The 210,727-nt window shown below is 47.8% G+C and carries 211 protein-coding genes, 3 tRNA genes, 3 pseudogenes, 3 riboswitches and 1 other annotated feature; of the genes and pseudogenes, 145 read left to right on the top strand and 72 right to left on the bottom strand.

Annotated features, from left to right (window positions below; genetic code table 11):
• Positions 1–141: 141 nt before the first annotated feature.
• Together BBB58_RS14560 and BBB58_RS14555 are read left to right on the top strand one after the other, a co-directional pair.
• The gene (locus tag BBB58_RS14560) at positions 142–333 is read left to right on the top strand and encodes an NETI motif-containing protein (protein ID WP_015880702.1); all 192 of its coding nucleotides are present in this window, start codon (positions 142–144) and stop codon (positions 331–333) included.
• A 255-nt stretch (positions 334–588) separates the two neighbouring features.
• Complete coding sequence (locus BBB58_RS14555) at positions 589–1,662, top strand: RNA-guided endonuclease TnpB family protein (protein ID WP_074037841.1); 1,074 nt, start codon at positions 589–591, stop codon at positions 1,660–1,662.
• 122 nt (positions 1,663–1,784) lie between these two features.
• On the opposite strand, the pseudogene BBB58_RS14550 reads toward BBB58_RS14555, so the two are convergent.
• Positions 1,785–1,976 (bottom strand): annotated as a pseudogene (locus tag BBB58_RS14550) (NUDIX domain-containing protein); the annotation flags it as partial.
• Between the two features lie 146 nt (positions 1,977–2,122).
• Positions 2,123–2,224, top strand: a riboswitch (purine riboswitch).
• A 68-nt stretch (positions 2,225–2,292) separates the two neighbouring features.
• On the opposite strand from BBB58_RS14550, the gene purE reads away from it, so the two are divergent.
• The 24 genes and pseudogenes from purE (at position 2,293) to clpB (ending at position 32,799) form a co-directional block, all read left to right on the top strand.
• Complete coding sequence (purE, locus tag BBB58_RS14545; RefSeq protein ID WP_074032924.1) at positions 2,293–2,781, top strand: 5-(carboxyamino)imidazole ribonucleotide mutase; 489 nt, start codon at positions 2,293–2,295, stop codon at positions 2,779–2,781.
• Positions 2,781–3,875, top strand: coding sequence for a 5-(carboxyamino)imidazole ribonucleotide synthase (purK, locus tag BBB58_RS14540; protein ID WP_205728284.1), 1,095 nt, complete (start codon positions 2,781–2,783; stop codon positions 3,873–3,875). The genes purE and purK overlap by 1 nt, the downstream gene beginning before the upstream one ends.
• On the top strand, positions 3,872–5,164 hold the full coding sequence (gene purB, locus BBB58_RS14535) for an adenylosuccinate lyase (protein ID WP_074037839.1): 1,293 nt from the start codon (positions 3,872–3,874) through the stop codon (positions 5,162–5,164). The genes purK and purB overlap by 4 nt, the downstream gene beginning before the upstream one ends.
• A 49-nt stretch (positions 5,165–5,213) precedes the next feature.
• Positions 5,214–5,927, top strand: a complete 714-nt coding sequence (purC, locus tag BBB58_RS14530; protein ID WP_074037838.1) for a phosphoribosylaminoimidazolesuccinocarboxamide synthase — start codon at positions 5,214–5,216, stop codon at positions 5,925–5,927.
• 8 nt (positions 5,928–5,935) lie between these two features.
• On the top strand, positions 5,936–6,157 hold the full coding sequence (purS, locus tag BBB58_RS14525) for a phosphoribosylformylglycinamidine synthase subunit PurS (RefSeq protein WP_439097891.1): 222 nt from the start codon (positions 5,936–5,938) through the stop codon (positions 6,155–6,157).
• Positions 6,154–6,834, top strand: coding sequence for a phosphoribosylformylglycinamidine synthase subunit PurQ (gene purQ / locus BBB58_RS14520; protein WP_015880709.1), 681 nt, complete (start codon positions 6,154–6,156; stop codon positions 6,832–6,834). The genes purS and purQ overlap by 4 nt, the downstream gene beginning before the upstream one ends.
• Complete coding sequence (purL, locus tag BBB58_RS14515) at positions 6,818–9,037, top strand: phosphoribosylformylglycinamidine synthase subunit PurL (RefSeq protein WP_074037836.1); 2,220 nt, start codon at positions 6,818–6,820, stop codon at positions 9,035–9,037. The genes purQ and purL overlap by 17 nt, the downstream gene beginning before the upstream one ends.
• Positions 9,013–10,422 (top strand): amidophosphoribosyltransferase, encoded by a 1,410-nt coding sequence (purF, locus tag BBB58_RS14510; protein WP_074037835.1) that lies wholly within the window; start codon positions 9,013–9,015, stop codon positions 10,420–10,422. Before purL ends, purF begins: the two co-directional genes overlap by 25 nt.
• A gap of 12 nt (positions 10,423–10,434) precedes the next feature.
• On the top strand, positions 10,435–11,469 hold the full coding sequence (gene purM, locus BBB58_RS14505) for a phosphoribosylformylglycinamidine cyclo-ligase (protein WP_074037834.1): 1,035 nt from the start codon (positions 10,435–10,437) through the stop codon (positions 11,467–11,469).
• Positions 11,466–12,044, top strand: coding sequence for a phosphoribosylglycinamide formyltransferase (gene purN / locus BBB58_RS14500; RefSeq protein ID WP_074037833.1), 579 nt, complete (start codon positions 11,466–11,468; stop codon positions 12,042–12,044). Before purM ends, purN begins: the two co-directional genes overlap by 4 nt.
• Positions 12,041–13,561: a bifunctional phosphoribosylaminoimidazolecarboxamide formyltransferase/IMP cyclohydrolase gene (gene purH / locus BBB58_RS14495; protein WP_074037832.1), complete on the top strand. Its 1,521-nt coding sequence runs from the start codon at positions 12,041–12,043 to the stop codon at positions 13,559–13,561. The genes purN and purH overlap by 4 nt, the downstream gene beginning before the upstream one ends.
• Positions 13,562–13,575: 14 nt before the next feature.
• Positions 13,576–14,829, top strand: coding sequence for a phosphoribosylamine--glycine ligase (purD, locus tag BBB58_RS14490; RefSeq protein ID WP_074037831.1), 1,254 nt, complete (start codon positions 13,576–13,578; stop codon positions 14,827–14,829).
• Between the two features lie 3 nt (positions 14,830–14,832).
• A pseudogene (locus BBB58_RS14485) lies at positions 14,833–17,208 on the top strand (bifunctional diguanylate cyclase/phosphodiesterase).
• 182 nt (positions 17,209–17,390) lie between these two features.
• Positions 17,391–19,133 carry an adenine deaminase C-terminal domain-containing protein gene (locus BBB58_RS14480; protein WP_074037830.1) on the top strand — a complete coding sequence of 581 codons (1,743 nt, stop codon included), beginning with the start codon at positions 17,391–17,393 and terminating at the stop codon, positions 19,131–19,133.
• Between the two features lie 67 nt (positions 19,134–19,200).
• Complete coding sequence (locus BBB58_RS14475; protein ID WP_015880718.1) at positions 19,201–19,506, top strand: YerC/YecD family TrpR-related protein; 306 nt, start codon at positions 19,201–19,203, stop codon at positions 19,504–19,506.
• 35 nt (positions 19,507–19,541) lie between these two features.
• A complete protein-coding gene (locus BBB58_RS14470; RefSeq protein ID WP_074037829.1) occupies positions 19,542–20,924 on the top strand; it encodes a TrkH family potassium uptake protein in 1,383 nt (460 codons plus the stop codon).
• 12 nt (positions 20,925–20,936) lie between these two features.
• Entirely contained in the window at positions 20,937–21,170 is a 234-nt protein-coding gene (locus BBB58_RS14465; RefSeq protein WP_074037828.1) for a hypothetical protein, read from the top strand.
• A gap of 89 nt (positions 21,171–21,259) precedes the next feature.
• Positions 21,260–21,940: a heptaprenylglyceryl phosphate synthase gene (gene pcrB / locus BBB58_RS14460; protein ID WP_074037827.1), complete on the top strand. Its 681-nt coding sequence runs from the start codon at positions 21,260–21,262 to the stop codon at positions 21,938–21,940.
• Positions 21,941–21,978: 38 nt separating this feature from the next.
• Entirely contained in the window at positions 21,979–24,195 is a 2,217-nt protein-coding gene (gene pcrA, locus BBB58_RS14455) for a DNA helicase PcrA (RefSeq protein WP_074037826.1), read from the top strand.
• Positions 24,196–24,204: 9 nt separating this feature from the next.
• The gene (gene ligA / locus BBB58_RS14450; protein ID WP_074037825.1) at positions 24,205–26,199 is read left to right on the top strand and encodes an NAD-dependent DNA ligase LigA; all 1,995 of its coding nucleotides are present in this window, start codon (positions 24,205–24,207) and stop codon (positions 26,197–26,199) included.
• A 235-nt stretch (positions 26,200–26,434) separates the two neighbouring features.
• Positions 26,435–27,874 carry an LPXTG cell wall anchor domain-containing protein gene (locus BBB58_RS14445; protein ID WP_074037824.1) on the top strand — a complete coding sequence of 480 codons (1,440 nt, stop codon included), beginning with the start codon at positions 26,435–26,437 and terminating at the stop codon, positions 27,872–27,874.
• Between the two features lie 130 nt (positions 27,875–28,004).
• On the top strand, positions 28,005–29,177 hold the full coding sequence (locus BBB58_RS14440) for a CamS family sex pheromone protein (protein WP_074037823.1): 1,173 nt from the start codon (positions 28,005–28,007) through the stop codon (positions 29,175–29,177).
• A gap of 141 nt (positions 29,178–29,318) precedes the next feature.
• Positions 29,319–30,188, top strand: coding sequence for a DnaJ C-terminal domain-containing protein (locus tag BBB58_RS14435; protein WP_074037822.1), 870 nt, complete (start codon positions 29,319–29,321; stop codon positions 30,186–30,188).
• 19 nt (positions 30,189–30,207) lie between these two features.
• Positions 30,208–32,799, top strand: a complete 2,592-nt coding sequence (clpB, locus tag BBB58_RS14430; protein ID WP_074037821.1) for an ATP-dependent chaperone ClpB — start codon at positions 30,208–30,210, stop codon at positions 32,797–32,799.
• 403 nt (positions 32,800–33,202) lie between these two features.
• On the opposite strand, the gene BBB58_RS14425 is transcribed toward clpB, so the two are convergent.
• Complete coding sequence (locus BBB58_RS14425) at positions 33,203–34,285, bottom strand: TIGR04053 family radical SAM/SPASM domain-containing protein (RefSeq protein WP_074037820.1); 1,083 nt, start codon at positions 34,283–34,285, stop codon at positions 33,203–33,205.
• Positions 34,282–35,646 carry a protoporphyrinogen oxidase gene (gene hemG / locus BBB58_RS14420; protein ID WP_074037819.1) on the bottom strand — a complete coding sequence of 455 codons (1,365 nt, stop codon included), beginning with the start codon at positions 35,644–35,646 and terminating at the stop codon, positions 34,282–34,284. The genes BBB58_RS14425 and hemG overlap by 4 nt, the downstream gene beginning before the upstream one ends.
• Before the next feature lie 115 nt (positions 35,647–35,761).
• On the opposite strand from hemG, the gene BBB58_RS15205 reads away from it, so the two are divergent.
• Entirely contained in the window at positions 35,762–35,926 is a 165-nt protein-coding gene (locus BBB58_RS15205) for a hypothetical protein (protein ID WP_167365524.1), read from the top strand.
• A 48-nt stretch (positions 35,927–35,974) separates the two neighbouring features.
• On the top strand, positions 35,975–36,916 hold the full coding sequence (gene glsA, locus BBB58_RS14415) for a glutaminase A (RefSeq protein ID WP_074037818.1): 942 nt from the start codon (positions 35,975–35,977) through the stop codon (positions 36,914–36,916).
• Here the strand turns inward: glsA and BBB58_RS14410 are convergent.
• Positions 36,913–37,686: a CHAD domain-containing protein gene (locus BBB58_RS14410; protein WP_074037817.1), complete on the bottom strand. Its 774-nt coding sequence runs from the start codon at positions 37,684–37,686 to the stop codon at positions 36,913–36,915. The two genes, glsA and BBB58_RS14410, sit on opposite strands and share 4 nt — an antisense overlap.
• Before the next feature lie 70 nt (positions 37,687–37,756).
• Between BBB58_RS14410 and BBB58_RS14405 the strand changes: the two genes are divergently transcribed.
• From BBB58_RS14405 to BBB58_RS14390, 4 genes are all read left to right on the top strand, one after another.
• Positions 37,757–39,085, top strand: coding sequence for an MATE family efflux transporter (locus BBB58_RS14405; protein WP_244150796.1), 1,329 nt, complete (start codon positions 37,757–37,759; stop codon positions 39,083–39,085).
• A 119-nt stretch (positions 39,086–39,204) separates the two neighbouring features.
• Positions 39,205–40,353, top strand: a complete 1,149-nt coding sequence (gene nagA / locus BBB58_RS14400; protein WP_074037816.1) for an N-acetylglucosamine-6-phosphate deacetylase — start codon at positions 39,205–39,207, stop codon at positions 40,351–40,353.
• Entirely contained in the window at positions 40,350–41,114 is a 765-nt protein-coding gene (gene nagB, locus BBB58_RS14395; protein WP_074037815.1) for a glucosamine-6-phosphate deaminase, read from the top strand. Before nagA ends, nagB begins: the two co-directional genes overlap by 4 nt.
• A 150-nt stretch (positions 41,115–41,264) precedes the next feature.
• Positions 41,265–42,368 carry an LCP family protein gene (locus BBB58_RS14390; protein ID WP_074037814.1) on the top strand — a complete coding sequence of 368 codons (1,104 nt, stop codon included), beginning with the start codon at positions 41,265–41,267 and terminating at the stop codon, positions 42,366–42,368.
• A gap of 28 nt (positions 42,369–42,396) precedes the next feature.
• On the opposite strand, the gene BBB58_RS14385 is transcribed toward BBB58_RS14390, so the two are convergent.
• Both BBB58_RS14385 and BBB58_RS15675 read right to left on the bottom strand, forming a co-directional pair.
• Positions 42,397–42,933: a GntR family transcriptional regulator gene (locus BBB58_RS14385; RefSeq protein WP_439097890.1), complete on the bottom strand. Its 537-nt coding sequence runs from the start codon at positions 42,931–42,933 to the stop codon at positions 42,397–42,399.
• Positions 42,934–43,125, bottom strand: a complete 192-nt coding sequence (locus BBB58_RS15675) for a GntR family transcriptional regulator (protein ID WP_439097889.1) — start codon at positions 43,123–43,125, stop codon at positions 42,934–42,936.
• 95 nt (positions 43,126–43,220) lie between these two features.
• On the opposite strand from BBB58_RS15675, the gene BBB58_RS14380 reads away from it, so the two are divergent.
• The 12 genes from BBB58_RS14380 to BBB58_RS14325 all read left to right on the top strand — a co-directional run bounded on the left by BBB58_RS14380 (position 43,221) and on the right by BBB58_RS14325 (position 54,158).
• Positions 43,221–44,381 (top strand): alanyl-tRNA editing protein, encoded by a 1,161-nt coding sequence (locus BBB58_RS14380; RefSeq protein WP_074037813.1) that lies wholly within the window; start codon positions 43,221–43,223, stop codon positions 44,379–44,381.
• Positions 44,375–44,803: a GNAT family N-acetyltransferase gene (locus BBB58_RS14375; protein ID WP_074037812.1), complete on the top strand. Its 429-nt coding sequence runs from the start codon at positions 44,375–44,377 to the stop codon at positions 44,801–44,803. The genes BBB58_RS14380 and BBB58_RS14375 overlap by 7 nt, the downstream gene beginning before the upstream one ends.
• A 77-nt stretch (positions 44,804–44,880) precedes the next feature.
• A riboswitch (Lysine riboswitch) is annotated at positions 44,881–45,060 on the top strand.
• Between the two features lie 114 nt (positions 45,061–45,174).
• Positions 45,175–46,374: an aspartate kinase gene (locus tag BBB58_RS14370; protein WP_074037811.1), complete on the top strand. Its 1,200-nt coding sequence runs from the start codon at positions 45,175–45,177 to the stop codon at positions 46,372–46,374.
• Positions 46,375–46,386: 12 nt separating this feature from the next.
• Positions 46,387–47,382: an aspartate-semialdehyde dehydrogenase gene (locus BBB58_RS14365; RefSeq protein WP_074037810.1), complete on the top strand. Its 996-nt coding sequence runs from the start codon at positions 46,387–46,389 to the stop codon at positions 47,380–47,382.
• A gap of 12 nt (positions 47,383–47,394) precedes the next feature.
• Positions 47,395–48,276, top strand: coding sequence for a 4-hydroxy-tetrahydrodipicolinate synthase (gene dapA, locus BBB58_RS14360; RefSeq protein WP_074037809.1), 882 nt, complete (start codon positions 47,395–47,397; stop codon positions 48,274–48,276).
• The gene (dapB, locus tag BBB58_RS14355; RefSeq protein ID WP_074037808.1) at positions 48,273–49,022 is read left to right on the top strand and encodes a 4-hydroxy-tetrahydrodipicolinate reductase; all 750 of its coding nucleotides are present in this window, start codon (positions 48,273–48,275) and stop codon (positions 49,020–49,022) included. Before dapA ends, dapB begins: the two co-directional genes overlap by 4 nt.
• On the top strand, positions 49,000–49,668 hold the full coding sequence (gene dapD, locus BBB58_RS14350) for a 2,3,4,5-tetrahydropyridine-2,6-dicarboxylate N-acetyltransferase (protein ID WP_074037807.1): 669 nt from the start codon (positions 49,000–49,002) through the stop codon (positions 49,666–49,668). Before dapB ends, dapD begins: the two co-directional genes overlap by 23 nt.
• Positions 49,669–49,756: 88 nt before the next feature.
• The gene (locus BBB58_RS14345; RefSeq protein WP_074037806.1) at positions 49,757–50,683 is read left to right on the top strand and encodes a branched-chain amino acid transaminase; all 927 of its coding nucleotides are present in this window, start codon (positions 49,757–49,759) and stop codon (positions 50,681–50,683) included.
• A gap of 14 nt (positions 50,684–50,697) precedes the next feature.
• Positions 50,698–51,786 (top strand): alanine racemase, encoded by a 1,089-nt coding sequence (gene alr, locus BBB58_RS14340; RefSeq protein WP_074037805.1) that lies wholly within the window; start codon positions 50,698–50,700, stop codon positions 51,784–51,786.
• Positions 51,756–53,048, top strand: a complete 1,293-nt coding sequence (lysA, locus tag BBB58_RS14335; RefSeq protein ID WP_074037804.1) for a diaminopimelate decarboxylase — start codon at positions 51,756–51,758, stop codon at positions 53,046–53,048. The genes alr and lysA overlap by 31 nt, the downstream gene beginning before the upstream one ends.
• Positions 53,049–53,141: 93 nt before the next feature.
• Positions 53,142–53,696: a nitroreductase family protein gene (locus BBB58_RS14330; RefSeq protein ID WP_244150767.1), complete on the top strand. Its 555-nt coding sequence runs from the start codon at positions 53,142–53,144 to the stop codon at positions 53,694–53,696.
• Positions 53,697–53,870: 174 nt separating this feature from the next.
• The gene (locus BBB58_RS14325) at positions 53,871–54,158 is read left to right on the top strand and encodes a hypothetical protein (RefSeq protein WP_074037802.1); all 288 of its coding nucleotides are present in this window, start codon (positions 53,871–53,873) and stop codon (positions 54,156–54,158) included.
• A gap of 148 nt (positions 54,159–54,306) precedes the next feature.
• Here the strand turns inward: BBB58_RS14325 and BBB58_RS14320 are convergent, their stop codons facing one another.
• Together BBB58_RS14320 and BBB58_RS14315 are read right to left on the bottom strand one after the other, a co-directional pair.
• The gene (locus tag BBB58_RS14320; protein WP_074037801.1) at positions 54,307–54,492 is read right to left on the bottom strand and encodes a hypothetical protein; all 186 of its coding nucleotides are present in this window, start codon (positions 54,490–54,492) and stop codon (positions 54,307–54,309) included.
• Positions 54,493–54,601: 109 nt separating this feature from the next.
• Entirely contained in the window at positions 54,602–55,138 is a 537-nt protein-coding gene (locus BBB58_RS14315; protein ID WP_074037800.1) for a gamma carbonic anhydrase family protein, read from the bottom strand.
• A gap of 119 nt (positions 55,139–55,257) precedes the next feature.
• Here BBB58_RS14315 and ade point away from each other — a divergent pair, with 119 nt between their 5' ends.
• From ade to BBB58_RS14300, 3 genes are all read left to right on the top strand, one after another.
• Positions 55,258–56,967: an adenine deaminase gene (gene ade / locus BBB58_RS14310; protein WP_074037799.1), complete on the top strand. Its 1,710-nt coding sequence runs from the start codon at positions 55,258–55,260 to the stop codon at positions 56,965–56,967.
• Between the two features lie 118 nt (positions 56,968–57,085).
• Complete coding sequence (locus BBB58_RS14305) at positions 57,086–57,370, top strand: hypothetical protein (RefSeq protein WP_074037798.1); 285 nt, start codon at positions 57,086–57,088, stop codon at positions 57,368–57,370.
• 57 nt (positions 57,371–57,427) lie between these two features.
• Positions 57,428–57,602: riboswitch (Lysine riboswitch) on the top strand.
• 112 nt (positions 57,603–57,714) lie between these two features.
• Positions 57,715–59,307 carry a Na+/H+ antiporter NhaC family protein gene (locus BBB58_RS14300; protein ID WP_074037797.1) on the top strand — a complete coding sequence of 531 codons (1,593 nt, stop codon included), beginning with the start codon at positions 57,715–57,717 and terminating at the stop codon, positions 59,305–59,307.
• Positions 59,308–59,652: 345 nt separating this feature from the next.
• On the opposite strand, the gene BBB58_RS14295 is transcribed toward BBB58_RS14300, so the two are convergent.
• A complete protein-coding gene (locus tag BBB58_RS14295) occupies positions 59,653–61,281 on the bottom strand; it encodes a peptide ABC transporter substrate-binding protein (RefSeq protein ID WP_074037796.1) in 1,629 nt (542 codons plus the stop codon).
• A gap of 220 nt (positions 61,282–61,501) precedes the next feature.
• On the opposite strand from BBB58_RS14295, the gene BBB58_RS14290 reads away from it, so the two are divergent.
• Entirely contained in the window at positions 61,502–62,905 is a 1,404-nt protein-coding gene (locus tag BBB58_RS14290; RefSeq protein ID WP_074037795.1) for a basic amino acid/polyamine antiporter, read from the top strand.
• A 17-nt stretch (positions 62,906–62,922) separates the two neighbouring features.
• Here the strand turns inward: BBB58_RS14290 and BBB58_RS14285 are convergent, their stop codons facing one another.
• Complete coding sequence (locus BBB58_RS14285; RefSeq protein ID WP_074037794.1) at positions 62,923–64,977, bottom strand: sensor domain-containing protein; 2,055 nt, start codon at positions 64,975–64,977, stop codon at positions 62,923–62,925.
• A gap of 155 nt (positions 64,978–65,132) precedes the next feature.
• Between BBB58_RS14285 and BBB58_RS14280 the strand changes: the two genes are divergently transcribed.
• The 3 genes from BBB58_RS14280 to BBB58_RS14270 all read left to right on the top strand — a co-directional run bounded on the left by BBB58_RS14280 (position 65,133) and on the right by BBB58_RS14270 (position 67,144).
• On the top strand, positions 65,133–66,335 hold the full coding sequence (locus BBB58_RS14280; RefSeq protein WP_015880758.1) for an ornithine--oxo-acid transaminase: 1,203 nt from the start codon (positions 65,133–65,135) through the stop codon (positions 66,333–66,335).
• Positions 66,336–66,414: 79 nt separating this feature from the next.
• A complete protein-coding gene (gene crcB, locus BBB58_RS14275; RefSeq protein ID WP_074037793.1) occupies positions 66,415–66,801 on the top strand; it encodes a fluoride efflux transporter CrcB in 387 nt (128 codons plus the stop codon).
• 10 nt (positions 66,802–66,811) lie between these two features.
• Positions 66,812–67,144, top strand: coding sequence for a fluoride efflux transporter FluC (locus BBB58_RS14270; protein WP_084543131.1), 333 nt, complete (start codon positions 66,812–66,814; stop codon positions 67,142–67,144).
• 34 nt (positions 67,145–67,178) lie between these two features.
• On the opposite strand, the gene yhfH is transcribed toward BBB58_RS14270, so the two are convergent.
• Positions 67,179–67,337, bottom strand: coding sequence for a protein YhfH (yhfH, locus tag BBB58_RS14265; protein ID WP_015880761.1), 159 nt, complete (start codon positions 67,335–67,337; stop codon positions 67,179–67,181).
• 149 nt (positions 67,338–67,486) lie between these two features.
• Between yhfH and BBB58_RS14260 the strand changes: the two genes are divergently transcribed.
• Positions 67,487–67,849 carry an ArsR/SmtB family transcription factor gene (locus tag BBB58_RS14260; RefSeq protein ID WP_074037792.1) on the top strand — a complete coding sequence of 121 codons (363 nt, stop codon included), beginning with the start codon at positions 67,487–67,489 and terminating at the stop codon, positions 67,847–67,849.
• A 109-nt stretch (positions 67,850–67,958) separates the two neighbouring features.
• Positions 67,959–70,001 (top strand): heavy metal translocating P-type ATPase, encoded by a 2,043-nt coding sequence (locus BBB58_RS14255; RefSeq protein WP_074037791.1) that lies wholly within the window; start codon positions 67,959–67,961, stop codon positions 69,999–70,001.
• A 39-nt stretch (positions 70,002–70,040) separates the two neighbouring features.
• Here the strand turns inward: BBB58_RS14255 and BBB58_RS14250 are convergent, their stop codons facing one another.
• Positions 70,041–70,664, bottom strand: a complete 624-nt coding sequence (locus BBB58_RS14250) for a hypothetical protein (RefSeq protein WP_074037790.1) — start codon at positions 70,662–70,664, stop codon at positions 70,041–70,043.
• Between the two features lie 151 nt (positions 70,665–70,815).
• On the opposite strand from BBB58_RS14250, the gene BBB58_RS14245 reads away from it, so the two are divergent.
• Complete coding sequence (locus BBB58_RS14245) at positions 70,816–72,492, top strand: alpha-amylase family protein (protein ID WP_244150766.1); 1,677 nt, start codon at positions 70,816–70,818, stop codon at positions 72,490–72,492.
• A 30-nt stretch (positions 72,493–72,522) separates the two neighbouring features.
• Positions 72,523–72,885 (top strand): hypothetical protein, encoded by a 363-nt coding sequence (locus tag BBB58_RS15535; RefSeq protein WP_244150765.1) that lies wholly within the window; start codon positions 72,523–72,525, stop codon positions 72,883–72,885.
• 27 nt (positions 72,886–72,912) lie between these two features.
• Here BBB58_RS15535 and BBB58_RS14240 read toward each other — a convergent pair whose 3' ends face one another.
• From BBB58_RS14240 to BBB58_RS14230, 3 genes are all read right to left on the bottom strand, one after another.
• Positions 72,913–75,528, bottom strand: coding sequence for a putative bifunctional diguanylate cyclase/phosphodiesterase (locus BBB58_RS14240; protein ID WP_244150764.1), 2,616 nt, complete (start codon positions 75,526–75,528; stop codon positions 72,913–72,915).
• Between the two features lie 105 nt (positions 75,529–75,633).
• The gene (locus tag BBB58_RS14235; protein WP_015880767.1) at positions 75,634–76,500 is read right to left on the bottom strand and encodes a YitT family protein; all 867 of its coding nucleotides are present in this window, start codon (positions 76,498–76,500) and stop codon (positions 75,634–75,636) included.
• A gap of 77 nt (positions 76,501–76,577) precedes the next feature.
• On the bottom strand, positions 76,578–76,985 hold the full coding sequence (locus BBB58_RS14230; protein WP_074037788.1) for a YkvA family protein: 408 nt from the start codon (positions 76,983–76,985) through the stop codon (positions 76,578–76,580).
• A gap of 112 nt (positions 76,986–77,097) precedes the next feature.
• Here BBB58_RS14230 and BBB58_RS14225 point away from each other — a divergent pair, with 112 nt between their 5' ends.
• On the top strand, positions 77,098–78,336 hold the full coding sequence (locus tag BBB58_RS14225) for an aminopeptidase (protein ID WP_208606717.1): 1,239 nt from the start codon (positions 77,098–77,100) through the stop codon (positions 78,334–78,336).
• A gap of 40 nt (positions 78,337–78,376) precedes the next feature.
• Here the strand turns inward: BBB58_RS14225 and BBB58_RS14220 are convergent, their stop codons facing one another.
• Positions 78,377–79,159 (bottom strand): alpha/beta hydrolase, encoded by a 783-nt coding sequence (locus BBB58_RS14220; RefSeq protein WP_074037787.1) that lies wholly within the window; start codon positions 79,157–79,159, stop codon positions 78,377–78,379.
• Positions 79,160–79,273: 114 nt separating this feature from the next.
• Here BBB58_RS14220 and BBB58_RS14215 point away from each other — a divergent pair, with 114 nt between their 5' ends.
• The 6 genes from BBB58_RS14215 (at position 79,274) to BBB58_RS14190 (ending at position 82,135) form a co-directional block, all read left to right on the top strand.
• Complete coding sequence (locus BBB58_RS14215; RefSeq protein ID WP_074037786.1) at positions 79,274–79,855, top strand: TetR/AcrR family transcriptional regulator; 582 nt, start codon at positions 79,274–79,276, stop codon at positions 79,853–79,855.
• The gene (locus BBB58_RS14210) at positions 79,848–80,192 is read left to right on the top strand and encodes a DMT family transporter (RefSeq protein WP_074037785.1); all 345 of its coding nucleotides are present in this window, start codon (positions 79,848–79,850) and stop codon (positions 80,190–80,192) included. Before BBB58_RS14215 ends, BBB58_RS14210 begins: the two co-directional genes overlap by 8 nt.
• Entirely contained in the window at positions 80,189–80,503 is a 315-nt protein-coding gene (locus BBB58_RS14205; RefSeq protein ID WP_074037784.1) for a DMT family transporter, read from the top strand. Before BBB58_RS14210 ends, BBB58_RS14205 begins: the two co-directional genes overlap by 4 nt.
• A gap of 71 nt (positions 80,504–80,574) precedes the next feature.
• Complete coding sequence (locus tag BBB58_RS14200) at positions 80,575–81,132, top strand: GNAT family N-acetyltransferase (protein ID WP_084543120.1); 558 nt, start codon at positions 80,575–80,577, stop codon at positions 81,130–81,132.
• 86 nt (positions 81,133–81,218) lie between these two features.
• Positions 81,219–81,291, top strand: a tRNA-Val gene (locus BBB58_RS14195).
• A 148-nt stretch (positions 81,292–81,439) separates the two neighbouring features.
• Positions 81,440–82,135 carry a DUF554 domain-containing protein gene (locus BBB58_RS14190; protein WP_074037783.1) on the top strand — a complete coding sequence of 232 codons (696 nt, stop codon included), beginning with the start codon at positions 81,440–81,442 and terminating at the stop codon, positions 82,133–82,135.
• Between the two features lie 21 nt (positions 82,136–82,156).
• Here BBB58_RS14190 and BBB58_RS14185 read toward each other — a convergent pair whose 3' ends face one another.
• From BBB58_RS14185 to BBB58_RS14170, 4 genes are all read right to left on the bottom strand, one after another.
• A complete protein-coding gene (locus BBB58_RS14185) occupies positions 82,157–82,375 on the bottom strand; it encodes a FeoB-associated Cys-rich membrane protein (protein WP_035387786.1) in 219 nt (72 codons plus the stop codon).
• A gap of 11 nt (positions 82,376–82,386) precedes the next feature.
• Positions 82,387–84,363, bottom strand: coding sequence for a ferrous iron transport protein B (feoB, locus tag BBB58_RS14180; protein WP_074037782.1), 1,977 nt, complete (start codon positions 84,361–84,363; stop codon positions 82,387–82,389).
• Between the two features lie 83 nt (positions 84,364–84,446).
• On the bottom strand, positions 84,447–84,596 hold the full coding sequence (locus tag BBB58_RS15530) for a ferrous iron transport protein A (RefSeq protein ID WP_244150763.1): 150 nt from the start codon (positions 84,594–84,596) through the stop codon (positions 84,447–84,449).
• 147 nt (positions 84,597–84,743) lie between these two features.
• Entirely contained in the window at positions 84,744–85,532 is a 789-nt protein-coding gene (locus BBB58_RS14170) for a pyrroline-5-carboxylate reductase family protein (protein ID WP_074037973.1), read from the bottom strand.
• A 192-nt stretch (positions 85,533–85,724) separates the two neighbouring features.
• Between BBB58_RS14170 and yidD the strand changes: the two genes are divergently transcribed.
• The gene (yidD, locus tag BBB58_RS14165) at positions 85,725–85,994 is read left to right on the top strand and encodes a membrane protein insertion efficiency factor YidD (protein WP_015880777.1); all 270 of its coding nucleotides are present in this window, start codon (positions 85,725–85,727) and stop codon (positions 85,992–85,994) included.
• A 129-nt stretch (positions 85,995–86,123) separates the two neighbouring features.
• Complete coding sequence (locus BBB58_RS14160; protein WP_074037781.1) at positions 86,124–87,476, top strand: alanine/glycine:cation symporter family protein; 1,353 nt, start codon at positions 86,124–86,126, stop codon at positions 87,474–87,476.
• Positions 87,477–87,493: 17 nt separating this feature from the next.
• On the opposite strand, the gene BBB58_RS14155 is transcribed toward BBB58_RS14160, so the two are convergent.
• Positions 87,494–87,859, bottom strand: a complete 366-nt coding sequence (locus BBB58_RS14155; RefSeq protein WP_074037780.1) for a potassium channel family protein — start codon at positions 87,857–87,859, stop codon at positions 87,494–87,496.
• A gap of 87 nt (positions 87,860–87,946) precedes the next feature.
• Between BBB58_RS14155 and BBB58_RS14150 the strand changes: the two genes are divergently transcribed.
• Entirely contained in the window at positions 87,947–89,188 is a 1,242-nt protein-coding gene (locus tag BBB58_RS14150; RefSeq protein ID WP_074037779.1) for a cytochrome P450, read from the top strand.
• Between the two features lie 38 nt (positions 89,189–89,226).
• On the opposite strand, the gene BBB58_RS14145 is transcribed toward BBB58_RS14150, so the two are convergent.
• A complete protein-coding gene (locus tag BBB58_RS14145) occupies positions 89,227–89,976 on the bottom strand; it encodes a sugar nucleotide-binding protein (RefSeq protein WP_074037778.1) in 750 nt (249 codons plus the stop codon).
• Between the two features lie 100 nt (positions 89,977–90,076).
• On the opposite strand from BBB58_RS14145, the gene BBB58_RS14140 reads away from it, so the two are divergent.
• Complete coding sequence (locus tag BBB58_RS14140; protein WP_074037777.1) at positions 90,077–90,652, top strand: GNAT family N-acetyltransferase; 576 nt, start codon at positions 90,077–90,079, stop codon at positions 90,650–90,652.
• A gap of 73 nt (positions 90,653–90,725) precedes the next feature.
• On the top strand, positions 90,726–91,535 hold the full coding sequence (locus tag BBB58_RS14135; protein ID WP_015880783.1) for a DUF368 domain-containing protein: 810 nt from the start codon (positions 90,726–90,728) through the stop codon (positions 91,533–91,535).
• A 36-nt stretch (positions 91,536–91,571) separates the two neighbouring features.
• Here BBB58_RS14135 and BBB58_RS14130 read toward each other — a convergent pair whose 3' ends face one another.
• Positions 91,572–92,126 (bottom strand): methyltransferase family protein, encoded by a 555-nt coding sequence (locus tag BBB58_RS14130; protein WP_074037776.1) that lies wholly within the window; start codon positions 92,124–92,126, stop codon positions 91,572–91,574.
• A gap of 168 nt (positions 92,127–92,294) precedes the next feature.
• Here BBB58_RS14130 and BBB58_RS14125 point away from each other — a divergent pair, with 168 nt between their 5' ends.
• Positions 92,295–93,341, top strand: a complete 1,047-nt coding sequence (locus BBB58_RS14125) for an NAD(P)/FAD-dependent oxidoreductase (RefSeq protein ID WP_074037775.1) — start codon at positions 92,295–92,297, stop codon at positions 93,339–93,341.
• Positions 93,342–93,352: 11 nt separating this feature from the next.
• Here BBB58_RS14125 and BBB58_RS14120 read toward each other — a convergent pair whose 3' ends face one another.
• The gene (locus BBB58_RS14120) at positions 93,353–93,766 is read right to left on the bottom strand and encodes a VOC family protein (protein WP_074037774.1); all 414 of its coding nucleotides are present in this window, start codon (positions 93,764–93,766) and stop codon (positions 93,353–93,355) included.
• A 102-nt stretch (positions 93,767–93,868) separates the two neighbouring features.
• Here BBB58_RS14120 and BBB58_RS14115 point away from each other — a divergent pair, with 102 nt between their 5' ends.
• A complete protein-coding gene (locus tag BBB58_RS14115; protein ID WP_074037773.1) occupies positions 93,869–94,240 on the top strand; it encodes a hypothetical protein in 372 nt (123 codons plus the stop codon).
• A gap of 65 nt (positions 94,241–94,305) precedes the next feature.
• On the opposite strand, the gene BBB58_RS14110 is transcribed toward BBB58_RS14115, so the two are convergent.
• Positions 94,306–95,178 (bottom strand): hypothetical protein, encoded by an 873-nt coding sequence (locus BBB58_RS14110; RefSeq protein WP_074037772.1) that lies wholly within the window; start codon positions 95,176–95,178, stop codon positions 94,306–94,308.
• Positions 95,179–95,449: 271 nt separating this feature from the next.
• Between BBB58_RS14110 and BBB58_RS14105 the strand changes: the two genes are divergently transcribed.
• Entirely contained in the window at positions 95,450–95,677 is a 228-nt protein-coding gene (locus BBB58_RS14105) for a hypothetical protein (RefSeq protein WP_031421006.1), read from the top strand.
• A gap of 178 nt (positions 95,678–95,855) precedes the next feature.
• Here the strand turns inward: BBB58_RS14105 and BBB58_RS14100 are convergent, their stop codons facing one another.
• Positions 95,856–96,572 (bottom strand): hypothetical protein, encoded by a 717-nt coding sequence (locus BBB58_RS14100; RefSeq protein WP_244150762.1) that lies wholly within the window; start codon positions 96,570–96,572, stop codon positions 95,856–95,858.
• A 51-nt stretch (positions 96,573–96,623) separates the two neighbouring features.
• Positions 96,624–96,770 carry a hypothetical protein gene (locus tag BBB58_RS15525; RefSeq protein WP_244150761.1) on the bottom strand — a complete coding sequence of 49 codons (147 nt, stop codon included), beginning with the start codon at positions 96,768–96,770 and terminating at the stop codon, positions 96,624–96,626.
• 196 nt (positions 96,771–96,966) lie between these two features.
• On the opposite strand from BBB58_RS15525, the gene BBB58_RS14095 reads away from it, so the two are divergent.
• The 3 genes from BBB58_RS14095 (at position 96,967) to BBB58_RS14085 (ending at position 99,189) form a co-directional block, all read left to right on the top strand.
• Positions 96,967–98,163 carry an LCP family protein gene (locus BBB58_RS14095; protein ID WP_244150760.1) on the top strand — a complete coding sequence of 399 codons (1,197 nt, stop codon included), beginning with the start codon at positions 96,967–96,969 and terminating at the stop codon, positions 98,161–98,163.
• Positions 98,164–98,242: 79 nt separating this feature from the next.
• Positions 98,243–98,950: an SDR family oxidoreductase gene (locus BBB58_RS14090; RefSeq protein ID WP_074037770.1), complete on the top strand. Its 708-nt coding sequence runs from the start codon at positions 98,243–98,245 to the stop codon at positions 98,948–98,950.
• Between the two features lie 20 nt (positions 98,951–98,970).
• Positions 98,971–99,189 (top strand): PspC domain-containing protein, encoded by a 219-nt coding sequence (locus tag BBB58_RS14085; protein WP_074037769.1) that lies wholly within the window; start codon positions 98,971–98,973, stop codon positions 99,187–99,189.
• 37 nt (positions 99,190–99,226) lie between these two features.
• Here BBB58_RS14085 and BBB58_RS14080 read toward each other — a convergent pair whose 3' ends face one another.
• The gene (locus BBB58_RS14080) at positions 99,227–100,081 is read right to left on the bottom strand and encodes an aldose 1-epimerase family protein (RefSeq protein ID WP_084543118.1); all 855 of its coding nucleotides are present in this window, start codon (positions 100,079–100,081) and stop codon (positions 99,227–99,229) included.
• A 75-nt stretch (positions 100,082–100,156) separates the two neighbouring features.
• Here BBB58_RS14080 and BBB58_RS14075 point away from each other — a divergent pair, with 75 nt between their 5' ends.
• Entirely contained in the window at positions 100,157–100,723 is a 567-nt protein-coding gene (locus tag BBB58_RS14075; protein WP_244150759.1) for a TlpA family protein disulfide reductase, read from the top strand.
• 51 nt (positions 100,724–100,774) lie between these two features.
• Here the strand turns inward: BBB58_RS14075 and BBB58_RS14070 are convergent, their stop codons facing one another.
• From BBB58_RS14070 to BBB58_RS14055, 4 genes are all read right to left on the bottom strand, one after another.
• The gene (locus tag BBB58_RS14070) at positions 100,775–100,981 is read right to left on the bottom strand and encodes a DUF3006 domain-containing protein (RefSeq protein WP_015880796.1); all 207 of its coding nucleotides are present in this window, start codon (positions 100,979–100,981) and stop codon (positions 100,775–100,777) included.
• Positions 100,982–101,389: 408 nt separating this feature from the next.
• Positions 101,390–102,190, bottom strand: a complete 801-nt coding sequence (locus tag BBB58_RS14065; RefSeq protein ID WP_074037766.1) for an MBL fold metallo-hydrolase — start codon at positions 102,188–102,190, stop codon at positions 101,390–101,392.
• Positions 102,191–102,347: 157 nt separating this feature from the next.
• Positions 102,348–102,421 (bottom strand) — tRNA-Gly (locus BBB58_RS14060).
• A gap of 15 nt (positions 102,422–102,436) precedes the next feature.
• Positions 102,437–102,510 (bottom strand) — tRNA-Gly (locus tag BBB58_RS14055).
• A gap of 138 nt (positions 102,511–102,648) precedes the next feature.
• Here BBB58_RS14055 and BBB58_RS14050 point away from each other — a divergent pair.
• From BBB58_RS14050 to BBB58_RS14040, 3 genes are read left to right on the top strand one after another with little or no spacing between them, the layout of a single operon-like run.
• Positions 102,649–103,008: a hypothetical protein gene (locus BBB58_RS14050; protein WP_031421018.1), complete on the top strand. Its 360-nt coding sequence runs from the start codon at positions 102,649–102,651 to the stop codon at positions 103,006–103,008.
• Between the two features lie 2 nt (positions 103,009–103,010).
• A complete protein-coding gene (locus tag BBB58_RS14045; protein WP_236548971.1) occupies positions 103,011–103,565 on the top strand; it encodes a hypothetical protein in 555 nt (184 codons plus the stop codon).
• A complete protein-coding gene (locus tag BBB58_RS14040) occupies positions 103,562–103,975 on the top strand; it encodes a DUF3805 domain-containing protein (protein ID WP_074037765.1) in 414 nt (137 codons plus the stop codon). The genes BBB58_RS14045 and BBB58_RS14040 overlap by 4 nt, the downstream gene beginning before the upstream one ends.
• Before the next feature lie 38 nt (positions 103,976–104,013).
• Here the strand turns inward: BBB58_RS14040 and BBB58_RS14035 are convergent, their stop codons facing one another.
• From BBB58_RS14035 to BBB58_RS14025, 3 genes are all read right to left on the bottom strand, one after another.
• The gene (locus tag BBB58_RS14035) at positions 104,014–106,983 is read right to left on the bottom strand and encodes an SH3 domain-containing protein (protein WP_074037764.1); all 2,970 of its coding nucleotides are present in this window, start codon (positions 106,981–106,983) and stop codon (positions 104,014–104,016) included.
• A gap of 170 nt (positions 106,984–107,153) precedes the next feature.
• Positions 107,154–108,062 carry an alpha/beta fold hydrolase gene (locus BBB58_RS14030; RefSeq protein WP_074037763.1) on the bottom strand — a complete coding sequence of 303 codons (909 nt, stop codon included), beginning with the start codon at positions 108,060–108,062 and terminating at the stop codon, positions 107,154–107,156.
• Between the two features lie 14 nt (positions 108,063–108,076).
• On the bottom strand, positions 108,077–109,762 hold the full coding sequence (locus BBB58_RS14025) for a formate--tetrahydrofolate ligase (RefSeq protein WP_074037762.1): 1,686 nt from the start codon (positions 109,760–109,762) through the stop codon (positions 108,077–108,079).
• A gap of 244 nt (positions 109,763–110,006) precedes the next feature.
• Here BBB58_RS14025 and BBB58_RS14020 point away from each other — a divergent pair, with 244 nt between their 5' ends.
• From BBB58_RS14020 to BBB58_RS13900, 26 genes are all read left to right on the top strand, one after another.
• Positions 110,007–110,912, top strand: coding sequence for a carbohydrate ABC transporter permease (locus BBB58_RS14020; protein ID WP_208606716.1), 906 nt, complete (start codon positions 110,007–110,009; stop codon positions 110,910–110,912).
• Positions 110,909–111,811, top strand: coding sequence for a carbohydrate ABC transporter permease (locus BBB58_RS14015; protein ID WP_084543116.1), 903 nt, complete (start codon positions 110,909–110,911; stop codon positions 111,809–111,811). The genes BBB58_RS14020 and BBB58_RS14015 overlap by 4 nt, the downstream gene beginning before the upstream one ends.
• A gap of 104 nt (positions 111,812–111,915) precedes the next feature.
• Positions 111,916–112,156: a binding site (T-box leader), on the top strand.
• Between the two features lie 69 nt (positions 112,157–112,225).
• Positions 112,226–113,206, top strand: a complete 981-nt coding sequence (gene asnA / locus BBB58_RS14010; RefSeq protein ID WP_074037761.1) for an aspartate--ammonia ligase — start codon at positions 112,226–112,228, stop codon at positions 113,204–113,206.
• A gap of 160 nt (positions 113,207–113,366) precedes the next feature.
• Entirely contained in the window at positions 113,367–114,659 is a 1,293-nt protein-coding gene (locus tag BBB58_RS14005) for an ABC transporter substrate-binding protein (RefSeq protein WP_074037760.1), read from the top strand.
• 146 nt (positions 114,660–114,805) lie between these two features.
• Positions 114,806–115,990, top strand: a complete 1,185-nt coding sequence (locus BBB58_RS14000) for a right-handed parallel beta-helix repeat-containing protein (protein ID WP_074037759.1) — start codon at positions 114,806–114,808, stop codon at positions 115,988–115,990.
• A complete protein-coding gene (locus BBB58_RS13995; protein ID WP_074037758.1) occupies positions 115,977–116,531 on the top strand; it encodes a nitrous oxide reductase accessory protein NosL in 555 nt (184 codons plus the stop codon). Before BBB58_RS14000 ends, BBB58_RS13995 begins: the two co-directional genes overlap by 14 nt.
• A 3-nt stretch (positions 116,532–116,534) precedes the next feature.
• A complete protein-coding gene (locus BBB58_RS13990; protein ID WP_074037757.1) occupies positions 116,535–117,332 on the top strand; it encodes an ABC-2 transporter permease in 798 nt (265 codons plus the stop codon).
• The gene (locus BBB58_RS13985) at positions 117,325–118,044 is read left to right on the top strand and encodes an ABC transporter ATP-binding protein (protein ID WP_074037756.1); all 720 of its coding nucleotides are present in this window, start codon (positions 117,325–117,327) and stop codon (positions 118,042–118,044) included. The genes BBB58_RS13990 and BBB58_RS13985 overlap by 8 nt, the downstream gene beginning before the upstream one ends.
• Positions 118,045–118,107: 63 nt before the next feature.
• Positions 118,108–119,568 carry an MDR family MFS transporter gene (locus BBB58_RS13980; RefSeq protein WP_074037755.1) on the top strand — a complete coding sequence of 487 codons (1,461 nt, stop codon included), beginning with the start codon at positions 118,108–118,110 and terminating at the stop codon, positions 119,566–119,568.
• A gap of 37 nt (positions 119,569–119,605) precedes the next feature.
• Positions 119,606–120,706: a PQQ-dependent sugar dehydrogenase gene (locus BBB58_RS13975; RefSeq protein WP_074037754.1), complete on the top strand. Its 1,101-nt coding sequence runs from the start codon at positions 119,606–119,608 to the stop codon at positions 120,704–120,706.
• A 98-nt stretch (positions 120,707–120,804) separates the two neighbouring features.
• Positions 120,805–122,019 (top strand): M48 family metallopeptidase, encoded by a 1,215-nt coding sequence (locus tag BBB58_RS13970; RefSeq protein ID WP_074037753.1) that lies wholly within the window; start codon positions 120,805–120,807, stop codon positions 122,017–122,019.
• A gap of 97 nt (positions 122,020–122,116) precedes the next feature.
• Positions 122,117–123,874, top strand: coding sequence for a sensor histidine kinase (locus tag BBB58_RS13965; RefSeq protein WP_074037752.1), 1,758 nt, complete (start codon positions 122,117–122,119; stop codon positions 123,872–123,874).
• Entirely contained in the window at positions 123,871–124,581 is a 711-nt protein-coding gene (locus BBB58_RS13960) for a response regulator transcription factor (protein WP_074037751.1), read from the top strand. The genes BBB58_RS13965 and BBB58_RS13960 overlap by 4 nt, the downstream gene beginning before the upstream one ends.
• Before the next feature lie 15 nt (positions 124,582–124,596).
• Positions 124,597–125,310 carry a purine-nucleoside phosphorylase gene (deoD, locus tag BBB58_RS13955; RefSeq protein WP_015880817.1) on the top strand — a complete coding sequence of 238 codons (714 nt, stop codon included), beginning with the start codon at positions 124,597–124,599 and terminating at the stop codon, positions 125,308–125,310.
• 121 nt (positions 125,311–125,431) lie between these two features.
• Positions 125,432–126,577, top strand: coding sequence for an MFS transporter (locus BBB58_RS13950; protein WP_074037750.1), 1,146 nt, complete (start codon positions 125,432–125,434; stop codon positions 126,575–126,577).
• Between the two features lie 152 nt (positions 126,578–126,729).
• Positions 126,730–128,115, top strand: coding sequence for an aldehyde dehydrogenase (locus BBB58_RS13945; protein WP_074037749.1), 1,386 nt, complete (start codon positions 126,730–126,732; stop codon positions 128,113–128,115).
• 153 nt (positions 128,116–128,268) lie between these two features.
• Positions 128,269–128,979, top strand: a complete 711-nt coding sequence (locus tag BBB58_RS13940; protein WP_074037748.1) for a Crp/Fnr family transcriptional regulator — start codon at positions 128,269–128,271, stop codon at positions 128,977–128,979.
• Between the two features lie 178 nt (positions 128,980–129,157).
• Positions 129,158–129,277, top strand: coding sequence for a cytochrome c oxidase subunit 2A (locus BBB58_RS15075; protein ID WP_224863290.1), 120 nt, complete (start codon positions 129,158–129,160; stop codon positions 129,275–129,277).
• Between the two features lie 24 nt (positions 129,278–129,301).
• Positions 129,302–129,772: a cytochrome c oxidase subunit II gene (locus BBB58_RS13935; protein WP_015880821.1), complete on the top strand. Its 471-nt coding sequence runs from the start codon at positions 129,302–129,304 to the stop codon at positions 129,770–129,772.
• Positions 129,773–131,458: a b(o/a)3-type cytochrome-c oxidase subunit 1 gene (locus BBB58_RS13930; protein ID WP_074037747.1), complete on the top strand. Its 1,686-nt coding sequence runs from the start codon at positions 129,773–129,775 to the stop codon at positions 131,456–131,458. It abuts the gene before it with no gap.
• A 52-nt stretch (positions 131,459–131,510) separates the two neighbouring features.
• Positions 131,511–132,101, top strand: coding sequence for a kinase (locus BBB58_RS13925; RefSeq protein ID WP_074037746.1), 591 nt, complete (start codon positions 131,511–131,513; stop codon positions 132,099–132,101).
• 139 nt (positions 132,102–132,240) lie between these two features.
• Positions 132,241–132,633: a GntR family transcriptional regulator gene (locus BBB58_RS13920; protein WP_074037745.1), complete on the top strand. Its 393-nt coding sequence runs from the start codon at positions 132,241–132,243 to the stop codon at positions 132,631–132,633.
• Positions 132,611–133,291, top strand: a complete 681-nt coding sequence (locus BBB58_RS13915) for an ATP-binding cassette domain-containing protein (protein WP_074037744.1) — start codon at positions 132,611–132,613, stop codon at positions 133,289–133,291. Before BBB58_RS13920 ends, BBB58_RS13915 begins: the two co-directional genes overlap by 23 nt.
• Positions 133,288–134,094, top strand: coding sequence for a hypothetical protein (locus BBB58_RS13910; protein ID WP_074037743.1), 807 nt, complete (start codon positions 133,288–133,290; stop codon positions 134,092–134,094). The genes BBB58_RS13915 and BBB58_RS13910 overlap by 4 nt, the downstream gene beginning before the upstream one ends.
• 9 nt (positions 134,095–134,103) lie before the next feature.
• Complete coding sequence (locus tag BBB58_RS13905; RefSeq protein ID WP_074037742.1) at positions 134,104–135,204, top strand: hypothetical protein; 1,101 nt, start codon at positions 134,104–134,106, stop codon at positions 135,202–135,204.
• 408 nt (positions 135,205–135,612) lie between these two features.
• Positions 135,613–136,185 carry a hypothetical protein gene (locus tag BBB58_RS13900; RefSeq protein WP_084543114.1) on the top strand — a complete coding sequence of 191 codons (573 nt, stop codon included), beginning with the start codon at positions 135,613–135,615 and terminating at the stop codon, positions 136,183–136,185.
• A 137-nt stretch (positions 136,186–136,322) separates the two neighbouring features.
• Here BBB58_RS13900 and BBB58_RS13895 read toward each other — a convergent pair whose 3' ends face one another.
• Genes BBB58_RS13895 through BBB58_RS13885 form a run of 3 tightly spaced genes read right to left on the bottom strand, consistent with a single transcriptional unit; the run spans position 136,323 to position 138,606 of the window.
• The gene (locus BBB58_RS13895; protein WP_074037741.1) at positions 136,323–136,967 is read right to left on the bottom strand and encodes a hypothetical protein; all 645 of its coding nucleotides are present in this window, start codon (positions 136,965–136,967) and stop codon (positions 136,323–136,325) included.
• Complete coding sequence (locus tag BBB58_RS13890; RefSeq protein WP_074037740.1) at positions 136,964–138,130, bottom strand: DEAD/DEAH box helicase; 1,167 nt, start codon at positions 138,128–138,130, stop codon at positions 136,964–136,966. Before BBB58_RS13890 ends, BBB58_RS13895 begins: the two co-directional genes overlap by 4 nt.
• 53 nt (positions 138,131–138,183) lie before the next feature.
• A complete protein-coding gene (locus BBB58_RS13885; protein ID WP_015880830.1) occupies positions 138,184–138,606 on the bottom strand; it encodes a hypothetical protein in 423 nt (140 codons plus the stop codon).
• Positions 138,607–138,967: 361 nt separating this feature from the next.
• On the opposite strand from BBB58_RS13885, the gene pflB reads away from it, so the two are divergent.
• Together pflB and pflA are read left to right on the top strand one after the other, a co-directional pair.
• Complete coding sequence (gene pflB / locus BBB58_RS13880) at positions 138,968–141,214, top strand: formate C-acetyltransferase (RefSeq protein WP_074037739.1); 2,247 nt, start codon at positions 138,968–138,970, stop codon at positions 141,212–141,214.
• A 56-nt stretch (positions 141,215–141,270) separates the two neighbouring features.
• Positions 141,271–141,987 (top strand): pyruvate formate-lyase-activating protein, encoded by a 717-nt coding sequence (gene pflA / locus BBB58_RS13875; protein WP_074037738.1) that lies wholly within the window; start codon positions 141,271–141,273, stop codon positions 141,985–141,987.
• Positions 141,988–142,028: 41 nt separating this feature from the next.
• Here the strand turns inward: pflA and rsgA are convergent, their stop codons facing one another.
• Positions 142,029–142,994, bottom strand: a complete 966-nt coding sequence (gene rsgA / locus BBB58_RS13870) for a ribosome small subunit-dependent GTPase A (protein WP_074037737.1) — start codon at positions 142,992–142,994, stop codon at positions 142,029–142,031.
• A gap of 244 nt (positions 142,995–143,238) precedes the next feature.
• Between rsgA and BBB58_RS13865 the strand changes: the two genes are divergently transcribed.
• From BBB58_RS13865 to BBB58_RS13835, 7 genes are all read left to right on the top strand, one after another.
• Positions 143,239–143,628, top strand: a complete 390-nt coding sequence (locus BBB58_RS13865) for a lmo0954 family membrane protein (protein ID WP_074037736.1) — start codon at positions 143,239–143,241, stop codon at positions 143,626–143,628.
• A 22-nt stretch (positions 143,629–143,650) separates the two neighbouring features.
• Positions 143,651–144,295, top strand: coding sequence for a PspA/IM30 family protein (locus tag BBB58_RS13860; protein ID WP_074037735.1), 645 nt, complete (start codon positions 143,651–143,653; stop codon positions 144,293–144,295).
• 78 nt (positions 144,296–144,373) lie between these two features.
• Positions 144,374–145,063, top strand: a complete 690-nt coding sequence (gene liaF, locus BBB58_RS13855) for a cell wall-active antibiotics response protein LiaF (protein WP_015880836.1) — start codon at positions 144,374–144,376, stop codon at positions 145,061–145,063.
• A complete protein-coding gene (locus tag BBB58_RS13850; RefSeq protein ID WP_074037734.1) occupies positions 145,060–146,082 on the top strand; it encodes a sensor histidine kinase in 1,023 nt (340 codons plus the stop codon). The genes liaF and BBB58_RS13850 overlap by 4 nt, the downstream gene beginning before the upstream one ends.
• A gap of 2 nt (positions 146,083–146,084) precedes the next feature.
• Positions 146,085–146,720: a response regulator gene (locus BBB58_RS13845; protein WP_015880838.1), complete on the top strand. Its 636-nt coding sequence runs from the start codon at positions 146,085–146,087 to the stop codon at positions 146,718–146,720.
• On the top strand, positions 146,717–147,256 hold the full coding sequence (locus BBB58_RS13840) for a GNAT family N-acetyltransferase (RefSeq protein ID WP_015880839.1): 540 nt from the start codon (positions 146,717–146,719) through the stop codon (positions 147,254–147,256). The genes BBB58_RS13845 and BBB58_RS13840 overlap by 4 nt, the downstream gene beginning before the upstream one ends.
• Positions 147,257–147,347: 91 nt before the next feature.
• Entirely contained in the window at positions 147,348–148,277 is a 930-nt protein-coding gene (locus BBB58_RS13835) for an NADP-dependent oxidoreductase (RefSeq protein ID WP_074037733.1), read from the top strand.
• Positions 148,278–148,358: 81 nt separating this feature from the next.
• Here the strand turns inward: BBB58_RS13835 and BBB58_RS13830 are convergent, their stop codons facing one another.
• From BBB58_RS13830 to BBB58_RS13815, 5 genes are all read right to left on the bottom strand, one after another.
• Positions 148,359–150,257 (bottom strand): ABC-F family ATP-binding cassette domain-containing protein, encoded by a 1,899-nt coding sequence (locus BBB58_RS13830; protein ID WP_074037732.1) that lies wholly within the window; start codon positions 150,255–150,257, stop codon positions 148,359–148,361.
• 140 nt (positions 150,258–150,397) lie between these two features.
• A complete protein-coding gene (locus BBB58_RS15520) occupies positions 150,398–150,790 on the bottom strand; it encodes a lysophospholipid acyltransferase family protein (protein WP_276327320.1) in 393 nt (130 codons plus the stop codon).
• A gap of 37 nt (positions 150,791–150,827) precedes the next feature.
• A complete protein-coding gene (locus BBB58_RS15515) occupies positions 150,828–151,013 on the bottom strand; it encodes a hypothetical protein (protein WP_244150757.1) in 186 nt (61 codons plus the stop codon).
• A 78-nt stretch (positions 151,014–151,091) separates the two neighbouring features.
• On the bottom strand, positions 151,092–151,352 hold the full coding sequence (locus tag BBB58_RS13820) for a hypothetical protein (protein ID WP_015880843.1): 261 nt from the start codon (positions 151,350–151,352) through the stop codon (positions 151,092–151,094).
• A gap of 87 nt (positions 151,353–151,439) precedes the next feature.
• Positions 151,440–151,682: a hypothetical protein gene (locus BBB58_RS13815; protein ID WP_074037731.1), complete on the bottom strand. Its 243-nt coding sequence runs from the start codon at positions 151,680–151,682 to the stop codon at positions 151,440–151,442.
• A gap of 570 nt (positions 151,683–152,252) precedes the next feature.
• On the opposite strand from BBB58_RS13815, the gene BBB58_RS13810 reads away from it, so the two are divergent.
• The 5 genes from BBB58_RS13810 (at position 152,253) to map (ending at position 157,143) form a co-directional block, all read left to right on the top strand.
• A complete protein-coding gene (locus BBB58_RS13810; protein WP_074037730.1) occupies positions 152,253–153,104 on the top strand; it encodes a CvfB family protein in 852 nt (283 codons plus the stop codon).
• Between the two features lie 168 nt (positions 153,105–153,272).
• Positions 153,273–154,802 (top strand): degradosome RNA helicase CshA, encoded by a 1,530-nt coding sequence (cshA, locus tag BBB58_RS13805; RefSeq protein WP_015880846.1) that lies wholly within the window; start codon positions 153,273–153,275, stop codon positions 154,800–154,802.
• A 100-nt stretch (positions 154,803–154,902) separates the two neighbouring features.
• Positions 154,903–155,154: a hypothetical protein gene (locus BBB58_RS13800; RefSeq protein ID WP_015880847.1), complete on the top strand. Its 252-nt coding sequence runs from the start codon at positions 154,903–154,905 to the stop codon at positions 155,152–155,154.
• 40 nt (positions 155,155–155,194) lie between these two features.
• On the top strand, positions 155,195–156,379 hold the full coding sequence (locus BBB58_RS13795) for an EAL-associated domain-containing protein (protein ID WP_074037729.1): 1,185 nt from the start codon (positions 155,195–155,197) through the stop codon (positions 156,377–156,379).
• A gap of 14 nt (positions 156,380–156,393) precedes the next feature.
• The gene (gene map / locus BBB58_RS13790; RefSeq protein WP_074037728.1) at positions 156,394–157,143 is read left to right on the top strand and encodes a type I methionyl aminopeptidase; all 750 of its coding nucleotides are present in this window, start codon (positions 156,394–156,396) and stop codon (positions 157,141–157,143) included.
• 37 nt (positions 157,144–157,180) lie between these two features.
• On the opposite strand, the gene menC is transcribed toward map, so the two are convergent.
• From menC to BBB58_RS13760, 6 genes are read right to left on the bottom strand one after another with little or no spacing between them, the layout of a single operon-like run.
• Positions 157,181–158,251, bottom strand: a complete 1,071-nt coding sequence (menC, locus tag BBB58_RS13785) for an o-succinylbenzoate synthase (protein WP_074037727.1) — start codon at positions 158,249–158,251, stop codon at positions 157,181–157,183.
• On the bottom strand, positions 158,248–159,606 hold the full coding sequence (gene menE / locus BBB58_RS13780) for an o-succinylbenzoate--CoA ligase (RefSeq protein WP_074037726.1): 1,359 nt from the start codon (positions 159,604–159,606) through the stop codon (positions 158,248–158,250). Before menE ends, menC begins: the two co-directional genes overlap by 4 nt.
• 49 nt (positions 159,607–159,655) lie before the next feature.
• Positions 159,656–160,480 carry a 1,4-dihydroxy-2-naphthoyl-CoA synthase gene (gene menB, locus BBB58_RS13775; RefSeq protein ID WP_015880852.1) on the bottom strand — a complete coding sequence of 275 codons (825 nt, stop codon included), beginning with the start codon at positions 160,478–160,480 and terminating at the stop codon, positions 159,656–159,658.
• Position 160,481: 1 nt separating this feature from the next.
• On the bottom strand, positions 160,482–161,261 hold the full coding sequence (locus BBB58_RS13770) for an alpha/beta fold hydrolase (RefSeq protein WP_074037725.1): 780 nt from the start codon (positions 161,259–161,261) through the stop codon (positions 160,482–160,484).
• Positions 161,258–162,907 (bottom strand): 2-succinyl-5-enolpyruvyl-6-hydroxy-3-cyclohexene-1-carboxylic-acid synthase, encoded by a 1,650-nt coding sequence (menD, locus tag BBB58_RS13765; RefSeq protein WP_074037724.1) that lies wholly within the window; start codon positions 162,905–162,907, stop codon positions 161,258–161,260. The genes BBB58_RS13770 and menD overlap by 4 nt, the downstream gene beginning before the upstream one ends.
• On the bottom strand, positions 162,900–164,288 hold the full coding sequence (locus tag BBB58_RS13760) for an isochorismate synthase (protein ID WP_074037723.1): 1,389 nt from the start codon (positions 164,286–164,288) through the stop codon (positions 162,900–162,902). Before BBB58_RS13760 ends, menD begins: the two co-directional genes overlap by 8 nt.
• Positions 164,289–164,456: 168 nt before the next feature.
• Here BBB58_RS13760 and BBB58_RS13755 point away from each other — a divergent pair, with 168 nt between their 5' ends.
• Both BBB58_RS13755 and BBB58_RS13750 read left to right on the top strand, forming a co-directional pair.
• The gene (locus tag BBB58_RS13755) at positions 164,457–165,356 is read left to right on the top strand and encodes a 1,4-dihydroxy-2-naphthoate polyprenyltransferase (protein WP_074037722.1); all 900 of its coding nucleotides are present in this window, start codon (positions 164,457–164,459) and stop codon (positions 165,354–165,356) included.
• A gap of 36 nt (positions 165,357–165,392) precedes the next feature.
• Complete coding sequence (locus BBB58_RS13750; protein ID WP_074037968.1) at positions 165,393–165,926, top strand: beta-class carbonic anhydrase; 534 nt, start codon at positions 165,393–165,395, stop codon at positions 165,924–165,926.
• Positions 165,927–165,964: 38 nt separating this feature from the next.
• Here BBB58_RS13750 and BBB58_RS13745 read toward each other — a convergent pair whose 3' ends face one another.
• The 4 genes from BBB58_RS13745 to BBB58_RS13730 form a co-directional block, all read right to left on the bottom strand.
• Positions 165,965–166,918 (bottom strand): YihY/virulence factor BrkB family protein, encoded by a 954-nt coding sequence (locus tag BBB58_RS13745; RefSeq protein WP_074037721.1) that lies wholly within the window; start codon positions 166,916–166,918, stop codon positions 165,965–165,967.
• A 64-nt stretch (positions 166,919–166,982) separates the two neighbouring features.
• On the bottom strand, positions 166,983–167,420 hold the full coding sequence (locus tag BBB58_RS13740; protein ID WP_051829356.1) for an NUDIX domain-containing protein: 438 nt from the start codon (positions 167,418–167,420) through the stop codon (positions 166,983–166,985).
• Positions 167,421–167,487: 67 nt separating this feature from the next.
• Positions 167,488–168,414, bottom strand: a complete 927-nt coding sequence (locus BBB58_RS13735) for a carbohydrate kinase family protein (protein WP_031421089.1) — start codon at positions 168,412–168,414, stop codon at positions 167,488–167,490.
• Between the two features lie 115 nt (positions 168,415–168,529).
• Positions 168,530–170,437, bottom strand: a complete 1,908-nt coding sequence (locus BBB58_RS13730; RefSeq protein ID WP_074037720.1) for a heavy metal translocating P-type ATPase — start codon at positions 170,435–170,437, stop codon at positions 168,530–168,532.
• A 201-nt stretch (positions 170,438–170,638) separates the two neighbouring features.
• Between BBB58_RS13730 and BBB58_RS13725 the strand changes: the two genes are divergently transcribed.
• Together BBB58_RS13725 and BBB58_RS13720 are read left to right on the top strand one after the other, a co-directional pair.
• Entirely contained in the window at positions 170,639–171,583 is a 945-nt protein-coding gene (locus BBB58_RS13725; RefSeq protein WP_074037719.1) for a DMT family transporter, read from the top strand.
• Positions 171,584–171,716: 133 nt separating this feature from the next.
• Complete coding sequence (locus tag BBB58_RS13720; protein ID WP_031421094.1) at positions 171,717–172,019, top strand: hypothetical protein; 303 nt, start codon at positions 171,717–171,719, stop codon at positions 172,017–172,019.
• Between the two features lie 40 nt (positions 172,020–172,059).
• Here the strand turns inward: BBB58_RS13720 and BBB58_RS13715 are convergent, their stop codons facing one another.
• Genes BBB58_RS13715 through yfkAB form a run of 3 tightly spaced genes read right to left on the bottom strand, consistent with a single transcriptional unit; the run spans position 172,060 to position 174,599 of the window.
• Positions 172,060–173,202 (bottom strand): MFS transporter, encoded by a 1,143-nt coding sequence (locus tag BBB58_RS13715; protein WP_074037718.1) that lies wholly within the window; start codon positions 173,200–173,202, stop codon positions 172,060–172,062.
• Between the two features lie 42 nt (positions 173,203–173,244).
• A complete protein-coding gene (locus BBB58_RS13710; protein WP_015880865.1) occupies positions 173,245–173,439 on the bottom strand; it encodes a hypothetical protein in 195 nt (64 codons plus the stop codon).
• A gap of 53 nt (positions 173,440–173,492) precedes the next feature.
• Entirely contained in the window at positions 173,493–174,599 is a 1,107-nt protein-coding gene (yfkAB, locus tag BBB58_RS13705; protein ID WP_074037717.1) for a radical SAM/CxCxxxxC motif protein YfkAB, read from the bottom strand.
• A gap of 85 nt (positions 174,600–174,684) precedes the next feature.
• Between yfkAB and BBB58_RS13700 the strand changes: the two genes are divergently transcribed.
• From BBB58_RS13700 to BBB58_RS13690, 3 genes are all read left to right on the top strand, one after another.
• Entirely contained in the window at positions 174,685–174,894 is a 210-nt protein-coding gene (locus BBB58_RS13700; protein ID WP_015880867.1) for a hypothetical protein, read from the top strand.
• Complete coding sequence (rlmD, locus tag BBB58_RS13695) at positions 174,891–176,267, top strand: 23S rRNA (uracil(1939)-C(5))-methyltransferase RlmD (RefSeq protein ID WP_074037716.1); 1,377 nt, start codon at positions 174,891–174,893, stop codon at positions 176,265–176,267. Before BBB58_RS13700 ends, rlmD begins: the two co-directional genes overlap by 4 nt.
• A gap of 92 nt (positions 176,268–176,359) precedes the next feature.
• Entirely contained in the window at positions 176,360–176,767 is a 408-nt protein-coding gene (locus BBB58_RS13690) for a cytidine deaminase (RefSeq protein WP_074037715.1), read from the top strand.
• A gap of 29 nt (positions 176,768–176,796) precedes the next feature.
• Here the strand turns inward: BBB58_RS13690 and BBB58_RS13685 are convergent, their stop codons facing one another.
• A complete protein-coding gene (locus tag BBB58_RS13685) occupies positions 176,797–177,003 on the bottom strand; it encodes a YczO family protein (protein WP_074037714.1) in 207 nt (68 codons plus the stop codon).
• A 117-nt stretch (positions 177,004–177,120) separates the two neighbouring features.
• Here BBB58_RS13685 and BBB58_RS13680 point away from each other — a divergent pair, with 117 nt between their 5' ends.
• On the top strand, positions 177,121–177,408 hold the full coding sequence (locus BBB58_RS13680; RefSeq protein WP_074037713.1) for a hypothetical protein: 288 nt from the start codon (positions 177,121–177,123) through the stop codon (positions 177,406–177,408).
• 30 nt (positions 177,409–177,438) lie between these two features.
• Here BBB58_RS13680 and BBB58_RS15510 read toward each other — a convergent pair whose 3' ends face one another.
• From BBB58_RS15510 to BBB58_RS13655, 6 genes are all read right to left on the bottom strand, one after another.
• Complete coding sequence (locus tag BBB58_RS15510; protein ID WP_244150756.1) at positions 177,439–178,038, bottom strand: sensor histidine kinase; 600 nt, start codon at positions 178,036–178,038, stop codon at positions 177,439–177,441.
• 4 nt (positions 178,039–178,042) lie between these two features.
• Positions 178,043–178,831: a HAMP domain-containing protein gene (locus tag BBB58_RS15505; RefSeq protein WP_244150755.1), complete on the bottom strand. Its 789-nt coding sequence runs from the start codon at positions 178,829–178,831 to the stop codon at positions 178,043–178,045.
• Positions 178,828–179,517, bottom strand: a complete 690-nt coding sequence (locus BBB58_RS13670) for a response regulator transcription factor (protein WP_074037712.1) — start codon at positions 179,515–179,517, stop codon at positions 178,828–178,830. Before BBB58_RS13670 ends, BBB58_RS15505 begins: the two co-directional genes overlap by 4 nt.
• A 168-nt stretch (positions 179,518–179,685) precedes the next feature.
• On the bottom strand, positions 179,686–180,252 hold the full coding sequence (locus BBB58_RS13665) for a GNAT family N-acetyltransferase (RefSeq protein ID WP_074037711.1): 567 nt from the start codon (positions 180,250–180,252) through the stop codon (positions 179,686–179,688).
• A 177-nt stretch (positions 180,253–180,429) separates the two neighbouring features.
• Positions 180,430–181,584, bottom strand: coding sequence for an amidohydrolase (locus BBB58_RS13660; protein ID WP_015880875.1), 1,155 nt, complete (start codon positions 181,582–181,584; stop codon positions 180,430–180,432).
• Positions 181,585–181,596: 12 nt separating this feature from the next.
• Positions 181,597–182,505, bottom strand: coding sequence for a TIGR01777 family oxidoreductase (locus BBB58_RS13655; RefSeq protein ID WP_074037710.1), 909 nt, complete (start codon positions 182,503–182,505; stop codon positions 181,597–181,599).
• 145 nt (positions 182,506–182,650) lie between these two features.
• Between BBB58_RS13655 and recX the strand changes: the two genes are divergently transcribed.
• The 12 genes from recX (at position 182,651) to BBB58_RS13595 (ending at position 195,586) form a co-directional block, all read left to right on the top strand.
• Complete coding sequence (gene recX, locus BBB58_RS13650) at positions 182,651–183,463, top strand: recombination regulator RecX (RefSeq protein WP_084543113.1); 813 nt, start codon at positions 182,651–182,653, stop codon at positions 183,461–183,463.
• Positions 183,464–183,511: 48 nt separating this feature from the next.
• Complete coding sequence (locus BBB58_RS13645; RefSeq protein ID WP_074037708.1) at positions 183,512–185,152, top strand: L-lactate permease; 1,641 nt, start codon at positions 183,512–183,514, stop codon at positions 185,150–185,152.
• A 320-nt stretch (positions 185,153–185,472) separates the two neighbouring features.
• Positions 185,473–187,197 carry an ABC transporter ATP-binding protein gene (locus BBB58_RS13640; RefSeq protein WP_031421113.1) on the top strand — a complete coding sequence of 575 codons (1,725 nt, stop codon included), beginning with the start codon at positions 185,473–185,475 and terminating at the stop codon, positions 187,195–187,197.
• A gap of 22 nt (positions 187,198–187,219) precedes the next feature.
• Positions 187,220–189,265: an ABC transporter ATP-binding protein gene (locus tag BBB58_RS13635; RefSeq protein WP_074037707.1), complete on the top strand. Its 2,046-nt coding sequence runs from the start codon at positions 187,220–187,222 to the stop codon at positions 189,263–189,265.
• Between the two features lie 9 nt (positions 189,266–189,274).
• On the top strand, positions 189,275–190,453 hold the full coding sequence (locus BBB58_RS13630; RefSeq protein WP_074037706.1) for an RtcB family protein: 1,179 nt from the start codon (positions 189,275–189,277) through the stop codon (positions 190,451–190,453).
• A gap of 68 nt (positions 190,454–190,521) precedes the next feature.
• Positions 190,522–190,836 carry a YfhH family protein gene (locus tag BBB58_RS13625; RefSeq protein WP_015880882.1) on the top strand — a complete coding sequence of 105 codons (315 nt, stop codon included), beginning with the start codon at positions 190,522–190,524 and terminating at the stop codon, positions 190,834–190,836.
• A complete protein-coding gene (locus BBB58_RS13620; protein ID WP_015880883.1) occupies positions 190,833–191,102 on the top strand; it encodes a YfhJ family protein in 270 nt (89 codons plus the stop codon). The genes BBB58_RS13625 and BBB58_RS13620 overlap by 4 nt, the downstream gene beginning before the upstream one ends.
• A gap of 150 nt (positions 191,103–191,252) precedes the next feature.
• Positions 191,253–191,792: a helix-turn-helix domain-containing protein gene (locus tag BBB58_RS13615; RefSeq protein WP_031421116.1), complete on the top strand. Its 540-nt coding sequence runs from the start codon at positions 191,253–191,255 to the stop codon at positions 191,790–191,792.
• Between the two features lie 21 nt (positions 191,793–191,813).
• Positions 191,814–192,920 (top strand): ABC transporter ATP-binding protein, encoded by a 1,107-nt coding sequence (locus tag BBB58_RS13610; RefSeq protein WP_074037705.1) that lies wholly within the window; start codon positions 191,814–191,816, stop codon positions 192,918–192,920.
• The gene (locus BBB58_RS13605) at positions 192,907–193,728 is read left to right on the top strand and encodes an ABC transporter permease (RefSeq protein WP_015880886.1); all 822 of its coding nucleotides are present in this window, start codon (positions 192,907–192,909) and stop codon (positions 193,726–193,728) included. The genes BBB58_RS13610 and BBB58_RS13605 overlap by 14 nt, the downstream gene beginning before the upstream one ends.
• A complete protein-coding gene (locus BBB58_RS13600) occupies positions 193,725–194,519 on the top strand; it encodes an ABC transporter permease (protein WP_074037704.1) in 795 nt (264 codons plus the stop codon). The genes BBB58_RS13605 and BBB58_RS13600 overlap by 4 nt, the downstream gene beginning before the upstream one ends.
• Entirely contained in the window at positions 194,516–195,586 is a 1,071-nt protein-coding gene (locus tag BBB58_RS13595; protein WP_074037703.1) for an ABC transporter substrate-binding protein, read from the top strand. The genes BBB58_RS13600 and BBB58_RS13595 overlap by 4 nt, the downstream gene beginning before the upstream one ends.
• 40 nt (positions 195,587–195,626) lie before the next feature.
• Here the strand turns inward: BBB58_RS13595 and BBB58_RS13590 are convergent, their stop codons facing one another.
• From BBB58_RS13590 to adh, 3 genes are all read right to left on the bottom strand, one after another.
• Positions 195,627–196,352 carry a nuclease-related domain-containing protein gene (locus tag BBB58_RS13590; RefSeq protein ID WP_074037702.1) on the bottom strand — a complete coding sequence of 242 codons (726 nt, stop codon included), beginning with the start codon at positions 196,350–196,352 and terminating at the stop codon, positions 195,627–195,629.
• Positions 196,353–196,471: 119 nt separating this feature from the next.
• On the bottom strand, positions 196,472–196,834 hold the full coding sequence (locus BBB58_RS13585; RefSeq protein ID WP_015880890.1) for a DUF779 domain-containing protein: 363 nt from the start codon (positions 196,832–196,834) through the stop codon (positions 196,472–196,474).
• Position 196,835: 1 nt separating this feature from the next.
• On the bottom strand, positions 196,836–198,356 hold the full coding sequence (gene adh / locus BBB58_RS13580) for an aldehyde dehydrogenase (protein WP_074037701.1): 1,521 nt from the start codon (positions 198,354–198,356) through the stop codon (positions 196,836–196,838).
• A gap of 220 nt (positions 198,357–198,576) precedes the next feature.
• On the opposite strand from adh, the gene BBB58_RS13575 reads away from it, so the two are divergent.
• Positions 198,577–199,110, top strand: coding sequence for a YceI family protein (locus tag BBB58_RS13575; protein WP_074037700.1), 534 nt, complete (start codon positions 198,577–198,579; stop codon positions 199,108–199,110).
• A 26-nt stretch (positions 199,111–199,136) separates the two neighbouring features.
• Here the strand turns inward: BBB58_RS13575 and BBB58_RS13570 are convergent, their stop codons facing one another.
• The gene (locus tag BBB58_RS13570) at positions 199,137–200,120 is read right to left on the bottom strand and encodes a metal-dependent hydrolase (RefSeq protein WP_015880893.1); all 984 of its coding nucleotides are present in this window, start codon (positions 200,118–200,120) and stop codon (positions 199,137–199,139) included.
• A gap of 88 nt (positions 200,121–200,208) precedes the next feature.
• Between BBB58_RS13570 and mutY the strand changes: the two genes are divergently transcribed.
• The 4 genes from mutY to BBB58_RS13550 all read left to right on the top strand — a co-directional run bounded on the left by mutY (position 200,209) and on the right by BBB58_RS13550 (position 204,075).
• Positions 200,209–201,243, top strand: a complete 1,035-nt coding sequence (gene mutY, locus BBB58_RS13565) for an A/G-specific adenine glycosylase (protein ID WP_074037699.1) — start codon at positions 200,209–200,211, stop codon at positions 201,241–201,243.
• Positions 201,230–201,655, top strand: coding sequence for a hypothetical protein (locus tag BBB58_RS13560; protein WP_074037698.1), 426 nt, complete (start codon positions 201,230–201,232; stop codon positions 201,653–201,655). The genes mutY and BBB58_RS13560 overlap by 14 nt, the downstream gene beginning before the upstream one ends.
• An 89-nt stretch (positions 201,656–201,744) precedes the next feature.
• Positions 201,745–202,287, top strand: coding sequence for a nucleoside tri-diphosphate phosphatase (ntdP, locus tag BBB58_RS13555; protein WP_015880896.1), 543 nt, complete (start codon positions 201,745–201,747; stop codon positions 202,285–202,287).
• Between the two features lie 39 nt (positions 202,288–202,326).
• The gene (locus BBB58_RS13550; RefSeq protein WP_074037697.1) at positions 202,327–204,075 is read left to right on the top strand and encodes an ABC transporter ATP-binding protein; all 1,749 of its coding nucleotides are present in this window, start codon (positions 202,327–202,329) and stop codon (positions 204,073–204,075) included.
• 34 nt (positions 204,076–204,109) lie between these two features.
• Here BBB58_RS13550 and BBB58_RS13545 read toward each other — a convergent pair whose 3' ends face one another.
• From BBB58_RS13545 to BBB58_RS13535, 3 genes are all read right to left on the bottom strand, one after another.
• A complete protein-coding gene (locus tag BBB58_RS13545; protein ID WP_143180258.1) occupies positions 204,110–204,505 on the bottom strand; it encodes a thiol-disulfide oxidoreductase DCC family protein in 396 nt (131 codons plus the stop codon).
• Positions 204,506–204,558: 53 nt separating this feature from the next.
• On the bottom strand, positions 204,559–205,791 hold the full coding sequence (locus BBB58_RS13540) for an MFS transporter (RefSeq protein WP_074037695.1): 1,233 nt from the start codon (positions 205,789–205,791) through the stop codon (positions 204,559–204,561).
• 116 nt (positions 205,792–205,907) lie between these two features.
• Positions 205,908–207,206, bottom strand: a complete 1,299-nt coding sequence (locus BBB58_RS13535) for a glutamate-1-semialdehyde 2,1-aminomutase (protein ID WP_074037694.1) — start codon at positions 207,204–207,206, stop codon at positions 205,908–205,910.
• A 191-nt stretch (positions 207,207–207,397) separates the two neighbouring features.
• Here BBB58_RS13535 and perR point away from each other — a divergent pair, with 191 nt between their 5' ends.
• On the top strand, positions 207,398–207,829 hold the full coding sequence (gene perR / locus BBB58_RS13530) for a peroxide-responsive transcriptional repressor PerR (RefSeq protein ID WP_031421138.1): 432 nt from the start codon (positions 207,398–207,400) through the stop codon (positions 207,827–207,829).
• Between the two features lie 36 nt (positions 207,830–207,865).
• On the opposite strand, the pseudogene BBB58_RS13525 reads toward perR, so the two are convergent.
• Positions 207,866–208,225 (bottom strand): annotated as a pseudogene (locus tag BBB58_RS13525) (YgzB family protein).
• Between the two features lie 169 nt (positions 208,226–208,394).
• On the opposite strand from BBB58_RS13525, the gene BBB58_RS13520 reads away from it, so the two are divergent.
• Together BBB58_RS13520 and BBB58_RS13515 are read left to right on the top strand one after the other, a co-directional pair.
• Positions 208,395–209,267 (top strand): nucleotidyltransferase-like protein, encoded by an 873-nt coding sequence (locus BBB58_RS13520; protein ID WP_074037967.1) that lies wholly within the window; start codon positions 208,395–208,397, stop codon positions 209,265–209,267.
• A 39-nt stretch (positions 209,268–209,306) separates the two neighbouring features.
• Positions 209,307–210,479: a substrate-binding domain-containing protein gene (locus BBB58_RS13515; protein ID WP_074037693.1), complete on the top strand. Its 1,173-nt coding sequence runs from the start codon at positions 209,307–209,309 to the stop codon at positions 210,477–210,479.
• Positions 210,480–210,727: the final 248 nt, after the last annotated feature.

Raw genomic sequence — 210,727 nt, 5'->3', positions numbered from 1 at the left:
AGCGCCGAAAGTAGTTGGGGGATCTCCCCCTGTGAGGATAGGACGTTGCCAGGCAAACGGTGGTTCTGGAGCATTCGCTCAAGGGCCGCCGTTTTTTCATATCATCGATTCAGCTTAGTGGAAGAGAGGACGTAAGAAGCAATGGCTAAGAAGATCAAAGTATATGTCGAACCAAATGAAACGGTCAGTGAATGTTTAGATCGAATCAATGAAATGGGTTATCGTCCTATACGCCGTATTGAAAAGCCCGTCTTTGAGCAAACGGGAGCCAAAGATGAACCTGTCCATTCCCATCAATCGATTTTATTTGAATGCGTCTCTAAAGAATCCTAATGCCAAGTCGTCACACTATCTGTGTGACGGCTTTTTTATGTCTTTAACTAAATCAGGCGAGAATTCTCCCTCCTCTAAGCGCCTCGGGCCGTAGCCCGCGTAGGTGGGGGATGAATCGCCCAATCCAATAGTCTTCTCCTCCTGTGACAGATGTGACGAACAAAGGTTCGGGATTCCGTCAGATTCTTCCTCTCCCTCCGCGGGTATCGGATGAGGAGGACACATCACGATCTTCGTAGGGGAGGAGGGACGAACATGCTGAAAGGCTATAAATATAGGCTCCACCCGACGCCGGCACAGGAAGAGTTCCTCATCAAGACGATCGGCTGCGCACGGTTCATCTACAATAAGCTGCTCGAGGACCGCATCGCCATCCGCGAGGAGGCGAAGGCGGGGAACGGGACGAGACGGAAACCGGCGACACCCGCCTCCTACAAGCCCCTGTTCCCGTTTCTCGCCGAGGCGGACAGCCTCGCGCTCGCGAACGCGAAGCTGAACCTCGACGCCGCGTTCGCGAAGTTCTTCGCCGGGACGGGCGGCTTCCCGGTGTTCAAATCGAGACGGCGGTCGCGCGCGTCCTACACGACGAACAACCAGCACGGCACGATCCGCATCGAGGACGGCAAGGTGAGACTTCCTAAAATCGGCTTCGTGAAGTTCACACAACATCGTCCGTTCGATGGAATCATTAAGTCGGCGACGGTCTCGATGACGAGGACGGGCAAGTTCTTCATCTCCATCCTCGTCAATCAAGATGAGGAAAAGTGGATCCCAGTCAAGAGCAAGGTCGGGATTGATCTCGGCCTGGAGCACTTCGCCGTCATGACGAACGACGCGATGGTCTCGGAGAAGATCGACAACCCCCGACTCCTCCGGAAATCCGAAGCGAAGGTCAAGAAGGCACAACGCGCGCTGTCACGCAAGATGGCCGGGAGCCGGAACCGAGAGAAGGCCAGGCTGATCCTCGCCAAGAGACATGAGAAGATCGCCAACCAACGCAAGGACTTCCTTCACAAACTGTCGAGACGGATCGTTGANNNNGTGGAGACATTGAAGTCGAAGGACATGATGCAAAACCATAAGCTCGCCAAGTCCATCGGGGACGTCAGTTGGTACGAGTTCGTCCGTCAACTCGAGTACAAGTCAAACTTCTACGGACGGACGCTCATCAAGGCGGATCAATGGTTCGCATCTACGCAGATCTGTTCTTCTTGTGGCGAGAAAGGTCAGAGGAAGACGATGGATGTCCGTGAATGGACATGTGCCTGTGGCGCGCATCATGACCGTGACATGAACGCGAGCATCAACCTGTTGATGTTGGCAAACTAAAACGAATTCCTTCAGGGTGGGAACCACCCGACGAGCTTGGTAAACAATCGTGGCTAATAAAAGTACGGTCTTCCCAAGAAGCTCCCCCTTCAATTTGCGAAGCAAATAAGTGGCGAGTAGTTCACTTCTCTTGCAGCGACTTCTTCCAATGTTTCTCCGAGTTCCATCGATCCTCCTGGTAATCCCCAGTCAAGTGTATCCGATCGGAATTGCATCAGTACCTCTTTCTTTTGATTGATGACCAAAATGGTTGCTCCCACACTGATAATCGGACGATTCCCAATCACTTCCCGTAAACTTGCGATGTAACTCATCTAACTCCCCCTTTTCAATAGCATACATTACCGAAGATGATTATGCTGATAACGTCTAAAAAGCGAACGATAAATATTCAGACAATTAAAATGTTCGCAGTTTATTGACATGTTTTCAAAGAACAAGGTACGATAGGCGTGTGAGATAAGAAAAATAAATAGTGCTCCATATAATCGCAAGGAAATGGCTTGCAAGTTTCTACCTGATCACCGATTCTGATCAGACTATGGGGTGTAGCGGACGTGTATTTGTCATGCCTATACCCTAAACTGATTGTCGGTTTAGGGATTTCTTTTTGTAAGGGGGACATTGGGAATGAACGTAGCAGTTGGAGTAATCATGGGAAGTTCATCTGATTGGGAGACGATGAAACATACATGTGACGTGTTGGATGAATTACAGATTCCATATGAAAAACAAGTCGTATCAGCTCACCGTACACCAGACCTTATGTTCGAATATGCTGAAGAGGCACGAGGCAGAGGCATCCAAGTGATCATTGCGGGTGCTGGTGGGGCAGCCCACCTTCCTGGAATGGTCGCTGCGAAAACGACACTTCCTGTCATCGGTGTCCCGGTTCAGTCGAAAGCACTCAATGGAATGGATTCGCTCCTCTCCATTGTTCAGATGCCTGCAGGAGTTCCAGTAGCAACTGTTGCCATCGGAAAAGCGGGAGCAACGAATGCAGGGTTATTGGCTGCTCAAATCCTCAGCATCCACTCCACAGACATTACAAATCGACTTGATGCATTTCGTGAGAAGAAACAAGAGATGGCGATGCGAGGAACGGAGGAGTTGGTCTGATGAGAATCGGAATTTTAGGTGGAGGACAACTTGGACGGATGATGTCACTCAGTGCGAGTGCAATGGGATACACGACACTTTGTCTTGACCCGAACCCCAATGCACCGACTGCTCAAGTGGCAGATTCAATTGTTGCCTCATTTGATGATGTCGATGCCGCAAAAGAACTCGCTGCTCGTTCAGACGTTGTGACGTATGAATTTGAGAACATCGATACGGAAATGATTGCAGCCATCGAAGAAAAATGCCCACAAGGTATGGACGTGTTGAAGGCGACGCAACATCGCATCTTAGAGAAACAGATGATTGAATCAGCAGGACTACGTGTCGCACCGTATGTTTCGGTACGTACGGTTCGAGATGTACGGCAGGCATATGAGAAGCTCGGCTTACCATTTGTCATCAAAACGTGTCGCTTCGGTTATGACGGGAAAGGGCAGACGGTCATTCGGTCGGAACATGACCTTCAGACATTCGTTGAACATTTTGTCGAGCAGGAATATGTCGCCGAAGCTTGGTTGCCATTTGAAAAAGAAATTTCAGTCATTGTGACGAGAGGGTATGACGAAACGTCGACATTCCCAATCAGTGAAAACATTCATCACAACAACATCCTACATTTATCGATTGTACCGGCTCGCGTATCAAATGAGATTCAAGAGGATGCAAGACACCTCGCTCTCCAGCTTGCAGACCATATCGGCTTAATGGGAACGCTCGCTGTCGAGCTGTTCGTCATGGCGGATGGCCGTCTATATGTGAATGAGCTTGCGCCGCGTCCGCACAACTCCGGGCACTACACGATTGACGCTTGTGAAACCTCACAATTTGAACAACACATTCGAGCCGTGACCGGGATGCGCCTTGGACGGACGAGATTGACATCGCCTGTCGTCATGGTCAACCTTCTCGGCGAGCATATGCCACGACTTCATGTCAAAGCATTGCCATCGAATGTTAAACTACATCTGTATGGAAAAGATGAAGCGAAGACAGGTCGCAAAATGGGACATTTGAACGTCCTTGGTGACACGGTCGAAGAAGCGCTTCATACCATCGAACAACTGGCAATTTGGAAGGAGACCGTTTTATGATTTCACGCTACACCCGCCCAGAGATGGCAAACATTTGGACTGATCAAAACAAATTCGAGGCTTGGTTAAAAGTTGAACTTTATGCCTGTGAGGCTTGGAGTGAACTCGGTATCATCCCGAAAGAAGATGTACAAGTTCTTTGGGACAAGGCATCGTTCGATGTTGATCGCATTCTAGAGATTGAACAAGAGACACGTCATGATGTGATTGCGTTCACTCGTGCCGTTTCCGAGACACTCGGAGAAGAGAAAAAGTGGGTACATTACGGATTGACGTCGACGGATGTCGTCGACACGGCACTCTCGTACTTAATCAAACAGGCGAATGATCTTTTAGAAGCCGATTTAGATCGCTTCATCGGTATTCTCGCAGAAAAAGCGAAGGCACATAAGTATGACATCATGATGGGACGTACCCATGGCGTTCACGCGGAACCGACCACGTTCGGTCTGAAGCTCGCCCTCTGGTATGAAGAGATGAAACGAAACAAAAAACGCTTCATGGCAGCTCGCGAAACGATTGAATTCGGGAAGATGAGCGGAGCGGTTGGGACGTTTGCGAATATCGACCCGTTCATCGAGTCATACGTCTGTGACAAGCTCGGTATCCAAGCTGCACCGATTTCGACACAGACACTCCAACGTGACCGTCATGCCGAGTACATGTCAACACTCGCATTGATTGCCACATCGATTGAAAAGATGGCAACCGAGATTCGTGGACTTCAAAAAACAGAGACACGCGAAGTGGAAGAGTTCTTTGCGAAAGAACAAAAAGGGTCTTCTGCGATGCCGCATAAACGTAACCCAATCGGTTCTGAAAATATGACGGGTCTTGCACGCGTCATTCGCGGTCATATGATGACAGCATACGAGAATGTCCCACTCTGGCATGAACGTGACATCTCGCACTCATCAGCAGAACGAATCATCATTCCGGATGCGACGATTCTCCTCAACTACATGTTGAACCGTTTCGGTAACATCGTGAAGAACTTGACGGTCTTCCCGGACAACATGCGCCGCAATATGGACCGTACGTTCGGGATCATCTTCTCGCAACGGATCTTACTCGGTCTCATCGAGAAGGGCTGGTCACGTGAAGCAGCATACGACGCGGTTCAACCGAAAGCGATGCAGGCATGGGAAGAAGAGACGATGTTCCGTACATTGATTGAAGAGGACAAAGAGATGGGCGCACTCTTTACGAGTGAAGAGCTCGATGAGTTGTTCGACCCGCGTTATCACGTACGCCGTGTCGATACGATTTTTGAACGCTGTGGTTTGTAATCGTTGAGGGGCGACAAGCCCCTCTCACTTTTAAGGGGGAACGGTTCAGATGAAAGCAATTTATGAGGGCAAGGCGAAGGCGTTATTTGAGACAGAAGAAGCGGGTGTGCTTCGTGTGTACTATAAAGACGATGCGACAGCATTCAATGGAGAGAAGAAAGAGTCGATTGATGGGAAGGGGATTTTAAACAATGCCATCACGACCCAGTTGTTCGAATTGATGCATGACAACAAGATTCCGACGCACTTTATCAAACGAATCTCAGACCGGGAACAGTTGGTCCGTCGTGTCGACATCATTCCGTTAGAGGTGGTCGTCCGCAACGTCGCGGCCGGTAGTCTGGCGAAACGTCTCGGTTGGGAAGAAGGAAAACCGCTCCTCGCACCGATTGTCGAGTTTTATTATAAGGACGATGCGCTTGGGGACCCACTCCTCACGGAGGATCATATCAGATTATTGCAAGTTGCTACACACAAAGAAGTCGAAACATTGCGACAACTCGGGCTTTGGGTAAACGATGTCTTGCTCGATTTCTTTGGTCAACACGGCATCGACGTGATCGATTTCAAACTAGAGTTCGGGAAAGTGGATGGGACGATCATCTTGGCGGATGAAATCTCACCGGATACGTGCCGCCTTTGGGACAAAGAAACGAAACAAAAGCTTGATAAAGATGTATTCCGTCGCGATTTAGGTTCTTTGACTGAGACGTATGGACAATTGTTAACACGCATAGGGGGAAACGGAAAAAAAAAAAAGTAAACGTGTATGTGACATTACGTGAAAGTGTACTCGACCCACAAGGAGTTGCCGTAAAAGGCGGGCTCGAACATCTCGGATTCGCTGGAGTTGAATCGGTGCGTATCGGGAAAGTGATCGAGCTTCAAGTAGCGGACGACACGACAGAAAACATGGTCAAAGAGATGTGTGAGAAGTTACTCGTCAATACGGTCATTGAGAATTATGAAATCGAGATGGGGGTACTCGCATGAAGTTTGCGGTCATCGTCTTTCCAGGATCAAACTGTGACCTCGACATGTACCACGCGGTAAAAGATGTGCTCGGGGAAGAAGCGGAATACGTGTTCCATACAGAGACTTCACTTGAAGGATTCGATGGGGTCCTCTTACCAGGCGGTTTCTCATACGGAGACTACTTGCGCTGCGGGTCAATCGCCCAGTTTTCACCAATCATGGCTGAAGTGAAGCGTTTCGCGGAAGAAGGACGCCCGGTACTCGGGGTATGTAACGGATTCCAAGTGCTCGTCGAAGCGGGACTCCTTCCAGGCGTATTGATGCGAAACCGCGATTTGAAATTCATGTGTAAGACCGTCGACCTCGTCGTCGAAAACAACGAGACGATGTTCACAAGTGAGTACGCGGCACAGGAAACGATTCGTGTACCTATCGCACACGGTGAGGGCAACTACTACTGTGATGATGCGACACTTGCGGCATTGAAGGCAAATGGCCAGATTGCGTTCACCTATAAAGAGAACCCGAACGGATCGGTCGAAAACATCGCCGGCATCACGAACGAGGCAGGGAACGTACTCGGCATGATGCCACACCCGGAGCGTGCGGTCGAAGCGTTGCTCGGTGGGGAAGACGGTAAACGGTTATTCACGTCAATCGTAAAATGGGGGGCACGACATGTTACTTACAACTGAACCGACAGCTACACAAATCCGTGATGAACGGATCTATGCCACGATGGGATTATCGGACGACGAATACGCGCTCGTCGTCTCACTGCTTGGCCGGGAACCGAATTATACAGAGATTGGTCTCTTCTCGGTCATGTGGTCTGAACACTGTTCGTACAAAAACTCGAAACCGGTGCTCCGGAAGTTTCCGACAACCGGCAAGCACGTCTTACAAGGACCGGGAGAAGGGGCTGGAATCGTCGACATCGGAGACGGCCAAGCCGTCGCCTTTAAAATCGAGAGTCATAACCATCCATCCGCGATCGAGCCTTATCAAGGAGCGGCGACTGGGGTTGGCGGAATCATCCGTGACATCTTCTCGATGGGCGCCCGTCCGATTGCTTTATTGAACTCACTCCGTTTCGGAGATTTGAACGAATCACGTGTGAAACATTTATTCGGTCATGTCGTATCCGGCATCGCTGGATACGGGAACTGTGTCGGCATCCCGACTGTCGGTGGGGAAGTCGCCTTTGACCCGGCTTACTCAGGAAACCCACTCGTCAACGCAATGTGCGTCGGCTTCATCCGTCATGAAGACATTCAAAAAGGAATCGCGGAAGGTGTAGGGAACTCTGTCATGTACGTCGGAGCAACGACAGGACGTGACGGAATCCATGGTGCCACGTTCGCTTCTGAAGAACTCGGGGAAGACGCGGACGAGAAACGTCCAGCCGTCCAAGTCGGAGACCCGTTCATGGAGAAGCTCTTGATCGAAGCGTGTCTCGAAGTCATCAAGCACCCGGCGCTCGTCGGGATTCAAGACATGGGCGCAGCCGGATTGACGTCATCGTCAGCAGAGATGGCATCGAAAGCAGGGATGGGAATCGAGATGAATCTAGACCTCGTCCCACAACGTGAGACAGGCATGACACCTTACGAGATGATGCTATCGGAATCGCAAGAGCGGATGCTCCTCGTCGTCAAAGCTGGACATGAAGACGAAATCGAAGCAATCGTCACGAAGTGGGGACTTCATGCAGTCAAAGTCGGAGAAGTCATTGAAGAAAAAGTACTTCGTCTCGTTCACCAAGGTGAAGTCGCGGCGGAAGTCCCGGTCGATGCACTCGCCGAAGACGCTCCTGTCTATCATAAACCGTCTAAAGTCCCGGCATATTACGAAGCATTCCAAGCGATGGAGCCGGTCACACCAGTTGTCGAAGATGTGATGGCGACATGGAAAGACGTCCTTGCGATGCCGAGCATCGCCTCGAAACGTTGGGTGTATGAGCAATATGACCATATGGTACAAACGTCGACAGTCGTCGCACCGGGTAGTGATGCCGCAGTCATTCGCATTCGTGAGACGGAGAAGTCGCTCGCGATGACGACGGACTGCAACGCAAAATATGTCTATCTCGATCCACGTGTCGGTGGAGCCATCGCTGTCGCGGAGGCGGCGCGAAACATCGTCGCAAGTGGTGCAGAACCACTCGCTTTGACGGACTGCCTCAATTTCGGGAGCCCGGATAAACCGGAAGGGTTCTGGCAGCTCGATCAAGCCGTCGAAGGAATGGCAGAAGCGTGTCGTACGCTTGATACGCCGGTCATCGGTGGGAACGTATCGCTGTATAACGAATCGAACGGACAAGCCATCTACCCGACACCGGTCGTTGGAATGGTCGGACTCATCGAAAAACCAGAACATATTACGACATCGTTTGCGAAACAAGCGGGAGACGTCGTCTTCTTACTCGGTGAGACAAAAGCAGAATTTGGCGGAAGTGCCCTTCAAATGTTGCAAGACGGAAAAGTGAGCGGTCATGCACCGACACTCGACCTTGAAGAAGAACGTCAGACACAGAAGGTATTGCTTCACGCGATCCGTGAAGGTCTGGTCACGGCGGCACACGACGTGTCAGAAGGTGGTCTTGCGGCAGCGTTACCGGAACTGGTCTTTGGAACAGGGTTCGGCATGGACGTGACGATCGACACAGACCTTGTGACGGCACTATTTAGTGAATCCCAGTCACGTTTCCTCGTGACAGTAGACAAGGCACATGCCGAGTCATTCGCGCGCATGACGAACGGGACAGCAATCGGGACAGTGACAGAAGCCCCGACCCTTGTCGTTCGCGCAAGCGACCGCTTGATTGAAATGGACGTGAAAGAGTTGGAACGTGTATGGGAAGGAGCTATTCCATGTTATATGACATCCGAGGCATGAACGAGGAGTGCGGCGTCTTCGGTGTGTTCGGTCACATCGAAGCCTCACACCTTGCCTATTACGGACTGCACAGCTTGCAACACCGTGGCCAAGAAGGAACGGGGATCGTCACGGCAGACGGAGAACGTCTCCATGCGAAACGAGGACTCGGTCTCGTTACCGAGGTGTTCGATGAGACGTCACTCGACACACTCACGGGGAATCATGCGATTGGGCATGTCCGCTACTCAACGGCAGGCGGCAATACGTTAGAGAACGTTCAACCGCTCCATTTCAAGTCGTTGACTGGGGATTTGGCGATGGCGCATAACGGAAACCTCGTGAATGCGAACGAATTGAAACATATGCTCGAAGCGGAAGGCGCGATCTTCCAGACGACGTCCGACACGGAAGTCGTGGCTCACCTCATCAAGCGAAGTCGCGGCAATTCGTTGAAAGAACGAATCGCCGACAGCTTGGCTCGTCTCGTAGGAGCATTCGCTTTCCTATTCTTGACGGAAGATGCACTGTACGTCGGTGTCGACGTGCATGGGTTACGTCCATTGTCACTTGGACAAACCGAAGACGGGGCTTACGTGTTCGCTTCGGAAACGTGTGCGTTTGACGTCGTGGGGGCGACGTACGTACGAGATGTTGAACCAGGAGAATTGCTCATGGTCACGAATGAAGGGATCACGTCGGAGCGATTCAGTGAAGCGGCAGTCCGTGCCATGTGTTCAATGGAATACATCTACTTCTCAAGACCGGACTCCATCATCGATGGCATCAACGTGCATACGGCACGTAAGGCCATGGGGAAAAAGATGTTTGAAGAAGCACCGGTCGAAGCGGATGTCGTGACAGGTGTGCCGGATTCAAGTATTTCTGCGGCAATCGGCTATGCTGAGGCGAGCGGAATTCCTTACGAAATGGGACTCATTAAAAACCGTTACGTCGGACGGACGTTCATTCAACCGTCCCAGGAATTACGGGAGCGCGGCGTGAAGATGAAGTTGTCAGCGTTACGCGGTGTCGTAAACGGGAAACGCGTCATCATGGTCGATGATTCCATCGTCCGTGGAACGACGAGTCGCCGAATCGTCACGTTACTTCGAGAGGCAGGCGCGACAGAAGTGCATGTGCGCATCACGTCACCACCAATCAAACATCCGTGTTACTACGGAATCGATACATCCACCAAGGAAGAGTTAATTGCGGCAACCAAATCCATTGAAGAAATCAGAGAAGAGATTGGTGCCGATTCACTAGCGTTCCTCACATTGGATGGAACGGTCGAAGCCATCGATCGTCCATTTGAAGGAGCACTACGCGGGCAGTGTGCTGCATGCTTCACGGGACTTTATCCGACTGAACTTGCAGAACTCGTGACAGAGACAAAGGCTTAAGGGGGAAATGCAATGAGCGTTCGTTATGAACAAGCGGGTGTGAATTTAGAAGCAGGGTACGAGGCCGTATCCCGTATGAAACGTCATGTTGCTCGGACAATGCGTCCGGAAGTGATGACAGGACTCGGTAGTTTCGGAGCGATGATTGATCTCGGTTCGATGAACATGAAACACCCGATTCTCGTGAGCGGGACCGACGGGGTCGGGACGAAACTGAAATTGGCGTTCGCGCTCGACCAGCATGACACGATTGGAATCGACTGCGTCGCCATGTGCGTCAACGATTGTCTCGTGCATGGGGCAGAACCGCTCTATTTCCTCGACTATATTGCGACCGGAAAAGCAGAACCGGCTAAACTTGAGCGAATCGTCGCCGGTGTTGCGGAAGGATGTGTCCAAGCCGGCTGCGCCCTCGTCGGTGGCGAAACCGCTGAAATGCCGGGGATGTATCCGGATGGCGAATATGATATTGCTGGATTTGCAGTCGGTGTCGTGGAGAAAGAAAACTTGCTCGACGGTTCGACGATTCAGGATGGAGACGTTGTGCTCGGACTTGCATCTTCAGGCGTCCACTCGAATGGATTCTCGCTTGTACGTCATATTGTTGAATCACAAGGTCTTCATTATACGGATGAGATTGCGATGCTCGATACGACACTCGGGAACGCCTTGCTGTTGCCGACACGGATTTATGCCGAAGCGGCGAAAGCGGCGATTTCGACAGGGAAGGTTCAAGGGATGGCACACATCACAGGTGGTGGCTTCTATGAGAATGTTCCTCGCATGTTGCCAGAAGGTCTCGGCATCACGTTCGATGCCTCGAGTTGGCCGAGTCTTCCTGTATTCGACTGGCTCGAACAAGTCGGGAACATCTCGAAGCAAGAAATGTTCAACGTCTTCAATATGGGGATTGGTTATATGATCACGGTACGTCCTGAAGACGTGGAACTCGTCGAAGCGGCGCTTGAACGTGTCGGGGAGACCGCGCACCGAATCGGGAAAGTCGAGAGTCGTCCAGGCATCCGGATTTCAGGAGTGGATCAATGAAACGATTTGCTATCTTTGCGTCAGGATCGGGAAGTAACGCCGAAGCGATTTGGCAAGCAATCACCGATGGTCATTTGTCTGCTGAATGTGTGTTGCTCGTGACGGACAAACCAGAAGCTGCTGTTCTCGATCGAGCGGAGCGTCACGGGATTCCGAGTTTTTCGTTTACACCGAAGGCGTACGCGTCAAAAGAAGAGTTCGAGGAAGAAATTCTCGTCCTTCTCCGTACGCTTCGTGTAGACTATATCGTGTTGGCGGGGTATATGCGCTTGATCGGAAATGTGTTACTATCCGCATATCCGAACCGTATTCTAAACATTCATCCATCGCTTTTACCCGCTTTTCCAGGTAAAGACGCGATCGGACAGGCGCTTGACGCCAACGTACCGACGAGTGGTGTAACCGTTCATTATGTGGATGCGGGGATGGACACGGGTCCGATCATCGCACAGGCGTCCGTCGAGATTGAAGGGTGTGACCGCACCGAGGCGACACGTCGTATTCAGACGATCGAGCACCAACTGTATCCGCGCGTATTACAACAAGTGTTGAATCAACAGGAGGTTTTCAAGTGAGAGCATTATTAAGTGTTTCTGATAAAACGGGAATTGTCGAACTCGCAACCGTCTTGCATGAGGCGGGCATCGAGCTCATCTCAACAGGTGGGACCGAGGCGGCGCTTGAGCAGGCGGGATTACCAGTCAAAAACATTTCAGAAGTGACATCGTTCCCTGAAATGTTAGACGGCCGTGTCAAAACGTTGCACCCACTCGTTCACGGGGGATTGCTCGGACGTCGCGACCTTGATACGCATGTCGCACAAATGAAAGATCATCACATCGAACCAATCGATTATGTGGTCGTCAATCTGTATCCGTTCAAAGAGACGATTGCAAAAGAAAATACGACATACGAAGAAGCGATTGAAAACATTGATATCGGTGGACCGAGCATGTTGCGTTCAGCTGCGAAAAACCATGCGAGTGTCACCGTCGTCGTGGACCCGAGTGATTACACACTCGTCGCTGATGAAGTACGTGGAGGTGGTACATCGTTTGAAACACGTCAACGTCTCGCGACGAAAGCGTTCCGACATACGGCTGCCTATGACGCATTAATTGCCGACTACTTAGGTCGTCAAATCGGCGAAACGTTCCCAGAGCAGTTGACGGTCACGTATGAAAAGGTTCAAGACCTTCGTTATGGAGAGAACCCACACCAACAAGCGGCGTTTTATAAGACACCGTTATATGACGGGATGACACTTGCGAATGCGACACAGCTTCACGGGAAAGAGCTCTCGTATAACAATATTCAAGATACGAATGCAGCACTTGAAGCACTCAGTGAATTGACTGAGCCGGCGGCAGTCGTCGTCAAGCACATGAACCCATGCGGCGTTGCAGTCGGACGGACGATTTCTCAAGCGTTCGAACGTGCCCATGCTGCCGACCCGGTCTCCATCTTTGGTGGAATCGTCGCCTTAAACCGTGAAGTCGATCTCGAAACGGCGGATGCCCTTCGCAACATCTTTTTAGAGATCATCATTGCTCCATCCTTTAGTGAGACAGCACTTGACCGATTGAAAGAGAAAAAGAATCTTCGTTTGTTGACGTTAGATATGGGACAGATGACAGGCATGCGCCTCACGGCTGTCGCGGGAGGATTGCTCGTACAAGACGGGGATGACATGACACTCGATGATGCCTCATGCCAAATCGTGACGGATCGTCGTCCGACAGCATCAGAATGGGAAGATTTGAAGCTTGCATGGCGTGTCGTCAAGCATGTCAAATCGAACGCCATCGTCGTCGCAAAAGACGAAACGACGATTGGAATCGGTGCCGGACAGATGAACCGCGTCGGTGCAGCAAAAATCGCTTTCGAACAAGCTGGAGAACGCGCGACAGGCGCGGCTCTCGGAAGTGATGCCTTCTTCCCGATGGCAGATACGGTCGAAGCGGCAGCGGCAGCGGGAATCACGGCCATCATCCAACCGGGTGGGTCGATTCGCGATGCCGAATCGATTGAAGCGGCAAATCGCCATGGTATCACGATGGTATTCACATCAGTCAGACATTTCAAACACTGAGAGGGGTTTGCGTCATGAACGTATTGGTCATCGGTCGAGGAGGACGCGAGCATGCGCTCGCGTGGAAGTTGAAACAAGATGGGCATCACGTCTTCGTTGCACCGGGCAACGACTTCATGGAAGGGATGACGTGTGTGTCGATCCATGAAACAGACGTGGAGGCGCTCGCCCATTTCGCAGAAGAGAACGAGATCGAATGGACGATTGTCGGACCGGAGTCGTCGCTAATGGCAGGAGTCGTGGATACGTTCCGCAACAAAGGACTGAACATCTTTGGACCGACGAAAGCAGCTGCCTTACTCGAAGGAAGCAAGGCGTTCGCAAAGGAAATCATGATGGAAGCCGGGATTCCGACAGCGGAATACGAGGCGTTCACAGAAGCGGAATCGGCGCTTGCCTATATCGAGAAGCTAGGGGCACCACTCGTCGTCAAGGCGGACGGGTTGGCTGCCGGTAAAGGCGTCACGGTTGCATTCACGGTCGAAGAGGCGGAAGCTGCCGTACGTGATATTTTCACGACGGATAAATTTGGGCAACAGTCACAAGTCGTCATCGAAGAGTTCCTCGATGGGGAAGAGTTTTCGCTCATGGCGTTCGTCTCGGGAGAGCGTGTCATTCCGATGATCACCTCGCAAGATCATAAACGTGCCTATGACGGCGACAGGGGACCGAACACGGGTGGTATGGGCGCTTATAGCCCGATGCCACATCTTTCAAAGGACGTGTATGAGGAATCGGTGAAGACCGTATTAGAACCACTCGCGCAGACGATGGTCAAACGAGGCACTCCATTTGAAGGATTCTTGTACGCCGGTCTCATCTTGACTGCGAATGGACCAAAAGTCATCGAATTCAATGCACGCTTCGGTGACCCGGAAACGGAGGTCATTCTACCGAACTTAAAATCGCCGCTCCTTGACGTGATTGAAGCGGTCGTTCGTCAAGAACCGTATCTGATTGAATGGGTCGGTGGATATACGATGGGTGTCGTCATTGCGGCCGAAGGGTATCCGGACCGACCGATCACGGGCCAGGTGTTATCAGGATTTGAGTCGCTTCCGAAAGATGTGCTGGTCTTCCATGCCGGCACGACAAAGAAGGGTGATCAAGTCGTAGGGAGCGGAGGTCGTCTACTTGTTGTGACGGCGACGAAGCCGAGACTGCTTGAGGCGAAAACGGCTGTGTATGCGGCGATTTCACAACTCGATTTACCTGAGACGTTCCACCGAACGGACATCGGGTCACGGGCGTTCACGCAGATTATTTGAAGGATGGGTCAACCCATCCTTTTTTTCATGCGAAAAAAAGGAAATGCCGATATCCTGTTCTACAATAATAAAGTAGCTGGAAGAAGGAGGGTGGTCGGCCTGCGTGTTCAAACAAAATTATTTATTGCGATAGCCGTGAACATCGTACTCTTCATCGGTGTCATTTTATTCGTCATCAAACCGTATTTTGTAGAGAAAAGTATTGAACAGGATAGGGCGATGACCCGCGATCAAATCGAAAGTGTGTCAGAAGTGTTCGCCAATCACCGACTCATGCTCGAACGGATTCTTGTCGATTGGTCAGTCTGGACGAACGCCTATGATTTTGTTCAAAATCAGAATGAAACATTCATTGAAAATAACATGGGGGAAGAGACACTCGAAAACTTGGGGGTCGGCGCAATGATTTTCCTCGACCGTGATCGAGAGGTCGTCTACTCGGAGTTTACTCAATTTTATGAATTAGATCGTGAAGAGGACAAAGAGACATTTACGAACGACTTGATCCGTTACGTCAACTCGTCAGGAATCAAACAAAGTGCGGTGTATGGCACCGATTTCGGTCCAGTCGTCTTCATGAGTCATCCGATTTTGAGAAGTGATGGGACAGGAAAGCCGGGTGGGACGCTCGTACTCATTCAAAAAATCGGTCCAGACTTCATGGCCGCGATGAGTGCCCAAGCAAAAACGAAATTATCGATCAGTCCTCTTTCACACCGGCAGTTGACGGTCGATGAAGACAATCAATTTGCACGTGTCTCGTTACCGCTTCAATCCGTCTATCAAGATGCGAACTGGGAACTCAACTTCTCGGTGAAACGAACGTACTATACCAATACACAGACCATGTTAGAAACGGGGATGCTAGGGCTGCTTGTGCTCGGTCTTGGTCTATTGTTGACACTGTTTTGGTCGGTGAATCAAATTGTCACGAAACGATTGATGGGCATCGTCAACGAACTCAAATGGATCACGAAAGAACGGAATAGTCGGTTACGGATTCAGTTGCATCCAAATCAACAAGACGAGATTGAAGAGATGGCGATCAGCATGAACGAGGTGCTCGATGCACTCGAACAGACACAAAAAGAATCGTTGACGCGTGCCTTCCGAGATTCTTTGACCCGTCTTCCGAACCGCTTGGCAGTCGAAGAGATGTTCGTGAGCTTACCGGACACGACCCGATCGATTGGAGTGATGGGAATCGATCTCGACAACTTCCGCCGGATCAACGATCAATTTGGTCAGCGTACGGGAGATGCGATGCTGACGTTCTTTGCCTCTCGTTTGATGTTTTATAAAGAGGATGGCTTCGTTGCAAGAACCGGAGCGGACGAGTTCATCTTGATTCATTCGGAATGGACGACCAAGGAGCTCATGATTATCGCGAATCAATTAGTGAAAGATTTGCGCGAATGGGGTTTGAAGCAAGGGATGAACCATTTGACCTTAAGTATCGGCATCGACGAATTGACAGGACCCACGCATCATTCCTATGAGGTGATGATGGCGCGACTCGATGTCGTCTTACACGAAGCCAAAGCATCCGGGAAAGATCAGATTCTTTCCTATCATGAGATTGAAGATGGGAGTCACTACTTGCAAGCGCTCGAGATGGAACGTGATTTACGTCATGCGTTGCGTCATGATGAGTTCGAACTCTATTACCAACCAATCGTCTCTCCGCAGCCGTTTCAAGTAAGAGGAGTCGAGGCGTTGATTCGCTGGCACCATCCACAGAAAGGGTTCGTTTCTCCCGGTGTGTTCATTCCGGTTGCGGAGCAACTCGGGCTCATCTCAGATGTGGGACGCTGGGTGCTTGTGCGCGCCATCACTGAGATTCAAGAGTACGCAGAGCGGTTTGATTTGTTTTTATCGATCAACGTATCGAAACGTCAGATTTTAGACGACTCGTTTTTAGAAGCGTTGTAGGAGACGCTCGCTAAGACAGGATTTCCCCCACACCGGTTGCATGTGGAAATCACAGAGAGTGAGGTCGGTGGGAATGTGTATGAACTTCAACAGTTCATTCAAGCGTTAAAGGCCATCGGGGTCAAAATATCACTCGATGACTTCGGTGTCGGGACATCGTCACTTTCATACCTGCAATCCCTGCGTCTCGACATCGTTAAAATCGATCAGAACTTCGTGAAAGGGATTCCGGAGAATAAGTTTGACCGCGCGCTGTTAGAAGGGCTGTATCAAACTTTCCAAACGCTTGGACTCGAGATCGTCACGGAAGGGGTCGAGCGACCGGAACAGCTTGCGTTCGTATTAGAATATAGTGGTTCGCTCATTCAAGGTTATCATTACAGTAAACCGATTCCGGTCGATCAATTGCACCTGTACTTACGAAAAACGGTCATGACTCAAATTTGATGTAGGCGACTCTTCATAGGGAGAGTCGTCTTTTTTTGTGAAAAATTTATGTGAAATTTGTTACAATAGGGAACATAACTTGCGACCCATTCAGAGAAAAGGTAAACTTGAAACAGGGAAAGAAAACGCTTTCAAAACTATTTTTTAATAGCTTTTCAAGGGAAAAGGGAGGATTGGGTTCGATGCCAACAAAAAGAACGGCGCGGGCACCGTGGTCTAAAGTGATGATTCGTTCACAACTTGAAGTCGTAGATCGATTGCGACCACCTTCGCTCGTCTTACAAAACGCAACGTATTTGAACGTTTACGTAAAACAATGGAGAACCGCGAATATTTGGATTGAGGGAGATCGCATCGTGTATGTCGGTCCAGACTTACCAGAATCAGCGGTCGAAACGGTCGATGTGACAGGAAAGTATATTGTACCTGGGTATATCGAGCCTCACGCTCATCCGTTTCAATTATACAATCCGGCGACGTTGTCAAAATATGCAGGAGAGCGTGGAACGACGACGCTAGTCAATGACAACATGCTGCTTTTTTTACAAGAGAAAGAGCAAGCGTTTGCGCAGCTCGATGCGATTCAGCAATTACCGACGAGTACGTATTGGTGGGCACGATTGGATACGCAAACGGAGCTGGACCGAGAGAGCGTGGCTGTCGACTCGGAACGCATTCACGAGTGGTTTAACCATCCGGACGTCGTCATGGCAGGTGAATTGACGGCATGGCCACGCGCCTTGAAGGGCGATGATGAGATGCTTCAGTGGATGCTTGACGCTGAGACGTGCGGTTTACCGGTCGAGGGACATTTTCCGGGGGCGTCGCCGAAGACATTGACTAAAATGGCGTTGATGGGAGTACACAGCGACCATGAGGCGATGACGGCGGAAGAGGCGTTCAATCGATTGGAACTAGGTTATACGACGACGCTTCGACATTCCTCGATTCGTCCGGACCTGCCGGAGATGATTCGTGACCTATTGGCGAATGGATTGACGGCGTTCGACCATCTCATGGTGACGACGGACGGTTCGACACCGGGCTTTTATGAGGACGGCATGCAGGATGCTCTCGTCCGCATTTTGATCGAAGCGGGATTACCGGCCATCGAAGCCTACCGGATTGTCTCTCATAACGTGGCTCGTCATTTTGACCTCGATCATATTTTAGGTGCAATTGCGCCAGGCCGCATCGCGCATTTGAACATTCTAGATGCCATCGAGGAACCGCGTCCGACGGCCGTGATCGCGAAAGGGCAATGGATTTATCGTGATGAAGTATCGCTTTTCCCGAACGAATTAGTGGAAGCAGTCCTCGACATGATGCCGTCGACAGACGTTTCAATCGAGCTTACGCCACAAGACTTGTCCTTCAGCATGCCGGTCGGACTCGACATGATCAACTCGGTCATCATGAAGCTGTTTAAAATTACGCATGACACGGGTCAAGATGAATTACCGCGTGATGGAGACGAATCGTTTCTCATGTTGCTTGATAAAGAAGGGAAATGGCGATTGAACACAGTCCTGAAAGGATTCGCTCGAGATTTTGGTGGACTTGTCAGTTCGTACTCGATTAGTGGGGACTACTTGATTCTAGGAAAATGTAAACAAGATATGTTACAGGCGTTCAAACGAATGAACGAACTTGGAGGCGGGATTGTCCTCGTAGACCAGGGCGAAATTGTTGCGGAGATTCCGTTGCCACTCTGTGGGATGACGTCGACGGAGCCACTTGAAGTGCTCATCGGTCAAGAGAAACAGCTGCGAGACGAGCTCATGGCGAGGGGCTATCAGTTCGAAGACCCGATCTATACATTACTATTTTTAGCGTCTACCCATTTGCCGTATGTTCGGGCGACACCTCTCGGCATTTACGAAGTCATGAAGAAACAAGTACTATTTCCTGCGATTTTGCGATGAATAGTTGAGTCCAAGGCGCCCCTGCTTTAGAATGATAAAGAAGTATGAGTAGAGAGGATGCTTGCGGATGCAACTCGATAAATTACGAGGTCGAGAGCTTGATCAATTGTTTGAAGCGATTTTGAAGCTCGAGACACTCGAAGACTGTTATCAATTATTCGAAGATTTAGCGACTGTTAATGAAATTCAAGCACTTGCGCAACGACTTGAAGTGGCGCGGCAAATTCGTGAAGGAAACACGTATCATAAAATTGAGGATGCGACAGGCGCCTCAACGGCCACGATTTCACGTGTGAAGCGATGCTTGAACTATGGGACAGGCGGATACGATCTCGCTCTTGAACGTCTACAACAAACAAAAGGTGACTCGTAAGAGTCATCTTGTTTTTGATGGAGGGGAGGGGCGAGATGCAACAGAAATTCATGAAACAGAACTTACAATTGTTCTTTCGAAATTTAACACCGGTTCAAACACTCGTATTAATTTATAGTGCGGCAGCGATTTTATCAGTTTTGCTTCTCGCCTTACCAATCGCCCACAAGCCCGGAGTGACGATCACATTTACCGATCTTGTCTTCTTTGCGGTGAGCTGTGTCAGTGTCACCGGTCTGACACCGATTGTAGTCACCGATACCTTCTCCACGTTCGGCTTATTTATCATCCTGTTCATCGTCCAAGTGAGCGGTGTCGGATTGATCAGTTTGCACGTCATCATGTGGATCTTACTTGGGAAACGAATTGGGTTTAGGGAAAGACAACTAATTTTACGCGACCAAAACCAGACGTCGATGTCTGGTATCGTCAAATACATCACGGAAATCGTCATCACCGTAATCGCCATTGAAGCGGTCGGTGCCGTCTTGCTCGGGGTCCATTACTTAAATTATTTTGATACCGCCGGAGAAGCCTTCTTGCAAGGATTGTTCGGGTCGGTCAGTGCGACGACGAATGCCGGGTTTGACATTACGGGAAGTTCGCTCGCACCATTCCGTGAGGACCCGTTCGTCATCTTTACACAAATCGCGCTCATGACCGGTGGTGCCATCGGATTCCCGGTGCTTGTAGAAATTCGAACGTACTTGGTGAGCCGAATCACTCGAAAACGTCATACGTTCCCAAGTCGATTCTCTTTGTTCACGAAATTGACGGTTTCAACCTTCTTTATTTTGATTGCTGTCGGTACGGTCGGCTTGTTCATCTTTGAATACAACAATGCCTTTAAAGACTTGCCGCTCTGGTTGGCACTTTCGGATTCGTTGTTCCAATCCGTGACGACACGAAATGGTGGTCTATCGACGGTAGATGTCAATCTATTCTCTGAAGCGAGCATGTTGCTTCTGTCCATCCTTATGTTCATCGGGGCGTCTCCATCGTCTGTCGGTGGGGGGATTCGGACGACGACGTTTGCTGTAGCCGTTCTCGCTGTCATCGCCTTCATTCGCGGGGACTCGTCCATTAAAATTTTCGGTCGTGAAATCGTCCTTGAAGATATTTGGAAAGCGTTCGTGATCATTACGGTCTCGCTTGCCGTGTTACTATCAGGTGTCATGGTCATGGCTTATTTTGAGGATGCTTCGTTGACACGAATCTTATTCGAGGCGTGTTCTGCGTTCGGGACGACGGGCCTATCCGTCGGATTGTCCTCCGAATTTAGTAACGTTGGAAAATGGGTGTTGACGATTCTCATGTTCATCGGTCGGATCGGCGTCATCGCCTTCATTCTCATCCTGCAACGGAGACAACCGAAGCGGATGTATAACTATCCGAAAGAATCAATCATCTTAGGATAAGGAGATTGTCATATGAAAGCATTTTGGATCAACTTCGGATACGTCTTTATTGTTCCGGTTCTTCCGTTTATCGCCATCGTCAATGGAACGGCACTCTGTTCACCGGACTCGCCGCTCCTTGACATACCGGTGCTCGGATTCTTTTTAGCGAATCCGCTCTGGTTCGTCCCCGTTTACGGTCTATTCGCCTTGCTTGTTGCGAAATGGTTGACGGATCGGGAACGGAATCGTACGGCACGTTCGTGACTTGCTTCGGCAAGTCTTTTTTTGTTGGGGAGTTGCACGGGAGGAAAAAAATCGATACACTAGAGAAGGATTCGATAGGAGGGAATGAGTTGGAATTTCAGACGTGGCGACATGTGTTTAAACTAGATCCGAATAAGGAACTCACAGATGAGGCGCTCGAGGCCCTCATCCATTCTGGGACCGACGCCTTTTTGATTGGAGGGACGGATGGAGTTGATGCAGAGAATACATTTGCGCTATATGCGAGAGTCCGAGATGCCGGGATTCCAATCGCACTTGAGATTAGTCATCCTAGTCAAGTCATCCACGGATTCAATCATTACTTCGTGCCCACCGTGCTGAATGCAGGAACTCCGGAATGGATCATTGGACATCATGCTCGTGCGTTTGAACGATACGGCCATTTCTTTGATGCCCGTCTTGTAACGGCTCAAGGGTATCTCGTCTTGAACCCGGACGCGAAAGTCGCTGACGTGACGGAAGCACGATGCGATTTGACGATCGAAGAGTCCGTGGCATACGCGGAAGTTGGACATCACTTGTTCCGTCTTCCCTCGCTCTATATCGAATATAGTGGACGACTCGGGAATCCTGATGTCGTCAAAGAGATTCGTTTGGCGTTACCTGATGCACATCTCTTTTACGGTGGTGGCATCGAGGGAGAAGAGACGGCACGATTAATGGGTGCACATGTCGACACGATTGTTGTCGGCAATATCATTTATGAAGACTTAGCTGGAGCACTTGCGACTGTAGGAGCACTCCGATAAAATAAGAACAAACGTTTGGAACAAGGAAGGAAACAATTATGTATAATCTTAGCGAAGAATTAGTCAAAGGGATGAACCCGGAACAAGCAGAAGCGGTGAAGCATACGGATGGCCCGCTGTTGATTATGGCGGGTGCAGGGTCTGGGAAGACTCGTGTCTTGACCCATCGTGTCGCCTATTTGATGGCGGCGAAGCAAGTGGCACCGTGGAACATTTTAGCGATCACGTTCACGAATAAGGCAGCACGAGAAATGAAAGATCGGATTGCGCGTCTTGTGGGTGGTGTCGCCGAGGACATTTGGATTTCTACATTCCACTCCATGTGTGTCCGGATTTTACGACGTGATATCGATCGCATCCGCTATGACCGGAGCTTTTCTATTTTAGATGCCTCAGATCAATTGACAGCGATCAAACAGGTGTTGAAAGAATTGAACCTCGACCCGAAGAAGTACGAACCGCGTACCCTTCTCGGGATGATTTCAAATCATAAAAATGAGCTGCGTACGGCGAAAGATGCGGCTGCCCTCGTTGGGAACAATCCGTACGAGCGAATCATCTCGGACGTCTACACAGCGTATGAGAAAAAGTTGAAACAAAATAATGTTCTCGACTTTGACGATTTGATTATGAAGACGATTCACTTATTCCAAGAAGCGCCGGATGTGTTGGCGTTCTATCAGAAAAAATTTAAGTACATCCATGTCGATGAGTATCAGGATACGAACCGTGCCCAATATACACTCGTCAAACTTCTCGCGCAGGCACATGAGAATTTGTGTGTCGTGGGGGACTCGGATCAGTCCATTTATCGTTGGCGCGGTGCCGACATCGCCAACATCTTGACGTTCGAGAAAGATTATCCGAGCGCACATGTCATCTTGCTCGAACAAAACTATCGTTCGACGAAACGGATTTTGGAGGCGGCGAACGGTGTCATCCAAAACAACGCTTCCCGCAAAGATAAGAACTTGTGGACTGAAAATGACGAAGGAGAGAAACTGTTACTCCATGTCGCATCGGACGATCGCGACGAAGCGTTCTTCATCATGAACCAGATGAAAGAGCTGAAGATGGAAGGGATGGACTACGGACAGATGGCGGTCCTTTATCGGACGAACGCTCAATCACGTGGACTCGAGGAGATGCTCCTCAAGTCGAACATCCCATACAAAATGGTCGGCGGGACGAAGTTCTATGAGCGAAAAGAGATCAAGGACGTCCTCGCATACTTGCGATTGATTGCCAACCCGGATGAGGACATCTCGTTCGTTCGCGTCGTCAATGAGCCGAAACGCGGAATCGGTGCCGCGACGATTGATAAACTAGGTGACTTTGCAGATATGCAAGGCGTCTCACTTATGGATGCGATTCGTGACATCGAATTGTCAGGCATCGCCCCACGCACTGCGACGAAACTCGCGGAATTCCGCCAAATGATGCTGGATTTACGGCAGATGGCGGACTACCTCTCCATTTCAGAACTCGTTGAGGAAGTGTTGAAGAAGACAGGTTATGAAGAGATGCTCAAAATCGAAAAGACGCTTGAGGCGGAAAGTCGACTTGAGAACTTGCAAGAGTTCTTGTCGGTCGCCCAAAACTTTGAGAAAGAGAGCGATGAACAGACACTTGTCGCCTTCCTCACAGATTTGACGCTCGTCTCAGACCTCGATTCACTTGATGAGGTCGATGAGTCACATCAAGTCACCCTGATGACGTTGCACTCGGCGAAGGGACTTGAATTCCCGGTCGTCTTCCTGATTGGAATGGAAGAAGGGCTCTTCCCGCACAGCCGTGCCTTGAATGACGAGGAAGAGATGGAAGAAGAACGTCGTCTCGCGTATGTCGGGATCACCCGTGCCGAGAAGCGTCTCTATTTGACACGTGCTCAGTCACGAATGCTATACGGTCGCTTCCAAAACAACCCAGAGTCGAGATTCTTGCATGAGTTGCCGGAAACGTTGTTAGAGCGGTCCGGTAAGGCGAGAAAACCAATGCCATGGAACCCGGTCGAGTCACCAGGGAAGTTACCAGTGAATGGCTTTAGTTCGAAACCGAAGCCGAAACTCGCCCAATCATCCGGTGCCGAAACAGTCGGCTGGAGTGTCGGCGACAAAGCGAATCATAAAAAATGGGGACAAGGGACGGTCGTTCAGACACGTGGTGAAGGCGACCAACTCGAAGTCGACATCGCATTCCCGGAAGTCGGGATCAAGCGCCTATTGGCTAAATTTGCCCCTATCGAAAAAGCGTGAGGTGAGAATATGGAGATGGCAGAACGCGTAGAAGAGCTACGTCAAACGTTAAATCAATATGGTTACGAGTATTACGTACTCGACCGTCCGAGCGTGCCGGATTCGGAGTATGACCGATTGATGAACGAATTGATTCAAATCGAGACTGATTATCCTGAACTTCGAACACCGGATTCTCCGACGCAACGCGTCGGAGGGGCTCCGCTCGACGCATTTGTCAAAGTGACACATGACACGCCGATGCTCTCGCTTGGAAACGTCTTCTCGAAAGAGGAACTTGTGGAATGGGTGGAGCGAATCGAGAAAGATCTCGGCTACACACCGACATTCGTGGCGGAACTCAAATTTGACGGACTCGCCGTTTCGTTAAAATATGAGAATGGTCGTCTCCTTCGTGGTGCGACGCGCGGGGACGGGACGACGGGTGAGGACATCACACAAAACTTGAAGACGATTCGTTCCATTCCCCTTCGATTAAATGAGGATGTGACGTTTGAAGTACGTGGTGAGGCATACATGCCGAAACGTTCGTTCGAACAATTGAATGATGAACGAGAACGTGTCGGCGAGCCACTTTTCGCAAATCCGAGAAACGCTGCTGCCGGTTCACTTCGACAACTTGACTCAAAAATTGCGGCGTCGAGAAACTTGGCGTTTTTCGCTTACGGTTTGGTGTCGCAAGACGATCTCGTTGCGTCACACGACGAGTCACTCGATTATTTGAAACGACTTGGTGTCGCTGTGAGCGGAGATTATACAACATGCCAGACAGCGGATGAACTGTGGGATTACATTGAGACATACGTGACGAAACGGAGTGACCTCCCATATGAAATTGATGGGATCGTCATCAAAGTGGCCGGGTATGAAGAACAGGAACAACTTGGTTTCACCGCTAAAAGTCCCCGCTGGGCCGTCGCGTACAAGTTCCCGGCAGAAGAAGTTGTGACGACGATTGAGGACGTCGATTTCAGTGTCGGACGTACAGGGAAAGTCACACCACGGGCGCGATTTGCTCCGGTTTCTGTGGCAGGTTCGACCGTGACGTATGCGACGCTTCACAATGAAGATTTTATAAAAGAAAAAGACCTTCATATCGGTGACCGAGTCGTCATCAAAAAAGCAGGAGACGTCATTCCGGCCGTCGTATCGGCATTGGCGAGTGAACGGAGTGGGGAAGAGCGGGTGATTGAATTCCCAACGCATTGTCCGGCGTGTGGGTCGGAGTTGATTCGACTCGAAGGAGAGGCGGATCATCGTTGCGTCAATCCAGAATGTCCGGCTCAACTGCTTGAAGGACTCATCCATTTCGTGTCGAGACAAGCGATGAACATCGACGGGCTCGGCGAGAAAGTGATCACGCAGCTTCACGAAGCAGGGCTCGTCCATAATGTGGCCGACCTGTATCGCTTGGACCGAGATGATTTACTTGGACTCGAGCGCATGGGCGAGACGTCAGTGACGAACTTGCTCTCAGCAATCGAACAATCGAAGCAAAATTCATTGGAACGGGTGCTCTTCGCCCTCGGGATTCGACTCGTCGGACAAAAGGCCGCTTCTTTAATTGCAGAACGGTTCGAGACGATGGATGCGATCATCGCTGCGACAGTTGAAGAGTTGACATCCATCGATGGCATCGGGACGAAGATGGCCGAATCGATTGTCCTCTATTTAGAAAAACCAGAAGCACGTGAACTCGTCAAAGAATTGGCGGAATCAGGTGTGAACTTATCATTCAAAGGAATGAAGCGTCCAACGACTGAAGGGGCACCGCTCTCTGGGAAGACAGTCGTATTGACGGGGAAATTGCATGAGATGACACGTGGCGAGGCTGGGAAGCAGCTTGAACTCCTCGGCGCGAGTGTGACAGGGAGCGTGAGTAAAAACACAGACTTGCTCGTCGCCGGTGAAAAGGCAGGTTCGAAGCTGGCGAAAGCCGAATCTCTCGGAATCGAAGTATGGGATGAAGCCAAGCTGCTCGACTTTTTAAAGGAACAAGCATAAACGTTCGCTTCGGCGAACGTTTTTTTCGGAAATAATTTGGATTGAGCAGGTTCGCACAAGCGTGTGAGGGGTATAGATTAACTAAATCAAAATGCTAATATATTTTTGCGAGAGTTTCCTTTGACACCATGACTTTCACACACACATTCCTCTCATTCCTCTACGTGGTGAACGTCGTCATCGGAACGATTGCGATTCGAGCGCTTGTTTTCACCTTAGAGGAGGGACCAACATCATGACACACAACATCCAGCGCTTCGTTGCCGTATTTACCATCCTCATGTTCCTTTCAACCTTATTTGGGGTGCCCACCGCCAAAGCGGACACGACCACGTTCCGGTATATCCAAGTGAATTTGACAGATGAGGAAAGCGAAACATTATATGAATCAAGTCTTGTCTATGAAGGAATCACGTATTACGGGGTCCGTGAATCAGCTGACGTTTGGCGATTTATGATTGATGCGGAAGTAGTAGACGACTCGTTGATTGACCTCATCACGCTCTATGATGCGGAAGGTGTACCGTATACGTTTTCTCCACACACTGTCACGGAAGCCTATCCTGTCGAAGTGGAGGAACCGCCTGTAGTCACAGAACCAGACCCATCAGAAGAGGTGACGACTGAACCGACGTTACCGAAGCTCGCCGTTAAAGCAATCAACATCGCCGCAGTCGACCGAGCCGTTGTCGGAGGCGAAATATCGTATACGTTCATTGTAGAAAACACAGGAGACACGCCGATGACGGTGACAGAATTCTCTCATGAGTATGTGAGCGGAGACATCGATCATCAATCAATCGAATCGTTCAATCAACACGTATTTGATCGTTTGCATGAATTAATAGGAGAAGACGGTCTCTTGCCGGGGGAACGGGTGGAAGTGACAGAAGTTTTAGCGATTCAGATCGGATATTCGTTCGACGCTCATCCTGAGATCGGCAGTGTCTTTCGGGTGACCGGAGTGGATGAATTCGACCGGGTTGTCACGTCAGAAAGTCAACAAATTATCCTTTTGCAAACACCAGACTTCACCGTGAATGCAACGGTTGAGAAAGCGACCGTTCAACCGGGAGAGCCCGTTCGTTATACGTATACGATAACCAATCCTTCGAGAGTCACCCTGTTTTTAGCGAAAACAGTTCTTACATGGCCAAGCGGTGCCTTGACAAAAGAAGAACAACACCTGGCAAATCAACGATTCGCAGAGCTAGTCGAAGCGATTCCTGCCTTCAGAGACGGTCTCGGTCCGGAAGAAGAAGTGACGTTCTCGTTTGAGCTTCCGCTCCTCACATCTTATGATATGAGAGCCGGGGCTGAATTGATTCAACGTGCCACATTCACCTTTGAGGTGGATGAAGGGATTGCGGTTACTCACTCTGTCGACGTACCGGTAGCAGTGAAGCAACCTGTTCCGGTAAAAGAAGAGCCGAAACAAGACGCTAACAAACAGAAGACAGAGGTGAAAACCACACCACCTGCCGTGACAGTCGTTGTCAAAGAGAGTGGAGCGAAACGAGTCGAGCACATCGATGAAGCCGATTCGTACGCACAAGGCGTACTTCCGATGACAGGCGAAGCGGATGATTTGTGGCACGTCATGCTCGGTACACTTCTCTTCGCGTCAGGACTCCTACTGTTGATTCGTCGCAACCACCCGTCAACGAAACCATAAATCGACATCCCTTCTCGTTCATTCGAGAAGGGATTTGTTCTGATTCCGCTTCGATACTTTTTTCGTGGAACGATTTTGTTATAATGGACAAAGTGAAATAGGAAACGATGTTCAAAGGAGCTAGACATAGATGAAATGGAAACAACTCGTCATCCCGACAATCGCCTCTGCGCTATTGTTGAGCGGATGTTCAATGAAAATACCGATGGGTGAAGAAGAAGCGACACCAACAGGGGACGAAACAGCGGCCGAAGGCGTCACACAAGCGATCGAAGCCCGTGACTCTTACTACCAGATGGTCATTCCGTTCAAACCGGCGGCGGCGAGAGGTCTCGCCCAACGTCAAGTCAGTTCATCGTTAGAACTCGAAGAAGTCGAACTCGGTCTCATGCGTCATTCAACGGACGCGTTCGACCCGGAAAAGTTCGCTTATCAAGAGGGACAGCTGTTGAACGCGGAGGATGTGTCCCGTTTACTTGCACGGAAAGATAAAAGTAATGAAGGATTGACACCCTTGAACCCGGCATATGCGGATGGCAAGGCAGAAGTCGAAGACGACAAGTTTGTCGACGCAAACAAGAAGTCACCACTTTATTTAGCTTCCATTGTCGAACAGAACTATATGACGAAAGAGGACAGCGGGTATCAGGTTGGAGGCGTATCGTTTGCACTCATATTGAACCGTGAGTATGTCTTCCAAGCACCGAACTATGGTCCGACGTACACCGTCAAACTCGATCAAAAGAAAGTGATCGCAGAAGGGGAACGTATGGCGAACGAGCTCGTCTCCCAATTACGGAAGCGGGAAGACTTTAAGGATCTCGATATCAATGTCGCGCTCTATATGAAATCGACACAAGGTTCACCGACACCGGGGAACTATATCAAATCGGCCTTCGTTGGGACGGCGGATCAGGTCAAATCGGACGACTGGAAAGCGATCGATGAGAAGTACTACTACTTCCCGTCGACATCAGCGACGTCTGACGTACGCGAGGACGCTCAGAAGTTTACGCTCTTCAGCGATCGGATCGCAGACCTTTTCCCGGACTATAGCGGGATGATTGGGAAAGGTTTTTATCAGAATGGAGATTTATCGAGAATGGAGATTGATATCCCGATTCAGTTTTACAGTCGCGCTGAGCTCGTCGGATTCACACAACACGTTGTCGGCTTGCTTGAAAACCGTTGGGAATATAATCGGAACGTTCCGGTTCGAATTAACGTGACATCCCTCGGTGGAGACCCTGAAGTGACCATCGTGTTCGAGGACGGAATGGATAGTCCGAAAGTATACTTCTAAAGGAGGAGAGGTTCGTTTTTTTGAAACGAATCTCTTCTTTTTTTCGTATGAAATGTGAAAGGATAATCTTTGACCTTATTTGACCAAATGAGTAGAATAGAGTTAACAGAAACGGGAAAGGGATAGGTGAGGTGAATCCATATGGCTAAAAACTATTACGATGAGCTTGGTGTTTCCAAAGGAGCGACCGAGCAGGAGATTAAACGCGCATACCGGAAACTGGCGAAACAATACCATCCGGACGTCAATAAAGATCCTGGGGCACAGGATCGCTTCAAATCGATTCAAGAGGCGTTCGACGTGTTGAGCGACCCGGAGAAGAAGGCGAACTATGATCGATATGGCAGCCCAGATGGACCGTCATTCGGACAAGGGTTCGGAGGCGGTGGGGAGGCTTACGGGGAAGGCTCATCTCAATTCGAGGATCTCTTCCGACAATTCGGCGGTGGGTCACGTACGACGTCGCGGACGTTCGGGTTTGAAGATATGTTCGGAAGCTTCTTTGACCAAGCGGTTGACGAAGACTTGGATGAGACCGTTCGTGTCAACATCCCGCTTAGTCAATTGACGAAAGAGTCGAAAGTTAGTCTGCGTCTTCAAACGGGTACCGTGAACGTCAAAATTCCACAAGGTGCTTATGAAGGTCAGAAGTTGCGCTTGAAAGGAAAAGGAAGCCGGGTCGGACAATCGGGAAACCGAGGTGATGTATATGTCGAACTTCACTTTGCCGATGACGATACGTATCGTCGCGAAGGAGAGCACATCGTGACAGTGAAGCGTTTGCGACCGCTTGAGTTTTTAGACGGGACGAGCGTCATCATTGCGACACTCGACGGGGGACGCGTGAAGTTGAAAGTGAAACCGGGAAGCCGTCCGGGACAACGGATGCGTATTCCGGGCCGAGGTGTCATGACCGGTTCGAAAGTACGGTCGGACTTGTTCGTGCAGCTCGAAGTCGACCTGCCGCTTGATGAGACGTACCGGGCTGTATATGAACAAATCGAACGTTAATGGATAAGGAGGAATCGTGATGGACTTTAATCGTTTCACCGATAAAGCACATGAATGCATTGTCAGTTCACAAGCGTTAGCGAAACAGTATCATCATAGCGAAATCAATGAGTGGCATGTATTGGCCTCAATGATTTCACAGACGGACGGGATTGCGCCGTTGCTGTTTCAAAAAATGGAGATCAACGTGTCAGAGATTGAAGGAGAAGTCGCGCTTTCTCTGAAACATGCGCCGAAACTCCAAAACCCGACGACACCGATGATTTCAGCCTCTCTCTTAAGCGTCTTGACGACTGCGGAACGAGAAGCTACGGGGATGAATGATGAGTACGTATCGGTCGAACATATTCTACTCGGTATTTTGTTGAACAGCAGTCAGGCACAGACGATGCTCGAACGTAAAGGTGTCACCGAAGAACGTCTCCGTGAGGCGCTCGTCGCCGTACGAGGCAATCGTCGGATTACTTCGAAGTCGCCTGAAGCGACGTATGACGTCTTGACGAAATACGGACGAGACCTCATTCAAGAAGTGAAGACCGGGAAAATCGATCCGGTCATCGGACGGGATAGCGAGATTCGTCGTGTCATCCGGATTTTGAGTCGGAAAAAAAAAAACAACCCTGTCCTCATCGGAGAACCGGGTGTCGGGAAGACGGCGATTGTCGAAGGGCTCGCCCAGCGTATCGTTCGTGGAGATGTACCGGAAAGTTTGAAAGACAAAACCATCTTCAGTCTCGATATGAGTTCCCTCGTTGCCGGTGCGAAATATCGTGGGGAGTTCGAGGAACGTCTACAGGCCGTCTTGTCCGAAGTGAAAGAAGCGGAAGGCACCATCATCCTCTTCATCGATGAACTGCACACGATTGTCGGGGCAGGGAAGTCGGAGGGGTCGATGGACGCCGGGAACATGTTGAAACCGATGCTCGCCCGAGGCGAACTGCATTGTATCGGTGCGACGACACTTGACGAGTATCGTCAATATATCGAGAAGGACCCGGCCCTTGAGCGGCGTTTCCAACAAGTACTTGTCGCTGAACCGGATGTCGAGGATACGGTTTCCATCTTGCGCGGTTTAAAAGAACGCTTTGAGATTCACCACGGGGTACGCATCCATGACAACGCCCTTGTTGCCGCGGCTGTATTATCCAATCGCTATATCACCGACCGTTTCATGCCGGACAAGGCAATCGATCTCGTCGATGAGTCGTGTGCAATGATTCGAACAGAGATGGAGTCGATGCCAGCTGAGCTTGATGAATTGGTCCGTCGGGTCATGCAGCTTGAAATCGAAGAGGCGGCTCTTAAAAAAGAGAGCGATGCCGCTTCCATGAAGCGACTTGAGGCGCTCCAACAGGAATTGGCCTCTATCCGTGAACAGTCTGATTCGTTACGTCTCCGTTGGGAGAATGAGAAGGAGTCGACGCACCGCGTACAACAAATCCGTGGAGACCTTGAGAAAGTACGTCTCGAGTTACAAGAGGCAGAGAGTCGCTATGATTTGAACCGGGCCTCGGAACTGAAATATGGACGAATCCCGGAACTTGAGCGGGAACTAGAAGAAGCGGAACAGTTGGCGGGTTCGGTGACGCGTGAACTCGTGCGTGAAGAAGTGACGGAAGAAGAAATCGCCGAGGTCGTCTCGAAATGGACAGGGATCCCGGTGACGAAACTGACAGAAGGAGAGCGGGATAAGCTTCTCAATCTAGAAGCGGTTTTGCATAAACGTGTGTTCGGACAAGATGATGCGATTCGTCTTGTCAGCGATGCAGTCATTCGAGCACGTGCTGGCATCAAAGACCCAAACCGTCCGATTGGTTCATTCCTTTTCCTCGGACCGACGGGGGTCGGGAAGACAGAACTCGGGAAAGCGCTCGCGGAAGCGATGTTTGATTCAGAAGACCATATCGTTCGGCTGGATATGAGTGAATATATGGAGAAACATGCCGTATCGCGTCTCGTCGGTGCCCCTCCTGGCTATATCGGTTACGAAGAAGGTGGACAGTTGACGGAAGCGGTTCGCCGTAACCCGTACTCGGTTCTCTTACTCGATGAGGTCGAGAAAGCGCATCCGGACGTCTTCAATATCTTGCTACAATTGCTCGATGATGGTCGATTGACCGATTCGCACGGGCGCATCGTCGACTTCAAAAATACGATTGTCATCATGACGTCGAACATTGGGGCGGACATCTTGCTCGAAGCGGCGAAAGATGGCGTGATTGATGAGGACGAAGAGCGTCAAGTGCTCGACAAACTCCGTCGTCATTTCCGTCCTGAATTCTTGAACCGGGTCGATGAAACGATTCTGTTCCATCCCCTCACGAAAGATCAAATCGGTCAGATTGTCGAGAAAGCGGTCGGACGGATGAGCGAACGGCTCACGACACGCTCGATTTATATCGACATCACCGATGCAGCCAAAACGTTCGTTGCTGACGAAGCATATGAACCTCAATTCGGTGCGCGACCGATCAACCGGTATGTACAACGGACGATTGAGACGAAACTTGCCCGTAGCATCCTCGCTGGAGATGTCGAGGATGGGCAAACGGTCATCATCGATGTCGAGAACGGGGCGTTGACGTTACGCCCATCGACAGTCAATGCATAAAGAAAGAGGAATCCAAAATCGGATTCCTCTTTTATGTACGCCGACGCTTTCTTCTCAAAATTAAATAACTGATCCCAATAAAAATGAGGTAGAGTACCGTCCCAAAAAATGAGTTGAATACCCATGGAATTGTTCCCATGAAGCTGGCACGGGTCGCTTCTTGGAACCAGAGCAGTAGCCAAAAGAATAAGCCAAGACTCGTTGCGAGAAACAAAAAATCCCGTCATGCCTTGTTTCGTCAATTGCTTGATTCCGAACCCAAGTAAAGCCGTAACAATGAAAATTGTACCTAACCCAATATAGAACAATCCGTCAATCGGTAAAGTCTGCACGGACACACCCTCTTTTCACCATCAGATTCATATAACCCAATCTTACACGGAGAGGGAATAAATGGGAATCATTATTGTGACACGAGAGGACGTTCTGGTTGATAGATACAGTACGGTTCTGATTCTTTGAAATCGCCAGTGACCGCATAGGCTCTAGCACGCGAACCACCACATAGATAACGATACTCACAATACCCACACTTTCCGTGATGACTATCCGGATCACGTAGCGCCTTGAATGTCGGATGATGGCGATAAATATCGGCGAGAGGTGTCGTTCGGACGTTTCCGCAGGTGATTGGTAAAAATCCGGACGGCTGTACGTCCCCTGTATGTGAGATAAAGACGAATCCGTTGCCGTCATTTGTCCCACGAGGTGCCTTCGCCAAATCGTCATGTGGATGTCCGATTGGGGGAAGCCCTGCTGCCCGGCGACGCTGATTTTCTTGGCGGGCGACTCTCCGATAAAATTGGGCTTCCGTCGTCGAGATGATGAAGGGTGCCGTCTCTTGTAGAGAGAACGCCCATTTCAATACTTCCTCATGTCGCTCTGGTGTAATGGGTTGTAACAGGGATCCGCGTCCGGTCGGAACGAGGAAAAAGAGCGTCCAGACGGATACACCGAGGGATTCTACGAGTCTCGCCATTTCCGGTAATCGATCGACATTGTATTCGGTCACCGTCGTATTGATTTGAAATGACATCCCTTCTTCTCTGAAATATGAGATTCCTCGAATGGTACGGTCGAAGCTGCCGCGTGTACCGCGGAAGTAGTCATGCGTCACGGCGTCTGGTCCGTCAATAGAGAAGGCCCAACGTGACAAACCAGCTGCTTTTGCCCGTTTCACGGCATCGTGAGTTACACGAGGTGTAGCTGAAGGTGTCATCGAGACGCGCATCCCAAGGGATGAAGCATATGCGGTCAATTCAAATAAATCTTCACGCATGAGAGGATCACCGCCCGTAAAGACGAGAATCGGGTTATCCATCGCATGAATCTCGCGAATCAATGCCTTCCCTTCTTCCGTGTCGAGTTCGTTTTCGTAACGATGAAATTGTGCCTCTGCCCGGCAGTGGACGCAGGAGAGCGCACAGGCCCGTGTGACTTCCCAAATGACGATGAACGGGTTCTCGTTATAGTCGATACGTTTCATACCGTCACCGCCTGTCGAAGATGTAAGTGATCGACCGCCCGTTTGGCGGAATCCACGCAGTCAGGTAATCCGACCCCATGGAGAATGGCGCCACACGCTTCGACGCCGTCCCACTTCAAAAGTGCTTCTTCGAACGCGCGGACGTCCTGTTTATGACCGACCTCATACTGTGGCATCGTTTGAATGTGTCGCTCGACTTTCGTGAAGAGGGGAGTCCCGACTTTTTGAATGCGTCGTAGTTCGCCTAAAGCGAAGTTTGCGATTAGATCATCCTCTTCATGGAGCAGGGACGGGACATGTTCTGAACTGATATACATGCGGAGCAATGCTTTTCCTTTAGGTGCTAGGTGTGGCCATTTTTTATGCATCCATCTACAAGCGGTCAAAGCGTTTCCTTCCGATTTGGCGATGACGTAGCCGGTTCCATCTAACGCATCGACATCTGACTCGTCGAAGGCGGCGAGTACGGTCATCGAAGAGGTACGTTTTAACGATGACAAACGTTCGGCTTCCGGGAATCCGAGCAAAGGTCCGAGTGCATGCGGCGATGTGGCCATAATGATGCCATCAAACTGTTCGATCGTCCCATCGGCAAATGTGACTTCATGAGGTCGAACGGATTGAACGACCGTCTTTAACATGAGTCGATCAATCGACGGACGGAGCGCCTCGATGAGTGCTCCGAGTCCTTGCTCAATCGACAGGAACTTACCAGTCTCGGACGGCTTTACACCGGCTTGGACGGGAGGAGTGAGTGCTTTCATTCCGAGAATCAGACTGCGAGTTTTTTGTTCAATCTTTATAAACTGAGGGAAAGTAGACTCGATGCTCATGTCATCGAGTGTCCCGTTGTAAATCCCTGACAGAAGCGGTTCGATCATCGTATCGACGACTTCTGAGCCAAGTCTCGTCCGAAAGAAACGGTCGAGCGAGATATCCTCTCCTGTATACACGCGTGGAATCACGAGATCGAATCCGGCGCGAAGTTTTCCTCTCCAAGTAAAGAGATCCGTTTTGACCATCGGCCAAAACTTGGTCGGGATGCCCATGACCGATCCGGCCGGCATCTGTCTCAGTTGCTTCCGTACGTAAATGTAAGAAGTCCCGGTTCTGGAGCGGACGAGTTGATCTGCGAGACCTAGACTTGTAATAAGTGATGTCAAGGTCGGCTTTCGTGCCATATAACCGTCGGGTCCAGTCTCTAACGTAAAACCATCCTGATAAATGGTCTTAATTTTTCCACCGAGACGCTCCTGCGCCTCAATCAATGTGACATGAGCTCCGGCTTCTTTGGCATAATAGGCTGCGGCAAGTCCGGTGATGCCACCTCCGATAATCGCGATTCGATTCAATTGATTCACCCATTTCTCTAAAATTGTTGTCGTCTTAACGGTACCGAGAATGTTGATGGAGATATAGGATAAGTGTCACGGACTTCTAGACAAATTTGTCACGAATTCGAAAGGGGACGATGGAATGGCTTCCTTCCTCATCGTTGCGACTCTTGTGATGGTGGGCATAATTGGGTTTATTGTGGCGATGAATCGGCATGGAGAAAAGTTGGTTGGAGATGAGGAAAGTCCACCGATGATTTGGGCGGATGAGGACTGGTATAAAGATGATGGACCACCGGACGGATAATATGATAAGATGACCCGGTTGAAATTTGATGGAACATGAGGTGATGGAATGAATGTACTCGAACAACAGTTGAACCACTTGGTTGATGAGTGTCGTCCGTACACGGCTCAAGGGAAAGTGGCGGACTATATCCCTGAACTCGCACATGTGAAAAACAATTTACTCGGGGTGGCGATTTGTTTGCCGGATGGTACGTATATTCACGCGGGGGATGTTCATCACAAGTTTACGATTCAGAGCGTATCGAAGGCGCTCACACTTTGTTATGTATTGATGGAGTTCGGGGAGGACTATGTCTTTTCGAAAGTAGGGATGGAGCCGACGGGGGACGCATTCAACTCCATCGCCAAACTCGAGGAAACGGTCCCGTCAAAACCACTGAATCCGATGATCAACGCCGGAGCGTTAGCGGTGACGAGTATGATTTTGGGGGAGACGGCAGAACTCAAAATCTATCAGTTCCGCCAGTTTTTAGCGACGTTGTTAAATCGCTCGGTCGAGGAGGTCACGTACGACGAAAAAGTCGCCCGCTCTGAATACGAGACGACCGACTTGAACCGTGCCCTGCTCTATTTCATGCGTCATCATGGAATTGTGGATGGAGACGTCGATGAGATCATTGATGTGTATACGAAACAGTGTGCCATCGAGATTGATTGTTTTGATTTGGCGCGAATCGGGCGTGTCTTTGCAGGGAATGGAGAAGACCCGGATACGGGCGAAGAGTTGATTCCACGTCGGGTCGTCCGAATCGTCAAGGCCATCATGACGACGTGTGGCATGTATGATGCATCGGGTGAGTTCGCTGTCCGGGTCGGTCTAACAGGAAAAAGTGGGGTATCGGGTGCCATCTTGGCGGTCGGGAACCACGAACTGGACTTGAATAACGTTGGGTTTGGCATATTTGGCCCGGCACTTGATTCAAAAGGGAACTCGATTGCCGGAATGAAGTTGTTGGAACTACTGATTGAGCGCTATACTTCGCGCTAAATCGAGAGGTGCTCCACAGATGCATCGAGTTCCTGCTGTAATGTTTCAATTTTTCTGTCGTATGCAGACTGTAGTTCAGCTGGAGGGGTGAAGGCGCGCCAACGCTTTAACAGTTGGTCATGGTCGTTCATATCACCGAGTTCAGTTTGCATCTTTTTTAACGTGCGGACAGTGTCCATCGAAGCATCCGATTCATAGCTTAGCAAGTACTCATGTAAGTAACGTTCGCGTTTGACGGCTAAACGGACTTTATGGAGTGCTTCAAGCTGTTCTTTTCCATCGGATTGTTCGTGATAGACGCGTACACGTTGCTTGCGCTCGCTTTTCGCCTTTTCTAACATCGGAGAGGCGTTCGTTTTTTTGAACGCACTAAATAACGGTCCGCCGATGAAACGACGTACTTGTTGATCGAGCGACGGGGTCATTTTTTCACTGACTCGGGTCGAAAGGATCGTCCGTGCGATGGCACGTTCTGTCTCCATCGCTTCAAGAAACGCATGGTCGAGTTCGGTTTTGGAATCAAACGTTTCGATGAGGACGTCGAGGTCGCGCACATGACCGAGTGCCTCCATCAATTGTTTGAGTTGTCGGAACGTCGCCGGCTTCGTTTCATATAGTTGCATAAACGTGATCAATTTCCGTAGATGAACGCGAGCGCGATGAATATCCTCGGAATTGTTGAAGGTGAGGGCTTCCGTCACATAGTGATTGAACGTGTTCCACGTTTCCAACAGTTCAAATTTAAGCTTTTCTGCATGCCGTTGATTCATGATTATAAGTTCCTTTCTGAAAAAGAGATGAGGGTTGTCCATGTACCAAACACATTAATTAAAAGAAAAAATCAAACTGTTCTTCACGATTTTCTTTCCAATTTTAGTCACGCAAGTGTCTTTTTATTTGATTAGCTTTTTTGATACCGTTTTGTCCGGACGGGCGGGTGCCGTCGATTTGGCAGGTGTCGGAGTCGGTTCAAGCTTGTGGATGCCGGTGTATACCGGACTGAGTGGAATCTTGCTGGCGGTGGCCCCGATCGTTTCGCAAGCGCTTGGTGCGCGAGACCGTCAACAGATTCAACGAACCTTGTTTCAAGGTATCTATTTAGCCATCATGCTAAGCGTAATCACGCTGACGTTGGGTTCATTCCTTGTGCCGATGGCAATCGAGAGCATGGGGCTCAGTGTAGAAGGGAAACGAATCGCGACGCAATACTTGCTTGCCCTTGGATTCGGTGTCTTGCCGATGTTCCTGTTCAATGTGCTACGCACGCTCATGGATGCCTTGGGCAAGACGCGAGTCTCGATGATCCTCATACTATTAGGGTTACCCATTAATGTCGGATTAAATTACATCTTCATCTTCGGAAAACTGGGGGTGCCGGCGTACGGCGGAGTTGGAGCGGGAATCGCCTCAAGCATCACTTACTGGCTACTCTTCTTCATGGCCTTCTTCTTCGTGAGAAACGGGAAGCCATTCCGCGAATACAAGTTTTTACGGACGACCGAACGAATGGTCTGGCTCCGACAAAAAGAGCTGTTACAACTTGGGACGCCAATCGGGCTCGCCATTTTCGCAGAAGTCAGCATCTTTGCGGCGGTCACGGTATTGCTCAGTTCATACGGTGACCAAATCGTCGCGGCTCACCAAGCGGCGATTAACTTCGCTTCGTTTGTTTACATGTTGCCACTCTCAGCATCGAGCGCATTGACGATCGTCGTGGGGTATGAGCTTGGCGCGAAACGACTGCAGGATGCCGTCCGCTATACAAAAATCGGGCTCGCGCTCTGTCTCGGTGTTTCTATCTTTTCCGGTGCTTTTTTGTTTTTTTTAAACGAACGGGTCGCGGCTATTTATACGAATGATCCGACGGTCGTGGACCTTGCAGCTCACTTTATGATCTTCGCTGTATTCTTCCAACTGTCAGATGCTGTCGCGGCACCGATCCAAGGGATATTACGTGGCTTTAAAGACGTCAACATCACGCTCGTCCTTTCACTCGTCGCTTATTGGGTCATCGGTTTACCACTCGGGTATGTCTTGGCAGAGCACGCCGGATTTGGACCAGACGGTTATTGGATTGGCTTGATTGCCGGGCTCGCAGCCGGAGCGGTCTTGTTATTCCTCCGGTTAGTATGGATTGTCCGGCGCTACGGGACGGTTCAATCGACATAAAAAAGGAGAAGATTGTTCGCAAATGTGAACAATCTTTTATTTATTTAAAATTGGTCTATACAACTATACTTTTATCCGATATGATAACATGGAGGAAAACAAAAAGGAGTGGTGAACCGATGGGGACATTGATCAATGCTCGTATCGTGTCAGCAGAACAAACATGGGAACATGGATATATCAGATGGAATGGTCAAACGATTGATGAGATTGGATCGATGGACCAGTTTGAACAACAGGATGAACCTGTGATTGATGTCGCTGGAGCGCTCGTGACACCGGGTCTCATCGATGTGCATATCCATGGGGGATATGAAGTCGATACGATGGATGCGGATGAATCAAAACTTCGACGATTGAGTAACGACATGCTACAGGAAGGTGTCACGTCCTTTTTCGCGACGACTTTCACGCAGTCAAAAGAAGCGATTGAGCATGCATTGAAGGCAGTCCGAAATGTCATCGAAGCGCAGGATACGACACTCATCGGAATCCACTTGGAAGGTCCATTTGTCAACGTGGAGATGGCTGGGGCACAACCGGCAGAATATATTATCGACCCGGATGCCGAGCAGTTCCGGAAATGGCAAGAGCTTGCCGGCGGTCATATCCGTCTTGTCACTTATGCACCGGAACGTCCAGGTGCACGTGAGTTTGAAGCTGTTCTTCGCGAAACCGGTGCAATCGGTTCGGCGGGCCATACGAGTGCGACATTTGAAGAGAACAAGCAGGCGGGCGTCAAACATGGGACGCATCTTTATAACCAAATGCGTGGGTTGCACCATCGAGAACCCGGAACGGTTGGGTATTGTCTCTTAGAGGGTGGGGTCATCGCGGAAATCATTCCGGATGGGATCCATAGTCGTCCGGAGATGGTCGACTTCGCGTTTCGCTTAAAAGGAGCAGATGAACTTGTCGTCATCACGGATGCGATGCGAGCAAAAGGACTTCCGGACGGACAATATGAACTTGGCGGTCAACCGGTCATCGTAGCGGACGGGGCTGCGCGACTTCAAGCCGGAAACCTGGCGGGCAGTGTGTTGACGATGGATGCTGCCTTTCGAAACATTCAGGCATATACGGGATGTACGGTGGAAGAAGCGGTCAAAATGACTTCGACGAATGCGGCCAAAGAATTCGGATTGACGACAAAAGGAGACATCAAATCGGGGTTTGATGCAGACCTTGTCGTTTGGGATGACACGACACATGTTCAGATGACTTTTGTCAAAGGTCGAATCGTATATGAACGGGAGGAACAAAGATGAATGTACTAGTCGCAAAGACGGCGAACGATGCGGAACGAATCGCCTATACGCTAATCAAAGAACGGATTTCAGGGAAACATGACTTCGTACTCGGTCTCGCAACCGGTAGCACACCGGTCGGGATGTATCAGATGTTTAAACAGGACGCGCTCGACTGTAGCCACGTGACGAGCGTCAATTTAGATGAATACATCGGATTATCGCCCGAACATCCTCAAAGTTATAACCGCTTCATGAAAGATCGACTCTTCGATGAGGTACCATTCAAACAAAGTCACCTCCCTCAAGGGGACGCGCCGGACTCGGAAGTGGAAGCATCACGTTATGAAGAACTTGTTCGGACACTCGGTGTCGATTTACAGCTTTTAGGGATTGGTGAGAATGGGCATATCGCCTTCAATGAACCGGGTACAGCGCTCGATGCGAAGACACATGTGACCGAACTCACGGAGTCTACTCGGGAAGCCAATCGTCGATTCTTTGATCGGTTAGAAGATGTACCGACACACGCCATCACGATGGGGCTCGATACGATCATGAACGCACGTGAAATCGTCCTAGTCGCGACAGGGGAGCGGAAAGCGGAAGCGGTGCAGCACATGATTGAGAGCGTACCGACGGTCGACTGGCCGGCCACGATCCTTCAGGCCCATCCTAGTGTGACAGTCGTACTCGACGAGGCGGCGGCATCACACTGTGCGGAATCCTTACAAGCCCGTGGACAAGAAGCGGCAACACGATTTTTTACCATTCGGGATTAACGGACCTGCGGAGTCATCTCCGCGGGTTTTTCTATGTTCAACTATGGGAAAATGTAAAGAAATGAATTTGTCATCAAAACGTTTTCGACAAATTTCTCGCTTTCCTCTATAATGAGTGAAGCTCATTATTTTGACTCGAAGGAGACCGATATGAATTCTAGAACACATGCTCGCAGACAGCGCACAGGTCCGTCTGCGTTTTATAAGATATTTAGTGCCCTCGTGCTGATTGCGATTATTGCTGGATCTAGCATTTACGGTACAGCGTTTTACAAAGCCCACAATATGTTGTCAGGCACCCAAGTCACATTAGAGGATGACCCGACGGTTGAGCCGACTCGTTATGATAAAGAAGATACGGAGACGTTCTTGGTTTTAGGGACAGACCTTTCGCCACAGAAGAAAGCGCGTGGCGAGTTTGGACGATCAGACGTTATGATTGTCGTCATTTTAAACAAGAAAGAAAAGCAGACGACGATGCTCAGTATCCCGCGTGACTCGTATGTCAATATTGACTACACGGGATATAACATTCCTTATGGCAAGACGGGACTTGATCAAGATAAGATCACACACGCTTACTACTTTGGTTCGATGGATGAATCGAATCCAAACAACGGGATGCGGATGGCGACGAACACGATCGAAGATTTAGTCGGTGTTGAAATCGACCATGTCGTCTCGCTCAACTTCCAAGGGTTCGTTGATTTCATTGATGCTGTAGGTGGAGTTGAGATTGATGTTCCGTTCTCATCACAACAAAACAGTTACGATGCGTCACGTGAGACAGTTCAAATCGAACAAGGGCTTCAACAGCTTTCTGGTGAAGAGGCACTTGCCTACGTTCGAAATCGATACGATGATCCACGTGGGGACATCGGTCGTGGACAACGCCAGATGGAAGTCATCAATGCCGTGCTCGAACAATCACTCGGCACTTCACTCCTAAACAATTACGATAAGGTCTTGAAAGCCGTCGGCGACAACATGCAGACGACACTTGGCCCGAATGACTATATGCGTTTAATTGAAGATGTTGGCGCGCTTCACAATACGGTGCAATATCAATTGACTGGAGAAGGTGCCCGGGCAGATGACGGACACTTCTACTATTTCTTGAACGAACCGCTTCTTGAAGAAGTACGCTATCGTGTACAACAAGCGGACGCCGGTAATCGTGTCGAGCCGATGTCCGATACAGAACTCGAGTCGTATACGTTAGACCCGAGCGGGGTAACGTACGAAGCTCAATAAAAAAAGTTTGCCCTCGGGCAAACTTTTTTTATATGCGGTCCATGGCGACGGTCAAGGAGTATGAATCTCCGCGAAAGAGTGAACGACTATACTCGAACATGTCACCGTTCTCGAGATAAGTTCGCTGGTCAATCAGCAATACCGGTGCGTTCGGAGAAATAGTGAGGAGCTTGGCTTCTTCTGGACCGGCGCTCCGGGCTTCGAGTGTTTGTGTTGCATTTTTCAGGCGTAAGCCATGCTGTTCGGCATAAGCATAAATCGATCCCGTCGCGTCATCTTGCGTCAGGTCAGGCAATAAATGAACGGGAATATAGGCGGTTTCGAGCGCAAGTGGGTGATCATCGGCGAGTCGTAGCCGTTTCATTTCATAAACCGGTGTTTGATTTGGGATGCTTAGTTGCTGCGCGATGCGATCCGTTGCCGGAATGACCTCGTATGACAAGAGACGGCTGAGCGGTCGCATGCCTCGATGTTTGATTTCCTCGGAAAAACTCGTCAGTCCCGATAACGTCATCGCAATCTTCTGACTCGCGACGAACGTGCCTCTTCCTTTTTGACGGCTCATTTAACCGGCGTTGACGAGGTTCATGATGGCTTGACGAATCGTCATCCGACTGACGTGAAATTGCTCGGAAAATTCACGCTCTGAAGGCAAGGTGTCTCCTGGTTTTAACAATCCGTCATCAATTTGTTGCTTTAAGTACGCTTCAATTTGATAATAAATAGGTAACGGAGATTGTTTATCGATTTCTAACATATCATTTCGCTCCTGACTGAGAAGATGTATGTTTCATTATAGACGAAATTAAACTAGTTGTCTGAACAGATTATAGAGAGAAGGTGGAGGACAAGATGGAACCATATACAGCAAGTACAGTCGTGACCTCAATAAAGGAAGACGGCAACGGTCATTGGCACACACTCGAGAACAGCCCGTTTTATGCGGAAGGTGGGGGACAACCGGCTGACCGTGGATGGATTGGGACGCATCCTGTACTGGACGTACAAATCAAGGACGGGGAAGTATGGCATCTCTTGTCAGAATCATTACCAGCGGGCACGACGATAGAGGTTCGAATCGATGAGGACGTCAGACGGGATCATTCCATCCAGCATACTGCTCAACATGTGATAACGGCGATTTTGGAAGACCGTCATGGCATTCGGACGCTCAGCTTTGGAATCGGAGAGACCGATTCATCTATTGAGATTGAAACGGCAACGATGGACTGGGTGCACGTTGAGGCACTTGAACAAGAAATGCAACAAGTCATCTTTGAAAACCGTCCGATTCGTGTCTATGAAATCCCAAAAGAAGAAGTAGACCGGGCGCGCTTACGGAAAGAGACGGACCGAACGGGGATGATTCGCATCGTCGAAATCGAAGGTCTAGATTACAATGCATGTGGTGGTACTCATGTGGAGACAACGGGACAACTCGGTACCATCCATGTGACGGCGATGAAGAAAGTGAGGGGGAATCTCCGCTTGACGTATGTGGCGGGAAGTCGAGCGATCAAGGCGACTCAACAAGCGCGAGCAGCGTTGCGGACGATTCACCATACATTCTCGACAACGAATGAATCCGTGGCAGCCCGTGTAATCGAAGAACATACGATTCGTTTGGAACGTGAAAAAGAAATCAAAACGCTCGAAGAACGGATTGCCAAAGCGAAAGTGGAGGCCGTGTTGAAAGAAGATAACTATGTGGCCTTACATGTCGGGAGAACAGAAGCGGAAACGTTGACGACCGCCATCATCGAACGAATCGCAGCAACAGGACGAATTGCCGTTGGCGCTAACTATGGAACGCAGAAATTGTTCGTCATGCATGACGGGACACAGGATATCGCCGTCGGCACATTCTTGAAAGCGGCGCTCCAAGAGATGAAAATCGGTCGTGGCGGTGGAAGCCATAAGCAGGCCCAAGCGCGTTTCACATCCGTAGCGGAACTAGAAAAGGGAATCGAAGAAATCGTGAAACGATTGCAGGAAGGAGTTTTACCATGTTGATCATTCAATCGGGAAACGAAGCAGCGTTGATTGAACAGGCCAAACAAGTGCGGGAAATCGTATTCGTTCAGGAACAAGGAATCGATGCGAGTTTAGAATACGATGATTTAGACGATATGTGTACACATGTGGTCGGGCTCCTTGACTCCGAACCTGTGACGACAGCGCGTCTTCGTCCAGTCGACTCGACTGTCGGAAAAGTGGAGCGAGTGGCGACGATTCAATCGGCCCGGGGCCATGGATATGGGAAAGACATTATGATTGAAGTTGAACGTGTCGCGAAACGTCAAGGGTTGGTTGAACTACGATTGGGTGCACAACTGACGGCGCTTCCGTTTTATGAAAAGCTCGGGTACGAGGCGTTCGGAGATGAGTTTTTGGATGCCAATATCCCGCACCGCATGATGCGAAAAACATGGTAATCTTTTTTTGAAATATCCCATTTTTAAAAAAAAAGTTTGGCAAGAAGATTTCGTTTTGTTATAACTAATACTAACAACTGACAGATAGAGGTTGCGAATGACATGAGTAAGCTTGGTTGAAACGGACGCACTCCGGACCGAGCCGAAAGGGGAAATTCGCCGAAGTCGACGTTCACGTGCGTGTGAATGAAGGCTGGGGTAGTCGTGAATAACGCCTACACTGCCATGGTCAACTACCATGGAGCGCTATCTACGGAACGATTCTTTAATCGTTTTTCAACTGCGCGTACAAGCGGCAGACCGTAGGGAGAGTGCTTCCTACCGGTCTGTCGCTTTTTCTGTTGGTTGACATCTTGAAAGTGGGGAACTTGATGACAACCGTACTGAAATTTGGTGGCAGCTCCGTTGCCACAATCGAACAAATACAAGCCATTTCGGACTATTTACAGACACGTGTGGCGACCGGTGAAAAATTGGTCGTCGTCGTATCGGCGATGGGCAAAACGACAGATTCGCTCTTGTCGCTCGCCAAACAAATCACGGATCGCCCGATGATTCGCGAACTCGACCGGCTACTCGCCGTTGGAGAAGAACAGACCATCAGCCTACTCAGTATCGCCTTGAACTCGCGAGGCGTACCGGCCATCTCATTAACAGGACAGCAAGCCGGGATTGATACGATGGGCATTCATACGAAGAGCAAAATCAAAGCGATTCGGAAAGAAGTGTTACACGAGAAGTTGCGTCAATACGACGTCCTGATTGTCGCCGGATTCCAAGGCGTGAATGAAGCGGGAGACGTCACGACCCTTGGGCGTGGCGGTTCGGACACGACAGCCGTCGCACTGGCGGCCGTCCTCAGTCAGCGTTGTGAAATTTATACGGACGTCGCGGGTGTATATACGACGGACCCACGAATCCATCCGACGGCGAAACGGCTTGATACGGTCTCCTATGACGAGATGATGGAGATGAGTGCACTCGGTTCAAAAGTGATGGAGATGCGAAGCGTGGAGCTCGCAAAGAAATATGACGTCAATATTTTTGTTGGGAAGACGCTTTCGAGCGAAGGAGGAACATGGATCATGGATACGACGCAAGCGATGGAACAGAAAGCAGTCACGAGTGTGAGTGTCGTCAAGAACGTACTCAGTGTCTCAATCAAACATATTCCGCATACGGCGGCGGGAGTCGCAGACATTTTTGAACGTTTGTTAGAGCGACACGTCAACATCGATATGATTTCACAGACGGCATTCGACGGCGAAGTGTTTCTCTCGTTCACATGTCCGCTCGATGAAGAGGCGTTTTTAGAAGAGGCGCTCGCGGAGTTGACAGCGACCTTGCCTCAAATCAAAATCGATCGTCATACGGAACATGCAAAAATTTCTGTCGTCGGAATCGGTATGCGAGACGCGACAGGGGTCGCATCAGAGCTCTTTGCGACATTCCGTGAGATGGGGATTCCATTCTATCAAGTCACGACGTCTGAAATCAGTATTTCCTATACGATTCAAGAACAAGACGTAGAAGCGGCAGTCGCAGCCATTGCGGCTCGGTTTCACTTATAAGGGGGGAGCATAATGTATAACGTAGCAGTCGTCGGTGCGACAGGTGCCGTCGGACAAAAAATGATTGACGTCTTAACAGAATATGAATTTCCAATCAGCGAGTTGAGACTCTATGCTTCAGCCCGCTCGGCAGGAAAGACGGTCGAGGTGAATGGGCAATCGATCGTGATTCGTGAATTGACCGATGCGATTTATGCGGACCCAATCGATATCGCACTCTTCTCTGCAGGTGGGAGCATCAGTGAACAATATGCCCCTCGGTTGAGTGAGCAAGGAGTCATTGTCATCGATAATTCAAGTGCATTCCGAATGCGAGAAGGAATTCCACTCATCGTACCGGAAGTGAACCGAGTCGAACTCAGTCCGGAGAGAACGCTCATTGCGAACCCGAACTGTTCCACGATTCAATCGGTCGTGGCGCTCGCGCCTCTAGCGGAAGTATACGGACTGACACGCGTCGCCTATACATCTTATCAAGCGGTATCGGGATCGGGTCAAAAAGGGATCGATGACCTCGAGCGCGGTGCGCGCGGAGAGGAACCGACGAATTATCCGTATCCGATTTATGATAACGTGTTGCCGCACATCGATGTGTTTCTAGAAAATGGCTATACGAAAGAAGAACAGAAGATGATGGATGAGACACGTAAGATTTTAAATGCGCCAAACCTCGGGGTGACGGCCACTTGTGTCCGAGTGCCGGTGCGAAACAGTCATGCGGTCTCGATCACGGTGTCGCTCGAGCGAGATGCGACGGTCGCAGAACTGAAAGCAGTCCTCGCCGATGCACCAGGGGTCGTGTTAATGGACAATCCATCCGAATTGACATATCCGACACCGCTCGATGCGAACGGGACGGATGAGGTGTATGTCGGACGAATTCGCCGAGACGATTCACAACCCAATACGTTCCATCTTTGGTGCGTTGCAGATAACGTCCGAAAAGGGGCGGCAGCGAATGCCGTTCAAATCGCGCAATGTATGATTAGTCAAACAGCGACGAAATAAGGAGGAGATGACATGTTCACAGGAGTGGCGACAGCACTAGCTACCCCATTTCAAGAAAATGGGCAGTTGAATCTAGAAGCATGGGCGGCATTAATTGAAGACCAAATCCAAGAAGGTGTGACGGGTCTCGTCATCGGTGGGACGACCGGCGAAGGGATGACAATCACTGATGACGAGTTTGAGACATTGCTCGTTCGAGCGGTGGAGGTCGCAAACGGTCGAGCCGTGATCATCGCGGGGACCGGTTCGAACAATACAGCAGTCAGTATTGAGAAAACGAAACGGGCCGCCGAACTTGGTGCGGAGATGGCGATGGTCGTCACACCGTACTATAACAAGTCGACACAGGCCGGGCTGATTGCTCACTTTACTGCGATTGCGGATGCGTCACCGATTCCGCTCATGCTCTACAATGTTCCGTCACGGACGGGTGTCGCCTTGGCACCGGAAACGGTCGGTGAGCTCGCGGAACATCCGCGCATCACGGCCTTGAAAGAAGCGAGTGGGGATATCTCGGTCATGGCGCAGATGATGGCCCATATTCCGGAAGGGTTCACCGTTTACTGTGGAAATGACGATCAAATCTTGCCGTACATGGCTTGGGGCGCACAAGGGGTCGTCTCCGTTTTATCAAACGTCTATCCGGGAGCGACGGTCGCGTTGGCAGACGCCCTATTGGCGGGTGATTTGCAGACAGCACGTACGTGGCAAATTCGTTTACTCCCAGTCATCGATGAACTTTTCGCAGAAGTGAATCCGATTCCGGTGAAGGCAGCGCTTCAAGCGCGAGGATTTGAAGTCGGTGCGCCACGTCTGCCGCTCGTTCCAATGAGCGCGACGGCTGAGGCGAAATTACTATCGGCGATGGAACAATTCAATGAGGTGAGACAATGAATGTTCTCATCCATGGGTTTGGCGCAATGGGACGCATTGTCGAAGAGGTCGCTCATGCGCAAGGTGTAAACGTAACGGCAATCGTCTCACCGGGAAGTGACGAGCACACGGCGACTCTGAATGAGGTGGACGTACCCGTCGATGTCGTGATCGACTTTTCGAACCCGGCGTTACTACCTGATTTACTCGTGTTCGGACGGGAGCGCAATATTCCGCTCGTCATTGCGACGACGGGCTTCACACCGGAAGAATTGGCCGAGATCGAGACGGCTTCACAAGAGATCCCAATCTTTCAGTCTTATAACACCTCATATGGGATTGCACTGTTGAAACAGTTGCTCGACCAACTTGTCCCGCTCACTCTCGGATATGATATTGAAGTGATTGAGGCACATCATCGGAAGAAAGTGGACGCACCAAGCGGGACGGCAGAATTATTGGCACGTGCCATCGAAGCGAAGCGTGACGTGACACCGATATACGAACGAACGTCACGTCGGGAAGCGCGTGCTACCGAAGAGTTGGGCATGCATTCCATTCGGGGTGGCACGATCTTCGGTGAGCATACCGTGCTCTTCGCCGGAGATGATGAAATGATTGAATTGAAACATACTGCGTTATCGAAACGCGTCTTTGCAAACGGGGCCCTTGCCGCTGCGGCAACGATTATCAATCGCCCGGCAGGACTTTATAATCTATCGAACTTATACGAGGAGGCTACTCATGTTACTCACAAACGCTTATGAAATCGCACAATATATTAAAGATGCTAAGAAGGAAACACCAGTTAAGCTTTACGTCAACGGTCAATTGGCGGGTCTTGAAATCGAGGAAGCGAAAGCATTCGGAACGGATGAGTCGAAACTGTTTTTGACGACGGCAGAACGCGCTGCGGCATTCTTAGAAGCCAATGCATCGGTCATCACAGATTCTCATCTTGAATATGATCGTCGCAATAGTGCTGTACCGATGCTCGATACGACACAACTCAATGCCCGAATTGAACCAGGCTCGTTCATCCGAGATCACGTTCAAATCGGCAACAACGCGGTCGTCATGATGGGAGCTGTCGTCAACATCGGAGCTGTCATCGGAGATGGTTCGATGGTCGATATGAACGCTGTCATCGGAGCACGCGGAACGCTCGGGAAGAACGTTCACCTTGGCGCAGGTGCCGTGGTCGCAGGGGTTCTTGAGCCACCTTCAAAAGATCCGGTCATCATCGAGGATGGTGTCATGATTGGGGCGAACGCAGTCATCTTAGAGGGCGTTCGCGTCGGTGAAAATGCAGTTGTCGCGGCAGGAAGTGTCGTCACACAAGACGTCCCTCCAGGTGTTGTCGTTGCGGGAACACCTGCACGAATCATCAAACAGAAAGATGAAAAAACTTAAGAAAAAACGCAACTTGTTGATGACTTACGCTCTCTCTAACGTATAATAGACAAAAAATATAAAAAATGAGGAATGGGAGAGTTGCATTATGGAACAGTATGGACAATGGATGTGGAAAGACGGGGCTTGGATTGAGCCGACTGACGCAAACACGAGTATCATGACACACGCGATTCATTACGGAAGCGGGTTCTTTGAAGGGATTCGCGCGTATCACACGGAGGAAGGTCCTGCCATCTTCCGATTACGTGAACACTTGGAGCGACTTGTTCGCTCGTGTGCATACTACCACGTCACGCTACCGTATACGGTAGATGAACTCGAACAAGCCACGATGGAATTGATTGAGCGAAACGGATTTGAAGCATGCTACATCCGTCCGTTCGTCTTCCTTGGAACACCATGGCAAGCACTTATGCCGACTGCTGAGACGAAGGTACATGTTGCCATCTCGTGTTGGCCGCTCGGTGAATATTTCAATAAGACGGTCGGGATTCGAGCGAAAGTGGCCTCGTATCGCCGCGTGTCTTCTACAATGATGCCAATGCAAGCGAAAGCGGCATCGAACTATATGAACTCACAGCTATTAAAAGGAGAGGCGCTCCGTGACGGATTCGACGAAGCGATTGCCCTTGATATGAACGGAAACGTCAGTGAGGCGAGTGTCGCGAACATCTTCCTCGTGAAAGGAAAAACGATTACGACACCGTCCCTTGACTGTTCTGTACTCGATGGCATCACACGTCAAACGGTGATGCAATTGGCTCGCGAGGCCGGTTATGAAATCGTCGAGCGCCATATCGGACGCGATGAGCTCTATGTGGCTGATGAAATCTTCTTAACGGGAACGGCAGCCGAGGTGACGAGCGTCATCGAGGTCGACCATATCTCGATTGGTGGAGGTGTCCAGACGGTTGCGACAGAAATGTTGACACGCTATCGTGAAGCCGTAACAGGACAGCTTCCGGAACACCGCGATTGGATCACGTTCGTGAAATCAGCAGTAACAGAGTAAAGGAGTTTTGCACGATGGGAGTCACAATTGACTTGAATGCGATTCGCGAAAACAAACGCCGGATTGAAGCGCTCGGGCGCCCCGTGTTTGCGGTCGTGAAAAACAATGCCTATAACCTAGGAATGGAGCCAGTTGTGACGACTTTGTATGATGAAGGAGTCCGTCACTTCATGGTGACCACGTTAGAAGAAGCGATTGAAGTGCGAGCGCATGCAGAGTCGGCTCGCGTCCTCGTCATGAATCCGATATACACGTGGGAACATGTGCATACCCATGAATTTGACGTCGCAATCGGCTCGTATGAATGGCTTGTTTCACAGCGTGAGCATCTCGATGGCGTTCGCCTTCATTTGAAATTGGACGTCGGCATGAACCGATTCGGTGCCAAAACGTTTGAAGAAGCGCTACAGATCGTTGCCTTCTGCCAAAATGAAGGATTGAACCTTGTCGGACTATGTACACATTTTCCGCTCGCGGATGCGGACAATGCCGAAGTCGAGCATAGCGTCCAAGTCGAACGCTTTGCCGACTGGTCGACACGTTTGATGGAACGTCATACGTTTGAACTGATCCATGCGGCAAATAGTGCGGCCACGCTTCAAGACGACTCGCGCTTGCACCATTGCACACATGTGCGTGTCGGTATTTTCTTATACGGTTATTCATCGGTTGAGCCGGTTGAGTGGCTCGTACCTGCGTTTTATTGGGAGACAGAAGTGGTTGCCGTCCACGACATCGAAGCGGGGGCTCATGTCGGGTATGGAACGGGATATACCGCGGAATCGAAAGAACGGATTGCTGTCTTACCTGTCGGATATGGGGATGGATTGATGCGGGCGAGACGTCACTTGCCTGTTCACATCGAGGGGAAAGCATACCCGTTCATCAGTAACATCTTTATGAGCCATAGCTTCATCAAAGTCGACGAAGACGTACAAATCGGCGACCGCGTCACATTATATGGTATCGAGACGAAAATCGATGACGTGACACGTGTTGGCTATGCCAACAACTCAGAACAGCTCTGTGCCCGTTCGTGGCGTGTCCCACATCGCTTTGAAGGAGGAATTGTATGTACACCACCAATCAATCAGAATGTTTGATCGAAGGCGTGTCCGTCCGTGAACTTCAAGCGACGTACGGGACACCTTTATACATCATGAGTGAGCCAGAACTAGAGCGTCGCCTTAGAATTGTCCAGAATGCGTTTCTAGATAAGTATCCGAACACGTATGCGTTATACGCGTCAAAAGCATTATCGATTGCGGCCGTTTATGAAAAAGTGATGGCTGCAGGGTTAAGCGTCGATGTTGTCTCAAGGGGTGAGATGTACGTGGCACTGCATGCCGGTGTACCGGCGGAGCGCATTCACGTTCATGGATCGAACAAGACGATTCTTGACATCACGTATGCTCTCGAACAGGGGATTACACACTTTACCATCGACAATATGCGGGAGATCAGCCTCTTGTCAGGACTTGCGGCTGAATACAATCGCGAAGTCGATGTGCTTCTCCGCATTGTGCCTCAAGTTGTCGGGGGTGCCCATGCGGCGATTCAAACGGGTGGGGTTGATACAAAATTCGGTTTCCCGACGCATGACGACACGTATTTAGACGCGATTCGTGCAACGTTAGAAGCCGAGCACTTACAGTTGAAGGGAATCCATTGTCACGTCGGTTCTCAAATTCAAGATCCGACCCTCTTCATCAACACGGTGAAGACGATGGTGCGCTTCATGGATACGATTCGTCAGGAAACCGGCTATACGACGGACGTCTTGAACATCGGCGGGGGATTCGGCGTCGCTTACTTGGATGAAGACGAATATCTCGATTTTGCCCAGACGATGGAGCAAGTCATGGAGACGTTGGTCGAAGAAGTCGAGGCACGTGAATTGCCACTTCCGAAAATCGGGATTGAGCCAGGACGTTGGCTCGTCGCCAATGCGGGTGCCACGCTTTATGAGGTGGGGACCGTCAAAGAAGTGAGCGGCGTTCGTACATTCGTGTCTGTCGATGGCGGGATGACGGACAATATCCGTCCGGCACTGTATGACGCAGAGTATGAGGTCGTGGCAGCGACACGGATGAATGAAGAGAAGACGCTCGAGACAAAAATAGTCGGAGCGTGCTGTGAGTCGGGAGACATCATCTCGAACCGCTCGTTGATCCCTCCTGTCACACCAGGTGACTTATTACTTGTCAAAGCGACAGGAGCATACAATTTCTCCATGGCGAGCAACTATAACCAAATGCTTCGTCCGGCGGTCGTCTTCGTCAAGGATGGGAATCACCGCCTTGTCGTCCGTCGCCAAACGTTTGAAGACTTGGTGGCATGTGAGGTCATTGGGCAATCGACGTAAGACTGCAGAGCAATCTGTAGTCTTTTTTTGATTTTGAATTGAGAACGTTTTTCAATTATGATAGAGAAAAAAAAAAAAGGGGAAGTGACGGTCATGACAAAGACAGCAGCACAAAAGTTAATTGAAGAAAGACGTACGGTCCGTATGTTCAAGGAAGAACCAATCGATACGAAAGTGCTTTATGAAGTGTTGCAATCGGCACATCATGCACCATTTCACAATAAAGTCGAACCATGGAACGTGTATGTGTTCAATGGGGATGGGAAGCAAGTGTTACTCGATGCGCTCGAACCAGCCTTCTCGGAGGCGTCAGAAGGGCAACGCGAAAAGGTGACGGGACGGATTTTAAATGCGGCAACCTGTATGTATGTGACGGCAAAACATTTTGAAACGGACAAAGGGAATCGTGACGCGTTACTCGCGACGGCGACATTCATTCAAAATGTTCAGCTGCTCTTAAGTGAACGTGAGATCGGAATGGTCTGGCGGACGGGTGGACTGTTTGATGATGCACGGTTGAAGGAAATGATTGGGGCGGAAGGGGAGACGTTTATCGGTCTCCTGCAAATCGGGAAATATGACACAGAAGATATCCCTACACCGAAAGCGCGACAACCGATTGATGCACACCTGACCATTTTTGAATGAACGATGTTCACTCATGTAGAAAGTCTAGCTAACTGAATAACATTATGATTACTTGAAACATCATCGTCGTTAATGGCTTGTTCTTTGACCTTGAACGGATGCTGACGTTATACAAAAAAGCACCAATGTAACCAATGCTATAAATCAAGATTGCTAAAAGGAGGAGCTCTTCTTATGATTATAAAATTTGATTTTGGAGATAACTATATTCAGTACATCTCCTGTTCTTCTAAAGTAGGGAGAAAAATTCACAAAACACAAAACGAGTTTTTTGACTGGATCTTTGATGATGAAAAGAATAAAAAATATTGGGCGTATGAAAATGGAGAAAAAGATTGTCCGAATTACGATGCATATGCAATTGTAGATTGGCTCAATCATGTGAAGTTTAAAAAAGGGATCGCTAAGGCAAAGGTAGTCGAAAATCTTAAATTGAAACCTAAAAAGACTTTTTATTACTAAGACTAATAAGAATCTTATATAAATATAATGAATAGAGCCGATAAAAAAAGCTCAAGTAGGGACCGGTTCAGTCTTTGCTTGAGCTTTTGCTATATGGTTCATTTTTTAATTTTTTTTGCGAGCCAATCTTGAATCACAGTCGTTGGAATCATCCAGTCGTTCCTCCATTTTTAGAATCTTCTTCTCTACTATTATCCAAATGCATACGTTCCCAAACCTCTCGATGTGCGCCATGAAGGGCATCATCGAATGAATCATCGATATGAAGGCCATAACTTGGATTGATGGACGAGGCATACAGGTCTAGCATGAGTTGATCATGGTTCGGATACATAGAGTGGGCTCCTTTCAATACATCAGCTTGGCTACAACTTCAGTATACAAAGGAACTATGTAGAAAATTCGAGAGAAACGTTAACATTTTATGAATCTTGTAAACGCTTTCACAATTGTTGAATTTCGCGAACTGGAACGCACGACTGCTTATATTGTTCGGCACGCTTGGCATATTTCTTTACCGTTCTCTCCATGATAAAACGATCTTCATCGTTTAATGGACGAACGACTTTTGCTGGGACGCCCATGACCATCACCCCTTCAGGAATTTGCATGTTTGGTGTGACGAGCGCACCGGCAGCGACAAAGGACCCTTTTCCAATCTTCGCCCCATCGAGTACGGTAGCGTGCATGCCAATCAAGCAATCTTCTTCAATCTCACAGCCGTGAATCATCGCCATGTGGCCAATCGAGACACGGTCATGAATGATTGTCGGTGAGCCTTCATATTGATGAATCATCGAACCATCCTGAATGTTGACGTATGAACCGATTTGAATGGGTCCTTCGTCTCCACGGATGACGGTATTGAACCATACTCCCGAGTGAGCACCGATGGTCACGTCTCCAATCACGTGTGCCCCTGGTGCAAGATAAGTCGTCGGATCGACTTTTGGTGTCAACTCTCCTAATTTGTATTGCATCGTTGTAACCCCTTTCAGAAAGATATGTTATCATTGTCGCACAACTTGAAAAAGAAATTGCAACGAAAAGAATATTCTTGGTAAGATAGTTAAAATACATTGAATAAGGAGATCAAGAGATGGAGAAACAACATTTGATTGACATCGCCGCAAAGAAAAAGAAAGCGGCCGTCGTCTTTAAAGACGTCGCAGTGATTGACGTGTACAGTCGTGAGACGATTCGTACAGACGTCGCCATCGACGCAGGATATATCGTGGCTATTGGGGAAGGGTACGATGGAGAGGTCGAGTATCACGATCCGACGTGGACGCTTGCGCCGTCCTTTATCGATTCGCACGTCCATATCGAGTCATCGATGGTCCCCCCGCATGAATTTGCGAAAGCAGTCTTACCACTTGGTGTCACAACGGTGATTGCTGACCCTCATGAGATTGCGAATGTGAACGGAGCACTCGGGATTGAGTACATGTTAGCAGATGCGAAAGGACTTCCACTCGACGTTCGGATGATGCTTCCGAGTTGTGTACCAGCGACACCATTTGAACATGCGGGCGCAAAACTGTATGCAGAAGATTTGGTACCATTTTTAGGAGATCCAGGGGTGCATGGCCTAGGTGAAGTCATGGACTATCCATCAGTTGAAGCTGGAAGTGAAGACATGCTTCAAAAGATCGCGCAGACGGAACAAGCGGGTAAAGTCGTGGATGGACATGCTTCAGGTCTCAACCCCGATCAATTGAATGTATATCGCTCAGCAGGAATCATGACGGATCATGAATGTACGACTGCGGAAGAGGCGATTGAACGAGTGCGACGTGGATTCTACGTTCAAATTCGGGAAGGGTCCGTTGCTCGAAACGTGGAGAAGGTGAGCCTAGCCGTTACGGAAAGCAATGCCCACCGCTTCCTTTTCTGTACGGATGATAAGCATTTGGATGACTTGGTCGCGGAAGGTGGAATCGACTACAACATCCGTACCGCCATCAAGCAAGGGGTTAAGCCGGAAACGGCCTATGCCATCGCAAGTCTACATGCCGCAGAGGCCTATGGATTAAAAGAGGTCGGGGCGATCGCGCCTGGTAAGAAGGCGAACTTCGTTATCTTGTCAGACGTCGAATCGGTAAAAATCGAACAAGTCTATGTGAATGGTACGCTCGTCGCGGAGAAGGGGAATGCGACGTTTGAATCGGAAGGAATTGAAGTGCCAAAACCGATGAAAGGTGAGCTCGCTTTACCCGAATTGACCGCCGAGTCGTTCCGACTTGCCGCAAGTGAAGAAGAAATCGATGTCATTCAAGTGCTTCCGAACAGCTTGTTGACGAAACGACAGCGTCTCACGTTCCAACCAGACGCATCAGGCGCAGATTTATCGCAGGATATCGCGACGCTTGCCGTCATCGAACGCCATCACGGGACAGGCCATATGGCTCTTGCCCCGGTAACGGGATTCGGCTTGAAACGAGGTGCCCTAGCAGCCACGGTTGCCCATGACAGCCATAACTTGGTCGTCGCCGGGGTCAGCCCGGAAGACATGTTGCTCGCGGCGAAAACGCTTGAAAAAGTAGGGGGAGGGGTCGTCGCCGTATCGGAAGGAGAAGTGCTTGCTGTCCTTCCGCTCGAGATTGGTGGACTGATGACGAAGCGACCATATCGTGAAGTGGCAGAGATTCTGGAACAGCTCAATGATGCGCTAGATGTCGTGGGAGCCCATCGTCATTTCAATCCGTATTTGACGATGTCCTTCCTCGCCTTACCGGTCATTCCTGACTTGAAATTGACCGATATGGGATTGTTCGACGTGACCACGTTCTCATTCATCAACGCTTGACTCGGTCTAACGTATGATTTTTGTTAAGAACCGCCGATAACGATTGAATGCGTGACGGGAAGTTGGTATAGTTACGTCAAGTTTCATCGGGTCAACATTGAAAGGGGGGATATTACAGATGGAACAAGTTGCTTACAATCGGTCGTATGATGAACATGAGGAATTGATCAATTCTGTATATCGTGCTTTCAAGGACCGATGCGAAGAACTACCAGAAGAAACTCAGACAAAACGTCGTTTACGACGACTCATTTTCTCTACGATTAAAGAACAGACGAAGTCTCACGCTGACCGATTCGTGTTGTATCACTTCTTCAACGACTTCTTTAAAGCGGTGGAAACGAATGACCAAGAAGCACTCGCTGTCTTGAAGCGAATCATTAAAGATGAAAAAAACTATTGATATGTGACACCAACCTGTGATAATTTAGACGTAACTTTAAATGAATATTCGTGCTATCGATGAGGTAGAGGTGCGATGCTGATGAGTAAGTAGTCGGAGGATGACAACGATGAGGACTACAAAAAGGCAGGATCGCCGAAGTGCAACACCATGTCCGTGGGGTTGTGCTGGGCTGACGGGAAATACCCGTCGGACTGCCATACATATTTACGTATGGAGCGCTCCAAGTCGGCTAAGAAAGACGGAACATCCAGCGAGGGTGTCGGCTTTGTTGCCGATGCCCTCGCTTTGCGTTTTTTTAAGCATAGGTGGGCCTCATAATAAAAAAAAAGGAGGAATTCAGCATGGTAGATTATTCAACATCGGTACTCTCACTCGTACCGGCATTACTTGCAATTATTATGGCAATCACAACACGAAAGGTCATCCCATCACTCGGTGTCGGGATTATCGCAGGAGTCCTTCTCTTGCATAATTTCAATCCAATTGATTCGATTCAATACTTGTGGTCGAACATCATCGCTTTATTCTGGGCGGATGGAGCCATCAACGAATGGAACGTCTTGTTGATTGCGTTCTTGCTCCTTCTCGGGATTTTATCGTCAATCATTCAAACATCAGGTGGCGCACGCGCATTTGGTGAATGGGCTGCGGCGAACGTCAAGACAGCACGCGGTGCACGTCTCGTCTCATTCGGACTTGGTATTTTGATTTTTATCGATGACTACTTCAATAGCTTGGCGGTCGGAAACATCAGTCGTCCACTCACAGACCGTAAAAACATCTCACGTGCAAAGTTGGCTTACATGATTGACTCAACGGCAGCACCTGTCTGTGTCATCAGCCCGCTTTCAAGTTGGGGTGCATATATCATCGCCATCATCGCAGGTATTTTGGCAAAATACTCGATTGACAGCTATTCGTCATTCTCTGCATTCATTCAAATCATCCCAATGAACTTCTATGCCGTCTTCGCACTACTCTTGACAGCATATGTGGCATTCACTGGACTTGCCATCGGACCGATGCGCACGCACGAACTTCGTGCCCTCCAAGGGGAGTTGTATGATTCGGCAAAAGGAAAGCCGATGGGAATGAGTGAAGATTTACACGAGCACGAAGGTGGAAAAGTACGTGATTTGATCGTACCAATTATCACGCTTATCGTTGCGACAGTGTCAGCGATGCTTTACACGGGTGGTCAAGCGCTCGCGGCTGACGGTCAAGACTTCTCGTTGATTGGAGCCTTCGAATCGACAGACGTGACACGCTCACTTGTTGCGGGTGTTGTCATCAGTTTGATTGTCGCATTCTTGCTTCTCATTGGTCGTAAAATCCCAACGCGTGACTATGGAAAAGCGGCATGGGAAGGCGTTCGTGCCATGTGGCCGGCTGTCTTGATTCTCTTGTTTGCTTGGACAATCATTGCGGTCATCAGCGACATGAAGACTGGTGAATACTTGGCAAGCTTCGTGACAGATACAATCGCTGCATCTTACTTGCCACTCCTTCTTTTCTTGATTGCCGGAATCATGGCATTCTCGACAGGAACGAGTTGGGGAACATTTGGTTTGATGCTTCCGATCGGTGCCGACTTGATCATGGCTGTTGAACCGGAACTTCTTCTCGCGTCACTTGCGGCTGTATTGGCCGGCGCGGTGTTTGGTGACCACTGTTCACCAATTTCAGATACAACGATTCTCAGCTCAACAGGAGCGGGCTCGCACCACATCGACCACGTGGTGACACAATTGCCGTATGCTATTCTTGCAGCGGTTGTGTCAGCGATCGGTTACTTGGTGCTCGGGATTACAGCATCGATTTGGATCGGATTCTTCGCTGCATTGATTTCGTTTATCGTATTGGTAGGAGTCGCAGAAGTGATTTCCAAACGTGGGAAAGTACCTGCAGAACTTCGCGCAAAGCGTGAGGCGTGATATATGAAAATGACTTCCATCAAATCGATGGAAGTCATTTTTTATGTGCGGTCGTCACTGCATAAGTGAGACGGTCGAGTAGTTTACCGAGAATGAACCAAAAGAGAACTATGATGTACAGTGATAGGCTGTGGTAATGAAGATGAATGACGTAAAAAGAAAACCAAGGTGTCTCGAGCAACCAAAATGGAGGCGAAGTAGATGTGCTTGTCATCCAATCCAGATACATTCATGATGCAGATCGTGACAGCTAATAAGGTGAACCGCAGTGTCAAACTCTTTATAGAGACTTTCACGACAGAAAAACCTCCCTGGTCCATGTAGGAATCAAGGAGGTTACAATCATTATTTCACGTCAAGCCACTTGAAACTTGCATCGGCACCGAACGGGTGACGGTACATGTTCTCGATGTTTGAACGCTCTAAGTATGCCTCACCTTTTTGATAAATCGGATCGATGGCAAAGTCTTCTTCGAGAAGGATGCGTTCTGCTTCTTGCATTGCTTCCCAACGTTTCATCTGATCGGCTTCTTTCTTCGCAGATTGAATCAACTGATCATATTCGTCATTCGAGTACTCCATACGGTTAAACGGTCCGTCTGTGACCCACATGTCGAGGTATGTCATCGGATCCTGATAGTCAGGGCCCCAACCAGCTGCAGAAACGTCATATTCGCCTTTCCCTTCAAGATCAAGGAAGTTTTTGAACGGTTGCTGTTTGATGTTAAGTGTCAAACCAGGCAAGTTCTTCTCAAGTTCGCCTTTGATGAACTCGTTCACTTTCTTGAACGCTTCTTCGTCACGTGAGAGGAACTCGAGTTCGATTGTTTCAACACCTAATTCTTCTAATCCTTTTTCCCACGCGGTTTTTGCTTCATCTACGTTGTAGTTGAGGAGGTCTGGATACTTCTCACGGAAGTCAGCTCCGTCTTCTGTGAACGTGAAGTCTTTCGCTACGATATAGTTCGCCGGTTGCGATCCATCTGTTAAGATGACATCTGTCACACTCTGTTTGTCGAATCCTTTCGCAAGTGCTTCACGGATGTTGACGTTTTGGAGCGCTTCGTTCTTTTGGTTGAAACGAAGGAAGTTGATTCGAGCATCGGCACGCGTTTTGAACTCGTCGCTGTCTTCGAATTGCGGAACGAATTCAGAAGAGAGGAGCGTGTAGTCCGCTTCACCCGACTCGAACAAGTTGACCCCAGTCGATACGTCTTTTACGACTTTGACGTTGATCGTGTCCATCTTGACGTTTTCAGCATCCCAATATTCAGGGTTCTTCTTGTAAACCCATCCTGCATTGTCTTGCCACTCGCTCAAGACGTAAGGTCCGTTATAGAGTGTCTTGTCGACAGATGTTGCGAACTCTTCGCCTTGCTCTTCGACGTACTCTTGTTTTTGCGGCATATACGTTGGGAATCCAGTCAAACCTAAGAAATAAGGAGCTGGTGCTTCCAATTGTACTTCAAGCGTTTTTTCGTCAATCGCTTTTGCGCCGAGGTCGTCGAGCGACATTTCACCCGCAAGGATTTTGTTCGCGTTTTTCAAATCTTTTTGAATATAGGCATACTCCGCACCTGTTTCAGGATTGAGGGCACGTTTCCAAGAGTAAACGAAGTCTTCAGCTGTAATTGGAGAACCGTCTGACCAGTTTGCGTCACGTAACTTGAACGTGTATGTAAGTCCATCCTCAGATACTTCGACATCTTCGGCAATCCCCGGTGTCGGTTGGTTGTTCTCATCTAGACGATACAATCCTTCGAACACGTTGTTTGTCACGATGATCGATGTCGAGTCTGTTGTCAGTGTCGGATCGAGCTGCGGCAAGTCCGTCGCCGATACCATTGTGATTTCTTTTTTCGCATCGCTTGAAGATGAACCTTCTGAACTTGATGAGTCATCTCCTGTGCTACAAGCAGCCGTCGCCAATAATGCGACCCCCGATAACGCTAACCATTTTTTGTTTTTTATCATACAACCTCCCGAAAATTCTGATAATTTAGAATATGTTGTAATTAAACTACATCTGACATGAATATGCAACGGAATTTTTCAAATTATCCTAAAATATAAACTTATTTAGAATGACTATTCATCAATCCTTTCAGGAAGTAGAATAGAAAAATCAACGAATGATTATACAATATTTTTGTATAGTTATTCGTACAGATAGGATAGTAGTGGAGGCGTTAACTTGAAACAACATTCAGCCGGAATCGGCTTTTTCGGTCTTGCTTCAATGGTCGTCGGGACCATGATTGGTGGAGGTGCGTTTAACCTGCCTGGTGCAATGGCACAAGGGGCAGGGGTCGGACCAGTTTTAATTGGATGGGGGATTACGGGTGTCGGCATGATTATGCTCGCCTTTGTGTTTCAGTTTTTAGCAAACACGCGGCCAGAGCTAGAAGGCGGAATTTACGCCTATGCCCGTGAAGGTTTCGGGAAGTTTGTCGGATTCAACAGCGGATGGGGGTACTGGATGTCGGCTTGGATTGGGACGGTAGCCAACATCACATTGATTTTCAGTACATTGGCTTATTTTTTTCTTATTTTTTCAGCAGAACACCGACTGTTTCGCTTGTTCGTGAGTGTCGTTCTGATTTGGGGCTTATTTTGGCTCATTTCACGTGGGATGCGTGAAGCGGCACTTCTCAATATCGTGACAACGATTGCGAAACTCGTCCCGATTATTTTGTTCATCGTGTTGATCCTATTCGCGTTTAAAATAGATACGTTCCAAGTCGATTTTTGGGGAGAAACTGGGTTTGTTTGGGCGGATGTGTTTCCACAAGTGAAGTCGACGATGCTCGTCACACTCTGGGCATTTGTCGGTATCGAGGGAGCGGTCGTATTGTCATCGCGCGCACGTCACAAGAAAGATGTCGGTCGTGCCACGGTCATTGGCCTGATTGGGACGTTATTGATTTACATGATGATTTCCATCTTCTCGTTTGGTGTCATGACACAGGAGCAACTCGCTGCGTTGCCTGAACCGTCGATGGCATATGTGTTAGAAGCGGTCGTCGGCCCGTTCGGCGCAACATTGATTAACATCGGACTGCTCGTATCATTAACAGGCGCATTGCTCGGCTGGACGATTTTAGCGACGGAGATTTCGTACGTGGCGAGCCGGGATGGGGTGTTTCCGAAAGTATTTCACCGTTTGAATGCGAACGAAACACCAGTGAACGCGCTATTCATCACCCAAGCGTTCACTCAAGTGGTCACGGCCATCGCCTTGTTTTCAGAACAGACGTATCTCGTGCTTTCAAGCATCGCTGGAATCGCAGCACTCGTTCCTTATCTATTCTCGGCACTCTATGGATGGATGGAGGCGAAGCGGGCGACGTCGCTACGGATGATGGTCGTTTCCGGGATTGCCTCGCTATACGCCGCCTGGTTACTCTATGCTTCAGGATTCGAGTATGTCTTGATTGCGATGATTCTATACGCACCTGGCATCTTCGTCTTTCTTTTGGCAGAACGGGAACAAGGACGACCGTTCTTGACCCGTACCCAGTCGATGATTGCCTTGATTATTCTATTATGTGCGACCTATGGCATTTATGGACTTTGGACAGCCGCGATTGCCCTATAAGAAAACTCACCGGCGTCTCAAGCGTCCGGTGAGTTTTTTGATGATCGGAGTAATTGTTCGATTACACTTGGTGAAGCAGGTCTCGCATATAAATAGCCCTGGAAAGAATCGCAATCTGTCGACTTTAAGTGTGCCAACATCTCTTCATCTTCGACTCCCTCTGCGACGACGTGGAGATTTAAACTCTTCCCAAGATGGACGATGACATCGAGGAGATGAGATTTGGACGCCATCCAATCATCGAGAAAGACTTTATCGATTTTGAGTTCATCGACCGGGAAGGACTTCAAATACTGCAAGGACGAGAAGCCTGTTCCGAAATCGTCAATCGACAGTCGATAGTTCAAGCGCTTGATTTGTTCCATGCGTTCGATGATTTCATCAGTTTGTTGCATGACAAGACTTTCCGTGATCTCCAAAATGACGTCTGCCGGGTCGAGCTGGAGTTGTTGCTTGATGTTTCGTAACGTATTCAAAAAACTGTCGCTTCGGAATTGATTAGGCGAAATGTTGATTGCCATCGAGAGCGGTTGATCGAACTCGGCTTTCCAGGCTTTCAGTTGTTTCGTTGCCTCTAAGATGACCCAGTTGTTGATGGGAACGATGAGTGCCATCTCTTCCGCGAGCGGAATGAACTCTGAAGGCGGGATTTGTCCCAGTTCGTCGTGATGCCAACGAAGGAGTGCCTCAAAACCGATGAGCCGGTCTGTGGCAAGTTCATACTTTGGTTGATACTCAAGATAAAAATGCTTTTCTTCAAGGGCTCGGTACATCGCCTTCTCAATATGGATTTGTCTCGAGAAAGCGGCATCCATATCTTTTGTCACAAATTGAATCGTACCGACGCCAATCTGTTTCCCTTTGAAGAGGGCACTTTCAGCACGTGTATACAGTTCCTCGAGTGAACTTGTCGAAGACGGATAAAATACGCATCCGATCGAAATCGATACCATGATGGAGTGATGGTAAATCCGGAACGGACGTTGCAGTTCGTGTTGCAGATGTCGGAGTACTTGGAACACTTCTTCTTTCGATTCCTCGAAGAACATGACACCGAACAGTCCGCCCGTAGGATGGAATAAAAGAGCGGATTCCGGAATAAGATGCAGTGCGCGCTCTTTGATTTGGATGAGAAGTTCGTTCCCAACGCGAGACCCGAATGACTCATTGATAATTTTGAAGCGGTCGATATCAAACAAGGCAATATGAAGGAGACCTTCTCGCTCATCGATTTGTCGAAGGATTGAGTCGTAGCGACGTAAAAACCCTTTTTTATTATTTTGTCCGGTCAACTCATTTTGATAAGCGAGGAACTGGACTTCTTTTTCAAGACGCTTCTTTTCCGACACATCAAATCCGAATGCGGTATATTGAATCACTTCATTCTTCTCACTAACAATCGGTACGACAGTCAAGTTAAGCCAACACGGCTCTGACTCATGTTGCTTACAGGAGATCGGCATCTCACCGTTCCAAATCCGATTGGTCGCAAGTGATTTTAAAACGTTACGCGAAATCCCGTCCTGTTCACTTGAATCATGAATGAGTTCGAACCATTCGCGTCCGATTAGCTGTTGCTCCGTCGCATCGAGTAGACGGCATAACGAAGGATTGATGTCTACAATCTCGCCTTTCGCATTTGTCGCCAAGTAATGCGTGGACTGTTTGATCATCTCTTGAAAATGATGAAGTAGATTGAACTGTTCTGTACTGATGAGCGGTCCAAATCCTTTTGGGAGAAACGCTAAAAAATAACCATAAATCCCTTCGAGCGAAAAAGATTGCAGGTAGGCAGTCGCATAGATGACGGAGCCATCCTTATGTTGAAACGGCGTCATCGCCGTTGTCGAGAATGGATATTGAAGGAGGAGCGGCGACCATGTTTCGAGAGCATGATCTAATTGCCGGACGACCGGCAGTGGTTGATGGAGGACTTCGTCACGTTCCCAGCCGAATAAAACTTCGGCATGCGTATTCCATAATAGGACCGTACCATCTTGAGAAATATAACAACACGGAACAGATAAAGCATCGATGAATTCATCTACTGGTAAATCACGCAATGAAGCCACATCATTTCCTCCAATCTGTCATGCTAAATGCATATTCTAATGTCAGTGTACCTGATTTTGCCAATTCAAGGAATGCTTAAGTTCGTCATTGTCAAAAGAAAGAGGGACGTCATATACTGAAAGAGTAAGATAGTTTTGAATAAGGGGGAAACAATATGTCAAAAACACATGATGTGATTGAATTGACAGAGAAGTTCGGGGCACATAACTATCATCCACTACCGATTGTCATTTCGGAGGCGAAAGGGATTTGGGTAACCGATCCTGAGGGGAATCGCTACATGGATATGTTAAGTGCATACTCTGCTGTCAATCAGGGACACTGTCATCCAAAGATCATCCAAGCGCTTAAAGATCAAGCGGATAAGATCACGTTGACGTCGCGTGCTTTTTATAACGATCAACTTGGACGTTTTTACGACAAAGTGGTAACGCTAACAAAAAAACAGATGGTGTTACCGATGAACACGGGTGCAGAAGCGGTCGAGACGGCCGTGAAGACAGCACGTCGTTGGGCATATGACGTGAAGGGTATTCCGGGACAAGCGGAAATCATCGTCTGCTCAGGAAACTTCCATGGACGGACGATGGCTGCTGTGTCGATGTCGACAGAAGCAGAATATCAGCGTGGATTCGGACCGCTATTGCCAGGGTTCAAAGTTGTGCCATATGGTGATATCGATGCATTCGAAGCGGCGATCACAGAGAACACAGCGGCGTTCATCGTTGAACCGATTCAAGGTGAAGCGGGGATCATCATTCCGCCGGCAGGTTATTTGAAGCGGGCATCTGAGCTCTGTAAAGAACATAATGTCCTTTTCGTCGCAGATGAGATCCAGTCTGGACTTGGTCGTTCTGGAAAGTGGTTTGCCATCGAGTGGGAAGATGTCACACCGGATATGTATATTCTCGGAAAAGCACTTGGAGGCGGGGTCTTCCCAATCTCATGCGTTGCAGCTGACCAGGAGATTCTTTCGGTCTTCAACCCAGGCTCGCACGGGTCGACGTTTGGCGGAAACCCGCTTGCTTCAGCTGTTTCGGTCGCAGCTCTTGAAGTGCTTGAAGAAGAAAACCTACCGGAGCGTTCGCTAGAACTCGGGACGTACTTCATGGATCGCTTGAAGTCGATCGACAATCCGATGATTCGTGATGTTCGCGGTCGCGGACTCTTTATCGGCATTGAGTTGACGGAGTCGGCTCGTCCTTACTGTGAGGCGCTAAAAGAGCGAGGACTTCTCTGTAAAGAAACACATGAAACCGTGATTCGATTGGCACCACCGCTTGTGATCACGAAAGAAGAACTCGACCAAGCATTCGAAGCAATCGAAGCCGTATTGGCTCCCGCAGCTATTTCGTAAGAAGCGTCAGCTTGGTATAATGAAGTCAGTTCAATCGACACCTGCCTAGCAGGTGTCTTTTTCGTGGAGGAGGAGTTGGATGATTTACATATATGTCGGATTGGCAGGGGCGGTCGGTGCTTTGGCACGCTATGGCCTTGGTATGATGATCGATTCGATTGGACCGAGCGCATTCCCGGTTTCGACATTGCTCATCAATCTCAGCGGTAGTTTTTTGTTAGGGTTTTTGACTCACATGTTTCTTCGAACGGGTAAACTTTCTCCTCAATTCGTCACGATTGTGGGGACTGGAATGATTGGTTCCTTCACTACATTCTCCACGTTTAGCGTTGAAACGATTCGATTATTAGACGAAAGTCGGATAGGGTTGGCGCTTCTATACGTCTTTTTGAGTATCACGCTTGGACTCGGGAGCTCATGGCTTGGTTATCGTGTCGGCGTGAGACGAAAAGGTGAGGTGAAATAGAGTGACAATCATGTGGATTGCGACAGGTGCCTTTTTTGGTGCGATTTGTCGTTTTGCTATCGGTCAACTGATGAAACGGTGGTCTGATTCCACCTTTCCATTTGCAACATTATTCGTCAATGTGTCGGGTTCGTTTGCTCTTGGGTATTTATATGCCCACACGAGCCATCCGTCGCTCCTTCTCTTTTTAGGGATTGGATTTTTAGGGTCGTTTACGACGTTTTCGACTTTGAAACTTGAATTGATGCGGTTTGCGACAAAAGACTGGATTCGATTCGGACTTTATCTCCTTGCCACATATCTGTTTGGAATACTGGCTGCTTATATCGGCTGGTCAATCTGAAACAACGCCCCTTCCATCTCGAAGGGGCGTTGTTTTATTCTGCAAGTTGAAGCTTCTCGGTACATGAAGCACAAGTCGTTTCGTATGATTCGCACTGTTCATCCATATGCTTCCCGCATTCCTGGCACGTTTTGTCCGGTAGTTTTTGATAAAACTCTACAGATGATTCGAGTCGGCTCGCCCATTCATTCATATGAAAATGCCTCCTTCGTAGATGTGTCACAGTATTGGTTGTTGTCATGATTGTATTATAACAGATGACATTAAGTCAACTATAATATATAACAGATATATTCGGGATTTTTTGTTTTTTTTTACACATCAAAAGACGAGGTGAAAAAAATGAAAGTGCCACAGTGTGAAACGATTGGAATTCAATCAGAGGACGTTCCAACGCTACAAACCGCCTTGGCGCAATTAGATGCGCCTCGAGTCAGTCGTTTGTTTAAAGCGTTCGCTGATCCGACCCGTCTAAAAGTGCTGTATGTGTTGACGCTCGAACATGAACTATGTGTATGCGATGTGGCGGCCGTTATCGGTCACTCTAACGCGACCGCATCTCACCATTTACGGACATTACTTGAACAAGGATTGGTAAAGTATCGTAAAGAAGGGAAAGTCGTTTATTATTCATTGGATGATGAGCACGTGAGACAGCTCGTTGAAATTGCATTGACACACAGTAAAAAAAAAAAAGACGTTTAAGTTCAATGACCGTCCCCATTCGAGGGGCGGTCATTTTTTTGTTTTTTTTTTCAATTTCAATTCACGATACGATATATTCAAATGATCATTTGAATGTTAGGGGGATATGATGAGAAATCGAGACGTACTACCTGTGTCCGGTATTACCTGTACTAATTGTGCGGCCAAAATTGAGCGGGATGTGGCGAAATGTGAAGAAGTCGCATCTTGCCAAATTGATTTTGCGACGAGTCGTATGGTGATTGAATGGGTGGACCCGTCGAACCGTGACAAGATGCTTCAGTCAATTGAGCAGACGATGGGGCGGATTGAACCGGGAGCGAAGTTTGTAAAACAAGATGACGATCAAACCGAAGGACGAGATTGGACGCTTTGGAGATTTCTCACAGCCGCTCTTATTTTTTCGATGGCGATTTGGACAGATTCGATTTTAGGATATATTGCGGCATATTCACTTGCTGGTTACGACGTCGTATACGGTGCGGTCCGGAACATATGGAACCGGGAATGGTTTGACGAGAAATTTTTAATGACCATCGCGACAATCGGGGCATTCGCCATTTCGGAATACCCGGAAGCGGTGGCAGTCATGCTGTTTTATCAGCTCGGTGAATACGTGCAAGGACGGGCGGTACGCGCCTCCCGAAAATCGATTCAGTCCTTGTTGAATATGAAACCGACCAGAGCGCGTGTACTCGAGGCGGGTCAGGAAATGGAACGATTGCCGGAAGAAGTAACGGTCGGGTCACACCTCGTCATTCGTTCAGGAGAACTAGTCCCGATGGACGGATTCGTCGTGAGTGGGGCGAGCTCTTTAAATACGTCGTCATTGACTGGTGAATCCGTTCCAAGGCAAGTTAGCGCGGGCGAGGAAGTGTTGGCAGGTATGGTCAATATCGAGGGGCGTCTCATCGTTGAAACGACAAAGCTCGCGGCTGAATCAAGCCAACAAAAAATGATTGCTCTCGTCGAAGAAGCGAATGGAAAGAAAACAAAAACGGAACAAATGATCACGCGCTTGGCAAAAGTCTATACACCGATTGTGGTAGTCATGGCGACACTTGTCGCATTCGTTCCACCCTTGTTTGTAGGGGACTTGAATGAATGGATTTACCGGGCCTTGATTTTTCTCGTCATCAGTTGCCCTTGTGCACTTGTGATTTCAATCCCGTTAGGTTATTTCGGGGGGATCGGTTCTGGATCGAAACAAGGGATTCTTGTAAAAGGTGGCGAGTTCCTTGATACATTGACTGAAGTGGATGCAGTGGTCTTCGATAAAACAGGAACATTGACGACCGGGCGATTTGAAGTGACCGATATCGTGACGACAGACGGCATCACTAGCGATGAACTGTTACGGTTAGCTGCCCGTGTCGAACAAGCATCCAATCATCCTCTTGCGCAAGCAATCGTCCGTCGTGCTGGGGAGGTTCAATCGTTTGATTCGATTCAAGAGGAGCCGGGATATGGTCTCCGTGCACGAGATGGTGACGACGAGGTGTATGTAGGGAGTGCCCGTTACATGGAACGGTTAGGTCAAGTGATTGCAGATTCGTCAATCGGGACGAATGTACATGTGATGAAGAATAATCGTTGGCTTGGACGAATCGAACTGATGGATACGGTAAAGCCGGATGCGATGGCTGCAATCGAACAATTGAAACGAATCGGAATCCAGACGGTCATGCTATCTGGAGATCGTCGAGAAGTCGCTACAAAAATTGGCAAGCAACTCGGATTGGATGAAGTACGAGGGGAGTTGCTGCCGCACGAGAAAGTGGAGGCAATCGAACGGATGGTCGGAACGCGTAAAGTTGCTTTTGTCGGGGATGGTATGAATGATGCGGCGGCTTTGGCCCGGGCAGACGTCGGTCTCGTCATGGGTGGCGTCGGAAGCGATACAGCAGTCACGGCGGCGGACGTGGTATTGATGCATGATGCGCCAACGGATGTCATTCGGGCCATTGAGCTAGGCAAACGAACGAAGCGCGTCGTCTGGCAAAATATTTTCTTTGCCTTTGGAATCAAAGCACTTGTCATGCTTTTAGGATTGTTCGGCATCGCAACGATGTGGGAAGCGGTATTTGCGGACGTGGGAGTGGCGCTTCTTGCCATCGCGAACGCGACGCGGTTACTTCGTATGACATCATGAAAGAAGTGTCTCGGTTTTGTACCTGAGACACTTCTTTTTTTATTCGATTCTGTCGTGATGCGTTTTAATGCGCAACAACATAAAGGTGAGGATGACAATAATAGCAAAAAATAAAAAAGTGATGGTGAAAAGGACTTGTGTCAAGAAAGATACTTGATTCTCTGCCGCAATCAACTCTTTATGAATGTCTTTGTATTGCATTTGTTTGAGAGACCGTAAATCTTCTAAAATCGTTTGCCGAAGTTCTGTCATCGTTTCTGCGACAGCCGTCGCTTTCACTAAGTCGCCTTCTTCATAGATGACGAGAACGCGGTCGGCTTCCTTTTCCCAAATGGCATCTCGTTCGAGTAAATCGAGGACAGAGCTCGGTGTGTCCGGGTCATCGATGATGGATTGTTTAAGGTCTTTGGCTTGTCGAGACATGCTATAGTACATCTCTAAAAAGTGTCGGTCTTCATATGCGAGTAATCCACGAATGGCATTTGCCCGTTCGACGTTATAATACATCACGTCTTCAATCGATTCATAGGAGTCGAGTTGTTCGCCTTGAATGGTTTCGAGACGCTCATTTGTTTCTTTCAAATGAAAAATAAAAATAAAAATAATCGAAATAGATAAGATTGATAAACTGATCCATAATAAAATCCACTTTCGTTGTGACATCGTGACCCTCCTTTCTTCTACATCGTACATGATTTTGTAAAAAACGACAGAAAATATTTTTTTGAAAAAAATAAAAACGGGGAAATGTATAATCATTAAGAGTAGTGTCTCTTGATGAGAGAAGACAATTAGATGCATAAGGAGAGTCAATATGTCAGAGAACTCGACGTTACACAAGCTGTGCCAGGTTTTACGAAACAAGCGAACCAATCTTACCTATGAGATTCCGAGTCTTTGGAATCGCATGCGTTTCCATTCCGAGCCGGTTCGAGATGGGGTGGAACGTGTCAATCCATATGATTTTTTGTTGTTTTTGATTGAAAAAACGATTTTCCCGTATGCACATGAAAGTCGCGACTATCGTACTTCCATTGCGCTTGCAGACGGACATTTACAAACCGGGGGGGATTGGATCAAACGGGCATCGGTCTACTCCATGCAAGTTCGTACATCGACCTCATGGGACCATGACGGGTCGGGTTACGTTGAAAGGGAGAATTCAGTGGGAATGAAAGACACAGGCACTTTTGTGAAAACGCTTGCATTGATTCCACATCTTCTCTATATGGGGATCGATACATTATTCCTCTTGCCGATTTCGCAACACAGCCATAAAAACAAGAAGGGTGAATTCGGTTCTCCTTATGCCGTTCAAGACTTTTTCGCAATTGATGAAGAGTTAAAGGAAACGTTAACTGGTGACGAGATGACGGTCGAAGAAGAATTTGCCGCATTCGTGGAGGCCTGTCACATGGTAGGGATTCGTGTCGTCATCGATGTCATCCCGCGGACGTGTGCCCGAGATAACCGTCTCATCTTAGAAAACCCGGAATGGTTTTACTGGATTCCCTTGACGGAAGTCGATTACTATCATCCGCCATATGTTCCGGGCATTGGGGAGAACGTCAAACCGGAATTTGCTTTCTTGCCGATGGTGTATAACTCAGAAGACGTATGGCAACACTTGCGACGGTTCTCCATGGCACCGAATTTGATTGATGCGGAGAAATGGGATCGTGTACGTAACACGTTGCTCGAGCATCCAGAAGAAAACGTATTGGCGATGATTGAACGAGAGTTCGGATTGACAACTGCACCTGCTTTCTCGGATTGTATCAATGACCCGCAACCACCATGGTCAGACGTAACCTATTTCCGACTTTTCTTAGACCATCCGCTTGCAGCGGCACCTTATGTGAACGATGCGAACATTGCACCTTATATCCTGTTTGACTCGATCAAATCCAATCAATTCCGAGGAAATGAGATCAATGAACCTGTTTGGGAGATGCTCGCTGATATCATTCCTCACTATCAACGGGAATACGGTATAGATGGAGCGCGTATTGATATGGGTCATGCCCTTCCGGTCGATTTAGCACAACGAATTTTGGAACAACCGCGTGCCATCGATTCGAATTTCAGCTTTATCGCTGAAGAACTCATCGAGTCCGGAGCCTGGGCGGCGAAGGACGCTGGCTATAATATGATTATCGGATATGGTTTTTATAAAGAACCGCGATTCAACACGCATGAAACCCATCAATTCTTATACGATTCACGCTTTTTACCTCTTCCGGTATTTGCAGCAGGTGAAACGGCAGATACGCGACGACTCGCGACACGGGAAGGCGGACGAAAAGCAAGCCGTTTGTTGACGGTGTTGAACGGATTTATGCCTAATGGGGTTCCGATGACGAACTCGGGGCTCGAATTGTATGAGACACAACCGATGAACACTGGACTCGATTGTCGACCGGAAGAGGCGTATCAACTCTTCCCGACGGATCCTTATTTTGGCAAGCTTGCGTTTTTTGATGCGTATTAGTTTCATTGGGATCATCCAGAACGGGATGAAATGATTGAAGTGATGCATCAAGTGGCTGAAATTCGACGTCGATGGTTAGATGTGCTCGTGGATCCGAATCACTTTGAACCGCTCGTTTTAAATGAGCCGTTCGCCCCGTTCATTGGATTCGCTTGGTTACGACCGGAAACGAATGATACGTTGCTCATCGTAGCGAATACGAACATGGTAGATGCGCTACGAGGAGTTGTCACGCTTGATGGGGTGAGACGTCGAAATTGGAGTGCGAGTCGTTTTGCGGAGATGGTCTATTCACCTGATTCGTGGCCGTATGCGGAGCATTCGTTTGATGACAATTGGAATCTCGTGGTCGATTTGAAACCGGGAGAAGTCAAAGTGTACGAGATGAGATGAAAAAACGCCTTGAACCGAATAACCGGTTCAAGGCGTTGTGTGTTTCATGTAGTAAATGACAAATTCATCGAGCGGCATCGGTTTCGCATAGCGATATCCTTGCATGGAGTCACAACCGATTTTACGAAGGAACGTCTCCTGGTACTCGGTTTCGACGCCTTCGGCAACGAGTGCCATACCGAGTTGGCGTGCCATGGCGACAATGGTCGTCGTGACCATTTGATATTCGCGATTCTCTTCAAGCTGCATCGTGAACTCACGAGGAATTTTCAGTTCATCGATTGGATAACGGACGAGGTATGCGAGTGAACTGTACCCTGTCCCGAAATCATCGATAGACAGCTTGATGCCGAGTGCTTTTAACTCTAAAATGCGATTTAATACACGATCCGAATGATGTGCGGCCACGGTTTCTGTCAACTCAAAATTAAGGCGTGACGGTTCAATCGGGAACCGCTCGAACAATGTTTTCAAGTAATCGATCAAGTGTTCATCAAACAACTGACGGACGGATAAGTTGACCGATAGTTTCGGTAAATGGATGTCGCCTTGTTCAAATACGTGAATCAATTGGAATGTCTCATGAATCATCCAACGACCTAAATCCTGAATATGTCCCGTTTCTTCAGCAATCGGAATGAACTGGCTTGGTGGAATGAACGCACCGTTATGTTGCCAGCGCATGAGCGCCTCTGCTCCGATGATTGCTTTCGTCGAGGCATCCACTTGAGGCTGAAGGAAAAGGGAAATCTCGCCTTTTTCAAGTGCGGTTTCAAGCCCTTCCATCAACACTTTCCGCTCTTCTTTGTCCTCCCGTAACTCTGGTTCGAACATGACGGTTTCGTCACGACCTTTGTCTTTCGCGCGATACATCGCCAAATCGGCATTCGAGAGCAAGTGCTTTAATTTTTTCCCATGCTCTTGGAAACGGACGATCCCGATCGAGGCATGGACTTCGACGAGTGTCCCGGCCATATAATACGGGGGACGATAGACAAGCCGCCGCAATCGTTCCGTCAACATCTCATCGTCTCCATGTTCCGCGACGACGATAAACTCATCGCCCCCGAGTCGCCCGGCATATTCGTTCGGCAAGAGTGCAGTCCGCAGCCGTTTTCCGATATGTTGTAATAACTGGTCACCCATATGATGACCGAATTGATCATTGATTTCTTTAAATCCATCCAAATCGGAAAACATCAATGTGAACGTACGCCCTTCCTCGATCAAACGTTCGATTTGCTCTTGAAGTGCGTAGCGGTTATGAAGACCGGTCAAACTATCGAATTTAGCTTGATACAGAATTTGTTCTTGTTGCTCGATCATCTGGGTGATGTCTTTAGCGATAGCGTAGATGCCCTCGACTTCTCCCTCGATGATCATTGGGACGTTGACCAATTGCCAGACGCGTGTTTCCCCTTCGTCGGTCATCACACGCACATCGATTGTTCGGGGACGACCGTTCGTCAACTCTTGAAGAATGATGGTATAAGGTGCACGGTCTTTCGATTCAATGATGTCTAAGATGTTTGAGCCGAGTAGTGTTTCGGTTGTCAGTCCTAAGATAGAGCTGCCGGCCTCGTTGACAGATAACACTTCGCCATGCAAGTCGAATAAGAATATCGGTTCTGAATGGTAGACAAAAAGCGAACGGTATTGCTGTTCACGGATTTCTAATTCATGTGCCTTGGTCGACACGGCAACTTCCAAATCTGTGTTGACGGAATGCAAACGATGACTGATGAGTGCGTTCTGTTTGGAGACGACAAACTGACGAATGAGCAACAAGAGAACAGCATTTGCAATCATCGAGTCCATTACGGATGTTCCAAGAAGGCGATCGGAAGCGAGTAAAAACATCATGACGACCACACTATACAGCACATAATCGACAATGGAATCGTAGGCAAGTGCATCTTCCGATACATCATCGACCCAGTAGCTAATCGAGATGGTCAAGATACTACTGACTTGCAACAGATGAATCAATTCATGTGTAATTCCGGAAAAGACAACCAACGTGTTTGCAATCGAAGCAATCGTGAATCCAAGAATTCCGACGAGCAATAAAATCCGGAACTGTTGACCGGCTGAGACGACTCGATTTAAGTAGAGGAATGCGAGCATCATATAGAGGCTAATGAGTAACATTTGCTCTTCGAATCCGCTCAACTGTGACACGAGTGAGACGTCTTGCGTTGAAAAGAACCAAATATGAAAACCACCAATCAAAAGGAAACTGAACAGGGCGAATAAATCGAACGTGCGTAGTTTCAAAGTACGAAACTCAATCGATTGCGTGATGACGATTAAAGCCATGATTAAATAAAAGAAATTTTGGAGGAACAACAAGGACTGCATATTGTCGTTGATTGAATGATAGTGCATCAGTAAGTACAGCGTGAAGCATACATTTCCTGCACTAATCAAAATATGGATAAAACGCCGCATACCTCTATGTTTAAAGATAGCTACTCCGCTAAAGCCAATCGCTGCCCCTGATATGACGAGATAATAGATGAACAACGTGATCTGTAGTAAGTCGTGCGGGGTCAAAAATAAAAATAAAAGTCCGGTAGAAAAAGTTCCGATGAGAATCGCCGGAACGTATTGGCGCAACGAGTAAACAGACAACTCATGCACCTCCTTCTTTATATGTATGGGGCTCTTATTTATTATCGGAACAGGAGAACGAAGATTACACAAAAAAATCGACAACAATCTATATTGTTGTCGAAAATTTTAGTTTTACAGTGTATAGGAGTGTTCTTTAAAGTTTCCGACGACTGAATCGATTTCAGACACAGTGACAAACGCCTCAGAATCGATTTCAGACACGATTTGACGAAGGCGTGGGATTTCATTGTTCTGGACGACGACGTACAGCATTTTTTTCGAATCGTTCGAATATCCGCCTGTCGCATCCATGATGGTGACGCCCCGTTTCAAATTCTGCTTGATGACCAAATTGATTTCGTCTGCTTTTTGACAAATGATGAAGCATTGCTTTTGGGCAGCGAAGAATTTATGAATCGTAAGCAACGTACGGGATCTGACGAAGCTTAACACAAGCGCGTACATGACAGCTTTGATGTCAAAGACGATGAAGACCAACACATAGACGATGATGTCTTGTGTCAGAAAAATTTTAGGCAACGACAAGTTTCGATTATTCATATAGATGACTTTCCCTAGAATGTCGAGTCCACCGGTGGAAGCTCCTGCAAAGAGGAGAAGTGCGAGTCCAAGCCCTGAAACGATTCCGCTGAACACCGAAGCGACGAGCGGATCATCGAGTGGGGTCGGGGGAATCAAGACTGGCAAACTATCGATGAGGATAGAGGAAAGTACGACGACAATTCCTGTCATCAAGATAAATCGACGTCCCAAATATTTTAGTCCCAATAAAAAGAGTGGGATATTAAGCACGAGCTGTGTCAAACCGATGGGGGTTCCAAACAGTTCATTCGTAATCAACGTGATTCCAACGATTCCCCCAGAACCGATTTCATTTGGTTTGAGCAGTAAGCTGACAAAGACAGACTGAAGGATTGTCCCGGCAATGATGAACAGTACCGTTTCGAGGGCAACCCGTTTTCGAGATTTTGCATACATAGATAATGGCTAGGCCTGACGCCTCCTTTTTGTAAGTCTTTTGCAAGCGTACTGCTACTTTTACGTCATTTCAAGTCTCACATGTCATTATGGAATCGATCGATATCACTCGCTAATTGCTCATGTACGTAATCGATGACTTGAGCATCATCAAAAAGTCCGAGTGGGACATCGTCTGGAATCGCATCGAATGGGGAGACGAAGTATAGGATGGCCGCAACAAGTTCCTCTTGTTTATCGGGTTGCATCTCAAATTGTTCATTGTAAAGCGCGCGTAACATATTCAGCATTTGTTTCATCTGGAAGTAAAGTGTCAGTTCTTCTTCACGCTCGATGTTACTGATTTCATTGGATGCCACATCGACTGTGACTTTTGCGAGTGCGCGTTCACCTTGAACGAGCAAGTCGCCCAATTGTTCTCGGTCGCGGATGTCTTCTTTCGCTTGTTTTAAAAAATGTGTGTATGTTGTTTTCCAATCTGCCATTTGGATTCCTCCTTCTTTCTTCATCTACTAATATGCCCGTTTTTGCGTTTTGTTTGCAACTTTTCCTGAAATTTAAGAAAATAAAGATAACTGAAAAGGAGGAACGATACATATGTCTAAGATTTCGATGCCTACAGAGGCAGATTTCGCACGCTATGCAGAATTAGCTGTGAAAAAAGGTGTGAACATTCAACCTGGTCAACAATTAGAAGTACGTGCTGACATCAGTCAGGCACCACTCGTCCGTCACGTGGTGAAGGCTGCTTATGCGGCCGGAGCGAAGCAAGTGTTCGTCAACTGGAGCGACGAAGAAACAGGGAAGATCCGTTATTTCAATGCACCAGCGGATTCGTTCAAAGAGTTTCCAGATTGGTTGAAGGCTCGTTTTGAGCAATTGGCTGAAGAGAAGACGGCATTCTTGTCAATCGTCAGTGATGACCCGGATGCATTGAATGGTGTGGAATCGTCACGCATTTCGGATGCAAACCGTGCAGCAGGACAAGCGCTTGCGAAGTGGCGTCAATATGTGATGAGCGACAATGTGAGCTGGTCAATCGTCGCAGGTGCGTCAGAAGCGTGGGCACAAAAAGTATTCCCGGGACGTGATGATGCGGTTGCAGCATTATGGCAAGCCATCTTCGCAGCAACTCGGATGGATCAAGAAGATGTTGTCGCGGCATGGGATACACACGATCAATCACTCCGTAGCCGTGCGAAGCTGTTGACAGAGAAGAAATATGCAAAGCTTCATTACAAAGCGCCAGGTACGGAACTGACGATTGGACTTCCAAAAAAACACGTCTTCCTTGGGGGTGGCGGTCCGAACGTCGATGGCATCGACTTTATCGCAAACATGCCTACGGAAGAGGTCTTCACGCTCGCAGATAAAGATTCTGTGGAAGGTTACGTATCGAGTACAAAACCACTCAGCTACAGCGGGAACTTGATTGATGAGTTCACTCTTTGGTTTGAAGGTGGGAAAGTCGTCAAAGCGGAGGCGAAAAAAGGGCAAGCGGCTCTCGATGAATTGTTGAATATGGATGAGGGTGCGCGTCGTATCGGTGAAGTAGCGCTCGTTCCGGATGATTCTCCAATCTCGAACTCTGGTCTTCTCTTCTATAACACGTTGTTTGATGAGAATGCATCGTGTCACTTGGCGCTCGGACGTGCGTACTCGACATGTCTCGAAGGGGGTCCTTCGATGTCACAAGAAGAGCTCGCGGCGAACGGGGCGAACGACTCGATGACACACGTTGACTTCATGATCGGGTCAGCCGAAATGAATATCGATGGTGAACGGGAAGACGGGACGCGTGAAGCAATCATGCGTGACGGGAACTGGGTCATCTAAACAAAAGAGCGAATTCCGAAAGTTACGGAATTCGCTCTTTTTACGTGCAATCGTATAGATAGCGCAGTGCGTGAGGCAAGCGGCGACGCCAGGCCGATTCGTTGTGAATCGCATTTGGTTCGACCTCATATCGGAAGGCGATTCCTTTCTGCGCGATGACGTCAATCAGTTTCGCATTCGTGAATAGGTAGTCGCTTGGAGTGATAGGCCCGCTCTCTTCATTTGTGCCAATGTCCATATATAGTTTACCGGCGAACTCAGCATGTTCCATTTCTCGGATCAATGGATCAAGATTGGCCCATGCCGCAGTGGAGAGGGAACCAACTCGTCGAATAGAAGGATAGGTCGCCATCATGTATAGAGAGATGACACCTCCCATCGAGCTCCCCATGACCCCGACATCTTCTGGGTCAGTAGCGTACTCGCTGTCAATTCGTGGTTTTAATTCGTTCATGAGCCAATCTGTATACATACGGCCTTGGCCACCGAGTGTTGGACGAGTTCTTGCCAATTCGGGTCCGATCCGTCGATACAGCATCTCATCTTCCTCATATGAATACTCATCATAACGGTCCAGCCAGTTCGGGGCGCTCGCGATGGCGACGACCATGAGCGGGAGTCTTAGTAGATCGATGCAACGATCGATTTCCCAACCTTCTCCATATGTAGCAGTGTTTCCAGAAAACACATTTTGTCCATCATGCATATACAGGACGGGAAGCGGGGTGCTGACGTCGACCCAGTCTGGTCGAAATACGCGGACAATCCGCTTTTGACCACGTACCTTCTCCGTCGGAATCGACACGTTCAATTGTTCAATCATCTTTCGTCACCTCTTTCTACTTGTATTGTGGAGAATCATGAACCAAAATACAATCGCCTGACTTGACTACCTACCGTTCGTTAGGTAAAGTGTAAGGCAAGGAGAGTGAATGACGTGAATACAAAAGATAAAATCATGCAGTCTGCTCGAACACGCTTCGCACGGGATGGTTACGAAGGGTTGTCACTAGCGGCAGTGGCGGAAGATGTAGGGATTCGCAAGGCTTCTTTATATGCCCATATCGATGGGAAGGAACAACTGTTCAAACAAGTCGTGTCAGATATGGCGAATCGTTACGAAGAAGTATGGCAGACAACTTGTGACGATACGGCTGGACGACCACCTTTAGAACGAATCGATTCGATTGTCAACACACTCACGTCATTCTTTAGTGATCATGAGACTTGGATGTTGACGAAACGAATGTTACTAGTACCTCCTCCGGAGTTTCGAGAGTATATCGAGGAAGTCATCGGTACGGTCGAAACCAAGTTAAAACGATTTGAGAAAGAGCAATTTCGACTGGCGATGGAACGTGGCGATTTACCGGTACAATCGCTCGATGAACTATATGCTGCCTACTATTGCTTTTTAGATGGCGCCTTACTATCGTTATTCACATTTGAAGAGGATCGGAATATGAGACAACAAGCTGCGTTTCGAATTTTCAAGAAAGGAGTGGGTTGGGATGAGTAAAGAGAAGAGTGCATGGATCTCCCTCCTGTTTGCAGGACTACTCGAAATCGTCTGGGCGACCACGATGAAGTTGTCTGAAGGCTTCACGATTCTAGGTCCGACATTGTGGACAATCGTGTTATTGATTCTCAGTTTCGGATTATTGGCGAAAGCGTTTCGGACGCTGCCTGCCGGTACGGGGTACGCTGTTTTTACAGGAATCGGTGCGGTCGGCACAGTCATAGTTGGCGCTTTCTTGTTTGACGAGGGGCTGAGTGGATGGAAACTAATACTTGTGGCGACGTTGATTATCGGCATCATCGGATTGAAGCAAGTGACAGGAGGGGAAGAAGCATGAGTTGGGTTTATCTGATTGGAGCGGGAATTGCTGAAATGACAGCCGTTTTCTTTATGGGGAAATCGAAAGGATACCAGATTTTAAAGTGGTCGATTGCATCAATTTTATCGTTTGCGCTCAGCTTCTATTGGTTATCAAAATCACTTGAGGTCATTCCTCTTAGTCTTGCCTATTCCATCTGGGTAGGCATCGGCGCGGCCGGCGGTGTCATTTTAGGGATGCTCTATTTGAACGAAAAAAAAAATCGTTGGCGTATCTTCTTTTTGTTGATGATTATTAGTAGTGTAATCGGTTTAAAAATTGTCTCGTAAAGGATTGAAATGTGCTGAAAACGGGAATTTATTACTTCAGATTATGTGATGAAAAAAGGGGGCGGAAAACGATGCATCTTGTCGAGTTGCAATCCGAACGTTTGCGGTTTGAACCGTATACGCTTTCTGATTTCTATTTTGTCAAATCGCTTCTCCAAGATCCACGGGTGATGCGCTTCATCAGTCCGGATGGGAGACCGTATACAGACGAACAGACGATTGAATGGTTTGAACGTCAATTGGCCCGCTATGAGACAGGACGCCAAACGGGTCTCCTGAAGCTCATGACATTTGAAAGTGATGAACCGATTGGTCACGCAGGTACGCTATTGCATGAATTGGACGGCAAAATCGAGTTGGAAGTCGGATATTGGTTGTCACCGAAGCATTGGCACATGGGATATGGTCGAGAAGCCGCCGCGCGTCTGATGCAGCATGCTTTTTCAGAGGGCGAGAAGGAGATTATTTCTCTGATTCATCCGGACAACGTTCCATCTCAACGTGTCGCCAAAGCGAATGGTCTTCACTGGGATCGAGATACACTGTACAAGGATATGCTCGTCTCCGTTTATGCGGGTGACTTGGAGCGGTTATGTCGACATATCGACCGTCAACAAATGACACGATAAAAAGTCTCTAAAAAAATAAAAAAAGTTGTTGCCAACTCAATAGTTTCTTGATATATTAATAGTGTCCTTAAGAGAGGACACGACCTGATTCTGTAGCTCAGCTGGGAGAGCGCTACCTTGACAGGGTAGAGGTCGCTGGTTCGAGCCCAGTCAGAATCACTTGGGTGCCAAACCCTCGAGAAACCCACCGGAACATGGGTTTCCGCGAAGCCACTTCTTGCGAGAAGTGGCTCTTTTTTTTTTTTTTTCATGGCACGAAAGCAATTGGTATATTCCTTTCAATACATAATGAAACGGGGAATGCAACATGGTGCTAACGGGTACACTCGTCAATGCCGCATTGATTGTCGTCGGGGCATTGCTAGGTCTCTTATTTCACCGCATTCCGGAGCGTATGAAGGAGACGGTGACTGCGGCAATCGGGCTTGCGGTCATCTTGCTTGGGATTCAAATGGGGATGAAGAGTGAGAACTTCTTGATTGTCATCGGAAGTCTCGTCGTCGGGTCAGCGCTCGGGGAGTGGTGGAAGTTAGATGAATTATTAAATGAAGTCGGTTATCGACTTGAACGGCGACTTGGAAGTCAATCGAGTGTAGCGGAAGGATTCGTAACGGCCACACTCATTTTCGTGATCGGGGCGATGGCCATTATCGGGGCGCTCGATAGCGGGTTGCGTGGTGATCATGACGTGTTGTACACGAAAGGGTTGATTGATGGTTTTACGGCCCTCGTGTTAAGTTCGACACTTGGGATTGGGGTCATGTTTTCAGCAGTTCCAGTGTTACTGTATCAGGGTGGAATCGCCTTACTCGCCATTCAAATCATGAAATTCATACCGGAATCGCTCATGGACAGTTTTATTTTAGAGATGACCGCGACCGGTGGGGTCATGATTGTGGCGATTGGTCTGAACTTGGTTGGAATAAAAAAAATTCGTGTGGCCAATTTATTACCGGGGATTTTAGTGGTCGCGATGATTGTCACGGTTATACATATGCTGTAAAGAAAAAAGACTGAATTCGATTCAGTCTTTTTTCGTGGTTGCATTCATTGTGGAAGGCTCTTTTCGTAGAGCTTCCGCAATGATTTTATCCCAATCGGCTGCATCGCACGCCGCTGTACAGGTAGGTTCAATTTCACATGTTGCACATTTCCCGCCTTTTGCTTTACGTGTGTAGCGGTAAAGAGAAAATGCGGCATATCCAAAAACAATGAATCCGATGAGTAGGTCAAAGAATGACATGGTATTCCTCCTTACGCCAATCCGAATAAGCGACCGACTTGATAAATGACAAGAGACACCACATAAGCGACACCTAAACCGTATAAACTGGCGAACCATGTCAACTTGGCACTACCCACTTCTCGCCGGATGACAGCGACTGTCGCCAAACAAGGGACATAAAGTAAAACGAAGGCCATGAAGCTATACGCGCTGAGTGGGGTGAAGATTGGTAATAGCGACTCCGATAAATCTGATTCGCCGACCGCATAGATGATTGCCATCGTAGACACGACCACTTCTTTTGCTAAGAATCCGGTGATGAGCGAGGCACCGGCTTGCCAAGTACCGAATCCGAGTGGGACGAGTAATGTGGCAATCATACCACCAATCATCGCCAAGAAACTGTCATTCATCGGTACATCAAAGCCGCTTGGACCTGAATAGGCGAGTAGCCAGATGAACACAGAGCCACCAAAAATAAATGTACCGGCTTTTCGAACGAACCCTTTAGCTTTTTGCCAAGTGCTTCGCCATAAGGTAAGTCCTTGGGGAACGCGGTATGGAGGTTGTTCGACGATGAATAAGCTCGTCTGATCTTCAGAGGCCAATGCCTTCGTAAAGATTTTCGCGGCAATCAAGGCAAGGAAAATTCCCAACATATAGAGCGAGAGGACAACGAGTGCTTGATGAGTAGAGAAGAAACTCGCCGCAAACACAGCGTAAATCGGAAGCCGGGCCGAACATGACATGAATGGTGAGATGAAGATGGTGACTAGACGTTCGCGCTCCTCTTCGACCGTTCGAGCGGCCATGATTCCAGGAACGTTACATCCGAATCCGATAATCATCGGGATAAAGCTTTTTCCATTCAATCTGACGAGTTGCATGAAACGATCCATCACGATGGCGACTCGCGCCATATATCCGGAGTCCTCTAAAAATGAGATAAAGAAAAAGAGGACAAAGATTTGCGGAACAAAAACCAATACGCCACCGACACCTGCGATGACACCGTCTACGAGAAGGGCTTTAATGAATGGAGAAGCACCTACAGCATCTAACATCCAAACCGTTCCTGATGTGATCGGACCAGACAATAGTCCGTCTAATAAATCGGAAAGAGGTGCACCAACCCAATTAAATGTCACGTGGAATAGCGCATAGAGTACCCCGAAGAAGATGGGTAAACCTAAGATAGGATGCGTCACAACCGCATCGATGCGATCTGTCATCGTCACGTCCTGTGCATTGTGATTTTCAATGACCTGGTGTCGAATCTGTTTCGCCCAATCGCGACGACGCTCAGTGATGTGTGCGTGTGCAAAACGCCCTATAGCCGTTTCCAGTTCTTTTCGGACGGCAACAATCTCTGGAGATGATGCTTCTAAATGGTCGACGACAATCCGGTTGCCTGCTAAATATTGAATTGTAATCCAGCGATCCGTTCTCGATAGACCAGTTAAACGAAGAATGCGTGTAATCGCTTCTTCGGTCTCTGGACCATAGTTTAATTCGAAAGGTTGACGCTTCTCCATTTGAATCGATGAGAGCAAGACGTCACAACCATCACCTGTTCGTGCGGTGATCGGGAAGACATCTACTTGGAGGAGCGTTTTTAATTTGTCGAGATTAACATGCATTCCACGACTTTCTGCGACGTCGACCATGTTTAAACCGATTTGAAGCGGTCGTCCCATCTCTAGAAGTTGCAAAGTAAGTTGTAAGTTACGTTCTAATTGTGAAGCATCGATAATATTGATCATCCCGTCAAATGGTTCATGCAGTAAGAAACGGGAGACAATCGCTTCATCTGCCGAGAGCGGGTCTAAGTCATAGACACCGGGTAAATCAATTAATTGTCCGACTTTCCCATGTAACTGACCGATTTTTTGTTTTATTTTGACACCGGCCCAGTTGCCCACATGTGCGAATGAACCTGTTAATCGATTAAACAATGAAGTTTTGCCTGTATTTGGATTACCAATCAATGCGATCCGTTGGCTCATGGTACAATCACTCCGATTTTTTCGGCATCTGATCTTCGGATGGCGATAATTTGTTGATGATCCACTTGTTCAATGGTGAGCGGTCAAAAAAAAATAGCTCTGCGCTTCACACGAACCGAGCATCCCTCGTAAAAACCAAGAGAAATCATTCGTCGGCGCAAGCGATCATCAGTTTTAGTCAAATCAGATAAAATGACGGTTTGATTCAACGCGACATGTCGTAATAGACTCATAAGTAACCTTCCCCATCTTTTGATAACGATTCTCATTCGCTATCTTATCATGTCAAAAGAAAAAGTGAAATATTGATCATATAAAAAGTTATAAATAATAAATAGTAAGGTCGAGTGAACATAAAAAGAAGTGTAAACGAGTATCGTTTACACTTCTTCAATCGACTCATGATCTTCTTTGGCACTTTCGCGCAAGGCTGAAGCCATCACGTCAGCAAGATTCCGTTCACGAAGCACGCCGACACCACGGTCGGTCGGTCCGCCTGGAGCGGCCACATCGGCAATCAGTTCATTCGTCTCACGTGTTTCATGAGACAGTAACTCAGCGGAGCCTTTCATCGCTTGGGCGACAATTTGACGCGCTGTCTGTTCATCGTAACCGACATCCGTTAGGACGGGCGTCATCGCACCTACGATTTCATAGAAAAAGGCAGGACTGCACCCTGCAGCGGCCATAAAGGCGGACATCGTTTTCGCATCGGTGACGGCCGTTCGACCGACCCGTTCAAAGAGAGAAGTCGCTTTCTCACGGACTGCCTCATCTGTTTCTGGACCAAACCATAGCCCCGTCATCCCGTTCCGATGGGCGACAGGCGTGTTCGGCATGGCGCAAACAGCTGGTAGCCCTGAAGCCTCTTCTAATTGGCTCGGTTCGATATGTGCAGCGACTGAGACGAGTAGTGGGGTCTTCCATTCTTTTGATTCTACGTACGGGATGACGCCATCAGGTTGCATCGCTAATACGACGATGTCATAGTCGTTAACGTTTTCGTCCTCAACAATTTGAACGCCGAGTTCATCTTGTAGGAAGAGTAAGCGCTCCCGGTCACTTCGGTTTGTCATTGTGATGTGTGTCGGTTCGATGCCCGAGTCGATCCACCCGCGAACGAGCGCCTCACTCATCGATCCAGCACCGACCATTAGTAATTGATTCATCATTCGTCACCTCTTCTTTTCGATTCGGTCAATAGTTATGTTGACTATCATAACAAACATACACTCGAATATCGCCCATCTTGCTCATTTGTAAAGAGATGGAAAACGATTTGACATAGGAATCGACGAACATGACAAACGTTTCAAATCGCGCTATGATGGCACTAATTCAAAAGAGTGAGGCGAAATCGTGTGAAACGTGTACTAGTAAAAGGGATTCAAGGTTACCAGCGTTTTATTTCACCATTAAAGCCGCCAACGTGCCGATTTTATCCGAGCTGTTCGCACTACGGAATCGAAGCAATCGAAAAACATGGGGCTGTCAAAGGCAGTTATTTAACCGCTCGCCGACTCATTCGCTGCCAGCCGTTTCATCCAGGCGGGCTCGATTATGTTCCGGATACATTTGATTGGAAAGCGCCTTTACAACGAGAGAAACCTGAGTCACAGCGAGACGATTGAGTTCGTCTCGCTGTTTTTGTACAGAACAAACAATGAATCAGTTGTTTTAGTACAATACTTTTGCATTGTTCTAAGTATTCTGAAAAAATAGAGGTGTACACTATTTTTCGGGGGAAGGGGATACTTTGTATGGGGCAATCATTTAGTGAATGGGTGAGTACGGCATCCAACTTTGTATGGGGACCACCGCTCTTGATTTTGCTTGTGGGGACAGGCATTTACTTGACGGTGCGTCTAGGTGGGATTCAAATCACCAAATTACCGTATGCGTTGAAATTGGCGTTTTCGAAAAATCAGGATCAATCCTCTAAAGGGGACATCAGTCACTTCCAGGCGCTCATGACTGCTCTGGCGGCGACCGTCGGTACGGGGAATATCGTCGGGGTGTCGACAGCGGTCGTATTAGGAGGACCGGGAGCCATCGTATGGATGTGGGTGTCCGGTTTCTTTGGGATGGCAACGAAATACGCAGAGGCAGTTCTTGCCGTGAAGTATCGGGTCACTGATGAGCGCGGTCAAATGGCTGGTGGACCGATGTACTATCTAGAACGAGGGTTGAATCAACGATGGTTAGCGGTAGCATTTGCTGCATTCGCATCGATTGCGGCGTTCGGTATTGGAAACGGGGTCCAAACAAACTCGGTCGCGCTTGCGCTCAAAACAACGTTTGACGTACCACTATACATATCAGGGATTCTCATTATGATTTTTACAGGAGCGGTCATTCTCGGAGGCGTGCGTTCCATCGGGAAAGTAGTCAGTTACTTCGTCCCCGTCATGATTGCCTTCTACTTAGGTAGCGGTCTTTTAATTATGGTGATGAATTACTCGCTGATTCCGGATGCGTTCGCACTCATCTTCAGCAGTACGTTCAGTGCAGAAGCAATCGGTGGAGGGGCCATCGGAGCTGCCATTCGATACGGGGTGGCACGTGGTGTCTTCTCGAACGAAGCAGGTCTTGGCTCTGCTCCGATCGCAGCAGCGGCAGCGAAAACAGATATGCCGGGTCGTCAGGCGCTCGTCTCGATGACTCAAGTCTTCTTGGACACGCTTGTCGTCTGTTCGGTGACAGGATTGACACTCGTCATGGGTGGTCAAATCGGGACAGGACTTGAAGGGGTCGAATTGACTTCAGCTACATTTGAACTGTTCCTCGGACCAGCCGGAGGTTATATTGTCACAATCGGGCTCGTTTTGTTCGCCTATTCGACCGTGCTCGGTTGGTCGTATTACGGCGAACGCTCCATCCATTACTTGTTCGGACAAAAGTCGATTCTTCCCTATCGGATTGCTTTTGTACTCGTCGCGGGACTCGGTGCCATGACGACGAACTTGAACTTGGTATGGGCGTTATCGGATGTCTTCAACGGCTTAATGGCCATCCCGAACTTGATTGGTCTCTTGTTCTTGTCGGGTGTTGTCATTGCCGAGACGAAGCGTTTCAACCAACAGCTTGAAATTGAAAATCGAAAAGTTTCCTAAACGAAAGGACGCCATCCTTATGAATCAGAGGGTGGCGTCTTTTGTTTTGCTTCTAATTCATCGAGTCGTGCTTTTTGTAAATGATTAAACACTTTTGTGATAAAGCCAACCATGATGCCCACCCCAGTCAATACATATCCGATTGTGAATATTTTTCCGATGTTTTTCTGAGGGGCAAAATCACCATATCCGATGGTAGTCAGGGTGATGACACTGAAGTAAAGTGCGTCCAACCAACGCATCTCCTCGAACCGTGTAAAAAAAAGTGTACCGGATAGGACAGTGAGAAAGGCAAGACTGAATAAGACTTGGAATTCAGGTTCGCGGAGGCCACGCCAGATTCCGCGTACAATTCGACGCAATGTCAGTAAGAACGGCAACATGTCACTCGCTCCTTTCGATATTAGGTTTGTTCGCTAAAAACGGGGGAACATCCTTTATAGTTCGAGAAAAGAGAAAGGGTGAGTTGGATGGGGAAAGTCATACCGAAACAAGAAGGACTCGACCATAGTGTCGATTTTTTAAGGGAAGTTTATCTATTTGTTGCGAATCGTCGCAAAAGTTTTCAATCAAATATCTTTGAAACACGTTTGCTCGGGGAGCGCGTGATTTGTCTTGGGGGCGAAGAGGCTGCCGAGGTGTTCTATGATGCAGACAAATTCATGCGCCAGAATGCGGCGCCAAAACGTCTATTGAAAACCTTGTTTGGAGAAGATGGGGTCCAAACACTTGATGGTACGGCACATACGCATCGAAAACATATGTTCATGTCATTGATGACAAAAGAAAATATAGATCGATTGCTCCGCTTGACATATCGAGAGTGGAACCAGATTGAACGAATGGGAGAGGAGGTCGTCTTATACGATATTGCGCAACAAGTGTTGATGAAGGCCGTATGTGAATGGTCGGGAGTTCCACTTGCGAAAGAAGAAGTTGGGAAGCGCACTGAAGAGATGAGGTTATTATTTGAATCGGGTACGTCTCTTGGTCCCACGTATTTACAAGGTCGGAAGGCACGAAGTTCCGCTGAAGCCTGGATTCGTCAGATGGTAAAAGAAGTGCGGTCGAATCGATTATTGCCGAACGAACATACGGCGCTGTACGAATTTTCGTGGCACCGAGATGAATCCGGAGAGTTATTACCTGAAGACGTCGTGGCGGTCGAAGTATTGAACATTTTACGCCCGACTGTCGCAATCTCGGTGTATGTCCTCTTCACTGTCTTAGCTTTACATCAGTTTCCGGATGTAAAAGAGCAGGTAGAGCGGGGAGAGGTCTCGAAAATAGAATTTGTTCAGGAAGTGAGACGGTTTTATCCATTTTTCCCTGTAGCGTCAGCTCGTGTCAAAACCGATTTTGAATGGGACGGCTATGCATTTTCGGAAGGGACGCTGACGCTTCTTGATTTGTACGGTACGAATCATGATTCCTCTATTTGGACGGAGCCGGATCGATTCGATCCCTCTCGTTTTAAAGATTGGAACGAGAGTCCGTTTAACTTTATTCCGCAAGGTGGGGGAGATGTAGATTTTGGACATCGATGTGCCGGTGAACATGTGACCATTGCAATTCTTGCACAAGTCATTGAGTTGTTTACTAAGGAATACGCCTACACGGTCCCGCCTCAAGACTTGAGCTATAGTTTTGTAGACATGCCGAGTCTGCCGAAAAGTAAATTGCGATTGACTCATCTAACTCGAAACCAATAAAAAAGTCGCCTACTCGATGGGAGTAGGCGACTTTGAATTTACTTCGTTTGCAAATTTAGGCGTTTGGAGATGGGACGAATCGAGACCGATGAATCGATCATTCGATTATCCCGTTTCGGTTCATCGGTACATTCAATCTGCCAGTCGGTGTCATGAAGCTCTTTTAGTCCGACGGCGATGTCGTATAGGGAATAGTTCGCATTTCCGTTTAACTGATAGATGCCCGGTCCACGTTTAGTCAAAATTTCAAATAGCGCGTCTGCCGTGTCTACTAAAAATGAACATGATGGATACCAATGCTCACTCGCTTGGATGACCCCTCGTTGCTTCATTTCGTTCGTAAAATAGTCCATCATATTATTCGATCCGGCCTCATCCCCGATTTGCCATCCGAGACGAACGATTTGAGCACCAGGATTGGCGTTCATAATCGCACGTTCGCACTCACGCTTATACTTTCCATAGTCATCCTCGGCATCTGGTAGCGTATCTGGGGAAATCGGTCCGGTCACTTCATCTGAAAAAATTGAAACCGTGCTCGTGAACAGGAAAGGAATTTTCGCCTCACCACATAAACGAGCGAGCGTCTCGGCCCACTCCACCGCGCCCATACCGATATGTAAAAAGTAGTTCGGTCGGATGCGCTCGATGAATTCTCGCATTTCCTCTTCGTTTGTCGTGGACACTTGCTCGCGATTCCACGCAATCCCTTCAATTCCGTGGCGCTGCAACGTTTCGGCAACAACGGGTGCCACTGTACCGTTCATTCCTGTAAGAATAGCTTTCATTTCGATTCGCCCCTTTCACTCTATATGATGCCACAAAACGAGTGTGGACAAACAACCGATGTGCCGGGCTATGCTAGACTGGATGATGGAGGGATTAATCATGAATATTCGACAAGCAACCAAACAAGATAGTAAACAAATTGCACCACTCATGTATCAAGCGATCCATGAGATTGCGTACACATTGACAGCATCAACGGATACGACTGAGGTATTGGAGCGACTAGCGATGTGGGTAGAGAAACCAAATAACCGCTTGAGTCACGAAAACATCTGGGTGGCGGATTTTGAAGGAGAAGTTGCCGGAATGATCATCTCGTATCGTGGGGATAAGGCAGAAGAATTGGATCGACCGATTCGAGAATGGTTGACGGCGCATGGAAGTGGAGAAGAGGTGGACGTTGAAACGGAAGGTTATGTCCAATACATTGATTCACTGGCTGTCGCAGAGGCGTATGGAGGTCGTGGAATTGGGACGAAGTTAATCGAACACGTTTGTCTCGTTGCGAAAGAACGCGGTGTGCCCGCCGTCACATTGAACGTGGATCAAGAAAATCCTGCGGCACATCGCTTATACACACGTCTCGGCTTCCATAAGGAAAAAGAAATCAACATTTCTGGGGCGAGATTTGACTATATGATCAAAGAAATCAATTCGACTCCTTTCTCAGTCTAAAAGCGGATGCGCAAACTTCTTTTCTCGACTATACTAAGTGCTTGAGGAAAGATATACGTAAAGGAGATACATTATGGAGTGGAAGAACATTTGGCGAGGGATGGCCATGGGGACGAGTGATTTAATCCCTGGTGTAAGCGGCGGTACCATTGCAGTCATTTTAGGCATCTACGATCAACTCATCGAAGCGATTAGCGGCGTATTTAGCCGATATTGGAAAAAATATATCGGGTTCTTGATTCCATTGGCAATTGGAATGGGGACAGCCATTATCGCACTGAGTCGAGTTATTGAATACTTATTGCTGGAGTATTATGCACCGACACAATTTTTCTTTATCGGTTTGATTTTAGGGATTATTCCACTTCTATTCGTGGAATTTAAATCACGCGCATCGATTCGTCCGGTTCATGTTATTGCTATGGTTGTCGCAACGATACTCGTTGCGAGTATGGCATTCTTGAATCCGGTTGATTCGTCTATTATGACGGACGTGACGTTCGGGACGGCACTTCTCTTATTCTTCTCCGGTTGGTTGGGCAGCATGGCGATGTTGCTTCCTGGAATTAGCGGTTCATTCGTCTTGTTGTTAATTGGCGTTTATCCAACCGTCATCAGCGCCATCTCAAACTTCAATCTGTTGATTATTGGGATTGTCGGTGCTGGAGTGGCCGTCGGCTTTATTGTAAGTAGTAAAGTCATTCGTTACTTGTTGGCGAATTTTCCGGGAATGACGTTCTCCGTCATCATCGGATTGGTCATTGGCTCACTCGCCGTCGTGTTTCCGGGTGTACCAGCTTCCGGAGTCATGTGGATACTCAGTATCGTCGCATTCATCGCGGGGGTCATCGTCGTCCGATTACTCAGCAAATATTCTGTCTAAATGAAAAAGGAGTCCAGCGATGAGCCGGACTCCTTTTTAATAGATGAAGGGGAAGAGGCGCTTGCGCGTCTTCGACCAGGATTGGTAAGACTGACCGAAATGGCGAATGAGCATACCTTCCTCGATTCGAATGCGGTACAGTAATGCAAGCGAGGTGAGACCCGCACCAATCAAGGCGATTCCCCAATGAATAAAGTATAGCGAGAATCCGAACGTAATCAATAACAACCCTGTGTAAAGAGGGTGGCGTAAGTAACGATACGGTCCCGAGCTGACGAGTTCGTCTTCCGGTCGGACGACGACATGTCGTGTGAATTGATGACGTAAGTGTAAAATCCCCCAATAACGTAACGACACGCCGGCTATGTAAAAAGTAAGTCCGATGATTCGTTGAACTGTCGAAGGCTGTGATTCGAAAACAAGCGAAGAGATCATAGACAACACGAAGACGCCAATCATCGTCGTCGCTACAAAGTAAAAACTCTTCCGCTCGACAGCCCCGTCTGTTGCCTCTTTTCGGTTACGAAATCGCCACGTCTCAACTAGCCAAAAAAATGATACGACGATTAATAGGACATCCATCCAATTCATCACGCACATCCTCCCTTTTGATTCATGTTTCATTACCCGACCTACGCATAAGAAAAACCAAATCCATCAGGGCGATAAACGAAAAAAATTGTCAAAGTGACCAAAACAGGTTATCATCTAATGAGAATGATTATCATTTTTACGTATATAGAGAGGAAGGGTGCGACGATGAACGAGGAAGTATTCGACGTGACGATTATCGGTGGGGGACCGGCTGGATTGTATGCCGCTTTTTACAGCGGTTTACGAGGTATGAAGACGAAAATTATCGAATTTCAACCTTTTTTAGGCGGGAAAGTACATGTCTATCCAGAGAAAATGGTTTGGGATGTAGGTGGTCTCCTACCGACGACTGGGGCAAAACTGATCGACCAACTCGTCGAGCAAGGTCTCACCTTCTCTCCGACGGTCCTTCTTGGCGAGAAGGTGGAGTCGATCTCTAAGCGTTCAGACGATTTGTTCGGGATCGACACGACGAACGGTCATCATATTTCCAAAACCGTCATCGTTGCGACAGGAAGTGGGATCCTCAAACCGCATAAGGTTGAAGTGAGCGGAGCGGAGCGGTTCGAATTGTCGAACCTCCATTACACGGTTAAATCACTTGAACGCTTTAAAGGAAAGCGCGTCTTGATATCGGGTGGCGGCAATAGTGCAGTCGATTGGGCGAATGCGCTCGAGCCGATTGCAGAGCAGGTCGTGCTGACGTATCGAAAAGAAGAACTTAGTGGACATGAAGCACAAGTTGAAAAAATTAAACAGGGTCGAGTCGACTGTTGCCCACGATCAAAAGTGACGGATTTGATTTCTCACGATGGGAAATCGATTCAACAAGTTCTTTTGACTCATGTCGAAACAGGAGAGACGAGCGTAATCGAGGTCGATGAAGTGGTCATCAATCACGGATATGAACAAGACGCGGAGTTGCTTCGGAACAGCGAATTGCAGGTCGAGATGAAGGATGGGTTTTATGTGAAAGGGAATTCAGGTAGCGAGTCATCCATACCGGGATTGTACGCTGCCGGTGATATTCTCACGCATGAAGGGAAAGTACATCTCATCGCTGGAGCGTTTCAAGATGCTGCGAATGCGGTGAACCGGGCCAAAACATACATTGACCCGAATGCGAACGCTACCGCAATGGTGTCCTCTCATAATGAACGGTTAAAAGAGAAGAATCGTCAAATCATAGAAGAAACCATGATGAAGCAGTAAGAGGACCACTCTTACTGCTTTTCTCTAGGATAATCACAAAGCTCGGTAATCACACCGCCTGAATGACGCGGGTCCATGTAGATTAAGCGTCTACCTTTCGCGGTCGTACGCAGTGTGTCTTCTAAAAAGGTGATGCCATTTTGTTTGTGAGCGGCCATCGCTTCGTCCAAATCGTCGACACGATAGGCGATATGATGAACACCCTTCCCTCGAGCTTTCATGAACCGGGCAATCGGACTCGTCTTACTAGTCGGACGCAACAATTCGATGACATCCTCTCCAATATGAATGACGGCCAATTCGGTCTCGACCCCGATGGTCGTGTTCGTATAGCGGTCCACGAGTTTTCCTCCTAAGACCGTCGTGTAAAATGTGATCGCCTCATCTAAGTCTCGAACGGCAATCCCAGTATGATCGATATGCATGTAAATTCCTCCTTCTGCTTCAGTTTGCCTAAAGTTGAACAAAATGTCACTTCACAACGTTTCAAGCCTATCCGATATAATAGGAGAGGGAGGGACAGCGAAATGAACGGAAAAATCACGATGGGTTTGGTGGGCACTTTCGCCTTTGTATCATTTGTGTTTGGACTCTCGCTTGCGACGTTTGTCGACTATCGCATCAATGAAGAACAGGTTGTCCTTGAACGATTAACGACCCATAAACAAATTGGTCCGACCGAGTTGCTGTCTACCGAGGTCGACTTTCATTTAAATGGGTCGAATTATGCGATTCGTTTTAAAGATGAACCAAATATTACGTATTGGTTCAATGTCGTCGATCGCAAAATTAAGTTCGATCGGATTGAATCGCTCGATTTGAGAGATACGGGGCTTCGGACAGAACTGTTTGAAGCGATGCCGCCTCTAGCGATGGAGTCGACTACTGCTGCAGAATAAAAGACGTCGAATGAACAACTTTTTCCTTTGAGTTTGAGTTGGTTTGCTCGACGTCTTTTGATTGTTTAGGAATAAATCGGGGTCGGTGGTGCCTGTAGTATGTACGTATAACGACAAATACTCGAGATTTGGGCGCCGTGACGACGAAGTGTATAACTCAAATCAGGTTGCAAACTTGTTGCTGAAATATGTGCCTCTTCAATGTATCGGAACATGTAGAAAAATTTTTGTTGAAGGAATGAAATAGCTTCCCGCAATAAAGTCTCGTCACAGTCAACGTGCATCTCTTGTATTGAAATATGGTACATATGTAAGCGTACTTTCATGATTCCAATCACTTGTCGGTTCCACTTCACGGAATAGAACAATGTTTGCTGGCGAACTTCTCGTGCGAATTGTTCATCTGTCATCGAAATGGCACCCGGAAGGAGATGACAATGTTCATTTCGAAATGTGAGCCAATCTGCTCTTCTTGAATAGTCCACCAATTCGAGTGTCCAATTGGTATGGGTTGCTTTCTCGCAAGGGATGAATGGTAGATGATACGTTTTGGTTTGATGAAATACTTGAAACCCTGCTGCTTCATATATTCGATGCTTGTCTTGATTATGAGAATCCTCTTCCTGAAGATAGTACGTAATCGGGTACTTTGTTTCTCGACTTCGTTCATAGATCAAACGATGAAGTAGTCCGCGAAAGACGTGACGATCACCATATGTGGCTTGAGAGAGGCGAATGGCATGATCCGTTTCAAGCTGTTCGTCGTTTGCGACGATTGAAGCGAGTGGGGTATCTCGATTGAGTGCGACGTAGACGTGATGATGCGAGGGAAGGGAGAGAAGCAAAGGGGCCTTGCTTAAAGGATATAGCGACTGAATGGAAATACGCTCATGTAACGGTAATTGCCTGCATTCTACAAAACGTAGCGCTCGTTTCACGAAGAATCCTTCTTTCTTTATCAAATGATAAGTACAAATAAATTGTAAGCGCTATCTTTTATCGTGGGGTGTGGCAGTATGATGAAACCTGACTCGAAAAAAAATCAATTACGTAAGAAAAAGGTTCGAGTAAAATAGAACATATCCGTCCAATACAATGAAATGGATTTCGTTTCATCGTTCATCTGTGAGATTCATCAAATGTCAGCGCAACGAACGGATGAGACGTGCTATACTTAAACACAATGAAAACACGGAGTAGGAGTATATGATGAAATACATTTATCAACTGATTCTGGTTTCTGTGCTTTGGTTGACGGTAACACCGTCTGCAGCCATGGCCGAGACAGAACCGGTCGTCATTCATGAAAATATCATTGTCGAAGAAGATGTAGAAATTCATGAAGGATTTCAATCGCCGAATGAAATGGTGTATTTGTTCGTATTAATTGTGTTGTTATCTGTCATCGGACTTGGCATGATGAACACGATTGAATAACGTGAAAACGTTCACAAAAATGCAATAAGTGATTTGGTAACGGTTACAATCGTTCCCTTATACTTATATGTGTAGGAAGAAAGTTCTGCACCAACTTTCTGTCCTCCTTTTCAAATGAACACCCCTCGTTCATATCATGTATTGGAGTCAATCGATCCTATCGATTGACTCCCTTTTTTTAAAATCGTTTTCGCTTTTCTTTAGCAATTCGTTTTAAGCGCTTCGTCTCACTAGTGTGTCCGTGACTCTCTAAAAAGTCGACATATACCCGAAATGGTTCGGAGCGATGAGAAAAGAACGGGATATATTCAGAGAACAATTTTTGTTCCGCTTCTTTCAAATTCCCTTCAGCGACGAGAAGGCGGAGTTCTAACATTTTAAGCGCTTGATAGTTTTCGAGCGCGGTATCCTCTGTTTGGGACTTCTCTAACATCCGATCGCAAAGTTTTAAGAGACGGGAGTGAAGGAGTTTTCTTGTATTGGCATGACTGTGTTCGATGGGTAGCGTTGAGAGTAAATCAATTCGTGTAGAATCAACATCTTTTGGCACGTGGAGTGCGGTGTATAGGGCGCGGTCAATCCAAACGGTATCAATCGGGGCATCGAGCTGATAGTAGTGAATGAGTTGCTTGAGCATGGTGACTTGTGAAATTTTTAAAAGGCGAAACGGGTCACTTGTAGAGAAGAGCGGTTCTTCGCCAGCCGATGTAGAGAGGAGGTAAAACATTTCTTCATACATCGTACGTGCTTCTGTGTATTTCTCGGCGTAATGCGCTAAATCGCGAATGATTTTTTTAGCATGAATGTACCAATTTTTTTGGTCGCTTTCTGACATGACTTGATTCGGACGAATGTACAAATGTTCGTACGCAGAATCAACAAACCGTTCAGCCAAGGTGATGGTTTGCGAGAGCGAATGTCGCTCTTCAGAATTTTTTTTCTCTTTTTATCGCGTGAATTGGCTGATCATAAAATCAAAATCTTGATCATCAATCACATCTTTAGGAGTATGACGGTACATTTCGACGAGCAAATCGCGTAACGTCGCCTCGCCATACTGCTCTAACAATACGCGTAACTTTCCGATGCGCATCAGCTCTCCTCCTTTCAGTCAAACTTTTCGTAGGCAATCTCGATTTGGGCAGAAACCAATTATTATTCCTTTCCCGCTTTTCATCTGAAACAACCATTCGCTCTCATGCTTAAGACGGATTTTCGTAAGAAACGTTGTCAGATGATGGCTGGTTCGGGATAATAGAGAAAAATTGATAAAGTTGAGGATCATAATGATGAAAGATGAACAACATTTATCGCGTGTCGAACGTAGAAAGCGCGAATTAGAACAACAAGAAATCGAATCGTCTCGTGTGGACCACGGTGAAACGGACGAGCCCTCTATACATGCACAATCTGAACAACAGCGTGAACGGGTAACACGCCAATCAGAACATCCCTTTTTAAATGAACAAACCCAAGAATCGCCAAGGACGAAAAATGGGACGGCAAAGTCAAGTCGGAAACGACTGCCCCGGGTTTCATTATTTTCGAAACGGAAACCATCTCGACCAAAATCTCGACAGATGACGAAACCATCAACACCGTCTACCCCTGCTAAACGAGAAATGGATCATTCGTCTAAACAACCATCGAAACGAAAGCGTAAATGGAAGGGGAAAGCTGCCCTTCTCTTACTTGCAATGCTACTGATTGTTGGATATTTTGCGACTGCTCCATTTACATTCCTCATTATGGGGAGCGATGCGCGAGTAGGAGAATCGTTGTCGGGATCTCGTACGGACTCCTTGCAGTTGATGGAATTCGTACCACGCTCTGGTACTGTTCAGAATGTATCGATTCCACGTGATACGTATACAGCGATTCCATGTGAGCCTGAACGGGAAGGTGATAAAATCACGCATGCGTTCGCGTTCGGAGGTGCAGAGTGTACGATTGGTGCCGTGGAAGGGCTGACCGACGCCTCGGTCGATGGACAGGTCGTCATCACGTTCGAATCATTCATGGAATTGATTGATTTGATTGGTGGGGTAAATGTCACGGCGACGCATTCGTTTAGCGAGAAAGGGTTCAACCAGACGTATGAGTATACGGAGGGTGTTTCCTATGCGATGGATGGAGACATGGCATTGGCGTATGCGAGACATCGTAAATCGGATACGGATGGAGCACGTTCGAATCGTCAAACGGAGGTCATGACAGCTGTCGCTGAAAAACTGGCAAGTCCTTCAGGATGGACAAAAATTCCGGCGACGTATCGCTTCATGAAAGAAGAAATGGGACTTGAGATGAACGTCTTGCAAATGGCATCTGTCGGATTGACGATGATTTCGAATCCTGAGGTGAATAAGATGCAAGTCGAGGGTCAAGATGCTTATATCAATAACGTGTATTACTATGAACCGTTAGAAGAGAGCGTGCAGGCGATTCGAGACGCCCTTGATTTATCTGTCTGGGGTACTGTCAGATAATTTTAAGAAAAGGGTTTGATTCTGACTTGAAAGAGGAAATTTAAACAAATGAACTACTCTTTTGAGGAGGGAAATTTGAATGAAAGTTTTAGTCATTGGAGCAACAGGAAAGATCGGGAAACGTGTATTGAAAAGCCTGGCGAAAACCCATCAAGTGACCGCTTTAATTCGTTATCCTGAACTACAAGCAGAGTACGAGAAAATGGGTGCACACGTATTGACGGTTGATGTCGAGACAGAACTCGAGAAGAAAGTACATGAGGCGACAAGTGGACAAGATGCCGTTATTATCGCGGCAACTGCTGGCGCGGATGGTTCGAGCACTGAAATTGAACTGCTTGACCGAAACGTTGCGATGAATGCCATCGATGCCGCTAAGAAGGAACGGGTACGTCATGTTGTCTTACTCAGTGCCTATGGCGCTGATCAACCGAACGCTGCACCGAAAGAACTCTTTAACTTTCTGTCAGCTAACAATGCCGCTGACGAGTATATCGAACATAGCGGTTTGAACTATACGATCATTTGCCCAGTGACCATTGTTGATGAACCGAGTAAAGGTTCAATCGAAGCATCAGAGGACTTGAGTGATGCGGATGGTGCGACGATTTCCGAAACCGATGTCGCGACTGTCATCGCAGCGTCTCTCGACAACCGAGGTCTGTACGGTCGCCGAATCGAAATCAAGTCTGGTAGCACACCGATTAATGAAGCGCTCGACTTTGAAGGGCGTGGAGAGGTTGCGAACGGCGGAAGAACGACATTACGTCGACCACAACGATCATAATGAGTTGAGGAGAAGATGATATGGAACGGAAACTTTATAAAGACCCAAACAATAAAATGATTGCTGGTGTTTGTTCAGGGCTTGGAAACTATCTAGGGGTGGACGTCACCATTATGCGAGTCCTATTCGTGGCGATGGCGCTTCTCGGTGGCCCGGGACTCCTCATTTATATCATTCTGGCACTCATCATGAAAAAGCCGGTGTCAGAATATGAAGCCGAACAAGACGATCGCTTCTAAATCAAAAATCAATCCGACAAGACGTCGGATTGATTTTTTAGTTTTCCATATATAATGTATAACTCGCTTCGAACGTTTCGTTTGGTGGGAGGAGTTGGATCCCTTCTTTGTGTAGGAAATCTTTTCGATGGCCTTTATAATCCGCATGTCCGAACCAAGGTTCCAAACAGACGAACGGAGCGTCTTTCTGCGGCGGAGACCAGATGCCGAAATGCGTGAAAGAGGGACTCTCCATCACGATGGCTGCGCCGGTTGGTTGATGTCGGAGTGCAGCATATTCAATCTTCTCAAAAATGAGTGCATCGTCGTCAAATAACGACCGAGTGAGGGGGATATACTGACGCTCTCCGAGTGGTTGATACGCGCCTGTTAAATAAGGGCCCTCGAGCAAATAGCGATCGAGGGAGCGGATTTCGCCGAAATCGATCACGTAGTCTTCAAATGTCCCGCCCATGAACGGAATATTGAATGCAGGATGACCACCGATGCTAAACGGTAACGTCGTTTCGCCCGGGTTATGGACGCGATACGTCACAATCACTTCTTCGCCCACAAGTTGATAGGACACGGTCAGTGTGAATGGGAATGGATAGTGTTGACGTGATTCCGATGTATCGTTCAATGTGAAGCGGACCGACGTGGCAGTCGAAGATTCGACCTCGAACATAGCGTCCCGAGCGAATCCGTGTTGACTCATCGTATAGGTGTTTCCCTCATATACATATTGATCATCGAGCAATCGACCGACAATCGGGAAGAGGATCGGGGCTTGTCGTCCCCAATAGGTCGGGTCCCCTTGCCATAAGAGTTCAGTTCCGGATACTTTCCAACTTGTCATCTCAGCACCTTGTGCCTTTAAGGTTATCTGTATTTCCTCGTTTTGAAGTTGCACAATCCATACGCTCCTTTACGGGTTTATGATAAGTTAAGTGTAGAAATCTTAAGTAAAACAAACAAGGGGTAAATGATGCGCTTACAAAGAATTGGTATTGGAACGCTGATCCTTCTATTGATTGCTGGCCTCGCATATAAAGGCTACGAGGAATATATGATGACACAAAAGAAAGAAGAAGCGGTTCCGATCGTCCAAAATGAATCGGTATTAGGAGGACTTGAAGTGGGGCAACAAGCCCCGGACTTCACTTTGAATACGTTAGATGAGGAGAATTTGACCCTTTCTGAGTTCCAAGGACAGCCGGTCGTCATTAACTTCTGGGCCTCTTGGTGTCCGCCATGCCGGGATGAGTTTCCTGAACTCGTATCGTTTGAAGAAGCGACAGGCATCCCAGTACTTGGCGTGAACGTCACCAAAAATGAGCGACGAGGAAAAGAGGACGTGGAGGCATTCCTAGATGAGTATCCCGTTGATTTTCCGATTTTGCTAGATGAAGAGGCCGCTGTCGAGCAACAATATCGCGTTGTCGCATTACCGACGACGTACGTTCTAGATGCAAAAGGGATCATCGTGGAAAAAAAAACGGGTCCGGTTGACGAGGCGTGGCTTCAGCAACAAATCGACGACATCTCAGAATGATTCATTCGAAAAAAAGCTGAACGAACTGCCCGGTTAGAGAGGGCAGACCGTTCAGCTTTTATAGTGTTGCTTGATCAATGCGTCAAAGTTAGGGGTCATATCTTCTTCAAGATAGTAATGATGGTTGTCTCGAATGATTGTATCACCAACACGTGCTTCGGATGGTAGGAATCGTCTAGGGATGAAACTTGAGCCGTTGTTCCATCTCAATACGGCATATTTTCCCTCGATTCGTACCAATGTACCGTACTTAATCATACCTCTTCCTCCTCGACGAGCAGCTTCTGTCTCTTTTTATCCTTACATCATGTATTCCCAAATTCCACAAAAGCTACACATCTTTACACGTGTCTGTCTAATCACTATAGGGACGTTGTATCAAAAAACGATAGAGGTTAAATGCGAGAAATGTGAAGAAAGTTTGAAGAAAACGCTTTCTTTTTTTGTTTTTGTCTTTTATAATGAAACCACGGGGTGATTATGACGAAACTGTGAACAATGGGGGGATGGTCATGTTTTCTTCTGCAATGATTGGGTTACTCGCTCTGACGGGAGTAACGATCTATGGGGTTGACCGTATGTTCACGGTCCGCTCAGAACGCGTCACAAAGAAATAGGTCTACATAGGGGGAAATCGCAACGTCTTGGGGAGACGTTGCGATTTTTTTATACGTCTTGTTGACGAGACCGACGATCGGTCTCTTTTTGTTCCACCATTTTTCGATTCCGCTCATGAACACAAACAAAAAAAGCGTGCTCTGGCCATGCGGAGGACCAATGACGTTCTTCGGGGAGTGCCAAGATATATTCTTCCGCCGCACTCAATCTCTCAATCATGTGACTCCGGCTGTCGCACAAATCGCCGTGCCCTGGTACGAACCAGCGAATCTCATGTTCGTAGATGAGTGATTGCAAGGTTTGTAACGTGTCGAGATAGGCGGTTGGGTCGTGTTCGATAAAAGGTGGCTCGACATTAGACCCATAATCTCCACAAACGAGAAGATTCATGGATTCGATGAGAACCGACATATGCGTCGCGTCATGGCCCGGTGTAGAGAGGAAGGTCACGGGCACTGAACCGATTAAAAGCGTTTGATCGGGTTGGATGACCAGGTCGATGTCCGGTTTTTGAATCGGGTGATCAATATAATATTGTTCATAAAACTCGCGAATCTCATTTAATTGGTCAGATGAGTCTGCATCGACGAAAGCCTGTGAGGCAATCGTTGTGGCATCTGCAAAGCCGTAAGCTCCGATGATGTGGTCAAAATGATGATGTGTGAAGATGACATAAAGCGGCCGATTCCGACGGTGTAATTCGATGTCACGACGGATTGTCGCAATTTCTTCGGGGAGCCAGGTCGGGTCAATCAACAAAAGGGCATCTGGTGTATCGATGAGGGTCGATGTCGTTCGCATCAACGCGCTTTCGTATACGGTAAAGGATTGCAGCTTCGCTTGAATCAATGGAGTTCCTCCTTATCTGAATGGATTCAATCACTCTTTTCCCCAAAACAATAGACGGAACAACAAAAAAGCAGAAAGTCGTGTGACTTTCTGCTTTTTGCAAGGTCTCAACCGTGCAGTGTATGTGTGCGAGATACTCTCGCGTATATGTCGATATTGGAGCGGGTGAAGAGAATCGAACTCTCGTCATCAGCTTGGAAGGCTGAGGTTTTACCATTAAACTACACCCGCATCAAAGAAAAAATATGGAGCGGGTGAAGGGAATCGAACCCTCGTCATCAGCTTGGAAGGCTGAGGTTTTACCATTAAACTACACCCGCGAAACGTATTAACTCTTAACGTTACTTTGATATAATAGCATATACGATGGAATTTGCAAACCCTTTTTTAAAAAAACTTTTTAGGTTGCAGAATCCTATTCACAACGCAGAAAAAAAAAAAAAGGGGAGAAATGAAATATGAGTGAGCGAAAATCATATTTACGACTGATGGGTGAAGGGTTTCGAATGTTGAAACAATCGAAACAAACGAACACGACGGTGTCTCTCCGAAGTTGGACGTTTTCGATTCATCATGAACAAGAATGGCAGGTTGTGTTACGAACGAATCGAATCAAGTGGGTCGGATTACCAAGTATGACGTTTGAGATTCATCCGGATATGATTCAAATAGGAGATCTTCGAGTCACCCGTCACGCACAATCGAACGAAGTACGTTTGACAATCGATGAAGAATGGGGATTGGAAAATAAGGTTGTTTGTGACAACCTAGAATGGGAAACGTTCGTCGATGCGCTCAAACAAGTGAAGGGGGAGTAAGCGTGAGTGGAGAGAGGTTGTATCGGATGGAAGCCGAGGCTCGAGGGAGTGCTTGGCGTGCCCGGGTTCTAACAGGAATTCAACGATTTCGATTTTATAAAGGGGAATTGCTTGCACCGACAAGCCGACCGTATGTCGTGTTAAGCATCTCGCAAGATGAAGGAGCCCTGCCAGATTTAATTGAGACCGATATGGGTATCCTCTTGATCCATGAGCGGGTGGGACCTATCTTTATGAATGTCTGTCCGTATGACGTTCAGCTCGTTCGTGTCGAGCTTCATACGAGTACCGGGAAAACCGATCGTTACTGTGCGCTGAACGTCCTCCGCCGCTTTGAAATCGAATACCTTGAACATTCAAACGAATATCGTCCGCTGAGTGCGGATCGACTCTATTTCCTATCCAATCAAACTGTCCGCATGAACTTATTTGGACATATGATCGCCCAAGACGTAAATAGCCAACGTCTTTACGTGACCGAACGCTTGAAGTACGCGCTTCAAGCTAAAATGGTCACAGGGCTGGCATTCAAGCAAGTAAAGGAGAAAACAGCATGAAAGAGTACGAAATTGATGGGTGGTTCCGCCTGACGTATCCGGAACATTATGAATACAGCGAAGAGGAAGACTATGTGAGTTTTTACTCGACGGAAGCGGATGCGCAAGGGACGCTTCAAATCTCAATCTATGAATCAGAAGATTCGCAAGAACCAAAACAATCCGCTATGAGCGAATTGAATACGTTCTTAGGCGAATTTCCGATTGATGTAAAGATTGCTCCAAGTGTCACGACTGAAACGAGTGATATGACAACGGCCTACGCAAGTGGGATTGAAGATGGGATGCATTTAGATGTATGGTCCTTGACCGATGGGAAACGGCTCTTATTCTTAACTTACGTAGCCGATCAGGTGACCGATGAAAAGATGGAAATCGAGTCCATTATCGATTCGATTGAGTGGACATAAAAGGAGACACGACGCCAACGAGGCGCGTGTCTCCTTTTTTACTGATATTTTGGTACATCGAAGTTGAGTGTGTAAGCATCAAGTGATTGATAGATATTATAGATGCTTGTCGTTTGTTTTGCGGCCCATCCGATATCCGTTGCATATTGGTGCGTTCCTGGTGAAGAAGGATTGAAGCGCATCTTATACAGCGTATTTTGTTTATATGTCGGGTGATTGATATAGCTAGCCCCAATCCAGTAAGCTCCTCCGATAATCGCTTCTTTAGGAGAGAACCACTTTTGTTGGAAGGCGTATTTGGCGCCGTTTCCAAGAGGGTTGCTATCTGTTGCTTGAATACCGTACATATTATAGACGGTTGCTGCAACAGGACGTTCCGGATAAATCCGATTCCCACTCGAGTTAATTAATGCATTCCCATCTTTATCGACAGGAACTCCTTTTGCGAGAAGGGATGTACCATGTCCAGTTTCAAGGATGGCATGCGAGAGAAGATACACTTCGTTCACGCCATACATACTAGCCGCATCAACGAATGCCTGACCTTGTCCGCTGAGCGTTCCTTTTGATGTGAGGACCTTGTTCAATGTTGTCGCAGTTGTCCCAGCGCTCTTCGATAAATCTAAGAATTGATAGAATGATCGAGAGTTTGCATCAATCTGGCTAGGATCGACGTATGGAAGAAGATCATCAACTGATGCACGGCGCCAAGTGTTATCAAAGACTCGGATATTGTGTCCGGCCGGTCGTTTATACGAAATCGTATAGTATGTGCCGGATTGACCTGTAATCGTAACGGTTTCGCCTGTATTAATTTGACCGTACGCATGAGATGTTAAAATTGGACGGCTCAAAATGTTGGCGGTTCCGACGACTGAACTTGGTGTCACGTAACCGGTCATCGTGCCGTATTTTACTTTATACCAAACGGTTGACCCCGAAGTATAACGGTCAACGTATTGAATTGACGCACCATATGGAATGGTGACGAGCGAGGACGAGCTTGAAGAGGCTGTCATCTTCAAAGCGGTTCCTAACCCTGAGACAACAGTCATCTCAGATTTCACAATCTTTCCTGTCGATCCGTTGACACTTACCCAAGCACGAGGTAGGTAGGCTTCATCGTATCGATGTGCATCCGTTTGGGCGAATTGAGCCACTTGACGGTCTGCCATCTGACGAACTGTCATCGGATAACTAGTATACGAAACTTTTTTCGTTTTACCTTTCGCAGGTGGGGTCGTTGTGACAGGTACGACGTAATCGGTATGAATATAGTTGCCGCTATACGTACCACTTGTAAGAAGTGCCCAGTCTGAACCGACAATTGGTTTGATGTTGACAATCGTTCCCGTACTTAACGTTCCGACTTTATTTGCTGTTGTCACTTCAGGCGTCGAACGAACGTTGAGTGGCTCGTTCCCATCTACATAGATACGAACTTGACGTTCTTCTTCGTATTGTTCGTCTGACGGTACTGTTTTCGAGAAGTAATCTGCCGTCGCATAACCTGTAATCGGACCGTATTCGATTTTAAAGAATCGATCCGTGAGACCAGGTTCCGACACTTGTTGAACTTTCGTGCCGAATGGAATGACCGCAACCTTCACTTTTTCAGCATCCGAGCGGTTGTATAAAACGACATCACGCGTTGTATAATAATCTGTTTTCACCACGACCTCTGGATCTTTTAATGAAAAGTGACTAGAACCTGCATATCCTGTTTTTCCGTCATATTTAATCTTGAACCAAGAACTAGAAAGACCGCTTTGTGAAAGCTGTTCTACTTTTGCACCAAATGGAATCGTGGCAATCTTCGTCGCTCCGGCTGCAGACGAACTATACATCGCTACATTTCGAATCGCGAAGTATGGTGTGATCGTCACTTCTTCAGGTGCCTTCGTTGAAAAATGACGAGCGGCAGCGAAGCCGGTGACTCCATCATATTCAATTTTGAACCAAGAGTCCGATAAGTTGGCATCCGATACTTGGACGACTTTTGTTCCTTCTTGAATCGTGCGTAGACGAGCTGCTCCGGAAGCGGATGACTCATATAACACGAGGTCTCGAACCGCATAATAGGTTGTTTTGACGACGGCTTCAGGTTTTGATGTCGAGAAGTTACGCGCGGCCGCATAGCCGACCGTGTCCCCGTATTGGACTTTATACCAAGATGAACTCAATCCGTTCACATATACACGCTTTACTTCTGCCCCAAGTGGAATTGTTGCAATTTTTGATGCACCATTTCCTGAACTATTGTAGAGCGCGACATTCTTCACCGCGTAATATGTCGTGACTGCTTCTGGAGCAAGCGAAGTCGCGGTAAAGTTACGTGCTGGTGCATAACCGACAAGTGAACCGTATTCGAGTTTATACCATGAACCCGTCGCGCCTAATGAATCGAGGTAAGTGACTTTCGCACCTTCTGGAATCGTTGCGATTTTAGACGCACCTGAACCGGTCGAATCGTACAAGACGGCAGTTGTCGAAGCGTAAAACGAAGGACTTGTTTCGCTGAAGTATCGTGCTGCCACATATCCTGTATATGTACCAAATTGTACTTTATACCAAGATCCTGTCGCCCCGTGAGTAGATAGATGCGTCACGAGTGATCCTTTTGGGATGACTGTTTCGATTGAAGCGGACGTTGACATGGAAGAACGAAGATTGACGTTCATTTCAGCTACATATAATGAAGCGGATGTAGTAGAGGCTGTTGTCATAGATGAACCGATTGTCAAATACGTAGAAGAAACGTATCGTTTTTGACCTTCGAATTTGATTTGTGCCCATTCATCGTTGACGGTGTATACATCTACCGTTGTTCCTTCCGTTAATTTGCCGACGATTGAAGACGATGTCGACGAATCAGACCGTACATTTAAAATGGGTGTGTTGACTGTTCCTTCGGATGTTGCTGCATATGATTGGAGTGGTGCGAGAGTGCTCAGTATCGTTCCTGAGACAATCGTGGCTACTCCTAATCTTGAGAGTGTCGATTTCAATATGTTACCCCTTTCGGATGAGAGAGCATGATTAAATTGATTGCGGTCTAAGTATAACAAACTTAAAAAATGGAAAGAAGAAGTAAAAATACAAAAAAGGTAAATGCTTAAAATAATTTTTCTAAAATCAGTTAAATGAAAAATCCCCTTGTAAAAGGGGATTAAGTAAATTAATGGATTCTGTTTTGCTTCATCCAAGCAAGAATATCTGACCATACTTGTTCGCGGTGTGCTTCACGAAGGATTTCATGTCGAGCATTGTCGTAAGTGACGACTGCGAGCTCGACATCTGCATTACGATATTTCTTAATGATTCCGTTCAACCCTTCTCCGTCATGCGTGACAGGATCGTCCATTCCGGCAACGAACAGAACTGGAAGAGACTTCGGATGTTCATGAATCCGTGCAGACGTGGTGACATCTAATGAAGCGCGTGTCACTTCATGTAAAAAACCGAGGGAAGGCAAACCGCCACAATTTGGGTCGGTGAGATAGGAGTCGACTTCGTCTGGAACACTTGAAAGCCAGTCGCTATCCGTTCGAGCAGGTAAAAACTTAAGATTATAACGTCCGAATAACAGTCGTTCAAAAAAACGAGATTGGTGTGTTTCGTGTGTTCGTTTCATCGCGGTAGCAATTAAGCGATGCCCGAGTTCGCCTGCAACTCCTGGATGAGGAGGCGGGGCGACGACGACGATTCCGGATAAGGCGTGCCCCATGACTTGACCGAGCTTTCGAACGAGAAGAGAACCGAAACTATGACCTATTAGATATGTCGGACGATCATCCTCATATTGACGGATTAGGAACTGTGCATCCTCAACAAGTTGTTGGAATCCCGTTCCTGGCGTAAGATGCCCATATGTGCGTTGGTCATGAGCGCTTGTACCCGCACCTCGCAAGTCACACACAAACACATCATAGCCATTATCTGCCATAAACTGTGCAAACTCAATATATCTTTTGTGATGTTCGAGCATCCCGTGAAACATGAATATTTTTCCAATCGATTTCTCTGCCTGAACGTGCATCACTTCTGTTTGATACCCGTCAGGATACGTCAACTCCGATACGATCATGTGTCATCCCCCTATTAGAAAAGGCCGATTGCTTTTCCGGATTCGTCAATTCCCATATTGAGAGCTGCTGGATGTTTCGGTAACCCAGGCATCGTCAACACGTTGCCTGTTAAGGCGACGAGGAATCCTGCTCCCACTGAAGGTTTTAATTCGCGAACAGTGATGGTGAATCCTTGTTGATAACCGAATTTTGAAGGGTCGTCTGAGAGGGAGAACGGTGTCTTCGCCATACAAATGGGAAGGTCCGACCAGCCGTTAGCCTGAACATCTTGCATTTGCTTTTGTGCTTTGGCGGTAAACACGACGTCTGCAGCACCATATACTTCTCTCGCAATGGTTTTAATCTTTTGTTCGATCGAATCGTTCAACTCATACAGAGGCGTAAGTTTGCTTTCGTTCGACTCGACGGCGTCAATGACCGCTTCGGCTAACTGTCGACCACCAAGTCCGCCGTTTGCCCATACTTCGCTGAGCGAAGCACGAATACCGTGTGCCGCACACCAATCAAGAACGGTTGCAAGTTCCTCTTCTGTATCTGAATTGAAACGGTTCAATGCGACGACCGTAGGCAGTCCGAGTTTTTTCATCGTATCGATATGTTTGGCGAGTAATTTCAATCCTTCTCCGACTGCACCGACATTCTCGATGTGAAGCTGATCTTTTGAAACGCCACCGTGCATTTTTAAAGCGCGAACGGTTGCGACGAGTACGACCGCATCCGGATTCAAATCACCGACTCGAGATTTGATATGACAGAACTTTTCTGCCCCGAGATCGGCACCGAACCCAGCTTCCGTCACCACATACTCCCCAAGTTTTAATGCAGTCTTCGTTGCAATCAATGAATTGCATCCGTGCGCGATGTTTGCGAACGGTCCGCCGTGAACGAGTGCAGGCGTTTGTTCGAGCGTTTGGACGAGGTTCGGTTTAAAGGCTTCCTTCAACAGTAATGTCGCCGCCCCGGCCGCCCCGATTTGTTCTGCCGTGATTGGTTCTTTTTGATGGTCATAGGCGACTACGATTCGCTTGATGCGTTCTTCGAGGTCGTCCAATGAATCGGCCAGACAGAGAATCGCCATGATTTCCGAAGCGACGGTAATATCAAATCCGTCCTCACGAGGGACTCCGTGAGCAGGACCACCGAGACCGACCGTGACATGACGAAGTGCGCGGTCGTTTAAGTCAAGGACACGCTTCCAGACGATATGTCGGACATCGATCCCAAGGTCGTTTCCTTGATGCAAGTGATTGTCGATCATGGCACTGATCGTATTATGGGCCGATGTGATCGCATGCATATCACCTGTGAAGTGGAGGTTGATGTCTTCCATCGGGAGAACTTGACTGAAGCCACCACCAGCAGCGCCACCTTTTAGACCCATCGTCGGACCGAGTGAAGGTTCGCGCAGACAGACGATTGCTTGTTTATCCAACTGGTTCAACGCTTGTCCGAGACCGACTGTCACCGTCGATTTTCCTTCACCAGCTGGTGTCGGATTGATCGCTGTGACGAGAACGAGTTTTCCGTCTTCCTGCGTTTTCACACGTTCGAGGACATCGTAAGAAAGTTTAGCTTTATATTTCCCGTAAAGATCTAGATCATCTTCACGTAATCCGATTTTTGTTTTTTTTTCTTTAATCGGCAAGGTTTGGGCTTGTTGGGCAATCGTAAGGTCAGATAATGGTTTCGTCGTTGTCATTCAAAAAGTCCCTCCGTTTATCGAACGATATCTTTTTATTCTCTTTTAATCATTCGGAAATTTCGGATTAAAATATGAATCAAGGCAAATCATATTTAATCCGTTCGTATTATCATTGATTTTATCATAACTCATCACGCCTTCAAATTCATTCATTCCGTTCAATATTTTCCACCCTTTCCGTCAAATGTATCCGTTTTCATTAAGGGTTTGACACGATACAGTGATAGTGGAGGCGATACACATGACTGAGACTACTAAACGGACGAAACGCAGAGGGAATTGGAAGAAACCTGCGAGCTTTATAGCATTTGTTGGACCTGCTTTTCTGGCATTTGTCGCAATCGTACTCATCCCATTTTTTAATGGCATTTACTATAGTTTCACTGATTGGAACGGTGTGACCGGAGAACTCAACTTTGTCGGATTGGATAACTATCATCGCTTGTTCTTTGAAGATGAGCAGTTCCGCGCTTCTTTTTGGATTACGACGAAATATACGCTTGTGTCTGTCCTATTGACGAATATCGTCGGTTTCTCATTGGCGCTATTATTGACGATGAACATTAAGACGCGAAACTTCCTACGCACAATTTTCTTCATGCCGAACTTGATCGGTGGCTTAATTCTTGGGTTCATCTGGCAGTTCATTTATGTAAAAGGATTTGCCTCGATCGGTGCGTTGACGGGGTGGAGCCTGTTCGAATTACCATGGCTCGGAGATGCGCAAACGGCATTTTGGGGAATCGTGATTGTCGCCATCTGGCAAGGTGGCGGGTATGTCATGGTCATCTACATCGCGGCGCTACAAAACGTGCCGACTGATTTGATGGAGGCGGCACGAATTGATGGGGCGAATCGTCTTAAGATGCTCCGCCATATCACGCTACCGATGATTATGCCATCGATTACCATCTGTTTGTTCCTGACCATCTCTTGGTCATTCAAAGTGTTTGATACGAACTTGTCGCTCACGAATGGTGGACCGTTCAAATCGACCGAGATGTTAGCCTTAAATATCTATACGGAGTCTTTTGTGAATAATAATTATGGTCTCGGGTCAGCGAAGGCGGTCATCTTCTTCTTGGTCGTGGCTGCGATTACGGTGACGCAAGTGAACGTAAAAAAAAAACGGGAGGTGGAAGCATGACGACGGAAAAATTGGAACATGTCGAGAGAAACGTAGAGAAGACACCGAAGCGTATCCCGCAGCGTCCACTTCGCCCGGGAACGTATTCTTGGAACCTTGGAATTATTGAGCTCGTCGCCATCTTGCTCGGACTACTCTATTTGGTCCCGTTCTATTACGTTGTCGCCAACTCGTTCAAATCGATGGCTGAAATCTTTACGAATACGTCCGCCTTACCGAACGAGTGGTTGACCTCAAACTATACAGAAGCATGGGAAGCGATGAATTATGGACGTGTCTTTTTGAACTCCCTTCTCATCACGGTCGGAGCGAATGCGGTCATTGTCATCTTCACCTCGATGGCGGCATGGAAACTCGTTCGGACGAAACATTGGGTTTCCACAATGATCTTTTTCTTGTTCGTGGCAGCGATGGTCATTCCGTTCCAGTCCATCATGATTCCGCTCGTGAAAGTTTCGAGTATCCTCGGTCTGTTGAATAGTCATTGGGGCCTGATTGTCATGTATCTAGGTTTTGGGTCTGGTATCTCAGTATTCCTTTATCACGGATTCATGAAGTCGATTCCTGAGGAGATTGAAGAAGCCGCCATCATCGACGGTTGCTCGACATGGGGTGTCTTCTGGCGCATCGTCTTTCCGCTTCTCAAGCCGATCACGGTGACAATCGTCATCTTGAACAGTCTATGGATTTGGAATGACTTCTTATTACCATCGCTTGTTCTTCGTGATGTCGAGTTACGGACCATCCCGCTCGCGACATTCTATTTCTTTGGACAGTACACGAAACAATGGGATTTGGCATTAGCAGGTTTAGTGTTAGGAATCGTTCCCCTTCTGGTCTTTTTCTTCGGCATTCAAAAGCATATCATCAAAGGGATCACAAGCGGTTCGATTAAATAACCCTCCCAAGGGAATCCTCCGTTCGCTACACGGAGGATTATTTTTTTTGAAAAAAATCGTTGACATTAATCTGAATATTTATAATAATGAACTCAATTCAATTGTGAACGACGTCGAAAGGACGAGTACACGAAGGTAGTGAGCCAAGCGATCCGGGGGTGGTGTGAGCCCGGTCTTAACCCTTCGTCGAAAAACTTCCTGGAGTCGCTACCCGAACGCTTTGCCAGTAGACGTAGCCGGACCGCTCCCCGTTATCGGAGTTACGAGATGATTGTCTCGAAAAAGTGAGTAGATTCGTCTACTAATTTGGGTGGCACCGCGGAACCGAAGTCTTCCGTCCCATGTTCGATGGGAATGGAGGGCTTTTTTTCATGGCTTCATTTTCAAATATTCCACAATTGGAGGAAACGGAAAATGACAACAGCAACAAGCACGATGAAAGAAAGACAGCAGACGATTGCAGCAGTAAAGGCACTCTTTGAGGAGAAAGTCTCACGTGAACTCGGACTGATTCAAGTACAAGCACCGCTATTCGTCGAATCGGCGAGTGGGGTCAACGATCACTTGAACGGTGTGGAGCGTATCATTCAGTTTGATACGATGTATCCGGGACATGAACTTGAAATCGTTCAGTCACTCGCGAAATGGAAACGTGAAGCGCTCGGTCGTTACGGATTCGGTGTCGGTGAAGGATTGTACACTCAGATGCGTGCCATTCGACGCGACGAAGAACTCGACGCGACACATTCTTTATTCGTCGATCAGTGGGACTGGGAACGAGTGATTGCTCGAGAAGAACGGACGATGGAATATTTGAAAGCAACGGTGGAGTCGATTTACGCTGCGCTCCGTGAAACAGAAGCGGAAGTAGAGAAAGCGTACGGTGTTGAAGCCATTCTTCCGGAAATGATTCATTTCATCACGAGTCAGGAGTTGGAGGATACGTATCCGACGATGACGCCGAAAGAACGTGAAACGGCTATCTGTAAAGAGTACGGTGCGGTCTTCATCTCACAAATCGGAGATCTTCTCGCTTCAGGTATGAAACACGATGGACGAGCGGCAGACTATGATGATTGGTCGCTTAACGGAGACATTCTCGTGTGGCACCCTGAGCTCGAGTCAGCATTTGAACTGTCATCGATGGGCATTCGTGTCGACGAAGTGGCACTTGATGCGCAACTGAAGAAAGCAGACGCGGAAGAGAAGCGCGCGTACCCATTCCATCAAGGAGTGCTCGAAGGAACGCTTCCTCTTACAATCGGGGGCGGAATCGGACAATCGCGTGTCGCAATGTATCTCTTGCGCGCGCGTCATATCGGAGAAGTGCAAACATCGGTCTGGCCGCAAGAAGTCATTCAATCGTGTAAAGAAGCTGGCATCAGCTTGTTGTAATATAAATAAGAAGAAACACGGAACAGGACTAAAAAAAAGAGTCCTGTTTTTCTGTGCAACTTTTTCCACCCTATCCGTCAATTTTGACACCTACATTGTGGAAGCGTTTTCATTTAAAGTTGAGTTTGTAAAGATGGATAAGGTTAAGGGAGGAAATGAGATGAAACGGAAGTGGAAATTGTCTACAGCGGTCATGACGGCTGGAATGGTCTTATCACTCGCGGCTTGCGGCGGCGGATCACTCACGGACGAAGGTTCTTCTGAAGGGAATGCAGATAGTGGCGACAAAAAAGACGTCACGTTAAACGTCTTCCAATTCAAAGCAGAGATTGCGAAAGACCTTGAAGCGATGGCAAAAGAGTATGAAGGGGAAACGGGTGTGAAAGTCACGGTTCAAACCGTCGGTGGTGGAGCAGACTACGGTGCGGCCCTCAAATCACAATTCGCCTCAGGAAATGAACCGGATATCTTCAACAACGGTGGATTCACGGAAGCACAAACATGGAAAGATAAACTCGAGGACCTCTCAAGCGAGAAGTGGGTCGGAGATTTGACAGAAGTCGCCAAAGAGCCGATGACGATGGACGGTAAACTGTACGGAATGCCAATGAACCTCGAAGGTTACGGATTTATCTATAATAAAGAACTATTTGAAAAAGCAGGGATCAAAGAGTTACCGAAAACACTCTCTGAACTGACAGATGCTGCTGAGAAACTTGAGCAAGCGGGAATCACACCGTTCTCTGTCGGTTATGCAGAGTTCTGGATTTTAGGAATCCACTTGTTGAACATTCCGATGGCGCAACAAGACGACCCGGATGCATTTATTCAAGCGCTCAATGAGAATAAAGCGAAGTTTGAAGACAATGAACAGTTCCAAGAGTTTTTGAAGCTGTTTTATTTGACGATTAAATACGGAAAAAAAAACCCGTTGACGACGGACTACAATACACAAGTCACACAGTTCGCCCAAGGAGAGACAGCAATGCTCCAACAAGGGAACTGGGCACAACAAATGATCCTCGACGTAAATCCAGATATGGAGATGGGCTTCGTCCCAATCCCAATCAATGACGATGCGGAGAAGATGGACCGACTTCCGGTCGGTGTCCCGAACAACTGGGTCGTCAACAAAAATTCGAAGTATAAAGAAGAAGCGAAAGACTTCTTAGAGTGGGTGGCGACGTCGGATACAGGGAAAGACTACATGGTCAACAAGTTCAAGTTCATCCCTGCCTTCAAGTCGATTGAAGCCAACGACCTTGGACCACTCGCTGACGATATCTTGGCGTATTCGAATGAAGGGAAGACCATCTCTTGGAACTGGTTTAAGTATCCGGATGGAGCAGTGAATGAATATGGTGCCCTTATGCAGGCATATGTCAGAAAAAAAAAAACAGGTGAAGAGATGCTTCAGGACTTCACGAAAGTATGGCAAGACAAAGTGAAATAAGCATGGCACAGACGGTGAAACGACCCCTTCACCGTCTGTGTTTTTTTTATGAAGAAATTGTCACAGGAATCCCATATAAACCACACACATACCGGTGGGGGTTTCAGTAGAATGGATGTTGTAAGCGCTTATTAGAAGGAGGGGGCATGAAACGAATATTGAGTTGTATCCTATTTTTCTGTTGTTTTACACAGGTAGAGGCGGAAGAACACTCGATTCCGTTGACTGAACCCATCGTCATTGAGTCGAATGAGCATGTGGATGGAGACGGAAAAACATATACGAGTTGTGGCCATCCCGCATTTATCATGCGTGGAACCGGTGCTGTTCTCGAACGTGTATCAGTACAACAATGTGAGAACGACGATGTACCAGCCATCCAAGTATCTGGTCTCGGACATCAACTGCTTGATGTGTCGATCGAGTCCGCTGGTACTGGACTATTGATTGAGGATAGTTATGGAGTTCGAGTCACACGAATGTCCATTGACGGGAATGGACAGGCGGATGGGATGGTGCTCCTTGATAGTGAGGCGACCGAACTGCGTGGAGTTGTAGTGAAGAGAGTGAGAGACGGGATATACATAGAGAATGGATCTCGGCACACAATCGTTCGACCGGTCGTTTCGCATTCACGCTACGGCATTCACTTGATGTTTCCGACTGACGTGGTGATTTCGGTGCCCGAACTCCATCATAATTTGACCGGTGCGATGATTATGGGAACGAATCGAGTCGTCTTAAAAAATGGGAATGTACACGACCAGTTCGGTGGAACGGCGACGGGGCTGATGCTCTATGAGGCAATCGATACGACCATCGAGATGACGAACGTATCTGGAAATCATATCGGCTTGTTCGCGGAGCAGTCAGTAGGAACGATTCTTGAACGGAATACGATTAACGGCAACGATATCGGCTTTCAATTCAAGCAAGCAACGGGGATGATGATTCTTCAAAATAACCTGTTAGGAAATCGTGAACCGGTGACGATGGTCGAGTCGCATGACAACGTTGTACAAGGAAATGTCTGGGGCGGGACGACGTTGGACCTAGATCGTGACGGGTATAGCGAAGTCCCATTTCAAACCGAACCGTACTTGTTCTTATTAACTGATTCATATGAAGCGCTAGAATTATTATACGGGTCCCCGGGACTTCTCCTATTAGAAAACATTCTGAGAAGTCCGAATGATGTATCGTTGACGGACCTTTCACCGCAAACCTATACAGCAAGGTGGGAGTGGAACGGTTCGATTTGGAATTTAGGGAGTATCATTTTACTTATTATCATTTGGATATTTGGGAGGAAACGACATGAAATCGTATAAACAAGTAGCAGGATTATTATCCATCGCAGGATTATCATTGGCACTCGGAGCATGTTCGAGTGCATCGGCAGAACCGTTTGAAATCAAATGGGGCGAAACAGAGTGTGAAGTGTGTAAAATGAAAGTCATGGATAAGCAGTTCGCAGCGGAAGCCATCATGAAAAAAGAAAAAGGATATGCGTTTGATGACATCGGTTGTCTCATGCGTGATTGGTATCCTGAAAAAAAAGAAGAAGATATTGCTGCGATGTACGTGAAAGATTTCAATACGAAAGATTGGGTCGAATTAGACGAAGCGATGTTCGTGTACGACAAAGAGTCGAAAACACCAATGGCGTACAATATTCTCTCGTTCGCGAAAGAGGCTGATGCTGAAGCCTATATCGAAGAGAATGGTGGAGATATGATGGACTTCGAACAATTGAAAGACCATTCGTGGGAGCGCGGCGAGATGCACATGAAGATGGATGGCGAAGGCTCAATGGATCAAATGGATCAAGATAGCGAAATGGACATGGATACAGAAGAAGAAGGGCAATAATCGATGTCACTGTGGCGAATGGAATGGGCGCGGAGTCTGAGACAGCGTGAGAACTATGTATTCTTAGTTATATGGATTCTCACGCTCGTTCTACTCGGAGGACTCGGACAAGCACTACCGGTTGCTGCGGACTATACAAACGTAAGTGCGACGCTCATCACGGTGCTCGGTCTGTTACTTCCTCTTTTCATCTTATTGACGACAGCGCTTCATTGGGGACAGGAACAGGAATCGAAGCGATTGAATCTCCTCTCAACATTTACCTATCCTAAATGGAAGTTGATTTTAGTCCGATTCAGTTCATTTCTTGTGACACAAGGACTTATTCTGCTGTTGGCTTTCCTCGTTGCTTCGCTCGTTGTCGGACAATCAGGTGAGACTTGGATGATTTTGTTTTCCTACGCGATTGGATTAACAATCTACGCGACAGCGCTCGGAACTTTGCTTGGACTAATCGCGCGCAAGCGGATTCGAGCGATGCTATTGGCCTTCCTCACATGGACGATCCTCGTGTTGCTTTGGCCAACGCTTCTCGTGACCATCGTTTCCTGGCTCCCTTACGGTATGCAAGTGAACGCCATGATTGTGGCGCTGTTTCTGAATGGATTTGACTTGATGCGTGTATGGGCCAGTACGATTGTATCCTCTTCAGATGTGTTTGGGGATGTCTATCTCCACCTGTTGAATTGGATGCATCGACCGATTGGATACGCTGGAGTCTGGTTGAGCTTGCTTACGGCAAGTGGTTTCTTGTTATCACTTGCCTCGACGGTGATGTACGGAGGGAATCGTCATGATTAACTGTTTGGATGTAGGGAAAAAATACGGTGATTCGTGGTCACTCCATCCTATTCGTGAAGATATCGTCTCGGGGAAAATCGTGGCGTTGTGTGGAAGCAATGGTGCCGGAAAATCGACGCTGTTGAATCTGATGAATGGTACCATCAAACCGAGTACCGGCAACATTCAATTGAATGGTTATACGATCAAACAACGCGCGAAATATAATGAGAGTTTTGGCTATATGCCGGATGATTTCTATTTTGATGAGGCATGGACAGTTGAGGAGACATTCATCTACTACGCTACCTTGCAAGGGGCACATCCGACTCTGGATATTTTAAAACGAGTCGGTCTGTACGAGCATAAACGAAAGCGCGTCTCCGAACTCTCAAAAGGGATGCGGCAACGTCTCTTGTTATCTCAAGCTCTTGTAAGCGAACCAGACATCTTGTTGTTGGATGAACCGACGAACGGACTCGATCCGCTATGGATGCAAATGCTCAGCGAACTATTGCGACAAGAGGCCAAACGGGGGGCGACCATCGTGTTTTCAACGCATCAACTTGACGTCGCCGCCATGTTGGCAGATGAGGTCTGGATGATGCGAGCGGGTGCTGTTTGTGGGAAGGTATATGTTCAAGAAGAACAAGCCGCATATGAACGACTAAGAGAATTCTTTTTCGAATCGAATTATGACACTTGTCAAATGGACGCGGCTCGCACAAAATAATAGACAGTTGAAGTGGTGCTCGGAACCTTCCGACGCCACTATTTTTTTGGGGAGTTTGAATGGATGAGAAAAAATGTGACGGTTGCCCTCTTATTGGCAACCTTTTTAGCAGCGATTGAAGGGACGGTCGTATCGGTTGCGACACCGGTCATCGCCAGTGAGTTGAACGGAGCGACGCTCGTCAGCTGGGTATTTGCCGCTTTCTTACTTTTTACAGCGGTTTCGACACCGATTTATGGAAAAGTGGCAGACTTATTCGGGCGAAAGCGCGTCCTGTTGTTTGGAATCGGGTTGTTCACCGTGTCTTCATTGTTATGTGGGTTAGCGACATCGATGGAACAACTCATTGTCTTTCGGGCGCTGCAAGGTCTCGGGGCCGGAGCCGTGCTTCCGATTTCGATGACGATTATTGGAGATTTATATAAATACGAAGAGCGTGGGAAAATTCAAGGAATTCTAAGTGCGGTCTGGGGTGTATCGGGTGTGCTTGGCCCCGTCATCGGTGGATTTTTGGTCGAAACGTTGTCTTGGCGTTACGTATTCTTATTAAACGTGCCATTTGCGTTACTCTCGTTCATCATGATTATCGTCTTTTATAAAGAAACCGTCGCTGAAACGAGCGAGCGGATTGATTTGAAAGGTGCTCTCTTGTTCGCTGGAGGAACGACCGCGTTTTTATACGCCTTGATCACGTTCAGTGAAACGAATGAATGGACGACGACCATCGTCGGGAGTGGCGTAATTAGTCTTGTTTTGTTAGGGGGATTCTTCCTATCGGAAAGAAGAGCAACCTCTCCTTTATTGCCGTTTGATTTGCTCAAGCAACCAACGATTGCGGCCATCAACGGCTCTGTCTTTTTTGCAGCTTGGGTACTCGTTTCAATGTCAGCTTACATCCCAATTTGGGCGCAAGCAGTATTAGGAAAAACAGCAACCGAGGCTGGATTCATGTTGATGCCGTTGTCTGTTGCATGGACATTCACATCGATTATCGGAGGACGGACGCTCGGTGTGGCATCCCCGAGACGTCGCGCGTTGGTTGGTATGGGGTTACTCGTCATCGGAACCCTCACGTTGACACTCTTATCTCAATCAAGCTCGGATTTCTGGGTATATGGTGCGGTGGCTTTGATTGGGGTAGGATTCGGATTGTCACAGCCGATGTTTATCGTCGTCTTACAAACCGTCGTTTCCTATCAGCAACGAGGAACGGCGACTGCGACCAACTCCTTCTTAAGTACGGTCGGTCAAACGCTCGGTGTAGCAGTCTTTGGAGCCGTCTTTAACTTTGTCGTACTCAATGATTTTAAAGAAAGCAGCTCCTTATCCCAAGTGTCTTTGGAAGACTTCTTCAATCAAAGTGTGACGGAGACGTTAAGCGCGTCTGTCCGTCTGCAAGGTGAACAGATTATTGCGATCGGACTAAACAGTATCTTCATCGGGGCGATGATTGCGGCCGTGATTGCATTCATCATCGCTACCCGTTTGCCGGCCCGCCCACCGGAACCTTCACAGCGCTCGTAAAACAAGGGTATGATGAAGGAAAGGGAGGCGAACCGACATGAAACGTCAAATTGGGATTGTGACACTATTGTTTCTTATGGGATGTACGCCAGAACCGACGAACGAAGGTACGGAGCCACCACCTGCTGAAGAATCGACTCGTGATGAGTCGGCAACATCTGAAGAATCGAATACCACTAAAGAGACGGAACTGAACATCGGGGAAGTGACCGCCGTCGCTGAGAATCTAGAGATCCCGTGGTCACTCGCTCGAAGTGCGGACAAATGGTTCGTATCGGAACGTGGTGGGACCATCACGGTAATCGATGATTCCGGTAGCGCGACGCAATCTGACGTGAACTTGGACGAAGACGTATTTGAGATTGGTGAAGGAGGATTCCTCGGCATCGCGCTGAGCGACGATTTTGAATCGAGTGGCATCCTTTACGCATATCATACGTACGGTTCATCGGGAAGAGACGTCAAGAACCGGGTGGTAGAGTTGACGTGGGATGGAGAACGTTTCGAGGAAACTGGTGTCTTGATTGACGAGATACCAGGGGCACGTTTCCATAACGGTGGACGTCTATTAGTCGATGGAGCGTATCTTTGGGTGACGACGGGCGATGCGCTCGTGCCAGAACTTGCTCAAAACGAGTCATCTTTGGCGGGGAAGATTTTACGAATTCCATTATCGGGTGAAGGTGAACCGACCGACTGGATTTATTCGCTTGGTCATCGAAACCCTCAAGGACTCAGCCGGATGGATGATACGCTTTATGCGAGTGAGCATGGGGCGAGTGGACATGACGAGGTCAACGTGATAGAAGAAGGAAACAATTATGGATGGCCACTCATTGAGGCAAACGAGGAACGAGAAGGTCTCATCACGCCATGGTTTGAAGTTGGTGAGACGTCTTGGGCACCATCTGGAATTGCGACCGATGAACGGTACGTATACATGGCGACACTTCGGAATGAGCGGCTCGTGGCCATCGATCGTGAAACGAAGCAAGTCACGACAATTGTCGAAGGGGTAGGACGGATTCGTGATGTGTGGTTGAACGACGATACGTTGTATTTTATTTCGAACAATACGGACGGACGAGGCAATCCGCAATCGCAAGACGACAAACTCTATCAAGTGACCATCCGCTAGAAACTGACGAATCCGTCAGTTTCTATTTTTTTTCGTTGTTTCTTCTGGAAGGAACGGTATAATTAAACATGTATTTTGGAAAAAGAAGGGGAATTTAGATGAATCATTCAAACTTGGTACATAAACGAGAAAATTTATACTTCTCATTATTAGTCGCAGCAAGCGTACTCGTCTTGATTTTAGGAATCGTACTGACGATTGCATCGTTCGGTCTTTTCTTGTGGATCATCGGGACGATCGTAGCACTCTCAATGTTTACGCACTGGATTCAAATCGGGTATATTCGGACGAACGGTGTCAAGGTGACGCCTCGTCAGTTCACAGAGCTTCATGAGCTGGTTCAACGCGTCGGGGCTGAGATGGGGATTCGTTTGTTGCCAGATGTGTATATCTTACAGGCCGGTGGTGTGTTAAATGCTTTCGCCACGCGATTCTTCCAAAAGAATATGGTCATCTTATATTCTGATGTCGTGGAATTGACACGTACTGGACAGGCGAAAGAAGTCGAGTTTGTCATCGCACATGAATTGGCACATATTCGTCGGAACCACGTTCAAAAACAATGGGTTGTCTTACTTGGTAGCATCATTCCGTTTTTAGGATCAGCTTATTCGCGTGCATGTGAGTATACGTGTGACCGGATGGCAGCGCATTATCTTCAAGATTTTGGAGCGTCGAAACAAGCGTTGACCGTACTTGCGATCGGGGGACCGCTCGCGAAAGAAGTGAATGAGTTTGACTATCTGTATGAAGCGAGCAGAGAGAACGGATTCATCGCGAAATATAGTGAACTGTTGTCGACGCATCCGACGTTACCGAAACGCATTGCAGCGATTGCGACACATGCGGGCGAAGAAAACGTACCGGTCTTTAAAACAGCGGGATATGTGAAAGCCTCTATCATTTCGATGATTCTATTGACTGTCATCGGTAACGGAGCAATCATCGCCTTGCTCGTCATGAACGATGATTTATCTGACTTTGTCGCATCGGCAATGAGCGAAGATCTCGAAGAGGATTGGGGAATGGAATTAGGTGAACCGATTCAAGAATTGACGTTCATGAATGCGAGTTATGAAGAAATTGAAGCGGAACTGGCAAACGTGACGGATGTGAACATTCAAGACGAATATGGGGAAACACCACTCCATAACTTGTTCTATAATGACGACATCGATCCTGAGACGGTCCTCCTCTTACTTGATCACGGTGCAGACGTGACCATCGAGAACGAAGAGGGGATGACACCGATTGATGTGGCACGAGAAATGGGACACGGACCACAACTCATTGATTTAATGGAATCCTATTAATAGTCGCTGAATCCTTGTTTCGAAAGAAATGAGGATTCTTTTTTATGATTTTTTCAAACGTTTGCATAACGCGTGATATACTCATGGGGTAGGGGGGATGTCGGTGAATAGCATTCGGACAAAGTTAACAGGAATGATTGCATTAACCATCATCGTGCCAGTCATTATCGCGACAATCATTTCATTTTGGTATGTGGAGGATCGAGAACGTGAACGCGGTCTTGAAATGACGGAATGGTCGCTTGAACGGGGGACGCGTCAGATGGAACGCTATATCTCTGACTTGAGTCGCTTGCCGACTAGCCTATACGCGGATCGTGACGTATTGGACATATTGGAATACGGACCGGGACTATCGTTAAGAGAAACGGAGATTGAAGTGCGACGAGCGCTCCTCGCAATGTATTTGTCACGTGAAGACGTGGCGCAAATTCAGCTGTTGATGCTTGAAGACATGGATTCGTTCGCAGCGTATAAAATGAAAGTATCACCGCGTTCCAAAAAAGAACCGAGCGCTGTCCAACGACAGTTGTTGAATAATCCGAAAAGTCGTGTCCTGCTTGAAGCATCACATCCGCTCATTCCGTATCATGATTTCGGACCAATCATGACACAAGAAGATGTCGTCACCCTCCATTTCAGACTCGATAAAATTGAAACGGACGAACCGCTCGCGATTCTGTCGCTCGATATCCCGGAAGATCTGTTCATCGGACAGTTGGCTTCTCTTCAAAATAGTCCGGAGGAAAGTCTATGGTTCGTTGGTGAGGACAATCGTGTGTTCGCCCATCTTGGAGATGGCGAGATTCCTTCGTCGTTTCAACCGAGATCGCTCTCGACCGATGGAAATCATCATCAAATCACGAAAACATTTGAGTTCGACCATCAGCAATTCTATGTCGGGAAGTCGATTCCAGATCAGCTCTTGACGGAGCCGGCTTCACGAACATCGTTCATTATTTTGTTAGTCGGAATCATCTCACTCATTCTGGCATTGATTGGCGCCACGTACGCCTCGATGAAACTGACGACTCCGATTAAGACGTTGACCTCGAACATTTGGCGAATTGAGCAAGGTGATATGACGGTCTCGTTCGATTCCCTCGGAAATGATGAGTTCGGCGTACTCGGGAGACAGTTCAAGCGGATGATTGAGCGAATCGACGATCTGATTCAACGGGAGTATAAGCTTGCCTTAGAGAACCGAACGAATGAACTACGTGCCTTACAGGCGCAAACTAATCCGCACTTCTTATTCAATGCGTTACAGTCGATCGGCACACTGGCTTTAAAGGGAGATGGCAAAACCGTCTATCGATTGATCACACAACTCTCTTCGATGATGCGATATACGATGCATCCAGAAGAGTCGATGGTCACGCTAAAGAGAGAAATCGAGCATTTGAACTCATACATTCGCCTGCAAGACGTTCGTTTTCCAAATCAGTTTCAAGTGAGCGTCTCAGTCCCTGAGGACCTCCATGAACTGATTGTTCCAAAGATGATTTTACAGCCGCTCGCAGAGAACTTTTTCAAACATGGATTCGAGCGAGACGGCTCGGCTTTAGCGAATCGATTTGACGTGATGGTCTGGATGGAAGGGGCGACACTCGTGATTCGCTGTGAGAACAGCGGACGTTCCTTGACGACGGAAGAATGGGAACGGGTCATGTCACGTATTGAACAAGGGGACTCGACATTTTATGACACAGAGGGTACAGGATTACGAAACATTCGTGATCGACTCATGTTAAACTATAATCGGGAGGCAGAATTTATGTTGGCTACACCTGAAACAGGCGGTTTTCGAATCATGATGCGTTTCCCGGCAACGGATGAAGGGGTGGCATCATGACGAAAGTGTTGATTGTAGATGATGAATCTCCAGTAAGGGAAGCGGTAAAATTACTCGGCGAATGGGAGCGGTTCGGTGTGAAGGCCGTACTCGAGGCGAAGAACGGACTTGAGGCAAAGGCGCTCATCGAGCAGGAGCGACCGGCTTTAATTCTATCGGATATTCAAATGCCACATTGTGATGGAATCGAGCTGATGGAGTGGGTACACGACCACGCTTCATCCTCTAAGCTCGTTGTGTTGACAGGTTACGATGAATATTCGTACATGCGCCGGGCCATCCAGTACGGGAGCTTTGATTATCTGTTGAAGCCGATCGACCCGGATGTACTAAACGATACGTTGTCACGGGCGTTAGCGGGCGTGATGACGGAGTCGAGTGAAGATCCGATTGCCCAAATTGGTACGTACATTGAACAGCACTTTGCGGAAGAGCTGAGTTTGCAAGGAATGAGTGAACGGTTTTACTTAAGTCGGGAGTATATCTCACGACGATTTAAACAACAATATGGCGTGAATCTATCTGAGTACGTGTTGACAATTCGGATGAATGAAGCAAAGCGCCTGTTAGAAACGAGTAGACAGCGTATCTATGAAGTCGCCCAAGCAGTCGGCTTTTCGGACGACAAATATTTCCGAAAGGTCTTTAAAAAACAAGTCGGTGTTACTCCGAACGAATTTCGGGAACAAGTTCAACGACAAGCTTAAAGGAGGAATTCAAACATGAGTGTACACATTGGAGCTCAAGAAGGACAAATTGCAGAAACGGTATTACTTCCAGGGGATCCGCTTCGCGCCAAGTATATCGCGGAAACGTTTTTAGAAGACGTCGAATTATATAACGAAGTTCGTGGCATGTACGGCTTCACGGGAACATACAAAGGAAAACGCATCTCAGTGCAAGGTACAGGGATGGGTGTCCCATCGATGTCGATTTACGTGAATGAACTCATCATGTCGTACGGTGCTAAAAACTTGATCCGTGTCGGAACAGCGGGCGGAATTCAAGAAGATGTTAAGGTACGTGACGTTGTTATCGCGATGAGCGCATCAAGTGAAATGGGACAAAACCGTGTCCGTTTCAACGGAATGGACTATGCGCCAACAGCGACGTTCGACCTCCTACATCGTGCGTATATGAATGCAGAAAAAGCGGGTATCCCGGTCAAAGTCGGACAAATCTTCACGGCTGACCAATTCTATCAAGATGATTTCCATCACTTCAAGAAATGGGCGGACTTCGGTTGCCTCGCGATCGAGATGGAAGCAGCAGGTCTTTACACGCTTGCAGCGAAACATAAAGTGAACGCGTTGACGATCCTCACGATCTCTGACCACTTGTTGACGGGTGAAGAGACGACTTCAGAAGAGCGTCAGTCGACGTTTGATGAAATGATTCGTGTCGCTCTCGACACAGCCGTCGAAGTAACAAACTAAGCGATTTTCCCTATAGCCTTTGGCTGTAGGGATTTTTTGTGTCTAAACCTATTCATCCCTATGAAACGGGTGGAGCACCAGCTAGACTAAGAATAAGATCACGGGAAAGAGGAATTGTCCGATGAAAACTCCATCACGTTTTATATTATATACAATCGTATTCTTTGCCTTTTTTGATTTTTTCGCCCAACTTCCGATCATGAGCACATTTGCGGTATCCGTTGGGGCATCCTCGTTTATCGCTGGCTTTTCCATTGCAATCTATTCGTTGACGAACACGTTTGGAAATATGTTATCTGGCATATGGACTGACAGAAATGGTCCATATCGGGTTTTGGTTCTCGGCTTGTTTCTGACGAGCTTCAGTTTATTGGCTTATCAGTTCGTCGACTCAGCATTTATGCTGCTGTTTGTACGGTGTATTCATGGCTTTATGGCCGGACTCATCGTCCCAGCTGCATTTACGCTGTCGGCGAACGTCACCGCGATGAACCGTCAAGGTAAGAAAGTCGCCATTACCGGTAGTTTCGTCGGGTTAGCTGCCATTATCGGTCCAGCATTCAGCGGTATCGTCGCAAGCATTACATCGCCACCAACTGTCTTTTTATTCGTCTCTTTATTCGGTTGGGTGATTCTCATCGTGACGATTGTGACAATGCGAGGAAGTCAAACGGTCGAGACAATAATAGAAAAAGAGAGGACACGGAAAAAACCGGATCCGAAAGTGCTTCGTGCCTATTGGGGCGCTTTTTTCTTTTTTTTTTCTCAAGGGGCGCTCGCCTTTTTACTGCCGCTCCATGTGCAGGAACTTGGATATGATTCACGATTGAGCGGGACATTGCTCAGTATGTTCGGCGTGGTAGCCGTCCTGTTCTTTTTATTGCCGACGAACCGATTGTTTGATCGATTCTCTCCGACAAAGTTGACCGCACTTGGGGTGGCTATCATCGGGATAAGCCAGGTGTTAATTGGACAATCGGGTGTACAAACTAGCCTGTATGGGGTACTTGCCTTATATGGTGTCGGGTTTGCCATTTTATTCCCGGCCATTAATACGTTGTTGATCCAATCGACCTCTCCACAAAATCGAGGGAAAGCATACGGGGCGTTTTATGCCTTTTTCTCTCTCGGAACGGTAGCGGGGTCATCATTCTTAAGTGTTCTTCCACTCTCGATCGTCCAGCAGTTCACACTGACCGGCTTGATTTTAGGGAGCGCAAGCCTGCTCTTTCTGATCAGCGCGAGAAAAAGAGTACGGATGTTTTGACACGAGGGAAGCAATCGCTTACTCTATGATTAAGCGTTTAAACATTTAAACGCTTTGTATTATAGTAGGTTGATGAAAGCGTTTTTTTTATTTTTTTTTTTCACACGATGATAAAATGAGATAAATGTGATGAATCATAAGGAGGAAAGTTTATGCTGGCACCGATTGAACAGTTGACGATTGACGAGCTAGTCCAGAAACAGCGCCGCTTCTTTAAAACACAGGCGACAAAATCGATGGCATTTCGTTTGAGCATGCTGACGTTTTTAAAGGAGTCCATTAAGCATTATGAAGCGGATTTGCTAGAGGCGCTTCGCGAAGATTTGAACAAGTCCGAATTGGATGCGTATACGACGGAAATCGGATTTATTTACGATGAGATTTCACGAACGACGCGTGAATTGAAGCGGTGGATGCGTCCGAAGCGTGTCCGTGGGACGGCGATTCATCTTGGGATGAAGAGTGAGATTCAATATGAGCCGTACGGCACGGTGTTGATCATCGCTCCATGGAATTATCCATTCCAATTGGCTGTTGCTCCGCTCATTGGTGCGATTGCCGCAGGGAATACAGCCGTTGTCAAACCTTCAGAATTGACGCCGAATGTTGCGCGTGTCCTGACGCAGGTGCTCGAGCGTGCCTTCACCGATCGATATGTGGCAAGTGTCGAAGGGGATAAAGATACAGCGCAAGAGCTGTTGGCACAAAAATGGGATTACATCTTCTTCACGGGATCGACGCAAGTCGGGAGAATCGTCAATCAGGCGGCAGCGAAGCATCTGACGCCAGTCACGCTCGAACTAGGTGGGAAATCACCAGTCATCGTTCACGGAGATGCGAACGTCTCCATTGCGGCAAAACGTGTCGCCTGGGGTAAATGGATGAACGCCGGTCAAACATGTGTCGCACCAGACTATGTGCTCGTCCACGAATCGCAACAAGAAGCATTTTTAGAAGCGATTAAACAAGAGGCGTTTGCGATGTTTGGGAATGGTGTCGGCACGAAACGATACACGCGCATCGTCAATGAATCACACTTCGATCGTTTGGCTCACTATTTGACAGAAGGTGACCTTGTGTTCGGTGGAGAGATGAACCGGGATGAGCTTAAAATTGCGCCGACCGTCATGACGAATCTTCATGAAGATGCTGATGTGATGAAAGATGAGATTTTCGGTCCGATTTTACCAGTCATTCCATATCGTCAATTGGATGAAGTGATCGAGTTCATCTCAGACCGACCACACCCATTGGCGCTCTATCTCTTTACAGAGTCAAAGGACGTGGAAAGAACCGTCATGAAGCACCTTTCCTTCGGTGGCGGGTGTGTGAACGATGTCATCATGCATTTGACGAACCCAAATCTACCGTTTGGTGGAGTGGGCGAGAGCGGAATGGGGGCCTATCATGGGCGAACGAGTTTTGAGACATTCAGCCACGCGAAGTCTATTTTAAAAAATACGACCAAATTTGATTTACCAGTCCGGTATCCGAACTTCAAACCGGCTGAACAATTGATTCGACTGATTCAACGATGAATCGATGTAAAGATTCGGGGTCATACCCGAATCTTTTTATTTTCAAAAGATTGTTTGAAATGTCACATACTTTTATGATACTCCCTGTCACACTCCTGTATAATAAAGTCATAAATGGAACGGACGAATGAAACGTGGAGGGAGCACCGACCTATGTCAATGCAATGTGGAACGACCCAACCGAACAGTTTTGTATTCTCAGATGAAACGAAACAGCTGTTACTCGAAATAATGACGCTTCAGCATCATCCAAAAGCGAGTATCGTGTGTTGGGAAGGTGAGAAGTGTGATAAGTTCTTTTATTTGAAGAGTGGATCTGTCAAATTCACGAAAATCACGAAAAAGGGAAATCCACTCGTCATGTTCATGTATGGATCGGATGATTTCTTTGGTGAGTTTGACATCGTGGAGACATTCCCTAGTTCGTATAGCATCGAAACGACTGAAGAGAGTACCATCGGGACGATTTCAAAACGAGAGTTAGAATCGCTTATGCAGCGCGATATCCGTTTTGCCGGAGAAATCTTGCGCTGGACATCGATGATGCGTAAGCATTCCGAAATGAAAGTGCGCGACTTATTGTTGTATGGAAAACCTGGTGCATTGGCTTCGACGTTACTTCGAATGGCCGCGATGCATGGAGTGGAGGAAGAAGATGCAATCGTGATTCCTCGTCATCCGTCTGACGGAGAACTCGGACAACTGATTGGAGCACCGCGTGAGACGGTGAACCGATTGATCAGTCAGTGGCGAAAAGAAGGTGTCATCAGCACAACAACGAAATCAATCATCATTCGCGATGTCGACTTTTTAAAAGAGTTATGCCATTGCGAAGGCTGCCCGGCAGGAATATGTCGTTTGTAAACCGCCCCATGTGGAGGCGGTTTTTTTGTGGATTTTTTTTGTACAAATGTGAACTTTATGTGTTGAAACTACGCAAAATTGATGTGATTGTCACTTTTTGAGTGATAATTATCACATATTATCACCAGAGTGATTGCATACAATAAAGGTGGAAAAACAAGCGAAAGGGGTCTTACACGTGGAACATAAAGATGGACAAGAACCGAATTTAAAAGGAACGTTCACATCGGTCATGATCGTGGCGGGTGTCATCATCGCCATGTGGTCATCAGTCTTTTACTTATTCGTCACTCGATAAGAATTCAGGGAGGAGGGTCTCATCATGCATATTCATAAACTAGAAAAATATTGGCTTACATTCGGCATCATTCTACTCGCAGTCTTCCTGACTGTTCTCGGGGTATCCGCATTCGCGGCAGGTAATCAACCCGCATCGGATGCAGACTTGATTGACCCGGCAAAAGTAAATCAGACGGCTCCGTTCGACAAACCAGGACTTCATCAAATTGGTGAAAATGAATACGAGCTCGTCATGATCGCACAAGCGTTTACGTTCACACCAGGGAATGTTGAAATTCCAAAAGGGGCAAAAGTGACGTTCCTCGTGACATCACCTGACGTCGTCCACGGATTTCAGTTGACGGGTACGCCGGTCAACATGATGATCGTCCCGGGACATATCAACTCGTTGACGTACACATTCGAGGAAGCTGGCGAATTTTTAATCTTGTGTAACGAATATTGCGGTACAGGGCATCACATGATGTCGACTAAAATCAAGGTGGTGGAATAAATGAATGACGTATCATCTAAACTGAAGCAATGGGAGATGGAACGCGGCGTACCGGTTCCGAGTATCGGAGCAAAAGAGGCACGTCTTGCCTATGGACATGTTCTCGTATCCGTTCTCGCCATCTTGATTGGGGCGCTAGCTGGATTGACTCAGACATTGATTCGGACGGGTGTCATTCCTGAAATCTTTGGATACTATCAACTTCTGACTGCGCACGGGATCATGCTTGGAATCGTCTTTACGACGATGTTCATTATCGGTCTTTTATATGCCTTATTGGCGAAGTCGTTCGGTCGCTTTGAATCGTTCCCGACACGTGTCGCTTGGCTCGGTTTTTGGACGATGATCATCGGTGCTGTCATGGTAACCGTCATGATTTTGGCCAATAAAGGGACGGTCTTATATACGTTTTATGCGCCGCTCATGGCAGATCCGCTCTTCTATGTCGGACTCGTGTTATTCGTAGTCGGGACATGGTTGTCGTCTTTCGCGATGTTCCGCATGTATGCGGATTACAAGCGTGACAACCCTGGTATCCATCCACCACTTCCGGCGTATATGAGTATCATGACGATGCTTCTTTGGGACATTGCGACACTTGGTGTTGCAGCAACGATTTTATTCCAACTCCTTCCGCTCTCGTTAGGATGGACGGATACAGTCGGAATCGAGTTATCTCGTACATTGTTCTGGTACTTCGGTCACCCGCTCGTTTATTTCTGGCTCATGCCGGCATACATCGTGTGGTATACGGTCGTACCGAAAGTGATTGGTGGGAAGATCTTCTCGGATGCGTTGGCGCGGATGGCGTTCTTGCTGTTCTTACTCTTCTCATTCCCGGTCGGTTTCCACCATCAGTTGACAGAGCCAGGGATTGAACCGTTCTGGAAATTCGTTCAAGTCATCTTGACGTTCTTAGTCGTCATCCCATCATTTATGACAGCATTCTCGCTCTTTGCGACGTTTGAACTTCGAGGTCGTGCCCTTGGCGCGAAAGGACTGTTCGGATGGGTGAAGAAAATGCCATATGGCGATGTTCGCTTCCTTGCTCCTTTCGTTGGGATGTTGTTCTTCATCCCGGCTGGCGCAGGTGGAATCATCAACGCTTCGCACCAATTGAATGCAATGGTCCACAATACGTTATGGGTCACAGGACACTTCCACATCACAGTAGGTACTGCCGTCGCCTTAACCTTCTTCGGAACAGCGTACTGGCTAGTCCCAGTCCTACGTGGTCGCACGTTGACGAAGGCGATGAACAAGCTTGGATTGATACAAGCAGGAACATGGGCATTCGGTATGGCGATCATGTCCTATGCAATGCATATCTCAGGATTGAACGGGAACCCACGTCGTACGGGTCCGGCAACTTATTTCTCAGATGCATTGACGCGTGAATGGATCCCATATCATGTCATGATGGCAATCGGGGGAACAATTTTGTTCATCTCTGTTCTCATCTTCGTCTACTCGATGTTCAACTTGTCATTCCTCGCTCCAAAAGGCGAAGAAGAATTCCCGCTCGCTGAGACAGAAGAGGCGGCGATGGATACACCGCGTTACTTCGAGAATTGGAAGCTATGGATTACCGTGACATTTGTCTTGATCGCATTTGCATACACCGTTCCAATCTGGCACTTGATTGAGAGTGCGCCTCCAGGAGCGCGTGGTTGGGTACTCTGGTAAACTGAAGTCAGCTCATTCGTGAGCTGACTTCTTTTGTGTGAGGAGGAACGATATGAACATATTAGACGTCATCCGTGCGGCTCGTTCGATGCACTCAGAGAATCGACCGTTTGTGGTAGCGATTGATGGACTGAGCGGAGCGGGCAAGACAACGCTCGTCTCACATTTGAGCAATGAGCCGAGTGTTTACGTTCTTCACATCGATGACTATATCGTTGAACGGGACAGACGCTATCAGACCGGACAGCCTGAACCGGTGGAGTATTACGCACTTCAATGGGACGTCTCGCGCTTAGAACGTGAACTGTTTCGTCCATTGAGGAATGGGATGACGGAATTGACGTTACCTCGTTACGTGTATGAACGAGATGTCATCGCAGAAGAGATCGTGGACGTATCATTCGCGCATACGGTTGTCGTAGAAGGGATTTTTCTACAACGTCCTGAATGGCGTTCTTATTTCGACTATGTGATTTATCTCGACTGTCCCCGAAAAGTTCGGTACGAGCGAGTTTTGAACCGGGATACATACCTCGGTGATCCGACAACACGGCTTGAGAAATACAAGCGCCGGTACTGGCCAGGAGAAAATTTGTATCTTCGGGACGTCGACCCGAAAAGAGGGGCAGATAGCGTGCTCTGACTGAACGTTTTAACATCTGACGCACGTGTCAGATGTTTTTTGTTTGGAGAAAATAAGAAAAAATGATTGACGTCTTAGTGTATTACGCTAATAATACAGTTAGGAAGTGTATTAACCATGTCATACACTTAGAAAGGTGATGAACATGCAATTCAATACGAGGACACCAGTTTACCTACAAGTCGTCGACTACTTCAAGAAGAAGATGGCACTCGGTAAACTGAAAGCCGGGGATGAAATGCCATCCCGGCGAGAACTAGCGAACGATCTAAAAATTAATCCGAACACCGTTCAAAAAGCGTTCAAAGAAATGGAGGACCAACAATTGATTACGACCGAACGAAATCGACCGAGTCGTGTAACGACAGATGGTACGGTATTGGCACAAATCCGCTCTGAGATTGTAGATGACGCGGTCGCGGTATTTGTGGAAGCGATTCAAGAACTCGACGTCTCGGTAGACGAGCTGGTCGATAAGATTAAACGTCAGTACAAGGAGGGGACGTACGATGATCGAAGTGTTGGGAGTTAAAAAGCGCTATCGCCGGAAACAAGTCATTGAAGACGTTTCGTTCACAGCGAATAAAGGGGAGATTACGTGCCTCATTGGACTAAACGGAACGGGGAAATCGACGTTATTGAAAGGCATCATGGGATTGACACCTTTCGATAAAGGTTCGGTATTGATTGATGGAAAACCAATTGATTTGAATCGTGTCGCCTTTGTCGCCGACCATGCGATGTTCCCAATTCATTTCACGATTGAACAATGTGAGGCGTTTATGAAAGATTTTTATCCGACATTTGATTCGGCATTATTTGCTCGTCTCGTCGAAGATTTTAAATTATTCCCGGAAGATAAGTTGAGCGAGTTATCGAAAGGGACGCTCGCCAAAGCGAATCTTGCGCTCGGCATTGCCCAAGACCCTGATTATCTATTGCTCGATGAGCCGTTCTCAGGAATCGATGTCTTTTCGAAAGAACAGATTGTTGAACTGTTCTCAAGTGAAATCATGGAGAGCCGAGGCGTCCTCATTACGACACATGAAATAGAGGATATCGAATACTTGATCGACAAGGCAGTCATGTTGAATAACGGACGCATCGTTCGTGAGTTTGACGTCGAGGATGTCCGTTTCATTCACGGGAAGTCGATCGTCGATGTGATGAGAGAGGAGTACGGGGCATGAATCTATTGAAACTATTGAGTTGGGAAGTTGAACGTGTCACGAAACCGTTCTTGACATTAGTCGCAGGTCTTATCGTTATACAGTTTGGATATCTCGGTTACTTTTTATGGGACGAAACAAACTTTTATGAACAGTTGCGACGTGAAGGAAATGCGGACTATCAACTATCATTTTTAAATTACTTAAATGGCACTCCGTATCTTTTATCACTCGGAATTGCCGTTGCAGCGATGTTGCTGTACAGCGTATGGATCTGGTATCGCGATTTTCAAGGACGAGGGACGTTCATGATGCGACTGCTCACGATGCCACAAAAGCGGATGACCTTGTTCTTCGCTAAACTCGCTACCATTTTAATGATGACGTTAGGGTTATTTGCCATCGAATGGATTGCCCTCAAATTACAGTACATAGCGTTCACGAGTTGGTTTGATGGAAAGATGATACCGATGGGAGGCTCATTCGAGCAAGCTATTTCCTACCATGGGATGTTAATGGTTATGTATCCTTCTTCGCTCATCAACTTTGTCATTCATCAATTGATAATCACGATTGCTGTGCTCTTCATCTTCGCATTCGTGTTGATTGAACGAAGTTTCTGGCAACGGACGATGTGGTCACCGGTACTTAGCTTGTCGATTCTAGTTGTCATCTTGACCATTCCAATTTTAGGATACGCGTTCCTGTCGAATCGACTAATTTATGATGAGACGATCGTGTACGTCGGTATGGTATTGGTCGTATGGGCAAGTGTGACGATTTGGCTAGGTCGAAGATTTTTACAGACGAAACTGAATGTGTGAGGTGAGAAAATGAAACGAATGTGGAATGTGGCCGCGCTCGGTGCGGTCATCGTGATTGGGCTTGGGACGTTTGCCGTTGATGCGACGGAACCGAAAGCAGAATGGGCGTTAGACATCAGTTCGAATCCATCAGTGTGGGAAGACGCAGTGGTAGAGATTGGTTATAGCAGAGAGGATGATGTTGAACAGCGGTTTGAAGTGACGACTGAAGAGAGTCACATCACGTCAAATTTGAACTATATAGCTGAGGGATTGCGATATCGGGAACGTTTGAATGGAGATGCGCGTTCCATTCATCGAATCATGAATGGATGGACGTATGCCCAATCGATTCGAACAGAAGACGGATATATCGGGGTCGGTCAGGATGGGATGAAAGAGCTCATCGTGTTTAAACAAGAAGATGGAGAAAAGTTATCGACATTTTCATTCGATGCCAGTGATTCAAAAATATACGACATCGTGAACGGGGTGTGGGCAGGCGCATTTCTGAATGATGGCCAGTTAAACTTAATCTATCGAGATGGATATGACGAAAACGTAAAAACAATGATCGCCACGTTTAATGAAGCGATGAATGAGGTGACCGTCAAAGAATTGAGAATGGATATAGGATTTATCACCCATGTCATCAATACGAATCGTTTTTATGCTACCGATGTATCCTCTCAAGTGACAGAAACTCGTTACATCTCTGTCGGTGTCAGCTCGTACGAAGTGATCCGAGAAGGGGAAGAGGAAATCAATGTTGAGGATCCGGATCCAGGACTCTTCGCTTACGATACAAAAACGGGGAAAGTTGTTCAACTGGCAGAAGGGCAAGGCTTTTGGGATGATACAGTGTCGGGTCACAACCTGTTCGCCTTAAATGAGGACGGCGAGGAAGTCGTTATCGACTTGAACACCGGAAAAAAAACGACCCGGGAAGTTCTTGATTCAGTTGATCACGCATTCTATGAAAATGGTCGCCTTTACCAAACGCGCCAAGCGAAAGACGGTGTTGTCATCGATGTATACGAGGATGGGAAACAAATCTCGAGTGCGGCAATCACGCCTGAAAATGAAGAAGCGCGTGATATGCTCAAACAGATTGACGTATATGTCAGATAAAAATATAAAAGATGGGTCCATCCAAAACATAGGTCAGCATCATTATGAATGATGATTGCTACGATAACGTTATAACGGTGAAAATGACTCATCTACTGCCTAAGCGGACATAGTTGTCCGTTTTTTTGTTTTTTTCAACTCTAAATATAGACATATGTCTTGCCCCTTAGAACATCTTTTTCGGGCTTACATTCCAAATTTCAGTATGTTAATTTGCGAGTGAATGGGAGGTTATATAAATGAAAAATTCGACTAAAGAGTGGATTTATATCCTGCTCCTCGCAGCCATTACTGTTATACACTTTTTTGTGGATGGTTTGTCTGAGAATAGTAAAGCGGTTATAACCATTGTAATTTTTCTAATCGCTGTAGTGCTTAAGTTTGTAGTAAAAACGAAGGAGGATTAACTTGTCTATAAAATCGAAAGTCATATCAGTTATGATGGTGATGATACTTGTTTTGTCTACCTCATTTATACCAGGAGATTCAGCTAGCGCTGCTGAAGATTTGAATGAACAGGACTTACAGTTAATTGAGATCCTAACTGCAATCGAGAATATGCCGGATGAAGTGATTATGCAGGGCGAGGAAGCCATTAAAATATACCTTGAGAATGAAGTAAGTTTCACACTTGATTTGGATGAAAGACAAGATTTAGCGGGTGTTCGAAAGGCTAGTATAGGTTCAATTGCAGGTTGTGTAGGAGCCGTTGGAACTGCAATCGTCATCAATTTTACTCCAGCGAAAATCCTGAAAATCAAATCTGCCTTGAAATCTGTCGGTGGTGCTACGAAGTTTGTTAAAGCAATCAAACCATACTATCAGATGTCACGAGAAGATAAATTAAGTAAGACAGCGTCACTCAAACAAGCTGTTCGACTCGCCGCTAAAGATGCAGGACCAGATGCGCGCGAAGCCTTGCTAGACCTCTTCGGTGTTTCATCTGTGATTGGATCATGTTCAGCAGCCTTTGGAAAATAAAAAAACTCCGATGGATTTCGGAGTTTTATAAAACTTGAGCGGGTCTTGGTATACCTGCTCTTTTTAGTAGCGTTGGAATACTGAACTTGTGCCGATCAACATGGTGAGGGGATGATTGCATGCTGATCCTGCTTTTTTTACTTAGTTGGTTTCGGTATGATGACGCCTTCTTCTAAATCAAGCAACAAGTCAATCAGTTCCGCGCAGAACTCTGGGAACTGCTCCAAAAAGGCACCGGGACCGACTTCATCTGTAAAGTCGATATACAGATCGGCGACATTCCCAGACATCTTCGCAGGTAAGGCGAGAAACGCCGAACCGAAACGCCAACTGCCTCGGATATCGAGTAGCTTCCCGAGAATGAGGTCGCCGGTCTCACGTTCTTCTGGTAACTGAACAGCGTATGTCTCTTTTGACTCCCAGTCTTTCAACTGACCGTCTTCTGTGACTTCAAAGATGCTACAACGCGGGACAGCTAGTCCACGGAGTGCGTGATAGAGGGCAGGGGACATGTCGCTCTTATGGTCGGCCAAGTAGCGACCATGGGGTGTCATCCCATCCTCATCCGTCTCAAAGAAGACGGCCCAATCGATGAAGAGGTCACGGAAGAGTTCGGCATCTTTTAAGTGCCATGTCCCTTCCGATGCAATCTCTTGAATATAGTTCGTCCACTGTGTGCTTCGCGCAAGAGCCGCTTGCTCATACAACTTTTTCAGTTCGGCATGCAATTCGGACTCTTCGACGAGCAAAGGGAAGGGAATTACTTTCCGGTCTTTTTTCATCGGCGCTGTCCTCGCTTGTTCGCAGGACGTTTGACGACAGGAGGCTTCTCCTCAATCCGTTTCTCAATCACGTCACCGCGATAGATTTCGAGCTCTTTCAACTCGACACCGAGTTGACGCGCGAACGATTTCAAGTGCGGCAGGTCATCCGTCGTCACGAGGGAAAGGACAGTGCCTCCCGCGTTACCGCGAGCGGTACGGCCGGAACGGTGAATGAAGTCATCGATTGATTCCGGTAAGTCGAAATGGACGACGTGTGTCACGTCTTCAATATCGAGACCGCGTGCAGCGAGACCGGTCGTGATGAGGAGCGGGTATTCGCCTTTGCGGAATTCGCGTAGCGTCTCGACGCGTTCGCGCTTCCCTTTCAAGCTGTCGAGCATCCGGTAGTTCACTTTCAACTTTTCAAGTTCTCCGCGAAGCGGTGGCAAGAACGAGCGGTTGTTGATGAAGGCGAGTGCCTTCACACCGTCGACGTGTGAAAGACGACGAAGAAGTTCCGGTTTATACCGGCGCGTCGTCAACAGATAGCCGTACGTCACTTGATCGCTTACGGCACGTTCGATTTTGATATGAGCCGGTTCGTTCATGAATGGTGACGCCCACTCTTGGAGTGAGTCGGTGAGTGTTGCCGAGACGAGTGCAAGCTGACGCTCGTGCGCGGTATGCTTGATGATTCGTTCTGCGGCCTCTGTCAAACCGCTGTCGATGATTTGGTCGGCCTCATCTAAAATGACGGTATGTGTTTCGTGGAGCTTCAGTTTTTTCTTGTCTTTTAACTCGACGAGACGACCCGGCGTCCCAACGATCAAGTGAGGTTTTTTCTTGTTTTTTTCGATTTGACGTTTCAATTCGACACCGCCGATGAACGAACCGATGCGGACGTCGCCTTTTTCGGTGAAACGTTGTGCGACTTGTTGAATCTGCATGACAAGTTCACGGGTCGGGGCGACGACAACGACTTGGATGCGGTCATTCGACGGATCAATCTTTTCAATGGCTGGAAGGAGGTAGGCGAGTGTCTTACCCGTTCCGGTTGGTGCCTCGATTGTCACGTCTTTTCCATCTAATAGTAGGGGAAACGCTTCTTTTTGGACCGGCATCTGCTCATTGAAGCCCATCCGTTCCCACGTTTCGTTAATAAAAGGTTTTGTAAAATTCATATTCGGTCTCCTTATCTTTAGGCAAAAACAAAGGAAGCGACAGCGCTCCCTCGTCAAATATAGCGAACATGCTCCTGACCATCTTCCATGGAAGAACGTAACGTCTGTGTATACGTCTGACCGTCTTCGATGAGTTGGATGTGGGCGTCTGCACCTTCTGCTGTCAATTCAACTTTCTCAATCGTGAATCCTTGATAAACGCGATACTGTAACTCGGCCGTCATGTTCTCGAACGGTTTCAGTTCCGGATGTGTCGTAATGACATGGATTGGACGCGACAAAAGTGCGGCGAGTAGCTGGTCGCGATAATCAATAAAATCTTCGTTCTCGATGTCATCGTCGAAGCGGATCCAAAACCCTCCGTCTTCAAATTCTGTGATAAATCCGTCACGCTTTTCGCCGGCCTCATCGACCTTTAATGAGATGCGATCGCCAACCTGAAAGGCGTGATTTGCTGTTAATGGTTCATACGTCATGAGTAGAACCCCTTCCTCTTATACAATGTTCTGCCTTCATTGTGTCTGATACGACACAAAAATTCAAGTTCTAACCGAGTGATGTGAGATTAATCACCTTAAAAACTGTATAGTTCGTCACAGAACAATCAAATTAGTACAGATGATAGATAAACCTTATCTAATTAGGGATCATCTGTTTCAAACTATATAAACTAGCAGATATAACAGTTTTTAAAACGCTTTCAAAAACGGCTATTTCATCACGTTCATAAGATTGTTACAAGTTTCACAAGAATGTAAAACATATTGTTCACGTTTTCACGTACACTCACAGTATAGATAACACGCAGTTACTTTCGAGAATGAGGAGTGAATCAACATGGCAACCGAAATCAAATCCGCATGGTCAGGTTTTGTCCCTGGTCAGTGGACGAATGAAGTGAATGTCAGTGAATTTATCCGTTTGAACCGTCATGAGTACACAGGAGACGATACGTTTTTAGCAGGTCCGACCGAAGCGACAAACGTTCTTTGGAATCGTGTGATGGAACTAACAAAAGAAGAGCGTGAACGTGGAGGCGTCTGGGACGTCGATCAACAGACACCATCGACCATCGTATCGCATGGACCAGGTTACTTAAACAAAGAGTTAGAGAAAGTCGTTGGCGTTCAGACGGATGAGCCGTTCAAACGTTCAATTCACCCGAATGGCGGCATCCGTATGGTCGATGCGGCACTCGAATCATATGGTTTCGAGCCAGACGAAGAAATCACAAAAATTTACTCAGAGATTCGTAAAACACATAACCAAGGTGTCTTCGATGCCTATACACCAGAAATGCGGGCCGCTCGTAAATCAGGAATCATTACAGGGCTTCCCGATGCATACGGTCGCGGACGCATCATCGGTGACTACCGTCGTGTCGCCCTTTATGGAATCGACTTCTTGATGGCAGAACACAAAAAAGACTTGGCAAAACGTGGCGGGTTCTTATCTGAATCGGACATCCGTGACCGCGAAGAACTATCTGAACAACTTCGTGCCCTCCAAGAACTTAAACAACTCGGAGCCGCTTATGGATTTGACCTCGGTCGTCCTGCGGAAAATACGCAAGAAGCATATCAATGGGTATACTTGGCGTATCTTGCTGCCATCAAAGAACAAAACGGTGCCGCGATGTCACTCGGTCGCGTCTCGACCTTCCTTGACGTGTACGCTGAACGTGACCTTGAAACGGGTCGCTTAACAGAATCAGACGTCCAAGAAATCGTTGACCACTTCATCATGAAACTTCGAATCGTCAAATTCTTACGGACACCGGACTACAATGAATTATTCTCAGGTGACCCGACTTGGGTGACAGAATCAATCGGTGGGATGAGTCAAGACGGTCGCTCGAACGTCACGAAGAGTTCATTCCGGTTCTTGCATTCACTCACGAACCTCGGACCAGCTCCAGAACCAAACTTGACGGTCCTTTGGTCGACGAAACTTCCAGAAGGATTCAAACAATACTGTGCGAAAATGTCGATTGAAACTTCGGCTATTCAATATGAGAACGATGACTTGATGATGCCACAATTCGGTGATGACTACGGCATCGCATGTTGTGTGTCACCGATGAAGATCGGGAAACAAATGCAGTTCTTCGGTGCGCGTGCCAACATGGCGAAGGCTCTCCTTTATAGCATGAACGGCGGTCGTGACGAGAAGAGCGGTGCTCAAATCGCTCCAGTTTGGGAAATGAACACAGAAGACGTGCTTACGTACAAAAAAGTATATGCCGACTTTGACCGGACGCTCGACTGGTTGGCAGAGCTATACGTGAATACGCTCAACGTCATTCACTTCATGCACGATAAATATGCGTATGAACGAATCGAAATGGCGCTTCACGATCCTGAAATCTTACGGACGATGGCTTGTGGGATCGCGGGTCTCTCGGTAACGGCGGATAGTCTTTCAGCAATCAAATACGCTAACGTCAAACCGATCCGTAATGAAGAAGGAATCATCGTCGACTTCGAAACAGAAGGGGACTTCCCGAAATTCGGAAACAATGATGACCGTGTCGATGCAATCGCCGTCGAACTCGTCGAATCATTCATGGAGAAAGTACGGAAACATAAAACATATCGTGACGCACTTCATACGCAATCGGTCCTCACGATCACATCGAACGTCGTCTACGGTAAGAAAACAGGAAATACGCCAGACGGTCGTCGTGCGGGTGAACCATTCGCTCCAGGTGCCAACCCAATGCATGGACGGGATACAAAAGGTGCGGCTGCATCGCTCTCATCTGTTGCGAAACTTCCATTTGAACACGCGCAAGACGGAATCTCTTACACGTTCTCAATCGTACCGAAAGCACTCGGAAAAGAAGAAATCGCACGCGAACTCAACTTGGCGGCGCTTCTCGATGGGTACATGAGCGGAGAGCACAAAGGACATCACTTGAACGTTAACGTCTTCAACCGCGAGACGCTTCTCGACGCAATGGAACATCCAGAAGAATATCCACAACTTACAATCCGCGTATCAGGATATGCGGTCAACTTCATCAAGTTGACACGTGAGCAACAGATCGACGTCATCAACCGTACGTTCCACGGTTCGTTGTAAATAAAGGCTTAGCGGCCTTCTACGGAGGGCCGCTCATTCGTTAGGAGGTCATTTCGATGACAATGGGATATGTACATTCGGTCGAATCATTTGGAACAGTTGACGGCCCTGGTATTCGCTTTATCGTCTTTTTACAAGGTTGTGCGTTACGTTGCCTCTATTGCCATAATGCAGATACGTGGGATTTCAAAAAGAATAATCACCGCTCGGCTGAAGACGTCATTCAAGAGGCGCTCAGCTACCGTCCGTTCATGGACGCATCGAAAGGCGGCATCACGATTTCTGGTGGCGACCCACTCGCGCAACCTGAATTTTTAGAGGCGCTGCTGCGTGAAGCGAAAAAGCATGGGCTTCATACGACACTTGATACGTCTGGTGCGCTCCGACCTCCTAATTTGGATGCGATTTTAGATCACACCGATCTTGTCTTGCTCGATATCAAGCATATCGACGACGACATGTGTAAAAAGCTAACGGGACGTAGCAATGCCAACACGCTCGCGCTTGCCGAACACCTTTCCGAGCGCGGAACGAAAATGTGGATTCGCCACGTCCTTGTACCTGGATGGACGCTCGAAGAAGGTGCGCTTCGTCGCACGGCCGCGTTCATTCAAAAGCTAGACCATGTCGAGAAAGTCGAGATTTTGCCTTATCATGAGATGGGCGTCTACAAATGGGAGGCGCTCGGACTCGATTATCCGCTTAAAGGCACGAAGCCCCCGACATCCGATGAAGTCGAATGGGCAGAAGGGATTCTGCAGGGAACCGTATAAAAAAGCAAGCGCAGGCCGATGTGGTCTGCGCTTGCTTTACGTTACACTCGCTTTTTCTTCTTTTCTAGGACGCGGGCATGTTCTGCCTGTTTTTTCTCCATATAGAGAAGCTCTCGCTCAAGTTTGACGTAGCTAGCATAGCGTTTCGCATCTAGCGTACCGCTCGTGAGTGCCTCTTGGACGGCACAGCCCGGTTCTTTCTGATGTGAGCAGTCGCGGAAGCGGCATGTCTCGGCAAGTGCTTCGATATCGCGAAACGTCTCATCGAGGTGCTCGCTTCCTTCCCATAGTCCGAATTCTCGCATCCCTGGTGTGTCGATGACGTATAAGTCGTCGATTCGGAACAGTTCGCGGTGTGTCGTCGTATGTTTTCCGCGCTCGTCCTGCGCCCGGACGGCTTGTGTGACGGCAAGTGTCTCGTGGGCGAGGGCGTTCGTCAGCGTAGATTTTCCGACGCCGGACGAACCGACGAAGGCGATCGTGCTCTCACTCGGCAATGCGTGACGAAGTTCAGCCACACCTTTTCCCGTTACAGCACTGACGGGGAATACTTGAATTCCAGGTGCGTTCACTTGAATGTCTTCGAGCAATGTGTCGACGGAGTCGACTTGATCGGTCTTTGTCAAGACGATGATTGGGATTGCCCCGGTGTCCCAAGCGGCTAGCGTATAGCGTTCTAGGCGACGAATGTTGAAGTCGTGTCCACACGCCATCGTAATCAAGACGTAGTCGACGTTCGCGCAGATCAGTTGTTCACGTGTCTCGTTGCCGGCGGCCGCTCGTGAAAGAACGGTCCGACGCTCAAGGAGATGGTGAATCGTACCTTGACCATGCTCGCGAACTTGAATCGTGACATAATCGCCGATGACCGGGTAATCCCGTTCGCTCGTCGCGGCATGTCGAAATTTTCCGGAAACCCCGCACATATAGGCGTTTTCTCCGATTGATACCGTATAAAGATGTTGGAACTGTGCCGTGACACGTCCCGTTTCAGTTTGTTGATTCAAAAAGAATCCTCCTTTTAGTGATGGAGGACGAGAGCCCTCCGATTTGCTGACATTTGGTTACGTGCATGCATCATGTTGCTCATAAAACATCATCCTTTCGTTGTTCGATAGCATTAGTGTACCACAGTTATTGGAAACGGTAACATCTCAGTCTAAAGACCGAGGTGAAACAAGCCTTCCGCTCGTCGACCTATGTCAAATAACGTATTATGATAAGAGTGTACTTAACAAGGAGGGATGACAGATGAATCACCAAGTGAAAAAGGTGTTGTTCATCGTGGCCGCGATCGCTCTAGTGCTCGTGTTGATCGGTTCTTTACCGAATATGATTTTATTCGGATTAGGAGCGCTCTTGACGCTTTGGGCTGGAGTCCGTTTTCAGGCTGTGACACACATCGGTGCTAAAGTTGGTTTCGGGATCCTTGCCGTCATTGGGGTTGGGACGATGCTCTCAAACATTTGGGCGCTCGTCGGAATCATTGTCGCGTGGTTGTTGTTTAAAGGGTATATGATGTATACAAGTGAAAAACGCGACCCGGATGTCGAGATTTTAAATGCAGACGGAACGCGTGCCGGCCGGAGCAGCTTCCAGCAGTTTGATCAAGTGTGGCAAAAATTTGTTAATCGTCGTTGAGATTTCATAAGGAGGATTCACCATGAAGACACCGTTTGATCAGTTTCGTGAATTAGCGAATGAATTGACGAAAGAAATTTCGAAAGAAGTGAAGAAGTACCAGGATAAAGAGATGCCACGTTCAAGTGGAGAAGCGGAATTGAACCGTCATATCCGTGGAGCGGAGAAGGAAGCGTTGTCGGTTGAACGACTCGTGGAACGTCAACGTACATTGCTTGCAGAACTTGCTGAAAAACGTGATGATGCCAAGAAGATGGCAGATAAACGATATGAGCAAACAGAACTGGCGAAACAAGCCGGGGAAGAAAAGTTGGCAGAACGTGCGGCACTCGAATCCAAACACTACGGGGAACAGTACCGTTACTTTGAAGGATTGATTGACGAAGGTGAGCGCGAGTTGGATACATTAGAGCGTCGTGCGCTCGAGATGAAACTCAAACTCGATGAGATGCAAAATAAACGTTATGAGTTTGCGATGCGCGAAAACTTAGACTTGTTAAAAGGGGCACTTGACCAAATCTTTGGTCAAAATACATCTCAGTCGCATCCATTCACTGAGGAAGAAAAGAAAGAACAACCTGCCGAAGAGAAGCAAGACACGCAGGAAGATGAAGATGATTTTGAAGCAAAATTGAAAGAACTGGAGCGTCGCTTTAAACAAGAGTGAGGCGATGGTTCGGCGATGACCTGAACAAGGTCATCGCTTTCTTTGCTTCATACATATGAACAGAAAGGGGGAATGGACATGGAACGTTGGAACACACGTCAAATCATTGGATTTATGATTATCTTATTTTCAGTCGGACTCTTCATCGATATCGTGACGGGTGGGAATAGCGTCTTATTCAGCATGATCCTCCCGTTGCTTCTCCTCTACATCGGTCGACGGTTCAGTCGTCGGGGGAAGCAGTCTGCTAGCTATATTTTTTACGCAATTGGGGGAATCCTCTTGATTGGCTTGATTTTCTCATCTGCGGCATTCGGATTCGTGCTCTCCGGACTCCTCCTGTTATTCGGCTATCGACTCTATAAGAATCGACCGGTCGAATCGAAAATCCGGACACCCCTTCGTCAAGAACAAGCCTTCTCATTTGGGATGAAGGAATCGGGGCACTATGTGTTACGTGATACGAATGAGTTCTTTTTACTACGGGACGTTGAGATGGATTTGTCACAAGCCATCATTCCGGAAGGAGAGACGTTCTTACTCCTCAATGGACTTGCGGGAGACATTCGAATTCTCATTCCTGCGGGGTATGACTATTCGATTGACGCATCGATCGGGTTCGGTAAAGTGCAGGTCGATGACTCGAACTATTCGCCGGTTTTCAATCGTCGCTTCTATACAGCGTCTGATGATTATGTCCAGGCTACACGAAAAGTCCGGATTCATATCGTGCTCATGAGCGGAAGTGTCGAGGTGATGACGGTATGAAAAAAGATTCTTATCCACGAACGGTCGTCTGGCATCAACTGTTTAGTAGCTTGTTGACGGCTTTCTTGATTACTGTAGCGTTTCTCATAGGTGACTCGACTTCATTGAGCGATTTATTTTCGCGTGAAGAAGGGTTGCCTTTCGGTGTGTCCATTCTAGTGATTGCCGTCTTGATCGGAAGTATCTTTGGCGTCGGTTCGTATTTTTATTTGCGCCGAGACTTTCGGGAAGTCGCCAATGCCCTTTGGAAACTGGAGAACCAAAAAGACATCACCTTCCGCCCGATGTCCCCATACCGAGATACACTCGAACGAATCGTCCGCGTATCGAAACAACGCCAAGAAATGGTCGAGATGGCGAAGCGAGTCGGTGAGCGTCCCGTCAGTGTGGAAGAGGCGCGGAGTGAGGCCGTCGTCGAAGAAAGACGTCGCGTCGCACGAGAACTTCATGATTCGGTGAGTCAACAGCTTTATGCCATCTCGATGATGACGACAGCGGTCAAACAGACGATGCAGACGAAACCAGAACTCGCGAGTAAACAAATGGAACAAGTCGAGCTCATGGCGCAGACCGCACAGGCAGAGATGCGTTCGTTGCTGTTACAACTTCGGCCGGTCGAACTAGAAGGCATGACACTAAAGACGGGAATCGAACGCTTGTTAGAAGAACTGTCTCGTAAACAATCGACCGAGCTCGTCTGGCGTTTAGAGGAAGTGAAGCTCTCCCGGCACACTGAAAATGAACTGTTTCGGATTGTTCAGGAAGCGATTAGTAACACGTTACGACACGCCAAAGCGACTCGTTTAGAAATCGAGATGCGAACCGTGCAACAGACGGTCATCTTAAAGATTAACGATGACGGAATCGGATTTAATGTGGACGATACACAAGTCGCCTCATATGGATTACAATCGATAAGAGAGCGTACGGCAGAAGTCGGTGGAACGTTGCGATTGGTCAGTGTGCCGAATGTAGGGACACAAATTGAAGTACGTGTGAAACAACAAGTGGAGGGGTAATGATGATTCGAGTTGTATTAATTGATGATCATGAAATGGTTCGGGCGGGCGTATCTGCCTTTTTATCCACACAACCGGACATCGAAGTCGTCGGCGAAGCATCGGACGGAGCAACGGGAGCCGAGCTTGCGATTGCGGAGAAGCCGGACGTTGTCCTTATGGACTTGGTGATGGAGCCCGTTGACGGAGTCGAATCGACGAAACGAATTAAAGCAAGTTGGAAAGAAGCGAAGATTTTGGTCGTGACGAGTTTCTTGGATGATGAGAAAGTGTATCCCGTCATCGAAGCCGGTGCGATGAGCTATGTCCTCAAGACAGCGAATGCAAATGAAATCGCAGATGCGATTCGTCAAACCGCTGCCGGCAATCCGGTCATGGCCGCCCAGGTAACAGGAAAGATGCTCGAACGACTGCGTCATCCGGAAATGACACTTCATGAGAGTCTCACTGCCCGTGAACGAGAAATCTTGCAACTGATGGCGGAAGGCAAGTCGAATCAAGTGATTGCGGACGAATTGTTCATCTCACTCAAAACAGTGAAGACACACGTGTCGAACATCTTGACGAAGCTTGACGTCTATGACCGGACCCAGGCAGTCGTCTATGCGTTCCAACATAACTTGGTCAGTAAAGGATGAACCGTCTCCCTGTGATTGAAACGGAGCGCCTCCGACTGCGACCTCTCCAAATGGAGGACGGTCCGCACGTATTCGCCATCTTTTCAGATGAACACGTGCTACGCCACTACGGAATGGAGCCACATCGGACGTTAGAAGAAACGGAACAGATGCTGACGCATATGCTCGCACAAATCGAAACAGGTGCGATCATCCGTTTTGCCATCGAGCATCGCGAATCAAAAGCGTTAATCGGGACAATCGGGTTTCACAATCGGGCACCGTCGCATCGGCGTGCCGAGATCGGTTATGAACTCAAACCGGAGTATTGGCGTTCGGGTTATGCGACCGAAGCCCTTCACGCGGCGCTTCAGTTTGCCGTGACGTGTGAAATTGAACGGGTCGGTGCCATCGTCTATGTCGAGAATCTTGCATCCCAACGCATGTTGGAGAAGAATGGATTCTTTCAAGAAGGTCGACTACATAACTATATGCGTCAGCGTGGACAATCTCATGATGTGTATGTCTATAGCTATATGACCCATCAGTCAGTCTGAGCACACCGTTTCTACGGTGTGCTTTTTTCGTTTGTAAGAGAAATAAAATGGGAACCAACTAGAAGTGAGTCAATCAAAGGAGGATGATGAGATGAAAGCAGCATATATCGAACAGTATGGCGGATCGGATGAGTTTAAAGTAGGGGAACTTGAACAACCGGCAATCGGTGCAGATGACGTATTAATTGAAGTTCATGCCGCAAGCGTCAATCCGGTCGATTGGAAGCTCCGTGAAGGATACTTGAAAGAAATGCTCCATTACGAGATGCCGCTCGTTATCGGGTGGGATGTATCGGGTGTCATCAAAGAAGTTGGGGCGAATGTGACCGAATTGAAGGTTGGAGATGAAGTGTTTAGCCGACCAGAAATTGCGCGCCAAGGCACATATGCCGAGTACGTCGCAGTCGATTCCCATCTTGTCGTCAAAAAACCAGCTTCGCTTAGTTTTGAGGAGGCCGCTTCACTGCCGCTCGTCGCGCATACGGCATGGCAAGTCATGTTCGAAGTGATGGATGCCAAACCGGGTGATCGAATCTTCATCGGAGCCGGTTCAGGTGGTGTCGGAACGGTAGCCATCCAGCTCGCGAAAGCACACGGTTTGTATGTCGTCACATCGACAAGCACGCCGAACATAGATTGGGTCAAAAAACTTGGAGCCGACGAGGTCATCGACTATAAACAACAAGACCCGGCAGATACTGTCCGCGATATTGATTTCGTATTCGATACGATGGGGGGCGACGGGCAGAGCAAACTCTACCAAATGCTTAAAGAGAATGGGATGCTCGTCTCCATCTCCACACCACCAAATGAAGAGGAAGCCAAACAGGCGAAGGTCCGTGCCGAGTACGTCTTCATGCAACCAACGGGGGAGCGTTTGAAAAAAATTGCGGAAGCTGTTGAAAAAGGCGAACTGAAACCTGTGATTGACCGGGTCTTTGATTTAGAAGATACGAAACTTGCTCATGACTATGGAGAAGAAGGGCATGCCAAAGGCAAAATCATCATCAAAGTGAAATAATCAAAAGAGATGGATTTCCGGAACAAATATCGGAAATCCATCTCTTGTTCATTTCATTTGATAGGCTACCTTATGTGGAGGTCAGCCTTTTTTCTGTGCTTTTATTTGTTCATCGATTTCTGATAGGTAGGTCCAACGTTCCATCTTCGCATCGAGTGTTTCTTTCAGTTCTGCAATCGTCGCATACAACTCATTGACTTTACCAAGGTCACTGCCCGCTGATGCAAGCGTCGCTTCCTGCGCTTCAATCTGTTCTTCAAGTGCGGCGATGTCTTCTTCGATCGTGTCCCATTCCTTCTGTTCTTTGAAGGTGAATTTCACGACTTCCGACTTCACGCGTTCCTTTTTCTCTTTAGGTTCTTTCTCTTTCTTCACTTGACGAACCTCTTCTTGACGCATGGCCAAATAGTCACTATATTCTGCGTGATACACCTGGATGACCCCATCTTCGAAAGCGATCAACTGTCCGGCGATCCGGTCTAAGAAATAGCGGTCGTGACTGACGGCGATGACTGTACCTGGGAAGGACTCCAAATAGTCTTCTAAAACAGACAACGTTTCCGTGTCCAAATCGTTCGTCGGTTCATCAAGGAATAAGACGTTCGGTTCATCCATGAGAATTCGAAGCAGGACGAGACGCCGTTTTTCGCCACCAGATAGCTTCGCAATTGGTTTATATTGCGCGTCCGGTGAGAAAAGGAAACGTTCGAGCATTTGCCCCGCCGTGATGACCTCGCCGTCCGGCGTGTGGATGACTTTGGCGATGCGTTCGATCTCATCGATGACCCGTCGTGACTCGTCTTCAAATTCGACTTGTTGTCCGTAGTAGCCTAAATGAACGGTTTCTCCGTGCACAATCGTACCGTTTGTCGGTTCTAGGCGCTTGGCGAGCAAGTTCATGAGCGTTGATTTCCCACTCCCGTTCGGGCCGACGATCCCGTAGCGTTCACGGCGACCGAAAATCCAATTGAACTGCCGAATGAGAAGGGAGTCATCGTATCCGAAAGATAAATCTTCGACTTCGATGACCTTTTTACCAAGTCGGCGAGATCCGACCGAGACGTCGAGCGTCTCGTCTTCCGCTAAGCTCTCTTGATGTTTCAAGTCTTCGACACGTTGAATGCGTGCCTTTTGTTTGGTTGTCCGGGCTTTCGCGCCACGACGCAACCAAGCGAGTTCGCGACGTAATATATTTTGTCGTTTCTGTTCCATCGATTGTGCCCGAGCTTTTCGCTCGGCACGCTTCTCGAGAAAGAGTTCATAGTTCCCGTTATAGAAGTAACTCGTTCCATCCGCAATCTCCAAAATGTGATTCGTGACACGATTCAAGAAATAGCGGTCGTGGGTGATGAGCAGGATCGCTCCCCGGTAATCGGCAAGCATCGTTTCGAGCCATGCGATTGTATCGGCATCCAGTTCGTTCGTCGGCTCATCTAAGAGCAATAAGTCCGCTTCATCGAGTAACGCTGCGGCGAGCGCGACTCGCTTTTGTTGCCCCCCAGACAAGGCGTTCACATCGATTGACACGTCAGGAAGACCGAGCCGGTTTAAAATCGACTTCAGTTTTGCTTCCGTTTCCCAAGCGTCTGCGGCATCGACGGCCTGTTGGGCTTTCATGAAGCGTTCAAGTAACTGCTCACTTGTCGGGTTCGCTTCGAGTGCTTGTCTAGCGCGCTCGAACTGTTTCAACGCTTGAACGGAAGGAGTATCACTTGTGAATAAAGCGTCAAGGATCGTTTGTCCTTCGTCGAATTGAACCGTTTGAGTCAAGTAGCGAATCCGATAATCGTTCGGATGTTGCATCGTGCCTCGATCTGCTGTCTCGGTACCGGCGATGATTTTCATGAACGTCGATTTCCCCGAACCGTTCACGCCGATAATCCCGATACGGTCTCCGGGATGGATTGTCATCGTCACATCATCAAATAAGACTTTGTCGGCAAACTCTTTATGAATGCCTTCAATCATTAATAAACTCATGCGTTCTCTCCTTCAAGCTGTTGACGAATGGCCGCCTCGACCGTTGCTGCGATTTCCTTGTTCGGCAAATCAGCCGGATCAATCGCAGGTAGGAACGTGACATCGACCGTTGCCGGGGTGATTCGATTTTTGGCTTCTAATTATCTATAACTGCCTTGAATCGCGACTGGAACGATTTTCGCACCACTTGAGGTGGCGAGCGTCAAACTTCCGGCTTTAAACTCCTTCATCGGTCCACCTTTTGAGCGTGTGCCTTCTGGGAAGACAATCATTGATTGACCGGATTGAATTGTTTCGACGCCGGAACGAATGGCTTGAATCGATTGACGACGGTCACTCCGGTCGATGAAGATACACCCCATCAATTCCATCCAACGTGGAATAATCGGGAATTTTTGAACCTCGATTTTCGAGATAAACGCTTTCGGTCGTTTCGTGGCGGTCAACATAATCGGGACATCGAAGTTTCCTTGGTGGTTCGACACGTAGACGACGGGTTCATCCGGAATCTGGTCTTGACCGTGGACACGGATGTTTGCACCCGCAATCTTCAGTAGAAACTGTGCCCATTTATAAGCGATATCTTGTACGTAACGGTAACGCTTTGGCGTTTCGATTTTTTTCGCCTTCTGTAAAAACGGGACGGTGATCGGTAATACGGCAAAAAATGAGAAAAACCATATTTTTTTTTAAAAACGGGACGGTGATCGGTAATACGGCAAAAAATGAGAAAAACCATACAGCTGTTCGAATCATTCTATTCTCTCCTCTCATGATGACAACAAGAAAGAGTCTTCTTCTCTTGACGAGAATCCGACCCTTCGGCATGAATCCTTATTCCCAAAAGCGAGAATCGCTCTCTTCTTCCTCTTCTTCGAGCTCGAACGTAATGCGTTTATTCACAGGATCGACGACGAAATAGGCGCCGTCTTGCTCGATACTTTTGATTTGCATGGCCTGATCACTTCCGATTTCGAGAGTGAGACGGATTCGGTTGTCATCATCGACAAGCAAAATACCGTCCTCTTTTAACCAAAGCTCCATGACAGGTGAATAACGAAGTAGCCATTCATTCGATAACGGGATTTCATTCATACGGTTATGTGCCTCCTGCGATTATAAATCCATTGTACGATGTCTGTTCCTACATAGGATACCAAATGTGGCGAGGGAAGACGAGCGTTATGTAGAGCGTTTTCGAGTCGTGGAGTGCATTCTGTCGACGACTCGTTTGATCCGTTTCTGGTTCCGTCTTTCTACAAAATACTCATTTGCCTGCATGAAGAGTTGTTTGAAGGAAGAGAGTCCCATCGCAATTAGAACGGCAAATAAAAATGTTCCGATTGGATCTTTGTACAATTCGGTCTGGAACAAAAAAGCAAGTCCTACGATTGATAAAATGGACGTGAGAAAATAAAAAATCATAGCGGAGTCTCCTTTTCTTAAAGGTATGAAAGAAAAAGGCATGGTCTTTTAATCGTATTCGACTTTTTGAAGGGAAATCCTGTTATGTATTGCAAAGAAAAAAACGCCTTCAGTGGGCTGAATGGCGTTTACTCTTGAGTCATGTAAGTCGAGGATGACGATACATTCGTGTCGACACCGTTTGAGAAAATAAAACTGAGAGATGCGAGTAATGCGAAAAAGGCGACAAGCAATCCTTTTGTAAAACGCTTTGCAAAAGAACGAGACTGTATATCAAACATTTATTATCCCCCGATCAATCCTAAATGAAACCTTATCTATACTGGACACTTCCTATATAATAACGTTTTCAAAAAAAGGATACTAGCAGAAAAAAACACGTTCACAAAATTGTCACAAAATTTTAATAAATCATGTAAGTTCTGTAAACAATCATGATTTCAACAGTCTCAAAACACGTTCACATTTTCGACACATTTATTCAAAATGTTGAAAGAGAACATGATATGATTAGGAACGTGTGTAGATAGGTATACTGACAGTAATAGCTTAGAAAAGGATGTGGGTGTAATGGCATTGCGCGCAGGAGAAGTAGTAGATTTAGTCGCGGAACGTTCTGCTGATTTTGGAGTATTCATTAGTAACGGCCGCGAAGAGGTGCTCCTTCACCGTAAAGAACAAACAGAAGAAGTGACAATCGGTCAAACGGTTCGTGTCTTCTTATATCATGATTCAGAAGGACGTCTCGCATCAACGATGACGATTCCGACCGTTTCATTTGATGAGTATGAATGGTTTGAAGTGACTGGCGTTCGGTATAACACAGGGGTCTTCGTGAATATCGGAATTCAAAAGGACGTTCTCGTTTCGATGGATGACTTACCGGAGAACCGATCATATTGGCCACAAACGGGCGATCAATTGTGTATTCGATTGAAGTATGACCAAAAAGGACGTTTGCTTGGGGACCCTGCACCATATGCGTTCTTGAACTTGTTGGCACGACCGTCGAAAGAAGAATGGAACAACCAGGACGTGCAGGCCATCGTCGTCAATAAACGCGAAGTGGGCGTCAACGTATGGGTCGAAGGGGAATCACTCGGTTTCTTGCATGAGGCTGAGATGACGCGTTGGCCACGTCTCGGAGAACAGTTGACCGTCCGTGTGACGCAGGTCAAACAAGACGGTACGGTCCTCGTTTCGATGAAGCCACGTGCCTATGAGGCGATTGATGGTGATGCGGCGAGCATCCTCTCGTATATTGAAGAACGTGGTGGCCAAATGCCATACGGTGATAAGACATCACCTGACGTCATCGACCGTGAATTCGGAATGAGTAAAGCAGCATTTAAACGAGCGCTTGGAAAACTGTTGAAAGACAAGCAAGTTGAAAAGCTCGACAACGGCTATAAATTGAAATAAGATAACTCATGTTCAGGTGACATGAAAGTTTAAAAATGTATTTCTTTCATTTTAGGAAGAAATACGTTATAGTTAATAAAGTTGACTATGAGGAAACATTGAGAAAACGTCTGTAGATCTGTCAAACTGAACTCAGACGTTTTTTGTATGAACAAAGGAGAATATAATTTGACAAAATTTCAAGACTTACAATTAAGTGAAGCATTAGTAAAAGGTGTACACAAAATGGGCTTCGAGGAAGCTACACCGATCCAAGCTGAGACAATTCCTGTCGCACTCACGGGAGTGGACGTATTAGGACAAGCACAAACAGGTACAGGGAAAACAGCAGCTTTCGGTATTCCGACAATTGAGCGAATCGATTCAAAGGCGCGTCAAGTCCAAGCACTCGTTCTTGCACCGACACGTGAACTTGCGATTCAAGTTGCAGAAGAATTAAACAAAATCGGTGAAACGAAGCGCGTATACGCACTTCCAGTATACGGTGGTCAACAAATCGACCGTCAGATCCGTGGTTTGAAAAAGAACCCGCAAATTGTCGTAGCGACACCAGGACGTCTCATGGACCACATGAAACGTAAGACAATCAAACTCGATGACATTCAAACAGTCATCTTGGATGAAGCAGATGAAATGCTCAATATGGGCTTCGTTGAAGATATCGAAACGATTTTGGCTGGTCTTCCTGAAGAGCGCCAAACGCTTCTCTTCTCAGCGACAATGCCACCACAAATCAAAAAGATTGCTGAGCGCTTCATGAAGTCGCCGACAATCATCAAAGTGAAAGCGAAAGAAATGACAGTTGAGAACATCAACCAACAATTCCTCGAATTGCGTGAAGGTCAAAAATTCGATACACTTTGCCGTTTGATCGACATCGATTCACCAGAACTCAGCATCATCTTCGCTCGTACGAAGAAACGTGTAGATGAAGTGACAGAAGCCCTCATCAAACGCGGATACACTGCAGACGGTCTTCACGGAGACTTAACGCAATCGAAACGTGACCAAGTCATTCGTCGTTTCAAAAACGGAACAATCGATATCTTGGTAGCGACTGACGTAGCTGCACGTGGACTTGATATTTCAGGTGTCACACACGTTTACAACTTCGATGTACCACAAGACCCAGAGAGCTACGTACACCGCATTGGTCGTACAGGCCGTGCAGGTAAGACAGGTACAGCCCTCACGTTCATCACGCCACGTGAATTTGGACAAGTGAAGGCAATCGAGCGTGTGACAAACAAGAAGATGAACCGTCGTCACGTACCGACAATCGCGGAAGTACTTGAAGGAAATCAAAAGCAAGCAGCTGAAGAGTTGATCGAACGCGTTCAAGCGGGCGACTTCAAAGCTTACACGCAACTTGCGACAGAGCTTCTTGAAGAGTACGAAGCAGTTGAAATTCTCGCTGCTGCCCTTCGTGGATTGACGAAAGAGCCAGATTCAACACCTGTTGAAATCTCGTACGCTGAACCAGTTCGTGTGAAACGCCAAGGTGGCCGTGGTGGCGATCGCGGTGGATACCGTGGTCGTAACGACCGTCGTGGCGGTGGCGGTGGCCGTGGTGGCGATCGTCGTGGTGGACGCGGTGGCGAACGTCGTGATGGACGCAGTGGAGACCGTAAAGGATCATTCCGTGGTGACGATCGTCGTCGCTCGGATGACCGTGGTCCACGCCGTCCGCGTGACTAATCATCGTGAAATGCCGCATTTCCCTAAGTGGATTTGCGGCATTTTTTATTGTGTCGTGCTACACTAGTTGAGTAGAGATAGAAGGATGAGGTGTCAACGGATGGTGGAATTAAGTTTCGGTCTCCTTGTGCTGCTTGGTTGTGTAATCGCACTCAAACCAATCGTGTCAAAGACAGACCGTCCTAACTTTCGTTATATCCCCGTGGCGACATTGTTATTTGGAGCGATGATTTTTTTAGTGTTAGCCATTGGAGTAGGCGGAAAGATGGGCATTGCATATGGCGTGGTGAGTATCGCCTATTTTATTGCTTGTTTCGGTGCCTATATGTATGTACACACGCGAACGAGCTGATTGTAGCTCGTTTTCGCATTTAACGAAGAGGTGATGAATTGTGGATGCGGTAGAAGTGATGGTCCATCCTGAAGAAGTGATGGTGACGTATGAACCAATCCTTGGAGCGGCGACGTTTCAAGTGGAAGGATATATGGTACATGGACGATTCCGAGGCGAATCATTGACACCGTTTTTTTATGATGATGACGTTCCCCTCGAGTATCAATTAGACATCGCCCAACGAATGGAGCAACTCGCGGCAGCGCAACTTCGTGACGTCAAACCATTCGTCACGTTCAGATGCCGGTCGGAATGGATTCTCGAAGAAGGGGGAGAAGCCTTTTTAGCCCCACTACGCGAATTGAATTTTCCGTTACACCGTATTTATGTGACCTTACAAGGGACGGACTTAGTCGACGTCCCGCGATTGTCACGTGTCATTCAATACTATCGGTCCTATGGATTGAAAATTGCATTAGACTTTGCCGAATCCACGAGTATCGAAGACATCATGACGCTTGCGCCAGAATTATTGCTCGTCGACCTTGGCACGATGGTCGAGAAAAAGACGTTATCGGTCACCTATCCGAACATGCTTCAGACGATGGAGTATATTGCTTCGAAGCTTGGTGCACCGCTTCTTTACAAATCCATCAACCACATCGGACAGCTTCGTTACGCGTGGCAGCACGGTGGTCGGTATTACATGGGTGGCCTACTAGGCTTGGAAGATGAGATTCCCCAACGAGAAATCAAAGGTATGGGTGTGTTGGCACAAGAAGTGCCTTCCTTCTTTTTACATGACCAGAAACGATTGAATCGCTTGTACGAGCTTGAATTTGAGTTACATCGCCGCATTGGTGAACTAGTTCAATCCGGAAAATGGTCGAGAGACAAGAAAGACGAGTGGATTCAATTCATCGCCCCAAAACTGGAAGAGGTGTTTGTTCGTTATTATATAACGGATAAGACAGGTTTCCAGACGAGTGCGAACGTTTACTGCGTGAATGGAGAATGGCGTGTCGATAATACGTATCGAGGCTATAACTGGAGTTTCCGACCGTATTTCATTCAGACGATGGCGGCGATGGATGTTCGAGGGCGTGGCTATTTATCGGGAGACTATCGTGATTTCAGTTCAAACGAAGTGACGCGAACCTTTAGCTATCCGTTACCGGACGGCATGTTCTTATTTGCCGACATATCCGAGGAGTATTTATATCAAAACCGATTATTGGATTGAAAGGAAGATGGACGATGCTAGATTATGATTACGATGCACTGCGCGAAATCGGGCGAATCGTCGCACTTGCGCGAGATGAGATGGCGAAAGCCGTCAAGCCCGGTATGACGACAAAAGAATTAGATGCGATCGGGCAACGTATTTTAGAAGATGAAGGTGCAGCTTCTGCACCGATTACGATGTACGAATTTCCAGGTTACACATGTATCTCGCTCAATGACGTTGCTGCCCATGGTATTCCGGGAGATGAAGTCATTCAAGAGGGCGATATCGTCAATGTCGACGTCTCCGCTGTGAAGGATGGATATTATGCCGATACGGGACGTACAGTGATTGCGGGGGCGGCGAAGTCACCCCAGCACGAACGTTTGGTCGAAGTATCCTTGACTTCATTAGAAGCGGGACTCAGCAAGGTCAAGGCGGGTGTGAAAGTCAATCAGATCGGGAAAGCAATTTACGCTGACGCGAGAAAGAATGGATTCACGGTCATCCGAAACTTGGCCGGACACGGTCTCGGTCGGACATTGCACGGGGAGCCAGAGACGATCTCGAACTATTATAGTCGAGAAGAAAATCAGTTATTAAAAGCCGGGCAAGTGATTGCTGTTGAGACGTTCATCTCGACAAAGGATGAAATCGTCTATCAATCGGAAGAGGATGGTTGGACGCTCTTTACTCCGAACAAGAGTCTTGTTTCGCAGTTCGAGCATACAGTTGTTGTCACAGAAGATGGATATGAAGTGTTAACGGGATCGTTCCGTTAACGTAAAAAAGGTGTGGTTCTCGTGAACCGCACCTTTTTTACGTTTGCAATGTAATCACTTCTTCGCGTAACCGTTCAATCACATTCCAATCTGGTTGTACGGAATCCGGAAGAGTCAATTTTCCATTCTCCACTTCAAGCGGGGTATCGAGTAAATCTTGCTCGAAATAAGCGCTCGTGCCTGACATGTCCGCGGGGAAGCTCGCGCCGCTTAACGAAGCAAACAAGAGTGTATGATATCTTCCGATACCGGATTCATACATGCCACCGACCCAGTATGGCGTTCCGTGTTTTCGAATGTGGAGCGCCTCGCTAAGCCCACCGACACGTGCGGGTTTAATGTTAACAATCTTCCCCGCACCGAGTTGTGCCATCGTATCCACGTCGTCATAAGACGTGATGGATTCGTCGAGACAAATGGGGGTCGTGAGTTTTGCTTGGAGAGCCGCTGATTTTGTGAATTGTCGGCTTGGGTACGGTTGTTCGATCATCAATAACCGATGGGCATCGAGTTGTTCGAACCATTCCATCGGTTGATCGGACGCACTTCCGTTTAAATCAATCATGAGAGGCGCGTCAGAGAAGACCGCGCGAATCTCACGTAGGGCAGGAACCAGTTCATTAGGAGATGCCTTTAATTTGATGCGTTCGAATCCGTCAGCTAATGCCGTCTCGATGGATTTCATCGTTTGATTCAGTAACCCAATCCCGATTGTTCGTCCGCAGGAAACGGAATCTCCGGCGCTCATGAATGACTTGAGTGATTTGTTCGCGCGCGTTGCTTCAATCTCCCAGAGTGCACTTTCCCACATCGCCTTTGCCATGTGCTGACCGATGATGGACGAGACCAAGTTCGGAAACACGTCCGTTGTGACCGTCATCCCTTTCAGTAAATTGAGAATTAGTTTAGACGTATCGATCATGGATTGGGTCGTTTCTTCCGTATACCAAGGTGTTTCGAAAGCGGCACCTTCTCCGTATCCGATGACACCGTCTACGGTCTCTAGACGGAGGATAAGCGTTCTTCGGACAGATAAGACGGCGTGTGCCGTCACAATCGGGTGTTTAAACGTCAAAGGGACGATGGAAAGCTCAGCACGTTTGATCATGACAGTAGCTCCTTTAAGCGATGGCGCATTAATTTTCCGTTCGCGTTTCGTGGTAAATTCGGTGCGTAGTGGATGGCGATCGGGTGCTTATATTTAGCCAACTGTGAGTCGAGAACATGCTGCATCTCGGCTGGATCATAGGAGCCGACGACGAAGGCGATCGGGACTTCTCCCCAAGTCGGATGCGACTGTTTCGTGACGCCGACGTCTTGAACACCGGCACAGCGTAACATGGCGGCTTCGATTTCAGCCGGATAAACATTTTCACCACCTGAAAGAATAAGGTCGGTTCGGCGATCGTGTACATATAAATAGCCATCCCTCATCGTGCCGAGGTCACCCGTTCGCCAATAACCATCGGGTGTCCAAGCATCTGATTCAGGTTGTTCGAAGTATCCCTTCGTCACAGTTGGTCCCTTTACTTCGATTTCTCCGTCTGAATTAATTCGAATACTTGTTGGGGCGATTGCCTGACCACTCGAACCGATATGCGAGAGCGCTTCGCTCGGGAGCAGCGTGGCGACTTGAGAACACGTCTCGGTCATCCCGTATGTCTGAGCAATCGGTAACTTGCGTCGTTCTGCTTCTTCTAGTAATGAGCGCGGGACGGGTCCGCCTCCGACGAGTAACGTGCGAAGTCGGTGCTTTTTCAGGCCAGCATCGAGCAATCGTTGCAGCATAATTGAGACGAGTGATAGCTGGGTGATGCCTTCTGTCTCGATGACGTGAAGTGTTCGATCGACATCGAATCGTGGCTCGACATAGAGCGTCGAACCGATGATGGCACTCCGATACACTTGAGACAGTCCACTCATGTGAAAGAGCGGGGTCACCGCGAGCATCCGGTCTGATGGACGATAGTCTAAATGCGCTTCAGCGGCTCGGGCACTAGCGAGGTGATTCCCGTACGTCTGTTGCACCGCTTTGGCTCGACCCGTCGTTCCGGACGTAAACATGAGAGACATGGTTTCATCTTCATTCCACTCATGGGTCACGGTGAAACATGAAGTGGTCCGGCGTGTGATCAGGAGTTGGGTGATAGACAAATCGATTTCTACGTCAACGAGAAGGAGGTCCACTTTTGCTGTTTGTAGCTGAGTACGCACTTCCTCTTCGGTCAGCCGTGTATTCAACGGAACAAGCACTTTTCCGAGCAGATGTACTGCATGAACGGCAATGACATAGTCTTTGCTGTTTTTAGCGAATATGCCAATTCGTTTGGCAGTGGGTGTCTGTTCATGGATGAACTGGGCAAGTTGAAGGCTTTCCGTGCGTAGCATTGCCCATGTCAATCGATCGTCAGCTGTCACAAGGGCGAGATGTGACGCTGGGTGTTTCCGAATCCATTCATACATAGCTGTCACCTCCAAAAAAAGAGTAGCGAAATCGCTACTCTCTCAACAATTAAGGGAAACGTGGGAATTGACCGAAGTCAGGGTCACGTTTTTCTTTGAACGCATCGCGTCCTTCTTTTGCTTCATCTGTCGTGTAGTAGAGAAGCGTTGCGTCTCCAGCGAGTTGCTGAAGTCCGGCAAGACCATCTGTATCTGCGTTCATTGCTGCTTTCAAGAAGCGAAGCGCTGTAGGTGAGTGTTGTAAGATTTCTTGGCACCACTTGATCGTTTCTGCTTCGAGTTGATCGAGTGGGACCACCGTGTTGACGAGTCCCATGTCGAGTGCTTCTTGTGCATCGTATTGACGGCAAAGGTACCAGATTTCACGAGCTTTCTTATGGCCGATGATCCGTGCCAAGTATCCAGAACCGTATCCTGCATCGAACGAACCGACTTTAGGACCTGTTTGTCCGAAGCGAGCATTGTCCGCTGCAATCGTCAAGTCACAGACGACATGAAGAACGTGTCCTCCGCCGATTGCGAAACCTGCGACCATGGCGATGACCGGTTTTGGAATGACACGAATCAAGCGCTGAAGGTCGAGGACGTTCAAGCGTGGGATTTCATCTTCCCCGACATAGCCGCCATGTCCACGAACTTTTTGGTCCCCACCTGAACAGAATGCCTTTTCGCCTTCACCTGTCAAGATGATGACGCCGACTTCTTTATCGTCGCGCGCGCGAGCGAATGCATCAATCAATTCATTGACCGTCAACGGACGGAATGCATTGCGCACTTCGGGACGGTTGATGGTGATTTTGGCAATCCCGTTCCACGTTTCATATTTAATGTCTTCATACGTCCGGACCGATGTCCAGTTCGCTACTGATTCCATTTTAAATACCCCCTAAAATCAATTTCTTTATTATTGTACCAAACTCTGATGCATTCTCGATATGAGGAGCATGCCCTGCGTTTGAAATTTCATAGATTTTAATATCTGGTCGCTCTTCCTGCATGTGTCTTGCGATGGCTTTGAACTTGAGATCGTCTGACCCGACAATCAAGTCGGTACGGGGGAGACGCTGCAATGTGCCCCATAAGGACGGCATATGTCCCGTACCGATTGACCGCAAACTGTTTGCGAGGGCATTCGGGTGTTGGGCGAGCCGATCTTTTCGGAGTGAACGTTTCATGTCTTCCGTCTGTCGCCAAAGCGGAAGGTTCTCCCAACGATTCACGAATGCAGCGATACCCTTGGTTTCAATCAAGTGAGCCAATTCTGCATCTTGGCGGCGGCGTGCGGCTCGTTCCTTAGAAGTGAGCAGACCGGGGGTCGTGCTGATCCCGATGACGTGTTCGACACGCTCGTCGCATGCGGCGAGTGTCAATGCGATTCTCCCACCGAGTGAATAGCCGACGACTGTCCAAGGTCGGTCGTCCGTATCCAGTAAGCGGGACAAATCTTTAACTTGCTGACTCATTGTCGAACGATTGACTGAAGGGCGCTCCGTTGCGCCATGTTGGAGGAGCGACGGTGACACAAGACGAATCGGTAATGCAGGGAGCGAATCGACCCAATGGGCGTTTCCGGTGAATCCGTGTAAAAATAATACCGGTTTTCCCTCACCGCGATGAATCACTTCATAACGTACGCCACGTAAATCGATGTTCATGATTCGTTCTCCGTGATGAGGCGAGCGCAGACAGATTGTGTCCAACCTCGATGGATCGTCACATTCTCCTCACGATTCGATGGGAATTCGATTAAATGAACGCCATCTTCAATCGCTTCTTGAATTTCATCCGGTCGTTCAATTAGACGATACGATAAGCCATATGTGTCAGCGAATCCACGGATATTTAAATCAAGCGGTGTGCCGAACAGATCTTCGAACAACTGTGTGTCGACAGAAGCCTGCGGGAGGAAGGAAAATATCCCTCCACCGTTATTGTTAGCAATCACGACGGAAAATTTTCCAGGATGATGCTTTAACAGTTGCAAGGCGTTGCTATCATGATAGAACGCTAAATCACCAATCAATAAAGCGCCGTGAGACGTATCATAACTGCTTCCGAGTGCAGTGGATAACACACCATCAATTCCGTTTGCGCCTCGATTGGCGAGAACGTGGATGTTCGTGCCAGCAGACAGTGATGTATCTATATCTCGAATCGGCATGCTATTACTGACGAATAGACGCTCAATCGATGTATCGAGCAATCGTTTCGTCAATTCCGCTTCACCTTGAAGTGACGATTTTGCAGACTCGGCAACCTCTTCAAAAAAGCGTAAACGTTCAAGGTATCGAGGTTCGTTTACGGATGCGATGAGCGGTAGAAAATCGAGTGCGTCGCCGTAACAGATCGTGGCACGGCTACTTGGGTCGCGATAAGATCCCGGTTCATCGATGACGAGTTGGTCCGCCATGGCCATCCATTGATTGAAGCGTTTCGAAACAGGTGCAGCCCCGAAACGGACGAACACCTCAGGCAGCCAATCGGTCCGATGCTCACTTGCGAGCCACGTGTCATAGTTGGTCAAGACGCCGTCGAAACGTCGCATGCCGCTGAGAGGATCGGCGAAAATCGGGATCTGTCGCTCGGAAGCAAATTCAACGATGGATTTCTGCCAAGATGTCGGGGTGTAAGGTCCGACGACGAAGGCGAGTTGTTTGTGACTCGTCCGTTCTGAGAAAATGTCTTTATCCGCCTGTGTCGGCCGGATACGCTGTCGTTCTGGCAAGACAGGGTCAGCCTTCAATATCTGTTTCAATGACTCGATATCCGGAAGCAGTGGTTCTCGGAACGGCACATTCAAATGAACGGGTCCCATCGGTGCTTGCATCGACAGATTCGTGAAACGGGTAATCGTTTGTTGCATAAACGATAACGTCGCCTCCTCTGGAACGGGCAAATCAACGCTTGTCTTCACTTGTTCCCCGTAGAGGCGGACTTGATTGATTGCTTGTGGAGCCCCGACATTACGCAGTTCATAGGGACGATCGGTCGTCAGTACGACAAGTGGCAACTGCGATATGAACGCTTCTGTCACAGCCGAATAGTAGTTTGTTGCCGCCGTTCCACTTGTGCAAATCAATGCGACCGGGCGAATTGTTTCGGACGTACGGGTCAGTCCAAGAGCAAAAAATCCGGCAGATCGTTCATCGACGATGATGTGATGACGAATCTGAGGATGAAGATATGCCGCTACAGCGAGCGGAGTCGAGCGGGATCCTGGGCTGATGACTACGTCTTTTACACCGGACGCAACAAGCCGATTTACCATGGATGCGACCCAATCGGTCAAAACCTTATTCATCTAGGGTGCCTCCTTGATCGTGTAAATCAAACTGTAAAGCTTGTTTGATTGGACTCATTTTTATTTCTGTTTCTTCGAGCTCTTGCTCGAGTGCAGAGTCTTTCACAATCCCACATCCAGCATACAGTGCGACGAATTGGTGTTGAACGAGTGCAGAGCGGATTGCCACGACAAACTCGCCGTCGCCTTCATTGTCTACCCAACCAAACGGAGAACCGTACCACCCGCGGTCGAATCGCTCGATTTCACGAAGCAATCGGACCGATGTCCGCTTCGGAGAGCCGCCGAGTGCTGGCGTTGGATGTAGCGATTCCGCAAGTGACAGCAAGGAAGCATTTGTTTCGAGTGTCGCTTGAATTGGGGTGTGTAGATGGAACACCGAGCGATTTGCCAAAATTTGCGGAGTATCTCGTGTTTGAATCGGTGCAGTATAGGGTGTCAACGCCTGCTTGATGTCTTTCACGACAATTTGATGCTCCTCACGATTTTTTGAATCGTTTAGGAGTTTCTCTTTCGCAATTTCTGCCTCGATCTCGGTTTTCGGACGCTTGATTGTCCCGGCGATGGCAGCCGTGTTCAGTTGCATGCCTTCTTTTTGAATCAATCGTTCAGGAGTCGCCCCAAAGAAACCAGTGTCACGTTTTGGTTGATACAAATAGATGTAACTAGATTCTTGATGATCTGCTAAATGCTTCAAACTTTTTGAGAAGGGGAACGCATCATCGGAACGCTGATAAATTTCTTCGCGGGCAATCACGATTTTTTCAACTCGTTCTTCTTCAATCAACTGTTTAGCCTGTTGGAAACTGGACTTGAAGTGATCGACCCCATCTTTCACTTTTGTATAAGACGGCGTCGCTTCTTCCGTCGGACGAAGTGAACTGAACTGGGCCAACTGATCTGCCAATTGAATCAAATACTGTTCGACCGACTGCTTCGAAGAGACGAGAGTGGCCACTGTCAACGTGTGTCGGTCTTTATAGCGACGGTATAAAAATTTTGGGACGACGAGTGATGCCTCCCCAAAGGCATCCCACATACTTTTTTGTGGTCGCATAAACGTGTCGAATGAAAAACCGGCGAACGCGTGGATTGTCGCATCGACATCTCGTCGGTGAAGACTCCAATCGTATTGAAGTCGCTGAAATCGTTCGGGTCCAGAAGCGCTCAAGACGAGTGCATCCCCGCAACCTAGCATTTCGAGCGTCCGGTCTGGTGTCATGAAATAATAATGGGACGTATCGGTGTTCTGGATGATTTGAAAAGCATCGAACGCCGAGATTTCCCATGTGTATGATGCGAGGACAGGCCGTTGCCAAGCTCGAGCCCGTTTATGGGCCTGCTCAATTCGCTGTTTTATATGTGTTTGAGTATCTGGCATAAAAGAAAAGCCTCCTCAATCCGATAGAATTCTCAATCTTTAGTGTATCATGAGTTCGCAATACACCTGCCTATGAAATGCTCGGGAAATGATCAAGAATCTAGGATAATGGGCTGGCGTTGACAGATTTTTTCATCGAGACGTAAACTAACGAAGGGAGGGAACGAAATGAAACAGAAATCGAAAGGGGCATATTGGCGAATGATTCGCCCGCATACCCTGACCGCAAGCTTTATTCCGGTCTTGCTCGGGACGTTCATCGTCCTCGATCAAACCGAACTCAAGTGGGGACTTTTCCTTGCCATGTTAGTGGCATCTGTCCTTATTCAAATCGCGACGAACTTATTTAACGAGTATTATGACTACAAGCGTGGTCTTGATCATGAGGGGTCCATCGGAATCGGAGGCTCCATCGTACGTGATGGATTTACACCACAGCAAGTATTAGCGATTGCGCTCGGCATGTATACGATTGCGGCACTACTCGGGCTCTACATTGCGGCATCCACAAGCTGGCATTTGCTTTGGATCGGCGCCTTGTCTATGCTTGTTGGCTACTTATATACTGGAGGGCCGCTACCGATTGCCTATACGCCGTTTGGTGAAATTGTCGCTGGGCTATTCATGGGATATGTCATCATCGGGATTGCCGGCTTTATCCAAATCAATACGGTGATTACGGAGTTGCTACTCGTGTCGTTCCCGATGGCCTTATTGATAGGGGCAATCTTACTTGCGAATAACATCCGTGATTTAGATAACGATAAAAAGAATGGCCGAAAAACGATTGCGTGTCTGGTCGGTCATCGACGTGCGGTGTATGTATTGGCAGCGTTCTTTATCGCGGCATTAGTCGGCATCATCGTCGCCGTCATGTTTTATGGCGTCACTCCATGGGTCTTGCTGTCACTCTTAACGGTGCCGGTCATGATCCGGGCGATTCAACGGTTTTGGCAGAAGGCAGAACCGGCCGCGTTGATGCCTGCCATGGCGATGACAGCGAAAGTCAATACGCTGTTCGGGGCGTGGATGGTCGTCGGACTCATCGTTTCAAGATTTGTGTTGTAAAAAAGAGGAGGCGTTAACGTGTCAGTCGTAAAAGAAATGCTTGAATTCAATAAACGTTTCGTAGAGGAAAAACAGTACGAACCGTTCGTATCTGATAAATTCCCGGATAAAAAAATCGTCATTTTGACGTGTATGGATACACGTTTGACGGAACTATTACCTCAAGCGCTAGGACTTAAGAACGGAGACGCTAAAATCATTAAAAATGCGGGTGCGGTCTTGTCGCATCCATTCGGTTCGGCCATGCGATCGATTTTGGTCGCACTCTATGCGCTAGGAGCAGAAGAAGTTGTCGTTGTCGGACATTACGATTGTGGGATGGCGGCGATTGAACCGACTGTCGTCATCGAAGAGATGGAGCGTCGTGGAATCGACCCGCAAACGTTGAAGACGCTAAAGTCTTCAGGAATGGATTTGGAGCAGTGGCTACATGGATTTGATTCAGTTGAAGAGAACGTCGTTCATTCTGTTAACCTGATTAATAACCATCCACTGTTACCACCAGGAACGAATGTACACGGCTTCGTGATTGACCCGGCGACGGGACGTCTTGATCCGATTGAAGCATAAGAAAGGAGCGCGTTCACCTTGAACGTGCTCCTTTTGAATTATCCGTACGTGTTCGTCGGGATGTCGTCAAAGTTATCTTCCTCTTGCTTTTGTTTCGCTTTCTTTTTGTTCTTTTTGAAGTCGCGTTCGTATTCCTGTTCACTCGGTGTCTTGAAGAAGCGCATCCATGTCGCGTTGATTTCAGATCCGATTAAAATAATCATCCCGGTTAATTGTAACCAGAGCAACGTGACGATGATTCCTCCGAGTGAACCGTAAGTCGAGTCGTAACTCCCAAAGTTTGAAACGTATAGGCTGAAACCGAATGAGACGACTTGCCAACCGATGACACCGAAGATGGCACCGGGGATAGTGCTTTTCCAAAAGACGTGCTGTTGTGGAGATACTTTATAAAAAATCGAGAGCGTTAAAATGAGGACAACCGTCGTAAGGACATATCGAAACACGTTGATCATCATTTCTTCGGCTCCGGTGATATTGACGGGTAAATACTCAGTGACGAACGAAATGATTTGAGAACCAAATACGTTCGATAGAATCAGCAGTAGCATCCCGATTCCAAGGAGAATCGTCAATCCGAGTGCCAACCCTTTTTTCACAAAAAAGTTACGTTCATTATCTTCACCATAAGCATGAAGGGAGGTCGTGATGAGACGGTCGACCCCTTTTGCGGCGGACCAAATCGCCAAAATCGCACCGAGCGATAAAAGACCGCCTCGCGGTTCGCCGATTGCTTCGAAAATTCCCGTTAAAAACCCGGAAGCTGCGGACCCGGGTGCCAAATCGTTCAATTGATTCTGAAACGAATCTTGTGAGACATCGAAAAAGGACAAGAGCGCCAAAATAAAGATGATTCCAGGAAAAATGGATAAAAACCAAAAGAATGCGAGGGTAGCCCCGTAGTCTTGTACATCATGCTCTTGAAATCGTCGAAATAACTCTTTCCCAAATGAAAGCCAATTCTTTTTTTCCTTCACTTCTGTCATTGCCATTATAAAACCCTCCTGACTCAATCGTTAAAAAACGTTTCCCGATTTCGGCAGGGTGTACACCTGATTACTCCTCCGATAAGGTCAAATCATAAAAGCGTTCCTCATGTGAGGCGAGTTTTTCAGCAAGTGAAGGTGGACGAACGGGGAGATGAGGGAGTGCAGACCGTTTGATCCACATCGGTGTATACGATCCGTTAGTCTGTTCTTCTTGGAACTCTTCACCTGTCCCGGTTCCGAATTCACCACCTGTCATCTTCGCCCAATAATAAGGATTTAACTCATTATTAAACGCAACATGGGCAGCGACACCTTCTAGTTCTACGTGAACACCGAGTTCTTCAAATGCTTCACGTACGGCTGTTTCTTCTGTTGTATGCCCATATTCGACTCCGCCACCTGGAAAAACATAATAGAGGACGTTTTCTTTCTCGCGACGGATCAAAGCCACTTCATCTTGATCATTCATTAAAATAATCGCGCTTCTTAATTTCGTTCGAACCACTGAGATCGTTCCTTTCGTTCCTGTAATTTTGCACAAAACGCACCGACGATTTGCCGATGCGTTCTTTTCATTCTTGCGTAGGTTGTTCTAATGATGTGTACATTTCTTGCGTCAATCCGTTCTCGTGAGAGGCGATGACTTTTCCTGCGACGCGCATGCCCAATCGAAGCGCCTCTTCAATCGAATGTTGTTTCATGAGCTCCGAGATGACAGCGGAGAAGAATGAATCACCCGCTCCTGTGGAGTCGGCGACTTTCACTTTTGTCGTCGGGACGTGACCTTGTTCGTTCGTACGAAGGTCGACATATACAGCGCCAAGCTCACTCATCGTGACGATTGTGAGGGGAGCACCTTTCATGGCGAGTACTTCCGCGACGCGAAGGGCATCGTCCACTGTGACGATTGACATGTCGGACAAAATTTCCGCTTCCTCACGACTGCAGATGAATCCTGTGAATCCTTGAAGCAAATGACGGTTTCGTTCGATGACGGATAGATGGCCACAGACACCATAAAGCGGTAAATCCATTTCACGGCATAGTTCAATCGTCTCGTTCAAGACGTTGACTGATAAGTCTAAATCGATGGCGACTGCGTCGCTCTCTTCGAAGACCGTATCGATTTGACGTAAAATCGCTTCTTCCATACGGGCTTCGTCTGGTTGTTTCGAAATAGATGTTTGAAGATCGCCGTTGTTGTCCATTACAGCGAGCCACATTCCCATACCATTATCGTCAAGCATGTCGACCCCATCGACGTTTACATTCAAGCAACGTAATTCTTCGAGGACACCGACACCGATTTGGTCGTTCGTGACGGTCGAGACGAAGCGGACATCGTTGCCGAGCACACCTAAGTTTTGAGCAACGTTTCGACCTGTTCCGCCATTGGAAAAAGTGATGTCGCCGACATTCTTCGCATCTTTGTGGAGCGGTGCAAAGGAAGTCCCTTTAATATCGACAAACACCTTGCCGATGACTGCAATCGTATTCATATCTTGTACCACCTTTAGTCAATCTTTCGATCTGTTTCAGTCTGTAGACACATTGTTTCAATTATAACGAAATCGACATATTGTTTCAATCATCGATTCCATTTTGTCGAATGGATCACTCCCACGATGACGTGAGGAGTCGGAGGCCGTTCAAAATAACCAAAATGGTTGAGCCTTCATGTCCTACAACCGCGAACGGCATGATGAGTAACTCAAAGATGTTCGTTGCAATCAAGACAAGAATCACACCGAGTGCAAAAACGACGTTCTGTAAGACGATTCGATTTAATTTGCGCGATTGACGAATGGCGTCACTCAATCGGACGAGGTCGTTTTTCATTAAGACGACATCTGCCGTTTCTAGTGCGGCATCCGTTCCTTCGCCCATGGCAATCCCGACGTCGGCTGTCGCAAGGGCAGGGGCATCGTTGATTCCGTCGCCGATCATCCCGATTGTTCCATATTCCTCGCGTAACGTCTTGATTTGCGAAACCTTCTCTTCGGGCAAACATTCGGCGATATAGCGTGTCAATCCGGCTTCGTTCGCGATGGCGCGAGCGGTCGCCTCGTTGTCCCCGGTAATCATGATCGTCGCAATCCCTAAGTCGTTCAACCGCTGGATTGCTACTTTTGCCTCAGGGCGTAGTGTGTCACGTAAAGCGTAAGCACCGATTGTACGTGACTCGTCACTGATAAAGACGAGGGTGTGACCAGCCTCTTTCAATCGTTCGACATCATGTTTAAAGAAATCACCGCTTTGGTCAGCGAACTTCTGTTTTCCGACCCGATACGTCGTCCCGTCAATCGTTGCTTCAATTCCGGAGCCTGTGATGTCTTTGAAGTGTGTCATTTCCCCGGTATGTTTTCCGGTGTAGGAAACGAGCGCTTCAGCAAGTGGATGCATCGAATGCTCTTCAATCAAACTGACAATTCGGTTGACGTCCTCCTCTTCTAATGAAGGTGAGATGAGCGCTTCTTGCACAATCGGTTTCCCAATTGTGAGTGTCCCGGTCTTGTCAAAGGCGATTGCTTTTAGACGTCCCATGTTCTCGATATGAGCACCGCCTTTGAAGAGAATCCCGTGTTTTGCAGAAGAGGCGATGGCAGCCAGCGCGGCCGGTGTGATGGCGGCGACGAGTGCGCAAGGGGAGGCGACAACGAGAAGGATCATGCCGCGATAGATACTCGTTTCAAGAGACCACGACGTGACGAACGGTCCGAGAATGATGATGGCCGCAACAGAGAAGAGCACGATTTGAACATAACGTCCTTCATATCGATCGATGAACTGTGCAGACGGTGATTTCTCTTCTTGTGCTTGTTGGACCATTTGAATGATCTTTTGGAATAGTGTTTCCGTCGCAAGTTTTGTCACTTCGATCGTCAATACTCCGTTCAAGTTGACGCTCGATCCGAACACGTCATCACCGACTTGACGATCAACAGGGACGGATTCGCCTGTGATAGCGGCTTCTTCTACGGAAGCATTCCCTTTTACAATTTTTCCATCAACCGGAATGCGTTCACCAGGACGGACATAAATCCGATCTCCGACACGAAGGTCGTCGATATGAACAACCTCGAGTTCATCAGTGTCTGTTAGACGAGTCGCCTGTTCCGGCTGTAATTCCATTAACGATTCGAGGGCACGTTCATTTTTGTTCATCGTATACGTCTCGAGTGCCCCGGATAAAGCAAAGATGAAGATGAGGATTGCCCCTTCCATCCAGTACCCAATCGAAGCGGCACCGATGGCGGCGATAATCATGAGAAGCTCTACATTCAGCGATTTCGTCTCAATCGTATCCGAAATCCCTTCTTTCGCTTTTGCGTATCCTCCGATGAAGAAGGCGGATAAGTAAAGTGTGACATGAATCCAAGGCGCTCCGCCTTGTGTTTCGGCGATATAAGCGAGTACAATCAATACACCGCTAATGAGCGCCATGATCAATTCAATATGTTCGTACCAGCTAGCCCGTTTGAAAACGTGGCTTTTTTCGTGCGTAACCGATTGGACGTTCATCGATAATCCCTTCTTTCTAATTGAGAATAAATCTCGATTAAATGATAATGACTGATGATGATTATCATCTTCAATTGGCTTAAAATAAAGAATTTATAGAAGTTTAATCCGAATCCTTTATTTATAATTATTATTATCTAGGTTTATCTTAACACGCTTATCAGTGACTCACAAATAAAAAGATTAAGGAGTTTTTGTGTCATGCAAAATATATTTGAACGCCCTTGGACGGTGGCGTTATTGGCGATTTTCAATACGTTGTTATGGGGGAGTGCGTTCCCATTCATCAAATTGAGTTATGAGAAGCTTGATATTCAATCGAACGAGTATGGGCAACAACTATTGTTCGCTGGCGAGCGTTTTTTACTCGCAGGGATTCTATTGCTCATCATCAGTCAGACCGTATTGAAACGGTCTGTCCGATTGACACGTGAAAAGGTTAAAGCGTATGCGCATCTCGGTTCATTTTTGACGTTTCTACAATATTTGTTCTTCTATATCGGACTTTCCATTTCGACCGGGGTCCAGGGATCGATCATTGCTGGTTCTACTTCGTTTTTCCAAATGGCTCTCGCTCATTTCCGATATGAAGACGATAAATTGAATCGATTGAAGGGGTTTGCTTTGACGTTTGGTTTTTCCGGAATTGTCATCGCAAACTGGCCGGCGACCGGATCTGAAGTTGGTTTTGGCTTAGGAGAGATTTTACTCATCTTGGCGATGGTATCCGGAGCATTCGGGAACTTGATAGCGAAGGACTACTCGAAGACGTATGATGTTGCCCCGATGACGGCTTGGGCGATGGTGATCGGTTCAGTTGGGTTACTGCTGATCGGCTATCTATTAGACCCGAATGGTGTTTCCATGCCGTACACCGCACAGACGATTGCGTTCCTGTTTTACTTGGCGATGTTGTCAGCGATCGGATTTACATTGTGGAACACGTTAATGAAATACAATCCGGTCAGTCGAATTTCACTCTATATCTTTTTAGTTCCCTTATTTGGTGTCATGTTGTCAGGGATTTTACTCGGTGAAACGATTCCGTGGAATGCGGTGGTCGGACTCGGATTCGTTATTGTCGGCATTTATTTATCTACGTATTTTCAAGGTCGCCGTACAAAAAAACAAACGGATGTCATTTGAATTAGAGACAGAGTTGACGGAATTGAAATCCCATGACAAAATATATTAAAAATTCTGAATTTTAAATTTCGAAAATCGGTCTTCGTTTGTAAAGACTTGCGTGCGCAATCATTCAAAGGGAGGAGGAGAAACAATGACTAGAAATCGAATCGTTCGAAACATTCTCATCTCACGTCAGCCGAAAGATGAGTACGTCAAGTACGTGATGAAGTGCGTGAGTCAAAGTTTAAAAGAACGTCACGGTCCAGTGGCGACCCGCGCCACAAGACAAGGTGATGATATTCAGACGAGATGGCAGTTCGATGACCGTGTCGTAGAAGTGACGCTAAAATCCGATGTACTCGCTTCGCTAGACACTGAACCATTCGCGCTAGACGAAGTGTTTATCCGAGCTTTGCAGTTAAACGATGATGAAATGGAACGAGTAGTGGAATAAAAACAGAGGCAGGTGGTTCATGGGAACCATCTGCCTCTGTTTATAAGTCGATTGGTTTAGCGGTCGACGTGAAGAGTCGTAGCGCCAGAATACCGAGAATGAAGGCATACATAAAGAAATAGATCTCTTTCGGTAAAGATAACCAGAAGGCACCGATCATTGGACCTGATATCGAACCGATGCTGAATGAAATACTGTAAAGCATGTTTCCCGTCGGCAGTAACGATCGGGGAAGCACCTCTGTCATATGTGCCAAACCAAGTGAATAAGTCGATCCTAGCCCGGCGCCGGCAAGTGCGAATAGGAAGAGTAGACCGATATAGGAATCGACAACAAGATTCGCCAAAGTGAATACGAGTGTGCCAAACGTCAGCACGATTTGTAAGATCCGCTTCTTACCGTACAAGTCTGCGAGGCGACCAAGAGGAAGCTGAACGACAATCGACATGACGATGAACGTTGTGATGAGTGTGCTCGTTTCCGTCAAACTCATCCCATTCCGAGACGTAAAAATGGGAAAGTTGGCATTTAAGCTCGCTTCGAGAAACCCATATGTAAAGGCAGGGAGAAGCGTGTATCCCGCACCGACAAGAATCAGGCGAATTCGTCCTTTCGAGTCGGTCTTCATTTTTTCGACCTCCGGAAACTCGTTCTCGACTTTAAAGACGAGCATCAACGAAGCGAGACAGAAGAAGACGATAATGAGGAACGGTAACCAAAACCATAGGTCGACGAGTGGTGCGATCAATGGACCGATGGCAAAACCGAGACTGAAAGACATTCCATAATACGCCATCGCTCGACCGAGACTGCTCTTTTCACTTGCTGAGGTCACCCATACTTGTGACCCGTAGTGTAGAGCCGAGTCGCCGAATCCGATGAAGAAGCGCATCATCGCCCAAACGAGTAAGGACGGCCAAATCGGTAAAGCGAAGGTCGCGACAGCCGTCAATACGATACCGAGGACGATGGTCGGTCGGAATCCATATTTACGGACGAATCGCTCCAGGAGAGGCGCAGAGACGATCACACCGACGTAAAGCATCGTCGCGTTCAGTCCGTTCACCCAGGCCGGGGCCCCATCCCGTTCAATCAACGTGGATAAGAGTGGGATGAGCGCACCTTGAATCAAACCGGAAATAAAGACAATCAATAGCAAAATCATAAAACGAAAACGGAGCATAGGTTCACCTCATGAAGTCAAAGTAAAAAGCCGAGAAGGGTCTCAGCTTTTCGTGTCGTCAATCGGTTGTGGAGAGTGATTCAAATGCAGCAATTCATCATCCCAACTGCCTTGACTAAACATTTCATCATGCTCTACTTTGTCTGAAACGAATGCGGCTGTCAATAAGATGCTCAGTACTCCGCCAAAAATAATGATGGCCATCACGGTAATCATGAGGATATAAATCGCAGTCATCTACACGCACCTCGATTCATTTAATATACAGAACATTTCCCTAATTGAAATATTTAAAACGATGTAGCTTTACGAGATTGGAAATCGACCGTCGGATAATATGCTTGTTTAACGAGTGCGTTCGGCCCGAGACACTTCACGGCAGGGCAGTGACAAGAGAGTGTAGCGTTCAATTGGCTGTTCGTCCACGTATCATACGCCTCTTGGAATGGTGTGTCATAGACGGTGCCGAGTGAACCGAGTTCATCACCGAAATCGGTCACGATGATCTGTCCGTCAAAGATATTCGTGTTGAGACGAGAACGTCCATCTGGGTCGTTTCGAACGGTCACGTTTTTTGTTTCATGAAGTCGCTTCAACAGAGCACGGTCTTCAGGTAGGTCAGAACATGCATAGAATGGTAACGTCCCGAACAACATCCATACGTTCTCGTCACGGACATCGAGTAAGTCATGGATGGCTTGTCGCGTATCAGCGAGCGATGCTGATTCGAGGGCGCTAGCGAAGTCTGCGGGGTACATTGGGTGCACCTCATGCCTTTGGCAACCGAGCGATACGATTTCTTCATGAATCTCTTTCAAGTGCGGAATCGTTCGTTTGTTGATCATCGTCTCCGCGGACACAATGATTCCTTCAGATGTGAGAGCACGTGCGTTGTCTTTCATCGTCTGGAGCATTTTCAAACGTGCCTCTTCACTTGGTTTCCGGTCCATCATCGCGAATCCGCCTTCAAGGAAATCGGCATCGGTGCCCCAGTTATGCGAAATGTGCAAAACGTCCAAGTAAGGGGTAATAAGATGATAGCGAGATAACGGTAGCGTCAAGTTCGAGTTGATTTGCGTACGCGCACCACGTTCTTTCGCATAACGTAACAATGGAACGACATAGTTGCGGACCGATTTCATAGACAGCATCGGTTCACCGCCTGTGATGGAGAAGGCACGCAAATGTTCGATCTCATCCAGTCGTTGAATCAACAGGTCGAGCGGAACTTCTGGTTCTTCTGTTTGGTCTAGCATATAACCGACCGCACAATGTTCGCAGCGCATGTTACACAGCTTCGTTGTAGTGACTTCGACATTGGATAAGACGAGTCGACCGTGTTCGACTTGGTCGAGATAGGCTTCCCAAGGGTCGAAAGTTGGGGAGATGTTTTGCATGTGGATTCCACCTTTTCATCAAGTTACACGAAATAGTATGCTATAATAGCAACTCTTTGTCACGAACCAAAGGAGCGATTACAAGATGGGTAAATCACGAACAGATACTGCCGGAAAGATGAACGTCCTAAAATCGAGAACGGAATTACTCTGTCTATCGGTCAATACGCTAGACGAGCATACGACACCTGAAGATTTACATCGCCTGTTAGCCGACATTGATTCGTTGCGCGCTAAAGTAGTGCGTTACGCCAAAGACCTAGAACAATCGTCTCGAAAGGATGAATCAGATTGAAATTAATCACAGGAGATTTTAAAGATGTCACGGTCGAACGACTTGGCATTAATGGAGAAGGCATTGCGACACTTAATCGCATGGTCATCTTCATTCCGAACTTATTGCCGGGAGAACGAGCCAAAGTCGAAATCACGCGTGTGGAAAAAAACTATGCGGAAGCGCGTGTCGTCAAACGAGATAACGACTCGAAAGACCGCGTCAAAGCACCTTGTCCGATTTACGATGAGTGCGGGGGCTGCCAAATCCAACATATGAGTTCACGTCTGCAGATGGAGTATAAGGAAGAAATCGTTCGAAACGCCTTCCGTCAAAAGACGAAACTAAACGTGGACAAATCGGATATCCGTCCAACAATCGGCATGGAAGATCCATGGTATTACCGGAACAAGTCACAATTCCCACTCGGCACGCGTCGCGGTGAGATCGTATCAGGTCTCTACAAACCGAACTCGAACCATCTCGTGCCGATCGAGCACTGTATGGTCCAACAACGGGATACGACGAACATCAACAATGCGATTGTCCGTATTTTAAACGAACTTGATATTCCCGTCTACGATGCACGTCGCGACACGGGGTACGCGCGTACAATCGTCGTCCGCTCGGGTTATAACACGAACGATGTTCAAGTCGTTTTGGTCGTCGGACATGAAGATGTCCCTGATTTAGATGAATTGAGCGACCGCATCATGGAATTGCCGAATGTTGTGTCGTTCCATATCAATATCAATGCAAACCGTTCGGGTGTTATTTTCGGTTATCGGACAGTTCACATCGCCGGTCAGGAGAAAATGGATGAACAATTAGACGACGTTCATTATCACTTATCACCACGCGCATTCTTCCAGTTGAATCCGGCACAGACAGAAAAAATGTACCGTGAAGTGGTCGAGGCCGCAGGATTGACGGGTGAAGAACGTGTGATCGATGCGTATGCAGGAGTAGGGTCGATCGGACTTTGGTTAGCCCCATATGCGAAAGAAATCCGTGGAATGGAAGTCGTGCCGGAAGCGGTCGAAGATGCCAATGACCATATGCGTGAAAATGGCTATAACCATGTCACATACGTCGAAGGGCGTGCCGAGCATTGGATTCCACGTTGGGTAAAAGATGGATGGATCCCAGACGTCATCGTAGTCGACCCGCCACGCACAGGGATGGACCATCAATTGATCAATTCCATCATCTCTTCTAAAACGAAGCGGATCGTTTACGTGTCATGTAACCCGCAGACGCTCGCACGTGACGCCGACCAGTTGATGAAAGCGGGATACAAAGTGAATTACGTACAGCCGTATGATATGTTCCCACAGACATCTCATGTCGAGTCGGTCGTCGTATTCGAGAAAAAGAAAAAGAAAAAATATTGACGAGACCGTGAAAAGGCTTGTCACGTAAGCGTTTTCACGATATAGTTCAGATGTCAGACTTCTTTTCAAATATAGAAGTGGAGGAACATCCTATGATCTCACAAGAACGCGTACAAGAACTCGTCCATAAAGCCATCGAAGCGCGCAAACGCGCCTATACACCGTATTCAAAGTTTAAAGTAGGAGCTGTCGTCATCGATACATCAGGAAACGAAATTACAGGATGTAACGTGGAAAACGCCTCGTACGGACTATCGATGTGTGCCGAACGCACAGCCATTTTTAAAGCCGTGTCAGAAGGTAGTGACGCGATTGAAACGGTCGTCGTCGTCGGTGACACGGAAGGCCCGATTTCACCATGCGGTGCGTGCCGCCAAGTGATTTCTGAATTCGCTGGCGAAGATTTCACGTTGATTCTTGCAAACTTGAACGGTGATACGAAAGTGATGACGAAAGAAGAGATGTTGCCTTACGGATTTTCACCAAAAGATTTAACATAACAAGCTGCGGACGTTTGTCCGCAGCTTGTTTATGTGTCTTTATATTTCTTTTCACTCACTGAGTCATCTTTGGAGTGACGTTTATTCTTTTCATCCTTCACTCGTTCGTTCAATTCCTCTACAGGAATCGGGTCGACGGTTTGCATGCCGTCCTCGTCAAAGATGCTTTCTTTGTCCGTGTCTACCGCGTCCGGATTATCAAACGGACGTTTCGAAGTGGGTCGTTTCTTTTCCATCCAATCGCCTCCTTCCATTAGCCATTCCACTCGTAGAAATGTTGTAAACGTTTTCGATAATGGTTTTGAGATTATAAAATGGTGGAATGAAGAGTGCATAGTGAAGGAGGGGTTAGGATGGATCGGAAAGTGTTGATGGGGATTGTCTTAGGTGTTGCCGGTGCGGCGCTCGTTGCACCAAAAGTGGCGGCACTGCTTTCGCAACGTGAGGAAGAAGATACGTGGCAGAAGATGGATGAACGGGAAAGCGTCGATGCGAATCAAGATGAAGCGGAGCAAGGGCTCACGCAACTTGATTCAAGTCACCGTGCCGAATGGCAGGCGAACGGTTTTCCACAGACGCATGCCGAACGCGAACGACTTGAACGAGAGTCGGTCGAACAATATAAAGGGAAAGACATATGAAAAGAAAAGGCAGCCATCGCGGCTGCCTATTTACATATCAAATTCATCGTCAGGTAGAAGCGGCAGACCGACAGTGACAGTCGTTCCTTGTCCGACTTCAGAGCTGAAATGAAGGGACCCTTCATGACGCTCGATAATGTGCTTCGCAATGGCCAAACCGAGGCCGGTTCCGCCATCTTTTCGTGTCCGTGATTTATTGACGCGATAGAAGCGTTCCGTCAATTTGTCTAAATCTTCTTTCGGGATGCCTCGACCTTCGTCGCGTATTTCCGTGATTGCATATTCGGTTTCGGCGAACGTTTTCACATGAATCGTCTTGCCAGCATCCGTATATCGGAGCGCGTTGTCGAGAAGATTGCCGATGACTTGTTCGAGTCGGTCATGGTCACCGAGGATGATCAAGTCGAAGTCTAAATCCGATTCGATTGTCACGCCTTTCGCACGGGCAATCGGTTCAAGACGATAGAGGACGTCTTCAAGTACTTGCGAGTAAACGACCGGTTCTTTCGTCATCGGGTACGAATCGCGCTCTAGCTGGGCGAGATCGAGTAAGTCCGTGACAAGGCGCTGAAGCCGGTTCGTCTCGTTCTCGATGATGTCGTAATATTGTGCCCTCGTTTTTTCATCCAATGACTCATCTTGGAGCATCTCGGTATAACCGCGGATGTAAGAGAGTGGCGTGCGGAAGTTCGTGACTGACGTTAGCGAGAAACTCTTTACGCTGTTCTTCAACAAGTCCGAGCGATTCCGCCATCGAGTTGAGCGTGTCTGCTAGTTCACCAATTTCGTCATCGTAGACAATCGGAATGCGGTGGGAGAAATCACCTTGCGCATAGACTTGAGAGGCACGCTTCATCTGAATGAGTGGTTGGATGATCGTGTCGATGATCTGTTTACCAAAAATGAGCAAGTTCACAATCATGAGGACGAGTAAAAACGTGATCATGAGCCGAATCGGTTGGAACGGTTCACTGATTTTACTGAGCTCCATATACAAAATGAGTGCATTGTCGAGTTCATCGTCGCGGATGAGAGGAAATGCGGTCATCAAAATGTCGACGTCCTCGGTCGGATGTTTCCGGGTCACCGAGATGGCATAACCGTCCTGCAACCGTTCGAGGTCTTGCTGCCTTAAAAAGGTTTTACCGGAGCCGAGTGTGTCCTCTCGAACGGAGGAGAGGAACACTTTCGTTTCGGTCAATTCGTTCGTGTACGTCATACTATCGGCGAACGCGTCCGAGAAACCGTCGGCCTTATAGATGGTGACAAGTTTCTCACCGCGATTGATGAGCAGTTCTTCTTGCGTTTGAATATAGAACTTGTCGTACAGATAAAACGTCATGATGAGAAACACGAACGCTGAGAAGAGGCTGGCTGTCCAGATGGTAATCCAAATCCGCTTCCTGATCGTGTATCGTTTCATCCGTTTGCCTCGAATTTGTAGCCAATTCCCCAGACTGTCTGAATATAACCGCCCGCCTCGCCGAGTTTCAGGCGAAGCGTCTTAATGTGAGTATCCACCGTGCGAAGGTTACCATGATACTCGGTCCCCCAAATTTGATCGAGCAATTGTTCACGAGAGAATACTTTTTCGTCGTTCGTGATGAATAGGTAGAGCAAATCAAACTCTTTTCGTGTCAAGTTGACGGTCTTCCCTTTCACACTGACGGTACGTCCTTCGATATCGATTGAGAGGACTCCGACATCAAACGTCGCTTCTTGTTCTTTTGAGAAGCTGTGCGTGCGACGGAGCGTCGCTTCGATTCGTGCGAGTAATTCGCGTGGGCTAAACGGTTTCGTGATGTAATCGTCTGCCCCGATTTTGAGGCCGTGAATGCGGTCGAGCTCTTCTGAGCGTGCCGTCAACAGGATGATGGGTACGTTTGAGAACTCACGGATGCGCATGCAAGCCGTCAATCCGTCGAGTTCCGGCATCATCACATCAAGTAAGACGAGATGGAACGTCTCTTCTTTCAAGCGTTCAATCGCTTCAAGGCCGTTTGAGGCGGTGACCGTCTCATACCCTTCTTTTTCTAAATTTGATACAAGTAAATCGCGCATTTGTTCTTCGTCGTCGGTCACGAGGATACGAAACATTGATTCTGACATATGCCATTCTCCTTTGCAAAACGGTTAACGGGAGTTGTGATAAATCCCTCATACTTCTATCATACCTATCTCTTCGAATTAGAACAGATTTATTCGGCTCCGACAAGTTCCCTCCATCAAATCCACACAAAAACGCCACAAAAAAGCCAATTCTTTGACAGAATTGGCTCATGCTTCGAGTTGTGCCTCGTATGGCACTTCGTATTCCGGGACGTGTAGGGCATGCAAGTATAGTTGGAAGCTCGACTTGGATACTTCATATAAAACATACTCCACGTCACCTTGGTTGATCTCCGCGAGCAGTTCAGACCGGATCTCGTTCGCGCAAAACGCGTACGGGAGCTTCTCTGCTGCCGCAATCGATCGTTCATTCGATTTACGGATTTTTAAAAATACGCTCTCAATATCAAGCTCGAAGAACAGTTCTGAGAAGAACGCCTCTTTCGCCACTTGATTATAACCTTTGCCGTGATACGGCTTGCCAAGCCACGTGCCAAGGAATCCATATCCGGATTCGACATCGAACAAGCTAATCGTCCCAATCGGGGTGCCATACTCGTTCGTGATGGTACGTGAGATGATATTTCCTTGCTCTTCTAGCTCGATGACTTGCTTCGTGCTAAATAAAAACTCGTCAAAATGGACCGTCTTTTGACGGACATACGGAAAGACATCTGGGTGTTGCATCAGTTCGAACAACTCCGCGCAGTCGGTGAGCTCACGAAATTTGAGCACCTTTACATTCCTCCTCCTATTTCAGACCGCTGAAGAATAGTCGTAACGAAAGCATACTTCTGGCTTCGCTGTTCGAACCGCCTTGGCTGCTTTATGAAGTTACAAGATAATTTTATATAGTATTTTTAAAAAAGCAAGTAAATTATGCGTAAAAACCCTTATGAAAAATAATGAAAATTACTCGACCTCATGATGGGTTTCAGCACGGTCCGTTTTGTACACGACTTCACCGTTCACAATCGTCATAATCGGCTTCGATAAGTAGTCGAGCGGGAAGTGACTCCAAAGCACCAAATCGGCATCTTTTCCTACTTCAAGAGATCCGATTCGGTCAGCGACACCTAGTGATTCAGCTGGATTGATGGTGATCCCTCGCAACGCGATATCGACAGGAAGTCCTTCACGTGCCGCAAGTCCGGCGCACAAGTTCAAATATTGGACCGGCGTGTACGGATGGTCGGTCGTGATGGAGACGATCATGCCGTGCTCATGGAGAATGCGATACGTCTCCCATGTCTTGTTCTGGAGCTCGATTTTAGATTTTCGAGTAAACGTCGGTCCGACGGTGACATGTTTCACACCGAGTTCTTGTAGTTTTTCAACGACAAGATGACCTTCTGTACAATGTTCGATACGATAGTCGAGATCGAACTCTTGGGCAAAGCGAACGACAGATAAAATGTCATCGGCGCGGTGGGCATGCACACGAATCGGCATCTCTCGGTCGAGGGCAAGTTGAATCATCTGACTGCCGAACGTTCCGATCGTTTTGGTCGACCCGACGGTACGGAACGCTTCACGAAGCAACCCCATAATCCCCATCCGCGTCAAATCACCTGTTTTTCCCATACTATGAATCCGTTTCGGGTTTTCACCGAGCGCCATCTTCAATCCGGCATAACGACGGACGATCATGTCGTCAATATAGCGACCGTGTGTTTTGATGACACTGGTCACACCACCGATGACGTTCATACTTCCTGGCATGACCTGAACGGCGGTCACGCCTGCCATCAGCGCTTCTTGAAATCCTTCGTCAAGAGGGTATACCCCGTCAATCGCACGTGCATGAGGCGTCATCGCTTCGACCGTCTCATTGGCGTCGTTTCCGACAGAGCCGGTTCCTTCATCATATAATCCGAGGTGGGTGTGAGCATCGATGAAGCCCGGGAATAAAAAGTTTCCTTCGGCTTCAATGACATGCTCCCCGTCAGTCGGTTCAAGTAAATCGGACATTTCGACGATTTTCCCGTCCCGAACACGGAGGTCTCCGTAAAAATGGGGGGCAGTGATGGGGTAAATATGGGCATTTCGGATTAGTAAGTGACTCACAATTCATTCTCCTTAAACATCTTGTAGTAGTTGTGTTAGAGCCGGTTCCAATGTTTCATAGCGGAAGTCGAAACCATGTTGAAGTGCCTTCGTCGGAACGACTTTCGCACCTTCTAGGACGATGACGCTCTTTTCGCCGAGGGCGAGTTGCATCATTGGGGCAGGTGCCGGAATCCAGTGAGGACGATGCATCACGTTCGCAATCGTCTTCCCGAACTCATTCATCGTCACCGGTGTAGGTGCAGTGCCGTTGACGGGTCCTTCAATGGAATCAGTCTCGATGACGTGCACGAACAAGCGGACGAGGTCGTCTAAATGAATCCAAGGAACCCATTGCTCTCCTGATCCAATTTTACCACCGACCCCGAACTGATAGGGGAGTTTCATTAATGGGAAAGCACCGCCATCATTCGATAAGACGACTCCGGTGCGCATCGTCACAAGGCGAACACCTAAATCACGAATGGGTTCTGCTTCTTGTTCCCAGAGGACGCAGACATTCCCGAGGAAATTAGTCCGTGTCGGCAATGGTGTTTCTTCGGAATACGTGATGGAACGATCTTCACCGTATATACCGATGGCAGAGCCGCTTATGACGACCTGTGGCTTTTGTTTCAACTGTTGAATAATTCGGACGACTTCCTTCGTACCTTCGATTCGACTTTGAAGGATGGCTTGTTTCTGTTTGTGTGTCCATCGCCCGTCGTTGATTGAGGCGCCGGCCAAATGAATGAACGCATCTGTTCCTTCGAGTTCCTCTTCTGGTTTACTATTCGGTGTCAACCATTCGATAAACGATACCCCGCGATGGCGGGGACGTGGATGACGCGTCAACACGACGACTTGATGTCCGGCGTCGGCGAGTGCACGAACGAGTGGTTGACCGATGAGCCCAGTTCCACCAGTGATTGCGATTTTCATGAAATTCCCTCCGATATCATGTGTTGTTTCTAAAATGGGTATAAGTCAGTATATCCAGATGAATACCCTTTCTTCTAACTTATCAAAAATCCTCTACGTTTCTTGAACGTGATATGTTAGAAACATGGAATGGAGGGGAGTCGTTGTGAAAATTGCAAAGTTCACGACCCAAAAGAAGAACCAAGATCGACTGAACGTCTTCATCGAACGGGAGGGGAAAGAGGAGTTTGCGTTCGCCATCGATGTTGACGTATTCATCAAGTACGGGCTCACAAAAGGGATGGAGCTCGAAGACGATTTTGTGCAAGACGTCCTTGAGGCGGAAGAAGCTCAGAAAGCCTATAAGTTGGCCATCAATTATTTATCGTATCGAATGCGCGCCATTTCAGAGGTAAGGGACTATCTCGTGAAGAAAGAGTTAAGTGAATCTGCTATCAAACATGCCATCACGCGACTAATCGAGCAGCGTTATTTGAATGATGAGGAGTTCGCAAAAGCGTATGTCCAAACGAAATTCAACACAAGTCCAAGTGGACCAATCAAAATCAAACGCGAGCTCGAACAGCTCCGAATCCCAACGGACGTTGTTGAATCCGAATTAGAATCAATCTCACACGAAGATCTCGTCGAGAAGGCTGGAAAGTTCGTGAAAAGGAAACAATTGGAAACAAATCGTCGTTCTGCCACAGAAGTGCAACAAAGAATTCAACAAACCCTGATGCAAAGGGGGTTTACCTTTGATATTATTTCAGAGGCGATTCAAACTTTTTGGGAAGAAGAGGACGAAGATGTCGAGGTTGCGGCATGTCTGAAACAGGCTGAGAAGTTGAGTCGGAAGTTCAGCGGATACGACGCGTTCGAACGCAAACAGCGCATGAAGATGCAGCTTCGGCGCAAAGGATTTCCGTATGATGTGATTGAACGTACGTTAGATCGAATCGCTGAAGAAGAATCGTGATGGGACATCTGTTTACGGTAGGGGAAAACACGAAAAGGTGGGTCTACATTGACGATTTTAGAATGGATTACAGCACTGACACCGATTGTGGCCGTGCTCATCTTATTGGTCATTATGCGTTTACCTGCATCGGTAGCCATGCCCTTGTCACTTGTGACGACGGCGATTTTAGCGTTTTTCGTCTGGCAATTGGATGCGACACGAATTATGGCGGCGACATTACAAGGACTCGTTATCGCCGTTACGACAGTATGGATTGTCTACGGGGCAATCGGAATGATGAATACGATGAAAGAAGGGGGCGGGATGAACGCAATTCGTTCCGGATTCGTCAACATCACACCTGATCCGCGTATTCAAGTTTTGATTGTCGGATGGTTATTCGTTTCATTTATTGAAGGCGCATCTGGATTTGGGACGCCTGCAACGGTTGCGGCACCGCTCTTGATTGCACTCGGATTTCCGCCGATTGCCGCCGTTGTCATTGCATTATCCGCAGACGTGTCGGCCGTAACATTTGGTGCGGTCGGGACACCGGCACTTATCGGGATCGGGAACGGTCTATCTTTAGATGTGAACCAGCCTGAGTCGATTGCCTTCTTGACAGAGGTCGTCTTGCAGACGGTGTTGATCGATATGGTGGTCGGCCTATTCATCCCGTTCATTTTGATTTTGATGTTGACGCGGTTCTTCAGTAAAGAGAAGTCGATAAAACCCGCACTTGAGGTATTTCCGATTGCGATTGTAGCGGCGTTGTTATACAGCGTACCTGCGTACATTTGGACACTCATCCTCGGATTTGAGTTCGGTGGCATGCTCGGTGGTTTAACCGGTCTGGTCATCCTCGTGGCCATGGCTCGTAAAGGAATTCTCATGCCGAAACGCGTCTGGACGTTTGATGGATATGTGGATGAGCTAGAACCATCTGCTGAAAAAGTGACGCTCAAATCAACCACGCGAGAATTGCCTCAGTGGAAGGCGTGGGCACCTTATCTTATTTTGACGATTTTCTTAGTGCTCACCCGTACCGTACCATTTTTAAACGAACTCTCTCGCAGTGTCCGAATCAATCTCCCGGACATTCTTGGGGTAGAAGGAGTTTCGACGTCTTGGGAACCGTTCTATTCACCAGGTTTTATGTTTATCCTGACGATTATTGCGACATTCTTCTTACACAACATGAGTTGGTCACAAGTGACATCGGTGTTTAAGGCGACGACACTTGGAGTCGTCGGAACGGCCATCACGTTAGCGGCGTCGGTTCCAATGGTTCGTATATTCATCCACTCTGAAAATGGCGGTGCCGGACTCGCTTCGATGCCGGTCGAGCTTGCGACGGCAGCTGCTGATACGTTCGGTGGGGTGTGGCCACTTGTCGCACCGTGGATTGGGGCCCTTGGTGCCTTCGTTTCAGGTTCGGCGACGTTTTCCAATATGATGTTCTCGAGTTTGACGACAAACGTTGCGGAGTCGGTTGGACTTGATAACACGCTCGCTTTATCGATGCAGATGGCGGGAGCGAACGCAGGAAACATGATCTGTGTGTTGAACGTCGTAGCGGTCGCATCGGTTGCTGGATTACTCGGCAAGGAAGGGACCATCATCCGTTACACGCTCATGCCGATGATTTATTACGTGACGGCGACGGGGGTCATTGGTCTCATTTTAGGCATGTTTTTCTTAAACTAAATCAAGTTACAGTTTTTTTACAGAATAATGTTGACAATTTTCAGAACAGTCTGCTAAGGTTTGAGTAGATTTTAAAACTATGAAACGAGAGGAGCCAGAATGATGAACAACATTGCACTCACAAACACACTCAAAACATCATATGGCTACTCGTATTTAACTGCGTGACATTGGCAGCTGGATAGGGGTAGTGTCCTTTCCCTGACCATGCAAAAGACTGAAGACTACTTCAAGCGCGCTTCATTTGATTGGTTGCACAATCAGGTGGAGTGCGCTTTTTTGCGTGCTTGGATGGGTGAGGCGGAAGGGGGAAATCAGTCATGAAACTGATTAAGCAATTGGATTGGTTTATTAAAAGACAGAAACGAACGTATGTGATTGCGATCATTTTACTGATCATCACAGGGGTTGTAGATATGCTGCCGCCTTGGATTATTGGTCAGGCGATCGATGCGATTCGTGAAGGAAGTTTGACGACAGAGCGATTGATTCTGATTGTATCGTCGCTACTCGGCATTATGGTGTTATCGTACGTGATGTCGTACTTGTGGATTGCCCGACTCTTCGGGACAGCCTTTTTACTTGAAAAGAAATTGAGAGGTCGCTTCTTTGGTCACCTCCTCAAACAAACACCGCGCTTCTATCAACAACATCGCACAGGTGACTTGATGGCACTTGCGACGAATGACTTAAAAGCGGTGGAGCGGACAGCGGGATTTGGGGTCATGACATTAGTCGACTCGTTCAACATGACGCTCATCGCTTTGACGATTATGGGCGTGTTCATCGATTGGAAGTTGACGCTCGCAGCACTTTTGCCAATGCCGATTCTCGCCTGGTCGATGAATAAACTTGGGAGTCAGATTCATACACGTTTCACGGCAGCCCAAGATTCGTTCGGCGTGATGAACGACCAAGTCGTTGAATCCATCTCTGGTCTTCGGGTCGTCCGCTCCTTCGTCCAAGAAGAGGCGGATACGAAAAAATTTGATGACATCACGGATGACGTGATGGCGAAAAACATGCATGTCGCTAAAATTGACGTCTTGTTTGAGCCGGTTATCAAATTACTCGTTGGACTCAGCTATTTGATCGGACTCTCGTTCGGGACGTATCTCGTCTTTACGAACGACATCACGCTCGGTCAACTCGTTTCCTTCAACATTTATTTAGGGATGTTGATTTGGCCGATGTATGCCTTCGGGGAACTCATCAATGTCGTCCAACGAGGAACGGCGAGCTTGGAACGGATTGAGACGACGATGAATGAGGTACCGGACGTTTCGTCAACCGGAACGGTTCACATCGATGTACCGGAGAAGATCACCTTCAAATCGCTCTCATTCCGTTATCCAAACGCGAATCGGGAGTCGTTAGAGGACATCGTCCTGCACGTCTCGCGTGGTGAGACGATTGGAATTGTCGGACCGACTGGAGCTGGGAAGACGACGTTGTTACGTCAATTGCTCCGGGAGTATCCGATCGACGATTCCCTTCTCGTGAACGGGGTGCCGATTTCGGACATTAAACTTGAAACGGTCCGTGGCTGGAGTGGGTATGTGTCACAAGAGCACCTCCTATTCTCGAAAACGGTGCGTGATAACATTCGTTTCGGAGTGGATGATGTTTCGGATGAAGCACTCGACAGAGCCATTCATCTCGCGGCGTTCGATACGGACATCGAACACTTGGAGAACGGTCTCGATACCGTCGTTGGGGAGCAAGGGGTCATGCTGTCAGGTGGACAAAAACAACGATTATCGATTGCACGCGCCTTACTGAAAAATCCTGAGATTCTGCTTCTTGACGATTCGCTCTCAGCAGTCGATGCGAAAACGGAATCTCGCATTATCGATTCAGTCCGTACGAGCCGTGAGGCGAAGACGACCTTCATCGTGGCGCACCGTCTTTCTGCGGTGGCACATGCCGACCAAATTCTCGTCCTTCAAGACGGACGAGTCACCGAGCGCGGCACCCATGACCAACTGATGGAACGACACGGTTGGTACTATGAACAATTTATTCGACAAGGAGAGTCGGAGTAATCCGGGAAAGGGGGAATCTCTCATGATCGATCAATATGAATTAGATCCGGTCCGCCGGAAGAAGACGATCCGCTCACTCGTTGGCTATGCCAAACAAGTGAAACGCTCCATCTTCCTCGGACTGACATTACTTTTTTTAGCGGTCGGCGCAGAACTTGCCGGACCGTATATCGCCAAAATCATTATCGATGAGCATATCGTCGCCATCGAGCGTGACTGGGTTCAAGTCGAATCCGGCGGTAGTGTTTCCTTTAATGGAGAATCGTATGAGAAAGAAACGAGACTAGACGGTCAAGATGTGATTCAGCCGGTCTCGATTGTCCAAACGACCGATGGGTACTATCTCGTACCTGAGGCGATTATGAGCGGAGGCGTCCGTGAAGTCGATGGCGACGTGCTGACGATTTCAAGAGGAGACGAGACGGCGACATATGACAACATTGCCGCGCTCTCGTCGACCGACGTGTTCCAGTTCTATCAAACGGATTTACGAGCTGTCCTTCTCTTATCGGGACTTTACGTCGTCCTGTTACTATTTGCGGCCGGATTGAACTGGGGACAACAGATGCTCCTACAACGGTCGGCGCATAAAATCGTCAAAACGATGCGTCTTGACGTGATGAAGCATCTTCAAACGATTCCGGTACGCTATTTTGACCAGACACCAATCGGGAAGATTGTCAGTCGTGTCACGAATGATACCGAGACGATTCGCGACCTGTATTTAGGAGTGCTCGCTCGCGTCTTCCAAAGTGTCGTCATGATGATCGGGGTACTCATTGCGATGTTCTTCCTAGACGTGCGTCTAGGACTCGTCTCGCTCATTATCATTCCTGTCGTCATCGTCTGGATCAAGTTGTTCCAACGTTTCTCGACAAAAAATAACTTCCGTGTCCGCGCACTCGTTGCGGATATGAACGCGCAGTTGAATGAGAGCATTCAAACGATGCCGATCATTCAATCATACGTCCGCGAAAATCTCGTTTATGACGAGTTCAATGAGAAGAACAGCGACAACTTCCAAACGAGACGAAAGTTGTTGAAATTGGATGCGTTGATGAGCCACAATCTCGTCAACTTCTTCCGAAACATGGCGCTCGCCTTGCTCATCTGGTTTGTCGGGGCACAAACGCTCGGTACGGGAAGTGTCTTAACACTGGGGATTCTGTACGCGTATATCGACTATGTCTCGCGGATCTTTGAGCCGGTGACACAGATCATGAACCAATTGTCACCACTCCAACAAGCGCTTGTCTCGGCCGACCGGATGTTCCAACTGCTCGACGAGAAAGGGGAACCGGTCTCATCAGAACGTCTTCCACGCTTTAAAGGGGATGTCGTCTTTGATGACGTGACCTTCAGTTATGAAGCAGGGAAACCGGTGTTGCAACAGATTGAACTACACGCAGCTCCTGGTGAGACGGTCGCACTCGTTGGGCATACCGGAAGCGGGAAGAGTTCAATCATGAACTTGCTCATGCGTTTCTATGACCCCTCGGCCGGAGTCCTTCGAATCGATGGCATGGACGTGACTAAACTACCGACGCAGGCGGTACGAGACCATCTCGGGATCGTCTTACAAGACCCGTTCCTATTCACTGGAACGATTCGGACGAACGTCACGCTTGGAGATGAGACGATTACGGACGAACAGGTATGGAAAGCACTCACAGCCGTCGGGGCAGACCGCTTCGTGAAGCAGCTACCGCAAGGCATCGATGAGCCGGTGATCGAGCGTGGAGCTTCACTCTCGAGTGGAGAACGACAGCTGGTCAGTTTCGCACGCGCCCTCGTCTTTGACCCGGCCATCCTCGTCCTCGATGAAGCGACAGCGAGCGTCGACTCGGAGACGGAGGCATTGATTCAGGACGCGCTCAAGACACTCACGTACGGTCGGACGACATTTGTGATCGCGCACCGACTCTCGACGATTCGGGAAGCGGACCAGATTCTCGTTCTCGACCACGGTCGAATCATTGAGCGAGGCAATCACCAGTCACTGATCGAGTATGGCGGTGTCTACGCCCGAATGCATGAATTACAGAGTAAACAACAAGCCATCAGTTAAGGAGGTCACATGGAAATCAAGGGGAAATATAACCGCGCCAAAGTGTTCAACGAACGAATCGATGATATGACGCGGAATCAAATTGAAACATTGCTCGACCAACCGTTCACACAAGGGGCATCGATTCGGATCATGCCGGACATGCATGCGGGGAAAGGATCGGTCGTTGGAACAACGATGACGATTCAAGACAAAGTCGTGCCAAACCTGGTCGGTGTCGATTTAGGGTGTGGGATGCTTTGTACGGAGATCAAAGCCAAGCGGATCGATTTTCAACGACTCGATGACCTCATTCGTGAACTCGTACCGAGCGGGATGAACATTCGGGAGAAGGTTCATCCATACGCATCTGAACTTCCATTAGAAGAGGTGCGAGCGCCGTATAAACTCGACCGAGCCTTGCGCTCGGTCGGGTCGCTCGGCTCGGGGAACCACTTTATTGAAGTGAACCGAGATGACTCGGGACGTACGTTTCTTGTCATTCATTCCGGTTCGCGCCATCTTGGGGTGCAGATTGCCGATCACTATCAGGAGCGAGCGATTCAACACATGATGGAAACACATGATGTAAAAGAAGAAATTGAGCGTTTGAAAGCCTTAGGTCGACAACAAGAAATCTCGGCTTATCTGGAAACAGAGCGGGCGTCACGGAAACCATTTCGAGACCTGGCTTATGTGGAGGGAGCGGATATGGACGATTACATGCATGACGTGCGCATCGCTCAACAATACGCGGCGGCGAACCGTCGTGCGATGACTGATGTAATCGTCGAAGCGATGAATTGGAACATCGTCGATCAATTCGACACCGTCCATAACTATATCGATCATGATGCGATGATCCTGCGAAAAGGGGCCATCTCCGCTCAAGAAGGAGAGCGAGTCATCATTCCGATGAACATGCGAGACGGTTCGCTCATCTGTACGGGGAAAGGGAATCCAGACTGGAACTTCTCGGGTCCACACGGCGCAGGTCGGATCATGTCTCGGTCGGCCGCGCGGAAACGCGTCGATTTCAAAGAATTCAAACGTTCGATGGAAGGTGTCTGGTCGACATCAGTTCGCCCATCGACAATCGATGAATCACCATTTGTGTATAAGTCGATGAAAGAAATTGTTCGTTATATCGAACCGGCCGTTCAAATCGATCAAATCATCAAGCCACTTTACAACTTCAAGGCGAACTGAGTCACGTACTCAGTCTCGTCTTTTTCTTTTTTCGTAAAATCTGATACGCTTACATCGAGGTGAACGATATGGAAAAGCGGTTAAGTGACTTATCGAAATATGAGTTAGAGCAAGAGATTCAAGCATTACATGAACGGAAACGAAAGGCTGAACAGATGGGCATGGTCAGCGAAATTGAAGTCGTCCTTCGACGGATTGCGATTGCCGAAAGCTATTTGATTGACCCATCATCGTTTCGTCCAGGTGAAACATATGTCGTCAATTACAATGACCGTCCGTTTCGCTTGAAATTCGTCAACGGCGTCATGGGCTGGGGGACGTTTGAAGGCGAGATGACAGAACGGGCCATCCCGCTCTCAGAATTGTCGGAGGTGAAGCGATGAACCGGAACGAACAATATGAACGGCTTGCGGTCATTCTAAAAGAGAAAAATGACGTCTTGAACGATTCAGAAGCGGTGACGTGGGTCGAAGTGTTATGGGAAGATTTTGAGACCTCACTTGCCAAGGCGGGCGAACCGTATCCGGGAGAGGCAAAGGCTTTCCAATACGTCATTCAACAGATCGATGCATATGGGGCACAGCTCCATTTGTTCCAAACGAAAAACGAAAAGTTCAAGCATTTGATGTCTAAACGGAACTTACACTGAGTCACGTCCTTGGGGCGTGACTTTTTTATTGCAATTCTTCAACAATTCGTTATAATGAAGGTCGCTAATAGTTTGTTTTAAAGTATAGTATAAATAAACTTTCTTTAGTTGAACTCATGTTTCACTAAACAAGAAGGAGGCGTTCAGTCGTTGGAAGTAGGTCAAAACATTAAGCGGCTCCGGATCAAAAAAGGGTTGACCCAAGAGGAGCTGGCGGAACGTACCGATTTGAGTAAAGGCTATATTTCTCAAATCGAGCGGGATTTAAGCTCTCCCTCACTAGAAACGTTATTCGATTTATTGAATGTCCTCGGGAGTTCCCCGAAAGAGTTTTTTGATGAAGACTTGAATCAAAAAGTGGTGTACACCGTTGACGATCGCACCATCTATACGGATGAAGAACGCAAATATCGGACAGAATGGCTCATCCCGGAATCGAATGAAAAAGAGATGGAGCCAATCCTTGTCACATTTTTCAAACATGGAGAGTTCAAACAATATGAGCCTTCGCGTTCGGAGACGCTCGTATACGTCTTGTCCGGTAAAATCGCCTTGAAATTAGGGAACCACACATATTTTGCCAAGACAGGGGAAACCCTTTATTATGTCGCCTCGGATTCGCATCAACTCGTCAACGATAACGATGGAGAGAGTGAATGTCTCATCGTCGCGACCCATTCATATTTATAAGTCAACAGAGGAGGAAACAGCATGAATGCAGAGACAATTATTCGCTTTGACCACGTGTCAAAGCGTTACGACGACACAGTCGTCCTTGAAGATATTAGTTTTGAGATTGAGCGTGGGAAGTTTTATACGCTTCTCGGTCCATCGGGATGTGGGAAGACGACGATTTTGCGTCTCATCGCCGGATTTACCGATGCGACCGAAGGAGGTATTCACTTCAGCGGGAAACGAATCAACGATGTGCCGGCTAATAAACGACAAGTGAATACCGTGTTCCAAGATTATGCGCTGTTTCCTCATTTAAACGTATTTGAGAATGTGGCATTCGGTCTCCGGATTAAAAAATTGAAAGAAGCAGATGTGAAAGCGAAAGTGGAGCAGGCTCTCAAGTTTGTTAACTTAGAAGGATACGGCTCGCGCGAAATCGATGAGATGTCAGGTGGACAGCGCCAACGTGTCGCCATCGCCCGCGCAATCGTAAATGAGCCGGAGGTCATTCTCCTTGATGAACCGCTCTCTGCCTTAGACTTGAAACTTCGTACGGAGATGCAATATGAACTTCGTGAGTTACAGCAACGTCTTGGCATTACCTTTATTTTCGTCACACACGACCAAGAAGAGGCGCTCGCCATGTCGGATGAGATTTTCGTCATGAACAACGGGAAAATTGTTCAGAGTGGGACACCGACTGATATTTATGATGAACCGATCAACCGTTTCGTTGCAGACTTTATCGGTGAATCCAATATCGTGCCGGGTGTCATGCCGGAAGACAATGTCGTCACGTTTGCTGGTAAAACGTTTGACTGTGTTGACCAAGGATTTGACCGCAATGAAAAAGTTGAGGTCATCATTCGTCCGGAAGACTTAGAGATGACATCGGTCGATGCAGCGAAACTCGTTGTCGACGTCGATTCTCAATTGTTCCGAGGTGTCCACTACGAGATTTGCTGTTATGACCAAGAAGGAAACGAATGGCTCGTCCACTCGACGAAGAAATCAATCGTCGGATCAAAAATCGGATTGACGTTTGACGAAGAAGCGATTCACGTCATGCGACTAGGTGAAACAGAAGAAGAATTTGACCGTCGTCTCGAATCCTACGAGGAGGTCCCTCATGAATCAAACTAATCAGACCGCAAAGACGGTATATTTGACGACCTATTGGATTTGGATCGCCTTGTTCGTCATCGCACCACTCGTCCTCGTCGTCTATTATTCCTTTTTTGATATCGATGGGAATTTGAGTTTAGAAAACTATCAGACGTTCTTCACGTCGACGTATTTGTCGATGACGCTCTCGTCGTTCTGGTATGCGTTTCTCATTACGTTCTTCTCGTTACTCGTCGGGTATCCGACGGCATACTTGTTGACGAAGACGAAGCATAAACAGCTTTGGCTCTTACTCATCTTGCTGCCGTCATGGATTAACTTGTTGTTAAAGGCGTATGCGTTCCTTGGAATTTTTGGGACGTACGGGATTACGAATCAATTTTTAGAAGCCATCGGTATTGGGACGAAACAGATTCTATTCACCGATTTCAGTTTCGTCTTTGTTTCGGTATACATCTTCATCCCGTTCATGATTTTGCCGATTTACAACGCCATTGAGAAGTTACCGCCATCACTCGTCTACGCATCCCGTGATTTAGGTGCATCGAACTGGACGACATTCCGACGTGTCATCTTCCCGTTGACGCTTGACGGCGTCAAGTCAGGGATTCAAATCGTCTTTATTCCGGCATTATCGCTCTTCATGATCACCCGACTCATCGCCGGGAACCGGGTCATCACACTCGGTACAGCGATTGAACAACAATTCCTTGTCACACAAAACTGGGGGATGGGCTCGACGATTGCCGTCTTCCTCATCTTGGCGATGGTTCTTGTCATGGTCGTCACACGTGACTGGGGTGCGAAAGGAGCGGTTCGTCGATGAAACGTAAACGATTCAAATTATCAAATCTATACTTGGCGGCCGTGTTCTTCATCTTGTATGCGCCAATTCTATATTTGGTCTTCTACTCGTTCAACAGTGGCGGAACGATGAGTAACTTCGAAGGGTTCACCCTCGAATGGTACAAGTCGCTCTTCACGGACACGAGACTTCTCGTCATCGTCTTGAATACGATTGTCATCGCACTGCTCTCGGCGACGATTTCGACCGTGCTCGGTGTCATCGGGGCACTCGCCATCTATACGGCGAAACAAAAGTATACGAAGACATCCCTCTTATCATTGAACAATGTCTTGATCGTTAGCCCGGACGTCATCATCGGGGCGTCCTTCTTGATTCTCTTTACGATGCTTGGGATTCAGTTAGGCTTTTATTCGGTCCTCTTGTCGCACATCGCTTTCTCGGTTCCGATTGTCGTCATCTTGGTGTTGCCAAAACTCCAAGAGATGAGTCCGACGTTGATTGATGCGTCACGTGACCTTGGTGCCAGTACGTGGGATGTATTGACGAAAGTCATTCTGCCATATATCACGCCAGGGGTATTTGCCGGTTTCTTCACGGCACTCACCTATTCGTTAGATGATTTTGCTGTTACATTCTTCGTGACAGGGAACGGCTTCACGACGCTCGCCGTAGAAGTTTATTCGCGGGCACGTCAAGGCATCTCGCTTGAAATCAATGCGTTGTCTGCGATTCTATTCGTCTTCACGCTCATCCTTGTCATCGGATATTATGTGTTGGCGCAACGAGGATCAAAGGAGGTTAGACGATGAAAAAACTAGTCATCATGTTGGCGATCCCATTAATCGTCAGTTTCGGTCTCCTTCTTTGGATTCAGCAACTGAATGCTGCGCAAGGATTCGGCGGCGACAACACACTGGTCGTCTACAACTGGGGAGACTATATCGATGAAGAATTGATTGGTGAGTTCGAAGAGCAGAGCGGGTTGAAGGTCGTTTATCAAACGTTCGACTCGAACGAAGCGATGCTCACGAAAATTGAGCAAGGCGGGACGGCCTTTGATGTCGCCGTTCCATCCGATTATGCGATCAGTAAGATGAGAGAGGAGAATCTTCTTCTCCCAATCGATTACGATAAACTCGAAAACTTTGATAATATCGATCCGCGCTTCCTCGATAAATCGTTCGACCCGGGTAACAAGTACTCGGTTCCTTATTTCTGGGGCACGGTCGGGATCGTCTACAATCCTGAACTAGTCGATGGTGAGATCACTTCATGGAACGACCTGTGGGAAATGCCGCTCGAGAACGACATTCTCCTTGCGGACGGGACACGTGAAGTGATGGGCTTCGGCCTGAACTCGCTTGGTTACTCCCTCAATACGACGAATAAAGATGAGTTGATTGAGGCGGAGCAAAAGTTGGAAATGCTTTGGCCGAACATCAAAGCCATCGTCGGAGACGAAATCAAAATGCTGATGGCGAACCGTGAAGCAGCGGCAGCCGTCGTCTGGTCCGGCGATGCGTCAGAAATCATGTATGAGAATGAAGAACTGACGTATGTCATTCCGGAAGAAGGCACGAATCTCTGGTTTGATAACCTCGTCATCCCAAGTACGGCACAAAACGTGGACGGGGCACATCAGTTCATCGACTTTATGTTAGATGCTGATATTGCGGCACGTAACACGGATTATGTCGGATACTCAACACCGAACGAAGCGGCTCTCGAATTCTTGGATGAAGAAGTCACATCGGATGAACGGTTCTACCCGTCTCGTGAAGTGACGCAGGACCTTGAAGTATATGAAAACCTAGGGAAGCGCATGAACGCTTACTATAACGAGTTGTATTTACGCTTTAAAATGCAGAGTAAATGACGAAACATCCCCGCGCTCATCTGAGTACGGGGATGTTCGTTTATTGCTTGATCGTCGACTTGATGTCTTCGATATGTTTCAAAGCGACAGTCGTGTCGACTTGTGTGAAGGAGCGTAAGATTTCGTATAGTCGGACTTGCTCATCAAGATCGAATACAAAATCCTGATAGGTGATCAGCTCTTTGATCCATTTTTGGCGATTGAGCACAGGGACCTCGGTAGATTCAATTTTTTTGAGCGTCGAACGATTGCTGAACACGATCCATGAGTGGAGATGGATTCGGTCCACTCCAAGCACTTGCTCGATGGCTTTGAGATGCAATTCATTTTGCTTGATTGGATTGAAGAAGCGTTGTTTTTTACGGCGGGGGAGTGTCTGCGTCCAGTATTGGTCACGTGCCCGACCGAATATCCAACCGCTATAGTTTTTAGACTCGATGACATGTACCCCGGATTGGTTGATTAAAATGACATCGATCTCAGTGGTTCGATCTTTTTTAGAAGGATGGGGGAGATACAGATTTGTCAGAATCAACGGTTGGAAGAACTTTGACTCAATCTCCGCCACACATAAGTATTCTCCGAATAGACCGGTGTCTTGGACCACTTTGAAGTAAGAATGTCGAGTTTGTTGAGAATACTGACTGTTTTGATAACGTTTGACCTTGTAGAGGATGATAAGTGTGAGGACGAGAAAAATGGGTGCGAATATGCTAATCAAGGTGACGAAAATACCTTCGAACAATTCTGTTAGTAGTGAAGCCATCAAATCCCTCCCTTTGTATCCACTATACAAGAAGCGAGATGATTCATATGTATATTTTTTACAATCGAGGATAATCGTTTTTTACATCATAAAGGACCCATCGAAATGGGTCCTTTTGCTTAGGTTTCATGCTTCAGCGCCTCACGCTCTTCTTCTGTAAAGACTCGAGAACGTCCTAAAAATCGTTTCCCTTCGACACCTTCAAGGGAAAACATACCACCTCGACCATCGACCACATCGATGATCAGTTGTGTATGTTTCCAATAATCATATTGTTTCTCATGGATATAAAATGGCGTCTCGCCGATTTCACCGAGAAGAACATCGTGGTCGCCCACCATGAACTCGTCACGTGGGAAACACATGGGAGAGCTCCCGTCACAACATCCTCCTGACTGATGAAAGAGGAGGGGACCGTGTTTTGATTTGAGACGTTCGATGAGTTCGAGCGCGGCGGGGGTGGCCTCGACTCGTCTCACCATCTTAGAAGAACCCGAGCTTTTGTTCGCTGTAGCTGACGAGCATGTTTTTCGTACGTTGATAGTGACCGAGCATCATCTTATGGTTCTCACGACCGATTCCGGACATTTTGTAACCACCGAATGCAGCATGTGCCGGATAGGAGTGGTAACAGTTGATCCAGACACGTCCTGCTTGAATTTCACGACCGAAACGGTACGCACGGTTCATGTCACGAGTCCACACGCCTGCCCCGAGTCCATAAAGCGTATCGTTCGCGATGGCGAGTGCTTCCGCATCATCTTTGAATGTCGTCACGGATAAGACCGGTCCGAAAATCTCTTCTTGGAAGATTCGCATCTTGTTATGACCTTTGAAGATGGTCGGTTGAATGTAATACCCATCCGCGAGCTCTCCGTCCATCATGTTGCGCTCTCCACCGATTAGACACTCTGCGCCCTCTTCTTTCCCGATTTGGAGATAAGACAGGATTTTTTCCATCTGTTCGTTCGACGCTTGTGCACCCATCATGACATCGGCATCGAGTGGGTTACCGAGCTTGATTGCTTTGACGCGCTCTAGCACGCGTTCCATGAACTTGTCATAAATCGACTCTTGAATCAAGGCGCGAGATGGGCATGTACAGACTTCCCCTTGATTCAAGGCAAACATGACGAGCCCTTCGATTGCTTTGTCGAAGAAATCGTCATCCGCTTCCATGATGTCGGCAAAGAAGATATTTGGTGACTTCCCACCGAGCTCAAGCGTGACAGGGATGATGTTTTGAGAAGCGTACTGCATAATGAGGCGACCTGTCGTCGTCTCACCGGTGAAGGCGACTTTATCGACACGGTCACTCGATGCGAGTGGTTTTCCTGCTTCGAGACCGAAACCGTTCACGATATTGATGACACCAGGTGGTAATAAATCTTCGATGAGTTCCATGAGAACCATGATTGAAGAAGGTGTTTGTTCTGCCGGCTTTAAGACGACACAGTTTCCGGCAGCGAGTGCCGGTGCGAGTTTCCAGACCGCCATCAAAATCGGGAAGTTCCATGGAATGATTTGAGCGACGACGCCGAGTGGCTCATGGAAATGATAAGCGACTGTATCGTGGTCGAGTTCACTGATGCCGCCTTCTTGTGAGCGGATGACCCCTGCGAAGTAACGGAAGTGGTCGATGGCGAGCGGAAGGTCAGCGTTGAGCGTTTCCCGAACTGCCTTCCCATTTTCCCATGTTTCCGCATAGGCGAGCATTTCAAGGTTCTCTTCCATGCGGTCTGCAATTTTATTCAAGATGACAGAACGTTCCGTGACAGACGTTTTGCCCCAATCCTCTTTGGCTGCATGAGCGGCATCCAAAGCAAGTTCAATATCCTCTTTCGTTGAGCGGGCGACTTCACATAATACTTTCCCATTTACAGGAGATGTGTTTTCAAAGTATTCTCCACCAGCCGGTGCGGTCCACTTTCCGTTAATGTAGTTCTCATAACGGTCTTTAAACTGTACTTTCGTTCCTGCTGAGTTCGGTACTTCATAAATCATGATCGTTCCTCCCTTTTCATACGAGATAGAGGAGTTATGTATGCGCTTACATTTTTCAGTAAGCGAACGACTCCCTTTTTTCATCGTAACGGTATGATGTGATAAAAGTCAAAATTTTTCGACAATAATTTGTCAATCTTTTGTAAAAACGTTTTGAACTCAAGATTTGTGGAAATGACTAGACTGTACACATTAATTTATCCATAAGGAGTGAGTCACGATGGCTAAGACATATCAAATTGACCCGGCGCATAGTTCGATCACGTTCACGGTCAAGCACATGATGATTTCCAAGGTGAAGGGCGAGTTTAAAGAATTTGATATTAAGGCGAACGGTGAGCCGAGCGATCTAGCGAATGCGAGTGTGAAAGTGACGATTCAGGCAGCATCGATTGACACCAATAACACAGATCGGGATAACCACCTTCGTTCAGGCGATTTCTTCAATGCCGAGGAACATCCGCATCTCGTCTTTCATTCAACTTCTTTCCGTTCAAAAGGGGGCGGAGAATTCGAAGTGACAGGGGATTTAACGATTCGAGGAACGACTCGGGAAGAGACGTTCGAAGTGGAGTATGAAGGGAGCGCCAAAGACCCATGGGGCAACACGAAACACGCCTTCTCCGGAGAAGGGTCGCTCAACCGTGAGGACTATGGATTAACGTGGAACCAAGCGCTTGAGGCGGGCGGTGTCCTCGTCGATAAGAAAGTCAAATTCGAGTTCGAGCTCCAATTCACTGAATCGGAGGCATAAGAAAAGTCGCTCAGGTGAGCGACTTTTTATTGTTCGTATACCAATTTTTTCTGAAGACTGTCTTCGCTAAACACCCAACCTGTAAAGGATGACAACACGTCATTCGTCTGCTCGTCGACGATGACGACCGCAACGAACGGATACATGTTTTTAGAGAAATAACGCAAGTTTGTAAAGCGGTATTCGATCATCCCGTTATGACGTGTCACGGTGTACGTGTGAATTTTAGAAAACTCGAGGAACGCCTGTAAGTCTGCATTTTTCCGAGCCTCTACGAAATGGAGATCTTCTTCTCCTGGCATCGGTTTGTCGCGGAAGCGACCACATTCGATGACTTTGCCTTTTTTTACTTTTACGGCTCCGAGACCATCACGGAAACGGACGGCGACATGCCAGTCATCCCAACCGATTCCTGGAGAGATGAACAATTCATGTGCCCCTGCAAAGTGTCTCGCCACGGTAGCGAGCGCGCGGTTACGTAATTTAAACTGAATGGCATAGTAACTGATGACAAGCGCAATGAGCAGTGCAAAAATAGGGACAGTCGCACCCGTTATCATCCATAATGCATATGCACCGTAATAAGCGGAGAACAAGTACGGATCAAACGTCCCGATTACGCCCCAGCCGATCCATTTTTTCGAAAAAGGTTGTAGCGCTTGCGTCCCGTAGGCATTAAATAAGTCGACCGTGACATGAAGCAACACGGCGATTTGTGCCATGACCCATAGGGAGGCAGGATTGACACCGAGGACCGTCCCTATGACAGCGCTGACGATGATTGGCCAAGCGAGAAGCGCGGTGATTCCATGTGAACGACCACGATGCTGGCGTAAATACGTACTATTTCCTTTTAACTTAAAGACGGTGTCGAAGTCTGGTGCGTGCGAGCCGACGAGAGCCGTGGCTGTCATCGCTAAAAACAGTTGTGCATCACCTGACACTTCTGGGCTGAGCGTCGCGATGGCACTTAAACCAAGTCCCATACCAATGTGTGTCGCAGTATCCAATGTGCGTCAGCACCTCCATCAATAATTAAAGAATTACGTCATCTATTCTTATTTATCATACAATATTTTTAAAACGAGGGGAAACACAATGCTTAATCTTGATAAATTGTTCACAAATTATAATATTCACCATTTCAACGAGGAACTCGTCACGTGGTTTAATCGCGAAAAGCGTGATTTACCTTGGCGTCATGCGAAAAATCCTTACCGTGTGTGGGTAAGTGAAGTGATGTTGCAACAGACACGAGTCGATACGGTCATCCCATATTACAACCGGTTCATGGATCGCTTTCCGACGCTCGAAGATCTCGCAGCTGCTGACACGGATGAGGTCGTAAAGTATTGGGAAGGGCTCGGTTACTATTCTCGCGTCCGGAACTTACACGAAGCGGTCAAAGAAGTCGCTTCTGTTTACGAGGGGATTGTCCCGGAGGAGAAGGAACGTTTCGAGAAATTGAAAGGGGTTGGACCATATACGACGGGAGCCGTACTATCGATTGCGTACAATCAACCGGAGCCGGCTGTGGATGGAAACGTCATGCGCGTGATGTCCCGTCAATTCGGAATCTATGACGACATCGCACTGCCGAAGACACGCAAAATCTTCGAACAAGTCGTTCGTCGATTGATGGACCCGACTCACGCATCCGATTTTAACGAGGGCGTGATGGAGTTGGGTGCTACGGTCTGCACACCGAAAAATCCGATGTGCTCGCTCTGTCCCGTGCAAGACACGTGTTATGCATATGCGCATCATGTACAAGATGAGCTACCGGTCAAAACGAAGAAGGGAGCAGCACGTGTCGAAATGTATGACGCGCTATGCATCGAGAAAGACGGAAAAATCGCATATGAACAACGACTGGACAAAGGATTGCTCGCTGGGATGTGGCAATATCCGCTTATGGATCGAGGAACGGGGGAACAACTTAACGGAACGTATCTCGGGCAAGTGAAGCATGTCTTCTCTCATATCGTTTGGTATATCGATTTATATCGTGTCGATACGCTTCCGACGGATGACGTCGTCTGGCTAGACGCTTCGGAACGCGAGGTGAAGACGGTTTCTGTTGCTCAACAAAAATTAGAACGATTGGTAGGTGACGAACGTGAGACGATTTGATGTAGAGTCGACATATGATACGACAGTAGATGTGCTTTGGGATTTGTTACAGGATGCCTCGCTTTTGACGAAGCTGACAAAGTTTCCTAAAGTACGCTTAGAGGGGGACGGCGCCTCGGTCGAAGGGAATGAAGTGAAGTTGTTCGTTGGGGTCGGTCCGGTGGAACTACCATGGACCAGTGCCATCATCGTGGTGGGAAACCAAGCATTCTGCGATCAAGGAAAGACGTTACCGTTTCCGTTCAAGCGGTTCACACACGTGCATCGGGTTGAGTCGCGTGATGGTAAGGCGGTCATGATCGACGAAGTAACGTTCGATAGCTATGTTCCGAACATACTCGTCGAGTATTTCGTGCTTCGTCCGATGTTCCAAGAACGGACGCGGGCCTTCCAAAAAACACTAAATTCATGAAAATAAGAGATTTCCTTTTTCATTGGTTCTGAAAGTCGCTATAATTAAATATGAGAATTGTATAGCATCATAGCGGAAAGGAGGAGCTTATGAGCTTATTTCCCAAAGCAGGTAGCAAAATCGAGATACAGAGCTACAAGCACAACGGAACTTTGCATCGCGTTTGGGAAGAAACGCTCGTCCTTCAGTCGTCAAAAACGGATATGATCGGATTCAATGATCGCATCATGGTCAGCGAGTCAGACGGTCGGCAATGGAGAACGCGAGAGCCGGCAATTTGCTACTTTTCATCTGAGTATTGGTTCAATGTCATCTGTATGATTCGCGAAGACGGGATTTACTACTACTGTAATCTAGGTTCGCCGACTACATTTGATGGGGATGAACGTGCCATCAAATATATCGATTACGATTTGGACATCAAGGTGTTCCCGGATATGTCGTACACGATTTTAGATGAAGATGAATATGAGCGGCATCGTCGCGAGATGAATTATCCGAAAGCGATTGATCGAATCTTGAAGCAGAACGTGCAAGAACTGATCAACTGGATTCGAGGACGGAAAGGGCCGTTCAACCCAACATTCGTCGATGAATGGTATCGCGAATACGAAGCACGTTACCGGAGATGATTCCTCATCTCCGCTTTTTTTCTTAAGTCAGGAGGCATTATGGGTAGTATTAAACGTTATTTGCAGTTTGTTCGTCCGTATAAGAAACAAATTGCCCTTACCATTTTCGTCGGGATTTTGAAGTTTTCCATCCCGCTCGGATTACCGTTACTTTATAAATATGTCATCGATAACTATTTGACGGACGACGCGCCGAGGCAGGATTACACGACGCTCGTCTGGTTGTTCAGCATCGTTTTCTTCGTCTTCTTGGTCCTCAAGCCACCGATCGAATACTTGCGTCAATATTTGGCGCAGTGGGCCGCAACGCGTGTCTTGTTCGATGTGCGGAACCGGTTATTCGACCACGTCCAAAAGTTGTCACTCCGCTATTATTCAAACAATAAGACGGGACAAATCATTTCACGGATCATCAATGACGTCGAACAGACGAAAGACTTCGTCATCACCGGGCTGATGAATATTTGGCTCGATATGGTCACCATCCTTATCGCCATCGGGATCATGTACACGATTGACCCGCAACTCACATTGATTGCGATTTTACCACTTCCGTTTTATGCGATCGCAGTCCGCTATTTCTATGGGCGGTTGCGTCGTTTGACGCGTGAACGGTCGGCGGCACTCGCTGATTTACAAGGGCATTTGACAGAGCGCGTCAACGGGATGGCGGTCATTCGGAGTTTTGCGCTAGAGCCATATGAGAATAAGGCATTTGAACAACAGAATGGTGGTTTCCTGAACGCGGCACTTAAACATACGAGTTGGAACGCCAAGACGTATGTCGTCGTATCGACCATCACCGACATCGCGCCAATCCTCATCTTCACGACGGCATCGTGGCTCGTCATTCAAGAAGCGGTATCGCTCGGGACGCTCGTCGCGTTCATCGCGTACATCGACCGACTCTATGCACCGCTCGGTCGTCTCGTCAACTCGGCGACGACACTCACGCAGTCGGTCGCATCGATGGACCGTGTCTTTGAGTTTTTGGATGAAACATATGATATCGAAGAGAAATCGAACGGGTTCGTCCCGTTGTCGACAGCAGGTAAAATCGACCTTGAGCATGTGAGCTTTTCGTATGAACAGGACGGGGCACGAGCGTTGAACGATGTGAACCTTCAAATCCGCTCTGGTGAACGCGTGGCGTTTGTCGGAATGTCCGGTGGAGGGAAGTCGACACTCGTCAGTTTGATTCCGCGTTTCTATGACGTGACGGATGGAAGCATCAAAATCGACGGCGTCGATGTGCGTGATTTCAAATTACGTGCACTTCGTGATCAAATCGGAATGGTCATGCAGGATTCGGTCCTCTTCAGCGAATCGGTCGCGATGAATATTCGGATGGGGAAACCGGATGCGACGGATGAAGAAGTCATCGCGGCGGCCAAGGCGGCGAACGCCCATGAGTTTATCTCGAAATTACAGGACGGGTATGCGACACCGGTCGGGGAGAAAGGTGTCAAACTGTCTGGTGGACAGAAGCAACGGCTTGCGATTGCACGTGTCTTTTTGAAGAATCCACCAATCTTGATTTTAGACGAGGCGACGAGTGCGCTTGATTTAGAAAGTGAAGCGATGATTCAAGACTCGTTGGCCCGTCTGACGAAAGGGCGGACGACGTTAATCGTTGCCCACCGTTTGTCGACCATTACGGACGCCGATCAAATCGTCGTCGTGGATAACGGTCAAATCATGGAGACGGGTACGCATGAAGAGCTGATGCGTCGTCGCGGGGCGTATTACGACCTGTATATGATTCAAGATTTAGCTGTAGTTGAATAATGAAAAAAGTCGAGTCCCTATGGGCTCGACTTTTTTAGCGGTCTAAAAATCGTTTACGAACATCTGGTGAAGGGAGTGTGCACACTTCCTTCTTTCCAAATAGACGTGTCCGATATTTGGCGAACAACGTATATCCATGATCACGAATCGGTCTAGGTATGAAACGAATGAGTCGAAGCAGGCGCCAACGGCCATCAAGGTGTTCGGCAATTCGAATCGCAGCGTCTGATTTTAAGTAAGGAACCCCTTCCTCAATATAGACGATGCTGTCGACTGATTCCGGGATCCGGTGTCGTGCTCGGAGCGACTGACCGACCTCGCTTTGGAGCGAAGCAAAGTGAATCGAGGCGTGTCGATCATGACGAATGATGAACTGAACACTGGCATCACAGAAGTTGCAATCGCCATCAAATAAAACAATCGCAGGCAAGTACTTCGCCTCCTTCATCGTACTGTTTTACCGTTTTGTCTTCATGTTAAACGTCAAGCAGCGAGTTGGCGAGCAGGTTGCATCTTGTAGAGCGATACATAATACAAGTAAGCACCGAGAGCACCGAAGACAAACATGTAACCGCTCATCAAGACCGGACCGATGAACGCGCCGACGACAATTCCTGCCGCAGCAACCAACTTGGCTCCATGGAATGTGAGCCCGCCGAACGCAAGGTAGGAAGCCCGGCGTTCAGGATCGAGGAGGTCAACCTGTTTCACTTGCCGAATCGGAGAGTAGAGGAGTTCGCCGATTGTGAAGATGATTGCGAGTGTGGCCAGGACGATAAAGGAGTTCATCGAGGTAATGGCGGCGTATGCTGTGATATATAACGATAAGCCAATGAAAAACACGGTCTTCTCTTTGAAACGTTTGACGAAAGCGGTGACCGCAAACGTGATGGCGACGACGAGCAAGGTGTTCTCTAGTTGCATAAACGCCATCATGCGAACCCCATCAAAAGGTATTCCGAGAATTTGACGACTTTCGAATGACTCTGCTAAATGGACACCGATATAGTTCGCCATATGAAACTCGGTCGAAAAGACGAGCATACTTCCAAATACGAATGTGATCCAACGGCGGTCACGTAACGCGATTTTGTAGTTTTCGATGACGCCATGAATCGGGTTTGACGGTGTTGAACGATTGCCGGTGTATGTGTCGACCAAATAGCGTTGAAGGACGATGGTGGTCACAGTGAGAATGACCGTCATACCAATGAAGAGGGCGAAACGATGGTCGCGATAGAAGGCACCGCCGAGCATGACGCCTCCGGCGATAGCCAAGTTGACGAGCCAGTAGTCATACACGTAGATGGCTTTTCGATTCGATTCTTCCATGGAGTCGATGACGATTGCCTCAAGTGCCGGATAGTTCAATCCGTTCGAAACGGCATGTCCGAAGTAGAGGATGGCGACGACGAGTGCCCAGTTATTCGATGGGTGAATGGCGATGGTCATCCCAAGAAAACAGATGATTTGAATCACCTGGCCAATTTGTAAGACAACCTTCCGATTGAACCGATCGGAAAAGTACCCACCGAATAGACCGGTCAAGTAACCGACGATAACGAATGAGGTCATGATGATTCCAGCGGGGACTTTCCCCAACTCTTCTGAGAAATAGAGTGCCATGAATGGGAAAATGGCTGATCCGACGATTCGAATACAAAATCCGCAAACGAGTCGCAAGCGGACATTTAATGGAAAATCTTTAAATTTCATATGGTGAGCACCTCCTTGGTTCTACTGTAATGGGGGACAGTACATGATAAAAAGAGACACTTTTTTTAAAGATGTCCCCTTTAACAAAAAAAGAGATGCTCGCGCATCTCCCTCTCTTACAATTGAGCAAACGAGCGGTGGACCGCTTCGATTGTCTCTTCGATATCTTGTTCCGTATGCTCTGTCGTCAAGAACCAGGCCTCATATTTCGATGGAGCCAAGTTCACGCCATTCTCAAGCATCAACTTGAAGAAGCGTCCGAACTTCTCACCATCTGACTTTTCCGCACCTTCATAGTCGGTGACGATTTCATCCGTAAAGTAAACGGTAAGGGCACCTTTTAAGCGGTTGATCGTGATCGTGACGTCATGCTTCTCCGCTGCCTCACGGATGCCGGCTTCCAGTTTCGCACCGAGAGCATCTAACTTCTCATAGACACCAGGTTGCTCGAGCACTTCCAGGCAAGCAATCCCTGTCGCCATTGAGGCCGGGTTTCCGGCCATCGTGCCGGCTTGATATGCAGGTCCGAGTGGAGCGACTGTCTCCATGATTTCAGCCTTCCCGCCGTAAGCACCGATTGGTAGACCACCACCGATGATTTTACCAAGTGCCGTCATATCCGGTTCGATGCCATATACTTGTTGGGCACTTCCGTAAGTGAAACGGAACGCCGTGATGACCTCGTCATAGATGACGAGTGCGCCGTGTTCATGTGTGATGTCATTGACAGCTTGGAGGAAACCTGGCTTCGGTTCGACGATTCCGAAGTTCCCGACAATCGGTTCGACGAGGACACATGCGACCTGGTCTCCCCATTCTTTCATCATCTCGCGATACGCTTCGACGTCGTTGAACGGGACGGTGATGACTTCTTTGGCAGTGGCTTTTGTCACACCTGCAGAGTCCGGAGAACCGAGTGTCGCTGGACCACTACCTGCCGCAATCAGCATGAGATCCGAATGACCGTGATAACAACCGCTGAATTTCACAACGAGTTCACGACCGGTGTAAGCACGGGCGACTCGTACTGTCGTCATGACGGCTTCCGTCCCCGAGTTCGTGAATCGTACCTTATCCATCGAAGGGATGGCTTGTTTTAGTTTCTTCGCAAATTGAACCTCGAGACGGTGTGGCGTCCCGTATAATAAACCTTTTGAAGAAGCGTTCATAAGCGCTTCGTGAATGTGTGGATGGGCATGGCCGGTAATGATTGGACCATATGCCGCCAAATAATCGATGTAACGATTGCCGTCTACATCATAAAAATAGGCTCCTTCGCCGCGTTCCATATAAACGGGGGCGCCGCCACCAACCGCTTTAAATGAGCGGGATGGACTGTTGACACCTCCGACGATGTGAGTGAGTGCATCTTGGTATAATGCATCGGATGACTGACGATTTGATGAAGTAGTCATATGTATTGCCTCCTTATTCAAATTCGCACTTATTGTATCATAGCCGTCAACCGCATAAGCTCAGTGTTTGACGAGTAGTTGAGAAATCAGTACACTATTTATAAAGATTACTATGTAAGAAATAAGTTAATGTCCAAAACTATTTCGCATGAATTTTATAGAAGAAATGAGGGATTGACGTGGGAAGCGAAATGCTTGACCATGCTGTTCAGTCGCTCCGAGAACATGGAGTCAGAATGACGCCTCAGCGCCAGGCCATTTTGGAGTACCTCGTCACGGAGCATAGTCACCCGACAGCGGATGACATTTATAAGGCACTTGCCGCACGGTTTCCAAATATGAGTGTGGCCACTGTATATAACAACTTGCGCGTTTTTAAAGAAGTGGGTCTCGTTCAAGAGATGAACTATGGGGACGCCTCGAGTCGTTTTGACTTTGTGACGTCGAAGCACTATCACATCATCTGTGATACGTGTGGAAAAGTCGTCGACTTTAACTATCCTGTATTAGATGAAATCGAATCGGTTGCATCTCAATTGACTGGATTCAAAGTTGATCGTCACCGTCTTGAAGTGTACGGAACGTGCCCGTCTTGTCAGTCTGAACAATCGCAAACACATTAAAAAACCACATCCGAGCAGTCGGATGTGGTTTTTGTGTTAGTCCGTTTGTTGTGACTGACGTTTGTTGTATTTCTCATCGAACTCTTTACCTTCAAGTGAGCGGTCGATTGTGAGCGGTTCGTCGCAATGCATACATAAGTCGACGCGTCCGAGCATCTTCGTCTCTTTTTCACAGTTCGGTCAAGTCACGATGATGGCTTTTGTCGAGGCCATCCCGACGATGAAGTAAAGGGCAGAGCTCGCAAGTACCATGACAAATCCGAGAAGCATGAAAATAATCATGAGCCAGGTGATGGATTTGGCGAGAAGGCCGAGATACATGACCCCGATCCCACCGAAGATAAGAAGTAATGCTATATTACGTGCGCGGTTGATTTTGTTCCCCCGTTTTTTCATGAGTGAATCCCTCCAATAGTCTGTCTCTATCATAGCTCATCTTCAAACGAGTGAGAAGTTCCTGCACTTTTTCGGCAGGAGTTTTTTGAAAAGAGGGCGAAATTGGTTCGTATCGAAAATGACAATCGTCATATATAGTCAACTTGCGATTGGGAGAGAAGGGGTCCAGATGACGATGGAATATGCGACTCGCACCATTTACTCAGAATATGCTGCATTAAAAACGACACTCGGGATTATTGAAGTGAAGAAAAAGCGGGCACGTGATCCGTTGACGGATCAATCGGATCGCCTGCTCATTGTGATTGAAGCAAAACCAGAACCGTTTTGGACGGTGAAACACTATCATGTCGGTCAAGAAAAAATTGTCCTGCACGTAGTCAGTGACTCGATGATGGATCGGTGGATTGTCTTGAATGAAAATCGGCGAGCCATTCATTGGATTGAAGACGGAATCGTCTTGTTCGAACGAAATGGGTACATTTTAGAATTACGACAGCGCAACCGTAATTTAACGAATCGGGAACAACGTTTACAACTCTCGATCTCTTTCGCAAAGTTGTTGCGTCGGTTTGAAGACGGACGTTATCTATTTTTAGAAGGGGAGTTCCAAGACGCCTTCACTCAGATTCATCATGCGCTCACTCACCTGGCACGCCTCTCGATTCTTGAGGCGGGGATTCATCCGGAAATCGTATTGTGGGAACAGGTACGAGCCATTGACCTCGAAATTTATAAGCTGCACGATGAATTGGTCGGAGGCCAAGAATCGCTTGAACAGCGCATCCACCTTGTCGTCATTGGCATGGAACATTTGATTCAATCGAAAGTGTTGCCGGGGACGTTGTTATTACTTCAGACGATGCAGGAGAAAGGCGGCGCGTGGACGTTCTCAGAATTGATGGAACATCCGAATTTGAATGAGCTCCGTGTCGACCTTGGAAGCATCATTGGTTTTTTAGTGAAAAAAGGGTATGTTCGAACGGTCACGAGACCGACGAAAGGGGTCGGGGTAGAGGCAGTGCTTTATGAGATTGCTTAACTTCCCTTTCCTAGGAACAATGAGGAGAAAATCAGTTATATGAAACTATTGAAATTTAGCGTGGGAACCGTCTTTATTTTATTTGTCACGATTGTGATTTCTGTCTTTGTCGCCCTTTTTACGATGGGAGACCCCATCACACTTGGGCGACCGATTATTTGGACGATATGGTATATGGCCGTTCTACTAATCATATGTATGGGACTCTATGATTTTTCTTTTTTTTTAAAACAAAAGATTCGAAAAGTTCTCGGCTGGGGTGCGTTAGTCGGTGCTGTCCTCTTCGCTTCTGTGAAAGGATATTATATGTATCAAGATAGTTTGAAGATTGAGGAACGCGGTGTGGAGTTGATGGATTATCAGCCGTTCACGGATTCAGAACAATTGGCGAGACTCGATCACGAGGCTTCGGTGAAGTTTGAGGAAGGTTTGCCGCGATTAGATGGAGCGACAGCGCTCTATCCGATGTACGCTTCATTCGTAGAAGCAGTCTATCCGGACTCGGAAACGTATGATCCATATAATGATCAAACGAGTAAAGTCGTGTCGACGACAACACCGGAAGCGTACAGCCGACTGATGAACGATCAGACCGACTTGATTTTCGTCGCTGGTCCATCTGACCGTCAACTGAAGGTTGCGAAACAAAAAAACATTTCTTTACATATGACGGCGATTGGAAGGGAAGCATTTGTGTTCTTCGTCCATGAAGATAACCCGGTCGATTCTTTGACGATGGAACAAGTTCGGGGGATTTATTCAGGAGACATTCGGAATTGGGAAGAGGTCGGCGGCACCTCGGAAGCCGTTCGAGCTTTCCAACGTCCTGAGGATAGTGGCAGTCAAACGGCGTTACAAAAGATGATGGGCGAACAAAAGCTCATGGAGGCGCCAGTAGAAGATGTTCCTGAAGGGATGGGTGGAATCATTCAACAAACTTCATCGTATCGGAACCATAAAAATGCGATTGGATTTTCATTTAGATACTATGCGACAGAAATGGTGCATGACCATGAAATCAAGTTACTTCGTATAGATGGAATCGAACCGACCGTTGAAACGATTCAGGATGGATCGTATCCACTGACTTCTGAATTTTATGCGGTGACTACGGAAGAGAAAGCAAAGCAATATGAAGAATTTCTAAAATGGCTCGAAAGCGAGGATGGGCAGACGTTAGTGGAGAAGACGGGCTATGTTCGTCTCGATTAATACAAAGCAGAAGGTTTACTTTTCATCATGTTGATGGGAAGTAAATCTTTTTTAGTTTTTATTGTTTTTTGTTTTTTCGTAGTGGTAAATAGAGATTATAGTTATAAACGTTGTCACGGCAAAAGATTATTTCAGAAAAACAATTTGTGAAAAAGTTGTTGACGAAAACAATCGAAACGTGATAGATTAATGAAGTCGCCAAGAGCGGCAGACGAACTTTGAAAACTGAACGATGAGGCAAAAATAAG

The organism is Exiguobacterium profundum (assembly GCF_001909285.1).
Classification (GTDB): Bacteria; Bacillota; Bacilli; order Exiguobacteriales; family Exiguobacteriaceae; genus Exiguobacterium; species Exiguobacterium profundum.
This window is presented reverse-complemented; position numbering and strand designations above follow the sequence as displayed.

Bases quoted from the DNA above. Each gene is read 5' to 3' on its own strand.
- BBB58_RS14210 (WP_074037785.1), top strand. From the start codon at position 79,848: ATGAGTAAAGAGAAGAGTGCATGGATCTCCCTCCTGTTTGCAGGACTA.
- BBB58_RS13700 (WP_015880867.1), top strand. From the start codon at position 174,685: ATGGGTAAATCACGAACAGATACTGCCGGAAAGATGAACGTCCTAAAA.
- BBB58_RS14085 (WP_074037769.1), top strand. From the start codon at position 98,971: ATGGAACGGAAACTTTATAAAGACCCAAACAATAAAATGATTGCTGGT.
- purK (WP_205728284.1), top strand. From the start codon at position 2,781: ATGAGAATCGGAATTTTAGGTGGAGGACAACTTGGACGGATGATGTCA.
- BBB58_RS14410 (WP_074037817.1), bottom strand. From the start codon at position 37,686: ATGAATCAACGGCATGCAGAAAAGCTTAAATTTGAACTGTTGGAAACG.
- BBB58_RS13745 (WP_074037721.1), bottom strand. From the start codon at position 166,918: ATGGCAATGACAGAAGTGAAGGAAAAAAAGAATTGGCTTTCATTTGGG.
- BBB58_RS14330 (WP_244150767.1), top strand. From the start codon at position 53,142: ATGACAAAGACAGCAGCACAAAAGTTAATTGAAGAAAGACGTACGGTC.
- BBB58_RS13715 (WP_074037718.1), bottom strand. From the start codon at position 173,202: ATGCTCCGTTTTCGTTTTATGATTTTGCTATTGATTGTCTTTATTTCC.
- BBB58_RS13635 (WP_074037707.1), top strand. From the start codon at position 187,220: ATGATCGATCAATATGAATTAGATCCGGTCCGCCGGAAGAAGACGATC.
- BBB58_RS13925 (WP_074037746.1), top strand. From the start codon at position 131,511: ATGAACATATTAGACGTCATCCGTGCGGCTCGTTCGATGCACTCAGAG.
- BBB58_RS13970 (WP_074037753.1), top strand. From the start codon at position 120,805: ATGAATCATTCAAACTTGGTACATAAACGAGAAAATTTATACTTCTCA.
- purE (WP_074032924.1), top strand. From the start codon at position 2,293: ATGAACGTAGCAGTTGGAGTAATCATGGGAAGTTCATCTGATTGGGAG.
- BBB58_RS15525 (WP_244150761.1), bottom strand. From the start codon at position 96,770: ATGCGCATCGGAAAGTTACGCGTATTGTTAGAGCAGTATGGCGAGGCG.
- BBB58_RS13980 (WP_074037755.1), top strand. From the start codon at position 118,108: ATGAGAAAAAATGTGACGGTTGCCCTCTTATTGGCAACCTTTTTAGCA.
- BBB58_RS14435 (WP_074037822.1), top strand. From the start codon at position 29,319: ATGGCTAAAAACTATTACGATGAGCTTGGTGTTTCCAAAGGAGCGACC.
- yfkAB (WP_074037717.1), bottom strand. From the start codon at position 174,599: ATGCAAAACATCTCCCCAACTTTCGACCCTTGGGAAGCCTATCTCGAC.
- BBB58_RS13680 (WP_074037713.1), top strand. From the start codon at position 177,121: ATGGATCGGAAAGTGTTGATGGGGATTGTCTTAGGTGTTGCCGGTGCG.
- BBB58_RS14225 (WP_208606717.1), top strand. From the start codon at position 77,098: ATGTCTAAGATTTCGATGCCTACAGAGGCAGATTTCGCACGCTATGCA.
- BBB58_RS13515 (WP_074037693.1), top strand. From the start codon at position 209,307: ATGAAACTATTGAAATTTAGCGTGGGAACCGTCTTTATTTTATTTGTC.
- BBB58_RS13895 (WP_074037741.1), bottom strand. From the start codon at position 136,967: ATGAAAAAAGACCGGAAAGTAATTCCCTTCCCTTTGCTCGTCGAAGAG.
- BBB58_RS14370 (WP_074037811.1), top strand. From the start codon at position 45,175: ATGACAACCGTACTGAAATTTGGTGGCAGCTCCGTTGCCACAATCGAA.
- BBB58_RS13730 (WP_074037720.1), bottom strand. From the start codon at position 170,437: ATGAACGTCCAATCGGTTACGCACGAAAAAAGCCACGTTTTCAAACGG.
- yhfH (WP_015880761.1), bottom strand. From the start codon at position 67,337: ATGAATGAATGGGCGAGCCGACTCGAATCATCTGTAGAGTTTTATCAA.
- purL (WP_074037836.1), top strand. From the start codon at position 6,818: ATGTTACTTACAACTGAACCGACAGCTACACAAATCCGTGATGAACGG.
- BBB58_RS14070 (WP_015880796.1), bottom strand. From the start codon at position 100,981: ATGATTAAGTACGGTACATTGGTACGAATCGAGGGAAAATATGCCGTA.
- adh (WP_074037701.1), bottom strand. From the start codon at position 198,356: ATGATTTATGAAGTACCGAACTCAGCAGGAACGAAAGTACAGTTTAAA.
- BBB58_RS14270 (WP_084543131.1), top strand. From the start codon at position 66,812: ATGTGGATTGCGACAGGTGCCTTTTTTGGTGCGATTTGTCGTTTTGCT.
- menC (WP_074037727.1), bottom strand. From the start codon at position 158,251: ATGATCAAACGTGCTGAGCTTTCCATCGTCCCTTTGACGTTTAAACAC.
- BBB58_RS14205 (WP_074037784.1), top strand. From the start codon at position 80,189: ATGAGTTGGGTTTATCTGATTGGAGCGGGAATTGCTGAAATGACAGCC.
- BBB58_RS14260 (WP_074037792.1), top strand. From the start codon at position 67,487: ATGAAAGTGCCACAGTGTGAAACGATTGGAATTCAATCAGAGGACGTT.
- BBB58_RS14140 (WP_074037777.1), top strand. From the start codon at position 90,077: ATGAATATTCGACAAGCAACCAAACAAGATAGTAAACAAATTGCACCA.
- BBB58_RS13610 (WP_074037705.1), top strand. From the start codon at position 191,814: ATGAATGCAGAGACAATTATTCGCTTTGACCACGTGTCAAAGCGTTAC.
- BBB58_RS13585 (WP_015880890.1), bottom strand. From the start codon at position 196,834: ATGGTGAGACGAGTCGAGGCCACCCCCGCCGCGCTCGAACTCATCGAA.
- BBB58_RS14145 (WP_074037778.1), bottom strand. From the start codon at position 89,976: ATGAAAGCTATTCTTACAGGAATGAACGGTACAGTGGCACCCGTTGTT.
- BBB58_RS13975 (WP_074037754.1), top strand. From the start codon at position 119,606: ATGAAACGTCAAATTGGGATTGTGACACTATTGTTTCTTATGGGATGT.
- ntdP (WP_015880896.1), top strand. From the start codon at position 201,745: ATGAGCTTATTTCCCAAAGCAGGTAGCAAAATCGAGATACAGAGCTAC.
- BBB58_RS14135 (WP_015880783.1), top strand. From the start codon at position 90,726: ATGGAGTGGAAGAACATTTGGCGAGGGATGGCCATGGGGACGAGTGAT.
- BBB58_RS14440 (WP_074037823.1), top strand. From the start codon at position 28,005: ATGAAATGGAAACAACTCGTCATCCCGACAATCGCCTCTGCGCTATTG.
- purM (WP_074037834.1), top strand. From the start codon at position 10,435: ATGAGCGTTCGTTATGAACAAGCGGGTGTGAATTTAGAAGCAGGGTAC.
- BBB58_RS14320 (WP_074037801.1), bottom strand. From the start codon at position 54,492: ATGTATCCGAACCATGATCAACTCATGCTAGACCTGTATGCCTCGTCC.
- BBB58_RS14170 (WP_074037973.1), bottom strand. From the start codon at position 85,532: ATGAATCAATTACTAATGGTCGGTGCTGGATCGATGAGTGAGGCGCTC.
- BBB58_RS15515 (WP_244150757.1), bottom strand. From the start codon at position 151,013: ATGATTCGAACAGCTGTATGGTTTTTCTCATTTTTTGCCGTATTACCG.
- BBB58_RS13690 (WP_074037715.1), top strand. From the start codon at position 176,360: ATGATCTCACAAGAACGCGTACAAGAACTCGTCCATAAAGCCATCGAA.
- purN (WP_074037833.1), top strand. From the start codon at position 11,466: ATGAAACGATTTGCTATCTTTGCGTCAGGATCGGGAAGTAACGCCGAA.
- purQ (WP_015880709.1), top strand. From the start codon at position 6,154: ATGAAGTTTGCGGTCATCGTCTTTCCAGGATCAAACTGTGACCTCGAC.
- BBB58_RS13755 (WP_074037722.1), top strand. From the start codon at position 164,457: ATGAAACAGAAATCGAAAGGGGCATATTGGCGAATGATTCGCCCGCAT.
- BBB58_RS14005 (WP_074037760.1), top strand. From the start codon at position 113,367: ATGAAACGGAAGTGGAAATTGTCTACAGCGGTCATGACGGCTGGAATG.
- BBB58_RS13535 (WP_074037694.1), bottom strand. From the start codon at position 207,206: ATGACTACTTCATCAAATCGTCAGTCATCCGATGCATTATACCAAGAT.
- nagB (WP_074037815.1), top strand. From the start codon at position 40,350: ATGAATGTACTAGTCGCAAAGACGGCGAACGATGCGGAACGAATCGCC.
- menD (WP_074037724.1), bottom strand. From the start codon at position 162,907: ATGAATAAGGTTTTGACCGATTGGGTCGCATCCATGGTAAATCGGCTT.
- BBB58_RS14365 (WP_074037810.1), top strand. From the start codon at position 46,387: ATGTATAACGTAGCAGTCGTCGGTGCGACAGGTGCCGTCGGACAAAAA.
- perR (WP_031421138.1), top strand. From the start codon at position 207,398: ATGCTTGACCATGCTGTTCAGTCGCTCCGAGAACATGGAGTCAGAATG.
- BBB58_RS14105 (WP_031421006.1), top strand. From the start codon at position 95,450: ATGAAATACATTTATCAACTGATTCTGGTTTCTGTGCTTTGGTTGACG.
- BBB58_RS14020 (WP_208606716.1), top strand. From the start codon at position 110,007: ATGACTGAGACTACTAAACGGACGAAACGCAGAGGGAATTGGAAGAAA.
- BBB58_RS14015 (WP_084543116.1), top strand. From the start codon at position 110,909: ATGACGACGGAAAAATTGGAACATGTCGAGAGAAACGTAGAGAAGACA.
- BBB58_RS14050 (WP_031421018.1), top strand. From the start codon at position 102,649: ATGAGTGAGCGAAAATCATATTTACGACTGATGGGTGAAGGGTTTCGA.
- BBB58_RS14300 (WP_074037797.1), top strand. From the start codon at position 57,715: ATGGTAGATTATTCAACATCGGTACTCTCACTCGTACCGGCATTACTT.
- BBB58_RS14465 (WP_074037828.1), top strand. From the start codon at position 20,937: ATGAAAGCATTTTGGATCAACTTCGGATACGTCTTTATTGTTCCGGTT.
- menB (WP_015880852.1), bottom strand. From the start codon at position 160,480: ATGGAATCAGTAGCGAACTGGACATCGGTCCGGACGTATGAAGACATT.
- BBB58_RS13735 (WP_031421089.1), bottom strand. From the start codon at position 168,414: ATGAATACGATTGCAGTCATCGGCAAGGTGTTTGTCGATATTAAAGGG.
- BBB58_RS13800 (WP_015880847.1), top strand. From the start codon at position 154,903: ATGGTGGAATTAAGTTTCGGTCTCCTTGTGCTGCTTGGTTGTGTAATC.
- dapB (WP_074037808.1), top strand. From the start codon at position 48,273: ATGAATGTTCTCATCCATGGGTTTGGCGCAATGGGACGCATTGTCGAA.
- BBB58_RS14200 (WP_084543120.1), top strand. From the start codon at position 80,575: ATGCATCTTGTCGAGTTGCAATCCGAACGTTTGCGGTTTGAACCGTAT.
- BBB58_RS14130 (WP_074037776.1), bottom strand. From the start codon at position 92,126: ATGAATTGGATGGATGTCCTATTAATCGTCGTATCATTTTTTTGGCTA.
- crcB (WP_074037793.1), top strand. From the start codon at position 66,415: ATGATTTACATATATGTCGGATTGGCAGGGGCGGTCGGTGCTTTGGCA.
- map (WP_074037728.1), top strand. From the start codon at position 156,394: ATGCTAGATTATGATTACGATGCACTGCGCGAAATCGGGCGAATCGTC.
- BBB58_RS13960 (WP_074037751.1), top strand. From the start codon at position 123,871: ATGACGAAAGTGTTGATTGTAGATGATGAATCTCCAGTAAGGGAAGCG.
- BBB58_RS14090 (WP_074037770.1), top strand. From the start codon at position 98,243: ATGAAAGTTTTAGTCATTGGAGCAACAGGAAAGATCGGGAAACGTGTA.
- BBB58_RS13935 (WP_015880821.1), top strand. From the start codon at position 129,302: ATGCATATTCATAAACTAGAAAAATATTGGCTTACATTCGGCATCATT.
- purD (WP_074037831.1), top strand. From the start codon at position 13,576: ATGAACGTATTGGTCATCGGTCGAGGAGGACGCGAGCATGCGCTCGCG.
- purB (WP_074037839.1), top strand. From the start codon at position 3,872: ATGATTTCACGCTACACCCGCCCAGAGATGGCAAACATTTGGACTGAT.
- alr (WP_074037805.1), top strand. From the start codon at position 50,698: ATGGGAGTCACAATTGACTTGAATGCGATTCGCGAAAACAAACGCCGG.
- BBB58_RS13820 (WP_015880843.1), bottom strand. From the start codon at position 151,352: ATGAATGAAATCCCGTTATCGAATGAATGGCTACTTCGTTATTCACCT.
- BBB58_RS14030 (WP_074037763.1), bottom strand. From the start codon at position 108,062: ATGATCGTATCGGAGTTGACGTATCCTGACGGGTATCAAACAGAAGTG.
- BBB58_RS13590 (WP_074037702.1), bottom strand. From the start codon at position 196,352: ATGGCTTCACTACTAACAGAATTGTTCGAAGGTATTTTCGTCACCTTG.
- BBB58_RS13985 (WP_074037756.1), top strand. From the start codon at position 117,325: ATGATTAACTGTTTGGATGTAGGGAAAAAATACGGTGATTCGTGGTCA.
- BBB58_RS14425 (WP_074037820.1), bottom strand. From the start codon at position 34,285: ATGAAACGTATCGACTATAACGAGAACCCGTTCATCGTCATTTGGGAA.
- BBB58_RS13965 (WP_074037752.1), top strand. From the start codon at position 122,117: ATGTCGGTGAATAGCATTCGGACAAAGTTAACAGGAATGATTGCATTA.
- ade (WP_074037799.1), top strand. From the start codon at position 55,258: ATGGAGAAACAACATTTGATTGACATCGCCGCAAAGAAAAAGAAAGCG.
- pflB (WP_074037739.1), top strand. From the start codon at position 138,968: ATGGCAACCGAAATCAAATCCGCATGGTCAGGTTTTGTCCCTGGTCAG.
- BBB58_RS14345 (WP_074037806.1), top strand. From the start codon at position 49,757: ATGGAACAGTATGGACAATGGATGTGGAAAGACGGGGCTTGGATTGAG.
- dapA (WP_074037809.1), top strand. From the start codon at position 47,395: ATGTTCACAGGAGTGGCGACAGCACTAGCTACCCCATTTCAAGAAAAT.
- BBB58_RS13945 (WP_074037749.1), top strand. From the start codon at position 126,730: ATGCTGGCACCGATTGAACAGTTGACGATTGACGAGCTAGTCCAGAAA.
- BBB58_RS14475 (WP_015880718.1), top strand. From the start codon at position 19,201: ATGCAACTCGATAAATTACGAGGTCGAGAGCTTGATCAATTGTTTGAA.
- BBB58_RS13890 (WP_074037740.1), bottom strand. From the start codon at position 138,130: ATGAATTTTACAAAACCTTTTATTAACGAAACGTGGGAACGGATGGGC.
- pflA (WP_074037738.1), top strand. From the start codon at position 141,271: ATGACAATGGGATATGTACATTCGGTCGAATCATTTGGAACAGTTGAC.
- BBB58_RS15505 (WP_244150755.1), bottom strand. From the start codon at position 178,831: ATGAAACGATACACGATCAGGAAGCGGATTTGGATTACCATCTGGACA.
- BBB58_RS13685 (WP_074037714.1), bottom strand. From the start codon at position 177,003: ATGGAAAAGAAACGACCCACTTCGAAACGTCCGTTTGATAATCCGGAC.
- BBB58_RS13885 (WP_015880830.1), bottom strand. From the start codon at position 138,606: ATGACGTATGAACCATTAACAGCAAATCACGCCTTTCAGGTTGGCGAT.
- BBB58_RS14280 (WP_015880758.1), top strand. From the start codon at position 65,133: ATGTCAAAAACACATGATGTGATTGAATTGACAGAGAAGTTCGGGGCA.
- BBB58_RS14380 (WP_074037813.1), top strand. From the start codon at position 43,221: ATGGAACCATATACAGCAAGTACAGTCGTGACCTCAATAAAGGAAGAC.
- BBB58_RS14185 (WP_035387786.1), bottom strand. From the start codon at position 82,375: ATGTCATTCTTTGACCTACTCATCGGATTCATTGTTTTTGGATATGCC.
- BBB58_RS13940 (WP_074037748.1), top strand. From the start codon at position 128,269: ATGTCAATGCAATGTGGAACGACCCAACCGAACAGTTTTGTATTCTCA.
- BBB58_RS13720 (WP_031421094.1), top strand. From the start codon at position 171,717: ATGACTAGAAATCGAATCGTTCGAAACATTCTCATCTCACGTCAGCCG.
- BBB58_RS13930 (WP_074037747.1), top strand. From the start codon at position 129,773: ATGAATGACGTATCATCTAAACTGAAGCAATGGGAGATGGAACGCGGC.
- BBB58_RS14325 (WP_074037802.1), top strand. From the start codon at position 53,871: ATGATTATAAAATTTGATTTTGGAGATAACTATATTCAGTACATCTCC.
- BBB58_RS14295 (WP_074037796.1), bottom strand. From the start codon at position 61,281: ATGATAAAAAACAAAAAATGGTTAGCGTTATCGGGGGTCGCATTATTG.
- lysA (WP_074037804.1), top strand. From the start codon at position 51,756: ATGTACACCACCAATCAATCAGAATGTTTGATCGAAGGCGTGTCCGTC.
- BBB58_RS14160 (WP_074037781.1), top strand. From the start codon at position 86,124: ATGGGGCAATCATTTAGTGAATGGGTGAGTACGGCATCCAACTTTGTA.
- BBB58_RS14560 (WP_015880702.1), top strand. From the start codon at position 142: ATGGCTAAGAAGATCAAAGTATATGTCGAACCAAATGAAACGGTCAGT.
- BBB58_RS13620 (WP_015880883.1), top strand. From the start codon at position 190,833: ATGAACCGGAACGAACAATATGAACGGCTTGCGGTCATTCTAAAAGAG.
- BBB58_RS14155 (WP_074037780.1), bottom strand. From the start codon at position 87,859: ATGTTGCCGTTCTTACTGACATTGCGTCGAATTGTACGCGGAATCTGG.
- nagA (WP_074037816.1), top strand. From the start codon at position 39,205: ATGGGGACATTGATCAATGCTCGTATCGTGTCAGCAGAACAAACATGG.
- mutY (WP_074037699.1), top strand. From the start codon at position 200,209: ATGCTTAATCTTGATAAATTGTTCACAAATTATAATATTCACCATTTC.
- BBB58_RS14120 (WP_074037774.1), bottom strand. From the start codon at position 93,766: ATGCATATCGATCATACTGGGATTGCCGTTCGAGACTTAGATGAGGCG.
- BBB58_RS14470 (WP_074037829.1), top strand. From the start codon at position 19,542: ATGCAACAGAAATTCATGAAACAGAACTTACAATTGTTCTTTCGAAAT.
- dapD (WP_074037807.1), top strand. From the start codon at position 49,000: ATGTTACTCACAAACGCTTATGAAATCGCACAATATATTAAAGATGCT.
- BBB58_RS13915 (WP_074037744.1), top strand. From the start codon at position 132,611: ATGATCGAAGTGTTGGGAGTTAAAAAGCGCTATCGCCGGAAACAAGTC.
- BBB58_RS13710 (WP_015880865.1), bottom strand. From the start codon at position 173,439: ATGACTGCGATTTATATCCTCATGATTACCGTGATGGCCATCATTATT.
- BBB58_RS13595 (WP_074037703.1), top strand. From the start codon at position 194,516: ATGAAAAAACTAGTCATCATGTTGGCGATCCCATTAATCGTCAGTTTC.
- BBB58_RS14315 (WP_074037800.1), bottom strand. From the start codon at position 55,138: ATGCAATACAAATTAGGAGAGTTGACACCAAAAGTCGATCCGACGACT.
- BBB58_RS14040 (WP_074037765.1), top strand. From the start codon at position 103,562: ATGAAAGAGTACGAAATTGATGGGTGGTTCCGCCTGACGTATCCGGAA.
- BBB58_RS13905 (WP_074037742.1), top strand. From the start codon at position 134,104: ATGAAACGAATGTGGAATGTGGCCGCGCTCGGTGCGGTCATCGTGATT.
- BBB58_RS14220 (WP_074037787.1), bottom strand. From the start codon at position 79,159: ATGATTGAACAATTGAACGTGTCGATTCCGACGGAGAAGGTACGTGGT.
- BBB58_RS14255 (WP_074037791.1), top strand. From the start codon at position 67,959: ATGAGAAATCGAGACGTACTACCTGTGTCCGGTATTACCTGTACTAAT.
- feoB (WP_074037782.1), bottom strand. From the start codon at position 84,363: ATGAGCCAACGGATCGCATTGATTGGTAATCCAAATACAGGCAAAACT.
- BBB58_RS14230 (WP_074037788.1), bottom strand. From the start codon at position 76,985: ATGGCAGATTGGAAAACAACATACACACATTTTTTAAAACAAGCGAAA.
- glsA (WP_074037818.1), top strand. From the start codon at position 35,975: ATGAATGTACTCGAACAACAGTTGAACCACTTGGTTGATGAGTGTCGT.
- BBB58_RS14235 (WP_015880767.1), bottom strand. From the start codon at position 76,500: ATGTATGCAAAATCTCGAAAACGGGTTGCCCTCGAAACGGTACTGTTC.
- BBB58_RS14480 (WP_074037830.1), top strand. From the start codon at position 17,391: ATGCCAACAAAAAGAACGGCGCGGGCACCGTGGTCTAAAGTGATGATT.
- BBB58_RS13725 (WP_074037719.1), top strand. From the start codon at position 170,639: ATGCAAAATATATTTGAACGCCCTTGGACGGTGGCGTTATTGGCGATT.
- asnA (WP_074037761.1), top strand. From the start codon at position 112,226: ATGACAACAGCAACAAGCACGATGAAAGAAAGACAGCAGACGATTGCA.
- clpB (WP_074037821.1), top strand. From the start codon at position 30,208: ATGGACTTTAATCGTTTCACCGATAAAGCACATGAATGCATTGTCAGT.
- BBB58_RS14095 (WP_244150760.1), top strand. From the start codon at position 96,967: ATGAAAGATGAACAACATTTATCGCGTGTCGAACGTAGAAAGCGCGAA.
- BBB58_RS13760 (WP_074037723.1), bottom strand. From the start codon at position 164,288: ATGCCAGATACTCAAACACATATAAAACAGCGAATTGAGCAGGCCCAT.
- BBB58_RS13810 (WP_074037730.1), top strand. From the start codon at position 152,253: ATGGCATTGCGCGCAGGAGAAGTAGTAGATTTAGTCGCGGAACGTTCT.
- BBB58_RS15530 (WP_244150763.1), bottom strand. From the start codon at position 84,596: ATGAGTCTATTACGACATGTCGCGTTGAATCAAACCGTCATTTTATCT.
- BBB58_RS14385 (WP_439097890.1), bottom strand. From the start codon at position 42,933: ATGAGCCGTCAAAAAGGAAGAGGCACGTTCGTCGCGAGTCAGAAGATT.
- BBB58_RS15535 (WP_244150765.1), top strand. From the start codon at position 72,523: ATGATTGAAGTGATGCATCAAGTGGCTGAAATTCGACGTCGATGGTTA.
- BBB58_RS14190 (WP_074037783.1), top strand. From the start codon at position 81,440: ATGGTGCTAACGGGTACACTCGTCAATGCCGCATTGATTGTCGTCGGG.
- BBB58_RS14150 (WP_074037779.1), top strand. From the start codon at position 87,947: ATGGGGAAAGTCATACCGAAACAAGAAGGACTCGACCATAGTGTCGAT.
- BBB58_RS13815 (WP_074037731.1), bottom strand. From the start codon at position 151,682: ATGATTTTTTATTTTCTCACGTCCATTTTATCAATCGTAGGACTTGCT.
- pcrA (WP_074037826.1), top strand. From the start codon at position 21,979: ATGTATAATCTTAGCGAAGAATTAGTCAAAGGGATGAACCCGGAACAA.
- BBB58_RS13600 (WP_074037704.1), top strand. From the start codon at position 193,725: ATGAAACGTAAACGATTCAAATTATCAAATCTATACTTGGCGGCCGTG.
- BBB58_RS13670 (WP_074037712.1), bottom strand. From the start codon at position 179,517: ATGTCAGAATCAATGTTTCGTATCCTCGTGACCGACGACGAAGAACAA.
- BBB58_RS13830 (WP_074037732.1), bottom strand. From the start codon at position 150,257: ATGAGTTTATTAATGATTGAAGGCATTCATAAAGAGTTTGCCGACAAA.
- BBB58_RS14000 (WP_074037759.1), top strand. From the start codon at position 114,806: ATGAAACGAATATTGAGTTGTATCCTATTTTTCTGTTGTTTTACACAG.
- BBB58_RS13835 (WP_074037733.1), top strand. From the start codon at position 147,348: ATGAAAGCAGCATATATCGAACAGTATGGCGGATCGGATGAGTTTAAA.
- BBB58_RS13625 (WP_015880882.1), top strand. From the start codon at position 190,522: ATGGAAAAGCGGTTAAGTGACTTATCGAAATATGAGTTAGAGCAAGAG.
- BBB58_RS13770 (WP_074037725.1), bottom strand. From the start codon at position 161,261: ATGAACATCGATTTACGTGGCGTACGTTATGAAGTGATTCATCGCGGT.
- BBB58_RS13630 (WP_074037706.1), top strand. From the start codon at position 189,275: ATGGAAATCAAGGGGAAATATAACCGCGCCAAAGTGTTCAACGAACGA.
- BBB58_RS13750 (WP_074037968.1), top strand. From the start codon at position 165,393: ATGCTTGAATTCAATAAACGTTTCGTAGAGGAAAAACAGTACGAACCG.
- BBB58_RS14305 (WP_074037798.1), top strand. From the start codon at position 57,086: ATGGAACAAGTTGCTTACAATCGGTCGTATGATGAACATGAGGAATTG.
- BBB58_RS13910 (WP_074037743.1), top strand. From the start codon at position 133,288: ATGAATCTATTGAAACTATTGAGTTGGGAAGTTGAACGTGTCACGAAA.
- BBB58_RS13520 (WP_074037967.1), top strand. From the start codon at position 208,395: ATGACGATGGAATATGCGACTCGCACCATTTACTCAGAATATGCTGCA.
- BBB58_RS13995 (WP_074037758.1), top strand. From the start codon at position 115,977: ATGAAATCGTATAAACAAGTAGCAGGATTATTATCCATCGCAGGATTA.
- BBB58_RS13990 (WP_074037757.1), top strand. From the start codon at position 116,535: ATGTCACTGTGGCGAATGGAATGGGCGCGGAGTCTGAGACAGCGTGAG.
- BBB58_RS15205 (WP_167365524.1), top strand. From the start codon at position 35,762: ATGGCTTCCTTCCTCATCGTTGCGACTCTTGTGATGGTGGGCATAATT.
- BBB58_RS14250 (WP_074037790.1), bottom strand. From the start codon at position 70,664: ATGTCACAACGAAAGTGGATTTTATTATGGATCAGTTTATCAATCTTA.
- liaF (WP_015880836.1), top strand. From the start codon at position 144,374: ATGGAACGTTGGAACACACGTCAAATCATTGGATTTATGATTATCTTA.
- BBB58_RS14115 (WP_074037773.1), top strand. From the start codon at position 93,869: ATGAACGGAAAAATCACGATGGGTTTGGTGGGCACTTTCGCCTTTGTA.
- BBB58_RS13950 (WP_074037750.1), top strand. From the start codon at position 125,432: ATGAAAACTCCATCACGTTTTATATTATATACAATCGTATTCTTTGCC.
- deoD (WP_015880817.1), top strand. From the start codon at position 124,597: ATGAGTGTACACATTGGAGCTCAAGAAGGACAAATTGCAGAAACGGTA.
- BBB58_RS14390 (WP_074037814.1), top strand. From the start codon at position 41,265: ATGAATTCTAGAACACATGCTCGCAGACAGCGCACAGGTCCGTCTGCG.
- BBB58_RS13605 (WP_015880886.1), top strand. From the start codon at position 192,907: ATGAATCAAACTAATCAGACCGCAAAGACGGTATATTTGACGACCTAT.
- BBB58_RS13865 (WP_074037736.1), top strand. From the start codon at position 143,239: ATGAATCACCAAGTGAAAAAGGTGTTGTTCATCGTGGCCGCGATCGCT.
- BBB58_RS14025 (WP_074037762.1), bottom strand. From the start codon at position 109,762: ATGACAACGACGAAACCATTATCTGACCTTACGATTGCCCAACAAGCC.
- BBB58_RS13655 (WP_074037710.1), bottom strand. From the start codon at position 182,505: ATGAAAATCGCAATCACTGGTGGAACTGGGCTCATCGGTCAACCACTC.
- purF (WP_074037835.1), top strand. From the start codon at position 9,013: ATGTTATATGACATCCGAGGCATGAACGAGGAGTGCGGCGTCTTCGGT.
- BBB58_RS14245 (WP_244150766.1), top strand. From the start codon at position 70,816: ATGTCAGAGAACTCGACGTTACACAAGCTGTGCCAGGTTTTACGAAAC.
- BBB58_RS13575 (WP_074037700.1), top strand. From the start codon at position 198,577: ATGGCTAAGACATATCAAATTGACCCGGCGCATAGTTCGATCACGTTC.
- BBB58_RS14445 (WP_074037824.1), top strand. From the start codon at position 26,435: ATGACACACAACATCCAGCGCTTCGTTGCCGTATTTACCATCCTCATG.
- BBB58_RS13550 (WP_074037697.1), top strand. From the start codon at position 202,327: ATGGGTAGTATTAAACGTTATTTGCAGTTTGTTCGTCCGTATAAGAAA.
- BBB58_RS13920 (WP_074037745.1), top strand. From the start codon at position 132,241: ATGAACATGCAATTCAATACGAGGACACCAGTTTACCTACAAGTCGTC.
- BBB58_RS13640 (WP_031421113.1), top strand. From the start codon at position 185,473: ATGAAACTGATTAAGCAATTGGATTGGTTTATTAAAAGACAGAAACGA.
- BBB58_RS14125 (WP_074037775.1), top strand. From the start codon at position 92,295: ATGAACGAGGAAGTATTCGACGTGACGATTATCGGTGGGGGACCGGCT.
- menE (WP_074037726.1), bottom strand. From the start codon at position 159,606: ATGTATGAATGGATTCGGAAACACCCAGCGTCACATCTCGCCCTTGTG.
- BBB58_RS13845 (WP_015880838.1), top strand. From the start codon at position 146,085: ATGATTCGAGTTGTATTAATTGATGATCATGAAATGGTTCGGGCGGGC.
- BBB58_RS14375 (WP_074037812.1), top strand. From the start codon at position 44,375: ATGTTGATCATTCAATCGGGAAACGAAGCAGCGTTGATTGAACAGGCC.
- BBB58_RS14075 (WP_244150759.1), top strand. From the start codon at position 100,157: ATGCGCTTACAAAGAATTGGTATTGGAACGCTGATCCTTCTATTGATT.
- BBB58_RS13840 (WP_015880839.1), top strand. From the start codon at position 146,717: ATGAACCGTCTCCCTGTGATTGAAACGGAGCGCCTCCGACTGCGACCT.
- BBB58_RS13860 (WP_074037735.1), top strand. From the start codon at position 143,651: ATGAAGACACCGTTTGATCAGTTTCGTGAATTAGCGAATGAATTGACG.
- BBB58_RS13540 (WP_074037695.1), bottom strand. From the start codon at position 205,791: ATGAAATTTAAAGATTTTCCATTAAATGTCCGCTTGCGACTCGTTTGC.
- BBB58_RS15675 (WP_439097889.1), bottom strand. From the start codon at position 43,125: ATGTTAGAAATCGATAAACAATCTCCGTTACCTATTTATTATCAAATT.
- purC (WP_074037838.1), top strand. From the start codon at position 5,214: ATGAAAGCAATTTATGAGGGCAAGGCGAAGGCGTTATTTGAGACAGAA.
- BBB58_RS13850 (WP_074037734.1), top strand. From the start codon at position 145,060: ATGAAAAAAGATTCTTATCCACGAACGGTCGTCTGGCATCAACTGTTT.
- ligA (WP_074037825.1), top strand. From the start codon at position 24,205: ATGGAGATGGCAGAACGCGTAGAAGAGCTACGTCAAACGTTAAATCAA.